This window comes from Effusibacillus dendaii (assembly GCF_015097055.1).
Lineage (GTDB): Bacteria > Bacillota > Bacilli > Tumebacillales > Effusibacillaceae > Effusibacillus > Effusibacillus dendaii.
This window is the reverse complement of record NZ_AP023366.1, coordinates 2,020,001-2,247,500: the sequence shown is the minus strand read 5'-3', so window position 1 is coordinate 2,247,500 and position 227,500 is coordinate 2,020,001. Positions and strand designations below refer to the sequence as shown.

The 227,500-nt window shown below is 48.1% G+C and carries 232 protein-coding genes, 4 tRNA genes, 6 rRNA genes, 3 pseudogenes, 4 riboswitches and 1 other annotated feature (1 of these 250 only partly in view); of the genes and pseudogenes, 197 read left to right on the top strand and 48 right to left on the bottom strand.

From position 1 onward, the window contains the following. The 69 genes from skT53_RS12125 to rpsI form a co-directional block, all read left to right on the top strand. Positions 1–76, top strand: a 23S ribosomal RNA gene (locus tag skT53_RS12125); it begins 2,858 nt to the left of the window's first position. Positions 77–206: 130 nt separating this feature from the next. Beyond that, positions 207–321 (top strand): 5S ribosomal RNA (rrf, locus tag skT53_RS12120). A gap of 281 nt (positions 322–602) precedes the next feature. Then, entirely contained in the window at positions 603–908 is a 306-nt protein-coding gene (locus skT53_RS12115) for an HAD family hydrolase (protein WP_200757284.1), read from the top strand. A gap of 355 nt (positions 909–1,263) precedes the next feature. Further along, positions 1,264–1,725, top strand: a complete 462-nt coding sequence (locus skT53_RS12110) for a CtsR family transcriptional regulator (RefSeq protein WP_200760973.1) — start codon at positions 1,264–1,266, stop codon at positions 1,723–1,725. A gap of 13 nt (positions 1,726–1,738) precedes the next feature. Continuing rightward, a complete protein-coding gene (locus skT53_RS12105; RefSeq protein WP_200757282.1) occupies positions 1,739–2,239 on the top strand; it encodes a protein-arginine kinase activator protein McsA in 501 nt (166 codons plus the stop codon). A gap of 11 nt (positions 2,240–2,250) precedes the next feature. Then, positions 2,251–3,309 (top strand): protein arginine kinase, encoded by a 1,059-nt coding sequence (locus skT53_RS12100; RefSeq protein ID WP_200757280.1) that lies wholly within the window; start codon positions 2,251–2,253, stop codon positions 3,307–3,309. 45 nt (positions 3,310–3,354) lie between these two features. Next, positions 3,355–5,790: an ATP-dependent Clp protease ATP-binding subunit gene (locus skT53_RS12095; RefSeq protein WP_200757278.1), complete on the top strand. Its 2,436-nt coding sequence runs from the start codon at positions 3,355–3,357 to the stop codon at positions 5,788–5,790. A 150-nt stretch (positions 5,791–5,940) separates the two neighbouring features. Then, positions 5,941–7,308 (top strand): DNA repair protein RadA, encoded by a 1,368-nt coding sequence (gene radA / locus skT53_RS12090; protein ID WP_200757276.1) that lies wholly within the window; start codon positions 5,941–5,943, stop codon positions 7,306–7,308. A 4-nt stretch (positions 7,309–7,312) separates the two neighbouring features. Next, positions 7,313–8,389, top strand: coding sequence for a DNA integrity scanning diadenylate cyclase DisA (disA, locus tag skT53_RS12085; RefSeq protein ID WP_200757274.1), 1,077 nt, complete (start codon positions 7,313–7,315; stop codon positions 8,387–8,389). A gap of 65 nt (positions 8,390–8,454) precedes the next feature. Then, complete coding sequence (gene pssA / locus skT53_RS12080) at positions 8,455–9,189, top strand: CDP-diacylglycerol--serine O-phosphatidyltransferase (protein WP_200757272.1); 735 nt, start codon at positions 8,455–8,457, stop codon at positions 9,187–9,189. Positions 9,190–9,386: 197 nt separating this feature from the next. After that, positions 9,387–10,472 carry a PIN/TRAM domain-containing protein gene (locus tag skT53_RS12075; RefSeq protein WP_200757270.1) on the top strand — a complete coding sequence of 362 codons (1,086 nt, stop codon included), beginning with the start codon at positions 9,387–9,389 and terminating at the stop codon, positions 10,470–10,472. 137 nt (positions 10,473–10,609) lie between these two features. Further along, positions 10,610–11,785, top strand: a complete 1,176-nt coding sequence (gene ispD, locus skT53_RS12070) for a 2-C-methyl-D-erythritol 4-phosphate cytidylyltransferase (RefSeq protein WP_226375447.1) — start codon at positions 10,610–10,612, stop codon at positions 11,783–11,785. A gap of 32 nt (positions 11,786–11,817) precedes the next feature. Then, positions 11,818–13,266 carry a glutamate--tRNA ligase gene (gene gltX, locus skT53_RS12065; RefSeq protein ID WP_200757268.1) on the top strand — a complete coding sequence of 483 codons (1,449 nt, stop codon included), beginning with the start codon at positions 11,818–11,820 and terminating at the stop codon, positions 13,264–13,266. 355 nt (positions 13,267–13,621) lie between these two features. After that, entirely contained in the window at positions 13,622–14,287 is a 666-nt protein-coding gene (gene cysE / locus skT53_RS12060) for a serine O-acetyltransferase (protein WP_200760971.1), read from the top strand. Then, positions 14,268–15,662 carry a cysteine--tRNA ligase gene (gene cysS / locus skT53_RS12055; protein WP_200757266.1) on the top strand — a complete coding sequence of 465 codons (1,395 nt, stop codon included), beginning with the start codon at positions 14,268–14,270 and terminating at the stop codon, positions 15,660–15,662. Before cysE ends, cysS begins: the two co-directional genes overlap by 20 nt. A 5-nt stretch (positions 15,663–15,667) precedes the next feature. Then, a complete protein-coding gene (locus skT53_RS12050) occupies positions 15,668–16,099 on the top strand; it encodes a Mini-ribonuclease 3 (protein WP_200757264.1) in 432 nt (143 codons plus the stop codon). A 149-nt stretch (positions 16,100–16,248) separates the two neighbouring features. Continuing rightward, a complete protein-coding gene (rlmB, locus tag skT53_RS12045) occupies positions 16,249–16,998 on the top strand; it encodes a 23S rRNA (guanosine(2251)-2'-O)-methyltransferase RlmB (protein ID WP_200760970.1) in 750 nt (249 codons plus the stop codon). A gap of 26 nt (positions 16,999–17,024) precedes the next feature. Further along, complete coding sequence (locus tag skT53_RS12040; RefSeq protein WP_200757262.1) at positions 17,025–17,540, top strand: NYN domain-containing protein; 516 nt, start codon at positions 17,025–17,027, stop codon at positions 17,538–17,540. A gap of 76 nt (positions 17,541–17,616) precedes the next feature. Next, positions 17,617–18,273, top strand: coding sequence for an RNA polymerase sporulation sigma factor SigH (gene sigH / locus skT53_RS12035; protein WP_200757260.1), 657 nt, complete (start codon positions 17,617–17,619; stop codon positions 18,271–18,273). 126 nt (positions 18,274–18,399) lie between these two features. Next, entirely contained in the window at positions 18,400–18,549 is a 150-nt protein-coding gene (gene rpmG, locus skT53_RS12030) for a 50S ribosomal protein L33 (RefSeq protein ID WP_200757258.1), read from the top strand. 33 nt (positions 18,550–18,582) lie between these two features. Then, complete coding sequence (gene secE / locus skT53_RS12025; RefSeq protein ID WP_200757256.1) at positions 18,583–18,780, top strand: preprotein translocase subunit SecE; 198 nt, start codon at positions 18,583–18,585, stop codon at positions 18,778–18,780. Positions 18,781–18,833: 53 nt separating this feature from the next. Next, complete coding sequence (gene nusG / locus skT53_RS12020; RefSeq protein ID WP_200757254.1) at positions 18,834–19,367, top strand: transcription termination/antitermination protein NusG; 534 nt, start codon at positions 18,834–18,836, stop codon at positions 19,365–19,367. A gap of 69 nt (positions 19,368–19,436) precedes the next feature. Beyond that, complete coding sequence (gene rplK / locus skT53_RS12015) at positions 19,437–19,862, top strand: 50S ribosomal protein L11 (protein ID WP_200757252.1); 426 nt, start codon at positions 19,437–19,439, stop codon at positions 19,860–19,862. A 95-nt stretch (positions 19,863–19,957) separates the two neighbouring features. After that, positions 19,958–20,662, top strand: a complete 705-nt coding sequence (gene rplA / locus skT53_RS12010) for a 50S ribosomal protein L1 (RefSeq protein ID WP_200757250.1) — start codon at positions 19,958–19,960, stop codon at positions 20,660–20,662. Positions 20,663–20,719: 57 nt separating this feature from the next. Then, positions 20,720–20,886: a sequence feature (ribosomal protein L10 leader region), on the top strand. Between the two features lie 26 nt (positions 20,887–20,912). Beyond that, entirely contained in the window at positions 20,913–21,404 is a 492-nt protein-coding gene (gene rplJ / locus skT53_RS12005) for a 50S ribosomal protein L10 (protein WP_200757248.1), read from the top strand. 41 nt (positions 21,405–21,445) lie between these two features. Further along, positions 21,446–21,817: a 50S ribosomal protein L7/L12 gene (gene rplL, locus skT53_RS12000; protein WP_200757246.1), complete on the top strand. Its 372-nt coding sequence runs from the start codon at positions 21,446–21,448 to the stop codon at positions 21,815–21,817. A gap of 118 nt (positions 21,818–21,935) precedes the next feature. Then, complete coding sequence (locus skT53_RS11995; protein WP_200757244.1) at positions 21,936–22,547, top strand: class I SAM-dependent methyltransferase; 612 nt, start codon at positions 21,936–21,938, stop codon at positions 22,545–22,547. Positions 22,548–22,766: 219 nt separating this feature from the next. After that, a complete protein-coding gene (rpoB, locus tag skT53_RS11990; protein ID WP_200757242.1) occupies positions 22,767–26,300 on the top strand; it encodes a DNA-directed RNA polymerase subunit beta in 3,534 nt (1,177 codons plus the stop codon). A 15-nt stretch (positions 26,301–26,315) separates the two neighbouring features. Next, positions 26,316–29,957 carry a DNA-directed RNA polymerase subunit beta' gene (rpoC, locus tag skT53_RS11985; protein ID WP_200757240.1) on the top strand — a complete coding sequence of 1,214 codons (3,642 nt, stop codon included), beginning with the start codon at positions 26,316–26,318 and terminating at the stop codon, positions 29,955–29,957. A 153-nt stretch (positions 29,958–30,110) separates the two neighbouring features. After that, on the top strand, positions 30,111–30,362 hold the full coding sequence (locus tag skT53_RS11980) for a ribosomal L7Ae/L30e/S12e/Gadd45 family protein (RefSeq protein ID WP_200757238.1): 252 nt from the start codon (positions 30,111–30,113) through the stop codon (positions 30,360–30,362). A 104-nt stretch (positions 30,363–30,466) separates the two neighbouring features. Beyond that, on the top strand, positions 30,467–30,886 hold the full coding sequence (rpsL, locus tag skT53_RS11975; protein ID WP_200757236.1) for a 30S ribosomal protein S12: 420 nt from the start codon (positions 30,467–30,469) through the stop codon (positions 30,884–30,886). Positions 30,887–30,933: 47 nt separating this feature from the next. Further along, positions 30,934–31,404 (top strand): 30S ribosomal protein S7, encoded by a 471-nt coding sequence (gene rpsG / locus skT53_RS11970; protein ID WP_200757234.1) that lies wholly within the window; start codon positions 30,934–30,936, stop codon positions 31,402–31,404. A gap of 49 nt (positions 31,405–31,453) precedes the next feature. Continuing rightward, on the top strand, positions 31,454–33,526 hold the full coding sequence (gene fusA, locus skT53_RS11965; RefSeq protein WP_200757226.1) for an elongation factor G: 2,073 nt from the start codon (positions 31,454–31,456) through the stop codon (positions 33,524–33,526). A gap of 31 nt (positions 33,527–33,557) precedes the next feature. Beyond that, positions 33,558–34,748: an elongation factor Tu gene (gene tuf, locus skT53_RS11960; protein WP_200757224.1), complete on the top strand. Its 1,191-nt coding sequence runs from the start codon at positions 33,558–33,560 to the stop codon at positions 34,746–34,748. Between the two features lie 246 nt (positions 34,749–34,994). Continuing rightward, positions 34,995–35,303: a 30S ribosomal protein S10 gene (gene rpsJ / locus skT53_RS11955; protein WP_200757222.1), complete on the top strand. Its 309-nt coding sequence runs from the start codon at positions 34,995–34,997 to the stop codon at positions 35,301–35,303. Positions 35,304–35,408: 105 nt separating this feature from the next. Next, positions 35,409–36,032, top strand: coding sequence for a 50S ribosomal protein L3 (gene rplC / locus skT53_RS11950; protein WP_200757221.1), 624 nt, complete (start codon positions 35,409–35,411; stop codon positions 36,030–36,032). 25 nt (positions 36,033–36,057) lie between these two features. Further along, a complete protein-coding gene (rplD, locus tag skT53_RS11945) occupies positions 36,058–36,681 on the top strand; it encodes a 50S ribosomal protein L4 (protein WP_200757219.1) in 624 nt (207 codons plus the stop codon). After that, on the top strand, positions 36,681–36,971 hold the full coding sequence (gene rplW / locus skT53_RS11940; RefSeq protein WP_200757217.1) for a 50S ribosomal protein L23: 291 nt from the start codon (positions 36,681–36,683) through the stop codon (positions 36,969–36,971). Before rplD ends, rplW begins: the two co-directional genes overlap by 1 nt. Before the next feature lie 57 nt (positions 36,972–37,028). Next, positions 37,029–37,859, top strand: coding sequence for a 50S ribosomal protein L2 (gene rplB / locus skT53_RS11935; RefSeq protein ID WP_200757215.1), 831 nt, complete (start codon positions 37,029–37,031; stop codon positions 37,857–37,859). A 70-nt stretch (positions 37,860–37,929) separates the two neighbouring features. Then, positions 37,930–38,208, top strand: a complete 279-nt coding sequence (rpsS, locus tag skT53_RS11930) for a 30S ribosomal protein S19 (protein ID WP_200757213.1) — start codon at positions 37,930–37,932, stop codon at positions 38,206–38,208. A 31-nt stretch (positions 38,209–38,239) separates the two neighbouring features. Beyond that, complete coding sequence (gene rplV / locus skT53_RS11925; protein ID WP_200757211.1) at positions 38,240–38,572, top strand: 50S ribosomal protein L22; 333 nt, start codon at positions 38,240–38,242, stop codon at positions 38,570–38,572. 20 nt (positions 38,573–38,592) lie between these two features. After that, positions 38,593–39,261: a 30S ribosomal protein S3 gene (gene rpsC / locus skT53_RS11920; protein ID WP_200757203.1), complete on the top strand. Its 669-nt coding sequence runs from the start codon at positions 38,593–38,595 to the stop codon at positions 39,259–39,261. A gap of 2 nt (positions 39,262–39,263) precedes the next feature. Beyond that, a complete protein-coding gene (gene rplP, locus skT53_RS11915; protein ID WP_200757201.1) occupies positions 39,264–39,698 on the top strand; it encodes a 50S ribosomal protein L16 in 435 nt (144 codons plus the stop codon). Next, the gene (rpmC, locus tag skT53_RS11910) at positions 39,688–39,885 is read left to right on the top strand and encodes a 50S ribosomal protein L29 (RefSeq protein WP_200757196.1); all 198 of its coding nucleotides are present in this window, start codon (positions 39,688–39,690) and stop codon (positions 39,883–39,885) included. The genes rplP and rpmC overlap by 11 nt, the downstream gene beginning before the upstream one ends. 24 nt (positions 39,886–39,909) lie before the next feature. After that, entirely contained in the window at positions 39,910–40,176 is a 267-nt protein-coding gene (gene rpsQ, locus skT53_RS11905; protein WP_200757195.1) for a 30S ribosomal protein S17, read from the top strand. A gap of 18 nt (positions 40,177–40,194) precedes the next feature. Then, positions 40,195–40,563 (top strand): 50S ribosomal protein L14, encoded by a 369-nt coding sequence (rplN, locus tag skT53_RS11900; RefSeq protein ID WP_200757187.1) that lies wholly within the window; start codon positions 40,195–40,197, stop codon positions 40,561–40,563. 45 nt (positions 40,564–40,608) lie between these two features. Beyond that, complete coding sequence (gene rplX, locus skT53_RS11895) at positions 40,609–40,938, top strand: 50S ribosomal protein L24 (RefSeq protein ID WP_200757185.1); 330 nt, start codon at positions 40,609–40,611, stop codon at positions 40,936–40,938. Between the two features lie 26 nt (positions 40,939–40,964). Next, the gene (gene rplE, locus skT53_RS11890) at positions 40,965–41,507 is read left to right on the top strand and encodes a 50S ribosomal protein L5 (protein WP_200757183.1); all 543 of its coding nucleotides are present in this window, start codon (positions 40,965–40,967) and stop codon (positions 41,505–41,507) included. A 47-nt stretch (positions 41,508–41,554) separates the two neighbouring features. Then, positions 41,555–41,740 (top strand): type Z 30S ribosomal protein S14, encoded by a 186-nt coding sequence (locus tag skT53_RS11885; RefSeq protein WP_096181005.1) that lies wholly within the window; start codon positions 41,555–41,557, stop codon positions 41,738–41,740. Positions 41,741–41,770: 30 nt separating this feature from the next. Then, a complete protein-coding gene (gene rpsH / locus skT53_RS11880; RefSeq protein ID WP_200757182.1) occupies positions 41,771–42,169 on the top strand; it encodes a 30S ribosomal protein S8 in 399 nt (132 codons plus the stop codon). A gap of 25 nt (positions 42,170–42,194) precedes the next feature. Next, positions 42,195–42,734 carry a 50S ribosomal protein L6 gene (gene rplF / locus skT53_RS11875; RefSeq protein WP_200757180.1) on the top strand — a complete coding sequence of 180 codons (540 nt, stop codon included), beginning with the start codon at positions 42,195–42,197 and terminating at the stop codon, positions 42,732–42,734. Positions 42,735–42,764: 30 nt separating this feature from the next. Beyond that, complete coding sequence (rplR, locus tag skT53_RS11870; protein ID WP_200757178.1) at positions 42,765–43,133, top strand: 50S ribosomal protein L18; 369 nt, start codon at positions 42,765–42,767, stop codon at positions 43,131–43,133. 20 nt (positions 43,134–43,153) lie between these two features. After that, entirely contained in the window at positions 43,154–43,651 is a 498-nt protein-coding gene (rpsE, locus tag skT53_RS11865) for a 30S ribosomal protein S5 (RefSeq protein WP_200757177.1), read from the top strand. A gap of 13 nt (positions 43,652–43,664) precedes the next feature. Beyond that, positions 43,665–43,853 carry a 50S ribosomal protein L30 gene (gene rpmD, locus skT53_RS11860; RefSeq protein WP_200757175.1) on the top strand — a complete coding sequence of 63 codons (189 nt, stop codon included), beginning with the start codon at positions 43,665–43,667 and terminating at the stop codon, positions 43,851–43,853. Between the two features lie 31 nt (positions 43,854–43,884). Further along, positions 43,885–44,328, top strand: a complete 444-nt coding sequence (rplO, locus tag skT53_RS11855) for a 50S ribosomal protein L15 (RefSeq protein ID WP_200757173.1) — start codon at positions 43,885–43,887, stop codon at positions 44,326–44,328. Beyond that, the gene (gene secY / locus skT53_RS11850) at positions 44,329–45,609 is read left to right on the top strand and encodes a preprotein translocase subunit SecY (RefSeq protein WP_200757171.1); all 1,281 of its coding nucleotides are present in this window, start codon (positions 44,329–44,331) and stop codon (positions 45,607–45,609) included. A 29-nt stretch (positions 45,610–45,638) separates the two neighbouring features. Beyond that, entirely contained in the window at positions 45,639–46,289 is a 651-nt protein-coding gene (locus tag skT53_RS11845) for an adenylate kinase (RefSeq protein ID WP_200757169.1), read from the top strand. Next, positions 46,286–47,032 carry a type I methionyl aminopeptidase gene (gene map, locus skT53_RS11840; RefSeq protein WP_200757167.1) on the top strand — a complete coding sequence of 249 codons (747 nt, stop codon included), beginning with the start codon at positions 46,286–46,288 and terminating at the stop codon, positions 47,030–47,032. The genes skT53_RS11845 and map overlap by 4 nt, the downstream gene beginning before the upstream one ends. An 11-nt stretch (positions 47,033–47,043) precedes the next feature. Continuing rightward, the gene (locus tag skT53_RS11835; protein WP_200757165.1) at positions 47,044–47,373 is read left to right on the top strand and encodes a KOW domain-containing RNA-binding protein; all 330 of its coding nucleotides are present in this window, start codon (positions 47,044–47,046) and stop codon (positions 47,371–47,373) included. Beyond that, entirely contained in the window at positions 47,360–47,578 is a 219-nt protein-coding gene (infA, locus tag skT53_RS11830; protein ID WP_200757163.1) for a translation initiation factor IF-1, read from the top strand. Before skT53_RS11835 ends, infA begins: the two co-directional genes overlap by 14 nt. Positions 47,579–47,606: 28 nt before the next feature. Continuing rightward, positions 47,607–47,720, top strand: a complete 114-nt coding sequence (gene rpmJ / locus skT53_RS11825; RefSeq protein WP_018131305.1) for a 50S ribosomal protein L36 — start codon at positions 47,607–47,609, stop codon at positions 47,718–47,720. A gap of 161 nt (positions 47,721–47,881) precedes the next feature. Further along, complete coding sequence (gene rpsM, locus skT53_RS11820) at positions 47,882–48,250, top strand: 30S ribosomal protein S13 (RefSeq protein ID WP_200757161.1); 369 nt, start codon at positions 47,882–47,884, stop codon at positions 48,248–48,250. A gap of 18 nt (positions 48,251–48,268) precedes the next feature. Further along, a complete protein-coding gene (gene rpsK, locus skT53_RS11815) occupies positions 48,269–48,682 on the top strand; it encodes a 30S ribosomal protein S11 (protein WP_200757153.1) in 414 nt (137 codons plus the stop codon). 131 nt (positions 48,683–48,813) lie between these two features. After that, complete coding sequence (rpsD, locus tag skT53_RS11810) at positions 48,814–49,440, top strand: 30S ribosomal protein S4 (protein ID WP_200757149.1); 627 nt, start codon at positions 48,814–48,816, stop codon at positions 49,438–49,440. Positions 49,441–49,518: 78 nt separating this feature from the next. Continuing rightward, on the top strand, positions 49,519–50,463 hold the full coding sequence (locus skT53_RS11805) for a DNA-directed RNA polymerase subunit alpha (RefSeq protein ID WP_200757145.1): 945 nt from the start codon (positions 49,519–49,521) through the stop codon (positions 50,461–50,463). A 39-nt stretch (positions 50,464–50,502) separates the two neighbouring features. Further along, positions 50,503–50,868 carry a 50S ribosomal protein L17 gene (gene rplQ / locus skT53_RS11800; RefSeq protein ID WP_200757143.1) on the top strand — a complete coding sequence of 122 codons (366 nt, stop codon included), beginning with the start codon at positions 50,503–50,505 and terminating at the stop codon, positions 50,866–50,868. 100 nt (positions 50,869–50,968) lie between these two features. Beyond that, positions 50,969–51,709 carry a tRNA pseudouridine(38-40) synthase TruA gene (truA, locus tag skT53_RS11795; RefSeq protein ID WP_200757141.1) on the top strand — a complete coding sequence of 247 codons (741 nt, stop codon included), beginning with the start codon at positions 50,969–50,971 and terminating at the stop codon, positions 51,707–51,709. Positions 51,710–51,850: 141 nt separating this feature from the next. After that, entirely contained in the window at positions 51,851–52,288 is a 438-nt protein-coding gene (gene rplM, locus skT53_RS11790) for a 50S ribosomal protein L13 (protein ID WP_200757139.1), read from the top strand. A gap of 22 nt (positions 52,289–52,310) precedes the next feature. Further along, complete coding sequence (gene rpsI, locus skT53_RS11785) at positions 52,311–52,703, top strand: 30S ribosomal protein S9 (RefSeq protein ID WP_200757137.1); 393 nt, start codon at positions 52,311–52,313, stop codon at positions 52,701–52,703. 93 nt (positions 52,704–52,796) lie between these two features. Here rpsI and skT53_RS18565 read toward each other — a convergent pair. Beyond that, a pseudogene (locus skT53_RS18565) lies at positions 52,797–52,981 on the bottom strand (tyrosine-type recombinase/integrase); the annotation flags it as partial. Positions 52,982–53,018: 37 nt separating this feature from the next. On the opposite strand from skT53_RS18565, the pseudogene skT53_RS11780 reads away from it, so the two are divergent. Together skT53_RS11780 and skT53_RS11775 are read left to right on the top strand one after the other, a co-directional pair. Next, a pseudogene (locus tag skT53_RS11780) lies at positions 53,019–53,186 on the top strand (ISNCY family transposase); the annotation flags it as partial. Between the two features lie 160 nt (positions 53,187–53,346). Beyond that, positions 53,347–53,697: a COG3415 family protein gene (locus skT53_RS11775; protein ID WP_200757135.1), complete on the top strand. Its 351-nt coding sequence runs from the start codon at positions 53,347–53,349 to the stop codon at positions 53,695–53,697. A 473-nt stretch (positions 53,698–54,170) separates the two neighbouring features. Here skT53_RS11775 and skT53_RS11770 read toward each other — a convergent pair whose 3' ends face one another. From skT53_RS11770 to skT53_RS11755, 4 genes are read right to left on the bottom strand one after another with little or no spacing between them, the layout of a single operon-like run. Beyond that, positions 54,171–55,256, bottom strand: coding sequence for a GerAB/ArcD/ProY family transporter (locus skT53_RS11770; RefSeq protein ID WP_200757133.1), 1,086 nt, complete (start codon positions 55,254–55,256; stop codon positions 54,171–54,173). 4 nt (positions 55,257–55,260) lie between these two features. Further along, positions 55,261–55,509, bottom strand: coding sequence for a hypothetical protein (locus skT53_RS11765; RefSeq protein ID WP_200757131.1), 249 nt, complete (start codon positions 55,507–55,509; stop codon positions 55,261–55,263). 7 nt (positions 55,510–55,516) lie between these two features. Next, the gene (locus skT53_RS11760; protein WP_200757129.1) at positions 55,517–56,704 is read right to left on the bottom strand and encodes a Ger(x)C family spore germination protein; all 1,188 of its coding nucleotides are present in this window, start codon (positions 56,702–56,704) and stop codon (positions 55,517–55,519) included. A gap of 16 nt (positions 56,705–56,720) precedes the next feature. Then, a complete protein-coding gene (locus tag skT53_RS11755) occupies positions 56,721–58,301 on the bottom strand; it encodes a spore germination protein (RefSeq protein ID WP_200757127.1) in 1,581 nt (526 codons plus the stop codon). Between the two features lie 854 nt (positions 58,302–59,155). On the opposite strand from skT53_RS11755, the gene cwlD reads away from it, so the two are divergent. Together cwlD and skT53_RS11745 are read left to right on the top strand one after the other, a co-directional pair. Further along, positions 59,156–59,878, top strand: a complete 723-nt coding sequence (cwlD, locus tag skT53_RS11750; protein ID WP_200757125.1) for an N-acetylmuramoyl-L-alanine amidase CwlD — start codon at positions 59,156–59,158, stop codon at positions 59,876–59,878. Positions 59,879–59,941: 63 nt separating this feature from the next. Next, positions 59,942–61,039, top strand: coding sequence for an Mrp/NBP35 family ATP-binding protein (locus skT53_RS11745; RefSeq protein ID WP_200757123.1), 1,098 nt, complete (start codon positions 59,942–59,944; stop codon positions 61,037–61,039). 71 nt (positions 61,040–61,110) lie between these two features. Here the strand turns inward: skT53_RS11745 and gerD are convergent, their stop codons facing one another. After that, the gene (gene gerD, locus skT53_RS11740; protein ID WP_200757121.1) at positions 61,111–61,845 is read right to left on the bottom strand and encodes a spore germination lipoprotein GerD; all 735 of its coding nucleotides are present in this window, start codon (positions 61,843–61,845) and stop codon (positions 61,111–61,113) included. 143 nt (positions 61,846–61,988) lie between these two features. On the opposite strand from gerD, the gene skT53_RS11735 reads away from it, so the two are divergent. Then, complete coding sequence (locus skT53_RS11735; RefSeq protein ID WP_200757119.1) at positions 61,989–62,570, top strand: KinB-signaling pathway activation protein; 582 nt, start codon at positions 61,989–61,991, stop codon at positions 62,568–62,570. A 3-nt stretch (positions 62,571–62,573) separates the two neighbouring features. Here the strand turns inward: skT53_RS11735 and pdaB are convergent, their stop codons facing one another. Beyond that, positions 62,574–63,344, bottom strand: a complete 771-nt coding sequence (gene pdaB / locus skT53_RS11730; protein WP_200757117.1) for a polysaccharide deacetylase family sporulation protein PdaB — start codon at positions 63,342–63,344, stop codon at positions 62,574–62,576. Between the two features lie 102 nt (positions 63,345–63,446). Here pdaB and skT53_RS11725 point away from each other — a divergent pair, with 102 nt between their 5' ends. Continuing rightward, a complete protein-coding gene (locus skT53_RS11725) occupies positions 63,447–64,040 on the top strand; it encodes a stage II sporulation protein M (RefSeq protein ID WP_200757111.1) in 594 nt (197 codons plus the stop codon). Positions 64,041–64,080: 40 nt separating this feature from the next. Here the strand turns inward: skT53_RS11725 and skT53_RS11720 are convergent, their stop codons facing one another. Next, the gene (locus skT53_RS11720; protein WP_226375202.1) at positions 64,081–64,329 is read right to left on the bottom strand and encodes a hypothetical protein; all 249 of its coding nucleotides are present in this window, start codon (positions 64,327–64,329) and stop codon (positions 64,081–64,083) included. A gap of 124 nt (positions 64,330–64,453) precedes the next feature. Between skT53_RS11720 and rocF the strand changes: the two genes are divergently transcribed. From rocF to skT53_RS11690, 6 genes are all read left to right on the top strand, one after another. After that, a complete protein-coding gene (rocF, locus tag skT53_RS11715; protein WP_200757107.1) occupies positions 64,454–65,353 on the top strand; it encodes an arginase in 900 nt (299 codons plus the stop codon). Positions 65,354–65,767: 414 nt separating this feature from the next. After that, on the top strand, positions 65,768–66,472 hold the full coding sequence (locus skT53_RS11710; RefSeq protein WP_200760969.1) for a phosphoadenylyl-sulfate reductase: 705 nt from the start codon (positions 65,768–65,770) through the stop codon (positions 66,470–66,472). A 63-nt stretch (positions 66,473–66,535) separates the two neighbouring features. Further along, positions 66,536–67,306 (top strand): sulfite exporter TauE/SafE family protein, encoded by a 771-nt coding sequence (locus skT53_RS11705; protein ID WP_200757104.1) that lies wholly within the window; start codon positions 66,536–66,538, stop codon positions 67,304–67,306. A 17-nt stretch (positions 67,307–67,323) separates the two neighbouring features. Then, the gene (gene sat / locus skT53_RS11700) at positions 67,324–68,502 is read left to right on the top strand and encodes a sulfate adenylyltransferase (protein WP_200757102.1); all 1,179 of its coding nucleotides are present in this window, start codon (positions 67,324–67,326) and stop codon (positions 68,500–68,502) included. 184 nt (positions 68,503–68,686) lie between these two features. After that, positions 68,687–69,520, top strand: a complete 834-nt coding sequence (cdaA, locus tag skT53_RS11695; protein WP_200757100.1) for a diadenylate cyclase CdaA — start codon at positions 68,687–68,689, stop codon at positions 69,518–69,520. After that, the gene (locus skT53_RS11690; RefSeq protein ID WP_200757098.1) at positions 69,520–70,467 is read left to right on the top strand and encodes a CdaR family protein; all 948 of its coding nucleotides are present in this window, start codon (positions 69,520–69,522) and stop codon (positions 70,465–70,467) included. The genes cdaA and skT53_RS11690 overlap by 1 nt, the downstream gene beginning before the upstream one ends. Before the next feature lie 204 nt (positions 70,468–70,671). Here skT53_RS11690 and skT53_RS11685 read toward each other — a convergent pair whose 3' ends face one another. From skT53_RS11685 to skT53_RS19220, 3 genes are all read right to left on the bottom strand, one after another. Beyond that, positions 70,672–71,373 (bottom strand): response regulator transcription factor, encoded by a 702-nt coding sequence (locus tag skT53_RS11685; protein WP_200757096.1) that lies wholly within the window; start codon positions 71,371–71,373, stop codon positions 70,672–70,674. Between the two features lie 70 nt (positions 71,374–71,443). Next, on the bottom strand, positions 71,444–71,848 hold the full coding sequence (locus skT53_RS11680; protein WP_200757094.1) for a response regulator: 405 nt from the start codon (positions 71,846–71,848) through the stop codon (positions 71,444–71,446). Then, positions 71,845–72,036 carry a Spo0E family sporulation regulatory protein-aspartic acid phosphatase gene (locus skT53_RS19220; protein WP_200757092.1) on the bottom strand — a complete coding sequence of 64 codons (192 nt, stop codon included), beginning with the start codon at positions 72,034–72,036 and terminating at the stop codon, positions 71,845–71,847. Before skT53_RS19220 ends, skT53_RS11680 begins: the two co-directional genes overlap by 4 nt. A 388-nt stretch (positions 72,037–72,424) precedes the next feature. Here skT53_RS19220 and glmM point away from each other — a divergent pair, with 388 nt between their 5' ends. The 4 genes from glmM (at position 72,425) to skT53_RS11655 (ending at position 78,799) form a co-directional block, all read left to right on the top strand. Continuing rightward, a complete protein-coding gene (glmM, locus tag skT53_RS11670) occupies positions 72,425–73,765 on the top strand; it encodes a phosphoglucosamine mutase (RefSeq protein WP_200757090.1) in 1,341 nt (446 codons plus the stop codon). A 436-nt stretch (positions 73,766–74,201) separates the two neighbouring features. Further along, positions 74,202–76,034, top strand: a complete 1,833-nt coding sequence (gene glmS, locus skT53_RS11665; protein WP_200757088.1) for a glutamine--fructose-6-phosphate transaminase (isomerizing) — start codon at positions 74,202–74,204, stop codon at positions 76,032–76,034. 1,743 nt (positions 76,035–77,777) lie between these two features. Further along, positions 77,778–77,861, top strand: a riboswitch (cyclic di-GMP riboswitch). A gap of 46 nt (positions 77,862–77,907) precedes the next feature. Then, a complete protein-coding gene (locus tag skT53_RS19215) occupies positions 77,908–78,114 on the top strand; it encodes a Spo0E family sporulation regulatory protein-aspartic acid phosphatase (RefSeq protein ID WP_226375444.1) in 207 nt (68 codons plus the stop codon). A 265-nt stretch (positions 78,115–78,379) separates the two neighbouring features. Next, positions 78,380–78,799 (top strand): hypothetical protein, encoded by a 420-nt coding sequence (locus tag skT53_RS11655; RefSeq protein WP_226375201.1) that lies wholly within the window; start codon positions 78,380–78,382, stop codon positions 78,797–78,799. A gap of 70 nt (positions 78,800–78,869) precedes the next feature. On the opposite strand, the gene skT53_RS11650 is transcribed toward skT53_RS11655, so the two are convergent. The 4 genes from skT53_RS11650 to skT53_RS11635 all read right to left on the bottom strand — a co-directional run bounded on the left by skT53_RS11650 (position 78,870) and on the right by skT53_RS11635 (position 81,854). Beyond that, positions 78,870–79,286 carry a type III toxin-antitoxin system ToxN/AbiQ family toxin gene (locus tag skT53_RS11650; RefSeq protein WP_264175967.1) on the bottom strand — a complete coding sequence of 139 codons (417 nt, stop codon included), beginning with the start codon at positions 79,284–79,286 and terminating at the stop codon, positions 78,870–78,872. Positions 79,287–79,949: 663 nt separating this feature from the next. Then, positions 79,950–80,357 (bottom strand): cupin domain-containing protein, encoded by a 408-nt coding sequence (locus tag skT53_RS11645; RefSeq protein WP_226375200.1) that lies wholly within the window; start codon positions 80,355–80,357, stop codon positions 79,950–79,952. A 23-nt stretch (positions 80,358–80,380) separates the two neighbouring features. After that, the gene (locus skT53_RS11640; protein WP_200757084.1) at positions 80,381–81,244 is read right to left on the bottom strand and encodes an aldo/keto reductase; all 864 of its coding nucleotides are present in this window, start codon (positions 81,242–81,244) and stop codon (positions 80,381–80,383) included. 178 nt (positions 81,245–81,422) lie between these two features. Next, positions 81,423–81,854 (bottom strand): carboxymuconolactone decarboxylase family protein, encoded by a 432-nt coding sequence (locus skT53_RS11635; RefSeq protein WP_226375199.1) that lies wholly within the window; start codon positions 81,852–81,854, stop codon positions 81,423–81,425. A 202-nt stretch (positions 81,855–82,056) separates the two neighbouring features. On the opposite strand from skT53_RS11635, the gene skT53_RS11630 reads away from it, so the two are divergent. From skT53_RS11630 to merA, 4 genes are all read left to right on the top strand, one after another. Continuing rightward, complete coding sequence (locus tag skT53_RS11630; protein ID WP_200757082.1) at positions 82,057–82,605, top strand: TetR/AcrR family transcriptional regulator; 549 nt, start codon at positions 82,057–82,059, stop codon at positions 82,603–82,605. A gap of 170 nt (positions 82,606–82,775) precedes the next feature. Further along, entirely contained in the window at positions 82,776–83,174 is a 399-nt protein-coding gene (gene merR / locus skT53_RS11625) for a mercury resistance transcriptional regulator MerR (RefSeq protein WP_200760966.1), read from the top strand. Beyond that, positions 83,141–83,428: a mercury resistance protein gene (locus skT53_RS11620; protein ID WP_200757081.1), complete on the top strand. Its 288-nt coding sequence runs from the start codon at positions 83,141–83,143 to the stop codon at positions 83,426–83,428. Before merR ends, skT53_RS11620 begins: the two co-directional genes overlap by 34 nt. Positions 83,429–83,441: 13 nt before the next feature. Then, entirely contained in the window at positions 83,442–85,082 is a 1,641-nt protein-coding gene (merA, locus tag skT53_RS11615) for a mercury(II) reductase (RefSeq protein ID WP_200757079.1), read from the top strand. A 181-nt stretch (positions 85,083–85,263) separates the two neighbouring features. Here the strand turns inward: merA and skT53_RS11610 are convergent, their stop codons facing one another. Then, a complete protein-coding gene (locus skT53_RS11610; protein WP_200757077.1) occupies positions 85,264–85,602 on the bottom strand; it encodes a helix-turn-helix domain-containing protein in 339 nt (112 codons plus the stop codon). Positions 85,603–85,857: 255 nt separating this feature from the next. Between skT53_RS11610 and skT53_RS11605 the strand changes: the two genes are divergently transcribed. The 4 genes from skT53_RS11605 to skT53_RS11590 all read left to right on the top strand — a co-directional run bounded on the left by skT53_RS11605 (position 85,858) and on the right by skT53_RS11590 (position 88,231). After that, positions 85,858–86,178 (top strand): EAL domain-containing protein, encoded by a 321-nt coding sequence (locus skT53_RS11605; protein WP_200757075.1) that lies wholly within the window; start codon positions 85,858–85,860, stop codon positions 86,176–86,178. An 8-nt stretch (positions 86,179–86,186) separates the two neighbouring features. Then, the gene (locus skT53_RS11600) at positions 86,187–86,720 is read left to right on the top strand and encodes a PilZ domain-containing protein (RefSeq protein WP_226375198.1); all 534 of its coding nucleotides are present in this window, start codon (positions 86,187–86,189) and stop codon (positions 86,718–86,720) included. Between the two features lie 146 nt (positions 86,721–86,866). Further along, the gene (locus skT53_RS11595; protein ID WP_200757073.1) at positions 86,867–87,691 is read left to right on the top strand and encodes a GGDEF domain-containing protein; all 825 of its coding nucleotides are present in this window, start codon (positions 86,867–86,869) and stop codon (positions 87,689–87,691) included. A 192-nt stretch (positions 87,692–87,883) separates the two neighbouring features. Then, the gene (locus skT53_RS11590) at positions 87,884–88,231 is read left to right on the top strand and encodes a hypothetical protein (RefSeq protein WP_200757071.1); all 348 of its coding nucleotides are present in this window, start codon (positions 87,884–87,886) and stop codon (positions 88,229–88,231) included. A 243-nt stretch (positions 88,232–88,474) separates the two neighbouring features. Here the strand turns inward: skT53_RS11590 and skT53_RS11585 are convergent, their stop codons facing one another. The 7 genes from skT53_RS11585 to acsA form a co-directional block, all read right to left on the bottom strand. After that, positions 88,475–89,203: a fumarate reductase iron-sulfur subunit gene (locus tag skT53_RS11585; protein ID WP_200757069.1), complete on the bottom strand. Its 729-nt coding sequence runs from the start codon at positions 89,201–89,203 to the stop codon at positions 88,475–88,477. A gap of 16 nt (positions 89,204–89,219) precedes the next feature. Further along, on the bottom strand, positions 89,220–91,043 hold the full coding sequence (locus tag skT53_RS11580) for a fumarate reductase flavoprotein subunit (RefSeq protein WP_200757067.1): 1,824 nt from the start codon (positions 91,041–91,043) through the stop codon (positions 89,220–89,222). Continuing rightward, a complete protein-coding gene (locus skT53_RS11575; RefSeq protein ID WP_200757065.1) occupies positions 91,040–91,675 on the bottom strand; it encodes a succinate dehydrogenase/fumarate reductase transmembrane subunit in 636 nt (211 codons plus the stop codon). The genes skT53_RS11580 and skT53_RS11575 overlap by 4 nt, the downstream gene beginning before the upstream one ends. Positions 91,676–92,490: 815 nt before the next feature. Beyond that, positions 92,491–93,264 carry a LytR/AlgR family response regulator transcription factor gene (locus tag skT53_RS11570; RefSeq protein WP_200757063.1) on the bottom strand — a complete coding sequence of 258 codons (774 nt, stop codon included), beginning with the start codon at positions 93,262–93,264 and terminating at the stop codon, positions 92,491–92,493. After that, complete coding sequence (locus tag skT53_RS11565) at positions 93,188–95,020, bottom strand: LytS/YhcK type 5TM receptor domain-containing protein (protein WP_200757061.1); 1,833 nt, start codon at positions 95,018–95,020, stop codon at positions 93,188–93,190. Before skT53_RS11565 ends, skT53_RS11570 begins: the two co-directional genes overlap by 77 nt. Beyond that, on the bottom strand, positions 95,008–96,564 hold the full coding sequence (locus skT53_RS11560; RefSeq protein ID WP_226375197.1) for a solute symporter family protein: 1,557 nt from the start codon (positions 96,562–96,564) through the stop codon (positions 95,008–95,010). The genes skT53_RS11565 and skT53_RS11560 overlap by 13 nt, the downstream gene beginning before the upstream one ends. 68 nt (positions 96,565–96,632) lie before the next feature. Next, entirely contained in the window at positions 96,633–98,363 is a 1,731-nt protein-coding gene (acsA, locus tag skT53_RS11555) for an acetate--CoA ligase (RefSeq protein WP_200757059.1), read from the bottom strand. A 568-nt stretch (positions 98,364–98,931) separates the two neighbouring features. Between acsA and skT53_RS11550 the strand changes: the two genes are divergently transcribed. The 6 genes from skT53_RS11550 (at position 98,932) to skT53_RS11525 (ending at position 103,463) form a co-directional block, all read left to right on the top strand. Continuing rightward, positions 98,932–99,312 (top strand): DUF485 domain-containing protein, encoded by a 381-nt coding sequence (locus tag skT53_RS11550; RefSeq protein WP_200757057.1) that lies wholly within the window; start codon positions 98,932–98,934, stop codon positions 99,310–99,312. Then, a complete protein-coding gene (locus tag skT53_RS11545) occupies positions 99,309–100,829 on the top strand; it encodes a solute symporter family protein (protein WP_200757055.1) in 1,521 nt (506 codons plus the stop codon). The genes skT53_RS11550 and skT53_RS11545 overlap by 4 nt, the downstream gene beginning before the upstream one ends. A gap of 278 nt (positions 100,830–101,107) precedes the next feature. Beyond that, entirely contained in the window at positions 101,108–101,542 is a 435-nt protein-coding gene (locus skT53_RS11540; protein WP_200757053.1) for a methyl-accepting chemotaxis protein, read from the top strand. Between the two features lie 175 nt (positions 101,543–101,717). Then, complete coding sequence (locus tag skT53_RS11535) at positions 101,718–101,930, top strand: spore coat protein (RefSeq protein ID WP_200757051.1); 213 nt, start codon at positions 101,718–101,720, stop codon at positions 101,928–101,930. A gap of 12 nt (positions 101,931–101,942) precedes the next feature. Continuing rightward, positions 101,943–102,311, top strand: a complete 369-nt coding sequence (locus tag skT53_RS11530) for a spore coat protein (protein ID WP_200757050.1) — start codon at positions 101,943–101,945, stop codon at positions 102,309–102,311. 15 nt (positions 102,312–102,326) lie between these two features. Beyond that, entirely contained in the window at positions 102,327–103,463 is a 1,137-nt protein-coding gene (locus skT53_RS11525) for a zinc-dependent alcohol dehydrogenase (protein WP_200757049.1), read from the top strand. Between the two features lie 105 nt (positions 103,464–103,568). Here skT53_RS11525 and skT53_RS11520 read toward each other — a convergent pair whose 3' ends face one another. Further along, positions 103,569–104,375, bottom strand: a complete 807-nt coding sequence (locus skT53_RS11520) for an MBL fold metallo-hydrolase (RefSeq protein ID WP_200757047.1) — start codon at positions 104,373–104,375, stop codon at positions 103,569–103,571. 187 nt (positions 104,376–104,562) lie between these two features. Here skT53_RS11520 and skT53_RS11515 point away from each other — a divergent pair, with 187 nt between their 5' ends. After that, entirely contained in the window at positions 104,563–105,735 is a 1,173-nt protein-coding gene (locus tag skT53_RS11515) for a threonine synthase (RefSeq protein WP_200757045.1), read from the top strand. 57 nt (positions 105,736–105,792) lie between these two features. Here the strand turns inward: skT53_RS11515 and hmpA are convergent, their stop codons facing one another. Continuing rightward, positions 105,793–107,037: an NO-inducible flavohemoprotein gene (gene hmpA, locus skT53_RS11510; protein ID WP_200757043.1), complete on the bottom strand. Its 1,245-nt coding sequence runs from the start codon at positions 107,035–107,037 to the stop codon at positions 105,793–105,795. Between the two features lie 141 nt (positions 107,038–107,178). On the opposite strand from hmpA, the gene skT53_RS11505 reads away from it, so the two are divergent. Beyond that, on the top strand, positions 107,179–107,487 hold the full coding sequence (locus skT53_RS11505; RefSeq protein WP_200757041.1) for a hypothetical protein: 309 nt from the start codon (positions 107,179–107,181) through the stop codon (positions 107,485–107,487). Positions 107,488–107,828: 341 nt separating this feature from the next. Then, the gene (locus tag skT53_RS11500) at positions 107,829–108,011 is read left to right on the top strand and encodes a hypothetical protein (RefSeq protein WP_200757039.1); all 183 of its coding nucleotides are present in this window, start codon (positions 107,829–107,831) and stop codon (positions 108,009–108,011) included. Positions 108,012–108,106: 95 nt separating this feature from the next. On the opposite strand, the gene wrbA is transcribed toward skT53_RS11500, so the two are convergent. The 3 genes from wrbA to skT53_RS11485 are packed head-to-tail and all read right to left on the bottom strand — an operon-like array spanning position 108,107 to position 109,854. Then, positions 108,107–108,718: an NAD(P)H:quinone oxidoreductase type IV gene (wrbA, locus tag skT53_RS11495; RefSeq protein ID WP_200757037.1), complete on the bottom strand. Its 612-nt coding sequence runs from the start codon at positions 108,716–108,718 to the stop codon at positions 108,107–108,109. 57 nt (positions 108,719–108,775) lie between these two features. Continuing rightward, complete coding sequence (locus skT53_RS11490; RefSeq protein WP_200757030.1) at positions 108,776–109,480, bottom strand: pirin family protein; 705 nt, start codon at positions 109,478–109,480, stop codon at positions 108,776–108,778. Further along, positions 109,477–109,854, bottom strand: coding sequence for a DoxX family protein (locus tag skT53_RS11485; protein WP_200757028.1), 378 nt, complete (start codon positions 109,852–109,854; stop codon positions 109,477–109,479). Before skT53_RS11485 ends, skT53_RS11490 begins: the two co-directional genes overlap by 4 nt. Before the next feature lie 123 nt (positions 109,855–109,977). On the opposite strand from skT53_RS11485, the gene skT53_RS11480 reads away from it, so the two are divergent. The 3 genes from skT53_RS11480 (at position 109,978) to skT53_RS11470 (ending at position 111,320) form a co-directional block, all read left to right on the top strand. Beyond that, entirely contained in the window at positions 109,978–110,307 is a 330-nt protein-coding gene (locus skT53_RS11480; protein ID WP_200757026.1) for a winged helix-turn-helix transcriptional regulator, read from the top strand. 96 nt (positions 110,308–110,403) lie between these two features. Beyond that, a complete protein-coding gene (locus skT53_RS11475) occupies positions 110,404–110,790 on the top strand; it encodes a DoxX family protein (protein ID WP_200757018.1) in 387 nt (128 codons plus the stop codon). Positions 110,791–111,035: 245 nt separating this feature from the next. Further along, positions 111,036–111,320 carry a winged helix-turn-helix transcriptional regulator gene (locus tag skT53_RS11470; protein ID WP_200757016.1) on the top strand — a complete coding sequence of 95 codons (285 nt, stop codon included), beginning with the start codon at positions 111,036–111,038 and terminating at the stop codon, positions 111,318–111,320. Positions 111,321–111,389: 69 nt separating this feature from the next. Here the strand turns inward: skT53_RS11470 and skT53_RS11465 are convergent, their stop codons facing one another. Next, positions 111,390–111,941 (bottom strand): uracil-DNA glycosylase, encoded by a 552-nt coding sequence (locus tag skT53_RS11465; protein ID WP_226375196.1) that lies wholly within the window; start codon positions 111,939–111,941, stop codon positions 111,390–111,392. Positions 111,942–112,110: 169 nt separating this feature from the next. On the opposite strand from skT53_RS11465, the gene skT53_RS11460 reads away from it, so the two are divergent. Then, the gene (locus skT53_RS11460; RefSeq protein WP_200757014.1) at positions 112,111–113,349 is read left to right on the top strand and encodes an MFS transporter; all 1,239 of its coding nucleotides are present in this window, start codon (positions 112,111–112,113) and stop codon (positions 113,347–113,349) included. Here the strand turns inward: skT53_RS11460 and skT53_RS11455 are convergent. Continuing rightward, positions 113,332–114,006 carry a GNAT family N-acetyltransferase gene (locus tag skT53_RS11455; RefSeq protein ID WP_200757013.1) on the bottom strand — a complete coding sequence of 225 codons (675 nt, stop codon included), beginning with the start codon at positions 114,004–114,006 and terminating at the stop codon, positions 113,332–113,334. The two genes, skT53_RS11460 and skT53_RS11455, sit on opposite strands and share 18 nt — an antisense overlap. A 250-nt stretch (positions 114,007–114,256) precedes the next feature. Between skT53_RS11455 and skT53_RS11450 the strand changes: the two genes are divergently transcribed. The 5 genes and pseudogenes from skT53_RS11450 (at position 114,257) to skT53_RS11430 (ending at position 118,943) form a co-directional block, all read left to right on the top strand. Continuing rightward, positions 114,257–115,558 (top strand): hemolysin family protein, encoded by a 1,302-nt coding sequence (locus tag skT53_RS11450; RefSeq protein WP_200760963.1) that lies wholly within the window; start codon positions 114,257–114,259, stop codon positions 115,556–115,558. Between the two features lie 217 nt (positions 115,559–115,775). Further along, positions 115,776–116,306, top strand: a pseudogene (locus skT53_RS11445) (DsbA family oxidoreductase); the annotation flags it as partial. Positions 116,307–116,342: 36 nt separating this feature from the next. After that, the gene (locus skT53_RS11440) at positions 116,343–117,329 is read left to right on the top strand and encodes an NAD(P)H-quinone oxidoreductase (protein ID WP_200757010.1); all 987 of its coding nucleotides are present in this window, start codon (positions 116,343–116,345) and stop codon (positions 117,327–117,329) included. 20 nt (positions 117,330–117,349) lie between these two features. Then, the gene (locus skT53_RS11435) at positions 117,350–118,084 is read left to right on the top strand and encodes an SDR family oxidoreductase (protein ID WP_404828858.1); all 735 of its coding nucleotides are present in this window, start codon (positions 117,350–117,352) and stop codon (positions 118,082–118,084) included. 4 nt (positions 118,085–118,088) lie between these two features. Beyond that, positions 118,089–118,943: a dienelactone hydrolase family protein gene (locus skT53_RS11430; protein WP_318978447.1), complete on the top strand. Its 855-nt coding sequence runs from the start codon at positions 118,089–118,091 to the stop codon at positions 118,941–118,943. A gap of 101 nt (positions 118,944–119,044) precedes the next feature. On the opposite strand, the gene skT53_RS11425 is transcribed toward skT53_RS11430, so the two are convergent. Beyond that, a complete protein-coding gene (locus skT53_RS11425) occupies positions 119,045–120,031 on the bottom strand; it encodes an aldo/keto reductase (protein ID WP_200757007.1) in 987 nt (328 codons plus the stop codon). Between the two features lie 194 nt (positions 120,032–120,225). Here skT53_RS11425 and skT53_RS11420 point away from each other — a divergent pair, with 194 nt between their 5' ends. The 9 genes from skT53_RS11420 (at position 120,226) to skT53_RS11380 (ending at position 128,085) form a co-directional block, all read left to right on the top strand. Next, complete coding sequence (locus skT53_RS11420) at positions 120,226–121,215, top strand: metal-dependent hydrolase (RefSeq protein ID WP_200757005.1); 990 nt, start codon at positions 120,226–120,228, stop codon at positions 121,213–121,215. A 149-nt stretch (positions 121,216–121,364) separates the two neighbouring features. Continuing rightward, entirely contained in the window at positions 121,365–121,571 is a 207-nt protein-coding gene (locus tag skT53_RS11415) for a DUF1657 domain-containing protein (protein WP_200757003.1), read from the top strand. A gap of 58 nt (positions 121,572–121,629) precedes the next feature. Beyond that, positions 121,630–122,490: a DUF421 domain-containing protein gene (locus tag skT53_RS11410; protein WP_200757000.1), complete on the top strand. Its 861-nt coding sequence runs from the start codon at positions 121,630–121,632 to the stop codon at positions 122,488–122,490. Between the two features lie 22 nt (positions 122,491–122,512). Further along, on the top strand, positions 122,513–122,986 hold the full coding sequence (gene spoVAC, locus skT53_RS11405; protein ID WP_200756998.1) for a stage V sporulation protein AC: 474 nt from the start codon (positions 122,513–122,515) through the stop codon (positions 122,984–122,986). Between the two features lie 2 nt (positions 122,987–122,988). Continuing rightward, on the top strand, positions 122,989–123,993 hold the full coding sequence (gene spoVAD / locus skT53_RS11400; protein WP_200756996.1) for a stage V sporulation protein AD: 1,005 nt from the start codon (positions 122,989–122,991) through the stop codon (positions 123,991–123,993). 17 nt (positions 123,994–124,010) lie between these two features. After that, on the top strand, positions 124,011–124,361 hold the full coding sequence (gene spoVAE, locus skT53_RS11395) for a stage V sporulation protein AE (protein WP_200756994.1): 351 nt from the start codon (positions 124,011–124,013) through the stop codon (positions 124,359–124,361). Between the two features lie 100 nt (positions 124,362–124,461). Beyond that, complete coding sequence (gene rraA / locus skT53_RS11390) at positions 124,462–124,938, top strand: ribonuclease E activity regulator RraA (RefSeq protein ID WP_200756992.1); 477 nt, start codon at positions 124,462–124,464, stop codon at positions 124,936–124,938. 31 nt (positions 124,939–124,969) lie between these two features. Beyond that, the gene (locus skT53_RS11385) at positions 124,970–126,175 is read left to right on the top strand and encodes an MFS transporter (RefSeq protein WP_200756990.1); all 1,206 of its coding nucleotides are present in this window, start codon (positions 124,970–124,972) and stop codon (positions 126,173–126,175) included. Between the two features lie 107 nt (positions 126,176–126,282). Further along, complete coding sequence (locus tag skT53_RS11380) at positions 126,283–128,085, top strand: aldehyde ferredoxin oxidoreductase family protein (protein WP_200756988.1); 1,803 nt, start codon at positions 126,283–126,285, stop codon at positions 128,083–128,085. Positions 128,086–128,146: 61 nt separating this feature from the next. Here skT53_RS11380 and skT53_RS11375 read toward each other — a convergent pair whose 3' ends face one another. Further along, on the bottom strand, positions 128,147–128,416 hold the full coding sequence (locus tag skT53_RS11375) for a MoaD-like domain-containing protein (RefSeq protein WP_200756986.1): 270 nt from the start codon (positions 128,414–128,416) through the stop codon (positions 128,147–128,149). Between the two features lie 3 nt (positions 128,417–128,419). Next, positions 128,420–128,695: a ubiquitin-like small modifier protein 1 gene (locus skT53_RS11370; protein ID WP_200756984.1), complete on the bottom strand. Its 276-nt coding sequence runs from the start codon at positions 128,693–128,695 to the stop codon at positions 128,420–128,422. A 345-nt stretch (positions 128,696–129,040) separates the two neighbouring features. On the opposite strand from skT53_RS11370, the gene skT53_RS11365 reads away from it, so the two are divergent. Further along, positions 129,041–129,946 carry a cation diffusion facilitator family transporter gene (locus skT53_RS11365; protein WP_200756982.1) on the top strand — a complete coding sequence of 302 codons (906 nt, stop codon included), beginning with the start codon at positions 129,041–129,043 and terminating at the stop codon, positions 129,944–129,946. Here the strand turns inward: skT53_RS11365 and skT53_RS11360 are convergent. Next, positions 129,867–132,107: an ATP-binding protein gene (locus tag skT53_RS11360; RefSeq protein ID WP_200756980.1), complete on the bottom strand. Its 2,241-nt coding sequence runs from the start codon at positions 132,105–132,107 to the stop codon at positions 129,867–129,869. The two genes, skT53_RS11365 and skT53_RS11360, sit on opposite strands and share 80 nt — an antisense overlap. An 86-nt stretch (positions 132,108–132,193) precedes the next feature. Beyond that, positions 132,194–132,976, bottom strand: a complete 783-nt coding sequence (fadH, locus tag skT53_RS11355) for a 2,4-dienoyl-CoA reductase (protein WP_404828857.1) — start codon at positions 132,974–132,976, stop codon at positions 132,194–132,196. Between the two features lie 140 nt (positions 132,977–133,116). On the opposite strand from fadH, the gene skT53_RS11350 reads away from it, so the two are divergent. From skT53_RS11350 to skT53_RS11330, 5 genes are all read left to right on the top strand, one after another. Further along, the gene (locus skT53_RS11350) at positions 133,117–134,124 is read left to right on the top strand and encodes an outer membrane lipoprotein-sorting protein (protein WP_200756977.1); all 1,008 of its coding nucleotides are present in this window, start codon (positions 133,117–133,119) and stop codon (positions 134,122–134,124) included. A gap of 160 nt (positions 134,125–134,284) precedes the next feature. Further along, positions 134,285–135,406, top strand: a complete 1,122-nt coding sequence (gene alr, locus skT53_RS11345; protein WP_200756975.1) for an alanine racemase — start codon at positions 134,285–134,287, stop codon at positions 135,404–135,406. An 89-nt stretch (positions 135,407–135,495) separates the two neighbouring features. Continuing rightward, a complete protein-coding gene (locus tag skT53_RS11340; RefSeq protein WP_200756973.1) occupies positions 135,496–135,771 on the top strand; it encodes a CopG family ribbon-helix-helix protein in 276 nt (91 codons plus the stop codon). 3 nt (positions 135,772–135,774) lie between these two features. After that, the gene (locus skT53_RS11335) at positions 135,775–136,125 is read left to right on the top strand and encodes a type II toxin-antitoxin system PemK/MazF family toxin (RefSeq protein ID WP_200756972.1); all 351 of its coding nucleotides are present in this window, start codon (positions 135,775–135,777) and stop codon (positions 136,123–136,125) included. 101 nt (positions 136,126–136,226) lie between these two features. Beyond that, the gene (locus skT53_RS11330; RefSeq protein WP_200756970.1) at positions 136,227–137,441 is read left to right on the top strand and encodes an MFS transporter; all 1,215 of its coding nucleotides are present in this window, start codon (positions 136,227–136,229) and stop codon (positions 137,439–137,441) included. Positions 137,442–137,447: 6 nt separating this feature from the next. On the opposite strand, the gene skT53_RS11325 is transcribed toward skT53_RS11330, so the two are convergent. Then, positions 137,448–138,002 (bottom strand): helix-turn-helix domain-containing protein, encoded by a 555-nt coding sequence (locus skT53_RS11325; protein WP_200756969.1) that lies wholly within the window; start codon positions 138,000–138,002, stop codon positions 137,448–137,450. Between the two features lie 282 nt (positions 138,003–138,284). Between skT53_RS11325 and skT53_RS11320 the strand changes: the two genes are divergently transcribed. Next, positions 138,285–139,535 carry an L-lactate permease gene (locus tag skT53_RS11320; protein ID WP_226375443.1) on the top strand — a complete coding sequence of 417 codons (1,251 nt, stop codon included), beginning with the start codon at positions 138,285–138,287 and terminating at the stop codon, positions 139,533–139,535. A gap of 59 nt (positions 139,536–139,594) precedes the next feature. Here the strand turns inward: skT53_RS11320 and skT53_RS11315 are convergent, their stop codons facing one another. Both skT53_RS11315 and skT53_RS11310 read right to left on the bottom strand, forming a co-directional pair. Further along, entirely contained in the window at positions 139,595–140,986 is a 1,392-nt protein-coding gene (locus skT53_RS11315) for a hypothetical protein (RefSeq protein ID WP_200756967.1), read from the bottom strand. Next, positions 140,983–141,498 carry an RNA polymerase sigma factor gene (locus skT53_RS11310; RefSeq protein WP_200756966.1) on the bottom strand — a complete coding sequence of 172 codons (516 nt, stop codon included), beginning with the start codon at positions 141,496–141,498 and terminating at the stop codon, positions 140,983–140,985. Before skT53_RS11310 ends, skT53_RS11315 begins: the two co-directional genes overlap by 4 nt. Positions 141,499–141,953: 455 nt before the next feature. Here skT53_RS11310 and alaS point away from each other — a divergent pair, with 455 nt between their 5' ends. Next, a complete protein-coding gene (alaS, locus tag skT53_RS11305; RefSeq protein WP_200756965.1) occupies positions 141,954–144,596 on the top strand; it encodes an alanine--tRNA ligase in 2,643 nt (880 codons plus the stop codon). Positions 144,597–144,680: 84 nt separating this feature from the next. Here alaS and skT53_RS11300 read toward each other — a convergent pair whose 3' ends face one another. Continuing rightward, entirely contained in the window at positions 144,681–145,163 is a 483-nt protein-coding gene (locus skT53_RS11300) for an acyl-CoA thioesterase (protein WP_200756964.1), read from the bottom strand. 173 nt (positions 145,164–145,336) lie between these two features. Between skT53_RS11300 and skT53_RS11295 the strand changes: the two genes are divergently transcribed. The 7 genes from skT53_RS11295 (at position 145,337) to skT53_RS11265 (ending at position 151,603) form a co-directional block, all read left to right on the top strand. Continuing rightward, entirely contained in the window at positions 145,337–146,233 is an 897-nt protein-coding gene (locus tag skT53_RS11295; RefSeq protein ID WP_200756963.1) for an acyl-ACP desaturase, read from the top strand. 90 nt (positions 146,234–146,323) lie between these two features. Continuing rightward, a complete protein-coding gene (locus tag skT53_RS11290) occupies positions 146,324–147,484 on the top strand; it encodes an MFS transporter (protein WP_200756956.1) in 1,161 nt (386 codons plus the stop codon). A 27-nt stretch (positions 147,485–147,511) separates the two neighbouring features. Further along, positions 147,512–147,877: a sirohydrochlorin chelatase gene (locus skT53_RS11285; RefSeq protein ID WP_200756954.1), complete on the top strand. Its 366-nt coding sequence runs from the start codon at positions 147,512–147,514 to the stop codon at positions 147,875–147,877. A gap of 65 nt (positions 147,878–147,942) precedes the next feature. After that, positions 147,943–148,245, top strand: a complete 303-nt coding sequence (locus skT53_RS11280; protein WP_226375194.1) for an iron-sulfur cluster assembly accessory protein — start codon at positions 147,943–147,945, stop codon at positions 148,243–148,245. A gap of 209 nt (positions 148,246–148,454) precedes the next feature. Further along, the gene (gene codY / locus skT53_RS11275; protein ID WP_200756952.1) at positions 148,455–149,240 is read left to right on the top strand and encodes a GTP-sensing pleiotropic transcriptional regulator CodY; all 786 of its coding nucleotides are present in this window, start codon (positions 148,455–148,457) and stop codon (positions 149,238–149,240) included. Positions 149,241–149,425: 185 nt separating this feature from the next. After that, entirely contained in the window at positions 149,426–150,688 is a 1,263-nt protein-coding gene (locus skT53_RS11270) for an adenosylhomocysteinase (protein ID WP_200756944.1), read from the top strand. Between the two features lie 72 nt (positions 150,689–150,760). Continuing rightward, entirely contained in the window at positions 150,761–151,603 is an 843-nt protein-coding gene (locus skT53_RS11265; RefSeq protein ID WP_200756942.1) for a lipid II flippase family protein, read from the top strand. 16 nt (positions 151,604–151,619) lie between these two features. Here skT53_RS11265 and skT53_RS11260 read toward each other — a convergent pair whose 3' ends face one another. Together skT53_RS11260 and skT53_RS11255 are read right to left on the bottom strand one after the other, a co-directional pair. Continuing rightward, a complete protein-coding gene (locus skT53_RS11260) occupies positions 151,620–151,862 on the bottom strand; it encodes a DUF1450 domain-containing protein (protein WP_200756939.1) in 243 nt (80 codons plus the stop codon). A 192-nt stretch (positions 151,863–152,054) separates the two neighbouring features. Then, a complete protein-coding gene (locus tag skT53_RS11255; RefSeq protein ID WP_200760959.1) occupies positions 152,055–152,342 on the bottom strand; it encodes a DUF3055 domain-containing protein in 288 nt (95 codons plus the stop codon). A 244-nt stretch (positions 152,343–152,586) separates the two neighbouring features. Between skT53_RS11255 and skT53_RS11250 the strand changes: the two genes are divergently transcribed. The 14 genes from skT53_RS11250 (at position 152,587) to skT53_RS11185 (ending at position 167,087) form a co-directional block, all read left to right on the top strand. Next, the gene (locus skT53_RS11250) at positions 152,587–154,779 is read left to right on the top strand and encodes a Tex family protein (protein WP_200756938.1); all 2,193 of its coding nucleotides are present in this window, start codon (positions 152,587–152,589) and stop codon (positions 154,777–154,779) included. A gap of 70 nt (positions 154,780–154,849) precedes the next feature. Further along, on the top strand, positions 154,850–156,847 hold the full coding sequence (locus skT53_RS11245; RefSeq protein ID WP_200756935.1) for a methyl-accepting chemotaxis protein: 1,998 nt from the start codon (positions 154,850–154,852) through the stop codon (positions 156,845–156,847). Between the two features lie 148 nt (positions 156,848–156,995). Then, positions 156,996–157,658 carry a spore coat protein gene (locus skT53_RS11240; protein WP_200756933.1) on the top strand — a complete coding sequence of 221 codons (663 nt, stop codon included), beginning with the start codon at positions 156,996–156,998 and terminating at the stop codon, positions 157,656–157,658. A 225-nt stretch (positions 157,659–157,883) separates the two neighbouring features. After that, positions 157,884–158,336 (top strand): chemotaxis protein CheX, encoded by a 453-nt coding sequence (locus skT53_RS11235; RefSeq protein ID WP_200756931.1) that lies wholly within the window; start codon positions 157,884–157,886, stop codon positions 158,334–158,336. A gap of 48 nt (positions 158,337–158,384) precedes the next feature. Next, the gene (locus skT53_RS11230; RefSeq protein ID WP_200756929.1) at positions 158,385–158,744 is read left to right on the top strand and encodes a response regulator; all 360 of its coding nucleotides are present in this window, start codon (positions 158,385–158,387) and stop codon (positions 158,742–158,744) included. 132 nt (positions 158,745–158,876) lie between these two features. Beyond that, positions 158,877–159,887, top strand: coding sequence for a thiamine-phosphate kinase (gene thiL / locus skT53_RS11225; RefSeq protein ID WP_200756927.1), 1,011 nt, complete (start codon positions 158,877–158,879; stop codon positions 159,885–159,887). 67 nt (positions 159,888–159,954) lie between these two features. Further along, complete coding sequence (tsaE, locus tag skT53_RS11220; RefSeq protein ID WP_200756925.1) at positions 159,955–160,422, top strand: tRNA (adenosine(37)-N6)-threonylcarbamoyltransferase complex ATPase subunit type 1 TsaE; 468 nt, start codon at positions 159,955–159,957, stop codon at positions 160,420–160,422. Then, positions 160,410–161,192: a tRNA (adenosine(37)-N6)-threonylcarbamoyltransferase complex dimerization subunit type 1 TsaB gene (gene tsaB / locus skT53_RS11215; protein ID WP_200756920.1), complete on the top strand. Its 783-nt coding sequence runs from the start codon at positions 160,410–160,412 to the stop codon at positions 161,190–161,192. Before tsaE ends, tsaB begins: the two co-directional genes overlap by 13 nt. Then, a complete protein-coding gene (rimI, locus tag skT53_RS11210; protein ID WP_200756919.1) occupies positions 161,189–161,671 on the top strand; it encodes a ribosomal protein S18-alanine N-acetyltransferase in 483 nt (160 codons plus the stop codon). Before tsaB ends, rimI begins: the two co-directional genes overlap by 4 nt. A 7-nt stretch (positions 161,672–161,678) precedes the next feature. Next, positions 161,679–162,782 (top strand): tRNA (adenosine(37)-N6)-threonylcarbamoyltransferase complex transferase subunit TsaD, encoded by a 1,104-nt coding sequence (gene tsaD / locus skT53_RS11205; protein ID WP_200760958.1) that lies wholly within the window; start codon positions 161,679–161,681, stop codon positions 162,780–162,782. 337 nt (positions 162,783–163,119) lie between these two features. Then, positions 163,120–164,535: a PAS domain-containing protein gene (locus skT53_RS11200; RefSeq protein ID WP_200756917.1), complete on the top strand. Its 1,416-nt coding sequence runs from the start codon at positions 163,120–163,122 to the stop codon at positions 164,533–164,535. A gap of 71 nt (positions 164,536–164,606) precedes the next feature. Further along, on the top strand, positions 164,607–164,951 hold the full coding sequence (locus tag skT53_RS11195) for a hypothetical protein (protein ID WP_200756915.1): 345 nt from the start codon (positions 164,607–164,609) through the stop codon (positions 164,949–164,951). After that, complete coding sequence (locus skT53_RS11190; protein WP_200756913.1) at positions 164,909–165,181, top strand: hypothetical protein; 273 nt, start codon at positions 164,909–164,911, stop codon at positions 165,179–165,181. The genes skT53_RS11195 and skT53_RS11190 overlap by 43 nt, the downstream gene beginning before the upstream one ends. Before the next feature lie 121 nt (positions 165,182–165,302). Next, positions 165,303–167,087, top strand: a complete 1,785-nt coding sequence (locus skT53_RS11185; RefSeq protein ID WP_200756911.1) for a hypothetical protein — start codon at positions 165,303–165,305, stop codon at positions 167,085–167,087. Here skT53_RS11185 and abc-f read toward each other — a convergent pair. After that, positions 166,978–168,990 carry a ribosomal protection-like ABC-F family protein gene (gene abc-f, locus skT53_RS11180; RefSeq protein WP_200756908.1) on the bottom strand — a complete coding sequence of 671 codons (2,013 nt, stop codon included), beginning with the start codon at positions 168,988–168,990 and terminating at the stop codon, positions 166,978–166,980. The two genes, skT53_RS11185 and abc-f, sit on opposite strands and share 110 nt — an antisense overlap. Before the next feature lie 145 nt (positions 168,991–169,135). Between abc-f and skT53_RS11175 the strand changes: the two genes are divergently transcribed. The 10 genes from skT53_RS11175 to groL all read left to right on the top strand — a co-directional run bounded on the left by skT53_RS11175 (position 169,136) and on the right by groL (position 177,576). Beyond that, positions 169,136–169,759 (top strand): 5-formyltetrahydrofolate cyclo-ligase, encoded by a 624-nt coding sequence (locus skT53_RS11175; RefSeq protein ID WP_200756906.1) that lies wholly within the window; start codon positions 169,136–169,138, stop codon positions 169,757–169,759. Positions 169,760–169,791: 32 nt separating this feature from the next. Further along, a complete protein-coding gene (locus skT53_RS11170) occupies positions 169,792–170,520 on the top strand; it encodes an SDR family oxidoreductase (RefSeq protein ID WP_226375192.1) in 729 nt (242 codons plus the stop codon). Positions 170,521–170,548: 28 nt separating this feature from the next. Then, positions 170,549–171,043, top strand: a complete 495-nt coding sequence (locus skT53_RS11165; RefSeq protein ID WP_200756904.1) for a hypothetical protein — start codon at positions 170,549–170,551, stop codon at positions 171,041–171,043. 11 nt (positions 171,044–171,054) lie between these two features. Beyond that, positions 171,055–172,032, top strand: coding sequence for a molybdopterin-binding protein (locus tag skT53_RS11160; protein WP_200756902.1), 978 nt, complete (start codon positions 171,055–171,057; stop codon positions 172,030–172,032). Positions 172,033–172,065: 33 nt separating this feature from the next. Then, positions 172,066–173,364 (top strand): molybdopterin molybdotransferase MoeA, encoded by a 1,299-nt coding sequence (locus tag skT53_RS11155; RefSeq protein ID WP_200756900.1) that lies wholly within the window; start codon positions 172,066–172,068, stop codon positions 173,362–173,364. Beyond that, on the top strand, positions 173,361–173,879 hold the full coding sequence (gene mobB / locus skT53_RS11150; RefSeq protein ID WP_200756898.1) for a molybdopterin-guanine dinucleotide biosynthesis protein B: 519 nt from the start codon (positions 173,361–173,363) through the stop codon (positions 173,877–173,879). The genes skT53_RS11155 and mobB overlap by 4 nt, the downstream gene beginning before the upstream one ends. 15 nt (positions 173,880–173,894) lie before the next feature. Then, the gene (tatC, locus tag skT53_RS11145; RefSeq protein ID WP_200756896.1) at positions 173,895–174,632 is read left to right on the top strand and encodes a twin-arginine translocase subunit TatC; all 738 of its coding nucleotides are present in this window, start codon (positions 173,895–173,897) and stop codon (positions 174,630–174,632) included. 70 nt (positions 174,633–174,702) lie between these two features. Then, positions 174,703–175,383 (top strand): HAD family hydrolase, encoded by a 681-nt coding sequence (locus skT53_RS11140; protein ID WP_200756894.1) that lies wholly within the window; start codon positions 174,703–174,705, stop codon positions 175,381–175,383. Between the two features lie 244 nt (positions 175,384–175,627). Next, positions 175,628–175,912, top strand: coding sequence for a co-chaperone GroES (gene groES, locus skT53_RS11135; RefSeq protein ID WP_200756892.1), 285 nt, complete (start codon positions 175,628–175,630; stop codon positions 175,910–175,912). 35 nt (positions 175,913–175,947) lie between these two features. Further along, on the top strand, positions 175,948–177,576 hold the full coding sequence (gene groL, locus skT53_RS11130; RefSeq protein ID WP_200756890.1) for a chaperonin GroEL: 1,629 nt from the start codon (positions 175,948–175,950) through the stop codon (positions 177,574–177,576). A 612-nt stretch (positions 177,577–178,188) separates the two neighbouring features. On the opposite strand, the gene skT53_RS11125 is transcribed toward groL, so the two are convergent. Next, positions 178,189–179,469: an ArsB/NhaD family transporter gene (locus skT53_RS11125; protein WP_200760956.1), complete on the bottom strand. Its 1,281-nt coding sequence runs from the start codon at positions 179,467–179,469 to the stop codon at positions 178,189–178,191. Positions 179,470–179,709: 240 nt separating this feature from the next. Here skT53_RS11125 and skT53_RS18560 point away from each other — a divergent pair, with 240 nt between their 5' ends. Beyond that, positions 179,710–179,931 carry an IS110 family transposase gene (locus skT53_RS18560; protein ID WP_226375191.1) on the top strand — a complete coding sequence of 74 codons (222 nt, stop codon included), beginning with the start codon at positions 179,710–179,712 and terminating at the stop codon, positions 179,929–179,931. Continuing rightward, positions 179,831–180,619, top strand: a complete 789-nt coding sequence (locus tag skT53_RS11120) for a transposase (protein ID WP_226375190.1) — start codon at positions 179,831–179,833, stop codon at positions 180,617–180,619. The genes skT53_RS18560 and skT53_RS11120 overlap by 101 nt, the downstream gene beginning before the upstream one ends. A 165-nt stretch (positions 180,620–180,784) precedes the next feature. Here the strand turns inward: skT53_RS11120 and skT53_RS11115 are convergent, their stop codons facing one another. Beyond that, positions 180,785–181,168 (bottom strand): hypothetical protein, encoded by a 384-nt coding sequence (locus skT53_RS11115; RefSeq protein ID WP_200756888.1) that lies wholly within the window; start codon positions 181,166–181,168, stop codon positions 180,785–180,787. 325 nt (positions 181,169–181,493) lie between these two features. On the opposite strand from skT53_RS11115, the gene skT53_RS11110 reads away from it, so the two are divergent. The 9 genes from skT53_RS11110 to skT53_RS11070 all read left to right on the top strand — a co-directional run bounded on the left by skT53_RS11110 (position 181,494) and on the right by skT53_RS11070 (position 192,426). Continuing rightward, positions 181,494–182,651 carry a murein hydrolase activator EnvC family protein gene (locus tag skT53_RS11110; RefSeq protein WP_200756881.1) on the top strand — a complete coding sequence of 386 codons (1,158 nt, stop codon included), beginning with the start codon at positions 181,494–181,496 and terminating at the stop codon, positions 182,649–182,651. Positions 182,652–182,856: 205 nt separating this feature from the next. Continuing rightward, positions 182,857–183,807 carry an AAA family ATPase gene (locus tag skT53_RS11105; protein WP_200760955.1) on the top strand — a complete coding sequence of 317 codons (951 nt, stop codon included), beginning with the start codon at positions 182,857–182,859 and terminating at the stop codon, positions 183,805–183,807. A gap of 16 nt (positions 183,808–183,823) precedes the next feature. After that, positions 183,824–185,050, top strand: coding sequence for a DUF58 domain-containing protein (locus skT53_RS11100; protein WP_200756879.1), 1,227 nt, complete (start codon positions 183,824–183,826; stop codon positions 185,048–185,050). After that, a complete protein-coding gene (locus skT53_RS11095) occupies positions 185,034–187,211 on the top strand; it encodes a DUF4129 domain-containing transglutaminase family protein (protein ID WP_200756877.1) in 2,178 nt (725 codons plus the stop codon). Before skT53_RS11100 ends, skT53_RS11095 begins: the two co-directional genes overlap by 17 nt. A 37-nt stretch (positions 187,212–187,248) precedes the next feature. Next, a riboswitch (purine riboswitch) is annotated at positions 187,249–187,350 on the top strand. Between the two features lie 120 nt (positions 187,351–187,470). After that, positions 187,471–189,006, top strand: a complete 1,536-nt coding sequence (gene guaA, locus skT53_RS11090) for a glutamine-hydrolyzing GMP synthase (protein ID WP_200756875.1) — start codon at positions 187,471–187,473, stop codon at positions 189,004–189,006. Positions 189,007–189,036: 30 nt separating this feature from the next. Continuing rightward, a complete protein-coding gene (locus skT53_RS11085; RefSeq protein ID WP_200756873.1) occupies positions 189,037–190,413 on the top strand; it encodes an NCS2 family permease in 1,377 nt (458 codons plus the stop codon). 176 nt (positions 190,414–190,589) lie between these two features. Then, complete coding sequence (ispG, locus tag skT53_RS11080) at positions 190,590–191,675, top strand: flavodoxin-dependent (E)-4-hydroxy-3-methylbut-2-enyl-diphosphate synthase (protein WP_200756871.1); 1,086 nt, start codon at positions 190,590–190,592, stop codon at positions 191,673–191,675. 66 nt (positions 191,676–191,741) lie between these two features. After that, positions 191,742–192,038, top strand: a complete 297-nt coding sequence (mntA, locus tag skT53_RS11075) for a type VII toxin-antitoxin system MntA family adenylyltransferase antitoxin (RefSeq protein ID WP_200756869.1) — start codon at positions 191,742–191,744, stop codon at positions 192,036–192,038. Beyond that, positions 192,025–192,426: an HI0074 family nucleotidyltransferase substrate-binding subunit gene (locus skT53_RS11070; protein ID WP_200756867.1), complete on the top strand. Its 402-nt coding sequence runs from the start codon at positions 192,025–192,027 to the stop codon at positions 192,424–192,426. Before mntA ends, skT53_RS11070 begins: the two co-directional genes overlap by 14 nt. A gap of 77 nt (positions 192,427–192,503) precedes the next feature. Here skT53_RS11070 and skT53_RS11065 read toward each other — a convergent pair whose 3' ends face one another. Next, complete coding sequence (locus skT53_RS11065; protein WP_200756865.1) at positions 192,504–192,875, bottom strand: DUF488 domain-containing protein; 372 nt, start codon at positions 192,873–192,875, stop codon at positions 192,504–192,506. A gap of 277 nt (positions 192,876–193,152) precedes the next feature. Between skT53_RS11065 and skT53_RS18875 the strand changes: the two genes are divergently transcribed. From skT53_RS18875 to skT53_RS11000, 14 genes are all read left to right on the top strand, one after another. After that, a complete protein-coding gene (locus skT53_RS18875; protein WP_264175966.1) occupies positions 193,153–193,278 on the top strand; it encodes a hypothetical protein in 126 nt (41 codons plus the stop codon). 88 nt (positions 193,279–193,366) lie between these two features. Further along, a riboswitch (purine riboswitch) is annotated at positions 193,367–193,468 on the top strand. A gap of 245 nt (positions 193,469–193,713) precedes the next feature. Then, positions 193,714–194,202, top strand: coding sequence for a 5-(carboxyamino)imidazole ribonucleotide mutase (purE, locus tag skT53_RS11060; RefSeq protein WP_200756863.1), 489 nt, complete (start codon positions 193,714–193,716; stop codon positions 194,200–194,202). Beyond that, complete coding sequence (purK, locus tag skT53_RS11055) at positions 194,199–195,389, top strand: 5-(carboxyamino)imidazole ribonucleotide synthase (RefSeq protein WP_200756861.1); 1,191 nt, start codon at positions 194,199–194,201, stop codon at positions 195,387–195,389. Before purE ends, purK begins: the two co-directional genes overlap by 4 nt. A gap of 100 nt (positions 195,390–195,489) precedes the next feature. Then, positions 195,490–196,851, top strand: a complete 1,362-nt coding sequence (gene purB / locus skT53_RS11050) for an adenylosuccinate lyase (RefSeq protein WP_200756858.1) — start codon at positions 195,490–195,492, stop codon at positions 196,849–196,851. 66 nt (positions 196,852–196,917) lie between these two features. Then, the gene (gene purC / locus skT53_RS11045) at positions 196,918–197,637 is read left to right on the top strand and encodes a phosphoribosylaminoimidazolesuccinocarboxamide synthase (protein ID WP_200756856.1); all 720 of its coding nucleotides are present in this window, start codon (positions 196,918–196,920) and stop codon (positions 197,635–197,637) included. After that, on the top strand, positions 197,634–197,882 hold the full coding sequence (purS, locus tag skT53_RS11040; protein WP_200756854.1) for a phosphoribosylformylglycinamidine synthase subunit PurS: 249 nt from the start codon (positions 197,634–197,636) through the stop codon (positions 197,880–197,882). The genes purC and purS overlap by 4 nt, the downstream gene beginning before the upstream one ends. Before the next feature lie 4 nt (positions 197,883–197,886). After that, positions 197,887–198,567 carry a phosphoribosylformylglycinamidine synthase subunit PurQ gene (gene purQ, locus skT53_RS11035; protein WP_200756852.1) on the top strand — a complete coding sequence of 227 codons (681 nt, stop codon included), beginning with the start codon at positions 197,887–197,889 and terminating at the stop codon, positions 198,565–198,567. Further along, a complete protein-coding gene (gene purL / locus skT53_RS11030; protein WP_200756850.1) occupies positions 198,488–200,878 on the top strand; it encodes a phosphoribosylformylglycinamidine synthase subunit PurL in 2,391 nt (796 codons plus the stop codon). Before purQ ends, purL begins: the two co-directional genes overlap by 80 nt. Next, entirely contained in the window at positions 200,863–202,278 is a 1,416-nt protein-coding gene (purF, locus tag skT53_RS11025) for an amidophosphoribosyltransferase (RefSeq protein ID WP_200756848.1), read from the top strand. The genes purL and purF overlap by 16 nt, the downstream gene beginning before the upstream one ends. Before the next feature lie 9 nt (positions 202,279–202,287). Continuing rightward, the gene (gene purM / locus skT53_RS11020; protein ID WP_200756847.1) at positions 202,288–203,340 is read left to right on the top strand and encodes a phosphoribosylformylglycinamidine cyclo-ligase; all 1,053 of its coding nucleotides are present in this window, start codon (positions 202,288–202,290) and stop codon (positions 203,338–203,340) included. After that, positions 203,337–203,966, top strand: coding sequence for a phosphoribosylglycinamide formyltransferase (gene purN, locus skT53_RS11015; protein ID WP_200756846.1), 630 nt, complete (start codon positions 203,337–203,339; stop codon positions 203,964–203,966). Before purM ends, purN begins: the two co-directional genes overlap by 4 nt. Next, positions 203,963–205,528, top strand: coding sequence for a bifunctional phosphoribosylaminoimidazolecarboxamide formyltransferase/IMP cyclohydrolase (purH, locus tag skT53_RS11010; protein WP_200756845.1), 1,566 nt, complete (start codon positions 203,963–203,965; stop codon positions 205,526–205,528). The genes purN and purH overlap by 4 nt, the downstream gene beginning before the upstream one ends. A 109-nt stretch (positions 205,529–205,637) precedes the next feature. After that, positions 205,638–206,900 carry a phosphoribosylamine--glycine ligase gene (purD, locus tag skT53_RS11005; protein ID WP_200756844.1) on the top strand — a complete coding sequence of 421 codons (1,263 nt, stop codon included), beginning with the start codon at positions 205,638–205,640 and terminating at the stop codon, positions 206,898–206,900. 193 nt (positions 206,901–207,093) lie between these two features. Beyond that, entirely contained in the window at positions 207,094–208,407 is a 1,314-nt protein-coding gene (locus tag skT53_RS11000) for an MFS transporter (protein WP_200756843.1), read from the top strand. Between the two features lie 125 nt (positions 208,408–208,532). On the opposite strand, the gene ggt is transcribed toward skT53_RS11000, so the two are convergent. The 3 genes from ggt to purT form a co-directional block, all read right to left on the bottom strand. Further along, entirely contained in the window at positions 208,533–210,110 is a 1,578-nt protein-coding gene (ggt, locus tag skT53_RS10995) for a gamma-glutamyltransferase (RefSeq protein WP_200756842.1), read from the bottom strand. Next, entirely contained in the window at positions 210,103–211,320 is a 1,218-nt protein-coding gene (locus skT53_RS10990; RefSeq protein ID WP_200756840.1) for an MFS transporter, read from the bottom strand. Before skT53_RS10990 ends, ggt begins: the two co-directional genes overlap by 8 nt. Positions 211,321–212,055: 735 nt before the next feature. Beyond that, on the bottom strand, positions 212,056–213,231 hold the full coding sequence (gene purT, locus skT53_RS10985) for a formate-dependent phosphoribosylglycinamide formyltransferase (protein WP_200756838.1): 1,176 nt from the start codon (positions 213,229–213,231) through the stop codon (positions 212,056–212,058). Positions 213,232–213,308: 77 nt separating this feature from the next. After that, positions 213,309–213,424, top strand: a riboswitch (TPP riboswitch). 165 nt (positions 213,425–213,589) lie between these two features. Between purT and thiC the strand changes: the two genes are divergently transcribed. The 13 genes from thiC to skT53_RS10920 all read left to right on the top strand — a co-directional run bounded on the left by thiC (position 213,590) and on the right by skT53_RS10920 (position 227,478). Continuing rightward, positions 213,590–215,371 carry a phosphomethylpyrimidine synthase ThiC gene (gene thiC / locus skT53_RS10980; protein WP_200756836.1) on the top strand — a complete coding sequence of 594 codons (1,782 nt, stop codon included), beginning with the start codon at positions 213,590–213,592 and terminating at the stop codon, positions 215,369–215,371. A gap of 113 nt (positions 215,372–215,484) precedes the next feature. Next, positions 215,485–216,135 (top strand): PAQR family membrane homeostasis protein TrhA, encoded by a 651-nt coding sequence (trhA, locus tag skT53_RS10975; RefSeq protein WP_200756834.1) that lies wholly within the window; start codon positions 215,485–215,487, stop codon positions 216,133–216,135. A gap of 113 nt (positions 216,136–216,248) precedes the next feature. Then, on the top strand, positions 216,249–217,970 hold the full coding sequence (gene argS / locus skT53_RS10970) for an arginine--tRNA ligase (RefSeq protein ID WP_200756832.1): 1,722 nt from the start codon (positions 216,249–216,251) through the stop codon (positions 217,968–217,970). Positions 217,971–217,989: 19 nt separating this feature from the next. Next, positions 217,990–218,895 (top strand): EamA family transporter, encoded by a 906-nt coding sequence (locus skT53_RS10965; protein WP_200756830.1) that lies wholly within the window; start codon positions 217,990–217,992, stop codon positions 218,893–218,895. A gap of 517 nt (positions 218,896–219,412) precedes the next feature. Continuing rightward, a 16S ribosomal RNA gene (locus skT53_RS10960) occupies positions 219,413–220,961 on the top strand. A gap of 349 nt (positions 220,962–221,310) precedes the next feature. Beyond that, positions 221,311–224,244 (top strand): 23S ribosomal RNA (locus skT53_RS10955). Positions 224,245–224,374: 130 nt separating this feature from the next. Further along, positions 224,375–224,489 (top strand): 5S ribosomal RNA (gene rrf, locus skT53_RS10950). An 8-nt stretch (positions 224,490–224,497) separates the two neighbouring features. Continuing rightward, a tRNA-Ser gene (locus skT53_RS10945) sits at positions 224,498–224,586 on the top strand. A 5-nt stretch (positions 224,587–224,591) separates the two neighbouring features. Then, positions 224,592–224,667, top strand: a tRNA-Thr gene (locus tag skT53_RS10940). A 115-nt stretch (positions 224,668–224,782) separates the two neighbouring features. Further along, positions 224,783–225,052, top strand: coding sequence for a DUF3055 domain-containing protein (locus tag skT53_RS10935; RefSeq protein WP_226375189.1), 270 nt, complete (start codon positions 224,783–224,785; stop codon positions 225,050–225,052). A 540-nt stretch (positions 225,053–225,592) separates the two neighbouring features. Then, positions 225,593–227,141: ribosomal RNA gene (locus skT53_RS10930) — 16S ribosomal RNA — on the top strand. Together the 16S, 23S and 5S rRNA genes with 4 tRNA genes alongside form the textbook arrangement of a ribosomal RNA operon. A 157-nt stretch (positions 227,142–227,298) precedes the next feature. Next, positions 227,299–227,375: transfer RNA gene (locus skT53_RS10925), tRNA-Ile, on the top strand. A gap of 27 nt (positions 227,376–227,402) precedes the next feature. Beyond that, positions 227,403–227,478, top strand: a tRNA-Ala gene (locus skT53_RS10920). Positions 227,479–227,500: the final 22 nt, after the last annotated feature.

The following is a 227,500-nucleotide window of genomic DNA, read 5'->3' as shown; positions in this document are numbered from 1 at the left end:
AGGGTAGATAGGCTGGGTGTGGAAGTGCCGTGAGGCATGGAGCTGACCAGTACTAATCGATCGAGGGCTTAATCCATCATGGATTCCCATGCGCCACTCATATTCGCATCCGGTTTTCAGGGAGCAACCCTGAATAAAGAAAGAGGAAGTTCGACCAGGAACTGTGACATCCTGTCACAACGTCGAGCGACTTGCATCCCTGCGAGTCTAGTGACAATAGCGGAGAGGACCCACCCGTACCCATCCCGAACACGGAAGTTAAGCTCTCCAGCGCCGATGGTACTTGGGCATGAGCCCTGGGAGAGTAGGTCGTTGCTAGGCAATCAGAAAGGCTCTTTAGCGTAATTTAGCTAAGGTGCCTTTCTTTTTGTATTTGAATGTTCGCTGGTTTAATTCCATCCTTTTGCTTCATGCTCTATAAGAGTAGACCATCATTTAAATTATCATCTCTTTATTATCGGAAAGTATTCACTGGACGCTTTATAGAATGTTGCAGATAACTTCTGTTCAAACAGAGAAATGATCGCCGGGTGAGAACGTTGTTGTCTCATTGTAACTCCGCATTGCTTGTAAAATATAATACCCAGGAAGATAAAGCAGTTATGGAAATAGAAGCGTTTGTGTTTGATCTTGATGGCACGCTATTTCAAACGGAAATGGTGGCTGTTCCCGCCTTTCAACATAAACTGCAACGGCTGCAAATCGAAGGGTTGTTTCGTAATCCAATTCCGGATGAGTCAGAAATTACAAAATGGTTTGGTTTAACGACTGATGAAATCTGGAGTCGTTTACTGCCGGATGTGGCTGAATCCGATCGTAAAAAAGCAGATGACATGTTATTAGACAGGGGTTCGCATGTATATCTCTTCAAACGGCAGGGAAAATTATGTGAAAGAAGTTGCATGTAAAAAAGAGATTTATTCATTTTTTAATGCGATTTATACGGCTGGTGAATTCCAGACCTCTCGAAAAGAAGATCTAGTTGGACTGCTTCTGAACGGAAAAAATTGAGAGTGCGGTCATGGTCGGAGATCGGAAATCCGACGTAAAGGCGAGTAAAAGTAATCGTCTGTATGTGATCGGCTGCGATTTTGGATTTGCCGAGCCAGGCGAATTAAACGAGGCAGATTCTGTTATTTGGAATTTCAGTGAAATAAAAATGTGGCATCAAGTTGCAATTTCTACACGATAAGATTATAATCTAATCAAAGGTCAAATATAGTCAAAGTCAAACAAAAAACTTCAATGATTGGGGTGGACATTCTGAGTAATATCTCCGATATCATTGAACAGTACATCAAGGACATTCTTCTATCGGGTCAGGCAGGATACGTCGAAATCCAGCGCAATGACCTGGCGGATCGGTTTCGTTGTGTGCCTTCACAGATCAATTATGTGATAAGCACGAGGTTTACCGTGGAAAGAGGTTATATTGTAGAATCCAAACGCGGGGGAGGCGGTTACATACGAATTCGCAAAATGGATTTGGATAAGGGTGGGAATGTATACCAAACCGTATTGCGGTTAATTGGAAGACAGATCTCTTTCCGTGAAGCAGAGGATGTTATTCAACGTCTTTTGGAAGAGCGATTAATTACCCAACGCGAAGCTCGAATGCTGCTGGCTGCCGTAGATGGTGATTTGCTGCAGATGGCTGCGTCGGAAAGAGATCGATTCCGAGCACAACTTCTTTCCGTTTTATTAATGGCTATTTTAAAAGGGTAGGAGGGGATGCTTCATGAATTGCCAGGAATGTGGTCAAAGACCGGCAACGGTTCATTTTACAAAAATCATTCAAGGCGATAAAAGTGAAATCCACCTTTGTGAGCTTTGTGCCAGAGAAAAAGGGGAGTGGATGAACAAATCTAACGGATTTTCGTTAAACAGTTTACTATCGGGCTTATTGAACTTTGATTCAACGGGCGCAACCGTTTCCGCTCCTGTACGCTGCAGCACGTGCGGGCTCACATATTCTCAATTTAGCCAGGTGGGTCGATTCGGGTGTGCGGACTGCTACAATCATTTTCGCGCTCGTATTGAACCGCTTGCTAGAAAGATTCACGGATCAACCACTCATGTGGGTAAGGTACCCAGCCGGGCAGGAGGGAAAATTAAGCTGCAGCGGGAACTGAGCCGATTGCGTACGCAACTTCAAAATGCGATTGACCATGAAAGATTTGAAGAAGCGGCGATGCTTCGGGATAAGATCAAAGAATTTGAGAAACAGATTGGCAGTTAGGGGTGGTAAACATGTCAGTCAGTGAATTTTTACACAAAAGTCCCAAGTGGATGAAAGAAGAAGGACCGGAGTCTGACATAGTGATTTCCACAAGAATACGGATTGCGCGGAATCTTGCGCGCTACCCATTCCCTGTATTGCTGACGGAAGGGGATGCGGATGCGATTATCGAACTTGTCCGCAAAGCTATCGGGAGCGCAGAGTTGGAGAAAATAGGAAAATTCCAGTTGTTCCGCAGCCGGGAACTGTCAGAAGTGGAACGCCAGGTGTTTGTCGAAAAGCATTTGATTTCGCCAAATTTAGCGGAAGACGAAAGACGAAGCGCGTTTGCCTTACTGCAAGACGAGTCCGTTTCAATCATGGTCAACGAAGAAGACCACTTGCGTATACAATGTATATTTCCAGGGTTGCAGATTCACAACAACTGGAAGCTGGCGAGCGAAATTGATGACATTCTGGAATCGAAACTTGACTATGCATTTGATGAGAAGTATGGGTATCTAACATCCTGCCCAACAAATGTCGGCACAGGCTTGCGTGCATCCGTAATGATGCATCTGCCAGGCTTGGTACTGACCAATCAAATCAATCGGATTTTATCCGCCATTTCTCAGGTGGGGTTGGTGGTGCGCGGCCTTTATGGGGAAGGCAGTGATGCAACAGGTAACATTTTCCAGGTATCGAACCAGATCACCCTTGGGCAATCAGAAGAGGAAATTTTAGATAATCTTCAGGGGGTGGTCAAACAGATACTACAGCATGAGAGAGCAGCACGTAGCCTACTGCTGCGCGAAAATCGGGAACAATTGGAGGATCGGATCTGGCGCTCCTTCGGCATATTGTCATATGCCAGAAAAATCGAGTCGAAAGAATCCATGCAGCGTCTTTCAGATGTAAAGCTGGGGATTGACCTAGGTATTCTCAAAAACGCCTCAGGTGGTATACTGCGGGAACTGATGGTGATGATTCGACCAGCCTTTTTGCAAAAACTGACAGGAAAAGAACTCGCTCCTGGAGAAAGGGATTGGAAACGGGCTGAGATTATTCGAAAACATTTGATGCCAGACTAAATTAAAAATCAGATTGGTCATAGACTTGACAAAGGGGTGGATTACATGATGTTCGGTAGATTTACAGAACGTGCACAAAAAGTGCTTGCGTTGGCACAGGAAGAGGCAACCCGCTTGGCGCATTCCGGAGTTGGCACAGAGCATATTTTACTGGGACTTGTCCGGGAGGGAGAAGGGATTGCAGCAAAAGCTCTTGCAAGTCTGGGGCTCTCGGGAGATAAAGTTCAAAAAGAAGTGGAAAAAATTATTGGCCGTGGTCAAGGGCAAACGGGTGGCATGGCATACACTCCGAGGGCGAAGAAAGTTATCGAACTTTCCATTGATGAAGCCCGCAAACTGGGCCACAATTACGTGGGCACCGAGCATATTTTGCTGGGGCTGATTCGGGAAGGCGAGGGAGTGGCGGCCAGGGTGCTGTCCAATCTTGGGGTCTCCCTAAATAAAGCCCGCCAGCAGGTCCTTCAACTGCTTGGGGGGGATATGAGCGACAATAGTCAAGAATCACCGCAATCGGTAAATACACCAACGCTGGACTCCTTGGCGCGTGATTTAACCAACATGGCCCGGGATGGAAAACTGGATCCGGTTATTGGCCGTGCTAAGGAAATCGAACGCGTAATTCAAGTGCTGTCTCGCCGGACCAAAAACAACCCGGTGCTGATTGGAGAACCGGGTGTCGGTAAGACAGCTATAGCAGAAGGATTGGCGCAGCGAATTGTCGACAACGATATTCCGGAAACCTTACGCAACAAACGGGTAATGGTGCTCGATATGGGTACCGTAGTAGCTGGCACCAAATATCGCGGCGAGTTTGAAGATCGTTTGAAAAAAATCATGGATGAAATTCGTCAAGCAGGCAATATCATTCTGTTTATTGATGAATTGCATACACTGATTGGCGCTGGTGGTGCAGAAGGAGCGATTGATGCATCCAACATTTTAAAACCTGCGTTGGCGCGTGGCGAACTGCAGTGCATCGGTGCCACAACACTGGACGAATACCGTAAACATATTGAAAAAGATGTGGCGCTCGAACGCCGCTTCCAACCGATTATGGTGGAACAGCCGAATGTGGAGGATGCCATTCAAATTTTGCATGGCTTGCGAGATCGTTATGAAGCGCATCACCGTGTAAAAATTTCGGATGAAGCTTTAGAAGCAGCTGTACGGTTATCTGACCGTTATATAACTGATCGCTTCTTGCCGGACAAAGCAATCGATTTGATTGACGAAGCGGCCTCCCGTGTTCGTCTGCGCACACACACGCAGCCGCCTAATCTGAAGGAACTGGAAGAGAAACTGGAAGAAATCCGCTTTGAAAAGGAATCGGCCGTACAGAGCCAGGAATTCGAAAAAGCGGCTTCACTCCGCGACAAAGAGCAAAAACTGCGGGAAGAATTGGAATCACGCAAAGTGGAGTGGCAGCAGAATCAAGTCAAATCAGACACTGTCGTGACCGCAGATGATATTGCGGATATTGTTTCTATGTGGACGGGGGTTCCAGTTCGTAAACTGGCAGAAGAAGAAAGCGAACGCTTGATGAATCTGGAAAATATCCTGCATAATCGTGTAATTGGGCAGGATGAAGCGGTTAAGGCGATATCCCGTGCGGTACGACGAGCGCGTGCCGGATTGAAGGATCCGAAACGGCCGATCGGTTCGTTTATCTTCCTGGGACCCACTGGTGTTGGGAAAACCGAGTTGGCACGGGCATTGGCGGAAGCGATGTTTGGAGACGAAAATGCGATGATCCGAATTGACATGTCCGAATATATGGAACGCCACACCACGTCTCGCCTGGTAGGTGCGCCTCCCGGATACGTGGGGTATGAAGAAGGCGGCCAGTTGACGGAAGCAGTTCGCCGTAAACCGTACTCAGTAGTTCTTTTGGATGAGATCGAAAAAGCGCATCCCGAAGTATTTAACATTTTGCTGCAGTTGTTGGATGACGGCCGCCTCACTGACGCCAAAGGGAGAACGGTTGATTTCCGAAATACGATCATCATTCTTACATCCAACGTCGGAGCGCAGACGATTCGAAAAGGCGGCGCGCTGGGATTCACCGCTTCAAAAGAAGCAGATTATATCGACATGAAGGATCGTGTCATGGACGAACTGAAAAAACAGTTCCGCCCAGAATTTCTCAACCGGATTGACGATACGATTGTATTCCATCCGCTGTCGGAAGACGACATTAAAAAGATTGCCAATCTTTTGGCGGAAGATCTGCGCAAGCGTTTGAAACAGCATAATATCGACTTTGTACTGTCGGATGAGGCAAAAGCGTTCCTGGCCAAGGAAGGATATGATCCGACGTATGGGGCACGTCCGTTGAAACGGGCCATTCAGCGCCATATTGAGGATAAATTGTCTGAGGCATTATTGACCGGTACGATTCAAAAAGGGGATCGGGTGAAAATCGATCTGGAAGACGATCATTTGACCGTCTCAAAAATGGAAAGCTTGCCGACCGAGGTATAAATCCAATCTTGAACAAACCGTACAAAAAGAGAACGTGTCCGGTCGGGGCCGTTCTCTTTTTGTGCCATATAAGCTCTTTCTAGAAAAACCGGATAGGTTGGTATATATTTATGATGAACACACCGAATGATGGGAGACACTCGGAGTCCTATGGCCAAAACGAAAGTAAAATTCATCTGTCAGGAATGCGGATATGAAAGTCCAAAGTGGATGGGGAAATGCCCGAGTTGTCATGTATGGAACCAGATGGTGGAAGAAGTTGAACGGCCTGCTCGGGCCGGTTTGCCTGCCACCTTATCCGGCGTCGGCACCAAAGCGGAAAGTATCGCGGAAATTGATATTTCTCAAGTACCTCGCACGACAAGCGGGTCTGTAGAAACAGACCGAGTGTTGGGCGGCGGCATCGTATCCGGATCGCTTGTTTTGGTCGGGGGTGATCCGGGAATTGGAAAATCCACTGTATTGCTGCAAACGTCCCATCAGTTGGCGCTGCAAGGTTATGTCGTATTGTATGTTTCCGGAGAGGAGTCAGCCCAACAGATCCGTCTGCGAGCAGAACGACTGCGGGCGGTTTCGCCAAATCTTTTTATTTTGGCGGAGACAGATCTAACCCAAATCGAATTGCAAATCGAAGCGGTAAAACCAGATTTCCTGGTGATCGATTCGATTCAGACCGTTTATCATCCTGCAGTCGGAAGTACGCCAGGTTCTGTCGGGCAAGTGCGGGAATGTACCGGTCACTTATTGCGTATTGCCAAAACGTCAGGCATTGCAACCTTCATTGTCGGTCATGTGACAAAAGAAGGGGCTATTGCCGGACCGCGATTGCTGGAACATATGGTCGATGCAGTGCTTTATTTTGAAGGGGAAAGACATCATACGTACCGTATTTTACGGGCGGTCAAAAACCGGTTTGGCTCCACGAATGAAATTGGCATTTTCGAAATGGAAGAGGCAGGCCTGCGCGAGGTGGAAAATCCTTCTGAACTGTTCCTGTCCGAACGGTCAAAAGGGGTACCGGGGTCGGCGGTGGTCGCGGCTTTGGAAGGAACCCGACCGATTCTTGTCGAAATTCAAGCATTGGTAAGCCCTACCACATTCGGGAATCCCCGGCGGCAGGCGACAGGATTGGATCATAACCGTGTCTCGATGATGCTGGCCGTACTTGAAAAACGGTCAGGCCTCTTTGTCGGATCGCAGGATGCATACGTCAATGTGGCAGGCGGAGTGCGACTGGATGAACCGGCAGTCGATCTGGGGGTTGCAGTTGCGATTGCGTCCAGTTTTAAAGACCAAGGAGTTAGCCCCAATGATGTGTTTATTGGGGAAGTAGGGCTTGCCGGGGAGATTCGTGGCGTATCTCGAATTGAACAGCGTGTTAAGGAAATACAAAAACTGGGTTTTTCCCGGTGTTTTATTCCTTCCCGAAATTTGAGGGGTTGGACGCCTCCAGCAGGTATTGAGCTGATAGGTGTCGATAGTATACAACAAGCATTTGAAATCGTTTTCCGGGGGTGACATGATGAGAGACGACATTAAAAAAGATACGATGTTAAATAAACTGCTTCGTATCACAGCGCCCGGCACTAAGTTGAGAGAAGGGTTAGAGAACGTTTTGCGGGCTAAGACTGGTGCTCTGATTGTGATCGGACAGACGCCTGAAGTGGAAAAAATAGTGGATGGCGGATTTAACATCGATTGTGATCTCACCCCTGCTAACCTCTACGAATTGGCGAAAATGGACGGGGCCATTGTTTTGAGTGAAGATTTGAAACGGATTCTGATTGCGAATGCTCAATTAACACCGGATGCGTCGATACCTTCTTTCGAAACAGGTACCCGTCATCGAACGGCGGAACGTGTTGCCAAGCAGACGGAGCAATTGGTGATTTGCATTTCGCAACGACGGGATGTCATCACACTGTACCAGTCCAATTTTCGGTATACGTTAAAAGATATTAGCGTGATACTGGCGAAGGCGAATCAAGCCATCAACACGTTGGAGCGATACAAAGCTGTACTCGACCAAGCATTGACAAATTTAAGCGCACTGGAATTTGAAGAGCTGGTTACTCTTCATGAAGTGGCGATGGTCATGCAAAGAATTGAAATGGTTTTACGAATAAAAATGGAGATTCGGCGATATATTACTGAACTAGGGACAGAAGGTCGGCTCATTTCCATGCAGTTGGATGAATTGGTGTCGAAGGTGGATGAGGAAGCGTATCTGTTAGTGAAAGACTATTGCCGGAAATCCGATTTGACGCCTCATCAAATTCTGACCGAACTGCATGCATTGTCAGCCGACGATTTGCTCGACAGCGAGGCAATTATCCGGATTTTCGGGTATGAAGGGGACATTAATATCACGGAGGAGCCTGTGTCTTCCCGTGGTTACCGCATCTTAACAAAATTACCGAGGTTGCCGCACCCTGTCATCGAGAATCTGGTGAGTCATTTTTCAAACATATCCAACGTGCTGGGTGCTTCCATCGAAGAATTGGATGATGTGGAGGGGATCGGAGAGGTGCGGGCCAGGTCTATCAGGGAAGGGTTGCGGCGTATACAAGAACAGGTCTTTATTGACAGACATATATAACCCGATTATGATAGATGAAATGTGACCGAATATTTTTTCTGTTTGACTCGACAGGGGGTACCCGTATGTTTGTTAAAGCGCTGCCAAGCGCTTTTACGCTAGGAAATTTGTTCTTGGGAATTATTGCGATCATTCTTGCATTTAACGATCAATTCGATTATGCAGCAATCGTTGTTATTATTGGGATGTTGTTGGATGGCTTGGATGGCCGGATTGCGCGTGCTCTAAATGCGACGAGCGAATTTGGCAAGGAGTTGGATTCCCTGTCAGATGTCATTACATTTGGTGTGGCTCCAGCATTTATCATGTATGGTTCGGTACTAAATCAATTGCATTGGCCAGGCATGGTGATTACAGGCATTTTTCCGATTTGCGGGGCGCTTCGTTTGGCGCGTTTCAACGTGTCAGCAGGCAACCCGAATTATTTTGTAGGTCTGCCTATCACAGCGGCGGGCGGAGTTCTGGCCACGATGGCGCTTTACCACGACCTTGTTCCGGGGCCGGAAATTACGCTGGCTTTGGGAATGCTCGGGTTATCATACCTAATGATTTCGCGCATTAAGTACCCGAATTTCAAAAAAGTCGGCATTCCGAAGGCGGCTATCTGGGTGGTTCCCATTCTCGCCGTACTGGTAACAGTCGTGTTTGTGTTTTTTCCGGGTCAGGCCAGCAAACTGCTGTTTTTACCGCTGGTTTTCTATGCGATTTACGGACTAAAAAAAAACTATAGGTTCCGCCGCCGCAAAAACAGAAGTGAAGTGGTAATCACGGAGCAGCTTGATTCAAAATTGGAAATGTAATCAATAAGACAGTCCATCTCGGACTGTTTTATTTTTTATTGACTATTTATTTATCTGTATGATAACATTAATATCTTTAAAATTTGACTGTGCTCTGGTGTTATGGTACTCTTATCTATGAATTGCAGAATTTGCACATATCAGGTTTCATGTTCTGATTTTTGTCTATACTTGAGAATAGGAGGTGAGTTTAACGAATGATGAAACGGATTATTCATTTATTTTTTGCGATGATCGGAATTGTTCTGGGGTATACATTCGGCCCTGTATTATTTGCACTCATTCACTTTGAATATTTTAATTTTAATCGGATGCCCTTTACATCTCCCATATTTGGCGCGATATTGGGAGGCGCGGTATCGATTTTAACGACCGTTTCCGTTGTGAATTACAGTGTGGCCATGCTGCGCTGGTTTGAAGAAAAACTGCTTCGAGCACCGCTTTCAGATCTGTTTGCCGGTGTGATTGGTACGGTTGCCGGGTTGATCGTTGCGTATTTGCTTTCACCAGCCATCACCAACATTCCGTTAGTAGGTCAGGTGGTACAAGCCTTTGCCAGCATCATTTTGGGTATTTTCGGTTTCCGGATTGGGTACAGCAAGCGGGAGGAATTGATTTCTTTTTTCCCCAATAAGTTTGGCAGTAAAGATAAACAAAAAAACACGGGTAAAAACACGGATGCCAAGCTTTTAGATACCAGCGTTATTATTGATGGACGGATTGCGGACATTGTCAAAACCGGATTTTTGGACGGTACGCTTGTGATTCCGACATTTATTCTGGAAGAATTGCAGCATATTGCCGATTCGTCTGATGTGTTAAAACGCAATCGGGGCCGCCGTGGCCTGGATATTTTGAACCGTATCCAAAAAGAACTTAAAATCAAGGTTCAGATCATGGAGATTGATTTTGATGATATCCAGGAAGTCGATTCCAAGCTTGTGAAACTTGCCAAGCAACTCAACGGGATGGTTGTAACAAATGACTTTAACTTAAATAAAGTCTGCGAGTTGCAAGGTGTGGGCGTGTTAAATATCAACGATCTGGCCAATGCAGTAAAACCGGTCGTTTTGCCCGGGGAAGAGATACTCGTTCAAGTGATCAAGGACGGGAAGGAATACGGGCAGGGAGTCGGGTACCTGGATGACGGCACAATGATTGTCGTGGAAGGCGGCAAAGATTTTATCGGAACGCGGTTAGAAGTTATGGTGACGAGCGTTCTGCAGACTTCGGCAGGCCGAATGATATTTGCCAAACCGAAGCTTTTGGAAAAGGCGCTTTAATTCTGGCAATCCTGACAAAGTAAAATGTTTGCTGAAAAAGCGACACTTTACTTTGTTGGGGTTTTTCATTATTCTTTCATGCATAACACCTGTTTGAGGTTTGGAGAGAGGCGTTTCGTTTGAGGGTATTCGCGATTGTGGTAGCAGCCGGCAGCGGTTCGAGGATGAACTCGAAGATCAAAAAACAGTTTATGGAACTGGCGGGTGTCCCTATATTGATACATACTCTCCGTGTACTGGAACAATCGCCGCTGATTGATCAAATCGTGCTGGTAATCGGACAGGAGGATTTGGAGCGGGTACAGGCATTAATTGACCGCTACAAAATTCGAAAAGTGACACACTATGCGGCGGGCGGTCAGGAACGGCAGGCGTCAGTGTGGAACGGATTGCAGGTGTTACGGGCGTTGGTTGACATGCAGCAGGATCTGGTAATTATCCATGATGCAGCTCGTCCGCTTGTCAGTACAACAGATATTGAACGGATCGTAGAATCGGCAAGGGAGCATTCGGCGGTCACAATAGGCACGCCAGCCAAAGATACAATCAAAAAAGTGAACAACGGCTGGGTGGAGGAAACGTTGCTGCGTCATCAGCTTTATGCGGTTCAAACTCCACAGGGGTTTCGCGCGTCGCTGCTTTACGAAGCGCATGAAAAAGCAATGCGTGACAACCATTTGGGAACAGACGACGCTTCCCTGGTCGAATGGGCGGGGGCTCCCGTATGGGTGGTGGAAGGGTCATACCGAAATATTAAAATTACCACTCCGGAAGATCTACAGATTGCAGCATCGTTCTTGCAAGAAGAAAACATATATGGCGGGAAGGGGAACGGTATGCGGATTGGAACCGGTTTTGATGTGCACCGATTTGCGGAAGGGAGGCCTTTAGTGATAGGGGGCGTCACAATCCCCTTTGAAAAAGGTCTGCTAGGGCATTCGGATGCGGATGTGTTGCTGCACGCGGTGAAAGATGCACTGCTCGGGGCGATCGCAGAGGGAGACATCGGACAGCATTTTCCCGATACGGACGAGCGGTTCCGGGGGGCAAACTCTGTCGATTTATTGAAGCATGTTTGGCAAATGGTAAAAGAGAGAGGGTATCGTCTCGGCAACCTGGATTGCACGATTATGGCGCAACGGCCCAAATTAAGGCCTTATATAGAAGAAATGAAAGCAGTTCTGGCGAAAGAGTTGGAGGCGGAATTGTCGCAGATCAACGTGAAAGCAACCACTACCGAAAGGCTTGGTTTTGTGGGCCGTGAGGAAGGCATTGCGGCAGAGGCGGTTGTATTGCTTATGAATGTGTTATAATCCAGGAAAGAGTCTAGGGGAGTTGAGTTATAATGTCTGTACGAGTGCGCTATGCACCGAGTCCAACCGGACATTTACATATTGGCGGAGCAAGAACCGCGCTGTTTAATTATCTGTTGGCCAAACAGGCAGGCGGAACGTATATTTTAAGAATTGAAGACACCGATCAAGCCCGCAATGTGGAGCGGGCGGACGAGGAGTTTTTGGAGAACTTCAAATGGCTCGGGCTTGACTGGGAGGAAGGACCTGACATAGGGGGCCCTTTTGCGCCATATCGATGCACGGAACGTCTGCCGATTTATCAGAAGCATGTGCAACAGCTCCTGACAGAAGGGAAGGCGTACTATTGTTATTGTACGGAAGAAGAGCTGGAAAAAGAGCGGGAGCAAATGCTTGCGAAAGGCCTAATGGTTGGCTATTCGGGGCGGTGCCGCCATCTAACGGATGAACAAAAAGCGAACTATGAACGGGAAGGGCGCAAAAAGACGGTCCGTTTCCGGGTTCCGGAAGGACAAGTAATCCGTTTTGTTGATTTGGTCCGTGGTGAGGTCCAATTTGAAACGGAAGGCATTGGAGACTTTGTGATTGTCAAATCGGATGGCCTGCCGACTTACAATTTTGCTGTAACGGTCGACGATCATTTGATGGAAATCAGCCATGTTTTGCGCGGGGAGGAACACTTGTCAAACACGCCGCGGCAAGTCCTGATTTATCAGGCATTTGGCTGGAAGTGTCCGGAATTTGCGCATGTTTCTCTTATTTTGAACCAGGATGGGAAAAAACTTTCCAAACGGGATGAATCGATTGTCCAGTTTATCGAGCAGTACCGTAACTTAGGGTATTTACCGGAAGCTATTTTGAACTTCTTGGCGCTGCTCGGTTGGTCGCCTGGCGGAGAACAGGAGATTTTTTCTCTGGATGAACTGGTGAGCGCTTTTTCGCTGGACCGCGTATCCAAGTCAGGGGCAGTTTTTGACACTGAAAAATTGGCCTGGATGAACGGGTATTACATTCGGCAGGCAGACACGGAACGTCTTGTGAGTATAGCGATACCTCAACTGCAGCGGGCTGGCTTGATTGGGGAGTCATTTGATCGCGATTGGGTAGTCAAACTGGTGGCTTTGTATAAAGAGAAAATCCAATATATGGCGGAGCTGCCGGAAATGGCGAAATCATTTTTTGAAGAACAGGTAGTTTATGACGGAGAGGCGGCTGATATCCTAAAGGAAGAACAGGTACCGACGGTGATCGCTTCGTTCTATGAGAAGGCAAAAGGGTTGTACAATTGGAATGCGGAGACCATTAAAGCAGCCTTGAAAGAAGTGCAAAAAGAAACGGGGTATAAAGGCCGTCAATTGTTTATGACAGTCCGAGTGGCGGCAACCGGTCACGCGCATGGCCCCGATTTAAACATGTCTTTAGAGCTTCTTGGCAGGGAACGGGTAGTAACCCGTTTACAAAATCTGCTGATCAATGCATAATCAATAAAGTACAAATGGTTTGACAAAAACGATACAAAGGACCAGTACGTACAGGGAACGTGCCAGAGATTCGCCACCGGGCAACCGGCTGGGAGTGGTGAACGCGGGAAATGTACCGAATGCCCCTTTGTTGTTGCGGGCGGAAAAGCAGCAGCTGAGTATGTACCGACGGAAGCCTCCGTTACAGGGCGCAAAGTGTCCCATGCATGACTGTCCAGCAATTGGCATGACCAATTGGCTGTGGAAAGGAATTGGCAAAGGGGAACCAGAGTGGAACCGCGGACAACCAACCGCCTCTGTTACAGGGGTGGTTTTTTCTGTTTGGGGACGCAGGGAGAACAAAGAGGTGAGTATGATGTTTCAGCTGATGAAAGAAGATGTGAGGTCTGTATTCGAACGGGATCCTGCAGCCAGGAGCACGTTTGAGGTGGTTCTCACTTATTCGGGACTGCACGCGTTATGGGCGTACCGGATTGCACATTCGTTTTATAAGAGAAAATACTATACAATAGCAAGGTTTATCTCACAACTGGCCCGATTCTTGACAGGTATTGAAATTCACCCGGGGGCCAAAATCGGGCGGCGCCTGTTTATTGACCACGGATCAGGTGTAGTGATCGGGGAAACGGCGGAAATTGGTGATGATTGTACGATTTATCAAGGGGTTACGCTGGGCGGAACGGGTAAAGAAAAAGGGAAGCGACATCCTACCATCGGTAACAATGTGCTGATCGCAACGGGGGCGAAAGTACTGGGTTCGATCGTGGTTGGAGACAATTCCAAAATCGGAGCCTGCTCTGTCGTGTTGAAACCGGTGCCGCCCAATTCTACCGTAGTAGGCGTGCCCGGGCGGATCGTCATTCAGGATGGACGCCGTGTGGAACAGGATTTGGATCATACCAATTTGCCGGATCCCGTTATGGAGATGATAAGACAGATGCAGGAGCAAATTGCTTCCTTGCAGCAGGAATTGAATCAATTAAAAAACGGAGGAGCAGCAAGTGGCGATTCGGATTTATAATACGTTAACGCGGCAGAAAGAAGAATTCGTGCCGCAGGAACCGGGAAAAGTGCGAATGTATGTGTGCGGGCCCACCGTCTACAATTATTTTCACATTGGCAACGCACGCCCGTTTATGTTCTTCGATGTGGTTAGACGTTATCTCAAATTTCGAGGGTTTGATGTCCTGTATGTACAAAATTTCACCGATGTGGATGACAAGATTATCCGTGTGGCCAAGGAGGAAGGGATTCATCCGCAGGCGGTAGCGGATCGATTTATACAGGCATATATGCAGGATTCGCAGTTGCTGGGTATTCAAAAGGCGGATGTACACCCCTGCGTGACGGAACACATGCAGGAAATTATCGAGATGATCGAACAACTGATAAAACAGGGCTGCGCCTATGCGGTTGACGGGGATGTATACTTTCGGACGAATCGGTTCCCCGACTACGGCAAATTGTCGAAACAGCCATTAGAGGAACTGTTGGCAGGGGCACGCATTGAAGTATCGGAGAAAAAGGAGAATCCGCTCGATTTTACGCTCTGGAAAGCGGCAAAACCGGGTGAGGTCTACTGGCCGTCGCCGTGGGGAGAGGGTCGGCCCGGTTGGCATATCGAATGCTCCGCCATGAGCAAGAAATATTTGGGGGAAACGCTGGATATCCACGCGGGTGGCCAGGATTTGATTTTTCCGCATCACGAAAACGAAATTGCTCAGTCGGAAGCGGCTAATCAAGAACCGTTTGCCCGCTATTGGATGCATAACGGTTATATTAATATCAATAACGAGAAGATGTCCAAATCACAAGGAAATTTTATTCTGGTACACGATTTGTTGAAAAAATTCGAGCCGAGAATTGTGCGGTTTTTCCTGCTGTCGGCCCACTACCGCAATCCGGTTAATTTTTCTGACGAATTGATTCAGCAGGCAGCGCAAGGATTGGAACGGATTGACACCGCGATGGCAAATCTGAGTCACTGGTTAACAACGGCTGAGAAAGGGGAATCTGACAGCAAGGGGATCGATCGAGAAGCGCTTCGCGCAAAATTTCTGGAAGCAATGGATGATGATTTTAATACAGCAGATGCGATTGCCGCTATATTTGAACTGGTACGCCAAGCAAATTCCCTGCTGCACAGCGGACAGGCAAATCCGGCCGACGTAAGGGCCTATTTTGAGGTAATAAGCGAATTCCTCGACGTATTGGGGCTGGCCAAAAAGGAGTCAACAGACCCGTTGGCGGTCGAAATTGAACAATTGATCGAAGAACGGACGACGGCACGCAAAAACCGCGATTTTGCGAGGGCGGATCAAATTCGGGACCGTTTGACCGAGTTGGGAATCATTTTGGAAGATACCCCGCAAGGTGTACGGTGGAAACGGAAGTGAATTGCATGGTAGAGCTGAAAACGGGCACCAGCCGTAAACCGCAGGAAATGCCTGCTCTGGCATTGGCCTATTTGGGCGACGGAGTGTGGGAACTGTTTGTGCGCCAACATTTGCTGGCGATCGGCGAAATGCGTCCGCACAGGCTGCAAAAGGCGTCCGTTTCCTATGTGAAAGCAAAAGCACAGGCGGATATTCTGCATCATTTAAAAGATGACCTGACGGAAGAGGAAATGGGGGTTGTCCGGCGGGGAAGAAATGCCAAGTCGGGAACTGTTCCAAAACACGCGGATGTGATTGATTATCGCCATAGTACAGGGTTTGAGAGTCTGTGCGGATACCTGTTTTTAAAGGGAGAATTTGAACGATTGCGCGTTTTGGCAGAAAAGGCGATTCACTACGTGGATACGCAATTGCGAAAGGATGGAGAGAAATCATGAAACGACAAGCGCGGGGAAAAGCAAGGCCGGATAGAGCGAATCGGATGGACAGGACGGACAAGCAGCAAAAACCGGTTCGAAAAGAGTCGGAATCCGCCAGGCGCGGAAGCGGTCGACGGGTTCTGGCGGCAGAACGGACACAGCCAAATATGGAACAAGCAACTGAACAACTGGAAGGTCGCCATCCGGTAATTGAAGCGTTAAAAAGCGGGCGTGAGCTGAACAAAATTTTGCTTGCGGAAGGTGTGGAAGGCGGTTCCTCGAATGAAATTTTAGCGCGGGCCAAAGAGCGCGGCATCGTGGTGCAGCGTGTACCGAAAGCGAAAATGGACAGTATTGCGACTACCCGCAACCATCAAGGCGTAATCGCTTATTTGGCAGCCAAAGAGTATGCTGAGTTGGAAGACATTTTGCAGGCGGCGCAAAATTCCCCTCGTCCGGGATTAATTGTGGTCCTTGACGAAATTGAGGATCCGTTTAACTTCGGGTCAATTTTACGTACCGCAGACGGTGCGGGTGCACATGGGGTGGTTATCCCGAAACGGCGTGCGGTGCCCTTAACGGCCACTGTGGCGAAATCGTCAGCGGGGGCGATTGAACATATTCCGGTGGCGCGAATTTCAAATGTGTCACAGACGCTGGAATTGTTAAAAAAGGCCGGTTATTGGGTGGTTGGAACGGACGTAGAGGCGGATTTGCTTTATCATCAGGCAGATATGACGCAGCCGACCGTATTGGTAATCGGAAATGAAGGCAAAGGGCTTGGTGAAGTGGTTAAAAAGAGATGCGACTATCTGGTTCGCCTGCCTATGATTGGGCAGGTCCAGTCGTTAAATGCCGGTGTTGCTGCCGGAATCCTTTTGTACGAATCGGTCCGCCAGCGCGGCTCGAAAAAATAAACGGTCTGCTCTGCGGTTGTCATGCAATGAAAGAAATATTAATTGTTGACGGATACAATATAATCGGGGATTGGCCGGAACTGGTTGAATTGAAGCGGGAGAGTCTGGAGCTGGCCCGCGATCACTTGGTCGGGACGTTGAAGGAATATCAGCGTTTTACGGGTATGGAAGTAATTATTGTGTTTGACGCTCACATGGCGACGGGGGAACGGAAAGAATACAAACAGGGAAAATTGCAGGTGTTGTTTTCCAAAACGGATGAAACGGCAGATGATGTAATTGAGCGGCTTGTATACCAATTGGAAACGAAAGTAACACGCGTCTATGTGGCTACTTCCGATTATGCGGAACAGCAGGTGACGTTTGGAGAGGGTGCTTTGCGTATCTCGGCAAATGAATTGCGGAAGATGACAGAGCAAGCCCGCAAGGCGATTGATAAAGAAGTGCAAAGACTGTCTCCGACAAGAAACCGTCTGGAAGATCAATTGAACAAGAAAGTCGTAGAAATATTCGAAAAGTGGAGGCGGAAAAACATAGATTGACAATTGACCCTCCAGATTACGTAAAGTATAATTGGCTTAATCGTGTTAGTTAGTTGCTGGGTCGGAGGGATATGTGTTGTCGTCGAATCTTCATGTCCAAGAAGTGTATTTGTTTAAACAGCTGGATGAACTGTCGGATGAAGTTCTAGTAGAAGCGGTAAGAGATGGCGACGATTCAGCACTTGAGTGCCTGATTCACAGATATAAGAATTTTGTAAGGGCGAAGGCGCGTTCTTATTTTCTGATCGGCGCCGATCGAGAAGATATTGTGCAGGAAGGAATGATCGGTTTATACAAGTCAATCCGGGATTTTCGGGATGAGAAACTGACATCATTCAAGTCTTTTGCTGAACTTTGCATCACCCGCCAAATTATCACCGCAATCAAAACCGCCACCAGACAGAAACACATTCCTCTCAATTCTTACGTGTCATTGGACAAGCCTATATACGACGAAGATTCAGATCGGACTTTGCTTGACGTGATCTGTGGTTCGAAAGTGTCGGACCCGGAAGAATTGCTGATTAATCAAGAGGAATTTGTCGATATTGAAATTAAGATGGGCGAAATCCTTAGCGAATTGGAACGGCAGGTGTTAATGCTTTATCTGGATGGTCGTTCCTATCAGGAAATTGCGGTCGATTTAAATCGGCATGTCAAATCGATCGACAATGCACTGCAAAGAGTAAAACGAAAGTTAGAGCGTTATCTGGAAATCCGGGATGTCAACTGACTCCCGGTTTTTGTTGACAGTAACATACCCATTATGCTAAATTAGGGAAGGTATTCAGCGAATATGGTGCGATTCCGCACCTTATTTAGTTTGTTCGACTAATTTAATTTGTGGGAGGTGTACCTGATGCGCGTAGCGGTGACGTTGGCTTGTACCGATTGTAAGCAACGCAACTACATCACCAAGAAGAACAAAAAGACAAACCCGGATCGCATCGAACTGAAAAAGTATTGCAAGTTCTGCAACCATCATACTCTTCATCGCGAAACTCGTTAAAGATTTTCGTGGTCTGAAACGGGGTAGTTTAGAATGAGTAAAATGGCCGGAGTAGTCTCTTTCTTTCGTGACGCATGGGGAGAGCTAAAGCGCGTTCGGTGGCCAAATCGAAAAGAGCTTTTTTCCTATACGGTTGTTGTGATCACAACATGTATTGTGATGGCGCTCGTGATTTTTCTTTTTGATCTTGGCATAAGTGAACTGTTACATCTCATCGGGCTGGGCCGATAGGCTATTATTTGATTAGGGGGGAAGGGCAACCGCCCTCGACTGCAATGGAAAACATGGAAAAACGCTGGTATGTGGTACACACTTATTCAGGTTATGAGAACAAAGTAAAAACGAATCTGGAAAGACGCGTCCAATCAATGGAGATGCAGGACAAGATCTTTCGTGTGCTGGTTCCGATGGAAGAAGAAATGGAAGTTAAAAACGGAAAGAAAAAAGCAGTCATGCGAAAAGTCTTTCCGGGATACGTGCTTGTCGAGATGGTCATGACGGACGACTCTTGGTACGTGGTGCGGAATACGCCAGGCGTTACCGGTTTTGTCGGTTCAACCGGATCGGGTTCCAAGCCGATTCCTTTGATGCCAAATGAGGTTCGGTCTATTCTCAAACAAATGGGTGTCGATGAAACCAAACCGAAAGTGGCATTCGAATTGAAAGAGGCGGTGCGCGTCGTGGAAGGCCCGTTTACCAACTTTGTCGGCAGCGTGGAAGAAATCCATCCAGATAAACAGAAATTACGTGTTCTTGTTTCCATGTTCGGCCGAGAAACCCCTCTTGAACTTGATTTTACACAAGTGGAGAAGTTATAATTAGTTCTGTTTTTTTGTTAGTGGGAGGGCTGTTGCCCGTCTACCACATATTACGAAGGAGTGGTTACAGTGGCTAAAAAAGTGATTAAACTGGTAAAGCTCCAGATTCCTGCTGGTAAAGCCACACCGGCACCGCCGGTAGGTCCGGCGCTTGGTCAAGCTGGGGTCAATATTATGGAGTTCTGTAAGCAGTTCAACGCCCGTACGGCGGATCAAGGCGGTTTGATTATTCCGGTAGTAATCACCGTGTATGAAGATCGTTCGTTTACGTTTGAAACGAAAACGCCTCCTGCCGCTGTGTTGCTGAAAAAAGCAGCAGGCATTGAAACAGCGTCTGGAGAACCGAACAAGAAGAAAGTTGCTACTCTTAAACGTGCAAAAGTTCGCGAAATTGCGGAACAAAAAATGCCCGACCTGAATGCCGCAAACGTAGAATCTGCGATGCGCATGGTGGAAGGTACAGCACGTTCGATGGGAATTGTGATCGAAGACTAATTCACGGTACGCAGGGTGCCGTTGTCAATAGGTTGAATGTTCAACCGCATCAGTGGGAGGTCTATACCGTTAAACCACGTAAGGAGGAAATCAACATGGCTACGAAAGCGAAAAAGTATCTGGAAGCCAGCAAACTGATTGACCGTGAGGCGTTTTATGATGCAGATGAAGCGATCGCCCTGGTCAAAAAAGCGGCTTCCGCAAAATTTGATGAGACGGTAGAAGCGGCGATCCGTCTTGGAGTCGACGTAAAAAAAGCAGACCAGCAGTTGCGCGGTGCAGTTGTACTGCCGCACGGAACGGGTAAAGTTCAGCGCGTACTGGTTTTTGCAAAAGGTGATAAAGCCAAAGAAGCGGAGGCGGCTGGCGCCGACTTTGTTGGAGACGATGATTTGATCAATCGGATCAATCAGGGATGGTTCGATTTCGATGTTGTGGTAGCTACGCCTGATATGATGGCTTCTGTCGGTCGTCTGGGACGCGTTTTGGGTCCGAAAGGTTTAATGCCGAACCCGAAAACGGGCACCGTTACGTTTGATGTCAAAAAAGCGGTAGAAGAAATCAAGTCTGGTAAAATCGAATACCGCACCGACAAAGCGGGCAACATTCATGCGCCGATTGGTAAAGTTTCTTTTGACGAACAGAAACTGCTCGAAAACTTTTATACATTGATAGATACATTGCAAAAAGCGAAACCGGCAGCGGCGAAAGGCCAATACATCCGAAATGTATCCGTCAGCTCCACGATGGGGCCCGGGGTAAAAGTGAACTTGGCGAAACTGGCGCCGGAAGCAAGGTAACATGAATTTCAGCTTTGACTTTCGAGTCACATCGTGATATGATGTGAAGCGTCTGATAAAAACGGAATCCCCAAACCGTAGACAGCAGGAGTGCATAGCACTTAATATTTCCTGCCGAGGTTTTGAACGTGATAAGTTCATTTGGATATGTAGCGAGCTGCATATTCGATTGATTAAAATGTTCAGAGTCCTCGTGTTTGCGGGGGCTCTTCTCGTTATCCGGACGGATTTTTTATGGGAGGTGTAATGGATGGGAGTACGCGAAGAGAAAGTTCAACTCGTGCAGGAAATTTCCCAAAAATTGCGCGACAGCAAAAGCACAATTGTAACCGATTACCGCGGATTGACCGTGGCGGAAGTTACTGAGTTGCGCAAGCAGCTTCGTGATGCGGGCGTTGAATATAAAGTGCTGAAAAACACGATGACCCGTCGCGCAACAGCTGAAGTAGGTCTTACAGAACTTGATGCTCATCTGACTGGCCCATGCGCAATTGCATTTTCATATGACGATGTGGTTGCCCCGGCTAAAATTCTGAATGATTTCGCGAAAGCGCACAAAGCGTTGGAAATTAAAGGCGGTGTATTGGAAGGCCGCATCATCGGATTCGATGAAGTGAAGGCGTTGGCTGAATTGCCGTCGCGCGAAGGACTGTTGTCCATGCTGCTCAGCGTATTGCAAGCACCGATGCGAAATTTTGCTTATGCAGTTAAGCAAGTGGCTGAGCAAAAGGAGCAGGCGTAAACCGATTTTAAAAACACAAATCTGCTTGGGAGGTTTTATTCATGTCGAAAGAGCAAATTATCGAAGCGATTAAGGGTATGTCCGTTCTGGAGTTGAACGATCTGGTAAAAGCGATTGAAGAAGAATTTGGTGTAACGGCAGCTGCTCCGGTAGCTATGGTGGGCGGCGCAGGCGCAGGGGCTGGGGCTGCAGTTGAGGAACAAACTGAATTTGACGTAATCCTGGCAAGTGCAGGTGCTTCCAAGATCAACGTTATTAAGGTAATCCGTGAAATTACGGGTCTCGGACTGAAAGAAGCAAAAGACATTGCAGACAACGCTCCGAAACCGATCAAAGAAAAAACTTCGAAAGAAGATGCGGAAGCAATCAAAGCGAAGCTTGAAGAAGCTGGCGCTACAGTTGAAGTTAAGTAAATTCACTGTTTCTGTGTTTCGTAAAAAGGAAGTTGCTGATTTCAGCGACTTCCTTTTTGATTTCCGGAACCTATTCGCTATAATGAAAAAGTAACAAGTACAGATAAGGAAGAGATCGATGGCAGACCATTATTTTTCGAACAGGCCAACGGCGGCTCACGACGTTCGGATGATTCGTCAACGCCTGCGTGGGTTTGAATTGTCATTTTGGACGGATGCGGGTGTCTTCTCAAAAGGCGGCATCGATTTTGGGAGTCGTTTATTAATAGAAACGATGGAGATACCAGCTGACGCATCCGTGCTTGATGTAGGCTGCGGATATGGGCCGATTGGAATTGCGGCAGCCAAAATGGCTTATGAAGGAACCGTTTTGATGGTTGACGTGAATGAAAGAGCGGTCCGGCTGGCACAGAAAAACGTCGAACAGAACGATATTGGCAATGCCGAGGTGCGTGTCAGCGATCTGTTTTCGCAAATCTCAGAAAAGGAGTTTGACCGGATTTTGACAAATCCGCCAGTCCGTGCGGGCAAGGCGGTTGTTCACCGGATTTTTGAGGGAGCCGCCGCGCGTTTAAAAGAAGGGGGCCAATTGTGGATTGTAATTCAGAAGAAACAGGGGGCCCCTTCCGCGCGAAAAAAGTTGCAGGAATTGTTTGAGGATGTAGAAGAAAAAGCGAAAGAGGCAGGATATTGGATTTTTTGCTGTAAAAATACAAAAATATTGACTTGACGCGTTGACAAGGGATTTCTGGTGTGATAATGTTATAAAATGCGTATAGACAAATAGTTCGTTTTTTTGCGGGTTCTCCCGTGTTGCAATTTGTTTTAAAGCTCGAATCCATCCTATCATCCCGATTCGGTTTGTGTCGGGAGGTAAGCTTTTAATTCGGGCTTTTTCCTATCTAGGAGCATGTTTTACAAGGCGATCATTTGGCGAGGGGTGACACTTTTGCAGGGACAACTTGTTCAGTATGGTCGACGTCAACGTCGCACATACGCTCGGATCAAAGAAGTGATGGAGCTGCCGAATTTAATTGAGATTCAACAGAAGTCGTATGAATGGTTTCTGGACGAGGGATTGAAAGAAATGTTCCAGGAAATATCCCCTATCCAAGACTTTACCGGCAACTTGGTGCTGGAGTTTATCGACTACAGTCTGGGTGAGCCGAAATACGACGTGGAGGAATCGAAAGAGCGGGATGTTACATACGCAGCTCCCTTGCGCGTTAAGGTTCGATTGATCAACCGGGAAACGGGAGAGGTCAAGGAGCAGGAAGTCTTTATGGGGGATTTCCCGTTGATGACTGAAACGGGAACGTTTATCATAAACGGTGCGGAGCGGGTAATTGTCAGCCAGTTGGTTCGTTCGCCAAGTGTGTACTTTAATACGAAAACTGACAAGAACGGCAAAAAAACGTTTACCGCAACCGTGATTCCAAACCGCGGGGCATGGCTGGAACTGGAGACAGATGCGAAAGAGATCGTTTATGTACGGATTGACCGCACAAGAAAGATTCCGGTGACGGTTCTTTTGCGCGCATTGGGATTTTCAACTGATGCTGAAATTATTGACCTGCTGGGTGAAAGTGAGTTTTTACGCAATACGCTTGATAAAGACAATACGGATTCGTCCGAAAAGGCGCTGTTGGAGATATATGAACGGTTGCGCCCGGGTGAACCCCCGACGTTGGATAACGCACGCGGTTTGCTGATTTCACGTTTCTTTGATCCGAAGCGGTATGATCTGGCAAACGTTGGCCGATACAAAATCAACAAGAAGTTGCATATCAAGAATCGCCTGTTAAATCAGCGGTTGGCAGAGACGTTGGTCGACCCAAATACGGGAGAGGTACTGGCAGAAGCAGGGCAGGTGATAGATCGCCGTTTGCTCGACCGGATTTTGCCGATTGTGGAAGCGTCGGTGAACATCGTTGACTATAAGTCTACGTCCGGTGTTGTTTCGGAGGAACAAATCACTGTGCAGGAAATCAAAATCTATTCTCCCTTTGAAGAAGGAAAAGTAATCAAGGTAATCGGCAATGCGGGCGTTGATAAAAGCGTCAAACATATTACGGCAGCCGATATTATTTCCTCCATCTCTTACTTTATGAATTTGCTGCATGGGGTCGGTTCGACAGACGATATTGACCATCTGGGAAATCGCCGTCTTCGTTCTGTAGGCGAACTGTTGCAAAACCAATTCCGGATCGGGTTGTCCCGGATGGAGCGGGTTGTTCGGGAACGGATGTCAATTCAGGATGCGAATGCGATTACACCTCAGGCGCTGATTAATATACGCCCGGTGATTGCAGCGATTAAGGAATTTTTTGGATCCAGCCAATTGTCCCAGTTTATGGATCAAACCAACCCGCTGGCTGAATTGACACATAAACGGCGTCTGTCGGCTCTTGGTCCAGGCGGATTGACTCGTGAACGGGCCGGTTTTGAAGTGCGTGACGTTCACCATTCCCATTACGGCCGGATGTGTCCAATCGAGACGCCGGAAGGTCCGAACATCGGTTTGATTAACTCGTTGTCCACCTACGCGCGAATCAACGAATTTGGATTCATTGAAACGCCTTACAGAAAAGTGGACCCGGAAACAGGTCGCGTAACAGAAGAAATTCATTATTTGACAGCTGACGAAGAGGACAATTATGTAATTGCACAAGCAAACGTGCAGTTGGATGACCAGGGCAATTTTTTAGAAAGCTCGGTGATTGTCCGTTATAAAGAGGAGACTCTTATCTTACCGCCGGATCGCGTTGATTATGTGGACGTTTCGCCAAAACAGGTAGTTTCTGTGGCGACTGCGCTGATTCCGTTTTTGGAAAACGACGATGCTAACCGTGCGTTGATGGGATCCAACATGCAGCGCCAGGCTGTTCCGCTGTTAATTCCTAATGCGCCGTTTGTAGGTACCGGTTTGGAACACAAATCGGCAAAAGATTCCGGTGCCGCAGTGGTCAGTAAACACGATGGTATTGTGGAACGGGTCGATGCCGGTGAAATCTGGATTCGTGAACAATCGACGGTGGATAACAAAACGGTTAAGGGTAATCTGCATCGATATAAGCTGTTAAAGTTTTCTCGCTCAAACCAAGGTACCTGTATTAACCAACGGCCGATTGTATCGGTCGGCGAAACGGTTAAAAAGGGGGAAATCATTGCCGACGGTCCGGCGACGGACAAAGGAGAAATGGCGATCGGGAAAAACGTTGTGGTCGCATTCATGACCTGGGAAGGGTACAACTACGAAGACGCCATACTGCTGTCTGAAAAACTGGTCAAAGAAGACGTTTATACATCGATTCACATTGAAGAGTATGAAGCGGAAGCGCGTGATACGAAGTTGGGGCCGGAAGAAATTACTCGCGACATACCGAACGTCGGAGAAGATGCGCTGAAGAATCTGGATGACCGGGGAATTATCCGGATCGGTGCGGAAGTGAACGCGGGAGATATTCTGGTTGGAAAGGTAACGCCTAAGGGAGTTACTGAACTGACGGCTGAGGAACGTCTGCTGCATGCGATTTTCGGTGAAAAAGCTCGTGAAGTGCGGGATACTTCTGTACGGGTGCCTAACGGTGGCGCCGGCATCATTGTGGACGTGAAAGTGTTTACCCGTGAAAACGGAGATGAATTGCCGCCAGGAGTCAACCAGTTGGTACGGGTGTATATCGCCCAAAAACGGAAAATTTCAGAAGGGGATAAAATGGCGGGACGCCACGGGAACAAGGGTGTCGTTGCACGCATTATGCCGGAAGAAGATATGCCGTTTTTGGAAGATGGAACACCGGTCCAGGTAATTCTGAATCCGCTCGGCGTACCATCACGGATGAATATTGGACAGGTGCTGGAAGTTCACCTGGGTATGGCGGCCAGAGCGCTCGGCATTCATGTGGCGACTCCGGTATTTGACGGGGCAAGAGAAGAAGACGTGTTTGATACGCTGGAAGAAGCAGGTTTGCCGCGGGATGGCAAACATGTACTGTATGACGGTCGTACTGGGGAACCGTTTGAAAATCGGGTAACCGTCGGCGTGATGTATATGTTGAAACTCCACCATCTGGTCGATGACAAGATCCATGCGCGTTCGACAGGTCCTTACTCGCTGGTTACGCAACAGCCGCTTGGCGGTAAAGCCCAATTTGGCGGTCAACGTTTTGGCGAGATGGAAGTCTGGGCGTTGGAAGCGTATGGCGCAGCATATACCTTGCAAGAAATTTTGACTGTCAAGTCGGATGATGTGATCGGCCGCGTAAAGACGTATGAATCGATTGTGAAAGGGGAAAACGTCCCGGAACCGGGCGTTCCCGAGTCCTTTAAGGTGTTGATTAAAGAACTCCAGTCACTCGGTATGGATGTGAAGATTTTGTCGGGAGACGAACAGGAAATCGTTATGCGGGAAATCGAGGATGAAGATGATTCCGGCGAAAGACTGAATCTTAATTTGGAAGCGCGCGAAGTAAACGAAGATTAAGGGAGGTAAGCCCATTTGTTGGACGTCAATAATTTTGAGTACATGAAAATCGGATTGGCATCTCCTGAAAAAATTCGTTCATGGTCACACGGTGAAGTGAAAAAACCGGAGACGATCAATTACCGGACGTTAAAACCGGAAAAAGAAGGGCTTTTCTGCGAGAAAATTTTTGGCCCTACCCGGGATTGGGAATGTCATTGCGGAAAGTACAAACGGGTTCGCTACAAAGGGGTTGTCTGTGATCGTTGCGGTGTCGAAGTGACACGGGCAAAAGTTCGCCGTGAACGGATGGGGCATATTGAACTCGCGGCTCCGGTTTCCCATATCTGGTTTTTTAAAGGGATTCCCAGCCGGATGGGATTGATTTTGGATATGTCGCCTCGGTCGCTGGAGGAAGTAATTTATTTTGCGTCCTATGTCGTAACCGACCCGGGTGACACGCCGCTGGAAAAGAAACAGCTGTTATCTGAAAAAGAGTATCGGGCCAATCGTGAAAAATACGGCTATGCCTTCCAAGCGGGAATGGGAGCGGAAGCGATTAAAAAATTGCTTCTCGATATTGACTTGGATAAAGAAGTAGAGGTTCTTAAGGAAGAATTGAAAACGGTGCAGGGACAAAGACGCAACCGGGCGATTAAACGTCTGGAAGTGTTGGAAGCATTCCGGATTTCCGGCAACTGCCCTGAATGGATGATTTTGGACGTATTGCCTGTAATTCCGCCTGAACTCCGTCCAATGGTCCAATTAGACGGCGGTCGTTTTGCAACGTCCGATCTGAACGATCTGTATCGCCGGGTAATTAACCGGAACAACCGTTTGAAACGTTTGCTGGATCTGGGCGCTCCGGATATTATCGTGCAAAATGAAAAACGTATGCTTCAGGAAGCGGTTGATGCGTTAATAGACAACGGTCGTCGCGGCCGTCCTGTTACAGGCCCGGGCAACCGGCCGCTCAAATCCCTGTCGCACATGCTGAAAGGCAAGCAAGGCCGCTTTCGTCAAAACCTGCTTGGAAAACGGGTGGATTACTCGGGTCGTTCTGTGATCGTGGTAGGTCCGCACCTGAGAATGTACCAGTGCGGTCTTCCGAAGGAAATGGCTCTCGAACTGTTCAAGCCGTTTGTTATGAAAGAGCTCGTGGCGAAAGGTCTTGCGCACAATATCAAATCCGCAAAACGTAAAGTGGAACGAGTTTCGCCGGAAGTATGGGATGTTTTGGAGGAAGTGATTCGAGAGCATCCTGTACTGTTGAACAGGGCTCCTACATTGCATCGTTTGGGGATTCAGGCATTTGAACCGATATTGGTCGAAGGCCGGGCCATCAAGCTGCATCCGCTGGTATGTACCGCTTACAATGCTGATTTTGACGGTGACCAAATGGCGGTACACGTACCGTTATCGGCCGAAGCACAAGCGGAAGCCCGGTTGTTGATGCTGGCCGCACACAATATTCTGAATCCGAAAGACGGAAAGCCGGTGGTGACACCGACCCAGGATATGGTGCTCGGTTCTTACTATTTGACGATCGATCGCCCCGGTTTGGAAGGGGAAGGGCGTATTTTCTCCAATCCTCATGAAGCGATTTTGGCTTATCAGTCTGGGGAAATGGCATTGCACACGCGTGTTTGCATTCCGGTAAAAGCGCTCGGTAAAACATCTTTTACAGAGGAACAACAAAAGGGCCTCTTGATTACGACGATCGGGAAAATCATTTTTAACGAAATCTTCCCGCCTGATTTCCCGTACATCAACGTGGGAGATAAAAAGAACTTGCTGAAGGGTGTTCCGGAAGAATTCTTCATTCTGGAAAAGGGTGTCAATGTGAAGGAGCGGATTGCGGCGATTCCGGTGCAATCGGCCGTGGTGAAAGGTTTCTTGGGCACCATGATTTCGGAAGTTTTCAACTTGTACGGGACCACACAAACAGCTGAAATTCTTGATAAAATAAAAGCTTTGGGCTTCTCTTACTCAACCAAAGCAGGGATCACCATTTCCGTTGCTGATATCACCGTGCCGGCTGCCAAGCATGAAATACTGGCTGATGCGGAAAAGAAAGTACAAACCGTCACACAGCAGTACAGACGGGGTTTGATCACGGACGACGAGCGTTATGACCGGGTGATTTCAATCTGGAGTCAATCGAAAGACCAGATTACGGATGTTTTGATGAAATCTTTGGATCGGTATAATCCAATTTATATGATGGCGAACTCCGGAGCGCGCGGTAACGTTTCGCAGATTACGCAGTTGGCGGGTATGCGTGGACTGATGGCCAATCCGTCGGGTCGAATCATTGAATTGCCGATTAAATCGAACTTCCGTGAAGGATTGACCGTTTCGGAATACTTTATTTCAACGCACGGCGCCCGGAAAGGTTTAGCCGATACCGCTTTGCGGACTGCGGATTCCGGATATTTGACGCGGCGCTTGGTTGATGTGGCACAGGACGTGATTGTTCGGCAGGTCGATTGCGGCACCGATAAAGGGGTTATAGTTAGTGAAATCCGTGACGGGAAAGAGGTCATTGAGGATCTATTTGATCGGATCAATGGACGAACCGCGTTTGAAACGATCAGACATCCTGAAACCGGTGAAGTGATCGTCGCGCGCAATGAGCTGATATCAGATTTTGCTGCGCGTCGTATTGTGGATGCGGGGATTACTAAGGTACGGATTCGGTCTGTATTAGCTTGCCGGACGAAACACGGTGTTTGCATCAAATGTTACGGACGCAACTTGGCGACCGGCAAAATGGTAGAGATCGGGGAAGCGGTAGGGATTATCGCGGCTCAATCGATCGGGGAACCAGGTACTCAGTTGACGATGCGTACGTTCCATACCGGCGGTGTTGCTGGTGATGACATTACGCAAGGTTTGCCTCGGATTCAGGAGTTGTTCGAAGCGCGTAACCCGAAAGGTCAAGCGATTATCACCGAAATAGATGGGGAAGTAACAGATATTCGCGAAGTTAAAGACAAACGGGAAATCGTCATAACGAGCGAAGCGGAAGAGAAAGTGTATGCAGTGCCCTATGGTTCCCGTATTCGAGTAAACGCAGGGGATAAAGTCGAAACAGGCGATGAGTTGACAGAAGGCTCTGTTGACCCGAAAGAGATGCTGAAGGTAAAAGGGATGCGCGGTGTGCAGAATTACTTGTTGCGAGAAGTGCAACGGGTATATCGTTTGCAGGGTGTGGATATCAACGATAAGCATATTGAAGTGATGGTTCGCCAAATGCTTCGTAAAATCCGCGTTATCGATAACGGGGATACCGATTTGCTGCCGGGAACCTATGTGGATATTCATGAGTTTGAAGAAGCCAATCTGGAAGCGCTGCTTCAGGATAAAAATCCGGCAATCGGTCGACCGGCTCTGCTAGGTATTACGAAAGCGTCTCTGGAAACCGATTCCTTCCTGTCGGCTGCATCTTTCCAGGAAACGACTAGGGTGTTGACAGAAGCGGCCATTAAAGGAAAGGTAGACCGTCTCCTTGGCTTGAAAGAGAACGTGATTATCGGAAAACTGATTCCGGCAGGCACAGGTATGTCCCGTTACCGAAGCATCCGTTTAGAAGGTGAAGAGGACGTAGAGGAACAGTTGGAAGAACCGGGTGATCAGACGGAACCGGTTCGCGAAGTCGAAACGGTTGTGGAATAACAAGAGTGAAATTGCCTCGGTGGAATCGCTTCCCACCGAGTGCAAACTTTCTTTTTGTGTGAGGAATTGATTGACACAGCCTTGTTAGGCTGATAGAATGATTAAGTGTGTTCAGGGTCCTTAAAGCACTTTGTTCGCGGGAGGAGTTGTCGAATGTTGTATGAGCGCATTCGTAGTGCCAATCACGTTGCAATTGGTACGAATCAGACAACAAAAGCCTTGGAACAATCTGCTGCAAAAGAAGTTTTTGTTGCTAAAGATGCAGACAAAAAGATCGTAGATCGGGTTCTGCGTCTGTGTGAATTAAAGCAAACGCCTTTTGTTTGGGTGGACTCGATGAAGCAGTTAGGGAAGCTCTGTGGAATCGAAGTAGGTGCTGCTGTAGCAGCGATTTTAAAAGACTGACAGATAAGATTCTGGTGCGGCAGCCGAAGTCGGTTGTTATTTGTTGTTTTAAAATGAACCGCCAGGCTCTGTGGGTTTGAAATTTCGGAAGGAGGTGTAGAACGATGCCGACAATTAACCAGTTGGTACGGAAAAGCCGTCAAGCGATTGAAAAGAAATCAACAGCCCCGGCTCTCCAAAAAGGTTACAACAGCTTTGAAAAGGAGCAAACGGATCAACCGTCTCCGCAAAAACGCGGGGTTTGTACTCGTGTAGGGACGATGACTCCGAAAAAACCGAACTCTGCACTGCGTAAATATGCACGTGTGCGTTTGACAAACGGAATTGAAGTAACTGCCTACATTCCGGGTATTGGTCATAATCTCCAGGAGCACTCGGTTGTTCTGGTGCGTGGTGGTCGTGTGAAAGACCTTCCGGGGGTTCGTTATCATATTGTGCGTGGTGCGCTTGATACATCCGGTGTAAAAGATCGCATGCAAGGTCGCTCCAAATACGGCGCAAAGCGTCCTAAAGCAAAATCCTGATTTTGAAAGTTAAATGATTGTACGTTTTCTGGAAAGGAGGAAGTTAAATGCCGCGTAAAGGTCCGGTGGCACGCCGTGAAGTCATGGCAGATCCGGTTTATAACAGTCAGATGGTTTCCCGTTTGATCAACAAGGTGATGGTCGATGGGAAGAAAGGGGTTGCTGAGCGTATCGTGTATAACGCGCTTGACGCAGTACGCGAAAAGTCCGGTAAAGACCCAATTGAAGTTTTTGAAACAGCAATGAAAAACATCATGCCTGTGCTGGAAGTGAAAGCTCGCCGTGTGGGTGGTGCCAACTATCAAGTTCCGGTTGAAGTTCGTCCGGAACGCAAAACGACGCTTGGCATTCGTTGGCTGGTTACGTATGCGCGTAAACGCAACGAAAAAATGATGGAAGAAAAGCTTGCGAACGAAATTCTTGATGCAGCGAACAACTCGGGCGCTGCTGTCAAGAAGCGTGAAGATACGCATAAGATGGCGGAAGCAAACAAAGCGTTTGCTCATTACCGTTGGTAAGATCGATTGCGTCAATATTAAGTACCTAAATAAGAAAGGAGGCAATCGAATGGCTCGTGAGTTTCCGTTAGAAAAAACAAGAAATATTGGAATCATGGCTCACATTGATGCCGGGAAAACGACTACCACTGAGCGTATTCTGTTTTATACCGGACGGGTTCATAAAATTGGCGAAGTACATGAAGGCGCTGCGACGATGGACTGGATGGTTCAGGAACAAGAGCGCGGAATTACAATTACTTCTGCTGCTACTACTGCTCAGTGGAAAGGGCATCGGATCAATATTATCGACACGCCCGGTCACGTGGACTTCACGGTTGAAGTGGAGCGTTCTCTTCGTGTGTTGGATGGAGCTGTTGGTGTGTTCTGTGCCAAAGGCGGTGTAGAACCACAGTCGGAAACCGTTTGGCGGCAGGCCGATAAATATGGTGTTCCACGTATTGCTTACGTAAACAAGATGGACATCATTGGGGCTGACTTCTATCGTGCCGTTGACCAAATGCGCAACCGTTTGAAAAAGAACGCGGTACCCATTCAATTGCCAATTGGCGCTGAAGATACTTTTGTCGGTATAGTCGATCTTGTTGAAATGAAAGCGATTATTTACACCGACGACCTTGGTAAAGTATCGGAAGCAAGAGACATACCGGAAGAAATTAAGGACAAAGCGGAAGAATACCGTGGCCGATTGCTGGAAGCAGTGGCTGAGGTTGATGAAGATCTGATGATGAAGTATCTCGAAGGCGAAGAAATGACGCTGGAAGAAATTAAGGCCGCTCTTCGCAAAGGTACCATCAGCGGTCAAATTGTTCCGGTTCTGTGCGGATCTTCCTATAAGAACAAAGGTGTTCAACCGATGCTGGATGCGGTTGTCGATTATTTGCCGGCTCCAACAGATGTTCCGGCGATCAAGGGTGTTAAAGAAGATGGAACGGAAACCTCTCGTCCTTCAAGTGACGCAGAACCGTTTGCCGCTTTGGCATTCAAGATTATGACCGACCCGTATGTTGGTAAGCTCGCCTTCTTCCGTGTTTACTCCGGCGTGCTTAACTCCGGTTCATACGTGTTGAACTCCACCAAAAACAAACGGGAACGTATCGGCCGTATTCTCCAGATGCATGCAAACCACCGTGAAGAGATTTCTACGGTATATGCGGGTGATATCGCGGCTGCCGTTGGCCTGAAAGATACTACAACCGGAGATACGCTCTGTGATGAAAAGAACATTGTAATTCTTGAGTCCATGGAATTTCCGGAACCCGTTATTGATGTCGCGATTGAACCTAAGACAAAAGCGGATCAGGACAAAATGGGTCTTGCACTTGCCAAACTTGCGGAGGAAGATCCTACATTTAAAACTCACACAGACCAAGAAACCGGACAAACGATTATTTCCGGAATGGGTGAACTTCACCTGGAAATTATCGTAGACCGTTTGTTGCGCGAGTTTAAAGTGGAGGCGAACGTAGGTAAGCCGCAGGTTGCATACAAGGAAACCATTAAAGGCCGCACTAAGGTCGAAGGTAAGTTTGTTCGCCAATCAGGTGGTAAAGGACAATACGGGCACGTATGGCTTGAGCTTGAACCGCTTGAACGTGGGCAAGGCTATATCTTTGAAAACAAAATTGTCGGTGGTGTAGTTCCGAGAGAATATATTCCGGCTGTTGACGAAGGTGTACAGGAAGCGATGGAAAACGGAGTCCTTGCAGGTTATCCGTTGATCGATATGAAAGTTACCATTGTTGACGGTTCATACCACGATGTAGACTCCTCGGAAATGGCGTTTAAGATTGCCGGTTCCATGGCGTTGAAAGCGGGTGTGTTAAAAGCCGATCCGGTCATTCTTGAACCGATCATGAAGGTTGAAGTAACAGTACCGGAAGAATACATGGGCGACATCATGGGTGATATCAACTCCCGACGCGGACGCATTGAAGGTATGGAGGCGGTTGGCGGCGGGCAAGTCATTCGTGGATACGTGCCTCTTTCTGAGATGTTTGGTTATGCGACCTCCTTGCGTTCTCGTACGCAGGGTCGCGGGAACTATTCAATGGAATTTTATTCCTATGAGGAAGTTCCGAAGAGCATCGCGCAAGAGATTATTTCCAAAAACAAGGGCTAATGTCCCGGATTAAAGTGAGGAGTGAACAAAAATGGCAAAAGCTAAATTTGAACGTACAAAGCCGCACGTTAACATCGGTACGATCGGTCACGTTGACCACGGTAAAACCACTTTGACTGCTGCGATCACCACTGTTCTTGCGAGCCGCGGCCAAGCGCAAGCTATGGCTTATGACGCAATTGACAAGGCGCCGGAAGAGCGTGAACGCGGTATTACGATCAACACCGCTCACGTGGAATACGAAACGGCTAACCGTCACTATGCACACGTTGACTGTCCGGGCCACGCTGACTATGTGAAAAACATGATCACCGGTGCTGCTCAAATGGACGGCGCTATCCTTGTTGTGTCGGCTGCTGACGGCCCGATGCCGCAAACGCGCGAACACATTCTGTTGTCTCGGCAGGTAGGCGTTCCGCACATCGTTGTATTCATGAACAAATGCGACATGGTGGACGATGAAGAACTGCTCGATCTCGTAGAAATGGAAATTCGCGATTTGCTGTCTGAATATGAATTCCCGGGAGATGAAATTCCGGTTATTCGCGGATCTGCAAAAGAAGCTTTGGACAACCCGAATGGGGAATGGGCGAAAAAAATAGACGAACTGATGGCTGCTGTTGACTCCTACATCCCGGAACCTGCTCGTCAAACGGATAAGCCTTTCTTGATGCCGGTTGAGGATGTGTTCACGATTACTGGTCGTGGTACGGTTGCAACTGGTCGTGTGGAGCGCGGTGAAATTAAAGTTGGCGAAGAAGTTGAAATCGTCGGTCTTGCAGAAGAAACCAAAAAGACGGTTGTTACCGGTGTGGAAATGTTCCGCAAACTGCTTGACAGCGCGCAAGCAGGGGACAACATCGGTGCGCTTCTGCGCGGTGTTGAACGTAAAGAAATTGAGCGCGGTCAGGTTCTTGTTAAGCCGGGTTCTATCAAACCTCACACTAGTTTCAGAGCAGAAGTATACGTGTTGACAAAAGAAGAAGGTGGACGTCACACCCCGTTCTTCAACGGCTACCGTCCGCAGTTTTATGTTCGTACGACCGACGTTACCGGTGTTGTTAAACTTCCTGCCGGCACGGAAATGGTGATGCCTGGCGACAACATCACAGTCGATGTTGAATTGATCGCTCCGATCGCTTTGGAAGAAGGTACCCGCTTTGCCATTCGTGAAGGTGGACGCACTGTGGGAGCCGGTGTAGTAGTTTCCATCTCCAAGTAACAAAAGCATAGAATCCGGGTCAAAGACCCGGATTTTTTCTTTAAATAGAATTTTATGATAAAATTCGAGATTTGCCAAAAAAAGATTGTGTTTTTGTCTTTTTTTATGTATAATTTCGTATTGTGGTCTTAGACTGCGATGATGCGAAAGGTTGCTGATGCACCGTCATATAGCCATATGCGGGGCCAATCAGGTTAATTTTCGCGGAGTATGTCCATCAAATGGGCGATAAAGGAGGGAATTCATATGGCAAAGCAAAAAATCCGCATTCGCTTGAAAGCATTCGATCATCAAGTGCTTGACACCTCTGCTGAAAAGATTGTTGAGACAGCGAAACGCTCCGGAGCATCTGTATCGGGTCCGATCCCGCTTCCGACTGAGAAGCAGGTATATACGATCCTTCGTGCGCCGCACAAGTACAAAGATGCACGTGAGCAATTCGAAATGCGGACGCACAAGCGGTTAATTGATATTGTGAATCCAACACCGCAAACTGTGGATGCTTTGATGCGTTTAGATTTGCCGTCTGGCGTAGACATCGAAATCAAATTGTAATGCAGATACGAAACACCCGAGTAAGTTGATTTGGGGTGCAGCGTGTCAGAATCCTCTGTCCCTCGCCTTTGGGGAGAATGATTCGATAAATTGGAGGTGCGATTAATGAAAGGCATTTTAGGACGCAAGTTGGGAATGACGCAGTATTTTAAAGAAGATGGAACGTGTATTCCGGTAACGGTTATCGAAGCGGGTCCGTGTGTAGTGATGCAAAAGAAAGATTTGCAAAACGACGGATATGAAGCCGTGCAAATTGGCTTTGCAGATAAAAAGCGCGCGAATAAGCCGGCAACAGGCCATGCAGCAAAAGCACAAACAACTCCGAAACGGTATGTCCGCGAATTACGCGGGGTTGATTTAACGCAATATGAAGTAGGCCAAGTGTTGAAGGCGGATGTGTTTGAAGCGGGCGAAACGGTTGACGTAGTCGGCGTTTCAAAGGGCAAGGGGTTTGCAGGGGCGATTAAGCGCCACAACCAATCTCGTGGTCCAATGACGCACGGTTCTCGTTATCATCGTGGTCCCGGTTCACTTGGTTCGATCAATCCGAACCGTGTGTTTAAAGGGCAAACGCTGCCCGGCCGGATGGGTGGAGAACGTGTAACGGTGCAAAACCTGGAGATCGTGAAAGTGGATACCGATCGCAATTTGTTGCTTGTAAAAGGCTCCGTACCGGGCCCGAAAAACACGTTTGTGACTGTAAAATCAGCTATTAAGTCGGGTAAATAATCCGTCTAGAAAGGAGGAATCGTTTATGCCGAAAGTTCCAGTTTTAAATTTGGAAGGGAAGCAAGTGGGTGAAATTGAACTTGCTGATTCTGTTTTCGGAATTGAACCGAATAAACATGTGCTGCACGAAGCGGTTGTTATGCAGCTGGCTAGCTTGCGCCGCGGTACACATGACGTAAAAAACCGTTCGGAAGTTAGAGGCGGCGGCCGGAAGCCGTGGCGACAAAAGGGAACAGGTCGGGCTCGCCAAGGTTCCATTCGTGCTCCACAGTGGGTTGGCGGAGGAACCGTGTTTGGACCGACACCTCGCTCCTATGCGTACAAACTTCCGAAAAAAGTACGCCGTTTGGCTATCAAATCTGCATTGTCGTCGAAAGTAAACGAAAATGCGATCATTGTGCTCGATTCATTGGATTTTGACGCACCGAAAACAAAAGAAATGGTTCAAGTGCTGAAAAACATCAATGCAGATAAAAAAGCACTCGTTGTAGGTCTTGAGAGCAATACAAACGCAGAGTTGTCTGCTCGCAATATTCCGGGCGTAAAGTTTGTAGAAGCAACCGGCATTAACGTTTATGATTTGTTGAATCACGGCTCTTTGGTGATTTCCAAAGATGCGGTTGCAAAAGTGGAGGAGGTGTTCGCGTAATGAAAAATCCGCGCGATATCATTAAACGCCCTGTTATCACCGAGCGCTCCACGGAACAAATGGAAGAAAACAAATTCACCTTTGAAGTGGATCTGAAGGCGAATAAAACGGAAATCAAGAAAGCGATCGAAGACATTTTTGGTGTGAAAGTCGAGAAAGTGAACACGATGCGTGTTCCTGGCAAACAGAAACGTGTAGGACGCTATGTGGGCATGACATCCGAGTGGAAAAAAGCCATCGTTACCTTGTCGAAAGATTCGAAGCCGATTTCTTTCTTCGAAGGTGCGTAAGTCGTCTGGCGATCGGTTAAGTTTTGAATGCATTCTCAAGTTAAGGAGGGAATTGTTGTGGGAATTAAAAAATATAAACCCACGTCTCCCGGACGTCGTTTTATGTCCGTATCGACGTTTGAAGAGATTACCACCGATCAACCTGAGAAATCTCTCCTTGAACCGCTGAAGAAAAATGCGGGACGTAATAACCAAGGGAAAATTACGACCCGTCATCAGGGCGGCGGTCACAAGCGACAGTATCGGGTGATCGATTTTAAACGCAACAAAGACGGAATTGCTGGACGGGTAGCGACTATTGAGTACGATCCGAACCGTTCCGCAAATATCGCATTGATTAACTATGCGGATGGCGAAAAACGCTACATCCTCGCTCCGCTAGGGCTGAAAGTAGGAGATACGGTCTATTCGGGTGCGGATGCGGATATCAAGGTTGGTAATTCTCTGCCGTTGGTCAACATTCCGGTTGGTACCGTGATTCATAACATCGAGTTGAAGCCAGGCAAGGGTGGTCAGTTGGCTCGCGCTGCCGGTGCAGAAGCACAGCTTCTCGCAAAAGAAGGCGACTACTGCCACGTGCGGCTTTCCTCCGGTGAAGTTCGTTTGATCCGTTCGGAATGCCGAGCTACTGTTGGTCAAGTTGGGAACTTGGATTATGAGAATGTGAATATCGGTAAAGCGGGACGTTCCCGTTGGTTAGGCAAGCGCCCGACTGTTCGCGGTGTTGTCATGAACCCGAACGATCACCCGCATGGCGGTGGTGAAGGACGCGCTCCGATCGGACGTAAGTCGCCGATGTCTCCTTGGGGTAAACCTACATTGGGCAAGAAGACACGCAAGAAGAACAAACCGTCGAACAAATATATTGTTCGTTCCCGCAAAAAGTAAGCTGATTGGTTAAGCAAATCCAAAATATACGGATTCGGAAAAGTGATTGGGTCTGAAGGGAGGTACCTGAATGGGTCGTTCGCTGAAAAAGGGACCGTTTGTAGATGATCATCTGATGAGCAAAGTGGAAGCGCTGAATGCTGCCAACGATAAAAAGGTGATTAAAACATGGTCTCGTCGTTCTACGATTTTCCCGGAATTTGTGGGTCATACGTTTGCTGTTTATGACGGACGCAAACATGTTCCTGTTTACGTGACGGAAGATATGGTGGGCCATAAGCTCGGTGAGTTCGCGCCTACTCGTACGTTTAAAGGTCATGCGGGTGACGAAAAAGCATCCCGTCGGTAATTGATAGCCCGGAAAGAGAGGAGGTCTAGCGATGGAAGCCAAAGCTATTGCGCGCCATGTACGCATTGCGCCGCGAAAAGTTCGTTTGGTAGTCGATTTGATCCGTGGCAAAAAGGTCGGTGAAGCAATTGCGATTTTAAAGCATACTCCGAAAGCGGCATCGCCGGTGGTGGAAAAAGTTTTGAAATCTGCGATCGCAAATGCGGATCATAACTTAAACTTGAATGTCGACGATCTGGTGATCAGCCAAATTTTTGTCGATCAAGGAACTACACTGAAGCGGTTCCGTCCTCGTGCACAGGGACGTGCTTCTCGAATTCATAAACGCACTAGCCATATTACGGTTGTAGTGAGTGAAAAATAAACGAACAAGGAGGTACAAGGATGGGACAGAAGGTTAATCCGGTAGGTTTGCGGATTGGTGTCATTCGTGACTGGGAATCGAAGTGGTTCGCAAACAAAAAAGACTACACGGAACTTTTGCACGAAGACATCAAAATCCGTGATATTGTGTTTAAACGTTTGAAAGATGCCTCCGTGTCAAATGTCGAAATTGAGCGCGCGGCAAACCGTGTTAACGTCAATATTCACACGGCAAAACCCGGTATGGTAATCGGTAAAGGCGGCTCGGAAGTGGATGCACTCCGTAACTACCTGAACCAGTTTACTGGCAAACGTGTGCATATTAACATCACAGAAATTAAATCGCCAGAACTCAACGCCCAGTTGGTGGCAGACGGCATTGCACAGCAATTGGAACGTCGTGTTGCATTCCGTCGTGCGATGAAGCAATCGATCCAACGGACCATGCGGGCGGGCGCAAAAGGAATTAAAGTACAGGTGTCCGGTCGTTTGGCAGGTGCCGAAATTGCACGTACAGAAGGATATTCGGAAGGTACAGTGCCGCTTCATACTCTGCGTGCAGACATTGATTATGCGACATCTGAAGCGCACACCACTTATGGACGTATCGGTGTGAAAGTATGGATCTACCGCGGGCAAGTGCTTCCGACGAAAGGCGGCCGCAAAGCTGTTGAAGAAGGAGGTAAGTAATCATGTTGATGCCAAAGCGCACTAAGCATCGCAAAACGCATCGCCCGGAACTGGCGGGTAAATCCAAAGCGGGCAACGAGGTTACTTTTGGTGAATTTGGTCTGCAAGCCCTTGAACCTGCATGGATTACAAACCGTCAAATCGAGGCTGCACGTATTGCGATGACTCGATATATCCGCCGTGGCGGTAAAGTATGGATTAAAATTTTCCCATCGACACCGATTACGGCCAAACCGGCTGAAACCCGGATGGGTGCCGGTAAAGGTTCACCGGAAAAATGGGTGGCAGTAGTAAAGCCGGGACGAATCATGTTCGAACTGGCGGGAGTATCGGAAGAAGTAGCTCGTGAAGCAATGCGCCTTGCGATGCACAAACTGCCGATCAAGTGTAAGTTTGTAAAACGTGGAGAAACGGGTGGTGAGGCAAATGAAAGTTAATGATCTTCGTGACTTGTCCACCGCAGAAATTGAAAACAAAATCGATTCTTTAAAAGACGAGCTTTTCAATCTGCGTTTCCAACTTGCTACAGGGCAATTGGAGAATCCGATGCGGATTCGCGAAGTTCGTAAAGACATTGCCCGTGCGAAAACAATCCTGAGAGAACGTGAACTGGGGATTGGATAATCCCTTGATGGAAGGAGGATGGCAATGAGCGATACACGGAATTATCGCAAAGTCCGCGTTGGTAAAGTGGTATCGGATAAGATGGATAAAACGATCGTAGTGGCTGTTGAGTCGCGGAAAAAGCATCCGCTGTACGGAAAAGCGATTCACGTTACTAAAAAATTTAAGGTTCATGATGAAAACAATACGGCTAAAATCGGTGACATTGTAAAAATCATGGAGACCCGTCCGTTGTCGAAAGACAAAAACTGGCGTCTGGTCGAAGTGGTCGAAAAAGCCGTTATTCTGTAATCGGAAGGAGGTACTTCCATGATTCAACCGCAAACACGTCTTGTAGTGGCTGACAACTCGGGAGCTAAAGAAATTATGTGTTTCCGCGTATTGGGCGGATCCAACCGTCGTACGGCTAACATCGGCGATATTATTGTCGCTTCTGTCAAGAGTGCAACACCCGGAGGCGTTGTCAAGAAAGGCGATGTTGTAAAAGCTGTTATTGTGCGTTCGAAGCGTGGTGTTCGACGTGATGACGGATCGTATATTCGTTTTGATGAAAATGCTGCAGTTATCATTAAAGATGACAAAAGCCCGCGTGGCACCCGTATCTTTGGACCGGTCGCACGTGAACTGCGTGAAAAAGAATTTATGAAGATTATTTCTTTGGCTCCGGAAGTACTGTAAAGTTCCGTGAACTAGAGTGAAACCACATCCGAGGAGGTGTGCAGGATGTCGAAAGCAAAATTACACGTAAAAAAAGGTGATCAGGTAAAGGTGATCTCCGGTAAGGATAAAGGCAAGAAAGGCAAAATTTTGGAGGCATACCCGTCCGAAGGCCGTGTTCTGGTAGAAGGCGTTAACATGATTAAACGTCACACACGCGCCAATGCGGCTTATCCGCAAGGCGGCATCATAGAACGGGAAGCGCCAATCCACGCATCGAACGTAATGGTTCTTGATCCGAAAACGGATGAACCGACACGGACAGGCAAAAAGATTTTGAAAGACGGTAAAAAAGTTCGGTACGCAAAAAAATCTGGCGAAGTGATTGATAAGTAACCAGGTGAAGGAAGGAGGGAATTCCCTTGGCACGTTTGAATGAAAAATTTAAGACGGATGTTGTTTCTGCGTTGATGCAGAAGTTCGGTTATAAAAGCGTAATGCAGGTTCCCAAGATCGAAAAAGTGGTTATCAACGTAGGTCTTGGAGAAGCGATTCAAAACGCAAAAGCGTTAGATGCGGCCGTTGAAGACATTCAACAGATTACCGGTCAAAAGCCGGTTGTCACGCGGGCAAAGAAATCGATCGCTGGTTTCAAATTGCGTGAAGGCATGCCCGTCGGCGTCAAAGTAACGCTTCGCGGGGATCGCATGTATCATTTCATGGATAAGCTGTTTAACGTAGCGCTGCCGCGCGTACGGGATTTCCGAGGTGTTTCCCCGAAAGCGTTTGATGGTCGTGGGAATTATACGCTCGGATTGAAAGAACAGTTGATTTTCCCTGAAATTGAATACGACAAAATCGATAAAGTTCGCGGGATGGACATTGTATTCGTAACCACCGCAAAAACGGATGAAGAAGCACGTGAACTTCTGACTCAACTCGGAATGCCGTTCAGTCAATCGTAAGAATAGCAGCCAATTCAATGGGTGCGAAACATGGGAGGTAAAAATCAATGGCTAAAAAGTCCATGATCGCCAAGTCCCAGCGGAAACCGAAGTTCAGTACCCGCGCTTATACGCGGTGCCGCATTTGCGGACGTCCTCATTCCGTATTGCGGAAATTCGGGATGTGCCGAATTTGTTTCCGTGAGCTTGCATACAAGGGACAATTGCCTGGTGTTAAAAAAGCCAGCTGGTAATTTTGAAACGCAGAAAGGAGGTCATCAGTTATGGTAATGACTGATCCGATTGCAGATATGCTTACCCGTATTCGGAACGCCAATATGGTAGGTCACGAGAAGGTAGAAATTCCGGGATCTAACATCAAACGGCAGATTGCGGAAATTCTCAAGCGAGAAGGATTTATTCGGGATGCGGAATTTATTCCTGATAATAAGCAGGGAATAATTCGTGTTTTCCTGAAGTATGGTCAGGGCAATGAAAAAGTAATTACCGGGTTGAAGCGGATTTCCAAACCTGGTTTGCGTGTATATGCACAGCGAGAAGCAATTCCGCGTGTGCTGGGTGGATTGGGTATCGCAATCCTGTCTACTTCAAAAGGCGTTATGACTGATAAAGAGGCTCGCCGTTCACATGTAGGCGGCGAAGTAATTTGTTACGTTTGGTAATATAGCAGGAACGGAGGTGTGATGAATGTCTCGTATCGGCAGAAAACCGATCGCTGTTCCCAGCGGCGTTGAAGCGAAATACGAAAACGGCCTGTTTACGGTAAAAGGGCCAAAAGGAACATTGAGCCGTGAACTTCATAAGGACATGGTTGTTAAGATTGCAGATAACGAAATCAATATTGAGCGTCCGTCTGACAACAAACTGCATCGCAGTTTGCATGGAACCACCCGTTCCGTTGTGAACAACATGGTGGAGGGCGTTACAAAAGGATTCGAAAAGAAACTGGAATTGGTCGGAGTCGGTTACCGTGCGGCAAAATCGGGCAATAAAATAACTTTGTCGCTCGGATTTTCCCATCCGGTTGAAATTGTTCCCGAAACAGGAATTGAGATTGATGTGGAAGGCACCAACAAACTGATCATCAAAGGTATTAACAAAGAGCAAGTGGGCGCGGTGGCAGCAAAAATTCGCTCGTTGCGTGAACCCGAACCGTATAAAGGAAAAGGGATTAGGTACGAGAACGAAGTCGTTCGCCGCAAAGTGGGTAAAACCGGTAAGAAATAATCCACTTTCCGTATGAAGGGAGTGAAATTAATGATCACGAAAGAAGATAAAAACGTTTCCCGGAAACGTCGTCATGTGCGTGTCCGCAAAAAAGTATTTGGTACAGCGGAACGTCCCCGTTTGAACGTATTCCGTTCCAACCAGCACATTTATGCGCAATTGGTTGATGACTCAAAAGGTGTAACTCTCGTTTCTGCTTCTACGGTTGATAAAGAACTTCAAGGTCAAGTTTCGCATGGCGGGAATGTGGAAGCAGCTAAAAAGGTGGGCGAATTGGTAGCGAAACGCGCTCTTGAAAAAGGGTACAAATCGGTAGTATTTGACCGCGGAGGCTATCTCTATCATGGACGGGTGCAAGCTCTGGCGGATGCAGCGCGCGAAGTCGGCTTGGAATTCTAAAAGCAAAGGAGGGAATTGCGTTGCGTATTGACCCGAATCAATTGGAATTGTCGGAAAAAGTGGTTGCCATTAATCGTGTCGCGAAAGTGGTCAAGGGCGGTCGACGTTTCAGTTTTTCGGCCTTGGTGATCGTCGGAGACGGAAACGGTCATGTGGGAGCCGGACTTGGAAAAGCGGCGGAAGTCCCGGAGGCAATCCGCAAAGGGATTGAGGACGCCAAGAAAAACCTGGTAAATGTACCCGTAATCGGTACAACTGTACCGCATGAAATTCTTGGTCGTTTTGGCGCAGGTAGAGTGTTGATCAAACCAGCTAAGGAAGGTACCGGAGTAATTGCAGGTGGTCCGGCACGTGCGGTTCTGGAACTGGCTGGAATTAAAGATATCGTGACCAAGTCTTTGGGATCTTCAAACGCCATGAACATGGTGAATGCGACTATTGATGGCTTAAAACGTCTTAAGCGTCCGGAAGAAGTTGCAAAACTGCGCGGAAAGACAGTAGAAGAGTTATTGGGTTAAGGAGGGGAACACCGTGACGAAAAAATTGGAGATCACCCTCAAACGCAGTTTGATTGGCCGACCGGAAAATCAACGTATAACCGTAAAGACGCTGGGCCTGCGGAAAGTCAATCAATCGGTTGTACAACCTGACAATGCAGCTATCCGAGGAATGGTGAACAAAATCAACCATCTCGTTGAAGTGAAAGAAATCTCGGAATAAACGAGAAATGTAAGTTCGAGGAGGTGTTTGTATGAAACTGCATGAACTCAGCCCTGCAGAAGGTGCGAAATCAACGAGAAAACGCGTGGGACGAGGGATCGGTTCCGGTCTTGGAAAAACGTCTGGCCGTGGCCATAAAGGACAAAAGGCACGTTCGGGCGGCGGTGTGCGTCCTGGTTTCGAAGGCGGCCAAACTCCATTGTTTAGACGTTTGCCAAAACGCGGCTTTACCAATGCGCCGTTTAAGAAGGAACTAACAGAAGTCAATGTTGCCAAATTGAACGTGTTTGAAGCGGGAACTGTAGTAACGCCGGAAAAATTGATCGAAGCGAAAGTGATCAAAAATCTGAAAGACGGAGTAAAAATTCTGGGGCAAGGTGACCTCAACGTTGCGCTTACCGTGAAGGCTCATAGATTCTCCGCATCGGCTATTGAGAAGATAGAAGCTGCTGGCGGTAAAGCAGAGGTGTGCTAAATGTTCACTACTTTACGGAATATGTGGAAAGTTGCTGATATTCGCCGGCGTGTTTTATTCACGCTGGCCATGTTGGCAGTTTTCCGAATCGGATCATACATTCCGGTTCCGAACGTGAACGCAACCTACTTGGCGCAAATGCAAAGCCCATTTTTGAACATTCTAAACACGTTCTCAGGGGGCGCATTGCGTAACTTTTCCATCTTTGCGATGTCGATTACGCCTTATATCACCGCATCGATTATTGTTCAACTATTGCAGATGGACGTCATTCCCAAATTTGCGGAATGGGCGAAAGAAGGAGAACACGGACGTAAAAAACTGTCGCAGGTCACCCGTTATTTCACGGTGGTGTTGGCGCTCATTCAATCGGTCGGGTTATCCTTGTCGTTTGACCGTCTCGCGCCTGGACTTATTGTCAACAAAACGGCGTGGACGATCGCGTTGATTGCGATTACATTGACTGCCGGTACGACATTCTTGATGTGGTTAGGCGAACAGATTACGGAGAAGGGGATTGGCAACGGAATTTCCATCCTCATCTTTGCGGGTATTATCGCTGGGCTGTTTCCAGGCATTAATCAGGTTTACAACACCTGGTTCTATGCACATCCGGAACGATTGGCGATGAATCTGGTGTTTGTCGGTCTGATGTTGATCGGAATTATAGTGGTAATCATTGGAGTCATTTATGTTCAGCAGGGTGTCAGAAGGGTGCCGGTCCAGTATGCGAAACGCGTATCCGGTCAAACGGTGTACGGCGGTCAAACGACCCACATTCCGCTGAAAGTGAATGCTGCCGGTGTGATTCCCGTTATTTTTGCAACATCGCTGTTGATTTTTCCGTCTACGGTTGCGGCGTGGTTTCAACCGCATCCTGTCGCCAATTGGATTGTTGCGAACTTAAGTCCGCGATCTTGGCTCTATATTGTACTGGAAGTGCTGTTTATTATCGGATTTACGTACTTCTATACGAGCGTACAGATCAATCCTGAACAGTTGGCAGAACAACTGCGGAAGAATTCCGGATATATACCCGGCGTACGACCAGGCAAACCGACTGAGGATTTTATCGTTCGGGTTATGAATCGAATTACGCTTGCTGGGGCCTTGTTTTTAGCGGTTGTGTCTGTCCTTCCGATCTTCTTTATGGACGTCACTCAGTTGAATCTTTATTTTGGCGGCACATCGCTTTTGATTGTTGTAAGCGTAGGGCTTGAGACGATGAAACAAATCGAAAGCCAACTGTTGCAGCGTCACTACAAAGGATTTCTTCGATAATCAGAGAACGTTCATAAGGGGGCGGGATGATGCAAGTCATATTTATGGGGTTACCAGGTGCCGGAAAAGGCACGCAAGCGGAAAAAATCGTAGAAAGCTTCGGAATTCCTCATATATCTACGGGAGACATTTTTCGTGCCGCTATGGCAGAAGGGACTCCGCTTGGATTGAAAGCGAAAGAATATGTGGATAAAGGGCAATTGGTACCGGATGAAGTAACCATCGGCATTGTGCGTGAACGGCTAGCGCGGCCTGATACGGAAAAAGGATTCTTGCTGGACGGCTTTCCGCGGACCGTTCCACAGGCGGAAGCTTTGGATCGGGCGTTGAATGAGATGGGGCGCAAGATTGACGTTGTGATTCATCTTGACGTCGATCGAGAAAAATTGCTGGCACGTTTGACGGGTCGACGCATCTGCCGTTCATGTGGAGCGACTTACCACGTTATCTTTAACCCTCCCAAAGAGGAAGGAAAATGCGATAAATGTGGCGGTGAACTGTACCAACGGGCGGACGATTCGATTGAAACGGTAGCGACCCGTCTTGATGTAAACATCAAACAACAAGAACCGTTGCTGCAATTTTACAAAAAGCAAGGTCTGCTTCAAGCGGTAAACGGAGAGGCTGAGATTGGGGAAGTATTTTCACAGATATCTGACATCCTTCGAGGTGTACAATGATTGTTAGTAAGTCGCAAATCGAACTGGATATGATGCGGGAAGCCGGGCGGATCGTAGCGATGACACATCAAGAATTGGCAAAAGCTATTCGTCCAGGGATTACGACAAAAGAGTTGGATCAAATCGCCGAGGAATTTATCAAAAAAAACGGCGGTCAATCTTCTTTCAAAGGGTATCATGGTTATCCGGCTTCTATTTGCACCTCCGTAAACGAGGAATTGGTTCACGGCATACCTGGGAACCGAACGTTAAAGGACGGCGATATTATATCGATTGATATTGGCGTCCATAAGAATGGTTACCACGGGGACTCTGCATGGACATATCCGGTCGGAACCATCTCTGATGTAGCGGCAAAATTGCTTCGAGTGACGGAAGAATCTCTGTTGATTGGGATTGAACAGGCACGCGAAGGGAACCGATTGTCAGATATTGGTCATGCGGTGCAGCAGCATGTAGAAGCGGCCGGATTTTCAGTGGTCCGGGATTATGTCGGACATGGAATTGGCAGAGAGATGCATGAAGATCCGCAGATTCCGAACTACGGACCTCCCAATCGAGGAGTCCGGTTAAAAGCCGGTATGACGCTTGCAATCGAACCGATGGTGAATGTCGGAACCTATCATTGCAAAACCTTGGCCGACAATTGGACTGTGGTTACGGCTGACGGAACGTTGTCCGCCCATTTTGAACACACGGTTGCCGTTACGAAAGATGGACCTGTTATCCTGACGTGTCTGTAGGGTGATACGGGATGACGGAGAAACCGGGAGCGCTGATTGGACAAATCGTGGAAGTGATAAAAGGGCGGGAAACAGGCAAGTATGCGATCGTAATCGGAGAACTGGATGGGCGGTTTGTTTTGTTGGCTGATGGTGACAAACGCAAATTTGACCAACCAAAGAAAAAGAATATCCATCATGTTCGATTGACTGGCGAATTTGCAATGGAAGTGTTTGAGAGTATTCAGGAGTCGGGTCGTGTTACCAATTCGAAGCTGCGGTACTGCTTAAACCGATTTGCACAGCAAATAAATCCGGATGACGCTTTGGAAGAGGGGGGCGTAAACAATGGCGAAAGATGATGTCATTGAAGTAGAAGGAACTGTGATCGAACCTTTGCCGAATGCCATGTTTCGGGTTGAACTGGAGAATGGACACAAAGTTTTGGCGCATGTTTCAGGCAAAATTCGCATGAATTATATACGAATTCTGCCAGGTGATAAAGTGACGGTAGAATTGTCGCCATATGATTTGACGCGTGGACGCATCACATATCGGTTCAAATAATTGACTTGCTAAAAAGGAGGGACCCGCGATGAAAGTAAGACCGTCTGTAAAACCGATCTGCGAAAAATGTAAAATTATTCGCCGTAAAGGTGCGGTCATGGTCATCTGCGAAAATCCGAAACACAAACAAAAACAGGGTTAAGCGCAAAACTCAGAACCGTTAAGAGTCAGTAAGGAGACGTAGAGCGGCTGCCCCTATTCGGTGTGTGAGGGGTTCTATGATACTCCGAGCTGTTTGAAATACATTCACTAGTTGGTTTATAATCAAAATTTGAGATCTAATATAGGAGGTGTCTCTAATTCATGGCACGTATTGCAGGTGTTGACTTGCCGCGTGATAAGCGAGTAGAAATCGCTTTAACCTATATTTTTGGAATCGGCCGGAAAACTTCCAACAAAGTACTGGCTGAAACAGGAATCAATCCGGATACCCGGGTTCGTGAACTGACGGAAGATGAGGTTAGCCGGTTGCGCGATGTAATTGATAAGACTCTCAAAGTAGAAGGGGATCTCCGGCGTGAGATCGCTTTGAATATAAAACGATTGATCGAAATCGGTTCCTATCGCGGAGTTCGTCATCGCAAAGGTCTGCCGGTTCGCGGACAACGCACCAAAACGAACGCTCGTACCCGTAAGGGGCCGCGTCGTACGGTTGCCGGCAAGAAAAAATAAAGGGGGTAAACAGAAAACATGGCTAAAGCTGCTGGTAAAGCACGTGGTAAAGCTGCAGCTCGCACAAAACGGCGCGATCGAAAAAACGTCGAAGCGGGCGTTGCGCATATCAGATCCACGTTTAACAATACGATCGTTACCATCACCGATCCAAGCGGTAATGCAATTTCGTGGGCAAGTGCAGGCGGACTCGGTTTTAAAGGTTCTCGTAAATCCACGCCGTTTGCTGCTCAGATGGCTGCCGAAGCGGCTGCTCAAGCAGCTATGGAACATGGCATGAAAACGGTTGAAGTGTTTGTAAAAGGGCCGGGTGCTGGTCGTGAAGCTGCAATTCGATCCTTGCAGGCTGTAGGTTTGGAAGTTGCAATGATTCGTGACGTAACTCCGATTCCGCACAACGGTTGCCGTCCTCCGAAGCGCCGCCGCGTTTAACGGAGAAATCAAACGTTTGTCAATATGCAAAGCTTCGGTTTGGCATACCGGCGCGACTATATAGTATGTGCAGATTGACTTGAATCATTCGTATATAAAGTATAATCTCAACAGGAGGTGTCAACACTAGAATGGCAAGATATACTGGTGCCGTCTGTCGGCTGTGCCGCAGAGAAGGCGTGAAACTGTATCTTAAAGGTGAACGCTGCTATAGCGATAAATGTGCCATTGACCGTCGTCCATATGCGCCCGGTCAACATGGACAAACGCGTAAAAAAGTGTCTGAATACGGATTGCAGCTCCGTGAAAAGCAAAAAGCGCGCCGTGTTTACGGAGTACTGGAAAGCCAATTCCGCAGCTATTATCAGGAAGCTGCCCGTCGTAAAGGAATTACAGGTGAGACATTGCTTCAAATTTTGGAAAGTCGATTGGACAATGTGGTATATCGCCTCGGGTTTGCGGCTTCCCGTCCGGAAGCACGCCAGATCGTGCGTCACGGTCATATTACAGTGAATGGCAAACGGGTGGATATTCCGTCCTATTTGACACGAGTTGGGGATGTTATCGGAATCAACGAAAAAAGCTTGGAATCCCCGCGTATCAAAGAATTGTTGGAATCGGCCGAAACGAAAACGACTCCAGCTTGGTTGGAACGGGACCTAAATGCGAAAAACGCACGCATTGCCCGCGTACCATCTCGCGAGGAGATCGATATTCCGGTAGCCGAACAGATGATTGTCGAATTGTACTCTCGTTAATCGCTGTAACATCGGAGAAAGACGATTTTCCTATTGTGCTGGCATGACTGCATGAGTTGTCGAGAAGGAGGTTACTGCATGATCGAAATTGAAAAGCCAAAGATTGAGGCGGTTGAAATCAGTTCGGATGGAACTTATGGAAAGTTTGTGGTAGAGCCTTTGGAGCGAGGCTACGGAACAACACTAGGGAATTCGTTGCGCCGTATTTTGCTTTCCTCTTTGCCTGGGGCTGCAGCCACCTCGGTCAAAATTGAGGGTGTACTGCACGAGTTCTCGACGATTCCGGGAGTTGTGGAAGATACAACGGAAATTATCCTCAATATGAAACGGCTTTCTTTGAAAATTCATTCCGATGAAGAAAAAACTTTGGTGATCGATGTTGAGGGACCCAAAGTGGTTACGGCTGCCGACATTCAGGCAGATTCCGATGTGGAAGTTTTAAACACCGACCTGTATATTGCCACAGTTGCGGACGGGGCCAAACTGTATATGGAGATCAAGGCAAACCGCGGACGTGGATATGTTCCGGCCGACCGAAACAAGCGGGATGATATGGAGATTGGCGTGATCCCGATTGATTCCATTTTTACCCCGATTTCCCGTGTCAATTACAGTGTGGAAAATACACGTGTCGGACAAGTAACCAACTACGACAAACTGATGCTGGAACTGTGGACAGACGGAAGTATTCGTCCCGATGAAGCGGTTAGCTTGGCGGCCAAAATCATGACGGAACACTTGATGCTGTTTGTCGGATTGACCGACAAGGTAAAAGATACGGAAATTATGGTAGAGAAAGAAGATGACAAGAAAGAAAAGGTTCTCGAAATGACGATTGAAGAACTGGATCTTTCCGTTCGTTCCTACAACTGCTTGAAGCGTGCGGGCATCAATACCGTTCAGGAATTGTGTGCGAAAACGGAGGAAGAAATGATGAAGGTTCGCAACCTCGGCCGCAAATCGCTGGAAGAAGTGCAAGAAAAGTTGGAAGAACTGGGACTGTCACTTCGTAAAGAGGATTAACTGTATATATGGATCCTGTGCGGAAGGAGGGGAATTAGATTGGCATATCGCAAATTGAATCGGCGCACCGGTGCGCGTCAAGCGCTTTTCCGTGACTTGGTGACCGATCTGTTTATCAATGAACGAATTCAAACTACAGAAGCAAAGGCGAAAGAAATTCGCTCGATTGCCGAAAAAATGATTACTTTGGCGAAACGCGGTGATCTTCACGCGCGCCGTCAGGTGGCAGCATTTGTTCGTCCGGAGGTGGCAGATGCAACCGGTAAACAAGATGTTGTGCAAAAATTATTCTCGGACATTGCTCCCCGTTTTACAGAACGTCAAGGCGGGTACACGCGGATCCTGAAAGTCGGACCCCGTCGTGGTGACGGAGCTCCGATGGCGATTTTGGAACTGGTGGAATAATCGGGAAGGGGGATGACGATCGGAGTCATTTCCCTTTTTTATAATTTGTCATAGCAAAACGGTGAGGTTATCGAAAACGGTGTCGTCAGGAGGGATTTTTGTGCGCAACATCAGGTTGATAATATCCTACGACGGCACCAATTTTCATGGATTTCAGACGCAACCCAAATTGCGAACTGTGCAGGGACAATTGCAGGAAGCAATCGAGCAACTTACAGGAGAATATGTACAAGTCATCGGTTCGGGCAGGACGGATGCGGGGGTTCATGCAGAGGGGCAAGTGGCTAACTTTCATACTTCATCTAAAATTCCTGTTGATAAATGGCCTCATGCGCTCAACGCCGTATTGCCGGATGATTTGGTTGTTCGTGCGGCGAGAGAGGTTTCTCCAACGTTTCACGCCCGTTTTGATGCAAAGGGGAAAATCTACCGCTATCAAATAGACCGAAGCGTTTTTCCGGATGTGTTCGTTCGCCGTTATGCCTGGCATGTCTCTTATCCGTTGGATGTGGGCAAGATGGCGCAGGCAGCCAGCCATATGGTCGGGTGTCATGATTTTACAAGCTTTTGCAACGCTGCCACACCGTTGGAAGATCGCAGACGTCACGTCACTGACATCCGGATTTCAGAGGCTGGCCATTTACTGCATGTAACTGTAAGTGGAAAAGGCTTTCTATGGAATATGGTTCGTATTATGGCGGGTACGTTGGTGGATGTAGGAAAAGGCCGGATTATGCCCGATGAGATTCCAACAATTATCCATGCACAGGATCGGACATATGCGGGGGTTACCGCACCGGCGCATGGCTTAACGCTGGTTCAAGTGGAATATGAGGATTGAGAAAAAGTTGTATGTTTGTCTCTTATTTATTCGCTTTTACCTTGACTTGGTTAGTTATAACAGCTAAAATGGTAATGTTGTTTAAACCCGCTATCCCACTAGCCCCGGTTTAAACTTTGAAATGTTGGGAGGAACAATTCCATGCGTACGACATACATGGCGAAACCAAACGCTGTGGAACGGAAATGGTATTTAATTGACGCGGAAGGAAAAACAGTGGGCCGTTTGGCAACTGAGATTGCTTCCATTTTACGCGGTAAACATAAGCCGGAATTTACTCCGCATGTTGACACGGGCGATTTTGTTGTTGTTATCAATGCTGAAAAAGTTGTTTTCACAGGCAACAAGCTGCAAAACAAAATTTACCGTCGGCATTCTTTGTATCCGGGCGGCTTGAAAGAAACCACTGCAGCAAACATGTTGAAAACCAAACCGGAACGTGTTTTGCAATCTGCTGTTAAAGGCATGCTTCCGAAAAATAGCCTGGGTGCCAAGATGATGACGAAGTTGCATGTTTATGCAGGTGGAGAGCACCCGCATCAAGCACAACAACCGATTCCCTGGGAATCGAAAAACTAACAGTAAAAGGAGGTAGCGATCTGTGGCTCAAGTTCAATACTGGGGTACCGGCCGCCGTAAACATTCGGTTGCACGTGTACGTCTTGTGCCGGGTGACGGCAATATTATTGTAAATCGACGTGAAATTAACGATTATTTCGGTCTCGAATCTTTGAAGCTGGTAGTTAAACAACCGCTGTTACTGACTGATGTAATAGGAAAGTATGACGTTCTCTGCAATGTTCATGGTGGAGGCATTTCCGGGCAAGCGGGAGCGATCCGTCATGGTATCGCAAGAGCGCTTTTGAAAGCGGACGAAGAACTTCGGCCTGTTCTGAAAAAAGCCGGATTCCTGACGCGTGACCCACGTATGAAGGAACGGAAAAAGTACGGACTCAAAGCGGCACGCCGCGCCCCGCAATTCTCCAAGCGTTAATGTATCAAGGTTTACAGGCTCTCAACCGTTCTCGGTTGGGGGCTTTTTTCATGTGCATCATTGCCCCGCACCCACAAAGCACCCACAAAAATTTCACAGCTCTATGAAGTTGGCAAAGGTGTCGGCTGTCCTGTTCTTGACACTCTCTGTTACGTGAGTGTAGATGTCCATCGTAGTTTTAATGTCCCTGTGACCAAGCCAGCTTGTACTTCTTTAATCGATGCTCCAGCCTCGAATAACAGGGATGCATGGGTGTGGCGCAGACCGTGTACGGTGAGATTGAGTGCAACCCATGTTTTTTGATAAAACTCTCCAGACCAAGCCAGGCAGGTGGTCTCGGGAACCAGAGTGATTCCAGATCGCATCGTTAGCTTTTTTGACTGGGAAGCTCGCCCGATCAAAAAGGGCAAACTGGCGAAAGCGACCGAATTCGGATACAAAGTCCGTATCGACGAGACGGAAAGTGGCTTTGTCACCGGATACCTAGGAAAACAAACACTCCGGGAAAGTCGCGAGAGAACATATTCCCTCAAATATCGACTTTTTCAGGAGTAACTACCTAGTATAACGTTTTGAAAATACTATAAGTTTATACCAAAATACGGTATCCCTGGTATAGAGATCCAGTCGGGAGAGGATACCAATGGCCGCCTACTATAAAAAACCTGTACTTGTACTTTCAGAAGAAGAACAGACTATGCTTCGACAAATCAGTCAATCCCGAACCGCCCAAGTTCGTCACGCTGAACGTGCTCGTATGATATTGCTTGATACAGAGGGCCTGAGTGTGCCCAGGATTGCTGCTCAATTACACACGAACGTACCTAAAGTAGACCGCTGTATTAAAAAGGCATTACAATTGGGCGTAAAAGCTGCGCTGGATGATCTTCAGCGCTCCGGCCGACCGGCCGATATTACGCCCGAAGCGAAAGCTAGGGTCGTTTCGTTGGCTTGCCAGAAACCCGAGGAAAAGCCAAACATTCAAACACTATAGCTTTGAGTTAAAAAAGCGGGCAGTTGAGATGAGATTAAAAGGCATGACGAAGAAGCAAGTGGCGGAGATACTCGGAATTGAAGATATCACACGGCTAAAGGTCGCTACTGTCTCATCCAAACGATTTTTGCTTAACATATAGACCTGTTCCTGCTAGGAACTTTGTCTACAGGCTGGGACCTGGGTTTTAACCATGGTCGTTTAGTCGTTGGCAGGCACGATGTTGATTGTAAAATGGTTTTTCTTCTTGCGTAGCTTCTGGCCAACTTGCTTAGGCGAGTGACTTGTCGTTTTTAGGAAACCGGCTTTGATTTTTTCACTCATTTGTGGATTTTTACGATCTCTGCCAATTCACGAGCGATCTGCGGGATGTTCAATCCTCGTTTTTTCACCTCGTGGATCATGTAAAACTCCCTATTCTTGTCTTCTCTGAGGAATTAGTTGGCGATACGAGTGGAATTGCCTCATTGTCCTTATCTTGTAAATTGTTTTTGCACCCAAGCAATACTGAATAGTAACACTGGAATAACCACCAACACAGTCAACATAGAAAATGTCACGGACGTAGATATCGCATGCGTTAATTCCTGCAGATTGGGCGCTACCCAAATGCTGAATAAGGTTAAAATAAAGCCAAGCGGGAACACAATCGGCCGATAATCGGACAGGTTCATCCATTGGGCGGCGCCAAGAACGGTCACGTAAAAAAATACGCAGATTTTCACAAACGCACCCAACACCCAAATGGCCATGAACAGCGCTTCCAAATGGGTGAAAAAATCGGCCAGGTTGATGTACCTCGCAAGAATCAGAAAGGGATAGGTAAAATTGCCTGTTATCTCTCCCAGGAGCAACAGTGTCGCCAGATTGGAAACAACCAGCGTCAGTATTACCGCTAATAAGGAAATCAAGATGCTTTTTGTCGCTTTTTTTTGATCAGCTACAAAGGGGAGCAAAAACGATGTGGTGATCCATTCGCTAAACCAGGTTTGCAGGACGAAAGATCCCGCGATAGAAGGCATAATCCCTTCTCCCATGACCGGAAGCATATTCGACACACGCAGATCAGGAAGGATTGGAACAATAATGAGTAGAAAAAGAGTTATAAAAGCGGGAAGAAAGAGATCGGCATACCTCCCCACAATTTCCACGCCTCCGCGTACGGCTATGGCACATACCAGCACCATACTGCCTGACACCACGATGAGCGGGGTATTAAGCAGGAATGTACCAACCACGAATTCGCCGTATTCCCGTACGACAATACCGTTGACATATAAATAAAAAAACGGAAATATGAACCCCATCATTTTTCCGGGAAACCGGCCGAGGATGCGTTCACATGCTTGGGCGATATTTTGGCCGGGATACATGTTATGGAGCCGCAACGCGACATAAACGGCAATCAGTCCGCTCAAGGCCCAGATCGGCGAAATCCACAGATCTTGTTTCGCTAATTTGAACGTAATCGAAGGTGACGTGAGAATCGCTGTAGGGATGATGGCCAAATACATCATCTTTCCCAATTGTGATGCGGAAATTTCCCCTTTTTCGATCATCTTCTCATCCGCTCCTTTCCGCGGTTAATTTCTCGAGAAATTTCACCAGCGGTTTGTACATGGCATCAATGAATTGCGTGGGCCCCGGCATTTCCGGATAGAAAACGAGCAAAAAAGCCAGAATCCCTCCCAAAACGGTCATTGCGGCAAAGGCGGTTTTTTCCCTTTTCATTTGCGTGTTCATTTTCGGCCATTCGTACAGGGGAATGAAAACCAAAACCGCTGCGATCCCCAAGACCGCTGCCCATTCCATTTTTTGATCACCTCTGATTCGGCTTAAAAAGGCTTTTGCCTGTCATTCCCGGTCTGGCAACTTTAGGGTTCGTCTCCAGCTTGACTTCCACATTCGGATATATCTCGTCCCAGCGATCCTTGTTTTGATTCCATTCTTTCGGATATTTACGGTAAAAAGTATCGGCAAAATTGAAAATGTCGGCGTTCATTTTTTTCTGCGCTTGTGCCAGGGCCATGTTCACACGATGTTTGATGTCGGATCCCAATTCTGTTTCCAATTCTTCGATATGCTTCGGATCCGCGAGATCCAGGTCCGTTGTATTTTCGACGATATCGTCCTGAGTTTCAATCTTGACAGTTATGCTCCAGTTGTCCCCGTGAATATGCGGAACCAATTCCGTATGGCTTCTTAGCAGTTGGAGGGAAACATGTCCTTTGGTGTTTTTCGGGGAAACGGTCACGGTGCCTCTTTTTACTTCGTTTCTCAGCCACATGATCCCCCGGGTTGCGCTATCGTTCATGCGCCCGACCAGTTTCCCGTTTTTCAATATTGCCGCTCCATTAATAAACGGAAACGCTTCCTGATTTTCTTGTTGGGGTTTGATTTCCACCAAAGGGATGACAGCCGCCTTGGCTCTTCCGGCCATCATTTGCGCCAGTTCTTTCATCGTGATATTCAGTCCTGTTTGCGACTCGGCCATTTTCCGCAACGCATCCGCAACAGAGCGTTCAATAGGGGGCTCAAGCTGCAGCACATCTTTCGCCGAACCTTTGCTGACGAATACGTTTGCGCGTTCCCTTGGAGCGGGGTGCCGCATCAAGAATTCCATCGGCCCGGCAAGGCCTTCTTTCGCCAAGCTTTCCCCAAAAATGAATACTTCGTCCTGCCCCCAAAACACCTTGCGAGTGATCACCTGCTGCAATTTGGATACCGCATCCGCCATGGTCGGTCCTGCCGCCGATCGAACGACCGATTTTCCGGCCCCCTCGCCACTGGTGTCGGACATCCCTGACGTCTGCTGAGGGGCTGACGGTGACGTAAGATATATTTTTACGGACAGCTCCAGTTGATGATCTTCCGTCAGATCCAAACCGGTTGCTGTAATGATCGCCAAATCATTCACTTCCGTTCGGTCCCAACAGCCGGAAAGCAACAGCGCATTAATAGAAAGGAAAAAGAGGAGAAGAACGGTTTTTCGTCTTGTTGTATCCATGAAAATCCCCTTCCGATTATCCCTCTTCATCCCCTTTGGCTGGACTTGGCTGTTGTCTGGGAGCCTGCCGATAGGGATTCCATTCTCCGGTCAAGTGTGGGCGTGTGTTCAACATCCAACGCGGAGCCCGCCAAAGTACATCTTTCAGGTCGCGGCCTTTCATCGGGGCCAGAGGAGACATATAGGGAACCCCGAAAGAACGAAGGGTAAGGAGATGATTCAAAATGACAATTCCTCCCAGAAACACGCCGAGAAGCCCCAGGAAACCCGCAAGGAACATCATGGGGAAACGAAGCAGCCTGACGGCAATTCCAACAGTGAACCGGGGAGCCATAAATGAAGCGATTCCCGTAATGGCCACAACCACCACCATCGGAGCGGACACGATACCGGCTGCAATCGCCGCTTGACCGATGACAAGTGCCCCAACAATGCTGACGGCTGTTCCGATTTGCCTGGGGAGTCTGGCGCCAGCCTCACGCAGCGCTTCAAACATGGATTCCATAAGTAGGGCCTCCACAAGGGCGGGAAATGGTACTTGTTCACGTGATTTCGCCATCGTTAATAAAAGGTTGGCCGGAATCATTTCCTGGTGATACGTAATGATGGCGACATAAAATGAAGGCCCCAGCAAAGAGATGGCATAAAACAGATAACGCAGCCAACGAATCGCCGTACCGACAACGTATCGCTCATAATAATCTTCAGGCGATTGCAGCAAGGAAAAAATTGTAACCGGAGCGATCAGCACACTGGGGGTTCCGTCGACTAATACGACGACATGCCCTTCCAGCAAATAGGCGCTTGCCACATCCGGCCGTTCTGTCGAAAGAAGTTGAGGGAAGGGGGAAAGAGGATTGTCTTCAATCAATTCCTCGATATACACGCTTTCCAATATGCCATCGATCTCAATCCGTTGTAACCGGCTCTTCATTTCCTCGACTAAAGCGGGAGCCGCAATTCCCTCGATATAGGCAATGGCGATCGTCGTTCCGGAATAGGTCCCGATGTTCATCGATTTGATTTTCAGGTTCGGACTTCTTACTTTCCGCCGCAGCAAAGCAGTATTGGTCCGCAGCGATTCGATGAATCCTTCCCTTGGCCCCCGTAAAACCGACTCGGCCGTAGGTTCTTCAATTGTGCGTTTTTCCCACTTGGACAATCCGACCGACAATCCTTGCTTTTCCCGCTCCATGAGCAGGACGGGATTCCCGCCGGATATTTCTTCGATGACATCAGCTACGGTTTTCACATGTTTTATGGACGAGACGGCGATTTTTTTACGAATGTTCGGAAGTGTATGTTCCAGAGCGAAATCCTGCTGAAGCGGTGCTAGTACATTTCGGTCTAACTCTTCAACATTGGTAAGACCATCGATGTAAATAAGTACGGCTTTTGTTTGATCGCCGATCAAAAAGTCATGAAAAATGACGTCGGAACAATCCGAATAAATGTCTTGTATCAGTTGCAAATTTTCATTCAATTTTCTGGATAGCAATGTTTGGGTTTGTGGATTCTTGCTTGGCAGTTCGGCATTTGCCGACTTTTTCCGGTCGGAGCGTAACAGATGGTTCAAAAATTTTTTTACATTGCCCATAGCGATCCCCTTGTCGTACTTTTATCATTTTATTATTGACAAAATACGGTTTCGTTAAAACAGCTCGGGCTTTTTAGGATAGTACCAAAGCGTAGTGATTTGAGGAATCCGAGAATCGAGAGGAAAGAAATGGGCGGCGACCACGTTCATTTATGATCGTCGGGCCGCAGTATCGACAACACTACATCTATCGTTGCACTCTCCTCTATGGCAGGAAAAAGTAACGGGCTGGTAATTATCTGGCTTTAACTCGGCAATTTTTTGTTTTCGTTTCATGGTATAAGATGGAAAATAAGTCTACGGGTACTTAATAGAGGCTCGGAATTGATCTGAGTTGAATTGGAAATTTATTGTATTATGTAACAACTCTGTGACATCGGTGTAACAATCGTGTAACAAAACTGGGATGAATACTGTATTGCTGGAAGAAAAAAATGAGGGTGCCCACCCTCAGCACCCACAATTCACCCACAAAAGTATGAAAGACCTTGAAACGGTATGAAAAACGAAAATGAAAAATAGTTGATTTATTAGGGTTTTCAGCCTCATATGAAATACCTTAAAACCCTGAAATAGAAGAACGGAAAAAGTACGGACTCAAAGCGGTTCGCCGCGCTCCGCAATTCTCCAAGCATTAATTGCGATACGTCAAACAAGCTGCTACCAGACACCCGTTTGGGTGTCTTTTTTTGTTACCCGTTTTGTCCACTTTCTGTCATGGTTTTGTCCTGCTTCTTCATATATATGTGAGAGACAACTACCCAAAGGGCACAAGTCACGCTTAGGCACCATAGGTGCCAAGTCGTGCTATGCACCCAAAGGGCACAAGTCTCGCTAAGCTGAGGAGGAGGAGCATGGAAGCTTCAAAGGATTGGCGGAAGATATCTATTATCGCGGGTACATTAGCGATCTTGTTGTTCTTTGTAAATTTGATCAAATCAGACATTCCTATCACAAAATTATGGACAGAAAGTGCTTCTTTATCTGGCTACACCATCGTGGTGGATGCGGGACATGGTGGTCCGGATGGGGGGGCGGTCGCCGCAGACGGAACAATCGAAAAGACAATCAACTTAAATATAGCGAAATACTTGCGTGATTACCTGCAGCAATCCGGGGCATATGTGATTATGACCCGAGAGGACGACCGTGACCTGGCGAAACCAGAAACCAAAGGGCTTAGCAGAAGAAAAGCGGAAGATTTGCGCGCTCGCCTGATGAAGATTAAAGACAATGAAGCGGATATGTTCCTGTCGATACACCTGAATTCAAATCCGAGCGGAGGGAAGGGAGCGCAAGCTTTTTACGATTCGGATGTGCCTGCCAGCAAATTGCTGGCTCAGTCAATTCAAGCCTATTTTAAGCAGGAATTGGATTCCAAGCGTGACATTGAGCAGCAGGAAAATTTGTATTTGTTGAGGCAGGCGGGAGTACCCTCTGTGTTGGCAGAGGTCGGATTTTTATCGAATGCGCAGGAACTTGAGCTGTTAAAAAAAAGTACCTATCAGAAAAAAATTGCGTATTCACTCTACCAAGGAGTTCTGGACTATTTCAGTAACTCGGAAAATGTAAGATAAACATTTGTGCGAACCGTGATTAAAGGGTAAAATGTAAACTGTAAATTTGGAGGTGAAGGATCAGTGGTTACAGAACAACAAGTTTTGGATGCTTTGCGTAAAGTGGAGGATCCGGAAGTCCATCGGAGCATTGTGGAGTTGGACATGGTTAAACGGGTAGATATTCAAGGCAGTCACGTGAATGTGGAAATTTTGCTGACGGTTGCCGGATGCCCGCTTCGCAATAAAATCGATCAAGATGTTCGTGCGGCATTGGCGGCGGTGCCCGGAGTTGAATCATATGACGTGGTCATTGGAACGATGAATGAAGAAGAACGCAGCCGGTTTGCGGCGAAAGTAAGAGCCGGACAGGCAGATCCGCTGCAGATAGCCGGTCAGCCGGAAATCCCCGCCCTTCTCAGGGAAGATGCCAAAACGGTGTTTATAGCTGTAGCTTCTGGCAAAGGAGGAGTCGGAAAATCGACCACAACAGCCAATTTGGCGGTTGCTTTGTCTCGGTTGGGCTACCGGGTTGGTGTGATTGACGCTGACATATATGGTTTTAGCTTGCCGAATATTTTCAATCTAGGAGACAAGCGGCCAACGCTTGTCGATAAAATGATTATGCCGGTACAGCAGGACGGCATCAAGATCATGTCGATGGGATTTTTTGTTCATGAGAACAACCCGGTTGTGTGGCGTGGCCCGATGCTTGGCAAAATGCTCCGCAACTTTTTTACCGAAGCGTTTTGGGGTGATCTTGACGTAATGCTGCTTGATTTGCCGCCCGGAACGGGGGATGTAGCGTTAGATGTGCATTCTTTGCTGCCAAAAAGCAAAGAAATTATTGTTACCACACCGCAATCCAACGCTACAGAAGTAGCGGCAAGAGCAGGCACCATGGCAATTCGGACGAATCATGAGATTATAGGCGTCATTGAAAACATGTCTTATTTTGAAGTGAATGGAGAAAAACATTACATTTTTGGCCAAGGCGGCGGCGAAAAACTGGCCTGCGAATTAAATACAGAACTTCTCGGACAAATCCCGTTAACGGTAGCGACTGCTTCGGGAAGCGGTATTTTTGCAGATGGCTCGGAACAGGCACGCGTATTTGAGAAAATTGCACAAAATGTAGCTGTCAAAGCGGATATTAAAATGACGGCAACCTCCGGCGCGTAACAATAACCCCTTGAATGAGAGCAGTCCTTCGAACAGCGGAGTTCTAAAATCTCATGCAAGGGGTGTTTTTATTATTCTTCTTTTTTCTTTTTTTGTTGATCGTCTTGGCCGCCGCCGTCGCCTCCATCACTCTGTTCGGACGATCCGCCGCTTTGATTCCCTTGCTGTTGACCATCCTGCCCGCCCTGCTGTTTACCGCCTTGTTGACCGCCTGTTTTGGAAACCCCAGCACCCGAGCGAATGGCTTCTTTTACAATATCCATAAAGATCAGTTTAAACTCGGGGTTTTGCAAGGATTCGGCAAGGATTTTCATGGTTTGCTGTCGATATTCAGGTGATTCGAGTGTAGTCAGCACCAGTCTTTGATAATCGGGCGATTTCATCAAGGTTAATATGGAATTTTGGTATTCTGGGTCTTTCATTAACTGTTTGAGCATCTTTTGTTGTTCTTGTTTGGATGCTTTTACCATTGTGGCAGCGAAGTTGGGATTGGTCATCTGCGCTTCCAGGATTCGCTTCTGTGTTTGATCGTTGTTTAATGTTTTTACAATCGCGCTGGATACATCCTGTTCGGTAACGACAAGGTTCTTTTTGAAGGTGGGTTCTTTCATTATATCAGTTAGCGTGTCTCTTCCTTCTTTGGAATGAAGGATATCAAGCATCATCGATTTGGTTTGGTTGTAATCCGGTTTTTGCTGTTGGTCAGATGCCTGTGCGTTCCGATTTCCTCCCGTTGAGCATGACGTGAGGCTGCTAACGAGGAAGGTAAGCGTAACGAACATCCACACATGGCTTTTCCTTCGCATGTAGAGCCCTCCTTTCTGTGCTTGTTCATAATATGCCTAGAAGTGAAAAGGCACATGCGGTAAGGAGAAATCCAATCTATGGGTTGTGAAAATGGGTGGTTATTGATTATGATGGTTTTGTTACGTTGAGGAGGATTTTTAATATGAATTTGAAAAAGTTTTCGTTTATGGTAGTTACAACTGTATTGGTGGGAATCCTAACAGGGATGTTGAATGCAGTGACCGGCTTATTTGCCAACTTGGAACTGTTTTTTGGATTTCAGGCAGGCGGGTTTGTATCGGCCACGGCGCTGATGGGATTTTGGGCGTATCTTACACTGAATTTTATTGTACGCGGGTTCTTGCCAGTTCGCTTTTGGCGTTGGCTGCAAGTGCTGGTCATTGTAGTCGTGTATATCGACTTCGTTTATATTCGATATATTACGGAAGGCCAGAACACAGGATCGATCTGGCCGTACGTATGGTTTGCCACTTGGCCTCTGTTGGTTTCTATAATTGCAGCCTATTTTAAAGTCAAGCAGTCAGGCAAAGATTCGTTTGTACCGGCGCTGTTTTTCATGTATGTGTTCACGATTGTCGAATGGTTTGTTGCCTTAAAATCGGGTCTGACCGGACTGACCATCATGATTGGCACCATCCTGCTTGCCTGCAATACGTATTTGTTGTTGATTTTGGGGCCGTTGTTGAGAAGATCGCCGCAATCCTCTCCGCTTGCAGAAAACTGATGTCTATTCCGTTTTGGATTTGGCGTTTGTTCCTGCGATCAGTTCAGAAACAGTGACAAATTGATAACCTTTTGCGCGCAGTCCATCGATAATGCGGGGTAACGCTTCCACCGTTTGCTTGCACGAATCACTTGCATGCATCAAAATAATGTCGCCAGGGTGGGCTTTGGACAGCACACGATTTACAATGGCGTCAACACCCGGATTTTTCCAATCAAGTGAATCGGTATCCCATTGGATTGTCGTGTATCCCATGGAGTGAAGCTTTTCCAGCACCCGTTTGTTAAAATCGCCGTTCGGCGTCCGAATCAGTTTTGTCTTGACACCGGTTACGTCATAGATGGAAGCTTCCGCTTTCTTGACTTGGTCATCAATCCATTCGTTGCTGTACTCTGAAAAGTTTTTATGCAGATTGCCGTGTGATCCGATTTCAAATCCCATCGACTTAATTCGTTTGGCAATGTCGGTGTGGGTGGCTGTCCAGGGACCGGAAAGGAAGAAGGTCGCTTTTGTCAAACCTTTCTTGTCCAATACATCAAGCACGGGACCGGGCGTTTTTTCTCCCCAAGAAATGTCGAACGTGAGCGCCACGACTTTTTGATCCGTATCCACTTTGTAAATCGCGCCGGGGGAACTGGGAGTAATTGTTGGCAAGGCGCCGATTTTTCCAAAGCCGGCTTCACTGTATAAAACGCCGACAAACAGTAACATTGCGATTGCCAGGATCGCCACTCGTTTGCCTTGTTTCCATTGAAAGGACCAAATTATATTCATAAAAAAACACCTCCGTCACTACACTTTCCATATCGATACATGTCTATGCAGTAGGGACGAGGTTATGCTGGAAATGGCAAAAAGCACCCACAGGGAGGAACTATGAACGCGTTTAAGATTATGGCGCGAAATCGAGGGTTTTTTTGGTTTTCGTTTTGCTTGTTTATTATTGGATTGTTAATCGGATTGGTGTTTTTTCAGCAGCTTCATGAAAAGATGCAGCCGCTCCTTCAAAATATTGGGCAGATCGCAGCGGGAGCAAAAGGAAATCATTTGAATTTATCCCTGGCGCTGTTGAGCAACAATGTCAAAGCCTCACTTGTGTTGATTGTGTCAGGTATTTTCCTCGCTATCCTGGCGATCGGCGGTATTGTCGTAAATGGGATAATGGTCGGGTACGCCGTTTCCATGGTTGGACAAACGGCTGCCGTGCCTGCCTGGTCTCTGGTTGTGTTCGGTTTGCTGCCGCACGGGGTTTTTGAAATTCCGGCTTTCTTGTTGGCAGGTTCCATGGGAATCAAACTGGGCTATATGTGGCTTCGTCCGATGACAGGCTTTACCCGGTGGCAAAGTTTTCGTCGCGCAGTCGGAGAGACTTTGTATCTGTTTCCTGTTATATTGCTGCTGCTCGTGGTGGCAGCAGGGGTGGAGGGATTTGTAACGCCCAAGTTGTTATCCTGGTATGTAAAATCGTAACAGGGACTCGCGTTTGGGCAGAGTCCCTGTTTTTTAGCTTTTATACATCATAGATGCTCTCAACCTCTTCCGTATCAAAACGGATGATCTGTTTTTCTTGCCCTTTTGTGAAAGCGACCGCATATTCATCAAGGGTGCGGCCAACCAGTTGAATGTTGGAAATTTCGAAGGAGTCCCGTAATTTTTCCTCAATCGTGCGCAGTGAAGCGGTTTCTGACGTATCTCCCAGAATCATTTGGAGAGCCGTTAATTGCGTCCACGAAAGAAGCAGCAATTCAAAATCCATCACGTTTCATCATTCCTTTCCTTGCTAATTGTAACTTCTTGGCGATAAAGATTCCAGTTTTTCCAGCGCAAGCTGGTTTACCCGGAGAATGGCTGGGTAACCTAGAGGAGACATGGGAGGAATCGTTATGAAGAAACAAGTTTCGATTATCGGTGTACCGCTTGACCTGGGTCAGGGGCGGCGAGGGGTGGACATGGGTCCCTCAGCGATTCGATACGCCAATTTACAAGAGCGCTTGCAAAAATTGGGTTGTCAAGTAACCGACTTGGGGAATGTGGATGTGCCGACTCCTGAATCGCAGCGGGTGGAACACGAAAAGCTCAAATATTTGAAAGAAATCGTATCGGTTTCCAATCATGTGGCGGAGCGGGTCGCTGCGGAAATGCAGCAGGGGAAATTTCCCATTATACTGGGTGGCGACCATTCCATGGCAATTGGAAGCGTCGCGGGCGTTACAAAGGCAAACCGGAATATCGGTGTGATCTGGTTTGATGCGCATGCCGACATGAATACAGAGGAGACAACCCCCTCTGGGAATATCCACGGCATGCCACTCGCTGTTTCGCTAGGCATCGGACATCCGGATTTGACTGGTGTGGCCGGATTTCAGCCAAAAATCCAAGCGAAAAACGTAGTATTGGTAGGAGCACGATCCATTGATGAAGAGGAACGCCTAATTATTCGCAGGTCAGGCATTACCGTATTTACCATGCATGAAATTGACAAATTGGGCATGTCGAAAGTGATGTCGGAAGCGATTCGAATTGCTTCTGACGGGGTAAGCGGAGTGCACCTCAGTCTCGATCTGGATGCGTTTGATCCGCGAGAGGCACCGGGTGTGGGAACCCCGGTGTTAGGGGGAGTGACATACAGGGAGGGTCACTTGGCGATGGAAATGTTGGCATCGGCCGATATGGTAACTTCGGTCGATGTAGTGGAGGTCAATCCGGTGCTTGACGTGGAGAACCGGACCGCGCGGGTGGCTGTCGATATGATAGGCTCCTTGTTAGGGAAAACGGTGTTATAAGTTTGGACAATTTGAATGAGAAGCTGCCGGTGACGTCACGGCAGCTTTTTCATCGTAACGGAAAGTATATCTTTTTTATTGGAGACGTGGAATTTTGCAGCCGGACTGACCGAATCGACTGTCGGGTCGTATATTAGAAAAAACATTGAAAAAATGGAACTCCTGGCAAATGCCTGTAATATTCTATAAAGGCAGCGACAGTCGTGATTCTTGTGGGAGTTTTGTTTAACAGCTTAGAAAGTATAAAAATGAGATATTCCATCACCATTTTTATACTTTCGGCTGTCGAAAAAAGCTTCCTCTATTAGACGCCGCTTCTTCTTGAATTGCTTCGGTAGAAGCCTTTTTTATGCCAGGTTCATAAGTAAAGCTTATTCTAATCATTTGAATTACTTATCAAAAGGAGTGTAGAGAATTTTGGAAGAAAGAAAATTGGCGTTGCAACCTGAAGAAATCCATGAACTAAACAGTGAATTGGAAGATCGTTCACCGCAAGAAATTCTGGAGTATGCAGTGAACAAAATCGAAAAAATTGCATTTGCTTGCAGTTTTGGTGCGGAAGATGTGGTGATTGTCGATATGTTGTCCCGCATCAAACCGGATACGAGCGTTTTCTATCTCGATACAGACGTATTGTTTCCGGAGACGTACGACGTGCGTAACCGGATGGTTGAAAAATACAATCTGAATCTCATTGCGTACCGACCCTTGCTGACACTTGAGAAACAGGCAGAGCAGTACGGCGAATCACTCTGGCAGGTGGATCCGAATCAATGCTGCAGCCTGCGAAAAGTGGAGCCCTTGCAGCGGGCATTATGCGAATTGGATGCCTGGATCACCGGGATTCGCCGTGAACAGGCCCCGACACGGGCAAACGCAGGGGTCGTTGAGATCGATCGAAAATTTGGTTTGATCAAATGGAATCCACTTGCCAAATGGACGAACAAACAGGTGTGGGACTATATCATCGCCCACCAGGTGCCCTATAATGTCTTGCATGATAAGGGATATCCAAGCATCGGCTGCATCCATTGCACAAGAGCTGTGAAGCCGGGGGAAGATCTGCGGGCAGGCAGATGGTCGAATTTTGAAAAAACGGAATGCGGATTGCATCAATAATTGATTCCCGGCAGTTTACCGGAATTTACAAGGAGACATTGGAGAGAAGAGAGGGTGTAAAAAATGGGGCTTGAATTCCCGCTGACCGGATTTGTTGTCGGACTTTTGGTGGGCTTTACCGGAATGGGCGGGGCACTGCTGATGACTCCCATATTGGTGTTTCTGTTCGGTATATCGCCTACCCTGGCGATTGGCACGGATCTGGTCTATGCCTCGATTACCAAATTGTTCGGCGCGCTGCAACATTGGCGGCAGAGAACAATTGATTTTTATGCGGTTAAATGGCTGTCAATGGGCAGCTTGCCAGGTGCTTTGTTGGGCTCTGGTGCGGTGCTTTTGATGCGGCAGCAGATTGACACGCACCAATTGAACAGTGTGGTCGGCAAAATCCTCGGTGTCACATACCTGCTCATCGTAGCCGTGATGGTGTGGCGGATTTACAGAGGCAGATCGAGGCGGGAACAGATTTCAGCCGTATCGCAACCCTCCAGGCAAAAACTGATTGTATTAGGTTTGCTGGGCGGTTGTATTGTGGGAATGACATCTGTCGGCAGCGGCACATTGTTTATGGCCTTTCTCACGTTGATTTACCCGATCGCCAGCGCAAAGTTGGTCGGTACAGATATCGTGCAGGCTGTTTTGGTGACAGGTGCGGCAGGCCTCGCCCATCTCTCAGCGGGGAATGTGGATATGGGCCTTGTAGCGCAACTGCTGGTGGGGTCGATTCCAGGGATTTTGATTGGCAGCCGATTAACGGTCCGGATACCGGATGCAGCGGTTCGGACATTGTTGATGGTAATGCTTTTGTGGTCCGGAATGAAATTGCTGATCTGACTTAGGGGGACGGAGAATTGAAAGATTTGATTGCGCCGCATGGAGGTATTTTGGTCAACCGAATTTTGCAGGGAGAGGATCGAGAGCGAGAGTTAGCAAAGGCGGCTGGATATCCGAAAATCCAGTTGGACGCCTGGGCGTTGTCCGATTTGGAATTGATCGGTATTGGAGCGTTTTCTCCCCTGCAGGGTTTTATGGGAAAACAAGACTACGATTCGGTGTTGGAACGAATGCGATTGGCGGATGGTCAGGTATGGAGTCTGCCGGTCACATTGCCGATTACCGCTGAGCAGTCGAAATCGATAAGGATCGGGGAAAAAGCGGCACTGGTTGGCGATGACAACGTAACATACGGCGTTATGGAAGTGATCGAGATATTCCGCTATGACAAACAGTGGGAAGCGGAAAATGTATATCGAACGACCGAGTTGGAGCATCCCGGCGTCAAAAAACTGTTTTTGCGCGCTCCGTTGTATGCAGCGGGTCCGATATGGGGGCTCAATCGAAAAATCCCGGATGCATTTACGCAATATTACGCGGACCCGGCCGAGACGAGGGTGCTCTTTCGAGCAAAAGGATGGAATACGGTTGTAGGGTTCCAAACGCGCAATCCGGTACACAGAGCGCATGAATATATTCAAAAATGCGCATTGGAGGTAGTCGATGGCCTGTTTCTCAATCCGTTGGTCGGGGAAACCAAATCGGACGACATTCCGGCCGATGTACGGATGCGGAGTTATCAGGCATTGCTGGAAAACTATTATCCGAAGGAGCGGGTTAGTCTAAAGGTGTTTCCGGCTGCGATGCGGTATGCGGGGCCGCGGGAAGCCGTTTTTCACGCCATCGTGCGAAAAAATTACGGCTGCACACATTTTATTGTAGGCCGGGATCATGCAGGGGTGGGGAGCTATTACGGGACATATGACGCACAGCTCATTTTTCGCGAGTTTTCAGCAGATGAGTTAGGCATTCAACCTCTCTTTTTTGAACATAGTTTTTATTGCGCCGCATGCGGCAATATGGCTTCCGCGAAAACCTGTCCGCACGATGAGAGCAAACGGCTGACCCTATCAGGTACAAAAGTGCGCGAAAAACTTCGCAAGGGCGAGACGCTTCCGAGGGAATTTACCCGACCGGAGGTGGCCAAAATCCTCAGTGAAGGATTGCGCGAAAAACAACTGGCGGGCAGAGAATGATATGTGACAATGGGGAATTGGACCGGCGATTCATTTTGGCAGCGAGGACCATACAGTCCTGGCTGTTTCTTTTACGGGAAATCGTTGTATGGGAAGGAAAAGAAGAGATATTATCGAATCATATGGAAGAGGCAGGGAACTATAGAAAAAACGATTTATGCGAATCGAACAGTAGGTGGCAAGGTTGCAGACATTTTGGAACGTAGTCGGCCAGTTTCGGATTACCGATGCGCTTGACATAGTAATCGTGGCGTATCTGTTGTACCGCCTCATCCTGCTTATTCGGGGAACCAGGGCAGTGCAGCTGTTGAAAGGAATCATAGTGATTCTGGTTATGACGGGGATTTCGAGCTACTTGAATCTCCGTGCTTTGAATTGGATTCTGGACAAGATCATTACAATCGGCTTGTTCGCGATTCCTGTCGTGTTTCAGCCGGAACTCAGGCGCGCGTTGGAGCAGTTGGGCCGAGGCCGTTTTTTTGCAAGGGCGTTTACGCTCAACAAAGTGCAGGACAATGAGGAGGATATTCGAAAAACCATTCATGAGATTTCAAAAGCGGCGTCCGTTTTATCGAAAAACAAAATCGGAGCGCTGCTGATCATTGAACGGGAAACGGGCATCAGTGACATTATGGAGACGGGGGTTCCGATTGGCGCGGTCGTGACATCAGAACTTTTGATTAATATTTTCATTCCGAACACTCCGCTGCATGATGGAGCGGTTGTCATTCGTGAAAATCAGATTGTCACAGCCAATACGTTTTTGCCGCTTTCCGATAATCCGGATTTGTCCCAGGAGTTAGGCACGAGACACCGGGCTGCCCTTGGCATCACGGAAAATTCGGATGCGGTTGGAGTGGTGGTATCGGAAGAACGAGGATACATATCGTTGACACTGAACGGAACCATTACGCAAAATATTGACGAACAGACATTGCGTCAGCTGCTGACCAGTTATCTGATGCCTGAAAAAGCAAACGCGTTTTCGCTTTTTGGACGAAAAACGGGGGAACAGTAATGGATTCATTGTTGCGCAACAACAATCTGGTTCGTGTGATCGCGTTCATATTAGCCGTGATACTGTGGCTTGTTGTACGCGCGGGCTCGGAAGGACCGGGGCAGACCACGATTATTGACCGAGTGACGGAAAGCATTTCCGGTACGGCAGACGTACTGGTTGATTCGAATCGCGTGTCGTTGGTCGGCAACCCGCCGGAAGTGACCGTCAATATTCAGGGGGAGCGATTGGCGGTTTGGCAGGCCAAGATGCAGGTCAATAAGATTAAATTCGTGGTAGACGCGCGAGGGATGGGGGAAGGCGTACATGAAGTTCCTCTCCGTATTGAAGGGCTTCCCTCCGATGTGACAGCAGAAGCCAAGACCGTGTCGATCCGGTTGGAACCGAACTTGACAAGGACGTTCCCTGTGCAATTGGTGATTGATGGAGTGGATCCTGCCGTCTTACGCGATATTCGTACAAATCCGTTGGATATCACAGTATTTGGCCCGGCATCGTTACTGGATCAGGTACAAAAGATACAGGCACGGGTTCCCAACAAGATTCTGGACGCGCCTGGCTCGGAACAAACAGTAATCGTATACGCAGTGAACGCTCAAGGAAAGCCGGTTAATTTGACGCTTCAACCGAAAACGGTTGACCTCGTCTATCAGCCTGCTGTGCAACGGAAAACATTCAGCAATCTGCAGCCAACTGTGAAAGGCTTGGCGAATGGAGAGCAGATTGTGTTGCCGACTGGCGGTCTATCGGTGACGTTAGAGGGATACGGGGTTTCCCTGATCAAAGTCAATCCGGCAGACATCCGAATCACGATCGACGTAACCGGTTTGGCACCTGGCAAATACGAACGGGAAGCGACTGTTGAGGTGCCGCCAACCGTAAAATTGGCAGACCCACAGCCATTCCGAGTGCCTATTACAATCACGGCATCGCCTAAAACTCAATAAGCGACGAAAACGAAGAAACGCCCAATCATTTGGGCGTTTCTTTACTAAATCCTACCCCCCAACGCAAAACCGCATACTTGCGATTTCCGGTGGGCGTTGCGAAAAAAATCATCCGTGGGGGATGTCAGTATCAGTATAGTACAGTGGTGTAACAATCGTGTGACAAACGTGTAACAATCCTGTAACAAAAATCATGAACTTCTTTTACACGATTAAACGGTAGCCAAATCCAGGGACCGCTTCAATAACGTCTTCGCCTGTAACCGACTTGATTTTTTTGCGGAGTCGGCTGATGCAGGCGTCGACTGCCCTTGTTTCAATCTCCACATTGTTAATGCCCCAGATTTTATCCAGAATCGTGTCTCGCGAGAGAACCTTCCCTTTTTCGTCAAGCAACAATTGCAGCAGCTGGAATTCTTTTTGCGTCAAAGACAGTTCCTTCGAGCCAATAAAGACGCGGTGCCGTTCAGATTCCATCAGGATAAAGGAGGAGGGATCGACTGTGTCAGCTGTTTCCGGTTGGGTGCTTGTGGGAGCGGTCTCAAAACGGCGTAAAATGGCCTGTACCCGCGCCACTAATTCAGCCACGCTGAAAGGTTTCACCACATAATCATCCGCCCCCGAATTAAAGGAGGAAATCTTTTCCACATCGGAATTTTTGCCGGATACCATCATAATCGGGACATTTGTATGTTCTCTGATCATCTGTACAAGTTGGATGCCGTTGAAGTCGGGCAGTTCAATATCCAGTATAATCAACGAAGGCTGCACCTGTCTGATAAGATCAGGCACCTTTTCTCCCGATTCCGAACAAACCACCTGATACCCCGCGTTTGTCAAAACAATCTCCAGCAACCGAAGAATGGAAGGATCATCATCTACGATAAGGATCTGTGCATCTACCAAGGACAACCACCTTGTCGAGTGAAATATGTTCTATGGGTTAATATTCCACGCCCGAACTTGAATCCCCTTTTTATTCGGCGGGCAATTTCAATAAACGATTCACTTTTTCAATCAAAATTTGATGATCCATCAAGGGTTTCGGAATGTAATCGTCTGCCCCCACTTCTTCTACAATGCGCTCCGCATTATCGGTCATCAGATGGGCGGACGCCAGAATAACCGGAATCGAATGGGCTGCCGGATCTTGTTTCAGCAAGCGCGTAATCTCAAGACCATTCATCGGTTTGCCCCCGAGTTCACTGCTCGTCAGCGAAATGTCCATGATAACCAGATCGACGCTGCCTGAGCGTGACAACGTTAAAATTTCGTCTACCGATTCAGAGATGATCACATTATGATTGCCTAGTCGCGTAAGAACAATTTGCATCAACTTGGCGCTAAGAATGTCATCCTCCACTAACAGTATGTTTTTCAAAATCTACCCCTCCCTGTTGATGGTAATGAGTCTGACTGCGGAAAAGTCAGACGGGTCAGCTGGAGTTGTTCCCGTAATAATCGTGTCAGCAACTGGTCAAGCTCTTGACTTTTACTGATAACTTCAGGGTGCAGCAAATCACCGTGCCGCATTGCCGTTTGAATCAAGTTTTCGCGGAGATCTTCCACCAGCGATCAATTGCCCTTTTTTGTCTGTTTACTTCTCACTCCTGTATTCACTCCTTCGGTCTGATACGAAGCAGGCTAACAGGCTCCCTATACATTATCATAAAGAGTCGATGTAACAGAACAATGATAAGTGTGTAACAAATGTGTAACAAAATGGATTATTTGAGTATGGACAGTCAAGTTGTTCCCTTTATCTAACAAACGCTGGATTAGTCGAAAGGAAATGCCTGAAATATTTATCGTTTTAAAATTACAACAAAAAACATAAATTCCTTTTATGTTTTTTGAGAGTCAATTGATCATCTACTGGTGAATCCTAGTTATTGCAGGAATTGCAGTTCTATGGGAGAATGTGCATAGAATTCTAGCACAAAGGGGCAATCGGAATTTGGGACGTTTGTTTGGGACGGATGGCGTACGTGGAGTGGCCAATACGGAATTGACTGCGGAAATTGCCTACCGGTTGGGGCGGGCAGGTGCCTATGTTTTAACGAGAGGAAAACAAAACGCGAAACTCATCGTCGGTAAAGATACGAGAATTTCAGGTGATATGTTGGAAGCCGCGCTGTTGGCCGGGATTTTGTCGGTGGGTGTGGATGCGGTTCGCGTTGGAGTGATCTCGACGCCCGGGGTCGCCTATCTGACAAGGGCGCTGCAGGCTGACGCAGGTGTGATGATCTCCGCATCGCATAATCCGGTGGCGGATAACGGAATCAAATTTTTCGGCGGTGACGGATTTAAACTGTTAGATCAGACAGAAGACGAGATTGAATCGCTGCTGCAAGGCGAAGATCAGATGCCAAGACCGATCGCGGGCGACATCGGTCGCGTTGCAGAGCGTTTGGATGGAATTTCGCTGTATGCCGATTATTTGCAGACCACTGTTGACAATCGGTTCGAGGGGCTAAAAGTCGTATTGGACTGCGGCAATGGAGCTGCCTATCAGGTAGCGCCGCAGGTGTTCCGCCAATTAGGCGCCGAAGTGGTGGTTGTGCATGCGGAGCCTAACGGGGTCAACATCAACGTAAAATGTGGCTCGACATATCCGGAAGTGGTGCGTGAAGCGGTGCTGGCGCACAAGGCGGATGTCGGACTTTCATTTGACGGGGACGCGGATCGCCTGATCGCGGTTGATGAAAAAGGGCAGTTGGTGGACGGCGACTATATTATGGCGATTTTGGGGCGTTCCTTGAAAGCGTCGGGCGAGTTGGCGCATGATACGGTAGTTACGACCGTTATGAGCAACGTCGGATTTGTCAAAGCGGCGAAAGAAATGGGAATTCAACTGGTACGGACGGCAGTAGGCGACCGCTATGTAATGGAAGCGATGCGGAAAGGCGGATACCAGTTGGGCGGCGAGCAGTCCGGCCATATTATCCTGCTAAAGCATAACACGACAGGTGATGGGATTTTAAGTGCGGTTCAATTGGTTAATGCGATGGTTGCGGAAGCGAAACCGTTGTCCGAACTGCGGAGCGTCATGCAGAGCTTTCCGCAGGCGTTGGTCAATGTCAGAGTGGGCAGCAAAGACGGTTGGGAACAAAATAAAGCAATACAACAAGTGATTCGGGAAGTCGAGGCGGAGATGGGCGACGATGGCCGTGTATTGGTGCGTCCTTCCGGTACCGAGCCGTTAATCCGTGTAATGGCCGAGGGGCCAAATGAACAAACGGTGCAGGAATATGTCGATAGAATCGCGAATGTAGTGCGTAAGGAGCTTGGAAAGTGAAGGGGCTGCAAGCTCCTTCTTTGCTTCCGTTGGGGTTTCACAAGTTCTAACATCATTTCGTATGTCTGCGGAGCGCATATTTGGTCGAACCGGAATAGGATGGGGTAATCAGGAAAGGGAGGTGATGGTATCGAGGACGGCGTGAATTTTTTCCAAAGGTAATGAAGCGCCTGGACTGCAACGGTGGGTTGCAGTTGACGCGGAGGAGGTTAGCGAACCATTCGGCGGGTGCCTCCCGGCAGACAATCCCTCTGCCGTAAAGAGAAGTTTCAAATCCGATGGGTGACTGTCGGGACAAGAGCAGCTCAAGGGTAAATAGGGAGCTGTCTGCACGGTCTTTTCCCTTATGGAGAGACCAGGCAGTTTTCTCGATTGAAAACCGCTTTTTGCGAAAAGCGGTAGATTTCGTATGCTCATTTTCAGGAGGTTTGTTTCCATGTGTGGAATTGTAGGATATATCGGGTATCGACAAGCCCAAGACGTTTTGATTCATGGTCTTAGCAAACTGGAATATCGCGGGTACGATTCGGCAGGTATTGCGGTCTATGATAACGGTGTGATTCGTCTGCAAAAATCAGTCGGCCGCTTGGCAACATTGGAAGAACGGGTGAAAGGGGAGGCGGTATTGGCTGGTATGCAGGGGATCGGGCATACCCGTTGGGCGACGCATGGCCGTCCGTCCGATGCTAACGCGCACCCGCACGCCGATGAGCAGGGCCGTTTTGTTGTGGTGCATAACGGCATTATCGAGAACTATTTGGAACTGCGGGAGAAACTTACGGAAAAAGGCCATATTTTTCAATCGCAAACCGATACGGAAGTGGTTGTTCATCTGGTGGAAGAAATGTACAACGGGGATTTGTTCCAAACGGTTGTACAAGTGCTGAAACAAATTCACGGAGCATTTGCGCTGGCTATTATGGCAAAGGATGAACCGGGAAAATTGATTGCGGTGAGGAAGCAAAGTCCGCTGGTGATTGGTCTGGGTGAAGGAGAGAATTTTATCGCATCCGACATTCCGGCAATCTTAGAGTATACCCGTTCGACCTATATAATGGACGATGGGGAGATTGCGGTTCTGACGGCGGACGGAGTGGAATGTTTTACATTTGAAGGCAACCCGATCACAAAAGAAGTATTCAACGTCACATGGGATGCGCTGGCGGCCGAAAAAGGCGGCTATGAGCATTTCATGCTGAAAGAAATCCATGAACAGCCGCGTGCGATCCGCGACACTTTGAGCGGGCGCATTTCGGAGGATGGCCAGCGGGTTGTGTTGAAAGAACTGAATTGGACGACCGAACAGGCGGCATCGATTGAACGGATTCATATTGTGGCCTGCGGCACGTCATGGCACGCAGGCCTGGTCGGCAAAGCGGCAATTGAAAAATTGACTCGCATCCCGGTGGATGTGGAGATTGCTTCCGAATATCGGTATCGGGATCCGATCGTACCGGATAACACTTTAATTATTGTCATTTCGCAGTCGGGTGAAACGGCGGATACACTGGCAGCGCTGCGGGAATCGAAACAGCGTGGAGCTCGTGTGCTGGCGATCACCAACGTGCTTGGCTCCTCTGCCAACCGGGAAGCTGATTATACGATGATTACCATGGCCGGGCCTGAGATTGCGGTCGCATCGACCAAAGCGTATACGACGCAGGTGGTGGTCCTCTATCTGTTTGCCTGCTATTTGGCGCAGCAGCGCGGTTCCATTGGGGCATCACAGGTGCCGGAGATTTTGCAAGCGTTGAAGGGGCTTCCGGAATTGGCGGAAAGAGTGCTGGAAACCGCACCGTCCCTCCGTCAGTTCGCGGAGAAATACAAGGACAAGGAAGACGCATTTTTCATCGGTCGCGGCGTGGATTATGCAGTCGCGCTGGAAGGTTCACTTAAGCTGAAGGAGATCTCCTACATTCATGCCGAAGCGTATGCGGCGGGGGAACTGAAGCATGGAACTCTGGCGCTGATCACGGAAGGGATTCCGGTGATCGCGCTGGTGACGCAGGACGATCTGTATGAAAAAACAGTATCGAACATCGTCGAGGTCAAAGCGCGCGACGCGTACGTGCTTACACTCGCTTGGCAGGGAGATGGAGAGATCGGCAAGTATGCCGACGAGGTGATCACCGTGCCGCGCACCATGCCGTTCCTCGCACCGGTGCTGTCGGTGATTCCTTTGCAACTGCTCGCGTACTACGCTTCGGTGGCAAGAGGCAACGATGTAGATAAACCAAGAAATCTGGCGAAAAGCGTGACGGTGGAGTGAGGGAAGGCATATTGAATACTTGTTTGTACATCTCTTAATATGTTTGCCCAAAGCCTAAAAAGTCTGCTTAAAGCTTAATATGTTTGCCTACGAGCCGAGCGAAAATCAGGTATCCACTCCTGTTTTTCCTCGGCTTTCTTTTTCCAGAGCAAATGGGACGCAAGTCCCGCTTCCCTTGATAAATCAGGCATTTCCCCGATTTTTTCCTCTGATGATCTTTCTCCAAGCCTCATTCTTTCCCTATGTTTTTCCCGATTATCACTGTCCTCACGGGCAAATGTACATCTCTTAATATGTTTGCCCAAAGCCTAAAAAGTCTGCTTAAAGCTTAATATGTTTGCCTACGAGCCGAGCGAAAATCAGGTATCCACTCCTGTTTTTCCTCGGCTTTCTTTTTCCAGAGCAAATGGGACGCAAGTCCCGCTTCCCTTGATAAATCAGGCATTTCCCCGATTTTTTCCTCTGATGATCTTTCTCCAAGCCTCATTCTTTCCCTATGTTTTTCCCGATTATCACTGTCCTCACGGGCAAACTATATTTGCTATTTTTCACTTCGTTTTTCAGAAGTCTCCTCTGGTTTTTACTCTGATTTGCATGCAGACTTTTACTGGTTTAGAGTGATAAAGTGAAACAGATGAAAGAGCGGGAAAAGCCTTGATACGATTTGGTTTGTGGAGAGGAGCGGGTGGGGGAGGTTTTGGGCAGACTTTTTTTGCGATGCACACCTGTATTTCCTCGGCTCTTTTCTTAAATCAGGTGAGAGGATTTATTGGGAGGGGAGACGAAGAAAATCCTTGTGGTACAAAGGATTCAAACGTTTTTCTCCTGTTTTTTCTCGATCATTTCCTCCGATTATCTGTTGCCCTATCCCGAATCTGTTTCCCTGCCTTTCCCCCTGCTCTTAGTTCGACTTTAATTGCTTTTTTGACCCCGTTTTTTCACGTCGTAATCCCTGTTTTTCCCAGAACCCTATGACGACTATAATTACATTGGTAATTTTTGGTATATGGTGTGGAGAGGCGGAGAAGCCTTGTGGCTGTAGGAGCGAGAGTGGATGGGGAAAGGTGACATGGGCGAGACGACTTTATTTTCGGTGCATACTTGTGTAAAAAGCAGTTTTAGATTGCCCACAGCCTAAAAAGTTTGCCTAAAGCTTAATATGTTTGCCTACGAGCTGAGCGAAATTTGGGGATCTACTCCTGTTTCTGCCTCGGCTATTTTCTTCATTTTCTAACATCTGATTTTCCCTTACCTTACGTGACTTTCCAATGCTCAAACCAGCTCAAACATGTTTGCCATATCTGAACTCTTGATTTTTACATACAATGGTAGAGTAGATAGAAGAACTGATGAGAAGCGGAGGGAGGGGATCAAGATTGTACGGGCATCAATTTTACATGGCTCCAGTCACGAAAAGAGTGGAGTATTTGAATGATCAATTGAAGGGAAAAACGCTGTAGGAAGTAGCCGACAGCCATTTTCTTGATATGGAGGACATCTAGGCAGAATTGAGCCGAGATGGTTTTTACTTTGTGCCTGACTTGAATCAATTTATTCCAATCGATCATGGAAATGTCGCATAATAAACGAAAAGGTCATAGAATGGGGATCCATTTATGACCATTACATAAACAACTGATAGGATTGTCAATCGGTTGCTATTCAATGTTTTTTGAAAATATTGAAAATGGTCGGGGGAAATAGTATATTTATGTCAATACAACTAAATAACCAAATCGCATCGTGTGAAAAAGGCAAAGCAACTGAAAAGTTGTGACGCAAAGCTACAGGGGCTAAGGTTTTATGCTATGTCAGCCAGCTACCGAAACTCCAACCTATTAAGGGGGAATGTGATTTGGAAAGTCGCGTTCACATGCGTTTAGATGCAGAAATTACGATGCTGAAGAAACGATTGATTCGTGTGAGTCAAGATGTGGATTGTTTAACTCACCCATATATGCTAAAAATAAGCCAAATGTTAGACGTGCGATTGAATGAGATCGAACGTATAAAAAAAAGTGCCGTTTTAGGGAGTTGTTGCCGCCAATGTAGGCGGTTTTTCATTTTCTTGAATGACTGAAAATGCTTGTGCGGCATGGGTTTAAGGTAGGTGAGAGTGTAAGGAATGAATCGACAAAATTCAAGGATTAGAAGGGATACACATAACCCTCTTAAAAACTCAAGAGGGCTTAACGGATCGGGAAATCACCAACGCCATATTAGGAGTAAATGAGCCGCAACAGGCGGTAAACCAGGCATGCAGGTCATTGGAGACAAAACAAATCATTAAACGTATTCGGCGAAAAGATGGTAAGCTGGGAAATTATTTATGCTCGGAGGGTATCTTGGTAGAACCAGTAACTCATCAAGAAAATGTGCGAGATAATGAATTGTCATCCGTCTTTTCTGAAGACAATATCAAACAATTCCTAAAGGAATTCCTCCATTCAAACGGTTGGGAAACGCAGATTGCATGGGGAAAAACTCCTGGAATTGACATAAATGCAATAAGAGGAACGGAACGTTGGATTATTGAGGTAAAAGGCTTGGGGACTTCTAATCCAATGAACGTAAACTATTTCTTAGGGGTCTTGGCTGAAACACTTCAGAGAATGGATGACCCAACTGCAAAGTACAGTATAGCGTTACCCGATGTTAAACAGTTCCGAAATCTTTGGAGTAGACTTCCTTTATTAGCTAAGAAACGGACGGGTATTACTGCTTTATTTATAGATGAACAAGGCACAATTGACGAAAGTGAATAAAATTCCTGACAGATGGCAAGTCATCAAATAATCGCACATAACAAAAGAAAGGGGAAATTCTCTTGGTTGATTAATTTTCTTCTTCACTATTGGTAGATGCTACTTCTTCCGCTGTGATAGGCGATACTATGCCAAATTGCAAGGACATCTGTTCTAATAAAGAAAAATAACAACAGCGGTTATTCAGCTTTGGTTGTTTTTTGCTCTTTACGATTTGATACAATCGCTTGGCTTTTTTCTTGACCAATCCCTCATTTGCTCGGATAAATAGCATTTGTTTTGTCAGCAATTGACGATACTGCTGGTCGGGTTCACTCGCTATATCAATGGGTATAATGACAGACGGAAGAACGGGGATCATGTTGTTCAAATTAATGACCCCTAATTTTCCATCATCAATTTTGATAATATCTGGTGCTTTGTCAGAAATATGTTGATGTTTAGGTTTTGGAGAAGATAAGGGAGCACAATAGGAATGACCATCCACCTCAAGTATGATTCCTACAAACTTTCGATTTTGAGTAGGGTCTTTACTAATTTGTCAAACCGACGCAAATAGTCTAAGTACACTGATTGAACTCCGCATATCTTGATCGATTTACTCATCTTTATTCTCCCAAAAACGAAGGGTAGCGTTTTTCTCGCTACCCTTGACACACTTTTTTCGTTCCTCACTTATACGGTAGAGGATCTCCGGCTTTTTCGAGAAAACAATTGATTTTCTCAGTTACTATTCTAAGGGAATCGTTGAAATCAATCAAGAATACATTTGCACATGTATTCAATCAGCTCTCAAAGACACCTCGTTATACTATACGCAGTGCATTCAGTGTGAATGCAAAGTATAACGGACATTTTTAATGGTGGCATCCCGATGAAAATATCCCAATGGTCCAAGGAGAATTTACGCTGCCGAGCGAAATTCAGTGGTCCATTCCTGTTTTTCCTCGGTTCTTTTCTCCGATTCATCAGGGTCGCAAGGCGTGAAACTCCCAATCAGGGCTTAATGAAGTTCCGCAGTAGGAATCGCGAAAGCGGTTTTACAAATGGTCATTCCAAAGTATTATTCCTTTCTATAAGAACACCCCATAATGCTTAGGATTGATATAGAAAAAGCCCTGTTAAACAGGGCAATTCTTATCATCAATCATTATTTCAACTTGTTATATTCTTCATCTGATACTGGTTCCAACCATTCCGGCGTACCTGCAGTAATGGCAATGTGTTCAAACCAGCTGTCTTTTGTTGCACCATGCCAGTGTTTCACACCATCGTGAGTAACAATAACATCGCCGGCTTTTAAAAATTGAGCAGGTTTTCCTTCTTCTTGGTACCAACCTTCTCCGCCAGTTACTAATAAAATTTGAAATCCATTACGGTGAATATGCCAGTTATTTCTGCAACCTGGTTCAAAGGTCACATTTCCGACACCAACACTTACTTTAGGATCAGCAACTAATGTTTTAAGATAACTTTGTCCCACAAAAAATTGTGAATATGGATTTTTTTCGCCCGCCGGGAAAATAACGCCATGTTTGACTTCCTCATGTTTTGCCACTTTCATTCCTCCATATGACCTGTTTATTTTAATTTCCCGCCAAACACCGGGAAGAAGCTATGCTCACCATAATCCGGGATTCGCTCGACATCCTTCAAAGTCTCCATATCTTCATCGCTGATAACAAAATCAAGCTCTGCATTGTTTCTCATATGATCCGGATTTGCCGTCTTGGGAATGACGACAAGACCAAGCTGGAGATCATAACGCAGGCAAAGCTGAGCAACCGATACTCCATACTTATCGGCGATTGCCTTAATCTCTGCATTGTCAAGAATTGCACCATGTGCAATGGGCGAATATGCCTCTACCAGGATGCCATTCTTCTGGCAGAATTCAATGAGTTCCAAAGGAGTATTGCTCACGTGTGCCAATATCTGATTTACCATAGGCTTGATCTCACAGCCTGCAATAATATTCTCGATATCATCCTGAAGGAAGTTAGAAAGACCGATTGCCTTTACTTTGCCTGTCTTATAAGCATCCTCCATTGCTTTCCATACTTCTTTGTTTTCCTCGAAGTATCGGTTTTCCCCACGGAACTCCTTCCAAGGCTGTGGGCTGTGGATAATCAGAAGGTCAATGTAATCCAGTCCCAATTTTGCTAAAGACTCATCAATGGACTGCGTAACTGCATCATAGTTTTTCAATTCTGCGGCAACCTTTGTCGTAATGAAAAGTTCTTCTCTTGCGACACCGCAGGAACGGATTCCTTCGCCTACACCAGCTTCATTCATATAAGCCTGAGCAGTATCAAAATGGCGATATCCGATCGATACCGCGTCACGCACTGCCTGTGCCGCCTGTGCATCGTCCAACAGCCAAGTACCAAGACCTAATTTTGGAATCTCTACATCATTTGATAATTTGAAAGTTTCGTTAAACATGCTTTTGTCTCCTTTACATGGTTATATTTCTCATTAGGAATTCCTTCATGCTTGACTCTCCAGCGTTTACTGTATCCTTAACAGTTTGAACAATCTTATCAGTAAGTTTTTTCTTTTGTTCTTCAGTTCAGCCGGGTAAAAGTTTTACAAGAATCTGTGGCATCCTCGTTCTCTTTTCTTACTTTTCAGGAAAAATTTCATTAATGCAAGCTAATGCATTCAGTGTTCTCGGAAAGCCCATATAGGGGAGGCAGTGGGTGATGGCGGTGATCAATGTTTCCTTGTCATTGCCCACATTCTTGTTACCTTGCACATGTGCCTTCACTTGCCTCTCAGCACCCCCCAGGCTACTCACGATACAGAAAGTCAGCAACTCCCGTGTCTTTAAATCGAGACCGGAGCGGGTGTAGAAGTCTCCAAAACAAAAAGAGGCAAGATAATCCTGAATATGCTCTTGATTAGCGGGAGCTGCCTTCCTCATTCTTTCAATGACATCACCAAAAATCTTCACCTGCACGGCAAATCCTTTGTTAAACCGCGTATTTTCTTCAACCTGTGTTTGGCTTTCAATCGGAAGCGGGATATCGTTTGCTTTGAAAACCTCATTCACTTCATGAATGGCGTATAATGTTTTCGGGAATCCAATGTAGGGAGCACCTCCCAAAAATCAATATTGATTGATTTATCAACATCTGTTTATAATTATAAAAAGAAACAGAACGCTTTCAATGGTTAAATGAACGCAATTTGTTGACTATTCAACAAATCAATTGAAATTGTTGATTATCTATAGAAAGATTGGTGAGATTCAAATGTCTAAAGTAGATCGAAGAATAGCCAAAAGCCAAGAAGCGATAAAAAATGCCGTAACTGAACTGATGTCTGAAAAAAATTTTGACGACATTACGATTCAGGATATTGCAGACAGAGCAAATGTTAATCGAGGAACCATCTATCTTCATTACACGGATAAATATGATCTGCTGGATAAGATGATTGAAGAACATATAAACAATCTCCGGGAACTTTGCCGATCCGCTTCTGAAATGACGTTTCAAGAAGGAAATTACGTATGGTTCGAATACTTTGAACGTCATTATTTATTTTTTTCAACCATGTTGGCAAGTAAAGGGGCTCCTTCTTTTCGCAGTCGGTTTCTTGATTTAGTCATCGAAGAGTATAAAGCTGAAGTGGATATAACAAAAGGAAAAAATGGCGGTTTTCATGAAGATGTGATTCTTCAATTTTTTGGCTCGGCGATCGTAGGTGTAGTGGAATGGTGGTTCAAAAATGGAATGCCTTTGCCGGCTCGTGTCATAGCAGAACAAACGGGGGCGTTATTAGATAGGAATTTAGAGTAAAAGAAATGATTGCCTTAGATTGCGAAAAGACTTCATTGATGAAATGTAATCCTGTAAATAGTTGTGGGCTGTCCCAATAAGCAAAGACTAAGGGATCGCCCCTTTTCTTTTCGAGCTAACAATTGACCCTGTACTATAGTACAGGGTTTATAATGAAAATGGGTGATCACATGATGTATCGAATCAGTCAATTGGCGAAAGCGTGCAATGTCAATAAAGAAACCATTCGTTATTACGAAAGGTTGGGGTTGATTCCCGAACCGACTCGTTCGGATTCTGGATACCGTATGTATCCAGAGGATATGGTGCAACGGATCGGTTTTATTAAACGCATGCAAGACTTGGGGTTTACACTTCAAGAAATTGATAAGTTATTGGGTGTTGTAGATCGGGATGAAGTCAAATGCAAGGACATGTACGATTTTACTGATTTAAAACTTCGGGAGATTCAAAGTAAAATTCAAGATCTCCGAAAAATTGAACGAATGCTCATTAGCTTAAAGGAAAAGTGTCCTGAAAACAAAGAGATGTTTGAATGTCCTATCATCGAAACGTTAATGGAAAAATAGAGGTGATGATGATGAGAGAGACAATGAAAGGTGTCGGCTGGTTTTTTGTAGCTTTGGTAACCTGTCCTTGCCATTTGGTTTTACTGATTCCATTGTTGGCAGGAACAGCAATTGGTTCATCGATCGCACAGTTTCAAACGGCTACTTTTGTCATTCTGGCTATGTTATTCGCCTTATCTCTGTATATGGGATGGAGAAAAATGTTTCGGGAACAAACCGACCATTGTTGTGATGTAAAGGGGAAAGATTCATAAAGGGGGACTTCGCTTGAAAAGGTATCGACTAATCGTTCAAGGCATGACGTGTACGGGATGCGAAGAACATATTGCCACCGCATTACAGAATATAGGAGCAGTCAATATCAACGCAAGTTACCGGCACGGGGAGGCAACATTTGAACTCCCAGACCACGCGGATGTAACAAAAGCTCAAGAAGCGATTCGTGAAGCAAGGTATCAGCCTGGAGAAGTACAAGAGATCCAGCCGCCACTAAAAGTGGTTGCAGGGGATGAAGGCGAATACGATTACCTGATTATCGGGTCAGGAGGAGCCGCTTTTGCTTCGGCGATTAAAGCGGTCGAATATGGTGCAAAAGTCGCCATGATTGAACGTGGAACCGTTGGCGGAACCTGTGTCAATATTGGCTGTGTCCCATCGAAAACACTTTTGCGGGCGGGGGAAATTCATCACCTGGCAAAGACCAATCCTTTTATCGGGTTACATACATCTGCTGGTGATGTGGATTTGGCTTCGTTAATCAAGGAGAAAAATAAACTTGTCAGCCAACTTCGTGAGCAAAAATATGTAGATCTCATTGATGACTATGGTTTTGAGTTGATCCGTGGCGAGGCAAAGTTTATCGATGAGAAAACCGTAGAGGTCGGTGGTCGCCAACTGACCGCAAAACGCTTTCTGATTGCTACAGGAGCATCTCCTGACATACCTGATATCCCAGGATTAAAGGATGTTGACTATGTAACAAGCACCACATTGCTTGAACGAAAAAGGCTTCCGAAGCGTCTTGCGGTGATTGGTGCAGGTTTTATCGGACTGGAGTTAGGAAACCTTTTTAACAACTTGGGAACGGAAGTAACCATTCTCCAAAGAGGAGATACCTTTTTACGCAAATATGATCCCGAAATTGCAGATGTAGTCAAGCAAGCATTAGCAGAACAAGGGATCAACCTTGTGACGGGGGCCACATATGAGCGTATTGAACAACATGGAGACATCAAACAAGTTTATGTTACGGTAAACGGAAAACAAAAGGTGTTTGAAGCTGATGAATTACTCATTGCAACAGGGCGAAAGCCAAATACCGAAGCTCTCCATCTGGAAGCGGCGGGCATTCAGGTGGGTTCTCGTGGTGAAATTGTCGTTGACGAATATTTGCGTACAAGCAATCCAAGGGTTTATGCCGCAGGAGATGTTACGCTAGGTCCACAATTTGTTTATGTCGCCGCTTATGAAGGCGGGATTGCGGCAGATAACGCCATCGGAGGAGCTAACCGAAAGGCAAACCTCGAAGCCGTTCCGGGTGTCACCTTTACAAATCCTTCGATTGCAACCGTAGGTCTTACCGAGAAACAGGCAAAAGAAAAAGGGTTGGAGGTAAGGACATCGGTTCTGCCTTTAAGTGCTGTGCCAAGAGCCATCGTAAATCGGGAAACCACTGGTATTTTTAAACTGGTTGCTGATGCCAATACCTTTAAAGTTTTAGGAGTTCATGTGGTTGCTGAAAATGCTGGTGATGTCATTTACGCAGGCACATTGGCAGTGAAATTTGGATTAACCATTGAAGATTTAAGAGAAAGTCTTGCACCGTATCTGACAATGGCGGAAGGGTTGAAATTGGCGGCGTTAACTTTTGATAAAGACGTATCTAAATTATCCTGCTGTGCAGGGTAAACTTTATAGAACCATATTAAGCGTGAATGTACAGGAGAAGTGATGCGTTGTGTTTAATAGGGTTTGTTTGATGAGAGAAATGTTGATGACAATGTGTGCAAGATTAGCGAAATAGACTCAAGGGGCGGAAAGATTGTTTCCGCCTCATTTTTTATGCTTTAGCAAGACTGCTCGCTAATTTTTACCGATCCTTCCATTCCAGCAATAGATCCAGCAACTTTAGAATGATTTTCTGATCTTCGATGCTTCGTGTTTGTAAGCGGGTGATGATTTGGGATAGTGTGTATTCTTGAGAATCTGGATTAGGGTGGATCGACCGAAAGAGGTTTTCTAATGAAATCTCCAGAGCGTTGGTCACCTTTTCGATGCTTTCCAGTGTGGCATTTTTCTCGCCTCTTTCCAATTGTCCAATGTATGTAGTGTGGAGATTGGCTATATCTGCTAATTCTTCTTGGCTCAATCCCTTTTCTTTGCGGAAATTTCGAATCCGCTCTCCGATCACCTTTGGCAAATCACTCATTTTACCACCTCTTAGGTAACTTTAGCTTTCATCTTTAAGCTTCCCAAAGAGACAATAGATATTAAAAATTAATAATGATATACTAAAAGTATTATTTTTCAAGGAGTGACGAGATGTCTGTCTGATGTGCAAACCATGTTGAAACAATCGAATCTCGTTATGTTATCTGAAGACCTCGAAAATGATGGGTGGTTTAAGTGATAAGATAGGGAGTTTTTACCATGTCAGATGCAAACGGAATGCTTTTAGAGGACAGTGAAAGATAAAGGGTATGCCATTGCACTGGATGATTACGGCAAAGGGGAATCATCATTGCGAATCATCAAACAACTTCACCCAGACTTTGTTAAGTTGGATCGATATTTTGCCATGGATTTATCTGTGTCAAAGGAAAAACAAAACGTGATTCAATTGCTTGTGGAGATGTGCCAGCAAAAAAATATTCACTTGATTCTGGAAGGGATTGAAGAGCCAACGGATTTGGCGATTGTCAAAGCACTGGGTGTGCATTTGGGGCAAGGAAACTTATTGGGGAGACCATTGCCGATCAGTGAAATTCACCACAAGAAAGGGTAAGTTTTTACATGGGTAACGTGATATGGGGAAGTATACTGTCTGCGTTTTTGATTGTTCTCATACTTTTTCTTATACACGGGTTCTATCAAAGGCAATTAAGAAAAAAGTTAGACCAAATCAATGCATTGCAAGAATCACTGGCTGATCTGCAAGCAAAATTGAAAGAAAAGGAAAGAAGAGAGAATTTTCGGGTGAAACTTCTCGAACAGGAATGTACATTTGAATTGATTGATTTTGGTGATAAATTATTGGAACGGTTAAAGCATAGACAAGGGGAAGGGAAAATAAGGGATATCAGTGGTACAGGTTTGAAATTAATATGTGACTATGATTTGCCTGTCAGAAAACATATTTTTTTGCAACTTCATTTCATGCTCCAGGATGAGGAGTTTTCATTTAAAGGAAAAATCGTACGAAAAGAGGAACTGATGAACGATATCATTTATGGAATTGAGTTCATTGAAGCAGATTCTAACGAACAACAACGATTATTTCAGGTGATACAAAAATTAGAAATCGAGAGAAGAAAGAAAACGAAATAGCAGTATTAAGTGTTAAACTTGTCGGAAATATTATGGATCTTTTTCACGCAACATTTTATTGTTGGGGAAAGGAATCTCGAAATGGTGGGAATTTGTCGGAAACTGCTATCTAAAGCTACGATCACTGGACAAAGGAAGAACACCGAATGATGAACAGAAAGCTGATGTATGTATTGATCTTGGCGTCATTAGCAACGGTATTAGTTGTTAATTATTATTCGCCGTTAGAATCACTATGGATGCTTCTCCTGATTCCTGCTATTGCAACAGTAGTCTTATTCCCAACATGGAAAGCAACAATCACTGTCGGATTGTCAGGCTTCTTTCTTATGGTGATTACGGAATTTGCGTTCCATCAGGAACAAATGCCATATCAACATGCCGCTGATTTAATGATTACAGGAGCAGTGGAATGGGTCGTATTCACAGTGATCTCTTCTTTTCGAATCAAGGTTGCAAGGTTGATAACGGAATTGGAACATCTTGCTTTGACTGACCCGCTCACTAAAATCTATAACCGCAGATACCTGGATTTGTATATGGAAAAAGCCATTCCTTTATCTGAAAGAAGAGAAGATCCGATGACACTGATCATGTTTGATATTGACCATTTCAAAACCATCAACGATACATATGGTCACAACGCTGGGGATATGGTTTTGAAAAAAGTAACCAGAGTTATAGAGGGGATCATTCGTGATTCTGATGTATTCGTTAGAACAGGCGGAGAAGAATTTATAATTGTTTTACCGAATGCTCCTTTAGAACAAGGAATTAAATTCGCTGAGCGAATCCGAAAGACAGTGGAAGGAACCAGGTTTGTTTATAAAGGAAAACGGATATTGGTCACCATTAGTTTAGGGATAACAGAATATATCAAAGGGCAAGATCTGAACCAGTTTATTGAGAAAGCAGATCAGGGATTGTATCGGGCAAAAGAAACGGGACGTAACAGAGTTGTTGTTATTTAGTACAGCGAAAGATTTTGCTGAACACCGTCAATCACTGAATACAAACAAGGATGAAAAAACATATGGACTCTACCTTCGAAACAGTGGACAAGAACTCCATTACAGGAAAGCTCCGATGGTTTCAACCGATCGACATTGTGCTCGTCAACGGTACTGAACGGGAGCTAACATGGGATCAATGGATGGCACTTCTTGGGTGAAACCCAAGGGTTTGCCAAGGCCGGGAACATCTACGAATACCATGGGAATCGGAAATCGGTGTTCGTCAAGGTATTGGATCCGCATTTTCGAAATGTGCTGGGCGTTATGCCGGATCCCCGTCCTCTTTATGTCCGAAAAACGGTACAAAAGGAGGAAACCCGAATGCTGTTGTCCAAACCGGATTATGATCCGCACATCTTGGAACAATGCGGGATTCATGACGAGGAGGTATCGATGGTCTCTGACATGCTGGAGCAATATCTGGAGCCCTATCGCCCCAGCTACAAGCGCAACATATGGTATTCCCGTAAACACTCGTGTTCAAGTTCGTCTGTCTAATTCAAAAACACAGAAATTACGACCTGTAGTGTTGGAAAACACGTTGCAGGGTTGTCACTAATTCTTAAACTAATGCGAATCGATAGCTCAATAAACAACTTCAGTCTACCACTTTATTTTTATCGAACATATGTGTTTACGGATAATAAACTTTGTTTACAAGTTACAATCAACTTGTAATTTATCGAGAAGCAAAATATTGCATACAAGAAGGCCTCCCAAATAAGGGAGGCAACGTTTGGCTTAACGCTTCCAGCCGGCGAGTGCCATCTTCCTTCTCACATAAGCTAACTGGCCCTGCAGGGGGATTCCGACCGGACAATTGTCATCACACGCCATAAGGCCGATGCAGCCAAAAATACCGTCCTCAGATCCGACCACATCGAAGTATTCTTGTTCATCCCGTTCGTCGCGGGGATCGAGCATAAACCGTGCTACCCGGTTCACACCGGCCGCTCCGATAAAATTAGGCTTGATATTGGCGGTAGCGCATCCTCCAATACAGCACCCGCACTCGATGCACCGTTCCGCTTCGTATATATGCAAGGCCGTTTCATTACTCATTCTCTCTTCTTGCGCATCCGGGTCAAACGTCTTCTCCGTATGTACCCAGGCTTCTGTTCGCAGGGACATATCCCGAAACCAGGTGCCGGTATCCACGGACAAATCGCCAAGCAATTTAAAAACGGGCAGCGGCATCAGGGTGATGTCCGTTGGCAAATCTTTGGTTAATGTCCTGCAGGCCAGGGTGGGCTTGCCGTTAATCAACATGCCGCAAGAACCGCATATGCCCGCGCGGCAAACAAAATCGAATTTTAATGTGGAGTCCTGTTCTTCTCGAATTTTATTCAGTGCAATAAACAATGTCATGCCGGTCTCTTCTTGTAAGACGAAAGTTTGGGTAGCAGGCTTCTGATTTGGAGTTTCCGGATTATAACGAAAAATATGAAAAGTCAATTGGCGCTGACTCATCTTTTTCCCCTCCTATTCACCGATTCGCACTTGCCGCTCCTGTGCTCGCTTCTCCATATCCCCGGTCACCCGGTGGCAGTTCCGTTATTTTCACCGGTTCATAATCCAACTCGGGCCGATCCGCTCCAACGGGCCAATATGCGAGAGTTCGCTTTAACCAATTTTCGTCATCTCGTTTCGGGTAATCCTCCCGAAAGTGACTGCCTCGGCTTTCTTTTCGGGCGAGTGCTCCGGCTGCAATACAATAAGCCAGTTTAATCATTCCGGTAATCCTCAGCGCGGAAGCCAACTCCGGATCCGCTCCTTTTCCTCCGCTGCGGAGACCCACTTGGCAGGAGCGTTGGTGCAGTTCGTGCAGTTGGGCAACCGCTTTTTGTAAGGGCTCCTCCGAACGGAAAATGCCAACATTTTCACTTAAGATTGTTTCCATCTCGCGTCGCAGCTGATAGACGTTTTCTTTTCCGTTACGGCATTCAATCAATGACTGAATTCGGTCTTCCTGGAACCTGACATGTTCTTCGATGAGGGCGGACGATACATTCAAGGAAGCTTCCTTGGTATATTTGGCAATTTTGTCGCCGATCAGCATGCCCGCCACTACCGTTTCAGCAAGGGAATTCCCGCCCAACCGGTTAAACCCGTGCATATCCCAGCAGGCCGCTTCCCCCAGTGAAAATAAACCTGTCAATCCGTAAGCCATTCCGTCAATATTCGTGCGAATGCCGCCCATGCTGTAGTGTTGGGTTGGCCGAACGGGAATCAAATCATGAACCGGGTCAACCCCCGCAAAATTGCGACAAATATTGGCGATTTCGCGCAAGTTGGTGTTGATGTGTTTTTCTCCGAGATGTCGGATGTCTAACCAGACATGAGCCCCGTAAGGACTTTCAACCCCGTATCCTTTGCGAATATGCTGCATAATACGGCGGGAAACAACATCTCTGGAGGCTAATTCTTTTTTCTTCGGTTCATAATCCGGCATAAACCGATGGTGATCCTTATCCAACAGGTATCCGCCATCGCCGCGCGCGCCCTCGGTAATCAGAATCCAGGTCGGAACAATACCTGTCGGATGGAACTGCACGGCCTCCATATTCCCCAAGGGAACAACTCCTGTTTCCAAAGCAACAAACATGCCGCTTCCCTCGTTGATGATGGCGTTGGTGGAAGCGCCATAAAGCCTCCCGTACCCACCAGTTGCTATCACAGTGGACTTTGCAGTGTAAACCCGAAGATTACCGGTTCTTAAGCATCTGGCTACCACTCCGCTGCATCGTTCACCATCATGAATCAAGGAAAGAACCTCGGTTCGATCGTGAACGGTAATTCCTAACTTAATGACCACACTGTCCATCGTATAAAGGACGGTGTGACCTGTGCCGTCCGCAGTGTAGCATGTACGCCATTTGGCGGTTCCGCCAAAGTTGCGGGCTGCGATCAGCCCTTCTTTTTCCGGATCTTCATGAATGTCCACGCCGTCATAGATACGTTTGCCTGGCACGACACGGCTCCATGGGACTCCCCAGTATGCCATTTGTCGCATGGCGACAGGTGCCATTTCCGCAAAAAGTCGGGCCACATCCTGATCACAACCCCAATCGGATCCTTTCACTGTATCGGCAAAATGGATATCAGGACTGTCTCCCTTGCCCATGGCGCTGTTTCCGAGTGCCGCCTGCATACCACCCTGGGCAGCCGAACTGTGAGAACGTCTGGGGGGGACCAAGCTTAAAATGATCACATTCAAACCCTGAGTGGCAGCTTCTATCGCCGCGCGTTCACCTGCTAACCCGGCCCCGACAATTAATACGTCCGAAGTGAATCTGTCATATTGACTCATAGTGAACCCCCCAGCGAATAAAATACCCCCAAGCTCACAAGACCCAATCCGACCGTACAAACTGTAACGACGGTTAAAACCTTTTTCAGACTATGGCGTTTCACAAATCCCCATTTTACAAAAGTGCGGTAAAGTCCAACGCTGGCATGATACTCAGCCAGCAACAGAAGAACTGCATAAAACCAAAGCATCCACGAATGAACACGATCGGCGCTCAGCTTCGCGTCAATTCCTGCATATACGACAACGACAACGTGAATGATGATCAGAAGAAGCATAGCGCTTCCTGTAACGGCCTGAAACAGCCAAGACCAGGTATCGCGGTGTTTGATCGTTTTGGCGTGTTTCCAAACGATTTTTTGTTCCTGCCACCGGCTGGGGATCCGCCGGAGTACCGCTCCGGCGTGAGCTGCGACTGTCAAGATTATAAAAATCACAGCCAGATCCAACAGCTTGAATTGTTCCATAAAATGGGCCAGTTTGTTAAACGCTTCCACTCCCAAAATAATCGCTGCGACAAAAATCATGTGCGTCCACAAAAAACCTACCAATAACAAGCCACTGACCGTCTGGGTCAATTCCGCCAAAAAGTCAGCTTTACGGGTCGGGGTCAAGGCTCTCTGAAGCTGCATAACCATCCTCCTTTTTGCCAAATTAATTTAATTTTTCTTCATCCTTACAAATTTCAGTTGGATTCAGACCAATGACCTTTCCGCATTTCGTACACACCACTACGGGAATCCACAAAACATACGGGTCGTCATAAACTAAGGGATGATCCAATCGATTTTCCACCTTGGTTGGAGCGCCACAGCAGTCGGAAACAGTCATCGTTTTCCTTCCTTTCCAAAGTGATTGGCTGTGGTGGATTCATAGAGAGAATGTGGAGAAGATCCGAGAGGGGGTCAACAGGATTTGTGGTGTTAGATAGTAAACCATATTCGAGGCAATGGCTAAAAATGAGCCCAAATTATGCCCTGATATTGAGATCAGAGATGTCCGATATATAAATAGATCACACTTGATTTGAAATCACGATATAAATTCAAGTAGGGAAACAATTATAATACAGGCGACGGAATGACATAGCAGTACGGAAGTTGCTCAGGCGATGGAGAAATGATTCAAAGTTTCAATGATCGATTGTGATCGGGGTAATTCGTGATTTAAGGACAACTTTCGATATGAATAACCCGCTTCAGTTTGGGAGATTTTTGATTTGACGTGTTTCTTTTGTTTGTCGCAAAATTCTTGCCTCGTTAAAATAGGTCAGACCTTATCGTAAAAAGGCCTGACCTTTATCTTCGTATACCAGCAGTGCCTTAACGGCAATACTTATCAAAGTTTGTCTAAAATTCCTATTAAATGTCATAAGAGAATGGAAGCGGAGGAGCTAAGGGGTAGAGAATCCCATGTATCGGTTAGTGCTAGTGTTTTCATTTTCCGTCTATTCTTGCAGGATTCTAAACAGTGTCTTAGCTGTGCTTCTACTGACCGGGATTTTTGTTTTTTCTTTATTCTTTAAAATTATGTTGTAAGCTCCGTTAAACCAAGGTGTTATCTCATGAATATATTCCAAATTGACTAAATAACTACGATGCGGGCGAAAAAACGAAAACCCTTTCACCCTTTCTTCTAATTCCTGTAATGTCATTCGAGTTTGAATTTTTTCCTTATCTGTATAGATTTCAATAAGTCTGTCCGTCCGAACAGCGTATAGAATCGCTTCCGGAGTTAGGACGACCACTTTTTCACCGTCTTCAATCAAAAGCTTGGAACTGCGAGGAAGTGGATTCGAAATATCTGAAATCAGTGGGTTCGAAGATTGCTGCTGGTCAAATGAAAATTGTTTACGTACACGTGAAAGGGCCTTATTAAAACGTTGTAAATCGTAAGGCTTTAAAAGGTAATCAATTGCTTCTACTCCAAACGCTTGGAGTGCATACTCATCATACGCAGTGGTAAAAACGAGTATTGGCGGCCTGTCACCCGTTTTATTGCTAAGTGCAACCAATTCTTTTGCTGTTTCCATGCCCGACAATAAAGGCATGTGAATATCCAAAAAAATCACATCTGGTCGATATTGATGGTATAATTCTAACAGTTGTTTCCCATTTTCCGCGCTGGGACAAAGTATAAAATCGTCATGGTGTTGAATCAGGTAGGTTAATTCCTCCCGTGCCAACCGCTCGTCCTCTCCGATCATGGCTCGAATCTTCATGTACATCACTCCGTTCTTCCTTTGGAATAGGGATCCGAAATGAAATGCAACATCCTCTGGGTGTCAAGTTTTCAATATTTAGAGATGACCTAATACCCAATAGGCCGATTAATCGCTGATTTACATTGTAAACCCCAATCCCTGAGCCTTCCCCGCTTGAGATCGGCTGTTTACCTAATTTGCCTATAAACGTACTCGGTATACCAACTCCATTATCCCATATCTTAAGTTCGGTCTCTTCTCCATTCTTTCGGATGTGTACTTCGATCTTTCCCCCTCCTGAAACATGCTTGAGTCCATGCTTGATGCTGTTTTCCACCAAAGGTTGGAGAGTTAAAGGCGGAATCAATACCTTTTCAACTCCATCAGCAATATGACATTCAATCGTGAGTTGATCTGCAAACCGAACTTTGACGATTTCAATGTAAGCATACAGATGTTCTATTTCCTGTTCCAAGGAAATCAAAGGAGATGCTGCAATTTTTAAGTTAAGCCGCATAAAATGGCCTAGTTGCACAATCAGGTGACGTGCCAAATCGGGATTCACACGGATCAGGGTGGAAATAAGGTGCAGTGTATTAAAGAAAAAATGCGGATTGACTTGTGCCTGTAAATTACGAAGCTCCATTTCCTGCAAAAGGTTTTTCATCTTCTCCACGGCCACAACGTCTAATTGGTTTGAAATCAATTTTCCCAACCCCTGTGCTATTGCAACTTCCACGGTTCTAAGTTGTTGAGGACGATGAAAATATAATTTGATTAACCCGACAACTTCGCCCGATTGACTCAACGGGACAAGAATAGCCGCTTGCAACGGACAATTCGGGTGACTGCACTGAATCTGTTCGCTATTCACTGCAACCTGGATTTCCCCGCTTTCAATTGCTGTATGGGATAAGTACGTTTGCAGCGTTTCCCCCTCTTTATGATGGTCTGATCCAAGCCCAATGTGAGCCAATACCTGGGACTTATTTGTAATCGACACGGCTGCAATTTTTAACTCGTTATGCAATAATTTTGCAATTTCAAAGGCAGTTTCGAATCCTAATCCTTCTTTCAAGTGAGGTAAAGTTTCTTCCGTAATCCGTAACGCCCGTTTAGTTTCGATTGCAGCTTCTTGTTCCTGCTCACTTACAGCTACCTGAATCATTGCGGTAAAGATCGCAATCGCTAAACTGCTGGTGATCACAAGGGGCAATCCAATCATATTCACGACTGAAATTGACTTTTCGGGCGTTGATGTGAAAATTAACAGAAGACCCATATATATAATCGGAGGAAACATTCCGATAAACATTGCTTTCGAGGGAGCAATTATACGTTCTTGAGAAAAGAAACGCGCCGTTAAACCTGCTAACAGTCCGGCGATGGGACTAATAATACCGCCGGCTAACTGCGCTTCCGGCAACCAAAAATAAAAGTAGGTACCAGTAATAGCGCCTGATAGGATACCTACTGATGGACCGCCTAGTAAGCCCGCGATAACAATCACGATTAATGTAGATCCGACTAGTGTTTGGCCCTGTAGGGGTTCAGACGCGAACATCTTGGGAACTGTACTTCCGTGATCAATTAATTCACCCACTAAAGTTCCTATAATGCCAAATGTACCAAAAATGATGGAGTGAAATAGAATGGTTTTCCAATTGAGTTTTCGATCTAATAAATAGCGAAACGATGTAAAACGAGTTAGCATGAAAGATAGTAACAGGAGCAGGCCAACCCGTTCAAATAAATAAATAGTCAGTTCTCCCATTGACTGTCCACCCGTGTTTCATTTGGTTTGATTCCGGTTTGTGATTGTACAAATACTCTTAGAAAATTCTCTTCATTTACAGGCTGTTTGGAACATACTGTACCTAGTATAGCGCCAATAAAGCCTAGGGGTATGACTGCGATTCCAGGATAATTTAAGCGGAAAACAGCATCGCCTTCGATACCGCCGCCGTATATATGCATCATATGGGGCCCGAAAAAAACAAAAATTAAGGATGCCGCCATTCCGGTAATGATGCCTGTTGCCGCTCCCGCAGTATTGAAGCGTTTCCAATAAAGTGTAAATAAGATCAGGGGCAAATTAGTTGAAGCGGCAAGTACAAAAGTAAGCGACACAGGAAAAGCTGCATTTATATTTTTCATGCTTACAGATAGTAGAATTGAAATGAGGCCGATAACCGCAGCTGCTATCTTTGCCATTTGCAGCTGGCTTTTCTCTGACGCCACCCCGTTTCGCAGCAGATGATTGTACACGTCATGAGAAAATGAAGATGCAGCCGAGAGGAGCAAGCCGGTCACCACAGCCAACATGGTCACAAAGGCAACAGCAGAGATGAAGGCCATAAAAAATTCCCCTCCCAATGCGGAAGCTAATAATGGGGCGGTGAAATTCCCCGAAGGATCAACGAAAACCATTTTATCCCACCCCACCAAAGAGACGGCACCCAAGCCCAAAATCAGTGTGATTAAATAAAAAATGCCGACCACCCAAGTTGCTGTTACTACCGATTGACGTACAGAATTTGAATCTCTTACGGTAAATAAACGATTCAAAATATGGGGCAATCCAGCCGTTCCCAGGATGAGAGAAAAGTTGAGGGAGAGTGTGTCCAATGAATTGGCAAAGAGATTTCCAGGGCGGAAAAACTGCTCTCCATAAGGATTAACTTCTTTCACCCGATCAAACAGACTCAATACGTTCCAATGGAAGCGAGACAAAACAATCAAGGAAATCATAAGGGTTCCTGACAACAACAAGACAGTTTTGATAATCTGCAGCCACGAAGTGGAAACCATTCCCCCAAATACGACATACATAGTCATCAACATACCCGTTACTATTACCGCGATTGTATAGTTGATACCGAGTAACAAATGAATGAGAAGACCTGCTGCCACCAGCTGTGGAACCATATATAAAACAGAAATGAGAATTGCGTTTATCGAAATAATGAATCGTAAGCCATGAGACGGAAAGCGGACATTAATCACATCACCGAGTGTGAACTTCCCTAAATGTCGAATAGGCTCGGCAATAAATAAAAGTACTAAATACGAAACCAGAAACCCGATTGAGTAAAGAAAACCGTCAAAACCGTGAAGGGCGATAGCCCCCGTGATTCCAAGAAAAGAAGCCGCACTCATGTAGTCTCCCGCAATTGCCAAGCCATTTTGAATCCCCGTAAGACTCTCTCCGGCGGAATAAAAAAGATGTGTGGAGTTTCCTCTCTTTGCTGACCAATAACTAATTACTACGGTTCCAAAAAGAATTGCGAGAAAAAAAATAAAATAAGTCGGATTCATAGGATCCCCTTCAGTATTGAGAGACCTCATCGTTTGCAAATGAGGTCTTCGTTCGGTATCTAGTGGAATTAATCTTCCATAGTCGAAAGGTCGCCGGTTGGCAATCCCAATTCCCAGGCTTTTAATACACGGCGCATAATTTTGCCGGAGCGTGTTTTGGGAAGCTTGTCCCGGAATTCGATTTCACGCGGAGCCGCATGGGCAGCCATGCCTCTTTTTACGAAATTCTTAATCTCTTCAATCAACTGTTCAGATGGTTGATATCCTTCCCGCAATGCGATAAACGCTTTGATGATTTCCCCTCGAAGCGGATCCGGCTTTCCGATCACACCGGCTTCGGCTACTGCCGGGTGTTCAACAAGCTTACTCTCGACTTCAAATGGTCCCACCCTCTCGCCAGAGGTATTAATCACGTCATCGACGCGTCCCTGGAACCAAAAGTAGCCGTCTTCGTCTTTGTAAGCCGAATCACCAGAAATATACCAAGGCTCGAGCCTGAAATATTCATCGTACTTATTGGGATTATTCCAGATTCTGCGCATCATCGATGGCCATGGTGTCCTCAAGGCTAAATTTCCCATTGTATATGGTGGCAGTTCATTTCCCTGGTCATCCACAATTGCTGCATAAATGCCCGGGAAAGGTTTTCCCATTGAACCAGGCTTAATTGGCATTGACGGATAGTTACAAATCATTTGTGCACCTGTTTCCGTCATCCACCAAGTATCATGTATCCGCTTCCTATAAACTTTCAATCCCCATCGAACCACTTCAGCATTCAGTGGTTCCCCAACGGACAGAACATGGCGAAGCGATGAGAGGTCAAATTTGGTCGTTATATCGTCACCAACTGCCATCAGCATTCGAAACGCCGTCGGTGCGGAATACCAAACATTGACACGGTTTTTCTCGATAGTCTGATACCAATCGTCGGGCGAGAAACGTCCTCCCCGAACAACTGTGGTTACGCCATTCAGCCACGGGGCCCAAATCCCATACGCAGTACCGGTCACCCACCCCGGGTCAGCTGTACACCAATAAATGTCATCTTGACGGAGATCAAGCACCCATTTACCTGTTTGAAAATGTTGAAGCATTGCATTGTGAACGTGAAGAACGCCTTTCGGTTTTCCGGTCGAACCCGATGTGTAATGTAATTGCATCCCGTCTTCACGATCTACCCATTCGATTTCAAGTTGGTCGGAAGCTTCTTCCATCAATATTTCAAAACTCAACTCTCGTTCTCCTAATTGTCCTTTTTCTCCCACCACGATGACATGCTTGAGAGCCGGGAGTTCAGCAAGAGGAATGCGTTCTTTTAATTTTGGAGTGGTTACGATGGCAATCGCTTCGGAATCTAGCAGACGATCCTTGACAGCCGTTTCCATAAATGCTTCAAAAAGCGGTCCCACAATAGCGCCAATCTTAATCGAACCAATGAACGCCGTGTATAATTCCGGGCTTCTGGGCATAAAAATAAAAACCCGGTCTCCTTTGGTAATACCAAGCGAACGCAAAACATTTCCAAACTTGTTTGTGAGCGTCTTCATTTCAGCAAACGTATAAGATTCCTCGCGAGTTTCATCACTAAACAACAAGGCGAGCTTATCTCCGAGACCTTCGTCAACATGTCGATCGAGAGCCTCATACGCAGCATTCACTTTGCCTGTTCTGCTCCAACTGAATTCCTTTTCAATATCTTCCCACTTAAAATTGTAATACGCTTCCTCATAACATGTAAGATTATGTTCAGTGGTCATAACAGGAATCAATTCCTGTTCAATGTTTTTATCGTTCATAATCAGTCCCCCTAACTTTCATGATTATGCAAAGGAAACAATCCGCCCCTGGGTTCAGCAGGAGCTGTTTTTGGGAATCAATCGTCTTTAAAGGATCACCTCCTGTTCAATACCGGATCATAAACAAATGGTGTAACTTATAAAAAATTTAAACTATTTACTTTAATTTAATCAACACAGATAACTTGTATTATAACGTCAATTTGAACAACCGGTTTCTCTTCAGATAAGACATTTGACAATACAGTCAATAAATTCAACATTTGAGACAAAGAAAATAACATTTCACGCTTTTTATGTCAAAAAGCTATACTTTTTATTTAAAATAATTATTAATTCTGAAAATTTCACCGATACTTTTCCGCTTTTTTGCGGGCTTTTTTGCGGGCTTTTTTGCGGGCTTTTTTGGAATATTTCCGGTCATAAGACGGGGATAACGATTACTTACGTGTATCACGGCGCGACTACTATCAGCCGATGTATCCGGAAAGCGAGGTGGTGCCTCTTTGTGCAATCCTCCGCTTTTGCGGGGAAATGTTAAGAACACAATTCATAAGGGGGAGAAAGAATGCAGTCGGACATTAAAACAAATGTAAACGCTTCCATAAACCACGGTACGTATTCAAACGTAACAACAACGGGCGACTGGAACCGTGCGTTTCAAACACGATCCTTTCAAGAACTTATTCGTCAAAAGCGTTCCTTCATCGTTCCAGCTACTATTTTCTTTTTTGTGTTTTACTTTATTCTTCCGATACTAACCGCCTATACAACGGTACTTAATGGAAAGGCGGTTGGGGTAATTAATTGGGCGTACATGTATGCCTTTGCTCAGTTTGTTATGACTTGGGGCCTTTGCCACCTGTATATGAAGAAGGCAAAGCGGTTTGATGAATTGGTGAATAGTGTGAAACAGGAAATAACCGCTAAAGGAGGGAAAGCAGAATGAATACTACGGCATTTTCATTTTTTGTGGGAATTATATTGCTCACTCTGTTGATCACCTATTGGGCCGCAAGGAGAAACAAATCCACCAGCGAATTCTATGTGGCCGGTGGAACCATCACAGGCTGGCAAAATGCACTCGCGATTGCAGGAGATTACATGTCTGCTGCTTCATTCCTCGGTATCGCCGGCGCCATCGCATTAAATGGGTTTTCCGGATTCTTCTATTCAATTGGTTATTTGGTTGCATACCTTGTAGTTCTATTTATCGTTGCTGAACCATTGCGAAATCTCGGAAAATATACGATGGCCGATATGATAGCAGCCCGGTTTGATGCAAAGGCGATCCGTTCTGCGGCCGCGCTCAATACACTTGCGATAAGCACATTTTATATGATCGCGCAACTGGTCGGTGCAGGTGCAATTATCAAGTTGCTCCTGGGTTTGGATTATTCGACATCAGTTATCATTATCGGGATTCTAATGACAATCTACGTTGTGGCTGGCGGGATGCTGGCAACTACTTGGGTTCAGATCGTAAAGGCAGTTTTGTTGATGGGCGGAACAATCGCTCTTTCACTGATGGTTCTTGCTCACTTCAGTTTCAATCCGGTTGAAATGTTTAACCAGGTGGCTGCCAAAATCGGTGATAAAGCGGTTACACCGCCTACGCCCACCACCATTAGCGCGGGTTTAGATTCAATCTCATTGAATCTTGCGTTAGTACTTGGTACAGCAGGTTTACCACATATCTTAATTCGTTTTCTTTCAGTACCTGACGCCAAGACAGCACGTAAGTCCATCGTAATTGCTACTTGGATAATCGGTCTGTTTTATCTTATGACACCGATTCTGGGTTACGGAGCTGCCTATTTTGTTGGTCAAGACATGATTAAAAAGGCAAATGCGGCAGGAAACTTGGCGGCCCCTCAATTGGCCGAATATCTTGGAGGGAACATCTTTCTTGCCTTCATTTCGGCTGTCGCCTTCGCAACAATCCTTGCAGTAGTAGCCGGGCTGGTTATCTCAGCGGCAAGCGCATTCGCACACGATTTTTATTCTAATGTTCTGCGAAAGGGGCAAGCGACTGAAACGGAGCAGATGAAAGCAGCACGTTGGGCGTCTTTTGGGATCGCTGTGGTATCCATTATTCTTGCGCTCGGTGCGAAAAATTTTAATGTTTCGTATCTTGTAGCTCTTGCATTCTGTGTGGCCGCAAGCGCTAATCTGCCAGTTATCGTTTTCACGATTTTCTGGAAAAGATTTAATAGCGCGGGGGCTGTAACCGGAATGTTGACAGGTCTTATTGGCTCTGTCGGATTAATTTTATTAAGCCCGAACGTCATGCCTGCTGCCGATGCAATTTTTCCATTGAAGAATCCGGGAATTGTATCTATACCACTTGGATTTCTTGCCGCTTACCTCGGTACAGTTTTAACCGGTTCGGCTACGAAACAGGAAGAAGAGAAGCACACCCAAATTTTTGTCCAAGCAAATACCGGTATTAAGAAATTAGGGTAACTGGTCAAGTATATAACCCGCCGGTCTTCTAGGCCGACGGGTTTTTGAGTCGGTTACATATTGGCTGCCCCAAGAAAAGCGAAATTTGAATTTCTGAGAGTTTTTATGAAAAATATTTTCATAAGTACATATTTATTTAAAATTCTTAATTTTATTACAAGGTTGTTACAGCAATGTCAATGGATTGTTACAACGCAGCAGTATGATTAACACAAAGGGATTTATATGTACCTGCATCCTGGTGCTCTGGAATGTAGGTTAGAAGCTGCCTGCACAAGTTGAGACACATAGGCGGCAACGTCTGCTCAGTTACTCATCTGCAATGGATGCTCTTACGGAAGCTGGCGGAACAGTCCTCTGCATCGGCCGGTCAAATTACGAATTTAATTAAACAGATACAGGATGACACGAAACAGTCGGTGGATGTAATAAATGAAGTAAAAAAGGAAGTCGCGTCAGGCATTGATCTAGCTCATGAAACTGAATGGAACTTCACGCAAATTTTACAGTCGATGCAGCATGTTGCGGATCAAATTGAAGAAATGTCTGCCACGGCACAGCAAATGTCAGCCGGTTCCCAGCCGGTTTCGGCTTCAATCTCGAACGTTGCTCAAGTTTCGAAAGAAACTTCCGTAAGCACTCAAAATGTCGCAGCTTCTGTGGAGGAACAAATGGCTTCGATGGAAGAAATCAGTTCTTCTTGGAAAGTTTAAAGTGTAGCTCAAACGATGTTATTTATTAAGAGAAAATATAGCAACGGGATGCTCCCTAAAATCGCAAGGGGCATCTTTTTTATTGAACGATACGGGCCGGACTGGATTTTCGTATAAACCGGCACCGGCAGGAGAAAATACGTGCGATTGCGCAAAAATGGGAGGTGAAGCACATATGGAAACGCAAGGGTTAGCATTTCACGAATCGATGGAAATACACGAACTTCTCAACTTTAAAACCATTTGCTTAGCCAAATCGAAACTGATGCAAGGTGTAGTGTTTGATAAAGATCTTAAAGAATTGATGCAGCAGGACGTACAACAATCGATCAAACAAATAAATGAACTGAAAAGCCATTACGCCAAAGCTCCAATCCAATCGATCTGAGGTGAAAGCTGAATGAATAATGATTTTTTAGACCCTATAAACGCGAAAGGCATGCCCGAACTTGCGGATTCAACGATAGCGCTTGATTTTCTGATGGCGGCAAAAAACGGGGTAAGGAATTGTGCGATTGCGTTAACAGAAATTGCAACCCCTGAAGTTCGGGCAACCGTACGTAATCACATGGAAGAAGCTCTTGCGATGCACGAGAAGATTAGCGACCTCATGATCAGTAAAGGATGGTTTCATCCCTATAATCTGAGTGAGCAATTTCAATTGGATATGAAATCAGCAGACACAACGCTTAAGATTGCAGAATTAAAGCTGTTCCCGGACCATACCTCTCGACTCGGCACATTCGACACGTTAGAAAAAAACATTTAGGAGGACAAACTGATCATGAAAGCCGTTACGTATCAAGGCATAAAAGATGTGGAGGTCAAAGAGGTCCAGAATCCCAAAATCGAAAAACCGGATGATATGATCGTCAAGATCACAAGTACAGCCATCTGTGGATCGGATTTGCATCTCATTCACGGAATGATTCCCAATTTTCCCGAAAACTTTATTATCGGACATGAACCGATGGGAATTGTGGAGGAAGTGGGGCCGGAGGTTACCAAAGTAAAAAAAGGGGATCGAGTCATCATCCCGTTCAACATCAGTTGTGGCGAATGTTGGTATTGTAAGCATGAGTTGGAAAGTCAATGTGACAACTCGAACCCGCATGGCGACATGGGGGGCTATTTCGGCTATGCCGAAACGACCGGCGGGTACGCGGGTGGGCAGGCCGAGTATTTGCGAGTTCCCTTCGCGAATTTCACCCATTTTAAGGTTCCTGAGGAGAGTGAGCTGGAAGATGAAAAATTGGCGCCACTGGCCGACGCAATGTCGACTGGGTACTGGAGTGTCGATAATGCCGGAGTGAAAGACGGGGATACAGTGATTGTCCTCGGATGTGGTCCCGTCGGACTGTTCGCGCAAAAATTTTGCTGGCTGAAAGGTGCAAAACGGGTAATTGCCGTCGATTATGTCGATTACCGGTTGGAACATGCAAAACGCACCAATAAGGTGGAAACGGTCAATTTTGAACAGGAGCAAAATATTGGGAATCATCTGAAAGAAATAACCCAAGGCGGGGCGGATGTCGTCATCGACGCGGTCGGCATGGATGGGAAGATGACCCCGATGGAATTTCTTGCAACGGGATTGCACCTGCAAGGCGGTGCCTTGGGCGCTCTCGTGATTGCCAGTCAAGCTGTTCGAAAAGGCGGCACCATTCAAATAACAGGGGTTTACGGTATGAGGTATAATGGCTTCCCGCTGGGGGATCTATTCCAACGCAATATTAACATCAGAACGGGACAGGCGCCGGTTATCCACTATATGCCCTACCTGTACAAATTGATTGCCGAAGGAAAGGTTGATTCGAGCGACGTGTTTACGCATGTACTGCCGCTGGATCAAGCAAAAAAAGGATATGAAATTTTTGATACCAAAACAGATGGATGCATCAAAGTTCTGCTGAAGCCATAACCGAATAAGAAAAAATCGAACAGGAAAAAAGCAAGTCGGATAGAGTGTGCCCCTTAGAATAGAGATCGAGAAAACATCCTTCCATACGGATATATTCTAGGGGGCTTACCAATCATTCTCCTGATTTCCAATGACGGACCGAACAATATGCAAGGAGTCAAACTCACCTTCAGAAGCCAAAACAATCGGATATTTTTTCGGGAATAGCTGTTTATCGATTTCTGTAAGGGAGAGGCCGAGCTTATGCAGATGCATAATGTCTCCACTGAGATTTTCCAGATCGTCCAATTTGATTTTCAACATCGTTTTACCATCGGCTATATATCCCGCGTGAGAGCAAAACATGGTTTGAAAGTCATACGAAAGTACGGATCGAATCGAATTCATGATGACAGGAACGGATTCATCACGCATAATCACCTTTGTTTTCGGAGTCAGAAACAGATCTCCAGAAAACAAAATCCCCGTATTCTCATTGAGAAGCGCAACGTGGTCACTCGCATGACCGGGTGTGTAAATGACCTTCCAGGTGTGGGATTGTGATTGTATAGACTGTCCCAATGGTTGAGCTGTGAATTCCTTTCGGATTCCCCATCTGATTTGCCGGTATTTTGGATAGTCGGCCGGTTGCGAACAAAAATCCACTCCCGAGGCATGGATAAAGATAGGCACATTTCTGTTTTTTTCGATCCAGGAGGCGGTACCCACGTGATCCTCATGGCTGTGTGTGAGAACGACCGAATCAAAATCAATCGACTGATAAAACGAAATCAGGTCATTTTCCAGGCTTTGCGGCCCGGTGTCCACTAATAATCCATCGACAAAGAAAACATAAACGCTCGAATTCCGTTCTCCCATCTGTACGATTCCTTCTGCACAAACGACATCTTCATGATGATGAATCTTGATCATGAGTGATTCCTCCGATTACGAAAATTTTGATTCATGCTTTTGTTTATATACGATAATTACTCGCGAAAATGGAAAGGGACTGATTTTTCTTGAAGTCTAAAACGCAGTTGCTTATGCTAATGATAATCGAAGATAGAGACCCTATAAAAGAGTTTGATATGAAAATTGGCGAAAGAAGGAAGTCTGTATGGATTTGCAGTTTGAATGCAGTGATTGCGGAAAGAAATATGATCCCAAAACGTTTGTGTGGCGTTGTGAGTGTGGCGGACTGCTTGATCTGGAAGCATTTAAAATCGAGTTCCCGATCGAAAATATTCAACAAAGATCCGCTACCTTATGGCGCTACAAGGAAGCTCTTCCTTTCGATCCGGAGTATAACGCCTGGCAGTCTATCACAATGGGGGAAGGATTTACACCGCTCATACAGTTCCGTGCGGAGTCACCCGGTGTCCTCCTGAAATTAGACTATATCATGCCAACCTTGTCTTTTAAAGACAGGGGAGCGGCCGTGCTGATTGCAAAAGCGCAGGAACTGGGAGCCACCAAGGTGGCGGCTGACAGCAGCGGAAATGCCGGAACGTCAATTGCAGCCTATGCGAACCGGGCAGGTATGGCATGTGATATCTATGTGCCGGAAAGTACGTCCGCAAAGAAAATCAAACAGATTTCTGCGCATGGAGCCAAGGTCCACACGATTCCTGGAAGCAGAGAGGATACAGCGGCCGCTGCAAAATCGGCTGTCGAAAAAGGAGATGTTTTTTACGCCAGCCATGTATACAATCCCTTCTTCTACCAAGGGACCAAAACGTATGCGTTTGAAATATGGGAACAGTTAGGTGGAAACGTACCCGAAGTGTTGGTAATCCCGGTCGGAAACGGCACCCTTGTATTGGGCGCCTATTATGGATGCAAAGAATTGCTCAGTTTGGGACTGATAAACAGAATGCCTCGTTTCCTGGCTGTGCAAGCGGAAGGCTGTGCTCCACTTGCCCATGCTTTCGAATCGGAAAAAGAAGTGGCGGAGCCGGTTGTCAATACCGGTACGGAAGCAGAAGGGATCGCGATTGCCGATCCGCCGCGCAGCCGCCAAATTTTGGCCGCTATTCGCGATACGAATGGTGTGATCGTTACGGCTCCGGAAAAGTCGATTCAGAGCGCCCGGCTTGAACTGGCCAAGCAAGGTTTTTTTGTCGAACCGACAACGGCTGCCACTTATGCGGGGTTTATCGAATATGTAAACCACTGTCTAAGCGGAAAGATGTCATCAAAGCACGAGCCGCTTTTCAAAAGCAATCCGTTCGCGTCTGATGCTGAAAAAGTGGTTATCCCTTTATGCGGTGCGGGGTTGAAAGCAGATTAAAAGAAAAGCAAATCCCGATGGAATCATGCAACCATCGGGATTTTTTTGCTATCGGGGCTAGCGAGCAATTGCCGAAGCAGCCTCTTCTTCCAAAGAACCGGCTGGACCGAAGAATTCAAAGTGAATGCGTTCTTCCGGAACACCCCATTCTTTCAAAGCGCGATAAACGGCTTTCATGAAGGGAACGGGTCCGCAGAAATAGAAGTCTGCCTCGTTGTTCGGAAGTATTGATTTCAGCCATTGCAAATCAATGAAGCCTTCTTTATCAAAGTTTTTTGCTATTCGGTCTTGTTTCGTCGGTTTTTCATAGCAAACGAAAGACTTCACGTTCTCATTCTCAGCAGCAAGCTTTGCCACGTGCTCTTTCATTGCGTGATAGTTACTGTTGATTGCGGCATGGACATAAGTCACTTTTCGGTCGGGGTAGAATTCAATCAGGGTATTCAACATGCTTACCATCGGGGTCAATCCGACTCCACCGCTCAGGAGAACAACCGGAATTTCCTTTTCCGTATCGAGAGTAAAGACTCCGGCAGGCGCGCTGATTTGTAAAATATCGCCTTCTTGCACTTGATTGTGGAGGTAAGTGGAAACGATACCTGCTGATTTGTTCGGCATGGCATCTTCCCGTTTTACACTAATCCGGTAATAATCTTTGCCCGGTGCATCGGATAAACTGTATTGGCGGATATGCGTATTTTTCTCGCCGGGAATAGTGGCCTTGATGCCAAGATATTGACCGGCCTGAAAATGAGGGACTGCCTTGCCGTCCGCCGGTTTCAAATAGAAAGAAGTAATCACGCTGCTCTCTTTCACCTTTTTCGTTACTACAAAATCACGGAAGTCTTTCCAACCGCCTGTTTGTTGTTCCGCTTGTTGATACAAATCATGTTCCACACTGATAAAAGCGTCCGCAATTACGTTATACGCTTCCGCCCATGCTTGAATGATTTCATCGGTTGCCGCATCGCCCAGCACGTCTTTGATGGCAGCCAGCAGATTTTCGCCGACAATCGGATATTGTTCCGGTTTGATCCCCAAGCTTCTATGTTTGTGGGCGATTTGTTTGACGACTGGCAAAATCGCTTCCAGATTGTCAATATTAGCGGCAGCGGCATAAACCGCATTGGCGAGCGCAGTTTGTTGTCTGCCCTGTTTTTGGTTCGCATGGTTGAAAACGTTCAGCAATTCCGGATGATTTGTAAAAAGAAGCTGATAAAAGCGGGTTGTAATGGCGTTGCCATGGACTTGCAATACGGGTACGGTTGACTTGATAATTTGGATTGTTTCAGAACTAAGCATCTTGAATTCCCCTCTTCCACAAGTTTTAATCTAATAAGCAGGTCCAACACAGAATGATTATAAAGAAGAACTCATGCCACCCTTGTGACATAAATCACATCAACTGGGGAAATCCGGCATGCTGATGGAGGTGGTGGCGGGATGGTTTGGTGCTATGCTGTTATTTTCTTTATCGCATTAATGATCGCGTCCTTCTATCGGGAACCCGTCCAGACGGGAGACGGCGCGATAGCCATGGCTTTTGGAATCCTGATAAGCGGAGCCGTCCGACAAATCCATCCCCTGCTTCATTACGCCGGACCTTATCTCGCCATTCTGCTGTTTACGATGGTTGTCCGGCTATGTGTCGGATATGGAGGGAAGTATTGCAAGGAACATTCTATGAACGTCATTTTACAAACCCAATTTCCAGTTTTGCCATCGGCATATGGGTCGCCGAAATATCTGTAACCATTGTTTCGATAACAAAAGAACTGCCTGCGATTCGAATGGGGCGCTGGTCATGTTTAGTGTGAATGTGCTGCTCTGGATCATTTATCTTTTTCAAGCATTTCGGAACTTTAGGATGATCATAAGGGAGAAGCTGTGGGATCAAGTGCATGGCGGAATTTTATTGACGTGTGTTACGACACAGTCGATCGTAATTGCAGGAAGTTCTCTGTTTGGATCCGCTTTTCCGTCGCTGGGGTCAGTGTTGCTCATATCGCTTGGGATTCGTTTTTTTATGTTATCGGCGTTGTGTTGATTCTCATCCGCTACTTAAGCCGCAGTCCTCAGTATATGATTGAGGAATGGCGCAACGAAAACTGCATTCTGCACGGGGCGTCATCGATCACCGTTTGGCCGCTGCGATCAGCCATGCAATTCGTTTGGGATTGGTGGACATGATTGGGTTATGGGCGCTCTGTTCATCTGTGGTGGTGGGAGCCGGTTTGTTTATGAGTAGATCTTATCCCAATCAGTTATCCTCTTAATGCTTTCTATATGACTAAAAATTAATAAACGAGAGGCTGCCTTCCAGTAGAAAAACTACTTTGGGCAGCCTCGTAAATTATTGTACGCGATTGATTCAGGCCTGACCTTTCTTTATCCAATCTGCTACCGTTACAACCCGTTTAGCCTGATGGCGTACCGCATCCGTCACGTCCTCTATCCAGTTGCCGTTGTTATCGACCGTTACACTTGTTCCATATGGATTTCCCCCCGCCTTATATGCAGAAGGGTCTGTATAGCCTGGAGCCACAACAATAGCACCCCAATGGTACATCGTGGCGTATAGAGCGAGAATTGTCTGTTCGTGGCCGCCGTGAGAGTTGCTTGCGGAAGACATTGCACTTACTACTTTATTAGCGGTTTTGCCTTGAAACCAAATCCCACCGGTAGTATCCAGAAATTGCTTCATTTGTGATGCCACATTCCCGAAACGAGTCGGTGTACAGAAGATCACTGCATCGGCCCATACGATGTCATCAGGTGTTGCGACGGGCACATCTTTCGTCGCATCATAATGAGCTTTCCATGCCGGGTTGCTTTCGATTGCGGATTCTGGTGCCAGTTCCTGTACCTTCAAAACTTTTACATCCGCGCCTATTTCTCTTGCCGCTTCAGCAGCTGTTTGAGCGAGCTTGTAGTTAGTGCCTGTCGAGCTGTAGTAGATAATTGCAAGCTTTACATTGGCCATGTGAAGGATCCTCCATTCAAATGTAGGTATTGTATTTAAAATGTGTATTAACCGAACTTATGGCAAATCAATTAACATGATAAACGCCCCGGTATCTGTTTGAATGTCTAATGTTGGGGTGGCGGTGATTCTTGCCGAGTCACGTCTTTTTAACTTATCAGTCTGATTCAAATTTACTTCCCCTTCGATTACAAAAAAGAAGATTCGCCGATTGGGGGCTTGTGTAAACGAAAGGGAGCTGCCTGCATCCAGTTCCGAAAGATAGATCGTCATATCCTGATGAATATGGGTCACATTCTCGGAGTGATGCTGGTTTGAAACAACCGGCAACAGGCGATTTTTCATGTCTGACTTATTATATGCCTTTTGCTCGTAAGAAGGGTGCAGCCCTCTTTGCATGGGTTCAAACCACATCTGCAGCAGGTTTACTTCTTCCGTTTCGGACGGATTTACTTCTGAGTGAATGACACCTGTTCCAGCGGTCATTCGCTGCACTTCTCCGAATCTCAATATCTCGGTGTTCCCAACGCTGTCCCGGTGTTGCAACTGTCCTTTCAGCACAATCGTGACAATCTCCATTTCGCGATGCGGATGGTCTCCAAATCCTTCTTTAGGTTGCACCGTATCATCGTTTAGGACACGCATGGGGCCGAAATTCATGTTGGTGGGATCGTAATATTCTGCAAACGAAAAGCTGAAGTAACTTTGCAGCCACCCGTGGTTCGCGTTAAACCGCGACTCCGCAGGGTATACCTTAATCATAGTGTGTAACCTCCTGGTCCGATTAGTGCCAAGCCGACAGCGATTGCGATTAGAATGAATGGATACTCAAATCCGCCTTTATCAGCCCAGTATCCATTTTTAATATGCACAGGAATCGCACCTAACATCGTAATGACAATAAGTGCGGCGCCTAATGTAAACCAAACGCCGGAAGCCAGCAGGAGTCCACCCAGCAATTCGGCAATACCGGCTAAGGCAGCCATCAGAACCCCCGGCTTAAATCCGATTGATTCCATCCATCCGCCGGTTCCTTTCAGACCATATCCGCCGAACCAACCGAAAAGTTTTTGGGCGCCGTGTCCCATAAAAGTCAACCCCACAATTAAACGAATAATAAGCAGACCTGCGCTCATTTCTAATATTCCTCCTCTGTTATACAAAATGTTTGCTACTTACTTTATGTCAGTATAATACAAACAATAACTTACTTTTGTCAAGTGACTATGATAAAATAAGTAGCGAGAGGTGATATCTCAATGGAACATGAAACATTGTGCCCAAAGTTTGAATCGGCTTTTAATTTATTGGGAAAACGTTGGAGTGGACTGATTATCCAAGTGCTTCTAAGCGGACCCAAGCGTTTCAAAGAAATCTCCGAAGTGATCCCGAACATGAGCGATCGGATGTTGACGGAGCGAATCAAGGAGTTGGAAGCAGAGGATATTATCAAACGGACGGTTTATCCGGAAATTCCGGTAAGAATAGAATATGAATTGACTGATAAAGGACGAGCGCTTCAACCTGTAATGGAACAAGTACAGAAATGGGCTGAAACCTGGGTAAACAACACGAATCCGATCGACTAAAAAATAATACTTGATTAAATTTTGTTACTAAAGTATTATTCGTTACGTTAAGTAAGTACATTACTTAACGTAATTTTGTGGAAGGGGAGTTTATTTTTGGATAAACTTTCGAGGTTTGCTCCAACGGTCATCCGTTTTGTACTTGCGCTATCATTTATTCTGCACGGGTTGCCAAAGCTCACAAACGCGGCACAAGTGGCTCCATTTTTCGAGAAAATTGGCATTCCGCTGCCTTATCAGGCTGTGATTTTCATTGGGTTGCTGGAAGTTGCCGGAGGGATTTTGCTATTCATTGGGTCAGGTACACGATTTGTATCCCCTCTTTTGGCGATCGATATGCTGCTGGCAATTCTTCTCACGAAAGTAGGGAAGGGATATGTTGGCGGGTACGAGTTGGAGCTGCTTTTACTGGCCGGCGCTGTTTCTGTCTTTTTGAGCGGTCCGGGCGCATGGGCTTTGCAGAAGGCTAACAAATCCGCATAATTGTAATTAGCAGGAGACCAATCGTCTTTGGGCAATCAAAGACAATATTAGCGGTTAGGCACTTACTGGTGCTTAACCGTAATTTTTTACAATCGGGACGGATGTAATTTTAACGGTAGATTCGGATTATGCGATTCAGGAAAACTGTTTTTTGAAAAGGACTTAGGGGAAGAGTATACTGAATTTACGAGTAAGGGGGTAAGTATATGCACGGTTCTCATCTCTGACCCAGATTTGAAAAAGCCATGCAGTTGCTTGGCAAGCGGTGGACCGTTTTGATCCTATATCAGCTTCTTTCCGGGCCCCAAAGATTTTCTGAAATTGAATCAGCGCTTCCCGTGAGCGGAAGACTTCTCTCGGAACGACTCAAAGAATTGGAAGAGGAAGGTCTCGTAAACCGTCAAATATACGCGGAAGTACCTATACGTGTCGAGTACTCCTTAACGGAAAAAGGGAACGCCTTGGAGCCGATCATTCGCGGCATTCAAAAATGGTCTGAAGTATGGGTCGAAGTGAACTTGGCGCCGTAGAGGGGTGGCTTTTTTCTTTTCAAAATGTAACTTGGCAAGAGTGTTAATCAAGCGTACGATACCGCTCGGCTACCTGTTGCCAATCCTCCATAAAAACGCCAAGAAGATTCGGCCTGCGGCGGATAACCAGCGGTGATAGGAAACTGCAGTCGGAATACCCCGAACCGTGTGCCAGGTACCCTGCAGGGGTTTGATGTCCGAAGTAGGGTCGTCCCAAAAAGATTGAACCGCCACATTGCCGAGACAGAATGACATTTGCGGCGATTTTTCAAGGATTTGTCGATTCAGGTGGGATAGACAGGCGGAACAGGCTGTGTCTTTTTGATAGGCCCGAATGGGACGGCATTTCAGAATAGACGTGATGTACAGGTTCTCTTTTTGTAAACCGACTTGATGGACGGCTATCTGCAACGTTTGCCGCGTTCCACATACAAACGACTCGCCGGACGGCGTTTCCCGTGCTCCCGGATTGTCCGGGAGCACCATGATGGGAGCGTTCGGATCTCCTTCTCCCCATATGACCCGTTTACGCTGCATCGCAAGTTCACATTTTTGGCAATTGACCGCATCGATTAGAGGCGGTTCTTCCGGCCAGATTGTCGGTGTGTAATCGATCGTCATATCCGTTCCCCCGTTCGTAAATGTTCCCTTCGGAAATGAGTATATCCACCGATCATCAACAAAATTGGGTGAATATGGCTCCCCTGATTTTACAATCTGTACTATAGTGGATCTAGTAACGAGTTGGATGCCATCATTCGCGTGAACATTATGAAAAAGGAGTCTTGCTATGAAATCAGATTTGTCGCCCTCGTTGCCCCATACAACAGTTCAGAGGGATACAGCGCTTGGCCGAAACGTGTTGATTGCTTTGCTGTGGGCGCTCGGATTGTCCGGTTTTCTTGTAAACGCAGACAACCGGTCTCTGTCACCTATTTTGCCTGCAGTGGCAAGCGATCTGCATGTCGGGGAATCGACAGCCGGTCTGTTGATAACGGCTTACTCGATTCCTTACGGATTGTTTCAGTTATTCTATGGTCCCTTAGCGGATCGGATTGGTAAAATCCGCACGATTACGCTTGCTTTTTCTTTGTTTGCGATCAGTACGTTTTCCTGTTCGTTTATGAGTTCGTTTAACTGGATGTTTGTGATGCGCATTGTCACCGGTATGTTTGCAGCCGGCATCATTCCAATTGCATTGGCACAAATTGGGGACAGCTTCCCGATTCAGGAACGGCCGAAAGCGATTGCGTTCTTTATGTCGATGTCCACATCCGGGCAGGCATTAGGGATCGTGATTGGGGGTATAGTTTCGCAGTTCGTGAGTTGGAAAATGCTGTTTGTGATGACCGGTGTATTGGCTGTACCGGCGGTTCTGCTGTTCTTCCGGCAGCGTTCGACGCACTCTGTGGAAGAAAAGGCCCTGATTCCGCTGCGCGAGAGATACCGATTGATTTTTTCCAAGAAGAGAAGCTGGGCGATTTATGCGATGATCTTTCTGGAAGGGGCCACTTTTTTCGGGGCGTTTACATTTCTTGGCTTATACGGCCATTTATCGCTTGGCCTTAACTTTTTCACGATCGGTCTGTTGACCGCCCTATATAGTGCGGGGGCGTTCGGCGGCAGTTTTCTGATATCTGTCATGGTTCGAAAAATCGGCCAACCGCAGATGCCCCTGTTTGGCGGCTTGTTGATGGCTTTGGGGTATGGCGTGATTTGGCTGTTGCCGACGGTCACCGCTTTAACCATTGGCTTTGTGCTGCTGGGCGTGGGGTACAGCTTCTGCCATTCTGCGCTGCAAACGTTTGCTACCGAACTGCTGCCGCAGGCAAGGGCGACAGCCATGTCGGTATTCGCTTTTTGTCTGTTTCTGGGGACAGGACTGGGGCCGGTTTGGCTGGGGGAAGTGTACGACCTTACGGGAATGAACGGTTTGTTAGAAGCGTCGACACTGTCCACCCTCCTGTTTGCCATTCTTTGCGGCCTATTGTTTGCAAGGCGAAAAACGGAATCACCGAAAACGGTTTAAAAAAGGATTTTTCCACTCCATTAAAACGGCATAATGGCAGGATTCCGCATCGTCCAGATAGTTTTCTGCCACGCGCAAGGGTGTGCGCCCGCAGCGGAGCAGAAACGTGATGACCGGGTCCTGCAAATCGCCGTTTAGGACAGCAGCCAGGTATTGTTCGGGTGACATCCGGTCAGCCACTTTGTGGTAGCCAGGCATCCGACCGCCGCCAAGCAGACGGGTCAGCCTTTTCTCAACGACCAGTTCATACATGGACTGCATCAACCATTTTCCTAAGCCCAGTTTGCGGTACGAAGGGCGGACGCTGATATCCACCACGTATAAGGTGTTGCCGTTCGGATCGTGATTGCGAATGTATCCGGCATCGGTGATCTCTTCCCACGTGTGGTTCGGGTGATCAGGATCGAAATGGACCAAAAGCCCCGTCATGGATCCGGCCAATTTTTCATTGATTTCGATACAAAGAGCGCCGTCTGGGAAGAGTGTGACGTGGTTTTGCAGCTGCTGCCTATTCCACCACAATTCAGACGGAAAAGGGGGCGGGAAACATTCCTGTTGAATTTCGATCAGTTGATTAAAATCGGCTTCTGTATAATTCCGGACAAGTGCCCTGACCGGACGGTTCCCGTCAAATACATAAAGGTCTTTACGGTACAAAATTCTCTTCCCTCCACTTCCATTTCCCAAAATTCTGATGTTGGTTTCGACTGCCTTTCTTCAACTTAGTACGGATTCAACAAAAAATCAATTCTTCTGAACCAAAACTGTTACATAGCTGGGGGCCTGACAGGGCAAATTTGACAGAGCCAGCTTTATTTGTCACATTGTATGATATAGAACAGAACGATTTTGAATGTGTGCATGATGTACGGAGAAGGGGGTGTGTCCCTTTACAGGGACAATTCCATTGAATGATGCGGGAACGGTCGTTTTCAATCTGATCTTAGTGTTCTTTCTTGTGTTTATGAATGGTTTTTTTGTTGCTGCTGAATTTGCGATGGTGAGAATCCGTACCAGTCGAATCAGTCAGTTGGTTACGGAAGGGAATCGAAAAGCAAAAGTGGCGCAGCAGGTAACCGATCATCTGGATGCGTATTTGTCAGCTTGTCAATTGGGGATCACATTGGCATCGCTTGGACTGGGCTGGGTGGGGGAGCCTGCTGTCGCAAGTCTCATCGAAAAGCCGCTCCTCTTCTTACACGTTCCTGAGATTGCCATTCATTCCATCTCATTTGTGATCGGATTTGCCGTGATTACGTTTTTACATATTGTGCTCGGCGAGTTGGCGCCCAAATCGCTGGCCATTCATCGGTCGGAAGGTACGGTTTTACGTGCGGCAAGACCTTTGGTCTGGTTCCGGAAAGTGATGTATCCGGCGATATGGGTATTAAACGGAACGGCCAATGCGCTGCTCCGTTGGATGGGAATTGAACCGGCGAAGGAAGGGGAGTTGGCGCATACGGAAGAAGAAATCCGCATTTTGGTGAATCAAAGCCATCGCAGCGGATTGATCGATAACACGGAAATGTTTCTGTTTGACAGCGTATTCGATTTTACAGATCGAATTGCCCGTGAAATCATGATTCCTCGTGTCGATATGACTGTCATTGATTTGGACGATTCCTATGAAACCGTGCTGCAGACGATTGAACAGAATCGGCATACCCGATATCCGGTATCGCAAGGGGACAAAGATCATATTGTCGGTTTTGTCCACGTAAAAGATCTGTACCTGCATATGAGCCGCCAGCATGAATTTTCAGTACAGGATATTTTACGGAAAGTCGTGACGGTTTCGGAAGCGGCGGAAATCAGCGCCGTGCTGAAACAGATGCAGAAAAACCGCACACAGATTGCCGTGGTGATCGATGAGTATGGCGGGACGGCAGGTCTTATCACAATGGAAGACATTATGGAGGAATTGGTCGGCGATATTCGGGACGAGTTCGATGTGGACCAGCAGCCACCGATTGTCCTGACAGATGATGGGTATTCGGTCGATGGATTGGTGCTCATTGAGGAGATTAATGCCCTGCTTGTCCTGGATATTGACAATGAAGAAGTAGACACGATTGGCGGCTGGATGTACTCCGTATTGGACCGCAAGCCGGAAGTGGGAGTTTCCGTACGGAAAGATCCGTATGTTTTCACAATCGAAAAGATAGATGACCGTCGTATTCAACGAATCAATATCAAGAAGGCCGTCTGACTCTTCCGTGAGGAGGAGTATTTTTTGTGACCTGCCTGACAGACGGAAGCGGGATGTAATTGTATACTCAAAAAAGCAGCCAGTATTTGGTGGTTTTCAGTGAATGGTGTACTCTAGTGGAAGAAAATGCGTTCTATTCAATGATGAATTATACATTGGGGGGCCTTGTATGAAAGAGATGAAGCTGTTTTTTGATTTCAACTGACCGTTTTGTTACACGGAGACGGTGTCTCTGCAACCGTTATATCAAGACGGGAATGTGAACATCCAATGGATCGGCTGGAAGATGCCAGAAGGCATAACACCACCGCCGCCGAAACCGGAAGGATACGGGAGAGCGGCGAAAGAAGCGTTGCCGAAGCTGATGGAAGAACGCAACCTGCCGTTTCATCCCCCTGCGGAAAAAGCGGATACTACGTGGGCACATATTGGCACGGAAATTGCCGGAAAGTTTGGGAAACAGTTGGAGTTCGTCAAGCAGGTGTTCGCCATTCGTTTCGCGGAAAGCAAGGACATTTCAACTCGCGAGGCAATCCTGCAGGCAGCTGAACGGGCAGGCCTGCCAGTAAAAGAATTTGATGGGGCCTTGCAGGATGATTCATGGCGGCGGGCAGTCGAACGTAATTATGAGTTGGCGCATGATTTGGAAATCAGCACAATACCCTCTTACATCGGGGCGCATGGGGCTATTCTGGTGCATGATTTTCGGGAAATGCCTGATGTGGGAGAAATTCGAAAAATCTTATAAAATCTTAGATAATGTGAGTTGAAGAGAGGTGTTGGTATGAAAGCGGTACTGATGAACGGGTTCGGCGACAGTGATGTGCTTTATATTGGGGAACATCCGGACCCCATTATGGGTGAGCAAGATTTATTGGTGCGTGTTAGGGCCACCGCGTTGAATCGCGCCGACCTACTGCAGCGAAGGGGATTATATCCGCCGCCGCCAGGCGCATCGGAGATTTTGGGCTTGGAGATGGCGGGAGAAGTAGTTTCTGTTGGAGCGGCTGTCACGGGTTGGAAGCCAGGAGATCGCGTATGCGCATTGCTGCCGGGTGGCGGTTATGCAGAGTTGGTTTCGATTCCAGCCGATATGGCGATTCGTCTGCCCGATTCGTTTAGTTTTGAACAGGGGGCTGCCATTCCGGAAGTATTTCTGACTGCCTATCTGAATCTGTTTTGGTTGGGCGGGCTGCAACCAGGACAGAAAGTGCTGGTGCATGCGGGAGCAAGCGGTGTCGGTACGGCAGCGATCCAACTGATTCGGGAAGCAGGCGCCGTTTCAATCGTAACAGCAGGTGCACCGGAGAAATTGCAGCGTTGCTTTGAATTGGGAGCGGCGGCCGGTTGGAACTACAAGGAAGGCTCCTTTGCTCCCTGGGTCAAGGAACAGACGGACGGGAAAGGTGTCAACATCATTCTTGATTTTGTAGGGGCTTCTTATTTCGCCGACAATCTGGCTTCACTTGCGGTGGACGGGCGATTGGTTATTATCGGGACGATGGGCGGTTCAAATGTAAACGATCTGAACCTGGGCTATATTCTGGCACGCCGTCTGCAGATTATTGGAACCGCCTTGCGCTCTCGCAGTGTACAGGACAAAATCCGGTTGACAAAGGAATTTAGTGATTTTGCTTGGCAGCGTTTTGCAGACGGGCGTCTGCAGCCGATCATCGATTCGGTATACGACTGGAAAGACGCGGCCAAAGCGCACGCCTACATGGAGTCTAATGCAAATGTTGGGAAAATCATTTTGCGTGTAACCGACTGAAGAGAAAAGGAGTGTGTATGGTGAATCATTTAAAAGACAAAGTAGCGATTGTAACAGGTGCGAGCAGCGGAATTGGTGAGGCAACAGCAATTGCATTGGCGGAGGCGGGTGCCAAAGTCGTATTGGCAGCGCGTCGCACAGACCGTTTGCAGCAGCTGAAGGAACGGATAAAAGGGGATTGTCTGCTCGTTCCCACTGACGTGTCAAATCGGTCCGATGTGGAGAATTTAGTTAAAACCACGAAGGATACATACGGAAAAGTCGATATCCTCATCAACAACGCGGGTGTTATGCTGCTTTCTTTCCTGGATAAGCTGCATGTGGAAGAGTGGGACCGCATGATCGACGTTAACATCAAAGGTGTGCTGTATGGAGCGGCAGCTGTGATTCCCATCATGAAAGAGCAAAAAAACGGTCATATTGTCAATGTGGCATCGATTGCCGGTCACCGGGTGATTCCGGCCGCGTCTGTGTATTGCGGTACCAAATTTGCCGTTCGGGCAATTTCGGAAGGGCTGCGCATGGAACTGTCGCCTCAGTCGGGCATTCGCGTCACGATTATTTCACCAGGTATCGTGCAGACAGAATTGACTCATCACATCACCGATCCGGATGTTCAGCAGTCGGTTGCCAAGCGGAGTTTAACTCCATTAACTTCGGAGGATATCGCAAATGCGATCGTTTACGCGGTCAGCCAACCGCAACATGTGAACGTGAATGAAATTATGGTGCGTCCTACAGAACAGCCAAACTAAAGCTGTGTTACGGTACCATGACCGTAAAGAGGGAGGGGTTAAAATCAATCTGCATACAGAGTGGGTGTCGTACGGAACAGATAGAGAGTTTATGGGTTATTTGGCTCAACCTAAGCAGGTAAACGGCCAACTGCCTGCTGTGCTTGTATTCCAGGAAATTTGGGGTGTTGACGCACATATTCAAGACGTCACGAACCGGATTGCAAACGCGGGGTACCTGGCTTTTGCTCCCGATTTGTACGCGCGGTACGGAAAACGTCCGGGAAATATGACGGACGAACGGATTGCGGAAGTGCTTCAATTTTTGGAGAGCGTGCCGCCGACTGTATGGAACGATCCGGCGCAACGTGAAGAGGAACTGGCAAAACGACCGGAAGATTCGAAGACTCGGATCAGCGAAACGTTTGCTGCCATGTTCAGCCAATTGTCTCCTGACAATTATACGAAGCAATTGATTGCCACAACCGATTTTCTGCGAAATCAGCATGAAATCACGAAAGAGCAAGGCATCGCTTCGATGGGCTTTTGCATGGGAGGCGCCATGTCCGCTTATTTGGCCACGCAAGATCCTCAATTGCGCGGAGCCATCATATTCTATGGAACGGCTCCCAAGCAGGAACTGATCCAAAATATCAACTGCCCGGTACTCGGTTTGTATGGGGAACTGGATGCTCGGATTACAGATGCCGTACCCGGTTTCGCCGAGCAAATGAAAGCGGCTGGCAAATCGTTCGAATATAAGATCTACCCGAAGGCGCATCATGCATTCTTTAACGATACCCGTGCTTCCTATCAGGTGGAGGCGGCGCGCGATGCATTTGTGCAGACGCTGAATTTTCTGCAGAAAGTACTTGTATAAACCGTGAAAAAATCTGGTTGCTTACCCAATAACCAAAACCCGTTTCCATGGAAGAACGGTTGAAACCAGCTCCTCCATGCGAAACGGGTTTTTAATCCTGTTTAGAGGTTGACACTCTTCATCGTGTGTTCCGGATAACGCTCGCCGACAGCGACCCCTTGCGGCAACAACTCATTGATCCGGTTCAGATCATCGGCTGTCAAGTTTACATCTAATGCCGCCACGTTTTCTTCCAAATAGGCACGTCGCTTGGTGCCGGGAATGGGAACAATATCGTCGCCTTGCGCCAACAGCCATGCTAATGCCACCTGCGAAGGTTTACAACCTTTTTCATTCGCAATTTCTTCAATCTTTTTAACCACGTCAAGGTTTTTCTGGAAGTTTTCACCTTGGAAGCGCGGCGAAAAACGACGGTAATCATCTTCCGGCAAGTCTTCAAATTTTTTGAACTGACCGGTCAGGAAACCTCGGCCGAGCGGACTGTATGCCACAAATCCGATGCCTAACTCACGTATGGTGGGCAGGATTTCGTCTTCTACATCCCGGCTCCAAAGCGAATATTCGGTTTGCAGCGCGGTGATCGGGTGAACTTTGTGTGCCCTCCGAATGGTAGCAGGGGCTGCTTCCGAAAGGCCTATGTAGCGAACTTTTCCTTCCCGCACCAGATCCGCCATGGCGCCGACCGTCTCTTCAATCGGGGTGTTTGGATCGACACGATGCTGGTAATACAGGTCGATATAGTCAGTGCCCAATCGACGCAAACTGGCCTCGCACGCCTGTTTTACATATTCGGGCCGCCCGTTTACTCCGAGAAAAGATCCGTCCTCTCCCCGTACGTTGCCAAACTTGGTGGCTAAGATGACTTCCTGTCTGCGGCCTTTTAATGCTTCCCGCAACAACTCTTCGTTTTTGCCTACACCGTACATATCGGCCGTATCCAAGAACGTTACGCCCAGTTCAATCGAACGGTGGATGGTCGCAATTGACTCCTGATCATCCCGATTGCTGTAAAAATCGGACATTCCCATACACCCAAGCCCCAGAGCAGAGACTTCCAATCCGCTGTTTCCCAAACGTCTTTTTTGCAAAATTGCCGCCCCCCCTTACAGTTCATTTATTGTGCAAAAAGCGGATATTCATGCGCACTTACCTATTATGGGCTCTCCGTTTTCTTCCTGTCAAATGGTAACGGGTGATCCCGATTACAGACAAAAGGCGATTTCTTGACGTGGCCTGGTCGGTTTCCTATACTGGTCATACACTTTCAAACTGGAGGTTCGATATGGATACAGCCAGTCATTTTCTCATCGGTGTGGGACTGGGGGGATTGGCTCATCTTTCACCATTAGTAGCAACGAATCCTGTACTCGGGACGGCGATTACAATTGGCACTGTGATCGCATCGGAAGCGCCTGATTTTGATTATGTGTACAAGTGGAAAGGGCAGGCTGCCTATCTGAAAAATCATCGCGGTATTACGCATTCCATACCGGCCTTACTGATTTGGCCGACGGTGATTACATTTTGCATGCTCCCTTTTTTTACAGGGATTGATGGATGGTTACTCTGGCTATGGTGTCTGATTGCCGTCTGCATCCATGTCGGGCTTGATGTATTAAATACATATGGTACTCAGGCGTTACGTCCCTTTTCGGAGAAATGGCTGTCGAAAGATATTTTGATGATCCTGGATCCGTTTATCTTTATCACGCAACTGGCAGGTATTTTACTGTGGGCGTTTGGCATATTTTCACCAGGTCCGATGTTTGGTTGGATTGACGGCGTTACATTGGTTTATATCCTGATTCGCGCCGTGTATCACCGGCGGCTGGTTCGTATGGTGGCTAACCAGATGGCACCGGGTGGAACACCGTTTGTTCGGGTAATCCCGACATTTCGTTTTTGGGGCTGGCAGGTGATTGTGGAGACAGAAGAGCAGTTTTTGCTCGGCAAAATCCAAAATGGCTCCTTTGTGAAAGAGATGACGTTGCAGAAATTGGTGGATGGTCTTGACTATCCGTTGAATATGAAAAGTGAAGTGGCGGACGCATTTCTGTATTTTGCACAGTCGGTATACCGTCAGGTGGAAGAAACGGATGGCAAAATCCGCCTGAAGCTGACCGATCTGCGGTTTCGATTCGGCGATTCCTTTCCCTTTTCGGCGATCGTCGAAATGACACCGGATGGCCATGTCGAGAATCAGTATTTGGGTTGGAGCCGAAGGAACGAACAAGGAGAGAAGATCCGACTCAAAGAGTTTTTGAAAAAGTAGGGAGTAAGTAAAGTGATGGGCCGGTGAAGGGCCGGAGCATATCCAACAGGCAGCAGTTTCATGCCTGTTTTTTATTTTTTTTCGCGCGCAATGCAGCGCATATCCTTTTGTTTTTTGCTGAATCTAAAGGACGTGAGGGGGTGATGGAGATGACGATTGCTACACAGGTGAAAACCACGCTGGCGTCTTTGAAAAGCGCACAAGCCAATCTGGAATCGTTTGCGTTAAACACTCAAAACAAACAGGCGAAACAGGTGTTTTCGCAGGCTGCCCAAACTACTCAGTCGGTTGTTGATACGCTGGAACAACGGGTAACGCAACTGGAGAAAGAGGAGCCGCAATTTAAAGGTTTCTAATTCCGGTGTAAAAGGGGAGAGGAGATCCCTCTCCCACCCCTTTGAGGAGGATCTGTTTATGCCTGAATGGTTGAATATTCTGATTCGGTCCGTTGTGTCGCTTGCCTATCTGCTTTTTTTGACCAGGTTGATCGGTAAACGGCAACTGTCACAGATGACGTTTTTTGAATATACGGTCGGGATTACAATCGGTTCTATCGCGGCTGTCATTGCAACCGATCTGGATGGTCCTATCATATATGGCTTATTGGCAATGACGATTTACGGACTGGTGCCGATTCTTTTGGCATGGTTGGCGCTGAAGAGCAAATGGCTGCGGGATTTGATTGGGGGCCGCTCTACAGTACTGATTAAAAACGGCAAAATTATGGAGGATAATCTTAGGAAAGAGAGGATGTCCGTTGAGGAACTGATGCAGCATCTCCGTATGAAAAATGCGTTTCAGGCGGCCGATGTGGAGTTTGCTGTATTAGAAGCGAACGGTTCCGTCAGTGCATTGCTTAAATCGGATAACCAGCCGATCACCCCGAAACATATGGGACAGCAGGTGGCGCCGGTAAAAGAGCCGCAAACGGTTATTCTGGACGGTGAAATTATGGATGAACCGCTTGCAACGATCGGGTTCAACCGGCAGTGGTTAAAGACGGAACTGGAAAAAACGGGGGTTGCCCTGGAAAATGTGTTTTTGGGACAGGTAGATGGCAACGGTCAACTCTACGTGGACTTGTATGATGATAAAATTCAGGTTCCGCAGCCGCAAATTTTGAAACAGGTTCATGCGGTGTTGAAGAAATGCCAGGCAGACTTGGAACTGTACGCGTTAGCTGCGCAAGATCAGACCGTCAAACAGACGTTTGAGCGAGACGCCAAACGGATGCAGGAAATGATTGAGCAGTTGACCCCATTGATGACGCGATAATCCGATACAGGAGGAGACGCAAGTGGCTAACCAGAAGAAAAAGAAATTGACGCCTGTCCAGCAAAAATATCAGGCTGTCGCAAAACGTCATGAGCCGCCCCGCCCGCTGCTGCGTAATTTTACGGCAGCTTTTCTTGTAGGGGGGCTGATTTGTTTGATCGGACAAGCCATTCAGGATTTTTTTATCCGATATTTTCATTTCACGCAGAAAACAGCAAGCAATCCGATGGTCGCTGTGCTAATCCTTCTGTCCGTTATTTTAACGGGGCTTGGCATATATGACCGGATTGCCCAATGGGCGGGAGCGGGAACGGCAGTCCCGGTGACCGGATTTGCCAATTCTATCGTTTCTGCGGCGATTGAACATCGCAGCGAAGGGATGGTGTTGGGGATTGGCGGCAATATGTTCAAATTGGCAGGATCGGTCATTGTATTTGGTTCGGTGGCAGCCTTTGTGATTGGGATCATCAAAACGCTGATAAAAATGGGGGGATAGCCATGCTGAAAGGTCATCAAACCTGGGTGTTTGCCAGTAAACCAGTGATTCGTTCGGCATCCGCCATCGGTGGTCCGTTTGAAGCGAAGGGCCCGATCGCGGAAGATTTTGACACGCTGCACAGCGATTTGATGATAGGTCAGGACAGCTGGGAAAAGGCGGAACGCACGCTGCTGGAAGAAGCGTGTGACAAGGCGATCGAAAAAGCGGGTCTCACAAAAGAAACCATTAACTTCTTTCTGAGCGGCGATTTAATGAACCAGATTGTTTCTTCCAGTTTCGGTGCACGGACCTTGACAATCCCGTTTCTCGGCTTGTTCGGCGCGTGTTCCACATCCATGGAAGGTTTGGCTCTGGCTGCATTGATGGTAGACAGCCAGTCGGCCGAATATGTGCTGGCCGCTACATGCAGCCACAACGCGTCCGCTGAAAAACAGTATCGGTATCCAACCGAATACGGTTCGCAAAAACCGCCGACTGCCCAGTGGACGGCGACAGCATCAGGGGCGGCGGTTGTCTCCGCAAACGGGGAAGGGCTGCGTGTTACGTCTGCCACAATCGGACGCGTAGTGGATATGGGATTGAAGGATCCGTTCAACATGGGAGGCGCTATGGCGCCTGCTGCCCTGAATACAATCGAAGCCCATTTTCGTGATCGCCAGTTGCCCTACGATTATTATGATTTGGTGGTGACGGGCGATTTGGGGCGAGTGGGTCATTCGATCCTTTCCGAATTGCTGCCCAAACATCAAATCGAGATTCCGCTTGACCGTTATCAGGACTGCGGCATCATCCTGTACGGCGACAACCCTGACGTATGGTCGGGAGCCAGTGGATGCGGCTGTTCGGCTGCTGTTACATACGGACATTTACTGCGGAAGATGAAGGAAGGCACCTGGAAAAAAATTCTGGTGGTAGCTACCGGCGCATTGCTCTCTCCGCTGTCCTATCAGCAGGGAGAAAGCATTCCTTGTATCGCCCATGCGGTTTCAATCGAAACGGAATGAGCTTAAGGAGGATCAGGATGACGTATTTGTGGGCATTTTTGGTGGGAGGCGCGATCTGTATAATTGGCCAATTTTTGCTCGATGTAATGAAGCTGACTCCGGCGCATGCCATGTCAACGCTCGTCGTGGTAGGTGCCGTGCTGGATGGATTCGGCCTGTATGATCCGATGATTAAATTTGCCGGCGCAGGTGCTTCGGTGCCGATCACAAGTTTTGGCAACGCTTTGGTGCACGGAGCGATGGCAGAGGCGGAACATGATGGAATCATCGGGGTGATAACAGGGATTTTTGAAGTGACAAGCGCTGGTATTTCAGCTGCTATCATATTCGGATTGTTGGGGGCACTTGCATTTCGCCCGAAAGGATAAAGGCAGAGGAACAGAGAACGGGTCCCGTTTAGGGACTCGTTTGTTTTCATAAAGCGTGTTACACTAACTACAAAATTAAAGTGGGGGAGTATAAAAAAATATGAGTTTCAAAACGGCTGATCTGTGCGATGAGTTTTCGGAAGAACTGCAGGTGTGCGAGATTGGGTTTCAATCCTATGGAGGCAACCGCCGTTTTTCAGGTCCGATTGCGACGCTTCAAGTGTATGAGGACAACGTACTGGTTCGACAAGCATTGGAAACGCTTCCGGCAGGAACTGTACTGGTAGTTGACGGCGGCGGGTCGAAACGGTGCGCCCTGCTGGGAGACGTTTTGGGTGCAATCGCCGAATCACGCGGTTTGGCGGGTGTGATTATTAACGGGTGTGCGCGTGACGTAGCCGATCTTGCCCTGCAAAAAATCGGTGTGTTGGCAATTGGCAGCAATCCGCTAAAAAGTAAGAAAGAAGGCAAGGGTAAACGGGACGTTGTGCTTGAGTTTGGCGGTGTCAAATGGACGCCGGGCCATTTTGTGTATGCGGATGAAGACGGGGTCATTCTGTCCCCGCGTGCTTTGTGATAAGGAGTTCCGTTACTGGGAGGCATAAGAAATGCAGACGGTTATCAGAGGGAAGGAGACGGTTTTACAAGGACAGGGGAGTAAAACGCATTACCGGATTTTATACTTTATCTGTGCGGCGCATTTTTTGCAAGACTTGTTGACATCTTTGGTGCAGTCCATGCTGCCGGTTTTAAAAAATGCGTTCGATCTGAGCTATACACAGTTGGGGATAGTCGTTCTGGTGACGACTGCCATATCTTCCGTTTTTCAGCCGGCCATTGGGTTTGCCACTGACAAAAAACCATATCCGTGGTTGTTGCCGCTGGCTGCCGTGATAGCCGGGGCAGGTTTCGTAGGAATGGGGCTGGCCAGCAGTTATGCCCAGGTTCTTTGGATGGTGGCGTTGATCGGACTGGCGTCTGCTACGTTTCACCCGGAGGCGTCAAGAGTAGCCCATCTTGCTGCAGGACCTAAAAAAAACACAGCACAGTCGATTTTTCAGATGGGCGGCAATGCCGGGCAGGCAAGCGGGCCGCTGTTTGTGGCCGCTTTGCTGATTCCGCTAGGGATGCACGGTTCTTTTTGGTTGGTAGTTCCTGCCGCTTTGTCGGCTGTGACTCTTTGGGCGGTCTCTGTCTGGTATAAAGATCGCACATCGGTCAAAAAGCAAGCGGCGGCCGAAACGGTTACCTTCCGCTACGGGCCGTTACTTCTTTTGGTGGCGATCGTCCTGATCCGTTCCGCTTTACAAAGCGGGATTGCCAGCTTTCTTCCGGTATACTTTGTCGATGTCAACAAAGCATCAGTCACGTTGTCCGAAATGGTTTTGTTCGTGTTTTTGATGGCGGGTGCGGTAGGCACCTATTTTGGCGGCGCGTTGGCCGATCGTTTCGGAAAAAAACAGGTGTTGGTATACTCACTTGTACTGTCGCTGCCGTTTATTCTGCTGATTCCCTATCTATCAGGCGTTTGGGCATTCATTAATATTTTTTTCTGCGGATTTTTCGGCTTGTGCAGTTTTGCAGTCACGGTTGTATATGCGCAGGAACTTGTGCCGGGTAAAGTAGGCATGATTTCCGGACTGATGATTGGATTGGGATTAGGGGCCGGGGGGATTGGAGCTTCTGTATTCGGCCATTTGGCAGACAGCTTCGGAATAACATCGGCTCTCCGCTTTCTAGCAATTCTTCCGATTGCAGCTTGGGGGATTGGCAGTTTCTTACCGAATGACCGTGCCAAATTAAGAGCTTCATAACTTAACTTATATAGGCATACATTACTAGAAGGAATTTGAAACGTTCATATAGTATAATAAGAGTAGCATTGATTCTGAAAAATTTGTCTATTAGGAGGGGAAAAAGAATGAAATTGGGTGGATACCGTGATCGAATTGCCTGGGTCAATTTAACCGACGGAAATATTGACTACCGTCCGATCGGTGAGGAAAATGCCAGGAAATATGTAGGTGGACGCGGATTGGGTGTTAAATATGTGCTTGACAATGGTGCACAAGTTGATCCCCTTTCCCCAGATAACCTGCTTTGCGTCATGACGGGTCCGCTGACCGGAACTCGTATCAATATGAGCGGCCGGTTGGCTGTTGTCACAAAGTCGCCTCTGACTGGCACTGTTACCGATTCACATATGGGGGGATGGACGGCTGCCAGATTGAAGTGGGCAAATCTGGACGGACTCATTTTTAAAGGCAAAAGCAATAAACCGGTCTACCTGTATGTAGAGGATGGGAATGTAGAACTGCGTGACGCGTCCGATCTGTGGGGCAAGTCTACGCGGGCGACAATTAAAGTGCTGCAGGACCGTTATGGAGCAGAAGATTTGGCGGTCATGGCGATTGGCGTTGCGGGGGAGAAATTGGTAAAGTTTGCGGCCATTCTCAACGAAAACGACCGTTCTGCCGGACGCGGAGGCACCGGTGCGGTAATGGGCGCCAAGAATCTAAAAGCAATCGTGGTAAAAGCTAAATCGAACATGCCGAAACCGGCAGACGAAGAAAAATACAAAACGGCTGTCAGAAACGCCTTGAAAACGCTGATGGATTCTCCTGTTACGGCCCCCAACAAGGGAGGTCTGTCCCTGTATGGAACCAACGTTCTGATGAACGTAACCAATACGGTCGGCGCATTGCCAGGCAAAAACTCACAAGTTTCGCATTGGGAGGGGGCTGACGAAATTAGCGGTGAAACGATCCGGGATACGATTCTGGTAGAAGAACCGACCTGTCATGCCTGTCCGGTTGCCTGCAAAAAACTTGTCGAAGTGCCGGATGGAAAATACAAAACCCGAGTGGAAAGTTATGAGTATGAAACCGCCTGGGCGCTTGGCGCGAATTGCGGTCACAACAATAAAGAAGCGATTGCTTACATGCTTGACCAATGCAATGAATATGGCATGGATACCATCGAAATGGGGAACACGCTGTCAGTTGCCATGGAAGCTTACGAAAAAGGATTGTCTAAGGACCGTATCGATTGGGGCGACGTGGACGTCATGATCGATTGGATTGAGAAGACTGCAAAACGGGAAGGCGTAGGCAACATTCTTGCCGAAGGTGGAGCCCGTGCTGCTGCCGCATTCGGAGATAAGGATCTGGCGATGGCGGTTAAAGGGCAATCCATCCCGGCTTACGACCCGCGTGGGATTCAGGGAATGGGTCTTGCATATGCAACCAGCAACCGGGGGGCTTGCCACCTGCGCGGGTACACAGTGGCCAGTGAAATTATGGGTATCCCCGAACCGACTGATCGTCTGAAGCCGGAAGGGAAAGGCGCCTTGTTGAAGATTTTCCAAGACATGCACGCATTCTCCGATTCGCTCGATATTTGCAAATTCTCTTCTTTCGCAGAAGGTTTGCCCGAATATGCGGAACAGTACTCGTCTGTTGTTGGGATCGAACTTACACCGGAAGATGTATTGACAATTGGCGAGCGAATTTACAACTTGGAACGTTATTTCAACAATCTGGCTGGATTTGACGGGGAAGCGGACACCCTGCCGAAGCGCTTCCTGACAGAAGGAGGAACAGGAGGCAGTGCGGGTGAGGTTGTAAAACTGGATGAAATGCTGAAAGAATACTATCAGGTTCGCAATTGGGAAAACGGCAAAGTGCCGGAAGCCAAACTTCGCGAACTGCAAATTATTTCGTAACAGGTGAAAAAAGCGGTGGACCGGTCATACTCGGTCTTCCGCTTTTTTCTATGCGACCTGTTTATCCTCCGCCGCGCAGCGCTTTTAGACGAAATTGGGCAATCAGTCGGTCCACTTTTTCCGGATCTCCTGAAAACGTGATGAATGTCCTTGGGATACGGATGACTTTCGTGATTTCCACCCAATCTTCCGGCGATAAGTGAGCCGTCCACCCCTCTCCCGCGATCACAACATCTTCAGACAAGTGAGCGTCATCCACCTCTCTCCCGCCCATTTCCAGCAGAAATTGTTTGTACACATACTGATAAGATCCCCGAAATTCCAACCGCATCAATTAACCGCCTCCAACGGGAGGGATTAGAGCCACTTCATCGGTTTCCGACAATATGGTATCGAGACCCTGTCCGTGAATAATGTTTTTTCCGTTTATAAATACATGAACATGTTGATGCAACTGGTTTTCTTCATCGAACAACTCATTTTGAAAAGCTGGAAACTGCTCGATTAGACTTTGCAATAACTGGCCGATCGTTTGCCCATCCTTAAATTCAACGGAAACCTGCTTGCCCTTTACAATTTGCCGGAATGTGGCAAATACTTTTATTACCATATCGCATCCCCCTTGATTTTAGATTATCATAGAACAGAAATCGAGGGAACTGCCGTGGATCTGGAACGGTTTATCATTTAGTTTGACGCGTTCCTGACAATGTGAATAAATAGTGTAAATAGGCTCGCAGATCCACATGATTATTTTGGATAAATTGCCCGATTGTTTTCATCCGGTTTTTCCTCCTTTTACCGCTTTTCTATAGTCTAGGCAACAATCTTTTAATTTATACCCGGGATTGCTAGAATTCACTGCTTTTTGATAGACAGTTGAAATGTTTGGGAAATGGTGCATGAACAGACAGAAATACAGGATATAATGAGTGAGTGATGAGGAGGTGCCGGATTGAACCAGCGCGAGAGAGCAGGTAAACAAGCCGCTTGGATTTCTGTTGTTTCCAACGTGATGTTAACCATAATGAAGCTGGCGGTTGGATATTGGTTTCTCAGCAATGCGTTGATCGCGGACGGTTTTCATTCTGCTGCGGATGTGTTGGCTTCGGTCGCGGTTCTCTTTGCCATGCGAATTTCCAATCAACCGGCTGATGAGGAACATCCTTATGGACACGGTAAGGCTGAGGTGGTTGCTTCGGGAATCGTGGCGGGCATCCTGGCGGTTGCGGCTTTGGAAATTGCGGTGGGGTCCGTTAAGGCTTTCTTCGAAACGCCGCATGCGCCGCATTGGATCGCGTTTGCGGCAGCCGTATTTTCATGGATACTCAAACAGGTGTTATATTCCTATACGATGCGGCTGGGGAAAAAATATAATTCAGCAGGATTGGTAGCAACGGCGGTAGACCATAAGGCAGATGTGATTGCGTCTGTTTTTGCATTTGCAGGAATCGGGATTGCGCTTGCAGGCAACTGGCTGCAAATGCCTTCCTTGTACTACGCAGACTCAGTGGCCGCTTTTATAGTGGCGTTGTTAATTTTCAAACTGGCTTATGAGACCGGAAAAGAAGCGGTCGAAGTGTTGATGGAAAGAACGGTGGAACCGGACAAAGTGGAGTCGTTTGCCCGTACCATTTTATCTGTTCCGTATGTGAAAAGACTTGACCGGCTGCGTGCACGGGCACATGGCCACTACATCTTGGTTGATGTCCGAGTGGCCGTGCCAGGGACGATTACGGTCCAGGAAGGCCATGATGTGGCAAGTGCAATCCGGGACCGTATTAAACAGGAGAATCCAGATGTGGAAGAAGTATTGGTTCACCTAAATCCGTGGTATCGGGAAGAGGCATCCGAATCGTAAATGTGCTGCCTGCCGACTCGATACTGGTTGCCTCCAAGGTTCCCCCATGTTCCTCTACAATCTGTTTGCAGACAGATAAACCTAAACCGGTTCCACCCTTTTTGGTCGTAAAAAACGGATTGAAAATTTCTGACAGATCGTCTGCCGATATGCCAATCCCCGTATCGGACACTTGAATCAGCACCGCATGTTCGGGCAGCGATTTTTCAACTGAAACGGTTACTACACCGCCGCGTGGAGTTGCTTCTAAAGCGTTTCGCACAAGATTGATCATCACTTGTTTCATTTTTGTAATATCACAAACTATCGTTTGATCAAGCAGATAAAAATGGAGATTTACCCCTTTTAGAATCGCTTCGCTTTCCATCAGTATACGGACATCGTCGAGTATCATCCGCAGACTGACGGGCTGTCGTTCGCTCAGGTTCTTTCGTGACATACTCAAATATTCGCTGATAATTCCCAAAGCTCGTTCCAACTCTTCCAGCATGACCTGAACATAGGTTTCAAGTTTGTCCCCGGACGGAGAATCCCTGGCGATCAGTTGCAGAAACCCGCTTACCGCTGTTAACGGATTGCGTACTTCATGCGCCATAGAGGCGGCGATTTGGCTAAGAGAATGAACGAGATCGGCCTGTTTGGACAATTCACTCCATTGCCATTCGGTCGTCAAGTCCCGACCGATTAACAAAGCCCCCTGCGAATTGGAGGATTCGCTGCCGAGTGGAATGATATCGAGAGATAAATGAGACAACTGCCGGTTCAAAAATTTACCCGGCATCGAATGAGCGCGTGCCGAACGATTTGATAAAATGAGGCGCAGCAGTTCGGAAACCGATTTTTCCATATTGGTTTCGAAAATAGACTGCCCCAGCCAGTCGTTTCGGTTGGTGGATAAAATGGATTCAAACGCATGGTTCATATAACGGATGGTCCCTTGTTTATCGAGAATCAAAACTCCTTCGTTCAAGGATTCCAACAGTAATCTGTTTTGCGCCTGAAGTTGCTGCAAGAGATGATGTGCCTGGCTGTCAAAGATAAAGAGAACGATTCTTCCGATACGGTTTTGCACAACCAGGTTATAGGACTGTAATTGAACAGGGATTGCCTGTCCGTTTTTCGAATCGATTTGATATTCACCTTTTATTTCCTTATTCGATTTGCTTTCAAACAGATTCTGCAGGTCGTTGGATTTGCCGACTGGCTGAAACAGCTGACTGAGTTGTTCAGGCGACATGTCTTTTAGTTCTTGAAGTGTGTATCCGGACATTTTTTCAAAGGCCGGATTGATATATGTAATGTGTCGTTCATGGTCGATTGCCAGAATGGCTGTCGGCAGGTCTTGAAAAATATGGAGAACCCATTTCTGAAAAGAATAGATCGATTCAATCATGGGTCGGATGAAAGGGGAGCGATGAGCTTGTTCAAACTGATGCAGGGATAATTCGCTTTGCTCGGTGAAGAGCCATTTCGGCCATGACCGTAAAAATCGATTTTGAGCGGCCCCGCCCAATTGGAAATAGATGACAAGATAGGCCAGAGTTATAAAAGATACTGCGAGTGCTGCCAGAATGGAAGAGACTACCAGATAGTAGCGTTCGCGTTCTTTGATCTTCTCGTCGATGATCTGCTGAGGGATGCTGACCACAAGCAAACCGTACAATTGCCCTCCTTTGTTTAGCGGGTTTGTCAATACATACATAGGTCCCCGTGTCGAATTATCCACCAACCGAAAATCAGGATGTTTGGTTTCCGATACAATACGACTGGGGTAATCGGCAGGCAGGCGCTTAAACCAGGAATTTTTCGTTTCGCTTGCAGGCGCAGATGCGACAACACAATCCCGCGTTGTATCGTAAAACATCACATAAATGCCGTTTTCGGAAAACGATTCCGCGAGTGGTTGCAAAGCAGTGTTGAGATAAGAAAGTTGGATATCTGCGGGATGGGTTGACAGCTGTGCGGCCTCCAGCATTTCATCGAACGTCACCCCTTTCAATTGCTGCCTTGCCGCCCCTGAGATCTGCGTTAAGGTTTCGTTTGTTTGGGCAAGAAAGAATTGCCGTTCAGACTGACTCAAGAAATAATATGGGAAAAAGCCGCCTAACAACCCGACCAGGCAGACGAGGGGAATGATCAGTTTTTTAGAGGTAAACTGCATAGGAAAAAGCCTCCGACTACAAACGGATACTACAAATATTAACGCATAGACAACCAATAATTTCAAGTACTTACAAAAAAGGGGGACTACCGAAGCAGTCCTCTGTTCAACCAAGCGGCTCCGTCCAATGTCACCACTTCGCCGCTCATGTAGGAGGCATAAGGAGATACCATAAATGCGGCAAGATGCGCCACTTCCTCCGGTTTTCCCAATCTTCCAAGCGGAATGCCCGCTTTCACTTGCTGCTCCGCTTGCGGGTCCCCCCACAACCGATCGGCACCGCCCGTATTTTCGATGGGTCCGGGTGCGATGGCATTGACGCGGATTCCATATTTTCCCCACTCGGCCCCCAATGTGCGGGTCATCGCGACAACTCCGGCCTTGGCGGATGCGGAGTGAATGACGCCAGGGCTGCCGGTCCAAGCGTATGTCGCAACGATATTCAAGATGCTGCCGCCCCGGCCTTCCTCAATCCAACGTTTTCCGACCGTTTGCGAGCAGTAGAATGTCCCGTTCAGGACAATGTTGACTACCGAATTCCAACCGTTGAACGAAAGGTTTTCTGTCGGGCAGATAAAGTTGCCTGCCGCATTGTTGACCAGGATATCGATTTTGCCAAAGCGGGAAATCGCTTCCGTTACTAAATGTTCAACCTGCTCAGGATGGCGTACGTCACATTGAACAGGCAGTGCTGAAACGCCTCGCTGTTCAATTTCGGATGCTGTTTTTTGCAAGTTTGCCATATTTCGGCTGGCAATTACAAGGGTGGCTCCCATCTCGGCAAACTGCAGGGCCATCGCTCGGCCAAGTCCAGTCGCTCCACCGGTAACTATCGCCACCTGTCCCTGTAATGCTTTTTCCATATTCATTCTTACCCCTCCCTATTTATAAAACGTTCGCTATGCACTTCTCGGAACCCTTCCGTTTTTCAGTTGACTTGTACTATTTTTCGGACTTGCCGAATATCTTGAAATCAGATCACGGGGACAGCCGATAAAGGGGTGGTGCTATGCGCAAATCATTAAGGGTAGTATGGGTAATGGTATTTGCCATATGCGTGGGATTGGCCGGTTGTGGAATCCGGTCGGCGGATGATGTGGTAAAAAATTTGCAGAGTGTGCAGAAGAATCTGAAGTCCTATAAGAGCACCGCCACCATGACGGTGCAGACGCCATCATCCACAAGCAAATATTATATTGAAACGTGGTATCAGGCGCCAGGCAATTACCGCATCGCGCTGGGCAATGAGAAGAAAGAGATCTCGCAAGTTATATTGCGGAATGAGGATGGGATCTATGTCGTCAATCCGCAGTTAAAAAAGAGTTACCGTTTCCGAGGCGATTGGTCGGAAAATCAAGGCGGGCATGTGTACCTCTATCATGCATTGGTTGACCGGATTTTGCAGGCAAAGGATAAGGAGTTGTCAATTCGGAAAGATTCAGTGCTTATTAACATGTCTATGCTGCCGGAAAATCCGATCATAACGAAACAGCAAGTGCTGCTTGATGACCGGAAATTATATCCGAAACAGATGGTACTCTTCAATAAGGAGAATCAACCGATTGTCACCGTCGATTACGAGTCGTTTGATACAGGAATGAATTTCCAGAAGGATGCGTTTACTCCGGAAGCGGCAATGGCGTTAGCCAATACGGATGGTACGGTGGCGGTGGCGGGGGGGAAATCCGATTTTGGCGTGATAGAACCTGCCTATCTGCCGAAGGGGATGACGTTGAAAGACGTAAAAGAGCAGGATCAAACCATCTATCTGGTTTATACAGATGCACAAGGAAATGTGGCAACGATTACGGAAGCAAGGGCGGAACCGGGCGCAGTCGCTTTGCCATCCGGTAAAATGCAGGATCTGCTCGGCACGCCTGCCATCGTAACGGGCAGTGGAAATGTGAAGACGCTGTATTGGACACACCAAAATCTGGAGTTCTCGCTTACATCTTCCTTGCCGGTTCAGGAAATGACGAAAATGGCGCAGTCCACCATGTCAGCGATTGGCAAATAGGATGTGAGGTCAATCATCCCGGTAAATAAAAAAACAGCCATATTGCATCGGCATGGCTGTTTTTTGCATGTATATTTCGTGTAGGGGAAAGACAGCGGCGCTTGACGCCATGCTTGTACGTTGATACGCTTGGGAAAACGGGAAACGAGCGTGACCTTATATGATTCGACCGACGTGGGCGGAAATCAATCTTTCGAATATTGCCCATAATGTTCAGGAATTTCGTAGAGTTCTTCCCTCGACTACCCGCATCCTGGCAGCTGTCAAAGGAGACGGATATGGACACGGTGCCATCCCGGTCGCCAAACAGGCAATTGCCAGCGGGGTCGACTATTTGGCCGTAGCCAGCGTGGAAGAAGCAATCCCGCTGCGGGAGGCAGGAATTGAAGAACCGATTTTGATATTGGGATATACCCCTCCGGAAGCGGCAGAACAAGTCATTCGCTGGAATTTGACGCAAACCGTATTTCAAAATGATCTGGTGGACGCTTTGGAGGCCGCCGCCAAGCGAACGGGAACCAAAGCGCGTGTCCATGTAAAGATCGATACGGGTATGGGGCGAATCGGGCTGCAGGCGGAAGAGGCGATTGGGTTTATAAGAGATTTGGCGCGGCGGGAATGGATTGAACTGGAAGGTGTGTTTTCCCACCTGGCTACCGCTGATGATCCGGATCCGCGCTATGTAAGGAGCCAATTTTCCAGATGGGAACGGTTGTTGCAAGAATTGGATGATCATCTGATACAGATTCCGCTGCGGCACTTGGCAAACAGTGCGGCGGCCATAAAATTTCCGGAAATGGCATATGATATGGTTCGGATTGGCATTTCGTTGTACGGACTTTATCCGGGCAAACAGGTTGACCGATCCCTTATAGATCTTCGCCAGGCCATGCAGTTTGTTACGAAGATTGTGCATTTGAAAATGTTGCCGCGCGGGGCGGGGGTATCATACGGTGCAACACCGGTGGAACGGGAGCAGGCGTTGATTGCTACCCTCCCTGTCGGATATGCAGATGGATATTCACGGCTTTTGTCCAATAAATCGTCCGTATTGGTTCGCGGTCAACGGGCTCCGATCATAGGCCGTATCTGTATGGATCAATGCATGATTGATGTGACGGATATTAAAGGGGTTTCCGTAGGCGATCAGGTGGTGTTGTACGGCGAACAAGGCGACGAGTTTATTTCATTGGATGAGATTGCTGATTTAATTGGAACTATCTCCTATGAAGTGGCTTGCGATTTGGGAAAACGGGTGCCCAGGCTGTACAGATTTGAGTAAAACTAAAGGAGATTTCAGACTTTTGACAGCGATAGAGAAACTTGGGTATAATACCAGAGTGGGCAATAGGTCATTGTCGGGGGTGCCGGATGTTGTCAAATAAAAAAAGGATAATGGTCAGTATTCCGAATCATCTTCTGCAGGAAATGGACGGTATCGTGGAGCAGGAGAAATCAAACCGCAGCGAACTGATTCGCCAAGCAATGCGTTTGTATTTAAATGAGCGGAAGAAACGATTCATCCGAGAAACCATGCAGCGCGGTTATATGGAAATGGCCAAAATCAATTTAAACATTGCCTCGGAGGCGTTCCTGGCGGAAGAAGAAGCGGAGACAACACTAGAACGGCTTGTAAGCGGGGTGTAGCCCTTGAGTGTCAAGCGTGGGGATGTTTTCTTTGCTGAATTATCACCCGTGGTCGGTTCCGAACAGGGTGGGTTCCGCCCCGTGCTCATTCTCCAAAATGACATCGGCAATCGATTCAGTCCTACTGTAATTGTGGCTGCTATTACCGCCCAAATTCAAAAAGCGAAACTCCCTACCCATGTAGAGATCAAAGCTGATAAAGACGGACTGGAAAGAGATTCGGTTATTCTTCTGGAACAGATTCGCACTATTGACAAACAGCGGTTAACAGATAAAATTACGCATCTGGACGATGAATTGATGTCTCGTGTGAATGATGCATTATTGATTTCGCTTGGATTGATTGAATTTTAATTTTAAAATACAACAACAGCTCGTGGGAACGGGCTGTTTATTTTTTTGCCGTTGCCATACAATCGAATTGAAAGCAATCGTACGGGAACAGGAGGCGGAATATGGGCAAACAACGCAGTCAAATTTGGCAGTATGCCGTTATAGGAACATTGTTGACGATCGCGACGACTGGTTTCGGCAGAATGGCATACGGAGTGGTGATGCCGTTTATGCGAGACAGTCTCCATTTAAGTTATGTGAATGCGGGGCTGTTGGGTACATCCACCGCGTTTGGGTATTTTGTCATGGTCGCGATTGCCGGATGGTTGGCTGCCCGCTGGGGGAGTAAACAGGTCGTAATGTTGGGAACCGGTTTAACGGGACTTTCTTTATTGGCGTTGGCGTGGGTGTCTTCATTTCATGCAGCGGCCGTATGGATGTTCCTGGCCGGTGTGGGAACAGCCTTTACATATACGCCATTGGCTTCTCTGCTTGTTTCCTGGTTCCCTAATCGACGAGGCCTTATGATCGGCTTTCTTGCCAATGGCTTAGGGCTTGGGGCTTTCATTGCAGGGCTGGTAGTACCTTGGTTAGTCGATTTGTTTTCAAATTCCGGATGGCGGATTGCGTGGGAATCGTTTGGCGTTTATGGTCTGATTGTCGGGGCAATGGCCGCTTTTATTTTAAAAAATCCCCCTGCAGCAGCATCATACTCAAAAGAGAAGCGGCCCAATCTGTTATCGGCCGTTTACAGAAAAAAAGAAGTTTTGCTGGTGGCCTATATTTATATGTGTATTGGTGTGGCTTATATCATACCGCCCACCTTTTTGCCGGGCTTCATGCTGGAGCATCAGGTTGATCCGAAAGTAGCTGGCATTGTCATGGCAATTGGCGGATTTTTATCGGTTTTCAGCGGCCCGGTATGGGGAGTTTTCTCCGATCGAGTCGGCAGACGAATGTCTCTCCTGTTATCGTTAACCGTAGTGGCAATCGGGACGTTGCTGCCCATCTTGCTTCCCGGTCTGGCCAGTTTTATCATCTGCCAAATCCTGCTTGGCAGCACAGTCGGCGGCATGTTGGCATTGATTCAGGCTGCTTCAACGGAGCAAGTCCCCACTTCTTTGGCGCCGGTGGCGCTCGGTTACGTGACATTATTTTTTGCGGCCGGTCAGCTGCTCGGTCCTGGATCTGCCGGCTGGATTATTGACCACTTAGGCGGTTTTAACCAAGCGTTCTTATTTGCGTTCCTGATGCTTTTGCTCGGCATTGGCTTTACGTTCAAAATGCAAAAGGAGCGCCAGGCACATTCCCGAAACGACCGGGTGTCTGTAAGCTGATACAGATCATCCTCCCGCTGTGTTGGAATCGATCACCAGATAATAATGACATTCCGCTTCTCCGATGTTAATAAAACGGTGTTCCACATTCGCCTCAAAAAAAATGGAATCGCCTTTCTGCAACAAATAGGTTTGGTTATTTAAAATGGCCTGCAAACTCCCTTTCGCAACGGTGATATATTCTTTGACGCCCGATTTGTGCGGCGGAAAGGTACCGGAATCGCCGCCGGGAGGAATAATGTTTAAAATAAACTCAATGCCCCGTGCGGGGAAAGCAGGGGACAGCAGATGCCGTTCAAAACCGGAGGAAGCGTCCCGGTAAACCTGCCGCTGTTCCTTACGAATCACCACAACTTGATCCGTCTCAGGTTCTCCTAATAAACGTGATAATGTAGTGTCCAATCCCTCCGCGATTTGACAAGCGACCTGCAGCGTCGGGTTTTTTTCTCCCCGTTCGATTTGGGATAACATGGAGCGGCTTACCCGACTGCGTGCGGAAAGATCCTGTAAGGTGAGCCCTTTTTCGATTCTTGCTTTTCGTACATGGGTTCCAAAACTCATCAAAGGAATCTCCTTTCCTTGTTTCCGCTATAGTAGAAAATTTCTTGAATTTTACATAATTTACACACTATAATAGAAATTGATTTACTATAGTATATAAAGAAAACTTGGCTTTCGCCAAGCCTTTGGCGCAGGCGGAAGCAAAGTTCCACCCACCAAAGTGGCAAGCACTTTGGTGGGATCCTCTTGACCTTATGTCGATAGGATAAAATTTATAAATTCCTATCGACCAAAGAAAACAAACGGTAGCCAAGTGAGGAGAGGGGGATTCGGTTGTCGCCCGTGCTTTTTGCCGCCATTCCGTTTCTTGCTGTGCTGTTCCTGCTGCTCGTGAAAAAAAGGGGGACAGCTGAAACCAGCTTGTACGGACTCGGTATAACTTTACTGATCGCAGTTTTTGTTTTTGGATTGTCCTGGAAGCAGTCGCTTGTTTCTTTATCGCACGGACTTTCTCCCGCTTTTCGGGTCGTTTATGTAGTGGTTATGGGCTTGTGGTTCTATCAATTGCTTCGTCGTACCGGAGTGTTTGACAAATTCCCCGATCTGATTGATCGCTTATCAGAGAATCCTTTGCGGCGGACGTTGTTCGTAGTGGCGGTGATGGGGCCGTTTTTTGAAGCGGTAAGCGGATTTGGGGCAGGAATTGTGTTGACTGGGCCGCTTGTTTTGGCGCTCGGTTACCGGGGCATGCAGGCAGCTGTACTTGCCCTGCTCACACAAAATGCGGTCCCATGGGGAGCGATGGCTGTCGGGACTGTACTGGGATCGGAAATCGCAAACGTTCCCTTGCAAACGGTCGGCGTATTGTGCACGATATTTTCATTGCCTCTTCTGCTGTTTTGGATTTTTACAGCAGCTCTGACGGCAGTTGGATGGCGTTTGGCGCTTCGACAACTTCCGGATGTATTTTTAACAGCGGGACTTTTGGGCGGGAGTTTGTATGTTTCCAACCGATACTTGCAAGTTCCAACCGCAGGGGTGACAGCGGGGCTGATAACCGGATTCCTGTTAGCAATCGTTTGGAGAAGGAAGCAACAGAAAAGCGATTCGGGTAAACAGCCTTTGCGGGATACGTGGCAGACGCTGTTGCCTTATCTTGTTTTTTTGCTTTTTCTCCTGAGTGATCAACTGCTCCATCGAATTCCGGAAGCTGCAAAGTGGCTCTCCGGTTCTATTCTGGACAGTCCGGGCACGGTCATGTTGATTACATGCCTGATTCTGTTGCGGTTATACAAAATTTCCATCGGCGAGGTTTCAAACAGTGTGCGGGACACCTGGCGGCAATCGCGACCGACCGTTATCTCGACGATTTGCTTTGTGGCGCTTGGGATGGTCATGAAAGACGCGGGCATGATTGGTTCGATCGCCGGGTGGTTGGCAAACTATGGCTTCCCCATCCCGCGTTGTATTAGCGGCTGTGATTGCGGGATCTGCCGACAAAGAAGCGAAATTGATGAGGAAAATCGGTCTGTTTGCGCTGATCGTGATCGGAATTGCAGCCGTAACTTTTGCGGTTTTCCGTATCTAAAATGAAAGAAGGCTCCCGTTTCGGTGAAACGGGAGCCTTCTTACTCAATGATTATCCTGACGGTTTATTTTTGAGGGTTTGCTTGCTGCGGATTGATGTCTTTTAGATTGACGACATTTCCTTTGAAATCATAATATTTGCCGCCATGATAAATGAAAAACCGATCAAGCGTACTGTACCAGCGGTTCTCTTCCTTTACAACCTTCGGATCAAGCGGCCCAACGGTTACAATCACCCGATCCCCTTTATTAAGGGCCAATCGAAGCCCTTCTGGCATGTCTTGATTAAAATCGATATTGATAAAGGAAGAAGGTCGAATCGTTCCGTTAGGAGCTTGGTCTGGATCGGTTAGGATTCTGATGCTGTGTATTTGTTGAACAAACTTGTCATCCCGATACTCGGAGATGTAGATTTCAGTTACACGTCCGCCTATCGTTTGACCGATTTTATCGAGACTTAAGTAATAGGGCGGCGCATCATCCGTCGTTAACGGGGAAGTTGACGTTTTTTCGACTTCCCAAACTTCCTGCCGCAGAACAAACAGAACAAATACTTCGTTTTTGCCTGCCTGAAAGTCGGATTTTGCATTCGGTTCCAATGTAACATTCAAAACGGCTTTACCTGTCAATACCCGATCTTCTGTTTGCGGATCGGCCGTAAAACTCTCAACGGTTATTTCTTTCGTGCCGGCAGGTTTATGGGGTCCGTTAAAATAGGCTGAAATACTTTTTGCAAATTCAGATTGCTGCGGATCCGGGGTTGCCTGTGTGTCGGCGGTTGCGTTGGTGTTGTCCGGTTTTGCCGCTGCGATTCCCTGCATTCTGGCTGGGCTCTTCGCAACTTTTGCTGCTTTGGCGGCATCGGCAGGAACTTCAACAGACAGAGTGCTGTCAGTTCCGTTGTTTGGCGGAATGGGCAGGTCGCTGGGACGTACTCGGGCTGCCGACTTGTCGTCACCTTTAAGAGCGGGATTGTTTAATAATCCCTTCACAGCGTCGGGCAGTTTGCTTCCTTCACTATCCCCTGTGCTGTCCGAAATGGCTGGCGGTTTCGCAGGTTCCGTATTCGATGAACCGGGAGCGGAAGCGAGTCCGGTTGTCGCAGATGGATTGCTTAAAGCGACAGGCGAGCCGGTCGTGAACCCGGTCGAGCGATTTTGGAAATGGTTAATCAGAACGCCAGTTCCAACGGCGAGCAGTATAGTTGCCACAGCAGCCACATTGGATATGCTCTGCCAAGGTTTTTTGCGGTTTTTCTGAACGATCTGTCGGATTGTATCGCGGTTGGGAAGCAACGAACGGCTGGGCTTCGGATATTCAATCGAACGAAGGCTTTTCACAATTTGCTGAATCTCAAACGCTTCTTGCGAGCATGAGGAACAAATTTCAAGATGCAAACGGATCTCTTCCGATTTTTTGCCTGACCATAATTCGTTTAAAACATCGGCGCACTTCACAGAACTTCACCTCCTTGTCGAAACAGATTGCGCAGCCGGTCTTTTAGCCGGAACACCCTTGTTTTTACATTGGCTTCGGAAATATTCATAATGTCGGCCACTTCTCGCACAGACAAATCGTTTTGAAAACGAAGTATCAAAATATGGCGATCAATTTCCGGCAGATCTTCCAATAAACTTTCCAGCAAAATTTTTGAATTCGATGCGTTTTCAAACGACTGGGTTGCGGCGGTTTCGGTCAGTTCTTCAAACTGCCGCACTTTTCTTTTTCGCAGAGTATCCTTATATGTGTTTAACACCAAGGAATATACCCACGTCTGAAGTGAACTGTCGCCTCGATATAACGAGAGCTTGGTACATATTTTGTAGAGCACTTCCTGAGCCAAATCTTCCGCATCGTGTTGATGGCGTGTTAAATGGTAGGAAAGACGATAGACAAACGGTTCCAATTCTTTTAAAAGGGAAGTCATCGCTTCTTCATCAATCAGCGCTTGTCTGATAAATTCCTCCATGGCAACATCCTCCTTCCTGCCATTTTACAACCATTCTAATCCGTCTGACGAAAAAAAGCGGAAAAAGGTTACAGACCATTTTCGCACAAAACTGGAAACATATGGTGCACCTTGTTGACGATGCCATTTTACATCGCTATAATAGTTGAGAATAAAAAGTGTGAGATCTTCCAAAAGCGATGCGGAAGTGAAGTAAGACGCAGTCCACAGTCAGAGAGGGAACCTCCAGGCTGAAAAGGTTGCTCTGTGAAGGGTGTCTGAATGCTGCTTCCAGGCAAATTCATCCTTTTCGGTTTGTGTCCGTTACTGCACATCAAGGCGATCTGCCATCGAAAGCCATTTTACTCGGTATGTGGCCAGGCAGATAATCAGGGTGGTACCGCGAGAGCAAATCCTTTCGTCCCTGCAGTGGACGGAGGATTTTTTTATTTACTACCAAAAATCAGGAGGAAATTATGAAATCGGCAGAAGTTCGCGAAAAGTTCCTTCGTTTTTTTGAATCGAAAGGGCACGACATCATGCCCAGTGCCAGTCTGGTGCCCTACAATGATCCGTCGCTGCTGTGGATTAACGCGGGAATGGCACCGCTCAAGAAATATTTTGACGGCAGCGAAATCCCCAAAAATCCGCGAATGACCAACTCGCAAAAATGCATTCGCACAAATGACATTGAAAACGTAGGGAAGACAGCAAGGCACCATACGTTTTTTGAGATGCTGGGCAATTTTTCGATCGGTGACTACTTTAAACGGGAAGCGATTCATTGGGCGTGGGAGTTTTTGACTTCTCCAGAGTGGATCGGATTTGATAAAGAACGGTTGTATGTCACCATCTATCATGAGGATGAAGAGGCGTACAAGTTGTGGCACGAGGAAATCGGCCTGCCCGACAATAGAATTGCCCGTACAGAAGAGGACAATTTCTGGGATATCGGGGAAGGACCGTGCGGCCCCTGTTCGGAAATTTTTTACGATCGAAATCCGGAAAAAGGCCAGCCGGAACAATTCCATCCGGATCTGGATGGCGGAACCCGCTTTCTGGAAGTGTGGAACCTTGTATTTTCACAATTCAACCATAATCCGGATGGCACCTATACGGAACTTCCGAAGAAAAACATTGATACGGGGGCTGGCTTGGAACGGCTGTGTTCCCTGCTGCAAAACGGGGAAACCAATTTTGACACCGATTTGTTTCTGCCGGTGATTGAGGAGACAAGCCGGTTGGCTGGCAAACCCTATCGCCAAAAAGAGGAATGGGATGTCGCGTTCAAAGTGATCGCGGACCATGTAAGAACCGTTACGTTTTCAATCGGAGACGGCGCTTTGCCATCCAACGAAGGACGTGGCTATGTGATCCGCCGGTTGCTTCGCCGCGCTGTTCGGTACGGAAAAGTGCTGGGAATTGAGAAGCCGTTTCTGTATCAGTTGGTGAAAGTGGTTGGCGACATCATGGGCGGCTACTATCAGGAAGTGCTGCAAAAGCGGGAGTTTATCGAACGGGTGATCAAAGCGGAAGAAGAACGTTTCTCTGAAACGCTGCATGAAGGGGAAGCGATTCTGGCAGACGTGATAAAACGGGTACAATCGGAGAAAAAGTCGGAAATCCCGGGCGAAGAGGTATTCCGGCTTTACGACACATACGGTTTCCCGATCGATTTGACAGAAGATATTGCGATGGAGCATGGATTGTCGGTTGACCGTGAAGGATTTGAACGAGCCTTGCAGGAACAACGGGAGCGTGCCCGCGCTGCGCGTAAGGACGTTTCTTCCATGCAGGTTCAAAATACTGTATTTGATGAGCTTGGTCAGTTGACGTCCAGCTTTGTCGGATACAACAACCTGGCTGCCGCCGGTAAAATATTGGCGATTATTAAAGACAATCAAATTGTAAAATCGGCTCAGGAAGGCGACCAGGTCGACGTGATTCTTGACTATACTCCGTTTTATGCTGAATCGGGCGGACAGGTAGCCGATAAAGGGATTATCTCCGTGGGAGAAAAGGCACAGATGCAGGTGCTTGACGTGCAAAAGGCGCCAAATGGCTATCATGTCCACAAAGTGAAAGTGATCTCCGGTGAAGTGGATGTATTTGATACGGTGGAAGCTTCCATCGACACGGAAAAACGGGCAGATACCGTGAAAAACCATACAGGCACCCACTTGTTGCATAAAGCGCTGCGAGAAGTGCTCGGTGAGCATGTGGCGCAGGCAGGTTCGTTGGTGGAAGCGGATCGTCTCCGGTTTGACTTCTCTCATCTAAGCGCCATGACTCCGCAGGAATTGGCAGCGGTGGAACAAAAAGTGAATGAGCAGATTTGGGCGAATGAACCGGTTGAAATCCGTGAGATGCCGATTGATGAAGCGAAAAAAATGGGTGCGATGGCCCTGTTTGGTGAAAAATATGGCGATGTTGTACGCGTTGTAAAGGCGGGCGACTATTCAATTGAGCTGTGTGGCGGCTGTCATGTAAACCGGACGGGTGAGATCGGCCTGTTCAAAATCGTCTCCGAATCTTCAATTGGCGCAGGAGTGCGTCGTATTGAGGCGGTAACCGGGCGCGGTGCGTATGAATACATGAAGCAACAGACCCAGTTGCTGGAAGAAGTGGCAAGCAGGCTGAAGTCGAATGTGCAGGACATTCCGTTCCGGATTGACATTCTGCAGTCTAACGTGAAGGAACTGACGAAAGAAATAGAAAGTCTGAAAGGCAAGCTCGCTTCCTACGAAGTAAAAGGCCTGCTTGACAAGGTGCAGCAGGTGGATGGCATCCCGTTCATTGCAGCGGAACTGTCAGGGCTCGACATGGAGAGTCTGCGCAGTGTGGCGGAAGATCTCCGCAACCGAATCGGTTCGGGCATCGTCGTGGTGGGCGGCGCCAACGATGACAAGCTGAACTTCGTCGTGGCGGTTTCAAAGGATCTTGTAGGCAAAGGTTTGCAGGCAGGCAAGATCGTCAAAGAGGTGGCGGCGATTACTGGCGGTGGCGGCGGTGGCAGACCCGAACTGGCGCAAGCGGGCGGACGGGATGTTGCCAAGTTAACGGACGCTATCGGCCAGGTGCCGGAAATTTTGAAAAACCAATTGGTGAATGCAAAATAAATAGGATTGTCAGGAACTGCTGTAAAAAGAACTGCTGTTAAAAAGCACCGCGCCGGTATTCCAACCCGGATGCGGTGCTTTCTTTCAATATACGAACTTTTCTCGTCTTTGTTTGCGATGAGCAGCGCGATCTTTGGCAAGCTCGAACTGGTATTTTTCCGCATCCGTTTCCGGTTCAAGCGGGGGTACTTCGACGGGGCGCCCTGCGTGGTCTACCGCGACGAATGTCAAAAAAGAAACGCCCGTTACGCGCCGTTCCCCTGTTCTGCTGTTTTCTGCCTCAATTGTCACCATGATCTCCATTGACGTACGGCCTGTCCAGGTAACGACTGCCCGCAGTAAAATCACTTCCCCCAGACGGATAGGAGACAGAAAATCCAAGCTGTCAAACGAAGCAGTGACAACCGATTGGCCGGAATGACGGGAAGCGGCGATCGATGCGATACGGTCCACATACGACATGACCTCCCCGCCAAAAATGGTTCCCAATGCGTTGGTCTGGGCGGGGAGTATAATATCTGCCATTTCCACTTGCGATTCGGCAGGTTTTTTAGGGGTTAATGACATAGAGTTTCTCTCCTTTTTGATTTGATTGGTTCAGGTTCTGTTGTACTCATCCTAAACCAAAAAATAGAAAGCAACAACTGACCCGTTAAATCCGTACTGTTCATCACTGACTTTTTGTTGTATGATATGGTAATATTGTTATTTTAGTTTTCTGAAAAAAGTGAGGTTTTCGAGTGCTACTATTAAACGATTCAAACTCCAGGTTGGAAAAACAACTCCAGGAATTGTACAACCGGCATAAATTACAAGCGGCCAATATTGATTGGAGCTATCATGAATATATACCCTGGGAGCAGGCGCGCTGTTTTAAGAAGGAACCGTGGCTCCCGCAGCAACGAATCGTACCGGACGAAATTTATACGGCGGTTGAAACGGCTTTGCTGACAGAAGTCAATTTGCCCTGGTTTACAACCGGGTTAAGCACCACGTTTCGAGGATCGTTCCAGGTGCTGCAGGACTTTGTCCATACATGGACGGCGGAAGAAGATCAGCACAGCAGCCTGTTGGAAACCTATCTGATCGTGACGCGCAACGGGGATCCGCGAGAGCTTCACCGGTTGCGGAAGATGGTGGTTGAAAACGGTTGGGAAATCGATTTTGAAACCCCGCTTGAAACGATGGTCTATACGACGGTGCAGGAGTTGGCTACCATGGTGTTTTACATGAATGTGGCAAAAGCTGCTCAACCGTATGACCCCGAACTGTCCACTTTATTGAAGCGTTTGGCGAAAGATGAGACGCTCCACTATACGTTTTATCGCGATGCGGTGAAAACTCACCTCGAATTGGAGCCAAATTATATCATGCTGGTGACGGACGTTATCATGAACTTCAAAATGCCGGGGGCGGTTATGCCTGATTTTTCGGAACGGGAGAAAATCATTGCGAAACATGCCAACTACAGTCCGGTCCATTATTTTAACCAGGTTGTCGATACACTGATTGATTACTGGAATATTCGGGGTCTGCGGCCTGCTGCTTCGGAAGCGGAAGCGGCCCGGGTTCGATTGTTGTCCCACTATGACCGCCTTAAAAGAATTGTCGACCGATTGTCTGTTTCTTCAAAATAAATCAACTGAGTTCTTTTCAATTTTGTGAAAATTATTCTCTTTTCGCGTTATATTATGTAAAATGTCATTGACTCAGGAAAGGGAATGAAAATGACCTTTCGATTTTGTCTGTTTTACTTTTTTCTGTTTTTCGGATTTGGCGCCCATTTGCCGATGTTTTCTCTGTATTTAAAATCGTTTGGTTTGTCCGGTGTAGAGATTGGCATACTGCTGTCAGCCGGTCCGATCGTCTCCATCCTGGTGCAGCCGGTTTGGGGAATGATTACAGACCGTTTTCAGGCGCAAAAACAGGTGTTGGCAGGGGCGTTGCTGGCAGGTGCGAGTCTGGGTCTGCTGTTCCCTTCGGTGAACGGCCGGTATGGGTGGCTGCTCTTGCTCTATATCCTGCTGATTGTTTTTCAGAGTGCGGTCGTTCCGGTAATTGACGCGATGACACTTGATTTTTTTCAAGGCAGAAAAACCAATTATGGCAGCATACGGATGTTCGGGGCGGTTGGGTTTGCCATCGCGGTGTGGCTGGCAGGTCAGTTGGCTGAGAGGTTCGGGCTAACGATAATCTTTTACTTGTATGCAGGCGCCTTTGTGTCCTGTGCGTACCTTGCTCTGCTGCTTCCGAAACGGAAGCTGCGGCGTTCTTCCGGTATACTGACGGATGTCGGCAGTTTGTTGAGGATTCCGTCCTATCTGCTCTTTTTGATTGCCGCTTTTCTGATCTTTGGCCCGATTTACGCGAACAACTCGTATTTTCCGTTGTTCTATACAGCGATTGGCGGAGCAGTGAGCGGCGTTGGCTTGGCGTTTTTACTGTTTGCCGGTTCGGAAGCGCCTTTTATGAAAATGGCCGACTGGCTAATGGGACGAATCGGGATGTTGACATTGGTCATTTTAGCAGGATTGGTGTCGGCGGCCCGCTGGTTTTTTTATGCATCAGGTCCGTCCCCCCTTATGGTGATTTCATTTTTCCTGCTGCAGGGATTTTCCGTTGGTTTGTTCCTGCCGATAGCAGCCAATTTTATTCGACATTCCGCTCCCGAACGTGTACAGGTGACCGCTCAGGCCATTTATGCAGCGATGGCTAACGGTTTAGGCACGATGGCGGCCAGTTATACGGCTGGATGGTTGTACGATCGGTTCGGTGTGCTTTCGATCTATCAATATTTTGCGTGGTCTTCTCTGTCTGGTGCATTGCTGCTTGCCGTTCTGTTCGTTCTGCAGAAGGTGAAACCGCGTAGACGAACGGGAATCATTTAAAAAAAGCGGACGCTGGAGGGAAAGAGAATGGACGGCATTTTGCTGGTCGGGCATGGATCCTTGATGGCTCATGCGAACGATTCGCTGTATGAAATGGCGGAAGAAATGAAGCGGCGGAAATCGATTGATGTTGTGGAAGTAGCTTTTTTGGATCAGTGTGAACCCGATATTCCAACCGCTATTTTAACTTGTGTGAAAAAAGGGGTCACCCGTTTGCATATGGTTCCTTATTTTTTGTCAAAAGGTTATTTGATGCGAAAAGCGGTGCGAATTGCAAAGGAAGAAGAAGCCAATTTTCGCGGCATGACGATTCGGGTAAGTGAGCCTGTCGGGGCAGATCCGCGCATTGTGCAGGTATTGCTCGATCGAATTGATGAGGGCCTGACTAAATAGTTCATCCCCTGTCAATGATTGTAGTACGCGACAAAGAGACAAAGATGAGAAGGGCGGTAGCAGCAGTGGAAGTAACATTTAACCAACTGGCAATCCGAAAGTTAAAAGAAGCAATGGAAGGACAGGAAGCAAAGGGGATGAAAGTGCGCCTGGTAGTCAATCATGTACACGGGGATCATGCGCATTACAGCGTTACGCTGTCGGCGCCCACTGCCCATGATGAAGTGGTTGACGCGGGCGGATTGGAAGTGCTGCTTGATCGCAGACAGTCGGAGTGGCTGGACGGGGTGCAAGTGAAATATCTGCTGTACCCGGAGGAAGGTTGGAAGATTACAAATCCCCGTAAAAATAACCATGGCGATCACTAAGCGGATGTCAAAAAATGAGGCGTGGCAGGATAAAAGGCAACGATGTCGAAATGTGACATATCCTGTCGCAATTGTAAATTTTTATAAGATTATTTGAACATTTTATGAAATTTCGAACATTCTGAGAAAAGCCCTTGAATTTTTTTTCTTTTTGGAATACTTTATATGTAAGTTAGAGTTATTAAAATATGAAAAGCAGGTGAAGAGCAGTGCCACTTCTTGAGAAAATACAAGAATTTAATCGAATGATCCAAAAGTCTTCCGTTAAGGGTGTCGACTTTAAAGAGTTGGCTCAACTGTTGAGTGATATGGTAAAGGCTAACGTATATATCGTGGCCAAAAGCGGGAAAATTCTCGGCTACGGTTTGGCGGAATACGAGCTGACACTCGAATGGAACCAGATCATGAACGTCGAAAAACGTTTTCCGGGCAACTTTAACGAAACCCTTCTCAAGTTTGACGAAACGGTCAAAAACCTTGAGGACAAAGATGCGCTTTACGTGTTCTCGGAAGAAGAAAATGAAGTGTTCAAGAAAAAGAACCTGACCGTCGTTCCGATTCGCGGCGGCGGACAGCGTTTGGGTACGCTGCTGTTGGCGCGTTTAAACAAACAGTTTACAAATGATGACCTGATTCTTTGTGAGTACGGTGCAACTGTGGTGGGTATCGAAATTATTCACGCGCAGCAGGAAGAAATGCAGGTCAATACCAGAAATCGTACGGTTGTGGCTATGGCGCTTGAATCCTTGTCATTCTCCGAACAGGAAGCGATCCACCACATTTTCCAAGAACTGGAAGGCAGCGAAGGGCTGCTTGTGGCCAGCAAAGTGGCAGACCGTGTGGGTATCACCCGTTCTGTAATTGTAAACGCAATACGTAAATTGGAATCGGCTGGTGTTATCGAATCCCGTTCGCTTGGCATGAAAGGAACATACATCAAAGTACTCAACCCGCTGTTCCTTGAACAATTGGAAAAATTGCAAGTTCGCAGTTAAAAAAATTTCGTACGGGCCGTTCTTGGAGCGAAATGATGATACGCTCCGGAGCGGCCTGTTTTTTGTACGATCAGAAACTCTGACTTCCAGAAACTCTTACTTCGAAGTGTGCGATAACCATGGTAATTGGGTTGGCAACAAGGTAAAATAAAGCGGAAAAACAGTTCTATCGAAAGGTGGTACATATGTCGCTTACAGCTAATGACTCGCAAATTCGCGATCTGAAACTGGCTCCGCAAGGGAAATTAAAAATTGATTGGGTGGCTGCGCACATGCCGCTGCTTAATTCCATTAAGGATCAGTTTGAGAAGGACAAGCCATTTAAGGGAAAGAAAATCACAATTTGCCTTCACCTGGAGGCTAAAACTGCCTATTTGGCAAAGGTGGTTCAGGCAGGTGGTGCGGATGTGGCTGTTGTAGCATCGAATCCGCTTTCCACTCAGGATGATGTGGTAGCAGCGCTCGTCGACGGGGGAATTTATGGCTATGCCTGGTACGGGGCAAGTTCTGATGAATACAAGAAACACATTAATCTCGCATTGGATTTTACTCCGGATGCATTGATTGACGACGGCGGGGATCTTGTTTCCACTCTGCATGCAGAGCGCCTTGAGCAGACGAAAACGATTCTTGGCGGTTGCGAAGAGACGACCACTGGAATTCTCCGCCTGCGTTCGATGGAAAAGGAAGGAACGCTTGAGTTTCCCATGATGGCGGTGAATGACGCATACTGCAAGTACCTGTTCGATAATCGGTATGGAACCGGGCAGTCAGTCTGGGATGCGATCATGCGCACTACCAATCTGGTAGTGGCCGGTAAAACGGTTGTCGTTGTCGGCTATGGCTGGTGCGGCAAAGGGGTTGCCATGCGGGCGAAAGGCCTTGGCGCAAAAGTGATTGTCACCGAAGTAGATCCGATTAAAGCCGTGGAAGCAGTGATGGACGGCTTTGAAGTGATGCCGATGATTGATGCGGCCCGGGTCGGTGATTATTACGTTACGGTGACGGGTAACAAGGACTGCATTACAGCAGAACATTTCTATGTGATGAAAGACGGAGCCATCCTTTGCAATGCGGGCCATTTTGACGTGGAAATCAATAAGCAGGATCTGCAAAATATGGCAAAATCGGTGCGCAAAGTACGCAACAATGTGGAAGAGTTCACCTTTGCGGACGGTCGCAAAGTGTATCTGCTGGCGGAAGGGCGCCTGGTCAATCTGGCGGCAGGTGACGGACACCCGGCAGAGGTGATGGATATGACATTCGCGCTGCAGGCTCTTGCGCTACGGCATGTGGTGGAAAAGAGGGCCGAATTGGAACCGAAAGTGTACGCGGTACCTGATCATCTTGACCAGTATGTGGCACGCTTGCGCCTTAAAACATGGGGCATACAAGTGGATGAATTGACGGAAGAACAAAAACGGTATCTGGACAGTTGGGCGGAGTAGCGGATAATCTGGCTACGGGTACGGCGTATTTGCGGAAGTAAGGCGTATGGCGCATAACAGGAAGTATGGAGAGTGAATCGGTTGGAATGGCTTGACAGGGTAACTGGCGGAGAAATCGGAATGGGCTATTTGTGGTTTGTGTTTGCAATGATTGCGGTGAACAATTTTTTTGACACCACTTCGTATGCGGCCCGTATAGCGGGTGTGCGTTCGCAACAGCTGGCGTTGGCAAATTCATTTTTTGCCATGATCTCATTCGCTTCGCGTACGGCAACGTTTTTATATATGCCTGCGATAGCAAGCATTGCGCAACAGTCCATCCGCCTTCATTTCAATCCGTTCTATTCGTTCCTGTTCGTCATTTTGGGAGCGGCGGCAGGAACCCTCGGTGGCCTTCTGTTTTTGCCCGCTTTTGAGAAATTTTATGAACTGGGCATTGACCGGATGGAAAAGACAGGGAATGTGATGGGTGTGTTCAAGTCGATCTGTTTGCAAAAAAGCGGTTTGCAAGACTTGGCGCGATGTTGGCGGCCGCCCCGTGTCCGCTTTTGGAAAAATGTCCGGCTGCAAGGGGTACCGCGAGATATGATCGTGTTAAACGTCATTCTGTACGCTTTTGTGACGATTGCGCCGATTGCGCCGTATGTTGCGGCTGCCTTACGCCCGGAAGTGGCCGTTACCGTTACGGGATTGTCTCCGGCGATCAATTCGATTGGCGTTTTTCTGTTGCTATTTCTGGTAGATCCGCGCGGCGCGATCCTTATGGATCAGGGGATTCAACGAAAAATTCCGATGCAGGTTGTCGAATCCTCTATGATCCTGTTAACAGCCAGCCGCTTGGTCGGAACGTTGCTTTCCCTGGCGCTTCTATACCCGGCTGCCTTGTTTGTGGCGTTCTTGGCGAGATTCTATTAAACAAACACCCCCGCGATCAAGCGGGGGTTGTCATTTTGGCTCGCAATTGGGCAAGCAGATCGTTCGGATCCTCGCCAGCCAGAATCTCAGAATCGTTAATTAAAACAAACGGTTTCTTCATACATTCGGAACAGTTGCTGAGGCAACCCCAACGGCGCTGTTCAATGTGGGGAAACTCTTTTTCGACAGTGTTATATAAATGGCTTGTACCGCAAGTTTGCAGGTTGTTTAAACAATAGTCCAGTTTGCTGATAGCCAATGGTGTTCCTCCTCCTTGCTCCATTCCCTTAAAGGTATCATATTTTGCTGAATTGGTCACGGCTAAGGGAATCGCACAAACGGGCAAGGAAGGTTTATCAACGGAACATATGACGTGTAAATGGTGCCGCCCAAATGGAAGGAGAAAAAAATAGGCCCCTGCAAGGCAAGGGCTGATTTTACGCTTGTGCTATTAGTATTGTTCATGACGCACGGGATCGGTTAGTGATTCTCTCAGGAAATTTGACAGATGCTGCGCGTCTTCCAGACTCAGATTGTAAAATTTCGCCAGATAGTCAATATTGTCCATGTCGTCGCGATCCAGAAGGGCGCTGCGATTGGACTGAAGACAGGTAACAATCGTCTTTCCGTAGAAGTGTTCCGTATTGGTCAGTGAGAAATCATACCTTTTACCGCCCGTGATAAATCCGAGATGCCGTGTACGGGTGGTTTCCACCTCATCAAACAGAATCTGATCCACCAAGATCGCCCCCCTAAACGTATTTTGCAAAACAAGTTCCGTTGCTTTGCTTATACATATAATACTTTATTTGGCTGAAAAAATAAAGATCCATTTCTTTAAAATTCGGTTAATTTAGCCTAATTTAAAACAGTTAATCTGAATAAATAGTGGACGAACATGGTTGGTTTTTTTAAAATCCATTATTAGAGGGACCGGAAAACTTGTCCCAAAACAGTATGCGAAACATGGCGGAGGGTTATGCATGGTAATGGAAGCACCCGATTTTGCACAGATCATTGCGGAAGAGCTGAAACTAAAAAAAGGGCAGGCAGAGCGCACGATTGGCCTGTTGGACGAGGGGAATACGGTCCCCTTTATAGCCCGTTACCGAAAAGAAATGACGGGGGAATTGGATGAGAATCAAATCCGCGTCGTGCAGGAACGATTGGCATCACTTCGAAATCTGCATGGTCGCAAGCAGGAAATTTACCGGCTGATCAGCGAACAGGAGAAAATGACGGATGAAATTGGCGCGGCTATCCAGCAGGCAAAAAACCTGACAGAAGTAGAGGATATATACAGGCCTTTTCGTCCGAAACGAAAGACGCGCGCATCCGTAGCCAAGGAAAAAGGGCTGCAGCCGCTGGCCGAATGGCTGCTGCAGGATGGGACAACCGATCCATTGCTGGCGGCAGCGGATTACATAGTGCCGGAAAAAGGTGTCGAATCGGCGGAAGAGGCGCTGCAGGGCGCGCTTGATATTGTGGCGGAAGAAGTCTCGGATGATATCGAAAACCGCAAATTCGTCCGTGAATTCACGCTGCAAAAAGGAGCGATTGTCTGCAAGGCGTCCGATTCGTCGGTGGAGTCGGTGTATGAAGCGTATTATGACTACGAAGAACCGTTGGCAAAAGTGCCGCCTCACCGGATTTTAGCGATGAATCGGGGCGAACGGGAAGATTTTTTAAAGGTTTCTGTGAAAGTTCCTGCGGAAGAGCTGCTTTCCCAGTTGCAACGGCGTTTTTTTGCAAAATTAAACCAACATCGATCGGCTGATCTGCCGCATTTTGTGACTCCCTATCTGCAGGCAGCCGTTGAAGATGCTTACAAACGGTTGATTGCGCCTGCTGTCGAGAGAGAAGTGCGGGCAATTTTAACAGAAAAGGCGGAAGAGCAGGCGATTAAAGTATTTTCCGGGAATCTTCGTCAACTGCTGTTACAGCCGCCGGTTCGCGGCAAAACGGTGATGGGGATCGATCCGGCGTATCGGACGGGATGTAAAATTGCGGTCGTCGACGAAACGGGAAAATTATTGGACATCGCGGTAACCTATCCGACACCGCCGCAGAACAAAACGGAGGAAGCGAGACGAATTCTTGCGGGATTGATTGAGAAGCACCAGGTTGATGTGATTGCGATTGGAAACGGAACCGCGTCGCGGGAAACGGAACAATTTGTGGCGGAATTGCTGAAACAACTGCCACGTCAATTGATGTATGTGATTGTGTCGGAAGCGGGCGCCAGCGTTTATTCCGCATCCAAACTGGCAGGCGAAGAGTTCCCGACGCTGGATGTGGCGGAGCGAAGCGCCATTTCCATCGCGCGCCGCCTGCAAGATCCGCTCGCCGAACTGGTAAAAATCGATCCGAAATCGGTCGGTGTAGGCCAGTATCAGCACGACGTATCACAGAAGCGTCTGGAAGAACAGTTGACGTTCGTTGTGGAGTCGTCTGTCAACCAGGTAGGGGTGGATCTGAATACATCTTCAGCTTCCTTGCTTTCCTATGTATCGGGACTTACGGCAAGCATCGCCAAGTCGATTGTCGCCCATCGTGAAAAAAACGGGAAATTCGCCAGACGTGAACAGTTGGCGGGCGTTCCCCGATTGGGACCGAAGACGTTTCAGCAGGCAGCCGGATTTTTGCGAATTCCGGACGGAGATTATCCGCTGGACAATACACCGATTCACCCGGAATCGTATCAAGCGGCGGAGGCGTTGATCAAAAAATTAGGGTTTTCGCTTGACTCGTTACACGATGCAAACCAACGTGAATCGTTAAAACAGGCGCTGCAACAAGTCAATGTCGGGCAAATGGCGGATGAATTGCAGATTGGAGCGCCCACATTACGAGATATTGTCGAAGCGCTGCAAAAGCCGGGGCGAGATCCAAGGGAAGAGTTGGAACCGCCCGTTTTCCGCACGGATGTCTTGAAGATTGAGGACTTGGCGGAAGGCATGATCTTGAAAGGTACGGTTCGAAATGTGGTCGATTTCGGGGCATTCATTGACATCGGTCTGAAAAATGACGGATTGGTGCATGTTTCCGAGCTGGCCGACCGCTTTGTACGGCATCCCATGAATGTAGTGTCTGTTGGGGATATCGTCAACGTAAAAGTCATTCATGTGGATTTGAAAAAAGGTCGGGTCGGCTTATCGATGCGGGGGATTCAGTAAACAGGAATCAACGGCATACCGGACGAAGTTTAAAATTGGATCCAATTTTAAACTTTTAGGAGGAATGCAAGTGTCCATACTGTTTCAGTCGATTCGGAGCAAACTTCTTCTGTCTTTTCTGGTAGTTTCTTTACTCCCGTTGATTGTCAGTTCTTTTATTATCTATAACATGAGTTCTTCCGAACTGGTGAACAAACAAAAAAATGCAATGAGGGATTTGGCGGTCAGTAAGTCACAGGGAATGGATGAATGGCTGCAGAGAAGAAGGGCAGAGATCGAGTTAGCGGCCAAAACGGAAATCATAACGTCGCTTAATTCGCAGCGGCAAGTGAGATATGCAAAGCAGATCAAAGATCAGTCGGATGTTTACGAAAGCGTGATTTTTACTGCTCCCGACGGCTGGATAAGAGCGCATACGACAGAATCTGCAATTGGCACGCTAAATCTAAGCGACCGCGATTATTTTCAAAATGCGATGTTGGGAAAGACCAATTACTCGGATATTCTGGTATCCAAATCGACTGGAAACCGGATTGTGGCAGTTGCAACACCCGTGAAAAATGAAGCGGGCGCTATTATTGGCGTATTATCTGCATCGATGAACCTGGAGGCGCTTGTGAATGCTTATACAAAGGAACTCAGCGCTGCAAATGGAACAGGAGATCCGATACTGGTAGACGCTTTTGGCAAAATTCAAGTAGCGCCCAAAAAAGAATGGATCGGCAAAAAAGTGGAGGAAGCCGCTTTGTCGCCGCAACTGGCTGATATTTTAAAAGCAAAAGCCACACAACCTGGCGTGGTTTCCTATCAGGCAGACGGTAAGGAATATGTGATCGCGAACGCCAACATTCCACAAACCGGTTATCGTCTGTATTTGAATATACCGATGGACAATGTGCTGCAGTCGTCAACAAAAATCCAAACCACGGTCTGGACGGTTGTGTGTATGGCCGCTCTGCTGGTGGCGTTACTTGCATTTTGGATTTCGCGCAATATTTCGCGGCCGGTTGGTCAGATTGCAGACCAGGTCACACGTGTGGCAAACGGTGATTTGACAGTCGGTGAACTGGAGATCCAAAACAAAGATGAAATTGGCGCCTTGGCTGCGAATATTTCGGTCATGATCGGAAATTTAAAACAAATCTTGTCCCAAATCAACCGGAATTCGCAACAGGTTGCGGCTACTGCAGAAGGGCTAAGCACCATAGCGGAGCAAACGGAGCAGTCTGCTTCCCAAATGGCGGTTTCCATTCAAGCAGTAGCTGACCTTACGGAATCTCATTTGTCGGGAACGGAAGAAAGTGTTCAGGCGATGGAAGAGATGGCCGTCGGAATTCAGAGAATTGCTGAATCTGCTGCACTGGTGGCGGAAACGTCAACAGAAATGGCTGGCGACGCCCAGAGAGGGAACCAATCGATTCAACAGGCTGTAAGTCAGATAAACTCGCTTGGAAATTCTGTCAATCGGTCGACAGAAGTGGTAAAACTTTTGGGAGAACGTTCGAAAGAAATCGGAAAAATCTTGGAGGTAATTACCGAGATCGCGTCACAGACCAATTTGCTCGCATTAAATGCTGCGATTGAAGCGGCCCGAGCTGGAGAACACGGAAGGGGATTTGCTGTAGTAGCGGATGAAGTCCGGAAACTGGCGGAGCAATCCGATTCATCCGCACATCAAATTGCAGCTCTGATCAGAGAAATACAAGCCGATACGGAACGTTCGGTAGAGGCCATGGAAACCGGTACACACGAAGTGGAAATGGGTATGAAAATGGTGCGCGAAGCAGGAAACGCATTTGCCAAAATCGTTTCTGCTTCCCAAAAAGTGGCGGGACAGATTCAAGAAGTGTCGGCCGCTTCTGAACAAATGTCAGCCAGCTCGGAAGAAGTAACGGCTTCGTTGGAAGAAATGGCACGTTCCGCAAAAGAATCGGCGGCAAGTTCCCAAAGTATTGCAGCCGGTTCGGAAGAACAGCTGGCGGCAGTGGAAGAAGTGGCCAAATCAGCTCAATCGCTCGCCGGCTTAGCTGAAGATCTGAAAAAATTGTTGACTCGATTTAAGTTGTAAAAGTTACACCCAGCGTATCTCTTAAATGTGCGTCCCTGTCACAGGGGACGCATTTTTTCTTAATTCGGGAACTTATAATTGGGGATTCACTGGGCATACTTTTCTGGAGGGATACCCTACATATTTTTTCTACGGGAGGAAATGACGCATGACGGCCAGATTTGGAGCGCATGAAACGATGGAACTGCACGAAGTTTTAAATGAGATGATCAATGCAAACAATGTGATGCATTTGTATCGGGAGCATATCAAAGATCCGCAGCTTCACCAGATGTTGGACAGGCAACTGAATTTTATGACGCAGGAATATAACAACCTGCTGCAGGTGGCTAACCAGCGCGGTATGACGCAGGCGGTTCCCTACCGGGCGATGAAAAATATGTCCCCGCAAATGGGACTGCGCAATCCGGAGACAAGAACTCCGGTCGGTGTAGACCAGTTGGATGACCGTGACATTGCCTTTGGAATGTTAAGCTGCCATAAGGCATCGGCATGCAGACAGATGATGGCGGCACTGGAATTTGCTGATCCACAGCTTCGCCGAATGATCCAGCAGGGCGCCATCAACTGCTCGGAACAAGCGTATGAAGTGTTCCAGTATATGAATCAGAAAGGATGGTATCAAGTCCCGACTATGCAGGAGAACACCACCCATACTCTTATGCATGCCTATGGACCGAGCACTCATGGCGGCATGAATACCGGCATGAATGCGGGAATGATGGGCGGAAACATGGCAGGATTCGGAAATAATCCGGGTCAGCAGCAGGGGACTTTTCAAACAGGTATGAACAACCCAAATTATCAATAATCAAATTTGACAATCAAATCTGACTGAAAACAGCTTCACTAAAGGGTCTGTCTCGACAGACTCTTTATTTATTTTTTAAATCATTATTAAATTGCAATTTTGTCGGAGGTTTTTTGCGATTCTTGTCGAATATTGTTACATGATTGTTACATCGTTATCACGGTTTTGTTACATACATTCCGTAAAATACAATTACAGAATCCATCGGAAAAGAGTGAGACCAGCATGACCAACCAGCACATTACGGAAGTTTTAAACGGAACGCTGCAGGCGGTTACCAATGTGATTCCGGTGCCTGTTACGGCGAATCGGCCGACGCTTGTTACCGCTCCTATCATGCAACCGGAAATGGGTGTATTAATCGGCATAACGGGAAATGTCCGCGGCCGGTTGATTATTGAAGGAACGGCTGACGTGTTTGGCCAGATTGGAGAGAAAATGTATGGAATGGCGCTGGAAGGTGCGATGTTAGAGTCGTTTACCGGTGAACTTGGCAATATGATCGCCGGCAATCTGAGCACCAATGTTTCGCAGAAGGGAATTGACATTGATATTACGCCTCCAACTGTGATGGTGGGTCAGACAAAGCTGTTCGGTTTTAGCCAAGCATTGCAGATACCTGTCACCGTGGAAGGGGTCGGTGATTGTCAGGTGATCCTGATGTTGGAAGAGCAGTAAAAAGATACAGTTGTTAAGTTGTAAATCTACGGGGAGAGTGACAAATCAATGGGGAAAATTTTAGTAACAGATGATGCTATGTTTATGCGTGTAGCCTTGAAAAACATGTTGGAGAAGAACGGATTTACTGTGGTGGGAGAAGCGGACAACGGTCGCGTTGCGGTCGAAAAATATAAGGAATTGCAGCCGGACCTTGTTACAATGGACATTACGATGCCTGATATGGATGGAATTCAGGCGGTAAAGGAAATCCGAAAGATCGATCCGAACGCGAAAATCGTTATGTGTTCCGCAATGGGCCAGCAGGCCATGGTGTTGGATGCTATTCAATCCGGTGCAAAAGATTTCATTGTGAAGCCGTTTGAAGAGGAACGTGTCATTCAGTCCATCAAAAAAGCGTTGGGTTAATCATTTGCCATGAACATACTGTTTCCCGGCTTACATGGGCCGGGTTTTCTTTATGTTCACCGAAGTTGTTCCGCTCCGTTTACAAGGATATAATGGAAAAATAAACAAGTCGGGTTTAGCGGGTGGTCGGAAATGAAACTGCAAGATGTCGGGGAGTTCGGGCTGATCGAGCTTTTGCGTGCCAAATTGCAACCTGTCGATCAATCGGTTGTCGTAGGGATTGGAGATGATGCGGCCGTTTTATCTTATGATGCTGCCATGAACGTCTTACTGACGACCGATATGCTGGTGGAAGGGATCCATTTTCGGGAAGACACAATTGATTTCCAGTCTCTGGGATGGAAATCGATGGCCGCTTCCATTTCGGACATTGCAGCGATGGGGGGGATTCCGAAACACGCGGTGATTTCTCTGGCAATTCCCCCTTCTTACGAAATTCTTAAGCTGGAACAGCTGTATGAAGGAATCGCCGAAATAGGACGTCTCCATCACACCTGCATAATTGGAGGCGATATTACAAAAACAAACGGTCCGCTGGTGATTTCCGTTACCCTGACCGGCCAAACCGAACAGGGACAGGCATTGCTCCGTTCCGGAGCGCAGGTGGGAGATCTTGTGTTTGTTACAAACTGTATCGGTGGTTCTGCTGCCGGATTGGCCTGTTTGCAAAGTGACCGCCGAACGCTACTGACACCCGACCAGCAGATCAAGCTGCTCCATTTTCATCAAAGGCCGCAGCCACAGGTGCAGGCGGGCCGAATTTTGGCAGGGAGCGGTTTCTGTTCATCCTGTAATGACATTTCAGACGGTTTGGCGAGTGAACTGCATGAGATTGCATCCGCCAGCGGGGTTTCCATTCGGATTGAGGAAAGCCGCCTGCCGATTGATTCCTCCGTTCGCAATTTCGCCAGAATCGATGGCAGCGATCCAGTAAATTGGGCACTGTACGGCGGTGAGGATTACCAGTTGACAGGTACAATCAATCCGCTTGGATATGCATCGGTCCTGACGGAGTTTCAGCTACACGGACTTGAAATGTCGATCGTTGGTCGTGTCGTGCAAGGGACGGGCGTCTTGCTGGAGCGTTTATCAGGTGAAACAATACCGCTTGCTGCGAGTGGGTATAACCATTTCACGACTTAAATCAGGAGTATTTCAGCGGTGAACTGGCAAACGATACATGTAGCCGCGATGGAAGGTGGGGAGGGCCGTGTTCCAGCGAATCACGCATACGCCGGAAGAAACGAAACAGATTGCGAAAACACTTGCCGAACTGCTGGGAGCGGGTGATGTTTTGACACTGGCGGGAGATCTTGGCGCCGGCAAAACGACATTTACCCAGGGATTGGCGAGCGGACTGGGTATTGAAGAAGCAGTAAGTTCCCCCACTTTTACACTGATACGCGAATATGAAGGTCGCATTCCGCTCTATCATATCGATGTTTACCGGCTGGGAGAACAAGCGGGTGGCGAGAATCTGGGGTGGGATGAGTATTTTTACGGGAACGGTGTGACGGTTGTCGAATGGGCCGATTTTATAAAAAATTGGCTGCCGGATGAATGGCTGCAGATTGAGATTCAGAAAACCGGCGATTTGGAACGGACAATTCACATTTCGGGCGTTGGGGAACGTTTTCAACGTATGGTAAAGGAGTTAGATGACCGATGCCCTATTTAGCGGTTGATACGGCTACGCAAACGTTGGCGGTGGCGGTCGGGGAAAGAAAGCGGCTGTATGCGGAAGCGGCAGTCGTTGTCGAGAAAAACCATTCGAATAAATTAATGCCGATGATTGAATCTGTACTTTCCTATGCAGAGCTTTCCCCTGATCAATTGAAGGGGATTGTGGTGGGATATGGACCAGGATCCTATACAGGTGTCCGGATTGGTGTCACTACCGGTAAAATGCTGGCATGGTCCTTGCAGATTCCATTGGTTGGAGTTTCAAGTCTGGATGGATTAGCTTACCAGTATCAATCGTCCGATCTGCTGGTCTGTCCGCTGTTTGACGCGAGGCGCCAACAGGCGTACTGCGCGCTTTATGAACGATCCGCTGCAACAAATGGTGCAAGGGGCCGATTCTGTAAGACGGAACCGGACGCGTTGCGGCAACTGCAAACCTTGTTTCCGTTGATTCATCAAAGGCTGCAGCAGCGGGATCAGAAGGGAAGAACGGGGCAGGTTGTTTTTCTTGGTAATGGTGCGGAAAACTACAGGGAGCTGTTGATCAAAGAGTTTTCCGACCGGGCCCTGTTTCCGGAGAGCAGTTCGGGATATTCAGTTCGCGCCGCTTATCTGCTGGATGTTGGAATCGACCGAATCGAAGCGGGTGATACGGATGACTCGGAACGTTTCGTACCTGCCTATCTGCAGATGGTGGAGGCGGAAGCGAAACTGCTCGCTCAGCAGCCGTCAGACGGTCAGATTCGTAAGGAAGGTGTACGATGAGTGGCTTGACATACCGAAAAATGCAGCTAAGCGACATTGATCGGGTCATGGAAATCGAGCACAAATCATTTCCCGCCCCTTGGTCGCGGGTCGCGTTTGAAGGGGAACTGTTGAGAAATCATTTTGCCAAATATATTGTCATACTGTTGGGTGGGCAAATTGTTGGCTATTCCGGAATGTGGATTATTTTGGACGAGGCGCATATTACTACGATTGCGGTGGACCCTGATTTTCAAGGACGAAAAATAGGCGAACATCTGCTTCGGCAAATGATGGTGTTGGCCGTATGGAACTCGGCGGAACGAATGACGCTGGAAGTGCGCGTATCCAACAAAGTGGCTCAGAACCTGTATCAAAAAATGGGGTTTGTAAATTGCGGCATCCGTAAAAAATATTATTCGGACAATCAGGAAGATGCGATCATCATGTGGGCGGATCTGGATCCGAACCAACAGGGACTGGACAGAATGGAAGGGTAAGATGCGAATGGGTTGGCTGGATCGAGTCAAAACAAAATACCGGAACGATAGAGCGGCGAGAGTGACTCCTTTGATTCTGGGAATTGAAACGAGTTGCGATGAAACGTCGGCTGCCGTTGTCAAAGGGGGCAGGCAGATTCTTTCCAACGTGGTTTCCTCGCAAGTGGAAATCCATCAACAGTTTGGCGGCGTTGTACCGGAAGTTGCTTCCCGCCGCCATGTGGAGAATATAACGTGTGTAATCGAACAGGCATTGCGGGAAGCGGACGTGCAATTGGCCGATCTGTCGGCGATAGCCGTTACATATGGTCCTGGTCTTGTGGGTGCTTTATTGGTCGGTGTTACGGCGGCAAAATCGATCGCCTACGCCAAATCAATTCCTCTTTTGGGTGTGCATCATATTGCAGGTCATATTTACGCGAATTTTTTAACGGAAGGAATTACCCCTCCGTTAGTAGCTCTTGTCGTTTCAGGTGGACATACGGAACTGGTGTATATGAAAGAGCATGGAACTTTTGAGTTCCTGGGACGGACCCGGGATGATGCGGCCGGTGAGGCGTATGACAAGGTGGCCCGTTCCATGGGATTGCCTTATCCGGGAGGACCTGCGATTGATCGTTTAGCGCATGAAGGAACTCCGGGCACGATTGTACTGCCGCGCGCCTGGTTAGAAGAAGGTTCGATGGATTTCAGCTTTTCCGGTTTGAAGTCGGCTGTGTTGAATCTTTTGCACAATGCGGAACAGCGCGGACAAACTCTGAATCCGGCCGATATAGCAGAGGCGTTTCAAGCTGCTGTGATCGATGTGTTGGTGGAAAAAACGGTGCTGGCGGTTCGTAAAACAAATGTCAAGCACGTGGTCGTGGCAGGTGGTGTGGCGGCAAATCGGGGCTTGCGCAAAAGAATGGAAGAGCGGGCGGCGGAGGAAGGGTTTGTGGCCGTATTTCCTCCCTTGCCGCTTTGCACGGACAATGCCGCGATGATTGCGGCTGCTGCCTATCCGTTCTATAAAAAGGGTTGGTTTCATGATTTGGATTTGAATGCGTATGCCAGTCTGCCCTTAATAAAGTGGGAAGAAGGACCATTTCAAGAATTGGGTCGGGATGTGTAACCGTCTGTTTTTTGGCAGGCGGTTTTTATCTATCCACAGACTTGTCCACAACAAACATTGATTATTCACAAGAAGTTGTGGGTAACTATTTGAAACCGATTGCAAAATGCGCGCAGTAGGGTTTCATAAAAGCGTTACATTATGTGAATTCCTTATGGATGATAATGTGGATAACGATGAAACGACTGATCTTATCCATGCATGTAATTGTGGGTAAATATGTGCGGCATTTTCCTGTATACTCGTTACTTTATGGAAAAATCAGGACCGATAAGAAGGGATTTTTTGTATCAAAATCGAATACAACAGCGTAACGGGGAATTCGGGGGTGTCAAATTTGAAATACAAGACAAATGAACGATTGGAAGAAAAGATTTTGGACTCCATTCCGGTAGGAATCGTTACATATGATGTTAATGGAGATATTACATATGTGAATAAAGTGGCTGAAACCATGACCGGTTACGGCCTTTCGGAAATACGGGAATTTCAGAAAATCAACCATGTATTAGAAGGAGATCGGGAACTATTCTGGAAGACGCTGCAATCAGGGCAGCCTTTTTTTGGATTTGAAAGCTATTGTCCCTCCAGAGATGGAAAAGAAATTCCAGTTGTAACCTCGATAGCACCTTTGTTAAACGAACGGAATGAACAGATCGGAACGGTTGCTACGTTCATCGACAATTCCGAAATTGACCGATTGCGTTGTGTGGAGGAGCATGCATCATTAATTTTGGACCATATAACCGACGGTGTGATAACCCTTGACCCGTCCTGTGTGATTACCGGATTCAACAAAGGGGCAGAAGAACTGCTGGGGATGGACGCCTCCGAAGTAAAATACCGGAAATTCGAAGAGGTGTTTCCGACGGAGCGGGATATTCGGGATAAAATCCATGAAACGTTGACTACGGGCAGAGAATTTAAAGACTTAAAAGTACAGTTGGTCGACAGAGAGGGAACAAACAAACATTTTTTGATTACGACGCGCGTTCTGCGCAACCGCAATGAACAGGATTTAGGTGTGATGCTCACATACAAAGACATCACTTTGCAGGAAATGTTGGAAGCGCAGATGAGACAATCGGAAAAGCTGGCGGTGATCGGGGAACTGGCGGCCGGAACCGCGCATGAAATTCGGAATCCGTTGACATCTGTCAAAGGGTTTATCCAACTGCTGGATCAAAAATATCCGAGTGAATCGCCGGAGAAGGCGTACTTTCGGATTATCCTGTCAGAGTTGGATCGGGTAAACGAAATTATCCGGGAGTTTCTCCTGCTGTCCAAACCGACCGAACCCAATTTGCGATTGATTGATATTAACAATGTACTGGAAGATGTAAAAACTCTAATGTCAAGCGATGCACTTCTTCATAACATTAATTTGGAATACCATTTGTCTCAGGCACCCATTGTATGTGAGGTGGATGTGGAACAAATCAAACAGGTGTTTATTAATCTGATTCGGAATGCGTTTGAAGCAATCGGTTTGAACGGCAGATTGGCGGTCTCCGTTCGGGCGGATAACAGGCAGTGCGAAATTCGGTTTACCGATAATGGGCCGGGTATACCAACGGACACGGCCGCAAAATTATTCGAGCCGTTTTTTACCACAAAACCGGAAGGAACGGGGCTTGGTTTGACCGTGTCCTATCGAATCATTCAAAATCATGGGGGAAATATTCTGGTCGATACGCGAGAAGGAGAGGGAGCCACCTTCCGGGTGATTTTGCCATTAGCCATGAAATCGTAAGGAAAAAACAGGAGAAGATTGTCGTTTGGCGTTTTTGGGGTACGAACGAACAACTTGCCGGAAACCTGCATGTGGCAGGCGTCGAAAAAACTTCCGGGCAGCAGGCTGTGATCGTGGAAGACAGTCCATTGTGGGGTCCTCTGAAAGGAATTGACAATTATGTGCCGGTCGTTATGAAATTTCCGGCGGAGGGGCGCTGGCGGCTTGATATATCGATTGGCAATCGTCCTGTCGGTCAGGCAGTGGTAGATGTGGGACGGGAAATCGAACCGTCTCAAGTAATAGGGAATCCGCCGCCGCTAGTGGAAGCAGATGTGGCAGTGAAAGAATACTATAACGCTCTGAGCGAATGGATTATGAAGCGGCGTGGAGCATGTTCCATCCGGCCATTTACCAAAACGCGCCCGGCACATTAACCAAAAAATCGTTTCTTGGCTTACAGAAAGGGACCCACCCAAAGTTGGCTGCGGTCAAACAGACCGGGAAATTGGATGAATATAAATTCGCAGGTGCACAATTGATGCTGAGTGATATTGCGGTTGTGGAAGCGCAGTTTAACGATGGCAGCAAACGGTTGGTACACCTGGCCAAAGATGAACGGGGAGCTTGGAAACTGTTTTGGAACAATCAAACGGGAATCGAATAAATTTGGCGTTCACAAGTCCAGGGACTTGGCGAATGCCAAGTTTTCTTTATTTTATAGGGGGAACTGTATTAGAAAAGGCAATTTTTGGTGAATCTAATGAAAAATTGCTTGAGGTGATGATGTGATTCTTGCGTGGTGGAAAAGATTCTGCACCCTCTGCCTGTGTGCAGGAATCATGGCGGGACAAGCGTCAGCATTAGCTGACAAGTCGGGCGGATTCGGGCAATCAAACCGCCATCAGGTCACGTTGATTTTGGTGGATCGGCTGCCAGAATCTGTTCTGCAGGATGCAGAGTTACCCGAAATCAGACAGTGGAGAGACCGGGGCGGGATCGGTCTGCTATCCTTAAATAATCAATCTGGTGAATGGCTGAAAGAGTTGGGGGGATACAAGCAAGATGCTCGCATTGGTGATAGGCTTAGGATAATCAAATGGGAGACGTTTGAACAAGCGAAAGCGATGGAACGGATTCAGCGGGCGAACGCAGATGAGATGGTCGTCTTCGCGTCGACAGAAATCGCTCCGCAAGAGGCCGGGAAGGAATTGGTACCACTCTTCATGGCCGGTGGAAACATACCGGCAGGCAGTGTCTTAATCTCTGACTCCACACGCCGGGATGGAATCGTGACCGGTTTGGACGTATCTGCTACGATCGCTCACTTTTTAGGCGTGGATCGGGCTGCCGGTTTATCAGGCAATGAAATCCGCGGCATGCATATAGAGGCGAACGAATGGAATTTTATCGCGCAGATGAAGCGGGATCACGAGTTGACCCGACAGCAGCGGCCGTTTTATGTAGCTGTTTTTGCGGCTGCCGTTTGCATCGGATTTGTCGCGATGTTAATCGGATTGGCCGCTGCCAAAATACCGGTCTCGTTGCTGATTGGTTGGTGTACTGCCGTTCTGTCGATACCCGGTTTGTTATTGATTGTTCCTGTATGGAATTCGTATGCGAAGTTATGGATAGGACTGGCTTCGCTGCTCGTGACCGTCGGGTTGCTGCGCTTTCGTAATCTGTGGATGCGTTTTGTGGTTTTAGGTGTGCTGCAAATTGTTGCTGTCGGAGTGGATGCGATAACGGGAGGTCATTTCTTGCATCAGTCGGTGTTTTCGTACGATCCGATTACGGGCGCCCGTTTTTACGGGATCGGTAATGAATTTATGGGATTGTTGATCGGCTGGTGGCTGGTTGTCTGCGGGGCGATCCTGTCGATGCGTCCAACATGGCGCAAGCAAGCGCGTGTTTGGGTAACTGCATCGGGAATTGGAATGCTCTTATTACTGGCAGCTCCGGCACTTGGGGCCAATGCGGGGGGAGCGATCACAGCCGGAGCGGCGATAGCGGCGGTATGGAGCCAACTGCAAGTGAAACAAGCAGACCGGAGGAGAATCGATAAGCATTTGATTATATACGGTTGCGTAATGAGTGGGTCGATCGCCATTTTAGCGCTGCTCCATCGGAACACGGCTCCTCCGACCCACATTGGACACGCGATCGATTTGCTCCGTAACGGACAGTTTGAAGCGTTTGGCGGGATTTTGCAAAGAAAACTGCAAATGAGTTTGCGAATACTAGGGACAACGGTTGGTGCGCCTCTGTTTCTTGCCGTTTTAACCGGATTTGCGTGTTATTTTTGGGCTCCGTTCCGGACGGGAAGACGAAGAATGTCCGGTCAGCCTGAATTTGAACGGTTCGTGTCGGCCGGAACAGTAAGCGCTCTGGTTGCGTTTGCAGTAAATGATTCCGGTTTGGTGGCGGCCGCCATGCTGCTGCTGCCGCTTGTCTATGTGTGGTTTATGGCGATTCTTGTTGCAAAATTTCCCACTCCGCATACCACTGTTCCAACCGTTCTTTCGCCGTCAGATACGCTTGGTTTTTTTGACGCGACAGATCAGGGTCATTGAATACCTCTGGCAGGCACAGTTCTGCTTCCAGTGAGACAATTTCCGATTCGGTGCGTTCAATTTGCTGTTCCAAAAAGGCGATTCGTTCCAAACGTTTTCTTTCTTCCCGCTTCCGTTGCCGCTCTTCCTGTCGTTTCAATTCCCTCTCTTCTTTTGAGAGAGCAGAGGGAACAGAATCAGCTGGTGTCAAGGCACCGCTGCGTCCGGCTGGCTGGCTTGTCAGACCGCCGCTCTGCTGGGCTTTAGGAGTGTGACGGTCAGGCGGCTCGACAGTTTCAACGGCGGCAAGAGCCAATTTTTTCTCCAGATAGTCGTCATAGTTGCCTAAGTAGGACGTGAGTCCATCCGGTGTTAATTCGATGACCCGGTTGGCGATCCGGTTTATGAAATACCGGTCGTGCGAGATGAACAGCAAAGTGCCGGTATAGTCGTCAAGCGCTGCTTCCAATACTTCTTTGGAAAGCAGGTCTAAATGGTTGGTCGGTTCATCCAGCAGCATAAAATTAGCCTGCATAAGCATCAGTTTGGCGAGTGCCAAACGGCTTCTTTCACCGCCCGACAGGGACGCAACCGGCTTCATTACGTCATCGCCCGAGAACAGGAAATTCCCTAATACGGTTCGGATGCGGGTATGGTCAAGGCGAGGAAACGCGTCCCATAACTCGTTTAAAACGGACTTGCTCCCCGTCAAATCTTCCTGTTCCTGTGTATAATAACCAAGTTTGACATGCATTCCCAGCCGAACGCTGCCGGTTGTCGGATGCAAAACGCCTGCGACTGTTTTCAGCAGGGAGGATTTGCCAATGCCGTTAGGTCCGATTAATGCCACCCGCTCACCCCGACTGATTTGCAGGTTCAATCCGGAGAATAACGATTTGTCGCCGTATGCAACTGACAGATTTTCGATCGAAAGTACGTCGCGGCCGCTTGGGCGTTCTACCGTAAACGAAAACGAGGCCTGCTCCTGAGACGTGATAGGCTTTTCGATTCGTTCCATTTTGTCCAAAAGTTTGCGTCTGCTTTGCGCCCGTTTACTGGTGGTGGCACGGGCAATGTTTCGTTGAACGAAATCTTCCAACCGGGCAATTTCCGCCTGCTGCTGTTCGAACTGTTTCGAAAGGCTGGCCAGATCAGCCGCTTTCTGCTCAAGAAACTTCGAATAGTTGCCCGTATATCTCTTGGTTTTTCCGTGTTCCAGTTCATAAACGACATTGACCAATGCATCCAGGAAATAGCGGTCATGTGAAACGAGCAGCAGTGCGCCTTGGTAATTTTTTAAATACTCTTCCAACCAGGTGACGGTGGACAAATCCAAGTAGTTGGTCGGCTCGTCCAGAATCAGGAGTTCCGGTTGGCTGAGCAGCAGTTTGCCAAGCGCCAAACGGGTTTTTTGCCCGCCGGACAGTGACTGGATGGGCTGTTGCCAGAACGGTTCCGGAAAGTCCAAGCCGCTTAAGATGGAACGGACTTTCGCTTCTGCCGCATATCCCTGCTTGTTTTCGAACTCCTCCGTGAGGGAGTGGTATTCGTCAGTCAGCGACTGGTATAGATTTTCGTTTTCATAAACAGTTGGTTCGCTCATGCGAACTTCCAACCGGCGGATTCTTTTTTCCAATTGAAACAGGTCGGAAAACACGCTGCGCATTTCTTCATACACGGTTTTATCCGATTGGATGCTCGTTTGCTGTGACATATATCCGACCCGCACGTTTTTGCCAAGATGAATTTCTCCCGAGTCGGCCGGAATTTCGCCGATCAGAATCTTTAATAATGTGGATTTGCCGGCCCCGTTTACTCCGATCAGGCCCACGCGCTCCTTGTCTTGAACCGTAATGACGGCCCCCTGCAAAATAGGGTCTGTTCCGTACGATTTATAGATCTGGCTGGCGGATAAAACGATCATGGGTTCGACAAACTCCTTTCAATGATTCTGCCTACCCAGTGTACCGTATGGATTGACGGAAAGACAACCGGATGTCCTACATCTCTCAATGCAGGGGGGTGGCTGGGAATTTTTTCTTATGGTAGTTTAAAAAGAGGTATACTGAATGGAGGTTCTGATGGATAAGGATGGACTGCGCCGCCAAATTTTGCACAAACGCCTGTCGATGTCAGCAGCGGAACGGGCAGACAAACAAGTTCGAATTCTTAAGCATTTGCTGACAGTTCCACATTTGCAGCAGGCGGAAACGATTCTGCTCTATTTGGATTTTCGCGGGGAAGTGGAGACCGAGCAGATTTTCAGATGGGGATGGAACGCCGGAAAAACGATGGCTGTTCCAGTCTCAAAGCCTGCGGAACGAAAAATCATTCCGGTCCGCCTGAATTCGTTCGAGGAACTGACGGCGGGACCGTATGGAATCCGGGAGCCTGACATGCATGTACAATTGGCAGCTGGGCACCTCAACGCTCTTCCTGACGCTCTGTCAGTCCAGGAACTGGATGTGGTGATCGTACCGGGGGTTGCGTTTGACCGGAAGGGGGGACGGCTCGGGTATGGAGGCGGTTATTATGACCGGTTTCTCCCTCAACTGCGCCCGAATGCGTTGAAAATCGGGATTGCGTATCAGCTGCAGATGGTCGAACAATTGCCGATGGAAACGCACGACATACCGCTTGACCTGATCGTGACAGAAAAATCGGTTTATCATGGCCGACGGGCGGCTTTCTAAAAAAACGATACATAAAAGAGGAGTGGATCCATTTGGCAGAACGGTTAACCGACCGTGTGATGGTGGTAACAGGCGCCAGCCGGGGGATCGGAGAACAGATTGCTCTGGCGTGTGCAGGTGAAAAGGCAAAACTTGTATTGGTGGCACGCACGCCGGAAGATTTGGAACGGGTTCGCGGGCGGGCGATGGAGGCGGGGTCGGAAGACGTGTTGACAGTGACGACCGACATCACCAAGGAAGAAGAAGTGGAAGTCATGTATGACGTCATTTTGTCCCGTTTTGGAAGAGTGGATATACTGGTAAACAATGCGGGGATCGCATTCTTCAAATCGGTTCTTGATACCACAGCAGCAGAGTGGCAGGCCATGTTTGATTTGAATGTAAAAGGGCTGTTTCTTTGTTCGCGCGGGGCTGTTGCCGCGATGAAAGAGCAGGGCGGCGGTCATATTATCAACATTTCGTCTGTGGCGGGACGGGAGCCGATCGCCAATTTTGCAGGATACAGCGCGACGAAATATGCGGTACAGGGGTTTGCCGACGCGCTGCGCCAAGAGGTCCGTTCGTTCGGTATTAAGGTAACGAACATATTGCCGGGATTTACGGCGACGGAGGCGACCGGAGTTGCGGCTGAGCAGGCTTACGAAAAAGGGGCTGTGAAACCAGGCGATGTGGCCCAGGCGGTCGTGTTTGCCGCTGCCCAACCCAAACAGGTGTTGATCCATGAACTGGTCATTACGCCAACTGTCGAAGCGGAATTTTAGGGGCACTGCCCAGGGAGTGGTTGTATAAATGGCGGGAGAGCCTTTTTTGATTGCATTGGGATATGGCGGCGAATTAAGTGATATGGCGGGCTTTGAGTGGGAGTTCCGCTGCAAATTGGGACTTCGCAATGCGGCTGATGAAGCGGAGCGGGAATCGTTCATTCGTGATTTTGTGGCGAATACGTCACCTTCCGAGCCGATTGTACTGTTGCTGGATTCGTATGATCCGATCATGTTCCGTGCATTTATGGAACATGGAAAACAGGCGATTGCGAAATATTCCGGTTTGTATGTATTTGTTGTGGCGGAAGACGAGTCGCAGCTTCCGAGCACGCAGTATTTCTTGAATATTGAACAGGATCCGCCGGGGGAAACACTGTTTCCGCATCAAATGATGCTGGATGCGGAAGGCGTGCCTGATTCGGTGCTGTTGTTTATTCAGGATCGATTGAATGTACAGTTTTATCGGCGGGACGACGAATTGATGATGGAGTTTCGAATCGAGGAATTGCCTGTTCTCTAGGAGGGAGAAACATGCGGGAAGTTCATGTGCGTGATGCAATCGGAATGCGCTTGGCGCACGATTTGACAAGGATTGTACCGGGCGAATTTAAAGGGCGTGTTTTTCAGAAAGGGCATGTGATTCGGGAAGAGGATATTCCCATGTTGTTGGACATCGGGAAAGAGCATATTTATGTGTTGGAGATCCCGCCCGGACAATTGCATGAGGAAGAGGCGGCGATCCGTTTGGCGAATGCGGTGTCGGGCGACAATCTGACTTCCGATGGGCCGTCGGAAGGTCGGGTGGATCTGAAAGCGACCATTCGCGGATTGCTGAAGGTCGATACGGAAGCGCTGTGGATGATCAACTCGATCGGGGAATTGGCGGTTGTGACAAGAAAGACGGATACGGTCGTGGAAACAGGCGCAATGGTAGCCGCGATGCGGGCGATACCGCTGTTGATTGAGGAGCAGAAAATCATTCAGGCGGAAACGACAGCCCGGATGTCGGCGCCGGTTATCACCGTACTGCCGTTTCGGCATACAAAAGCAGGGATTATTACAACCGGCAGTGAAGTAGCGGAGGGACGGATTGAAGATCGATTCGGTCCCCGCATTCGGGAAAAAGTGGCCCCGTTTCCTGTCGACGTGCTCGGTCAAAAGATTGTCGGAGACCGGAAAGAGGATATTCAGACCGCCATTCGCCAGTTTCTCGCACAAGGGGCTGACCTGATTATCTGTACAGGCGGCATGTCGGTCGATCCGGACGACCGCACGCCGGGAGCGATCCATGAATTGGCGACCGAAGTGGTCACGTATGGAATGCCTGTGTTGCCTGGATCCATGATGATGCTTGCGTACATCAACCATGTACCTGTGTTTGGCTTGCCGGGTGCGGTGATCTACGAACCGGTAACCGCCTTTGACCTGTTTTTGCCAAAAATCCTGGCGGGTGACAAAGTAACGCGGGGAGAGGTTGCGGAAATGGGGCACGGCGGCCTTTTAAAGTAGGAAGAGTCAAAAATCCGGATGGAGGTCTGTCAAATGATGCGGGTTGGTCTTACGATGGAAGAGGCGATTGGTGAGATTTTGGCTTCGGTAAAACCGCTTTCCGTCTTCCAAATTCCCTTAAAAGATTCCTTTCAGTATCGATTGGCGGAAGATGTGAAGGCAAACGCTCCAATGCCTTCTTTTGATCGTTCCATGATGGACGGGTATGCCATACGATCCGTCGATGTGGCAAATGCTTCTCCTGAGCAGCCGGCTTTGCTGCGAGTAGTGGGGCGCATTGCGGCGGGGGAGGTGCCGGAACGGGAGCTGCGGACGGGTGAAGCCATGCGCATCATGACAGGCGCGCCAATCCCGGAAGGGGCCGATGCGGTCGCCCGTTTTGAAGTCACAGACGGGCAGCAAAATCCGGAAGCGGAGACAGTTGCTGTTTATTTGCCGGTTCGGACGGGAGAATCCATCTCTTTGGCAGGCGAAGATATCCGGGCAAATGAAACGATTTTACGAAAAGGGACGTTGATCGGAGCCGCAGAAATGGCTTTGCTTGCGAGTGTCGGTGTGGCAGCCGTACCCGTTTTTCGGAAACCGGTGATCGGAATTTTGTCGAGTGGACGGGAGCTGGTCGGTTTGGAACAACCGCTCTCTTACGGCAAAATCTACAACAGCAATTCCTACATGATCTCCGGTCTGGTGTCTGCCTGGGGGGGAGTGCCGCATGTACTCCCGCAGGTGGATGACAAAATGGACGAGGTGGTCGAGGCGATTCGTGCCGCCATGCCTGCCGTGGATGCACTCGTGACGACCGGCGGCGTGGCGGGTGGTGATTTTGATTTGATGCGGGGCGCCTATCAGTTGGCAGGCGGCCAGGTTCGTTTTTGGAAAGTGAATATACGGCCGGGAACGCCTTTTACATACGGCACCCTACAGGGAAAACCGGTGTTTGGTCTATCCGGCAATCCGGCAGCCGGTTTTGTAAACGCCCTGCTGTTTTTGCAGAGTGCGCTGCTGGCTATGTCCGGCCAGCCAAATCCGCAAATTCCGGTAGTCGAAGTGGAGTTGGCAGCAGATCCGCAGGTAAAGCCGATCGGGATGGACCGTTTTTTGCGGACACATATTCGGGTGGAGGCGGGAGCTTTAAAAGCGATCCCGCTGCCGTTTGGGCAAAGCGCCGGTATTATGTCTTCCTTGACCGGTATTCAGGGGTTTATCCGAATCCCTGCCAAAACGGAAGTCAAACCGGGCGATTTGCTGCAGGCGTATTTGCTGGCGATGCCAGCGGCAGGCGGTGTAATCCCTTGGCAGGCCGCTTCCCTAATGGAGGGCAGCCGCAAATGAATCAGCCTGTTACAGCCTTTGCCGTTGTCGGATATAAAAATACGGGGAAAACCACAATGGTTTGCAAACTTGTGGAGCGATTCAAGTCCCTCGGGTATCGGGTGGGCACAATTAAAAGCGATGCCCACGAGTTTCAGATGGACAGGCCGGGGGCGGATACGTTCCAGCACAGGCAGGCAGGGGCGGATCAGGTCGCGATTGTCAGTCCGCAAAAATGGGCGCTGCAGGTCTGGACGGAACAGCCGCCGACTTTGCAACAACTGCTGTCGATGATGGCTGACGTGGATTTGGTGATTGTGGAAGGGTACAAACAGGGGGACCTTCCGAAAGTTGTGATGGCGGATGAAAAAGGGGCGATTTTTCAACACGAACAGCTGGATTCCATTGTTGCGGTTGCAGCCAAAGGAGGCCTGGCTCCGCTTGCTCCACCCGAAGTCGACGTGTATGATAGAGATGACGTAGATTCGCTTGTATCCTTGTTACGGCGGGTTTTGTCGTTAGAGCAGCGTGTTTAACAGGGAGGAAAAACTGTGTCCGATCAGGAACAAAATCTGGTGGAACATCTGGCGGAACTTCGTAAACGGCTGATTATCACACTTGTGTGGTTTGTTGTGTTTTTAATCGTCTCGTTTACGTTTGTTGACCGTATTTTTCAATTTCTGAAAAGAGGTATTCCAAGCAATGTTCCCATGGTAGTGCTTGGACCTTCGGAAGTGCTGCGTGTATATATGATCGTGGCAGGTGTGACGGCGATCGGATTGACCATTCCGGTGCTTTTGTATCAGGCGTGGAAGTTCGTCGCTCCCGGCCTGACCGATACGGAACGGCGTGTGACGGGCAGTTTTATTCCGGTCGTGACGATCGTATTTTTTGCCGGTGTGGTGTTTGGGTATTTGTTTATTTTTCCCACTATTTATTCGTTTTTCACGACGCTCGGTTCACAGGAGTTTCAGATGATGCAGACAGCCGGCAATTATTTTTCGTTCATGGCCCATATTGTGATTCCGTTTGGCTTTATATTTGAACTGCCGATTGTCGTGATGTTTTTGACTCGTCTGGGGGTATTGACTCCTCAGTTTCTGACGAAAAACCGCAAGTATGCGTATTTTTTGCTGACGGTTGTCGGAGTGGTATTGTCACCGCCGGAACCGGTGTCTGATATTATTACGACGCTTCCTTTGCTGTTGTTGTACGAAATCGGCGTAACATTGTCGAAACTTTCCTACAAGCGGCGTTTGAGACGGCTCCAGCAAAGCGGTCTTGCGTAAAAATGGCATATAAAAAGCAGGTACCGGTCCCAGGCGACCGGTTTTCTATTGGTCAAAGGAGGGATCGCATGTGATTGAAGCGGTCGTGTTTGATTTTGACGGATTGATTTTTGATTCGGAAACACATGAGTATCAGGTGCTGCAGCAAATTTACGCCTCTTATGGCGCAGAACTTCCACTGGATGTATGGGGAAAATGCATTGGCACACACGCCAATTTTTTTGATGCGTATGCGTATTTGGAAAGCTGTATCGGGAAGCCGGTTGACCGTGAATCGATGGCGAAGCTGCGGCGGGAGATGTTTGATCAGCGGGTTGCACAGGAGACGGCAAGGCCTGGTGTGGAAGAGTATTTGGCAACTGCCAAAGAAATGGGCCTGAAAATCGGTTTGGCGTCCAGTTCCAGGCGGGAGTGGGTAATGCGTTTTCTTTCGCAGTTGAATCTGCTGCACTACTTCGTTTGTATTCGGACGGCAGAGGATGTAAAACGGGTGAAACCGGAACCGGATCTGTATTTGGCGGCGCTTGCGTGTCTGGGTGTTGCGCCCGACCGGGCGGTGGCATTCGAAGACTCCCCGAACGGAGCGTTGGCAGCGAGACGGGCCGGGATGTACTGTGTGATCGTACCGAATTCGGTAACAGCCAATCTGCCATTTGGGGAGTATGATCTGCGGTTGGATTCGATGGCGGACATGTCACTCCGGGAAGTATGCGGGCGTTTATCGGGGCGTGCGGATGATATTTTGGACTGATGCCTGTCTGCGCATAGACGAAGGGCAGAACCGGATATGTGAAAATTATTTGCTAACCGGCAAACAGGAGTATTTATCCAACTGATCGGATAGAATAGAACGGTGGTTGGGAATTTGAAAAAAATTCTCTGGAAGGGCTTGCAAAGAAAAGTGAAAATGAATATGATTAGAGTTGTTAGCACTCAATTGATACGAGTGCTAACAACCAAATACGGTTAAATATTTATTGTAGGAGGGGTATTACATGATCAAACCGCTTGGTGACCGTGTGGTGATCAAAGTTGTCGAACGAGAAGAGAAGACAGTAAGTGGAATTGTTCTTCCCGACACTGCAAAAGAAAAGCCGCAAGAAGGCGAAGTGGTGGCAGTTGGCCCAGGCCGTTATGAAGACGGCAAGCGTGTCGAACTGGATGTGAAAGTGGGCGACCGCATCATTTTCTCCAAATACGCAGGCACAGAAGTTAAATACGACAACGTAGAATACCTGATCGTTCGTGAGTCCGATATTCTGGCTGTTGTTCAACAATAAACTATTATTCTACATAAAAAGGGAGGAAACCCAGTATGGCGAAAGAGATTAAGTTTCGTGAAGATGCTCGTCGTGCGATGCTCCGTGGCGTAGATGTGCTTGCGGATGCGGTAAAAGTCACGCTTGGTCCGAAAGGCCGCAACGTTGTATTGGAAAAGAAGTTCGGTTCCCCGCTGATTACCAATGACGGTGTAACGATCGCAAAGGAAATCGAATTGGAAGATAGTTTTGAAAACATGGGCGCCCAATTGGTGAAAGAAGTAGCGACCAAAACAAACGATGTAGCCGGTGACGGTACCACAACCGCAACCGTTCTGGCGCAAGCCCTGATCCGTGAAGGGTTGAAGAACGTGACTGCTGGTGCAAATCCGATGATTCTCCGTAAGGGAATTGAAAAAGCGGTGCGCGCAGCTGTTGACGAAATCAAGAAGATTTCGAAACAGGTGGAAGGCCGTGAAAACATCGCTCAGGTGGCAGCTATTTCTGCAGGCGACGAAGAGATCGGTTCTTTGATCGCAGACGCAATGGAGAAAGTTGGCAAAGACGGTGTTATCACTGTAGAGGAATCGAAAGGTTTCACAACCGAATTGGAAGTTGTGGAAGGAATGCAGTTTGACCGCGGTTACATTTCTCCCTATATGGTAACGGATGCGGACAAAATGGAAGCCGTACTCGACGAACCGTACATCCTGATTACCGACAAGAAGATCGGCAACATCCAGGAAATTTTGCCGGTTCTGGAGCGTGTAGTACAATCCGGTCGTCCGTTGCTGCTGATTGCTGAGGATGTAGAAGGAGAAGCGCTGGCAACATTGGTTGTCAACAAGCTGCGTGGAACGTTTACCGCTGTTGCAGTGAAAGCGCCTGGATTCGGCGACCGCCGCAAAGCGATGCTGCAGGATATCGCGATCCTTACAGGGGGTCAAGTCATTTCGGAAGAAATCGGCCTCGAACTGAAAAGCACCACGATTGAGCAGCTGGGTCGCGCTCGTCAAGTCCGCGTATCCAAAGAAAACACGATCATTGTTGACGGTACCGGCAACAAAGCGGACATCGACGCACGCATCAATCAAATCAAAATTCAATTGGAAGAAACCACTTCCGAGTTTGATAAAGAGAAACTGCAAGAGCGTTTGGCGAAGTTGGCTGGCGGTGTAGCGGTTATCAAAGTTGGTGCGGCAACCGAAACCGAATTGAAAGAAAAGAAACTGCGTATCGAGGATGCATTGAACGCAACTCGTGCTGCGGTTGAGGAAGGTATCGTTGCCGGCGGTGGTACGGCGCTGGTTAACGTGATTCGTGCACTGGATTCGGTAAGCGCGGAAGGCGACCAACTGACCGGTGTCAACCTGGTACGCAAAGCGCTGGAAGCTCCAGTTCGCCAAATCGCTGACAACGCAGGTCTGGAAGGTGCTGTTATCGTTGAGCGCCTGAAGACGGAGAAAGTCGGCATCGGCTTCAATGCGGCAACAGGCGAATGGGTAGACATGATCCAGGCAGGTATCGTGGACCCGGCAAAAGTAACCCGTTCGGCGTTGCAAAACGCAGCATCGGTAGCGGCTATGTTCTTGACAACAGAAGCAATCGTAGCCGACAAACCGGAAAAAGACAAAGGAGCGGGAATGCCTGGCATGGGCGGAATGGGCGGCATGGATATGATGTAATACCCGAAAGGATAGAAAAGAGGAGGAACCCTTATGAATCTAGGGTTCCTCTCTTTTTGATTTATGGATTTTATCCCGATTGCAAATCAATTGCAAATCAGCGGTTTTCTAATATGTCCAACGACACAAACATACCTATAAAATTGAAATTACGTTCACTCTTTTTTCGGTCAGATTCATGAAGTAGAACCCACTGCTTTCTTCACTAAAATTTTATTGTTTAAGTAATTCCTGATAAGTTACTCGTCTCGACAATTTTACTGATTCATTGTGAAGATATGCATCCAATATTAATAGTTTGATATAGGTGTCATCGCAGTCGAGCGCATAGTATTGGTAGAAATCCGCTGTGCACAAGTTTATTGAAATACTCAATTCCAAGTGGATGGTAACCGTTATACAAGAATTGGTATATCTTTTCAAACTCATAACCGCCAATGTATGGATATTCTTATACCAATTACCCACGAGCGCAACACCAATTATAACCTAACTTGTACACTGTTGCGCTATCCTGCCCGCTAGCACAATAGGCTGCCATTCCCCTGGCAGCTTTCTACGAAGAGTTGGAACCGCTAAAAAAGCAGATCGCAGCTGAAGTCTGCTTGTGCGTTATATGAGATATCGGAAATAGAGATATACAGAAGCAATCGTGATAGATAGAATCATGAGTGGAAAACCAATCAGCATATACTTCACAAACGAAAGCCGATGCCCTTCTTTAGCGGCGAGTCCCGTTACAATGAGGTTAGCGCTTGCCCCCACCAACGTCCCGTTGCCTCCCAGACACGCTCCAAGAGCCAGACTCCACCATAAAGGTTCAAGATTTGTTATACCCATGTTACCCATCTCGTAAATCATAGGTATCATCGTGGCTACAAACGGAATATTGTCAACAAAAGAAGAAGCTATGGCACTCATCCACATGATCAGCAATGCGGTGGCAGTTAAGTTACCGCCAGTTAGTTGGATAGCTTGTGCAGCGAGCTGTGAGATAACCCCCGTTTCAACCAGACCCGAAACGAGCACAAATAAACCGATAAAGAAGAAAATCGTGATCCATTCTACCTTCGCCAACGCCTTCTCCAAATAATGCTCCCCGGTCAGCAGCAACAAGAGAAAAGCCCCCGCCAACGCAACAGTAGCAGATTCCAGGTGTAGCGCTTGATGGAGGAAAAACCCTCCAATCGTAATTGCAAGCACTGTCAAGCATTTGGTCAGCAGTGTTCTGTCTGTGAGTTCTTCTTTCTCATCCAACCGCATGATTCCGGCACGAATGTCCAGAGATGCTGCCAACTGCTTGCGGTACAAGACAAATAAAATAGCCAGCGTGATAATCAATATCACAAACGATATTGGTGCCAAATTGGTGAAAAAATCCATGAACGACAACTCTTGCACTGCACTGCCAATCATAATGTTCGGGGGATCCCCGATCATCGTAGCTGTTCCGCCAATATTTGATGCCAGAATTTCGGTAATTAAATATGGCATTGGAGAAACACGCAATTGTCGTGTAATGCTGAAGGTTACAGGCACCATTAACAGTACCGTTGTGACGTTATCGAGCAAGGCGGATGCAACGGCAGTAATTACGCCCAATGCTAACAGAATACGAACCGGGGCACCTTTCGCCTTTTTGGCCGCCCAGATCGCCATAAACTTGAATAGTCCCGTTTCCGCAGTAATCGAGACAATAATCATCATACCAATTAGCAGGCCAAGAGTATTAAAATCTATGTGGTGGATGGCCGTTTCCTGGTTGACGACCCCAAATACCACCATCAAAATCCCACCGAGCATCGCAACTAAAGTGCGATGGATTTTTTCGGATATGATGAGTGCGTAAGTAACTAAGAAAATACCGATTGCCACTATCGCTTGTTGTTCCATCTTTATACCCATTCCTTTCGCTCCGCTCAAGGCACAAAACGGAATGAAATCCGTTTACCTTGAGCGGTTATTTCGTATTCTTAACCTACAGGGATAGCCGTACACTACAAATCACGCGGAGGTGAGTGGGACACCCCATGATGAGGTGACCGCATTGTTATATGTGTAGATTGCCTTTCCAAGCACAAATAAGTGTCGCTTCGAGCACGCAGACTTATCTTTGTATAAACAACTCGTTTATTGCTGGGCAATCAGTCCCTGCTGACTATCCCTGTACATCTTGCAAAGGAGTCTCTCATTCGCGGCAAAAAGACGGACAAGAAGGACGCCCAATGGATCGCCGATTTGTTCAAGCACGACCTTGTCGCTGGAAGCTTTATGCCTCCGCTTGCGATCAGACAGCTTCGTGACCTTATGCGTTATCGACAAGCTGCTGGACGATCCGCTCGATACGTCTTTTGATATTGAACCGTTCATTCACGGCTCCATGAAAAGGAAACTTCCTGAACTGGAACTCGCGATTGACGGACTCCTTACGCCTGAACAGGCCGGAAAAATCAAGGTTATCAAACAACACTACGAAGACCTCGAATCCCGTAAAACGGATCTGGAAGCCATTATTCTTTCTCTTGCCGAGTCCTACGCAGAAGAAATTAACTTGATCTTGACTGTTCCGTCCTTCAAAAACCTGTTCTCCGCCATTGCCGTGGTTTCGCAGATCGGTGTGAATATGGGCGTGTTCCCGACAGCCAAGCATCTGTGTTCCTGGGCAGGACTTACACCCCCTAATAATGAGAGTGCCGGCAAGAAAAAGTCAGTAAGGATTTCGATAGCCGACTGCTACATCAAGCCTCTTTGGGTACAGTGTGCGACCGCTGTAGTCAAAAGCGAAAAACATCCCGAAATCCGAAACCGCTACTTGCAACTGAAGCGCAGAGGCCACAAACGTGCCATCATAGCCATTGCCCGAATGCTGCTAATGGCCATCTATCACATCTTGAAGAACAAAGTGCTCTATAACCCGGATTTGACAAGAAATCCGATGTTCGTCCAGCAAACCGTGAAATCACGGTGGAACAAGCGATTTTATTGGCACAAGCTCAGGGTTACCGAATTACGGCGGCTACAACCTAATTCCCATCCCCCTTAGGGGAATACATTATTTTCCAAAACGAGTTTCCAGATCTCCCAGCTTGGTAAGAATCAAATCCAGTTTGTCACCCATAAAATCACTTCCCTATATCCAGTTCACTGACACCGTTTTCGGAACCAATCATCCAACGAAGGCATAACACTTTCACTTTCTAGTAGGATATCATATTTCCCAAATTATAAAGAAATTTTTCTTGAAACAAAGAGCGAACGATCTACTGGCATGGCTTAGATGGTCAATAGTGGGGTGGTAAGGAAGAAATGGAAGGAGCGGGAAAAGAAGGCCGCCACACTGACAGCCTACAGGTAACTTAGGACTTTGTTGTGGAGATAATACTCCGCAGGAATGAGGGTTCTTCTTTTTTGTCTTACTCTGATCTTGCTCCATCGTCTCTGCCGGATAACCGGAAAAAATGTCAGCGCCTGTCATATCGGTTACCGGAAAAGAGGTATCTTTCAAGGGATTGCCGATACCGGTTTGCTTTTCCGGTTCGCCCATTTCCGCCCCCGTATCCTCGTACTGTTTTTGTGACAGTTGCTGCAGCATTTCCTCCCGCATTGTGTTTGTTTCCCCAACCTTTTTCTTATTCATAGCGACCTCCTGACGTTATTACTTCTATTTTCCACCATATTTCGATTTTTATTTACATCTGATTAATAAGCTTGCGAGCCTCTGATGCCTGTAGTGTCAAGTATTGGTAGCGGAGAGGAGGCGGGTTTCCTTGCGGTGTAAAACTTTGTAAGCTGTTTTTTCGAAAAAGTCGAGCAGAACCGACAGGAATTGGGCGAATGCCGTCGAATAGGAATGAATGTCGGTTAAAGTCTATCATTCTACCTGCTCTTATAGAGGTTGAATAGGAAGGAGAACCACAATGGCTTCAAACAAATTAGTTGCCGGAATTCTGGCAGGTACTTTGTTGTTGATGCCTCTTTTTACAGCGGCAGAAGCGAGCATCGAGAGCGACCAACAACGCTTGGATGAGATTCGTCAACAATATAATCAAAGTCTTCAGCAGATTAATAAACTTCGCAGTGAAGAAAAAGATCTGAACAAAAAACTGGCGGCCATCAATCAGCAGATTGCCGAACTTGATCAACAGATTTCGGGTATTCAAGCTGAACTGAACGCCGGGGCGGAAAAAATCAGACAAATGGAAATTGAAATCCAGAAGACAAAGGAAAAGCTGGAAGCACGGAAAAAGATGCTGATGCAGCGGCTTCGTGTGCTGTATGAAGATGGCAATGTGTCTTACTTGGAGGTTCTTTTCCAATCTACCGATTTTAGCGATTTCATTGGCAGAGTAAGTACATTGACGCTGGTTGTAAACCAGGATAAGGTCCTGATGGAAGGGATCAAGAAAGATAAGCAGAAACTGGACGACACGCAGGCTCAATTGAAACAGGAGCAGGCAATGCGCCAGGTGCGGCAGGATGCGCTGGTAGCCGCAAAGGCGGAACAGGATAAAATCAAAGCAGAACAACAAAAAGTGTTGGCGCAGGTGCAGAAAGACCGCCAAATAACGGAGGCACAGGCACAGCAGGAAGAGAAGGAAATACAGGCAATTGAAGCACAAATTGCCGCGGCGATTGCTGCTGCACGGCAAAGAGATGGCGGTGCCAATGTGACAAGTGCCGGCAGCTGGACTTGGCCGGTCCCCTCTTCTCATGTGATCTCGTCTGGGTATGGCATGCGCTGGGGGGCCATGCACGCCGGTATTGACATAGCGGCTCCGCTGGGAACACCGATTGTAGCAGTTGACAACGGCGTGGTTCGTTTTGCCGGGACGGCATCCGGTTTCGGGCATTGGGTGGTTATTGAGCACCAGGGCGGTGTGATGAGCGTCTACGGTCATATGTATGGGGATGGTATTTACGTTTCAGTCGGGCAGCAGGTAAAACGCGGGCAGACGATTGCTGCTATTGGCAGTGACGGAGAATCAACAGGACCTCACCTGCATTTTTCCGTAGCAACAGGTATCAGCGGCAGCCGTATGATTTATGTGGACCCGAACCCTTATCTGGGTCAGTAAAATCCGGGTTTACGCTCCCCCATATGCGTTTTGCATATGGGGGTTGCGTTTTTTCGAAGCAAATTTTTCCATTGTGCGAGTTTAGTAAAATCATGCTAGGCTTATACTAGAGACATAGGTAATCATATGGTAAATTCAGGTGAATGGAATCGTGTTCGGATTGGAGGGTGTGAATGCGGTGGAACCGATCAACGGGCATCAGATTCTGGATCAGAACTATGACCAGCCGCATGAAATCATAAAAGCGGTAGTTTCGAATGTGGAAAAAGTGATTGTCGGCAAATCAGACGCCGTTCATTTATGTTTGACTGCCTTATTGGCGGGCGGGCATGTATTGCTGGAGGATGTTCCCGGAGTTGGCAAAACGATGTTGGTCAAGGCTCTTGCCAAATCGCTTGGCTGCTCGTTTAAGCGGATTCAGTTCACGCCGGACTTGCTGCCGTCCGACGTTACGGGTGTCTCGATCTATAACCAAAAAACGCAGGAATTTGAATTTCGTCCGGGACCCATTATGGCCAATGTCGTATTGGCGGACGAGATCAATCGAACTTCCCCCAAAACGCAATCCGCCCTGCTGGAAGCGATGGAAGAAGGGGGCGTTACGGTTGATGGAACTACTCATGTATTGCAAAAGCCGTTCATGGTAATGGCCACCCAAAATCCGATTGAATATGAAGGAACGTTCCCGCTGCCGGAAGCGCAGTTGGACCGATTTTTGTTAAAAATCCGCCTGGGCTATCCGAGTGAATCGGACGAATTTAATATTCTTTCACGTCAAATCAAAGGAAATCCGATTGAAACGATCGAGCAGGTGATCGATCTGGAAGGACTGCAGAAGATGCAGGAAGCGGTTTTCCGTGTGCATGTAGATAACAGTCTGCGGGAATACATCGTAAAGATTGCGGCATCCACACGAGAAAATCGCCATATTTATCTGGGAGTATCGCCGCGCGGTTCGATCGCTTTACTAAGAGCCTCGATGGCTCTTGCATTTATACTCGGACGGGATTATGTGGTGCCCGATGATATTAAACGATTGGTTCCTTACACATTTGGTCACCGTATCATCCCGAGCAGCGAATCCCGCCTGTCCGGGATAACGGTCGATTCTCTGTTGCAGGATGCTATGCGATCGATTCCCGTTCCAGTATTGTAAAGGGGTGGCATGACGGATGGTTCGTACGCTGATCCATGTTCTGTTGTGGGCCATATCTCTGGTAGCCGCCTATTTATATGCCAGATTTCAAGGTGGGTTTGCCTCCTGGTTTTTGTTGTCTGCCACCAGTGTGATCGCGGTTTATGAGTTTCTGACCCGTTTGTTGGCAGGCAGAGGGATGAGGAGCAGGCGATTTCTGTCTGCCACAGGGTTAACGGCAGGTCAAGATCTTGATGTGGAACTGGATGTTCAATTTGCTAACAGGTGGCCGGTGGTTTGGCTTGCGATTGAAGATCAGATTCCCCGTGAATTGCAAATTCGCGGCGCGGTGAACAGGCGCATTTTTTTTCCGGGATTTCAGACAAAATTGTGGATGAGATATAAGATTTCGAATCTGCAAAGGGGAAAATATACGTTTGGCGATACGGTATTCCGAACAAGTGACATATTCGGTTTTGAACGGCGGAAGATGGTTCATCGCCGGAATGATTCGATTACGGTCTATCCCAAAATGGTACCGATCCACACATGGAACACCGTGAACCGGTTGAACAACGGGCTGTCTTTTGCGCAAAATCAGGCGGTCGAAGATACGGTCAATGTGCTGGGGATTCGGGAGTATGCGCCGGGGGATCGTCTTTCACAAATTCACTGGCGAACAACTGCAAAGACAGGTCGCCTGATGACAAAGGAATTTGAATGGCATTCCACCAATGAATGGGTGTTGTTTTTTAATCGCAATGCGGAGGATTTCGCGGCAGAAAGTCTAATAACGTTCGAAACGGCAGTGACAGTGGCTGCTTCCTTGATGCGGTACGGTCTGCATAAAAAGCATGCGGTCGGGTTGGTTTCTTATGGGAAGGAGCGGATGGCCATTCCTCCGTATCGGAGCCAGGATCAATTCCTGAAGGTGTTGGATCATCTGGCCGTAGTTCAACCGGATTCTGAATTGCCGTTTACAGCAGTTCTCTTGCGGGAACTGGCGTATTTGCCAAAAGGCGCAACGGCCGTATTGATAACGCCGGTAATCGGAGACGAACTGGTTAAGGTAATGGATCTGTTGCATTACCGAAGAATAAAATCCGAATTGTTTTTGTTAAAAAGCCATTCTCATCTTTCGGAGCGAGAACGGACATGTCTTGTGAAACTTGAAAAATATGGTGTTCTTACGCATCTTATCGGGAGTGAACAGGATTTGGCCGGTACGATTGGGGGTGCGACCGTTCGTGCAGCGAACAACTAATTGGTTTACGGGGGTATGGTTCCGAGATATTTTGTTGGTTGTTGTTCTGTTTTGCTGGATGTATCAACTGCTGACACCGCTTGGTTTAGCGGGCCGCATCCCTAACATGGCGGTGTTTTATTCATTGATCGGCTTGTTTCTGCTGATTGATTTGCTGTTCTCTATGCAGTCTGTCCGTATTCTGCTGAAATTGTTTGCGATCTTTGTCTGGTTGCATCTGCACTTTTACGCAAATGCAAATTTCTTCAGCTTAGATTGGTTTCAGAATATCTTGCATGAGATTGGCAGTGTTACGTCGCTGCTCGCTGGTGACCGGGTGGCAAGCCTGTCTGAGATTGCCCGCACGTTTTTCTTCCTGTTGTATCTGTGGGTAATGGTGATCGTCTTTCGAAATGCGTTGGTTCACCGCATTTGGTTGATCGTGTTATTGCTCGTCGGTGAGGTTGTAATCAGCGTGATCGATACGTTCTTTACAGTGGACGCGTCCGGTTATGTAGTAAGGTATTTTCTGATCGGATTCGTGCTGCTGTCGCTGTCACTGCTGCCAGTTGTTGAAAAATGGGCATTGCTGCCCGAGCGGATACGTATTTGGCCTGTCAAATGGCTGGTTTGGACGGTCGCGGTATCGATGGCCGCCGTGGGTACTGGCATGGCCTTTCCTAAATATCCCGCTGCCTGGCCGGATCCGGTTTCCTACTTAAAAGGAACCGATAAAAATGTGGTCAATATGCCGAAGAAAATCGGGTACGGCGGTGATGACAGCAAACTGGGCGGACCTTATGTTTCGGACAGTTCGGTGGTATTTACCGTTGTCGCAAACGAAGCGGGGTATTACCGGGGAGAATCGAAAACGAACTACACCGGGAAGGGATGGACCGATGTCAGTCTGACGGATCATTCAAAACAGCCGTTGCAGACGCTGACACCCTCTTATCAGAAAACGTACGGTATACTGCCTGATGTCAAAAGCAAACAGGTAGAGCAGGAAATTCATATTGAGAATGGCCAGTTTCGGGTGATTTTCGGGCAGTACCAGATGATGTCGTTCGACAGTCTGACATCGGAAAATCCGGTTCAGATGCAGTCGTTCCATCCGTCCTCCTGGCGAATTAGCGGCGATTTGCGCAGCGGACAGACGTATAAAGCGGTTTCGCAGGTACCGTTCTACGACCCGGAGAAAATCAAAGAACGGGAACTGTCGGCTGCACAGGTGAACTTGCCGGATTATCTGCAGTTGCCAGACGAGCTCCCGGAACGGGTCAAATCGCTGGCGGAAAGAATTACGGCAGGGAAGACAGATCCCTATGAGAAGGCGACCGCAATTGAGCAGTACTTGCGGCAAAACTATACCTATGAAACGGAAAATGTCCCGTTTCCGGCAGAGGGACAGGACTTTGTCGACCAGTTCTTGTTTGAAAGCAAGAAGGGGTACTGTGACCATTTCTCCAGTTCCATGGTTGTATTGGCAAGAGAAGTTGGATTGCCGGCCAGATGGGTAAAAGGGTTCACGCAGGGCGAATTGCAGGGGCCAGTAAGTCCAGGCAGTGAAATGAAGAAATACGTCATCCGCAACAAAGATGCTCACTCCTGGGCGGAAGTATTCATACCTGGAAGCGGCTGGATTCCTTTTGAAGCGACCGCTACTTTTACACAGCCGACCGTTCGGGATGCAGTGCCCGCTGAAGCGCAGGCAGACCAACCGAAGCAGGCGGAGACGCCAGATGCAAAACAAGCGGATAACGGAGTCAATCTGGTGCAGAAAGTCGGAGGATCGCTGGTGGCATGGGGGGCGGCTGCTTTACTGGTTGGTTTGCTTTTCGTTGTGGCGTACCGATTCCGCAATCAGTTGATCGCACTCTGGGTAAAACGCGGTTTGGAGCAGGAGCATTCGGAAGTCAGTTCCGCTGTGGTGACTGCGGTTGGAAGATTGTTGCGTGTATTGCAACGGTCCGGGCTGCGGCGAAATCCTGATTTTACGGTGCGTGAATTCGGAGCGGAGAAGATCGGAAACGGAACATTAGGAGCCGAGTGGATCTCGTTAGTGCGTATCTTTGAACGGGTTCGTTATGGGAACAAACGGATCCGCAAAGAGGAAGCATCACAATTCCAGGAGTTGTGGGAACGGATTGTTCGGTTTATAGGACGAACAAAGAAGGATTGACTTAGGGATAATGTTCGGGTAAAATGAGGACGAATTTCAACTTATATAGGTTACAACTCGTATAATGTCGATAATAGGGTTCGACAGTTTCTACCGAGTCACCATAAATGACTGGACTACGAGGCGTGCGTTTTTTTATCTACTTATACGCATCGGATCTGCCTCGTATGTGACGTAGTGGTTTTGTGAATGCTAGTGTCATATCATACGGGCGCAGTCCGGTGTATTTTTTTGTGTGGAAGGGATGGTACAAACTGCCATGGCAGAACAGGAAAAAGTGATCGTACTTGATTTTGGCGGACAGTACAATCAGTTGATTACCCGGCGTATCCGGGAGCTGAATGTTTACTCCGAACTTTTGCCGCCCACCATAACGGCGGATCAGATAAAGAAGATGCATGTAAAAGGGATTGTGTTTTCAGGTGGACCGAATTCCGTTTACGGGGAAGGGGCGCCAAAAGTAGATCCGGCCATTTTTGATCTGGGGATTCCGATTTTGGGCATCTGTTATGGAATGCAGTTGATGGCGTACCATTTTGCTGCAAAAGTGGAACGGGCAGCCGTTCGGGAATACGGCAAGGCCATGATTGACGTTCGTTCTGACGCTGTTCTCTATAAAAATCAGCCGAAACAACAGCAGGTCTGGATGAGTCACAGCGATCTGGTGACAGCTCCGCCTGTCGGCTTCCAGATCGACGCTGCGACCGATCACGCGCCGGTAGCCGCCATGTCTGATCCGGACCGCAAGCTGTATGCGGTGCAATTCCATCCGGAAGTCAACCATTCTGTCCATGGACAGGAGATGATCCGTCAATTTCTGTTTGAAGTATGCGGTTGTGAAGGTTCCTGGACAATGGGTTCCTATATTAACCAGTCGGTTGCCGAAATTCGCGCAGCGGTCGGTGACAAAAAAGTGCTCTGTGCGCTGTCGGGCGGCGTGGATTCCTCCGTGGCGGCGGTACTGGTTCACCGTGCGATCGGCGACAATCTGACGTGCATGTTTGTGGATCATGGATTGCTCCGCAAGAATGAAGCCGATCTGGTGATGCAGACGTTTACGCAGGAATTCAAGATGAACGTGGTCAAAATAGATGCCAGCAAACGATTTCTCGACCGGTTGACAGATGTCTCGGATCCGGAAAGAAAGCGGAAAATCATCGGTGAGGAGTTTATCCGCGTTTTTGAAGAGGAATCCAAAAAGCTGGGACATTTTGATTTTCTGGCGCAGGGTACGCTTTATACCGATATTATCGAAAGCGGGACGGCAACGGCTGCCACAATCAAATCGCACCACAACGTGGGAGGATTGCCGGAAGACATGGAATTCCAACTGATTGAACCGTTGAAATCCCTGTTTAAGGATGAGGTTCGCGAACTGGGTACGCAGTTGGGCATATCGGATGACATCGTTTGGCGTCAGCCGTTCCCGGGTCCGGGACTGGCCATCCGAATTATCGGCGCCGTAACGGGGGATAAACTCGCTTTATTGAAAGAGGCCGATTTTGTAGTTCGGGATGAAATCAAACGATCCGGTTTGGATCGGGAGATTTGGCAATATTTTGCTGTTTTGCCCGATATTCGCAGTGTCGGCGTAATGGGAGACGAGCGGACCTACGCGTACACCATCGGTATTCGCGCCGTGACTTCCAAAGATGGAATGACGGCCGATTGGGCGCGAATTCCCTATGATGTGTTGGAAAGGCTCTCTACTCGCTTGGTGAACGAAGTTCCCAACGTGAACCGGGTGGTCTACGATATCACGTCAAAGCCGCCTGCCACGATTGAGTGGGAGTAACCCTATAAAAGTCAAGAAAGGAATGGAAACATGGAGAGGTTTTTTCGGTTACAGGAAAACAACACCAATGTAAGAACTGAAATCATTGCCGGAATCACCACGTTTATCACGATGGCGTATATTTTGATCGTCAATCCGTTAACGTTGACGGCCGGCGGAGCAACAGGGATGAATTTTAACTCCGTATTTGTGGCAACCGCCCTGGGTGCGGGAATCGTTACGATCTTAATGGGGCTGCTCGTGAACTTTCCGATTGCGTTGGCGCCTGGTATGGGGCTGAACGCGTATTTTGCAACCGTCATTCTCAGTTCAGGCGGCACAATCACTTGGCAAATGGCTTTGGGAGCCGTGTTCATCTCCGGTATTATTTTTATTATTCTGACGGTGACCAAAATCAGGCAGTTGATGCTCGAAGCCATTCCCAAATCGATTCGTTCTGCGGTGACGGTAGGTATCGGGTTGTTTATTGCAATTATCGGGTTCAAAAACAGCGGTCTGCTGTCCGCGTTCTATATCGGCAAAGACCCGGTGCAGTCGCTGCATCAAATCAGCGGATTCGATTGGCTTTTGCAGTTGGGCAATTTCGTTGAAAATAAGCATGTGCTTTTGACGGTGATCGGTCTTCTGCTGACCTCCATCCTAATGGCGCTCCGAGCGCCTGCCGCCATTTTGCTGGGGATTATTATAACGACGATTATTGGGATTCCAATGGGAATCACCGATTTAGGTTCGCTGGCGGGGGCGAAATGGGTGCCCCAATTTTCGCAAGTGGCGTTTGGCAGTTTGGATATTATGGGTGCCCTTCATGCGGGGATTTTAACCATTATCTTTACTTTTACGTTTGTGGAATTGTTTGATACGTTTGGCACGATGACGGGTACGGCTGCAAAAGCAGGTTTATTGGATAAGCCGGATGGAAAAGAAAAAGTGGGACGAGCTATGCTGGTCGACGCGACGGGTGTAAGTATTGGCGCCTTGTTGGGAACCAGTACGATTACCGCTTTCGTTGAAAGTGCAGCAGGTGTGGCACAGGGTGGACGAACCGGCTTGACAGCGGTTACGACGGGGATCCTGTTTATTCTCTCCTTGTTCCTCGCCCCTCTGGCGCTTATCGTACCGGGTGAAGCAACGGCTGCGGCACTTATTCTGGTTGGTGTATTGATGATGGGGGCCGTTCGTGAGATTGAATGGGACGAGTTTGTCTATTCGATCCCTGCTTTCTTGACCATTGTATTGATGCCGTTCAGCTATTCGATTGCGAACGGAATTTCTTTCGGCATTCTGTTTTATGTATTCCTCGCCGCAGCGGGTAACTTGATCGGCGGGAAGCACAAAATTCACTGGCTGATGTGGATTTTGTTTGTGTTGATCATTATCCGGTTCCTGTTTACGGAACTGAACGTTTAATTGATTCGATGCCTGCTTGGCAGAAGGGCGGTCTGGCGATGCCGGGCCGCTTTTTTTTTATGAAACGGCCTGTCAAACCGGGCTGTCTGTTTTGGGGTTGCAAGGTGGACACTAGCCCGTTTTTTCAGGAACGGGTATAATTAGGAACGAACATCTTATAGATGGGAGACGTTCTGATGTATCACAGAAAACAAACGCGCCCGGTGCGTGTGGGCAACGTGACAATTGGCGGCAATGATCAGGTGATCATCCAAAGTATGACGATGACCAAGACGGCTGATGTAAAGGCGACGGTAGAGCAGATTCATCGTTTGGAAGAAGCGGGCTGCCAGGTGGTCCGGGTGACGGTCAATAATGAGGAAGCGGCGAACGCCGTCAAACAGATCAAAAAAGAGATTTCGATTCCGCTCGTGGCAGACATTCATTTTGATTATAAGTTGGCGTTGAAAGCGATTGAAAACGGAATCGATAAGGTGCGCATCAATCCGGGGAATATTGGCCGCCGGGAAAAGGTGGAATCGGTTGTAAAAGCATGCAAGGAACGCAACGTTCCGATCCGCATTGGCGTTAATGCGGGATCGCTTGAAAAACATATTCTGGATAAGTACGGATATCCGACTGCACAGGGGATGCTGGAGAGCGCGCTGCATCATATTCGAATATTGGAAGACCTGGATTTTCACGACATCATTGTTTCGATGAAAGCGTCCGATGTACCTTTGGCGATTGAAGCTTACAAACTGGCGGCAGAAGCGTTTGATTATCCGCTGCATTTGGGCATTACAGAGTCAGGTACGCTTTTTGCGGGAACGGTAAAAAGCGCAGCCGGTCTGGGAACACTGCTTTCGATGGGAATCGGCAATACGGTGCGCGTGTCGCTCAGTGCCGATCCGGTGGAAGAAGTGAAAGTGGCGCGGGAACTGTTAAAAACGTTCGGGTTGTTGGCAAATGCTGTAACACTGGTTTCCTGTCCGACTTGTGGGCGTATTGAAATCGATTTGATCAGCGTGGCCAACGAGATTGAAGAGTATGTCTCAAAAATCAAGGCCCCGATTAAAGTTTCCGTTTTGGGGTGTGCAGTCAACGGTCCGGGTGAAGCGAAGGAAGCGGATATAGGGATTGCCGGTTCCGTAGGGGAAGGTCTGTTGTTCCGCCATGGTGAAATTGTGCGAAAAGTTCCGGAAAAAGACCTGGTGTCTGAACTGAAGAAGGAAATAGACGCACTGGCTGAGAAATATGAAAAAACAGGTTCGTTAAAATAAGCACTGAACAAAGAAACGGCACCTTGGAAAGAAACGGGGGTGCCGTTTTCCTGATAGGAGGCACCTATGGCGATTGAAGAGCGTATTCGTCGGCAAATTATGGAGATCATGCGGAAAAATCCGGAGGTGCTTCGTGTAACCTTGTTCGGCTCGCGTGCCAGAGGGGATGAGAGTGCGCGGTCTGACATTGACTTGGCCGTGAAAGCCCCCGCGCTTAGCCAACGGAAGTGGCTTGAACTTGTGATGTCGCTGGAACAGATGGATACGTTGCTGCCGATTGATGTGGTGCGATGGGAAGAAGCGCCAACTGACCTGAAAAGCAAAATTACGCAGGAAGGGAAGGTTCTTTATGAAAGATCCTAAATCGATTCAAAGCCTGCACAATCTGGGGAATGCTTTGCAAAGATTGCGTGAAGCTCTTGAAGTGCCCGAGGATTCGATTCTGGCTGTAGACGGGACGATCCAGCGATTTGAGTTCGCGATCGAATTGTATTGGAAAACGCTTAAACGTTTGCTTGCACAGGAAGGCGTACATACGAACACCCCCCGCGAAACTTTGCAGCATGCGTTTCAGGTTCACTGGCTCGAGGACGAAACGGCGTGGCTGCAAATGTTGCGGGACCGCAACGAGACATCCCATGTGTACGATGAAGCAACGGCTGTAAGAATCTATCGACATATCAAACAATATTTTCCGGAAATGGAGCGAACCTACACGTTCCTGCTGCAGCGTTTTGAGGAGAGTGACTGACAACCAAGCCGAATATGCCGAAACTGTCTCTCATGTCTCCGGTGAAGCGGGCAGATTGTCCGGCGGCATCAGTACGTTTAGGGCCGCAGATTTCGGATCGCTTCTTCCAGGACGACGGCATGATTGCAGGTGGGATGTTTGGCCGCGTACAGCAAAGTGACTCTTCCTTTGGTTGCTTCCCGGTAAAGTTGTTCCACATGTTCATGTTTAATAGGATTCTCCGCCAATTCTTTCAGATATGAAATCCGGAATTCCTGAAAACGTTCCGGCTTATGGGAAAACCATGTGCACAATTGGGGACTGGGAGCTGCTTCACGCATCCACGCGTCCAAATGCGCTTTTTCTTTTGCCGGTCCACGGGGCCATAAACGATCTACCAAAATGCGTTTTCCGTCTTCCGGTCCCGGCGGCTCATAAACCCTTTTGGTCTGGACGTCTAAAATGGACATGTTATCGCTCCTTTCCAGATGTTATTGATATATACTTCTCGGCTATTGTTGAGCATTGAAACCTCAAGGTTATATATTGTGGGGTTTTTCCGCTTAAGCAGGGAAATGTATCAGAGAAATGTGTGATTGAAACTTCCGCCGCCTTTGGGATTACTTCCCCTTTATAATAGCGCATACGTTCGCTTGCATGCACAAAAGAACAGATCGACTCATCTCACCTTCATTTGCTGAAGGGGGAGTTTTTGCTTGACTAAATAATAAAAAAGGGTAGTTACGGATGTCCAAACAGTCGGATTCTTTTCGCCCATTCGTTCCCCCTGACCAGCGACCGCCTGAATTGACCTTTATGGTGATCGGGACCGGGATTTTGCTGGCGATTGTGTTTGGGGCAGCTAACTCATAAACTTTCACGAACGTTTTGAATTGAAGGTTGAAAAATGTTCGTATTTTTGTTGACACCTATTTTTGATATTGGTACACTGAACATAGAAATCGGCACAATCAAACATACTCGTATATCTTCGGGAATACGGCCCGAAAGTTTCTACCCGGTTACCGTAAATAACCGGACTACGAGCTGAAAGTGAATCTAGGGTTCCGGCTGACAGACAACAAACGCGAGGGTCTATTTTAACGGGCGCGTACAGGTTGTGGAGTGGCGCTGGTCCGAGCGATTCACATACGGTCCTGCCGTGTGACACCGAAGGGATAAAAGCCCAGACGGGTAGGTTTCGCTCGCAATGAAGAGCTGACTTGCCCGTACTGGGTTTTCTATTTTTGATCAAAATTGGCACACTATATTTGACACTATCTAGAGATTGAGATCGGGAGGAACAAAATGGCGAATCCTTTGGTTGGCGTAATCATGGGGAGTCAATCCGATTGGGACACGATGCGGGAAGCCTGTTTGATCTTGGATGAACTGCAGATCCCTTATGAAAAAAGGGTAGTATCCGCTCACCGAACGCCCGATTTGATGTTTGAGTATGCAGAACAAGCGGTCCATAGGGGGCTACGGGTGATTATAGCGGGAGCGGGCGGAGCGGCCCACCTGCCTGGAATGGTTGCGGCTAAAACCGTACTGCCCGTAATCGGTGTCCCCGTTCAATCGAAAGCGTTGAACGGATTGGATTCCTTGCTGTCGATCGTGCAGATGCCGGCAGGGGTACCTGTTGCGACGGTGGCGATCGGTAAAGCGGGGGCAGCCAATGCAGGACTGTTAGCTGCACAAATACTTGCAACGACCTCGACCGAACTGCGTGACAGATTGCAGCAGAGACGGGATACGATACGGCTACAGGTGATGGAAAGCGGGGATTTGGAATGAGCGGGCGGAGGATTCTGCCAGGTGCAACAATCGGTATTCTGGGTGGAGGCCAATTGGGCCGAATGATGGCATTACGAGCACGCGAAATGGGATACCGGATTGCCGCCATGGACGCAAATGCGGATTCGCCGTGCGGGCAAGTGGCCGATTTGGAGTTTGTGGCCCCGCTCGATGATCTGCCAACTGCCCGTAAAATGGCATCCGTATCCGAGGTGCTGACTTATGAATTTGAAAATGTGAGCGACGAGATGGTGCGGATTTTGGAGCAGGAATCAAACTTGCCGCAAGGCGGTCAAGTATTGTACATCACCCGCCACCGCATACGGGAAAAAATGGCGCTTGCTTCTATCGGGGTTCCGGTTGCCCCGTGGAAACCGATTCGGTCCTTTCACGATCTGCAAAAAGCAGTGGCTGAATTGGGACTGCCCTGTGTCTTAAAAACAACTTCCGGCGGCTATGACGGAAAAGGGCAATTTGTCATTCGGAACAAAGAAGAGATAGAACCGGCATGGGAAGAGCTTGGGGCTGCATGGTCGGAAACAGGGACTGAACTTCCCACCGGGTCAGAACCTGAATTTACAGAACAGGCAGCGCCTCTGGTTTTGGAAGGATGGGTGCCGTTTGAGAAGGAACTGTCGGTGATTGCTGCCCGCAATGCAGACGGGGAAGTCAAAACGTTTCCGACAGCGGAAAACATACATCGTGAAAACATTCTCCATCTGTCCATTGTTCCGGCCCGCATCCCGTCGGAAGCAGATCGTATGGCCCAGCAGTTGGCGGCCAAAATTGCCGACGAGTTGGACGTAATCGGACTGATTGCAGTGGAAATGTTTTGGCGAGACGGCAGGCTGCTGGTTAACGAACTGGCTCCTCGACCGCATAACTCCGGTCATTATACGATGGATGCGTGCGTCACTTCGCAGTTTGAACAGCATGTACGCGCTATCTGCAACTTGCCGCTGGGAGATACCCGATTGTTAAGTTCGGTAGTCATGGTCAATATTTTGGGCGAACATCTGCAGCCGGTGCTGGATCGTGTACACCGGCTGACAGGCGGCGCAAAAATTCATCTGTATGGCAAATCGGAAGTGCAACCGAAGCGAAAAATGGGTCATCTGAACGTTCTGGCAGACCGTGTGGAAGATGCATTGCAGCAAATACGGGACTGGGGCATTTGGCAGGTCTGACCACAGGACGAAAGGTTGCAGAGAAGGACGCGGGACGAAGGTTGTTGCAGAGAGGGTACGGAAAGAAGAAAATCATGAAGGTAAGAAAGGAAGTTGTCGGATGTCAATCAAAGCAATTTCGCCGCTGGATGGGCGCTATCAGGAACAGTTGGGCGGCATTGAAAGCTATGTGTCGGAATGGGCGCTCATGAAATACAGAGTACATGTGGAAGTGGAATGGTTGATCGCCATGTCGAAAAGCGAGTGGATTGCGGACGTACGGCCCTTTACGTCGCAGGAAACGGAATTTTTGCGCAAGCTGGCAGCCGATTTTAGCGAAGCGGATGCGTTGGAAGTAAAGCAGATCGAATCGACGACCAAACATGATGTGAAAGCGGTGGAGTATTTTATCAAACGCCGTATCAAAGAAACCTCGCTTGCGGATGTGGCGGAATTCGTTCATTTCTGCTGTACTTCGGAAGATATCAACAACCTTTCGTACGCGTTGATGGTGCAGGGTGCCATTAAGCAGGTCTGGCTTCCCTTGGCGGAAAAATTGGCCGGAACAGTCGCTGGTTTGGCGAAACAGACCCAATCGATCCCGATGCTGGCAAGAACGCATGGCCAGCCCGCCAGTCCGACAACGGTGGGAAAAGAGTTGGCCGTTTTTGTCCGCAGGTGGCAGCGGCAGTTGGTGCAGATTGACAATCTTGAATTTTTGGGCAAGTTTAACGGAGCGGTCGGCAACTTTAACGCGCATGTGTCCGCCTATCCGGACGCGCCGTGGGAAGAGATCGCCGGTTCGTTCGTGGAAAGCCTGGGGCTTGCGTATAACCCGCTTACGACGCAGATTGAATCGCACGATTACCTGGCCGAAGCATTTATGGCAATTTGCCGTTTCAATAATATTGGAATCGATATGGACCGTGACATATGGTCTTATATTTCGCTTTCTTATTTCAAGCAGATCCCGGTGGCGGGAGAAGTCGGTTCTTCCACCATGCCGCATAAAGTCAACCCGATCAATTTTGAAAATTCGGAAGCGAATTTCGGGATGAGCAACGCAGTGTTGGAGCATTTGGCGATGAAACTGCCGATTTCCCGAATGCAAAGAGATCTTACAGATTCTTCCACGCTGCGCAATATCGGTGTGGGTATCGGCCATTCCGTTCTGGCGCTGCAGGCTGCGCTGCGAGGACTGAAGCAGCTTTCGGTAAATGAAGCGGAACTGGCAAAAGATTTGGATCATGCATGGGAAGTATTGGCGGAAGCGGTGCAGACCGTAATGCGTAAAAACGGTCATGACAATCCGTACGAAAAACTGAAAGATTTAACACGCGGCGCGCAAATCGATCAGGCGGCCATGCGGCAGTTTATCGAAAGCCTGGATCTCCCGGCGGATGACAAATCCCGTCTGCTTGCGATGACACCGGCCAGTTACATCGGCATTGCGCCGCAACTGTTGCGTCATATCGAAAAATAGGCATTCGGCAAAACAAGTACTTAGTTTTAAAAACAATGGATACTGTGAAATGAGGAGGCCAGGCAAATGGCAGTCAAGCAGCAGATGATGTATGAAGGAAAGGCGAAGAAAGTATTTCTAACGGACGATCCCAAATTGGTCATCGTCGATTACAAGGATGACGCGACCGCGTTCAACGGCGAGAAAAAAGGGCAGATTGTGGGGAAAGGGGCACTCAACAACCGGATTGCATCGATATTTTTCCGCCTGCTGGAGTCCAAAGGCATTCCTACCCATTATGTGGAGACCCTGTCGGAACGGGAGATGCTGGTAAAGAAGGTGCAGATTGTACCGATTGAATTGGTGGTCCGAAATATTGCCGCCGGTTCGCTTGCCAAGCGTATCGGTTGGGAGGAAGGCACCATTTTGCCGAAGGTGGTTATTGAATTTTACTACAAAGATGATGAATTGGGTGATCCGTTGATCAATCGTTCGCATATTGACGTGTTGAATCTGGCCACACCTGAGCAGATCGCAGACATGGAAGAGATGGCTCGCCAGATCAACATTCATCTGAAAGCGTTCCTGGCTGACAAAAATCTGCTGCTGGTTGATTTTAAGCTGGAATTTGGCGTTGATGCGGATGGAAATTTGCTGTTGGCTGACGAAATTTCACCCGATACATGCCGTTTCTGGGATGCAGACACAAAAGAGAAGCTGGATAAAGACCGTTTCCGGCGTGACCTTGGATCGGTAGAACAGGCGTACGAAGAGATTTTCCGCAGACTTGGGGGTGTTACACAATGATTTTGGCCAAAATCCACGTAACATTGAAACAGTCCGTATTGGATCCGGAAGGATCGGCCGTTGCCAAATCGCTTCACGCGTTGGGCTACGATGAAGTGGAAGACATTCGGATCGGCAAATACATGGAACTGAAAGTGAACACGAACGATCCGAAGCAGGCAGCGGAACGGGTTGCCGAAATGTGTGAAAAACTGCTCGCCAATACGGTGATTGAAAAATATTCATTTGAACTGTCGGAGGTGTGAGACGGTGAAATTTGCAGTTCTCGTATTTCCGGGCTCCAACTGCGACATTGATGCGGTCAAAGCGGTGGAAGACGTGTTGGGTGAACCGGTAGACATGGTGTGGCACCACGAAACCGATCTGTCGGCATATGACTGTATCATTCTGCCGGGCGGATTTTCCTATGGGGACTATTTGCGGTGCGGCGCCATTGCCCGTTTTTCCCCGGTTATGGAACAGGTGAAAAAAGCGGCCTCGGAAGGGAAAATGGTGATCGGCATCTGTAACGGTTTTCAGATTTTGACAGAGTCAGGCTTGTTGCCGGGGGCGCTCCGCACAAACAACCATTTACAGTTTAACTGTGAAATTTCACCGCTGGTTGTGGAAAACACGGAAACGCCGTTTACCAGTGACTATCAAAAAGGACAGGTGATCCAGATTCCGATTGCTCACGGCGAAGGCAATTACTATGTGGATGATGAGACGCTGCAAAAAATGAAGTCGAACAATCAAATTGTGTTCCGCTATCATGGCAAAAATCCAAACGGTTCGGTTGACAATATCGCAGGCATCTGCAACGAGAAAGGTAATGTGCTTGGCATGATGCCTCATCCGGAACGGGCGGTTGATGATCTGCTTGGGTCTACTGACGGACGTGCGCTTTTTACGTCAATTCTCAACAAATGGAGGGAGAAGCACGGTGCCTAACGAGACGCGACAAAACGAAAACAACAGCATTTTGCAAGCGGTCGATTCGGGTGACGCGGCCGGTACTGTCTCCCATGAGCCGACGGCTGAACAAGTGGCAGACCAAAAAATTTATCGCACGTTCGGTTTGACAGATGAGGAATACGACAAAATCGTCAAACTGCTTGGACGCCGCCCCAACTATGTAGAAACGGGCATCTATTCGGTGATGTGGTCGGAGCACTGTTCCTATAAAAGTTCGAAACCGATCTTGAAACGGTTCCCCACATCAGGACCGCGCGTCCTGCAAGGGCCTGGAGAAAACGCAGGGATCGTCGATATTGGGGACAATCAGGCTGTGGTTTTCAAGATTGAGTCGCATAACCACCCGTCTGCCATCGAGCCGTTTCAGGGCGCGGCCACCGGTGTGGGCGGCATTATCCGCGACGTTTTTACGATGGGAGCGCGTCCGGTGGCATTGCTGAATTCGCTTCGCTTCGGGACAATTGAGGAAAGCGCGAGAAACCGGTACCTGTTTGGTCACGTGGTGGCAGGCATCGGATTTTATGGAAACTGTATCGGGATTCCAACGGTGGCGGGGGAAGTGGTGTTTGACGAACGATACACGCATAACCCGCTTGTGAACGCCATGTGCGTCGGATTGATCGACCAGGACAAAATCACGAAAGGAAATGCATCCGGGGTCGGCAATCCGGTTATGGCAGTCGGAGCCAGAACAGGGCGGGACGGGATTCACGGCGCAACGTTTGCCTCGACGGAAGACCCGCATTCAAAAGAGCGGTCTGCGGTTCAGGTGGGTGATCCGTTTATGGAAAAACTGCTGTTGGAAGCCTGTCTGGAACTGATTGCAACAGGTGCGGTGGTTGGCATTCAGGACATGGGCGCCGCCGGTATGACGTCCTCCTCTGCTGAAATGGCGTCCCGTGCCGGATCGGGTTTGGAAATGGATGTAGCACAGGTGCCGCGGCGAGAGGAAGGGATGACTCCTTATGAGATCATGCTGTCCGAATCGCAAGAGCGGATGCTTGTTGTGATGGAACGCGGCAAGGAGCATATTGCGGAAACGATTTTCAACAAGTGGGGCTTGGAAGCGACAGTCATCGGCCGCGTTACGGATGATGGGATGCTGCGGATCAAAGAAGGCGCGCAGGTGGTGGCAGAGATTCCGGTTACTACGCTGGTCGATGAAGCGCCTGTTTATAATCGTCCGGCAAAACGGCCTGATTACCTGAATGAGACAGAATCGTTTGCCATAGATTCGATAGCGGAGCCGTCAGATCTGAATGAAACGCTCCATACGCTGCTTCGGCAGCCGACAATCGCTTCGAAAGAATGGGTATATCGTCAGTATGACTATATGGTGCGCACTTCCACGGTGGTTCGGCCAGGTTCGGATGCGGCGGTTGTTTCGATTCGCGGCACCCGCAAAGGATTGGCGATGAAAACGGACGGCAATGGCCGTTATGTTTATCTGGATCCGGAAACGGGCGGCAAGCTGGTTGTTGCGGAAGCGGCCAGAAACGTGGTCTGCACGGGGGCAGAGCCGCTTGCAGTAACCGACTGCCTGAATTACTCCAATCCGGAAAAGCCGGAGATCATGTACCAACTGGAACAGTCGGCAAACGGTATGTCGGAAGCTTGCCGAGTGTTGGATACGCCTGTCATTTCGGGCAATGTTTCGCTGTATAACGAAACGAACGGCATTGACATTTACCCGACGCCGGTGATCGGGATGGTCGGACTTGTGCATGACCTGAATCATCTGACCACATTGGATTGGAAAGCGGAAGGCAATCTGCTGTATCTCACCGGGTTTACGAAAGCTGACATCGGGGGTTCCGAATATCTGGCGGCTGTACACGGCCTGGTGACCGGCAGACCGCCTGCCATTGATCTGGAACTGGAAAAATCGGTTCAGCAGTTGACACTGACCGCGATCCAGCAAGGACTGGTGCGTTCCGCGCATGACTGTGCGGACGGCGGTCTGGCAGTTGCGTTGGCCGAATCGGCGATTGCAGGCGGCAAGGGTGCGCTGATTGAACTGCTAACAGGAGAAGAGATTGCCGCCGGGTTGCGAACCGATTTTGTACTGTTCTCGGAAAGTCCTTCGCGGATCGTTCTGGAAGTTACGCCTGATCAGGCAGAGCAGCTGGAATCGCTCGCAAGGGAACGGAATGTGCCGTTAACCCGTATTGGCCGGGTAACCGGAACGAATCTGACAATTCAGGTCAACGGTGTGGCTTCTATTGACCAATCGGTTGAAAAACTGGCCGAAACATGGAGGGGAGCGATCCCATGCATAATGAAATGATGTCCGATAAGTTCCATGAAGAGTGTGGTGTGTTTGGGATTATCGGACACGAAAAATCGGCTGAACTGACTTATTATGGTCTTTACGCATTGCAGCACCGCGGACAGGAAAGCGCCGGCATCGTAACGGTAGACGGTCGGAAGCTGTACCAGCATAAAGGAATGGGACTTGTATCCGAGGTGTTTAATGAGGAGATTTTAAAAACATTGGTCGGAAATGCCGCCATTGGACATGTGCGGTATTCGACGACAGGCGATTCATCGGTCGCCAATGCGCAGCCGTTGACTTTTGGCTTTCAACGGGGCAATATGGCATTGGCGCATAACGGGAACCTGACGAACGCCTATCAAATTCACGGCCGCTTGGAACGGCAGGGCAGCATTTTCCAAACGACCAGCGATACGGAAGTGGTCGCCCATCTGATTGCCAAGTCCGGCATGCCGACGATTGAAGAAAACATGCGGGAGTCGTTATCTGTCATTAAAGGCGCTTATGCGATTCTGATTCTGACCGATGACAAACTGGTGGCCGTGCGCGACCCGCATGGGCTTCGGCCACTGGCCCTGGGGCAGTTTGAAGGAGCGTACGTGGTGGCATCGGAAACATGCGCGTTTGATGCGATTGGAGCATCCTATGTCCGCGATGTCGAACCGGGCGAAATGATCATTATTGATAAAAACGGGCTGCGCAGTCAAAAGTTTGCCCATGCGTCCAAAACGTCTTTCTGCACGTTTGAATATATTTATTTTGCTCGTCCCGATTCCGATATAGACGGGTTTAATGTGCATTCCATCCGTAAAAAATTGGGCAAGCTGCTGGCAGAAGAACATCCGGTTGAAGCGGATGTGGTCATCGGCGTACCCGATTCGTCAATCTCTGCAGCGATTGGTTACGCGGAGGAAACGGCCATTCCTTATGAAATCGGTTTGATTAAAAACAGGTATGTCGGCCGAACTTTCATTCAACCCAGTCAGGAACTGCGGGAACGCGGCGTGAAACTGAAACTGTCTGCGGTCCGCAAGGTCGTGGAAGGCAAGCGGGTTGTATTGATCGACGATTCGATCGTACGCGGCACCACCTCCAAACGGATCGTACAGATGCTGCGGGAAGCGGGCGCAACGGAAGTTCATCTGCTGATTTCTTCTCCTCCCGTTAAGGATGCCTGCTACTACGGAATCGATACATCGGCAAGAGAGGAATTGATTGCAGCTGATAAGACGGTGAAGGAAATTCAAGAGTATATTGGCGCCGATTCGCTGCATTATCTGTCGGAAGAAAAGATGCTCAGCGCGTTTGGTGTGACGGATATGGCCAATCACAAATTTTGCAATGCCTGCTTTACGGGAACATACCCGACGGAAATATACGAGTCGCTAGAAAAACACATGTTGGAGAGGTAGGTGGCCTGCGTGGATCGACAAGACGCTTACGCGCGAGCGGGTGTCAATATTGATGCGGGAAACGAGACGGTGAACCGAATCAAGCCGCATGTGGCGCGTACGTTGCGGTCGGAAGTTTTGACCGCCCTGGGCGGGTTTGGCGGCGGCTTTCAACTCGATCTCAGCCGCTATAAAGAACCGATTCTGGTATCGGGAACGGACGGCGTGGGAACCAAATTGAAAGTCGCCTTTCAGATGGATCGGCATGACACGATCGGGATTGATGCGGTGGCCATGTGCGTAAACGATATTCTGGTGATGGGAGCCGAACCGCTGTTTTTTCTTGATTATTTGGCGACCGGGAAACTGGTCCCAGCCACGGCCGAACAGATCGTAAAAGGGATTGCGGACGGCTGTGTGCAGGCTGGCTGCGCCCTGATCGGCGGCGAAACGGCTGAAATGCCGGGCATGTATGTGGACGGGGAATACGATATAGCGGGGTTTGCCGTCGGGATTGTAGAAAAAAGCCGACTGATCGACGGATCCCGTATACAGCCGGGGGATGTGATCGTTGGTTTGGCATCGAGCGGCATCCATTCAAACGGCTATTCACTGGTACGCAAGGTGCTGCTGGAAGAGGCCGGATTCCATATGGATTCACGGGTCGAAGGGCTTGATAAAACAATCGGCGAAGAACTGCTGACGCCAACCCACATCTATGTCAAAAATGGATTGGCGTTGGCCGAACGTTTTGATGTGCGGGGCATGGCTCATATTACGGGCGGCGGCTTCTGGGAAAACATTCCGCGTGTATTGCCGGATGGATGCAGTGCCGAAATCAAGCTGGGCAGTTGGCCGATTTTGCCGATATTTGATTTGATCCGGCAGAAGGGCGACATTTCAGCCGTCGATATGTTCCGTACGTTCAACATGGGGATCGGCTTGATTGCCGTGGTACCGGAGCGGCAGGCGACCGATTTTGTGGCGGAAGCGAATCGTCTTGGCGAAAAGGCATATCCGATCGGCACCATTGTAAAAGGCGACAAACAGGTCCTTATCCCGGCTATCGGAGGCGGCGAATGACAGGTCAAGGCAGTTGGCAGCAGTCAGGCGAAAAGAAAATCGCGGTGTTTGCTTCCGGCAGCGGCAGCAACCTGCAGGTGTTGTTAGACCGTGCTGGCACAGGAGATTTGGGAATGGCCGAAATCGTTTTGGTCGTCTCCGATAAACCCGATTCGAAAGCGGTAGAAAGGGCGCAGCGGGCCGGAGTGGAAACCTGTGCATTCATTCCCAGACAGTTTGCCGATAAAGTCGCCTATGAAACGGCAATTCTTGCCGCCTTGCGGGAAAAACAGGTGGATTTTATTGTTTTGGCGGGCTATATGCGGCTTGTCGGTCCTACCTTATTGGAACCGTTTCGGGGCCGCATCATTAATTTGCATCCGTCACTTTTGCCGATGTTTCCTGGCAAAGATGCGATCGGACAGGCGTTGGCGGCGGGCGTCGCGGAAACAGGCGTCACCGTTCATCTGGTGGATGAAGGCATGGATACGGGGCCGATTATCGCACAGGAGCGCGTGCCGATTTTGCCTGAAGATACAAAAGAGTCGCTGACCAGAAGGATTCAGGCGGTCGAGCACAGGTTGCTGCCGCAGGTCGTGGCCAATTTTACAAAGATGAACAACACGGTGGTAGGAGGACAGACATGAAAAGAGCGTTAATCAGCGTATCGGACAAGACGGGGATCATAGAATTGGCGAAAGCGCTTGTCAAACATGACGTGGAGATTGTTTCAACCGGCGGCACAGCCAAATTGCTGGAGCAGGAAGGCATCCCTGTGACGGGTATTTCGGACGTGACAGGTTTTCCGGAAATTATGGACGGACGCGTGAAAACACTGCATCCGAACATTCACGGCGGTCTGCTGGCCGTAAGGGAAAATCCGGAACATATGGCTGCCATTCACAAGTTGGGGATTCAGCCGATCGATTACGTAATCGTCAATCTGTATCCGTTTAAGGAAACGATCCTAAAACCGAACGTTACACAGGAAGAAGCGATAGAAAACATCGATATCGGCGGGCCGTCGATGCTGCGGGCGGCGGCAAAAAACTACCGTGATGTGATCGTCGTGGTGGATGCTTCCGATTACGGCCTGGTCGTGGAAAGTCTGGAGAAAGGCGAACCGGTGGACGAAGAAGCCCGGCTCGCGTTGGCAGCCAAAGTGTTTCGCCATACAGCCGCGTACGATGCGCTGGTCGCTCAATATCTGACGAAGCTGACCGGCGAAGAATTCCCGCAAACCATGACACTCACGTATGAAAAAGCACAGGATCTGCGATACGGCGAGAACCCTCATCAAAAAGCGGCTTTTTACCGGGAAGCGGGCGCTGCCGCCAGTTCGATTGCCGGCGCCAAGCAATTGCATGGCAAAGAGCTGTCCTACAACAACATCAATGATGCAAACGCAGCCCTGTCGATTTTGAAGGAGTTTACGGAACCGGCGGTTGTCGCAGTCAAGCATACGAATCCGTGCGGAGTCGGAATTGCCGATACGATTTTTGGCGCTTGGCAGAAGGCGTATGAAGCAGACCCGGTTTCGATTTTTGGAGGAATTGTAGCACTCAACCGAAAAGTGGATGTATCGACAGCGAAAGCAATTTCCGGGCTGTTTCTGGAAATTGTCTTGGCGCCTGCATACGAACCGGAAGCGTTTGAGATTTTAAGTCAGAAGAAAAATATCCGGCTAATGGAAGCGGCCGTATCCGGAGAAGCGAATGATGTGGCGAATGCGAACGGGTCTTTGCTGTATGCCCCGCGCACCACGTTGAAAGTGCAAGGCGGTTTGTTGGTACAGGATTTGGATCTTAAGACGCTCACGGAAAATGATCTGCAAGTGGTGACCCGCCGGCAGCCGACGGCAGATGAACTGAAACAACTGCTGTTCGCCTGGAAAGTGGTCAAACATGTAAAATCAAACGCGATTGTACTGGCGCGCGAAGATCGCACAGTTGGCGTTGGAGCCGGGCAAATGAACCGGGTCGGCGCAGCCAAAATCGCAATTGAACAGGCGGCAGATCTGGCAAAAGGATCGGTGCTTGCTTCGGATGCGTTTTTCCCGATGCCGGATACGGTCGAAGCGGCTGCACAAGCGGGGATCACGGCGATGATTCAGCCCGGCGGATCGATTAAAGACAACGAGTCGATCGAAGCGGCAGACCGGTACGGGATCGCTATGGTGTTTACCGGAGTGCGTCATTTCAAACATTGAGATCATAAAGGTCAGACCTTTACACGTAAAGATCTGGCCTTTTTCAAACGAGTTTTAAAAAGTTTGTCGGAAGAATGCTTCGGGTTTAAATGGGAAGGAGGTCGCGAAAATGAAAGTATTGGTGATTGGCAGCGGCGGTCGGGAGCACGCGATGGTTTGGAAGTTGGCGCAAAGCCCTCGTGTGGAGAAGATCTACTGTGCACCGGGCAATGCAGGAATTGCCCAAATCGCGGAATGTGTGGCGATTTCTGTCGATGCGGTGGAGCAATTGGCCGATTTTGTCGAGCGGGAACAAATCGATTTGACCGTCGTAGGGCCGGAAGCGGCGCTGTTGGCCGGGGTGGTCGACTTTTTTGAAGAGCGGGGTTTGCGCATATTCGGACCGCGACGAGAGGCCGCGCTGCTCGAAGGCAGCAAAGCGTACGCCAAAGCGGTGATGATGGCCAACAAAGTGCCGACTGCCGAATATCAGACGTTCACCAAAGTCGAGGAAGCACTCCGTTATATACGTGAGAAAGGCGCTCCGATTGTGGTAAAAGCGGATGGTCTCGCTGCGGGCAAAGGCGTGGTTGTCGCTCAAACTTTAACAGAAGCGGAAGCGGCGGTTCGCTCTATCATGCAGGACAAATCGTTCGGCGAAGCGGGCAGTCAGGTGGTGATCGAGGAGTTTTTGCAGGGAGAAGAAGCGACCGTACTCGCTTTTGTGGACGGTAAAACGGTGAAGCTGATGGTTCCCTCGCAAGACCACAAGCAGGTGTTTGACGGTGACAAAGGACCGAATACGGGCGGTATGGGCACATATGCACCGGTGCCGAAAGTCGGCGCTGAACTGCTGCGGCAGGTGGAAGAAACGATTGTGCAGCCGATTGTTCGGGCAATGGCAGCGAAAGGAACGCCTTATAAGGGAGTTCTTTACACAGGATTGATGCTGACGGGGCAAGGTCCGAAAGTAATCGAGTTCAACGCCCGATTCGGCGACCCGGAAACACAGGTCGTACTTCCTTTGTTGGAGACCGACCTGGTGGATGCAGCAGAAGCGGTAATTGACGGAAAACTGGCCTCGATAGATCTCAAATGGAAAAATGGGGCGGCTGTCTGTGTTGTATTGGCGGCAAAAGGGTATCCCGGTCCGTATCCGAAAGGAGACCGAATTGAGGGACTGGATGGGCTGCCGGACAATGTGGCTGTATTTCATGCCGGAACAGAGAAGAAAGAGGGGCAGTTTCAAACCAATGGTGGTCGGGTTTTGAACGTAGTCGGGTTTGGAGCGGATTTGCGGCAGGCTAAAGAAGCCGCCTACCGGGGTGTTGAGCAAATTCGATTTGATGGGATGCATTATCGTACAGACATCTCGGATAAGGCACTACAGTAAAGAGGGTCCCGCTTGGAATAGCGGGTTCCGAAAAGTTGACTGTTGTTGCCGGAAAAATGCACTGTTGTTGTCATATGATAAATGATATTGTTTGAAAAGAAATAGGGGTTTCTGGTAGTTACATTGCATCAGAGTGTTGACGAGGCTAATAAAGAAGCGTCAAACACCGGTATTTCAACAGGGGGATTTAACAATGAATCAATCCATTGAACGCGCAAAGACGAGACGCATCGCAGGGAACATCTTCAAAGGTTCGGTTGGAAATCTGATCGAATGGTACGATTGGTACGTCTATACTGCTTTCGCAGTGTATTTCTCGGCCGAGTTCTTCCCCAAAGGAGATTCGACAAGCCAACTGCTTAATACAGCGGCCATTTTCGCCGTCGGCTTCCTGATGCGCCCGATAGGGAGTCTGCTGCTGGGGCGATACGCGGATCGTCATGGCCGCCGTGCTGCACTGACGCTTTCCATCTCCGTCATGGCCGGTGGTTCTCTGGTCATTGCCTGCACACCTGGGTATGGCGCCATTGGTGTGATGGCGCCTGTTATTCTGGTTCTCGCACGACTTCTCCAAGGGTTGTCGTTAGGTGGAGAATATGGAACCTCGGCAACGTACCTGTCCGAGGTGGCCAGCAGCGGCCGCCGCGGCTTTTACTCGAGCTTCCAGTACGTCACACTTGTTGCCGGACAGTTAGTGGCACTGGGTGTTCAGATCGTCCTCCAACAAATACTCAGCGAACCCGAAATGAAGTCTTGGGGCTGGCGTATTCCCTTCGTTATCGGAGCATTGGGCGCGTTGGCCGTATTGTGGCTGCGCCGTACGATGGACGAATCAGAACAGTTCTCCAAAATGGGTTCTGAAACCCGTGCTAACGCTGGTACGATTCGAGCTCTGATGAAGTACCCCAAGGCGGTGCTGACAGTAGCCGGACTTACACTCGGCGGCACGGTCGCCTTTTATACCTACACGACATATTTGCAGAAGTTCATGGTGAATACGGAGGGACTCCCCAAGGAGGTCGTCAGCTGGATCAATTTTGTTGCCCTGCTGGTATTCGTCATACTTCAACCTCTCGCCGGCATGCTGTCCGACCGGATTGGACGGCGTCCGCTATTGATTAGTTTCGGTATCCTCGGAACGCTGCTGACGGTGCCACTGTTCCTGATCCTTGAGCATACAAAGAATCCTATCGGTGCTTTCCTGCTCATGATGGTGGGTCTCATCGTTGTCACTGGTTACACCTCCATCAATGCTATCGTGAAAGCTGAGCTCTTTCCGACAGAAATCCGTGCCCTTGGCGTGGGTTTCCCCTACGGAGTCACGGTGGCGGTGTTCGGCGGGACGGCGGAGTTCATCGCGTTATGGTGTAAGAGCATTGGCTTCGAGTCGCTCTTCTACTATTACGTAGCTGCCTGTATTGCCGTGAGCTTCTTCGTCTATTGGCGTATGGCTGAGACTTCGAAGGTCTCCCGCATCGAAGCCGAGTTCGACGCTGAAAAGCGCTAGTTGTCCACGAAACGAGCCGGGACAATATACTGTTCAAGTTAACTCTTTAGCCCTTGCACCTTCCCAAAGAAGGTGTTGAGGGCGCTATTTGTTTCGCATCGCGCGGCAGATATGCCCCGTTAATATTAATAACCAACAGCAGCGCCATCTCCCCGCGGATCTGCACCTCCTTTTAAAAATCCGTGTTCATCAATGCGAATAGCTTGCGCGTGCCCCATCACCGGATCAAAAGATTGAACGACTTCCACCTGATGCCCTGCCAATTTTAACAACTCCACCGTCTCTTCAGACACTCGGCTTTCGATTTTTAACGTTTGGCTGTCCTCTCCCCAGGTTCTACCCCATACCCAACGGGGTAGACTGATCGCTTCTTGCGGGTCTATGCCATACTCGATCATACGGGTAATAATCGCTGTTTGTGTTTGCGGTTGCCCCTCTCCCCCCTGAGTACCATACAGAATGCTCGGCTTTCCGTTTTTACAAGCCATCGCTGGCATTAAAGTATGAAATGTTCGTTTACGAGGTTCCAATGTATTCACGTGGCTTGGATTTAAAGAGAAGAATGAACCCCGGTTTTGCAGTAAGATGCCGGTATTTCCTGCGACGACACCAGAACCAAATTCAAAATAAAGACTTTGAATAAACGAAACTGCATTCCCTTCTCCATCCACTACGGCTGCATAGGCGGTGTCGCTCCCCATAGCAGCCGTACTCACTAAATTGCTATCAGGACGGATGCATTGCGCCATTTCAACCGCATATTCTTTACTTAATAAATGGTCTAGAGGGATGGTTGAAAAGTCTGGATCTGTTAAGTATTGATTCCGATCTTGAAAAGTCCTTTTTAAAGCTTCAACGAGAATATGATAGTATTCAAAAGATCCTTGTTCAATTTGACTAAAATTAAAATTCTCCAAAATATTTAACGTCATCAGTCCCGCAAATCCTTGTGAATTTGGCGGAACTTGGTAAACCATATAATCCCGATACGTCGTTGAGATCGGGGAGACCCATTCTCCACGATGGCTTGCGAAGTCTTCTAAAGTAAGAAGTCCACCATTATCTTGCAGATAAGAAACAATGGCTTGTGCTAATTCCCCTTTATAAAACACATCTCTGCCTTGTTCTGCAAGGATAGTTAAACTGTTCCCCAAATCCCGTTGAATGAACCGTTCACCGACATTAGGGATTTGTCCACCTGGTGTATAAATATCACAGGTGAACGGTATGGAAGAAAGTGTCGAAAAATTCTTCTTTGTGTTGTCATATTGATCTTTCGTAAACGGAAAACCTGTATAGGCATATTCAATTGCGGGTTGCAACACATCTCTCATGCTTAGACGACCATATTCCTTTAAAATGGCATCCCAACTATCAATCATCCCTGGAACCGTGATTGCGCTCCGTGTGCCACGAATAGGGATAGACGCTTCTCCTGCATACTGTTCCCGTGTGACTTGGCTTCCGGAACGACCGCTTCCATTATAAGCTCGAACCTTTCCTTCTTTTTGGCTATATGTAAGCCAGAAGGAGTCTCCTCCCATTCCTGTCATATGTGGATAAACCACAGCTAAACAAGCGCTTACTGCCACCGCAGCGTCAAAGGCATTGCCGCCTTTTTCTAGCATGCGATTTCCAGCCATTGAGGCCAGATAATGGGGGCTGACCACCATTTGCTTAGTTCCTATCACGCTTTTATGCATATTTGGCTACCATCCTTTCATCTGCTGATTCCGCTTTTTTGTTGGTAAAGAGGAACAAGAATCCACCAATCAGAAGAAGAACTCCCGAGATATAGAAGCCGATTTCAAGTTCCCCGGTCATTTTGGCAAAATATCCGGTAATGTATGGGGCAAAAATAGAAGATAACATGCCCGCGAAATTAAAGAATGAATAGGCTTTCGAGTACATGCTCGATGGCGTAATGTCAGCAACGTAAGCGACCATCACTGGATCTAACGCTAATTTTCCAATTAATCCATACACAACGAGGGCTGCAATCATGAGGCTATAACTTTCCACATACGGAATTATGAATTGGCATAATGCACCTGACACCGAAAGGATAATGATTAATGGCTTTTTATTTTTCAGCTTGTCGGAAATGTAGCCGAAGAAAATCGCACCAGGAATGGATGCCCACGGAACAAGAGAGGAGATGATCCCGGTTTGTGCCCCTTGCAAACCTCTCACGGTTTGCAAATAATAAGGCAACCAAGTTAACATTCCGAAAAAACCATATAATGAGCAGAAAATTAAAACATAAGTGAGAATATGATTACGGGTAAATAAACGATTCACGGGATAAGCAGAAGTCCGCTCTTGCTGTTTGGCTGGAGCAGGGCGGGTATCCTTAACGAAATAGCCTATTAATAAGGCTACAATCACCGTTGGAATCGCGAAGACATAGAACGGAAATTGCCACCCCTTGCCCAAGGTCAACGTAAAATAGCTGGAGGCAATGAATCCTAAGGAAATTCCGATTGCCATTCCGCTATTTATTAAAGCGGATGATACTCCACGGTACTTTGCAGGAATTGTACTGGAAGAAATTCCATATTGGGAGCCGTAATAGGTTCCTTCCCCCAGTCCTGTCAATGCCCTCATCAAAAGAAAAACACCAAACGCCGGGGCGAGTCCACTTAAAAACGTGGCAATTCCGAATAACACATACCCTATCACTAACACCTTTAAACGCCCAAACCTGTCCGCTAAAAATCCGGTTGGAATTTGCATCGCCGCATAAGCAATAAAAAATACCGTAGACATCAAACCAAGCTGCGCCTTGTCAAGCCCCCATTCCTTACCGATAATAGCCATGACGGGAGAAAGGATGTTTCGATCAGCATACATAAATGCCCAGCCGATAGAGAACAAGAAAATGGTGATCAAGACTCTCCTTTTTTCTGTCATTGTGTCATCCCTCTTTTCTTTTGATTTCATTTAGCAAGATTAAGTATACTTACATTTGTTTTTGATTACTCCCATATGTGTCACATAACCTAACATGAATCGATAAGTTTTTATTTTTACCACATCTATCGTCTATAAAGATTAAATCGCTCAGAATATACAATTTTTGTATTCACTTTTCATCGTAAACCCAGGCAATTGATCCATATCTTAGGAAATTGTTGTGTTATATTAGTTGACGTATTATGTGAAAAATATGGAATGGAGCGTTTTATGTTCTTGTAAATATAGACGGAGGGGTCGGACCAATGAGTCCGGCCAACAGAACAGCGACAAGGAGAGGGGCCTGTAAAAAAGCGGAATAAACCATTTTCTTCTACCGGCAGCAGAACTTTAAATCCGGCAAATGTGTTGCAGTACAAGCACATTTACAGGAAAATTACAGCAAAAGATTTTCAGTTAGTAATCCCGCATAACTTCAGGAAAAACAAACGTGTGAATTCCATTGAGGATTCACACGTAAAATAAGCGGTGATTTTCGTTTTTTGCATCCCGCTCTGAACAGGTACCCTCTATGTAGACCGGGGAAGTTAAACCCACTCTTGAATGTCTGCATAGGGGGTATTTCTGTGTTCCAAATCAATTGTATACTGTTTTATTTTATTGCCTGCAAAGTGTTGATCCGTTTGCTGTCCCCTGCGCCAAAGGATTGGCGAAGGCTAAATTTTCTTTTATTTAATAGGTAATCCGTAAACAGGATGCGGCCTGTCTCGCTCGTTCCCGTGCGGTTTCCACATCTTCTGCGGCGCTTAATGCGACCGCCATGCGGCGACCGATTTTTGTTTCCGGTTTTCCAAAAATCCGCACTTGGGTGCGGGGGATCGCCAGTGCATCCGCCGTGCCTTCAATTTGATAAGAGGTATGTTCTTCCGACGCTTTTAACGTATGGCTGGCACCGGGCGTTAAAAGTGTAACGTCGGGGATTGGGAAACCAAGAATCGCCCTGACATGCAGTGCAAATTCGGACAGATCCTGCGTGACGAGCGTCACCAGTCCAGTGTCATGCGGGCGGGGTGACACTTCGCTGAAATAGATTTTGTCGGGAGCGACAAACAGCTCGACACCAAAAATCCCATATCCCCCTAACGCGTCTGTCACCTTCCTGCAGATTTCCTGCGCCTCTTGGAGTTGTGTTTCGGTGATCTTGTGCGGTTGCCACGATTCGATGTAATCCCCGTCCTTTTGAATATGCCCGATTGGTTGGCAAAAGGTGGTGCCGGACACGGAACGGATGGTTAACACTGTAATTTCGGAATCAAAATGGATAAATTCTTCCACGATCACACGGGTGTTTTTCGCACGACCGCCTTCCATCGCGTAATTCCAGGATTTTTCGACTTCATTCAATGAACCGCAGACACTTTGTCCTTTCCCGGATGAGCTCATCACCGGTTTGACCAGACAAGGAGTGCCGATTTTTTCTACCGCTTGACGCAGTTCATCCAGACTGTCCGCAAACAAATAGTTTGCAGTAGGGAGATGCAATGTTTCGGCCGCCAAGCGGCGAATCCCTTCCCGGTCCATCGTCAGTCGGGCGGCTGTGGCTGTTGGGATGACGCGGTAGCCCTCTTTCTCTAATTCCTGCAAAGTAGGGGTATGTATCGCCTCGATTTCCGGTACGATTACATCCGGCTTTTCCTGCTCGATCACAGACCGAAGTTGTTTATCGTCCAACATATTGATGACATGGGACCGGTGTGCCACTTGCATAGCGGGTGCGTTTGCGTAACGGTCGACCGCAATCACTTCGACTCCCAACCGCTGTGCTTCAATTGTCACTTCTTTTCCCAGTTCGCCGGAACCGAGCAGCATCATTCGTTTTGCTTTTGTGGAAAGCGGGGGTCCATACATGCTAAATCCTCCTTTAAAATATTGCTTGCCAAATCCGGCAAGAATCAATAAGCTAAAAGTATCACAGGTAAATATGGAATGGCTACTAGGGGTGTCCGTTAAGCTCGGACTGAGAGCGGAACGCGATAAAGTTCCGAAACCCTCGGGACCTGATCTGGATCATACCAGCGTAGGAAAGTAGAAGGCTACATACCAGAGTGAGCAATTATTCTCTGCCGTGCCAGCCGGGTCCTTTTTTAAGGATCCGGCTTTTTTCCTGCCACTATTCGAAATAACAATCATTCGCGCTGAAAAATCCGGTTCAGGCAAAGCAATTCATGTTGTACAAAATGATCGCCTGTGGAAGAAGGAGGATCTTATGTCAAACGAATGGCAGAATGCCCCAACAATGGAACTTAAATCGGCGTTTCCGGGTAGCGAGAAAGTGTATGTTCCCGGATCCAGACCCGATTTGAAAGTTCCCATGCGAAAAATTTCCCTGCATCCGACGACCGGAGCAACAGGGGAAACAGCGAACGATCCGGTGCTTGTATACGACACAAGCGGTCCGTATACCGACCCGAATTACCGGGTTAATATTCGGCAAGGTCTGACGCCCGTTCGACAAAGCTGGATTTTGGAGCGTAATGATACGGAAGAGTACGAAGGGCGCGCTATCAAACCGGAGGATGATGGATTCAGGGCGGGAGATCCGCTTGCGAACCGTGAGATTTTTCCCGGATTGAAACGGAAGCCGTTGCGTGCCAAAGCGGGCCGGAACGTAACGCAAATGCATTATGCAAGGCAGGGAATCATAACGCCTGAAATGGAGTTTATCGCGATCCGGGAAGGGTTGGCGCCTGAGTTCGTGCGAAATGAAGTAGCCTGCGGTCGGGCTATTATTCCGGCTAACATCAATCATCCAGAGAGCGAGCCAATGATTATCGGTCGTCATTTTCATGTGAAAATTAACGCCAATATTGGGAACTCGGCGGTTACCTCTTCGATTGAGGAGGAAGTGGAAAAAATGACATGGGCGATCCGTTGGGGTGCGGATACGATTATGGACCTGTCGACAGGCAAAAATATTCACACGACGCGCGAGTGGATCATTCGAAACTCACCTGTGCCGGTTGGGACGGTGCCGATTTATCAGGCGCTCGAAAAGGTCAACGGCGTCGTGGAAGACCTGTCATGGGAAGTGTACCGCGATACGCTGATTGAGCAGGCCGAGCAGGGGGTCGATTACTTCACGATTCATGCAGGCGTCTTGCTGCGTTACATTCCACTTACGGCGAAACGAGTGACTGGTATCGTTTCGCGCGGCGGATCGATTCTCGCTGCCTGGTGCCTAGCGCATCATCAGGAGAATTTTCTCTATACGCATTTTGAAGAAATCTGTGAAATCATGAAGATGTATGATGTGTCATTTTCGCTCGGTGACGGACTGCGGCCCGGATCGATAGCGGATGCAAACGATGAAGCGCAGTTTGCGGAACTGAAAACATTGGGAGAGCTGACGCAGATTGCCTGGAAGCATGATGTACAGGTCATGATTGAGGGGCCGGGGCACGTTCCCATGCACAAAATTAAAGAAAACGTCGATCTGCAGATGGAAATCTGCAAGGAAGCGCCGTTTTACACGTTGGGGCCGCTGACGACCGATATTGCGCCCGGTTACGATCATATCACGTCAGCCATTGGGGCGGCCATGATCGGTTGGTACGGAACGGCGATGCTCTGCTACGTAACTCCGAAAGAACATTTGGGGCTGCCAAACAAAAACGACGTACGGGAAGGTGTAATTGCATATAAAATTGCCGCCCATGCGGCCGATTTGGCAAAAGGCCATCCGAATGCGCAAAAAAGGGATGATGCCCTGTCAAAAGCCCGCTTTGAATTTCGTTGGCGGGATCAATTTAATCTTTCTCTGGACCCGGAACGGGCGATCGAATACCATGATGAAACGCTTCCGGCCGAGGCAGCCAAGACGGCCCATTTTTGTTCGATGTGTGGACCGAAGTTTTGCAGCATGAGAATCACGCAGGATATTCGCGAATACGCCGAATCAAACGGTATCGGGCTGGAAATGGCGATCGAAAACGGCATGGAGGAAAAAGCGAAAGAATTCCGGGAGTCGGGCGGCAAGATTTACAGTTAGGGCCTGTTGCAACAGGCCTTTTTTTTCATCGTTGAGGTGGAATTGCAGGCTGTCAACTGGTAAAATTCAAACAGGGACAGGTAAGGAAAACCCAGAGCGGAGTGAGATCATTAATGAAAAAATTACTTGGAATGAGGGAGCCAGTCAATACATGGACCCATTTTGTCACGTTTATAGCTGCAATTGTTGGGTTGGTGTTGCTCATCCGGTTATCAGGTGACAACCCTTCAAAGCTGGTCACGATGACCGTTTATGGAGTGAGTGTGATTCTGTTATTTGGGGCCAGTTCTCTATATCATTGGGTTCGAACGACGCCGGAAAAGCAGTTCGTTCTTCGGAAAATCGACCATATCTCGATTTATGCGCTGATTGCCGGAACCTATACACCGGTCTTCTACTATGGTTTGGAGGGCGCCTGGAAGTGGACGATGCTGGCAGCGGTTTGGGCATTGGCCACGATTGGCATGGTGTTGAAACTGTGGTTCATGAAATTGCCTCGTTACGTGTCAACTGCATTTTACCTGACGTTGGGTTGGATTGCGGTTGTGCCGTTTCTGAAACTGATTGAGAACTTGCCGACGGGAGCTATTGTTCTCATGTTTGTCGGCGGAGTGGCTTACACAATCGGTGCGATTATTTATGCCACCAAATGTTTTGACTTTTTTCCGAACCGGTTCGGGTTCCATGAAATTTTTCACCTGTTTGTTTCGGCCGGGAGCATCGCCCATTTTGTGATGATTGCATATTATATAACACCGCTTTGAGAGCGGTATTCTTGACATAATTTGCCCGTTTTAATACGATTCTGATATTGATGTGGGATAGGATACCCTCATAATTTATGAGGGTTTGTTTCTTTTCCTGAGGGGGATGTAGCGTGTACCGTCAACAAATTGCAGAGCAATTGGAAAAATATACATCATTTAATGCGGAACAAATTTACGGTTTGCTGGAAATTCCGAAAGAAGAAACGCACGGCGATGTAGCGTTTCCCTGTTTTCAGTTGGCGAAACAGTTTCGTAAAGCACCGGCTGGTATAGCGGCTGAATTGGCTGAACAAATTAATCGGGATACCCAGGCAAATGAAAATTCATTGATCGACCGGGCTGTGGCAGTCGGCGGATATTTGAATTTCTTTCTGAAACGGGAACGGATTATGGCGGATACCCTGATTTCGATTGCAACGATGGGCGACCGTTATGGGGATTCCGATGTCGGGCAGGGAGTTAAAGTTGCGATTGATATGTCGTCGGTAAATATAGCAAAACCGTTTGCGATTCATCATCTGAGGTCGACCATGATTGGCAACGCGATTGCGAATATTTACAAAAGCCAAGGATATCATGTCATCAAAATCAACCATTTAGGCGACTGGGGGACCTCTTTTGGAAAATTGATCGCCGCTTACCGGTATTGGGGCGGTGAATACGATTTTTCCGAAAATCCGGTAAGGCAGCTGCTGGCTCTTTATGTACGGTTCAATCAAGAGGCGGAACAAAAGCCGGAGTTGGAAGATGAAGCGCGGGCAGCGTTCAAGTCATTGGAGGATGGCGACCCGGAAGCCGTTTCGCTGTGGAAACGGTTTATAGAAATCTCGTTGAACGAGTTTGAAAAAACGTATCGGCTGTTGAACGTCGATTTTGACAGCTATAAGGGTGAAAGTTTTTATAACGACAAAATGGATGCGGTGGAAGAGGAACTTCGCCAAAAGGGATTGCTGCAAACTAGCGAAGGAGCCGAAATTGTCGATTTATCCGCATTTGATATGCCGCCTTGTTTGATCCGCAAATCGGACGGTGCGACGTTATACGCGACACGTGATTTGGCGGCTGCTTTATACCGACACCGTGAAATGGGAGCCGATCGGTTGGTGTATGTTGTGGGTGCTGAACAAAAACTCCATTTTCGGCAGGTTTTCAAGGTGTTGGAATTGATGGGCAACGGATGGGCGGCGACCGACTGTATTCATGTCCCGTTTGGCACCATGTTTGTCGACGGTCAACGATTGTCTTCGCGCAAGGGGCAGGTCGTTTTTTTGGAGGACGTATTGCGAAAAGCAATTGAAGTGGCCAAAGGGATCATTGAAGAAAAAAATCCGGATCTTCCGAACAAAGAAGAAATCGCCGAAGCGGTTGGCGTTGGCGCAATTATCTTCAATGATTTAAAAAACAGCCGGGTGAACGACGTAAATTTCGTGTGGGACGAGGCGCTCAATTTTGATGGGGAAACGGGACCTTATGTGCAGTACACATATGCTCGTTTATCCAGTTTGCTGCGGAAAGGACAATATGAACCTCAGTCCGCTGCGAGGTTTTCGGAAGTGTCCGGTTTGACGGGTGACGTCGAATGGTTGATCGTCAAATTGCTGGGACGTTTTCCAGATATCATGGAACGGGCCGCCGAGCAGTATGATCCATCTGTTGTAGCAAAGTATGTAATTGATGTCTGCCAAATTTTTAATCGGTATTACAATACAACGCGGATTCTGGACGGAGAAAAGCAGGAAATTGAAGAAAAGCTGCTGCTGGTTGCGGCGACCCGGACAGTGATTGGGAAATGCCTGCATTTGCTTGGATTACGGTCGATGGAAACGATTTAAAAGCTTAGAGGGGGCAAGGATGAATCGTCTAACGGCTAGTCTTATGGTTCTGTTAGGGGCCACAAGTTACGGATTGTTGAGCCCGTTTGTGAAGCTTGCCTATGATGCTGGGTTTTCACCGCAAGAGGTAACAAGCAGTCAGTTTTTGTTTGCTTTGCTCATACTGGCTGTTTTATCCGGTGTTCAATGGGACAATTTTAAGCGTTTGCGGCGAACCGATATTTGGCTGCTGGGAGTGCTTGGACTGTGTGCAACCGGGACCAGTATTTTTTATTATGTGGCGTTGAATTATTTGCCGGCAACACTCGCGATTGTACTGTTGTTTCAATCTGCCTGGATTGTGTTTATAATCGATTATTTTGTAACACGAAGAAAACCAAGCGGGATGCGTTGGGCAGCCATTTTGATGATTGTCTGTGGAACCTTTTTGGCCGTAAATTTATTTGAAAAAGAATGGAAGGAAGTTTCTTCATTCGGCCTGATGTTGGGGGTGTTATCGTCTATTTCTTGGAGCGCCTTTTTGTATTTAAATGAAAAGGTTACGAGTCAGGCACCCGCTATAATTAATTCATTTGTGCAGGTGGTTGTTTCGACTGTGGTGATTATGCTGGTATTCCCTCCCCGTTTTTTATGGAACGGTTCGATTGGACAAGGTTTGTGGGTATGGGCTGCGATTATTGGTTTATTAGGACAGGTGATCCCGCCTGTCCTGTTTAATAAGGGGATTCCGTTGATTGGAGGTGCGTTGGCAGGGGTCTTGGCTGTGATGGAATTGCCTGTGGCCATTGTTTCGGCTTCTTTGGTCTTGGGGGAGTTTGTAAATGCATGGCAGTGGAGCGGGATCCTTTTAATCGTTCTTGGGATTGTCGTTGCACAATTGCGGACAACGAAAATAGAGGAACGGAAAGAATCGAATAAAAGCTGATGAATTACGTATCTAGCCTACAGTTTCTTTGGTTATTTTCGTGTTTTGTTTCGAAATATACAAATTTCACGTTTGAGAATTCGGGTGTCGGATGGTAAGATAGCAAATGTCGCTGAGGCGATGGCGATAATTCGCTTGGTGAAACGGCAAAACGGTCTTAAACCATAAAACAAAAATTACTTGTTGAATTAATGCTTTGTTTGATGGTATGATAAGTTTTGTTGTCGCGAAAAATAAACAACTACAAGATCGTTCTTTGTACCCAAAGGGCACAAGCACCCAAAGGGCACAAGCAACGCTAAGCCACCAAAGGTGGCAGTCGTTCTTTGAAAACTGAATCGTGTAGGGAGCCAGATGGATTCTTAAGGGAATCCCGATTCCTGTGGAACGGGATCCATTCACAGAGGTGGCTCCGCTAAGAGCGCCAACGTCCTGTTGGCAACGCGGAGTATATCTAAGGAAATCCCGATTCCTGTGGAACGGGATCCATTCACAGTAAGTGCTGAAGCACTAACTGTTCATTGAGAGTTTGATCCTGGCTCAGGACGAACGCTGGCGGCGTGCCTAATACATGCAAGTCGCGCGGGCGGAAAGAGAGCTTGCTCTCTGGAAGCCAGCGGCGGACGGGTGAGTAACACGTGGGTAACCTGCCTGACAGACTGGGATAACGCCTGGAAACGGGTGCTAATACCGGATAATCAGCCTTTAGGCATCTAAGGGTTGTAAAAGGTGCTACGGCATCACTGACAGATGGGCCCGCGGCGCATTAGCTAGTTGGTGGGGTAACGGCTCACCAAGGCGACGATGCGTAGCCGACCTGAGAGGGTGAACGGCCACACTGGGACTGAGACACGGCCCAGACTCCTACGGGAGGCAGCAGTAGGGAATCTTCCACAATGGGCGCAAGCCTGATGGAGCAACGCCGCGTGAGTGAAGAAGGCCTTCGGGTTGTAAAACTCTGTCTTTGGGGACGAATGGCTGAGAGAGGGAATGTTCTTGGCGTGACGGTACCCAAGGAGGAAGCCACGGCTAACTACGTGCCAGCAGCCGCGGTAATACGTAGGTGGCAAGCGTTGTCCGGAATTACTGGGCGTAAAGCGCGCGCAGGCGGCCATTTAAGTCTGGGGTGAAAGCCCGGGGCTCAACCCCGGGATGGCCCTGGATACTGGATGGCTTGAGGATCGGAGAGGCAAGGGGAATTCCACGTGTAGCGGTGAAATGCGTAGAGATGTGGAGGAACACCAGTGGCGAAGGCGCCTTGCTGGCCGATAACTGACGCTGAGGCGCGAAAGCGTGGGGAGCAAACAGGATTAGATACCCTGGTAGTCCACGCCGTAAACGATGAGTGCTAGGTGTTGGTGGGGTCCACCCATCAGTGCCGAAGTCAACACAGTAAGCACTCCGCCTGGGGAGTACGGTCGCAAGACTGAAACTCAAAGGAATTGACGGGGGCCCGCACAAGCAGTGGAGCATGTGGTTTAATTCGAAGCAACGCGAAGAACCTTACCAGGACTTGACATCCCGCTGACCGGTTTAGAGATAGACCTTCCCTTCGGGGCAGCGGAGACAGGTGGTGCATGGTTGTCGTCAGCTCGTGTCGTGAGATGTTGGGTTAAGTCCCGCAACGAGCGCAACCCTTGATCTGTGTTGCCAGCATTGAGTTGGGCACTCACAGGTGACTGCCGGTGACAAACCGGAGGAAGGCGGGGATGACGTCAAATCATCATGCCCCTTATGTCCTGGGCTACACACGTGCTACAATGGGCGGAACAACGGGAAGCGAAGGAGTGATCTGGAGCGAAACCCTGAAAACCGTTCGTAGTTCGGATTGCAGGCTGCAACTCGCCTGCATGAAGCCGGAATTGCTAGTAATCGCGGATCAGCATGCCGCGGTGAATACGTTCCCGGGCCTTGTACACACCGCCCGTCACACCACGAGAGTTGGTAACACCCGAAGTCGGTGAGGGAACCTGAAAGGGAGCCAGCCGCCGAAGGTGGGATCGATGATTGGGGTGAAGTCGTAACAAGGTAGCCGTATCGGAAGGTGCGGCTGGATCACCTCCTTTCTAAGGAGCTCGAAAGAGCACAAGCACGAACACACAGGCTTCTCTACACGATTTGGTTTTGAAGGAACGACAGCCTTCGAGAGAAGGAAGAGTTTCTTCAGGTGGAAAGATTTGAGGGTTGCGGTCGCACATGCCACCGTGATATCAACATCTTCCGTTGAATTTTGTTCTTTGAAAACTGGATAGCGAATATGAGAAACGAAAAATTGCGAGGTAACTCATCTACCCACCAAAGTGAAGTGAAGCGTTGGAGCAACACCGAATACTTTGGCGGGGACCCAAAGAGATTGGGGAGCGAGTATACAATTCACAATTAGCTGGGAAGATACCGAGTAAAACCGATGTAGATGATTAAGCTACAAAGGGCACACGGAGGATGCCTAGGCGCCAGGTGCCGAAGAAGGACGGAGCGAACGCCGAAACGCCTCGGGGAGCCGTACGCAGGCTGAGATCCGGGGATATCCGAATGGGGGAACCCACTGGACGTAATGGTCCAGTACCCGCTGCTGAATCCATAGGCAGCGAGGAGGCAGACCAGGGGAACTGAAACATCTAAGTACCCTGAGGAAAAGAAAACAACAGTGATTCCGTCAGTAGCGGCGAGCGAAGGCGGAGAAGCCCAAACCAACCTGCTTGCAGGTTGGGGTTGCGGGGCGTCTCATGAGGAGTTACAAAATGGATGTGTAGGAGAAGCGGTTTGGAAAAGCCCACCGCAGAGGGTGAGAGTCCCGTATCTGAAACAGATCCATCTCCGAGACGGACCCCAAGTACCGCGGGACACGAGGAATCCCGTGGGAATCCGGGAGGACCACCTCCTAAGGCTAAATACAACCTGGCGACCGATAGTGAACCAGTACCGTGAGGGAAAGGTGAAAAGCACCCCGGGAGGGGAGTGAAAAAGAACCTGAAACCGTGTGCCTACAATCAGTCGGAGGACGTTAAAGTCTGACGGCGTGCCTTTTGTAGAATGAACCGGCGAGTTGCGATTGCAGGCGAGGTTAAGCAGAGAATGCGGAGCCGCAGCGAAAGCGCGTCTGAAGAGGGCGAAAGTTTGGAGTCGCAGACCCGAAACCGAGTGATCTACCCCTGGACAGGATGAAGGTGAGGTAACACTTACTGGAGGTCCGAACCCACGCACGTTGAAAAGTGCGGGGATGAGCTGGGGGTAGGGGTGAAATTCCAATCGAACTCGGAGATAGCTGGTTCTCCCCGAAATAGCTTTAGGGCTAGCGTCGAAGTAAGAGTCATGGAGGTAGAGCACTGATTGGGCTAGGGGCCTTCGCGGGTTACCGAACTCAGTCAAACTCCGAATGCCGTTGACTTATTTTCGGCAGTCAGACTACGAGTGCTAAGATCCGTGGTCAAGAGGGAAACAGCCCAGACCATCAGCTAAGGTCCCGAAGTACCGGTTAAGTGGGAAACGATGTGGCGGTGCACAGACAACCAGGATGTTGGCTTAGAAGCAGCCACCATTTAAAGAGTGCGTAATAGCTCACTGGTCGAGTGACGCTGCGCGGAAAATGTAACGGGGCTCAAACCGGACACCGAAGCTATGGATGACAATGTCGTGGTAGGGGAGCGTTCTATGCTCGTGGAAGTCAGACCGGAAGGACTGGTGGAGGGCATAGAAGTGAGAATGCCGGTATAAGTAGCGAAAAGACAAGTGAGAATCTTGTCCACCGAAAGCCTAAGGGTTCCTGGGGAAGGCTCGTCCGCCCAGGGTTAGTCGGGACCTAAGCCGAGGCCGAAAGGCGTAGGCGACGGACAACTGGTGGAAATTCCAGTACCACCGCGCTCGCGTTTGAGCGAAGGGGTGACGCAGGAGGATAGGGAGAGCGGCCTGCTGGAGATGGCCGTGTAAGCAGTGAGGAGGAGGAGTAGGCAAATCCGCTCCTCGTGAGACTGAGCTGTGATGCCGAGGGAAACGGAAGTACCGAAGTCCCTGATTTCACACTGCCAAGAAAAGCCTCTAGTGAGTGAGCCGGTGCCCGTACCGCAAACCGACACAGGTAGGCGAGGAGAGAATCCTCAGGTGCGCGGGAGAACTCTCGTTAAGGAACTCGGCAAAATGGCCCCGTAACTTCGGGAGAAGGGGCGCTCCGGTAGGGTGTCAAAGCCTGAGGGAGCCGCAGTGAAAAGGCCCAAGCGACTGTTTAGCAAAAACACAGGTCTCTGCTAAGCCGAAAGGCGACGTATAGGGGCTGACGCCTGCCCGGTGCTGGAAGGTTAAGGGGAAGGGTTAATGCCGAAAGGTGTGAAGCTTTGAACCGAAGCCCCAGTAAACGGCGGCCGTAACTATAACGGTCCTAAGGTAGCGAAATTCCTTGTCAGGTAAGTTCTGACCCGCACGAATGGCGTAACGACTTGGGCGCTGTCTCAACGAGAGACCCGGTGAAATTGTAATACCTGTGAAGATGCAGGTTACCCGCGGCAAGACGGAAAGACCCCGTGGAGCTTGACTGTAGCTTGATATGGGAGATGGGTACATCATGTACAGGATAGGTGGGAGACATCGAAGCTTGGGCGCCAGCCTAGGTGGAGTCGACGTTGGGATACCACCCTTGAGGTATTGATCTTCTAACTCGTCACCTTGAAGCAGGTGAGAGGACAGTGTCAGGTGGGCAGTTTGACTGGGGCGGTCGCCTCCTAAAGAGTAACGGAGGCGCCCAAGGGTTCCCTCAGCGCGGATGGAAATCGCGCTTTGAGTGCAAAGGCAAAAGGGAGCTTGACTGCGAGAGGGACAACTCGAGCAGGGACGAAAGTCGGGCTTAGTGATCCGGCGGTGCCGAGTGGAAGGGCCGTCGCTCAACGGATAAAAGCTACCCCGGGGATAACAGGCTTATCTCCCCCAAGAGTCCACATCGACGGGGAGGTTTGGCACCTCGATGTCGGCTCATCGCATCCTGGGGCTGAAGTAGGTCCCAAGGGTTGGGCTGTTCGCCCATTAAAGCGGTACGCGAGCTGGGTTCAGAACGTCGTGAGACAGTTCGGTCCCTATCTGCCGCGGGCGCAGGAAGTTTGAGAGGAGTTGTCCTTAGTACGAGAGGACCGGGATGAACCGACCGCTGGTGTCTCAGTTGTGGTGCCAACTGCAACGCTGAGTAGCCAAGTCGGGACGGGATAAGCGCTGAAAGCATCTAAGCGCGAAGCCCCCCTCAAGATCAGACTTCCCACATGGAGAACATGGTAAGATCCCCTGAAGAAGACAGGGTAGATAGGCTGGGTGTGGAAGTGCCGTGAGGCATGGAGCTGACCAGTACTAATCGATCGAGGGCTTAATCCATCATGGATTCCCATGCGCCACTCATATTCGCATCCGGTTTTCAGGGAGCAACCCTGAATAAAGAAAGAGGAAGCTCGACCAGGAACTGTGACATCCTGTCACAACATCGAGCGACTTGCATCCCTGCGAGTCTAGTGACAATAGCGGAGAGGACCCACCCGTACCCATCCCGAACACGGAAGTTAAGCTCTCCAGCGCCGATGGTACTTGGGCATGAGCCCTGGGAGAGTAGGTCGTTGCTAGGCTGTTTTACGGAGGGATACCGAAGTGGTCATAACGGGGCGGTCTTGAAAACCGTTAGGGCGCAAGCCCACGGGGGTTCGAATCCCTCTCCCTCCGCCACTGTTGCCAGCGTAGCTCAGTAGGTAGAGCAACTGACTTGTAATCAGTAGGTCGCGGGTTCGATTCCTGTCGCTGGCTCCAGATTTTTAAACTGACTTCCCTAAGTTGTCATAATGGCATTTTGGGGAAGTTTTTGCATTGTTGGTGGTTTAAAAGTAATGATATATGGTATTTGAACCTAATGGGTGGTGGTAGTGTGACAGATTTCATTTACATGTATGACGATAAGGAGAAAACAGAAACGAGATATATAGGATTTGTAGGCGAATACGGTAGGTTTGATTTAATGATAACAACCACTGCTCATTTTTATGGTAAAAAAGTCGTTACATGTTTACAAAGTAATAGATCTGCCATTCTTAATGAGAAGGATGCAGTGAATGCACTGTATTTGGAGGAGGCTTTTGGTTTGGGTTCAGAGGATATGGCCAAGGAGTTGTCGCGTTTTTTGGTCGATAACCTATAAAGTTAATTGATTTTGAATGTTGTAGATTATGAAAGATAAAACAAGGTGTTTGAATTAAATATAAAACATTTAATGGTTTCACTTAATTTTGTTTGAAATTAAGTGTTGAGGTAAGGTGCCAAACGTGATATTGTGATAAACATCGTCCGCAACTAAGAAGCAAAACTTAACTTGTTAAGAATTTCCGGTTGTAGCGAGCTTTCAAATGTGATATAATAGCATTTGCCGCCGCGAGCGAGCGGCACGAAAAAAGATAAAAACTTCCACTTGTTTTGGACGTTTGAATCTGTTAAGATCATCTTTGTCGCTTCTTTTGGGAAACACAACGAGTCGTTCTTTGTACCCAAAGGGCACAAGCACCCGAGGGGCACAAGCACCCGAGGGGCACAAGCACCCGAGGGGCACAAGCAACGCTAAGCCACCAAAGGTGGCAGTCGTTCTTTGAAAACTGAATCGTGTAGGGAGCCAGATGGATTCTTAAGGAAATCCCGATTCCTGTGGAACGGGATCCATTCACAGTAAGTGCTGAAGCACTAACTGTTCATTGAGAGTTTGATCCTGGCTCAGGACGAACGCTGGCGGCGTGCCTAATACATGCAAGTCGCGCGGGCGGAAAGAGAGCTTGCTCTCTGGAAGCCAGCGGCGGACGGGTGAGTAACACGTGGGTAACCTGCCTGACAGACTGGGATAACGCCTGGAAACGGGTGCTAATACCGGATAATCAGCCTTTAGGCATCTAAGGGTTGTAAAAGGTGCTACGGCATCACTGACAGATGGGCCCGCGGCGCATTAGCTAGTTGGTGGGGTAACGGCTCACCAAGGCGACGATGCGTAGCCGACCTGAGAGGGTGAACGGCCACACTGGGACTGAGACACGGCCCAGACTCCTACGGGAGGCAGCAGTAGGGAATCTTCCACAATGGGCGCAAGCCTGATGGAGCAACGCCGCGTGAGTGAAGAAGGCCTTCGGGTTGTAAAACTCTGTCTTTGGGGACGAATGGCTGAGAGAGGGAATGTTCTTGGCGTGACGGTACCCAAGGAGGAAGCCACGGCTAACTACGTGCCAGCAGCCGCGGTAATACGTAGGTGGCAAGCGTTGTCCGGAATTACTGGGCGTAAAGCGCGCGCAGGCGGCCATTTAAGTCTGGGGTGAAAGCCCGGGGCTCAACCCCGGGATGGCCCTGGATACTGGATGGCTTGAGGATCGGAGAGGCAAGGGGAATTCCACGTGTAGCGGTGAAATGCGTAGAGATGTGGAGGAACACCAGTGGCGAAGGCGCCTTGCTGGCCGATAACTGACGCTGAGGCGCGAAAGCGTGGGGAGCAAACAGGATTAGATACCCTGGTAGTCCACGCCGTAAACGATGAGTGCTAGGTGTTGGTGGGGTCCACCCATCAGTGCCGAAGTCAACACAGTAAGCACTCCGCCTGGGGAGTACGGTCGCAAGACTGAAACTCAAAGGAATTGACGGGGGCCCGCACAAGCAGTGGAGCATGTGGTTTAATTCGAAGCAACGCGAAGAACCTTACCAGGACTTGACATCCCGCTGACCGGTTTAGAGATAGACCTTCCCTTCGGGGCAGCGGAGACAGGTGGTGCATGGTTGTCGTCAGCTCGTGTCGTGAGATGTTGGGTTAAGTCCCGCAACGAGCGCAACCCTTGATCTGTGTTGCCAGCATTGAGTTGGGCACTCACAGGTGACTGCCGGTGACAAACCGGAGGAAGGCGGGGATGACGTCAAATCATCATGCCCCTTATGTCCTGGGCTACACACGTGCTACAATGGGCGGAACAACGGGAAGCGAAGGAGTGATCTGGAGCGAAACCCTGAAAACCGTTCGTAGTTCGGATTGCAGGCTGCAACTCGCCTGCATGAAGCCGGAATTGCTAGTAATCGCGGATCAGCATGCCGCGGTGAATACGTTCCCGGGCCTTGTACACACCGCCCGTCACACCACGAGAGTTGGTAACACCCGAAGTCGGTGAGGGAACCTGAAAGGGAGCCAGCCGCCGAAGGTGGGATCGATGATTGGGGTGAAGTCGTAACAAGGTAGCCGTATCGGAAGGTGCGGCTGGATCACCTCCTTTCTAAGGAGCTCGAAAGAGCACAAGCACGAACACACAGGCTTCTCTACACGATTTGGTTTTGAAGGAACGACAGCCTTCGAGAGAAGGAAGAGTTTCTTCAGGTGGAAAGATTTGAGGGTTGGAGCAAATGCTTCAACATGATACAATTGTCATCCTTGGGCCTATAGCTCAGCTGGCTAGAGCGCACGACTGATAATCGTGAGGTCAGTGGTTCGAGTCCACTTAGGCCCACCATTTTCTTTCTTAGAGGTAAGAGAATAAGGGGATATAGCTCAGTTGGTAGAGCACCTGCCTTGCAAGCAGGGGGTCAGCGGTTCGAATCCGCTTATCTCCACCATTGCTCCTTGTACCTAAAGGGC

Coding starts and splice junctions, on each gene's coding strand:
- skT53_RS11515 (WP_200757045.1), top strand. CDS start 104,563: ATGGATTTGCAGTTTGAATGCAGTGATTGCGGAAAGAAATATGATCCC.
- glmS (WP_200757088.1), top strand. CDS start 74,202: ATGTGTGGAATTGTAGGATATATCGGGTATCGACAAGCCCAAGACGTT.
- rpsG (WP_200757234.1), top strand. CDS start 30,934: ATGCCGCGTAAAGGTCCGGTGGCACGCCGTGAAGTCATGGCAGATCCG.
- skT53_RS11310 (WP_200756966.1), bottom strand. CDS start 141,498: ATGGAGGAATTTATCAGACAAGCGCTGATTGATGAAGAAGCGATGACT.
- skT53_RS11465 (WP_226375196.1), bottom strand. CDS start 111,941: ATGACGATCGATTACACACCGACAATCTGGCCGGAAGAACCGCCTCTA.
- skT53_RS11000 (WP_200756843.1), top strand. CDS start 207,094: ATGAATCAATCCATTGAACGCGCAAAGACGAGACGCATCGCAGGGAAC.
- spoVAE (WP_200756994.1), top strand. CDS start 124,011: ATGACGTATTTGTGGGCATTTTTGGTGGGAGGCGCGATCTGTATAATT.
- hmpA (WP_200757043.1), bottom strand. CDS start 107,037: ATGCTTAGTTCTGAAACAATCCAAATTATCAAGTCAACCGTACCCGTA.
- skT53_RS11155 (WP_200756900.1), top strand. CDS start 172,066: ATGATGCGGGTTGGTCTTACGATGGAAGAGGCGATTGGTGAGATTTTG.
- skT53_RS11160 (WP_200756902.1), top strand. CDS start 171,055: ATGCGGGAAGTTCATGTGCGTGATGCAATCGGAATGCGCTTGGCGCAC.
- purT (WP_200756838.1), bottom strand. CDS start 213,231: ATGTATGGACCCCCGCTTTCCACAAAAGCAAAACGAATGATGCTGCTC.
- skT53_RS12050 (WP_200757264.1), top strand. CDS start 15,668: ATGGTAGAGCTGAAAACGGGCACCAGCCGTAAACCGCAGGAAATGCCT.
- rplA (WP_200757250.1), top strand. CDS start 19,958: ATGGCTACGAAAGCGAAAAAGTATCTGGAAGCCAGCAAACTGATTGAC.
- secY (WP_200757171.1), top strand. CDS start 44,329: ATGTTCACTACTTTACGGAATATGTGGAAAGTTGCTGATATTCGCCGG.
- rpsJ (WP_200757222.1), top strand. CDS start 34,995: ATGGCAAAGCAAAAAATCCGCATTCGCTTGAAAGCATTCGATCATCAA.
- skT53_RS11760 (WP_200757129.1), bottom strand. CDS start 56,704: ATGGATACAACAAGACGAAAAACCGTTCTTCTCCTCTTTTTCCTTTCT.
- skT53_RS11845 (WP_200757169.1), top strand. CDS start 45,639: ATGCAAGTCATATTTATGGGGTTACCAGGTGCCGGAAAAGGCACGCAA.
- skT53_RS11585 (WP_200757069.1), bottom strand. CDS start 89,203: ATGAGTCAGCGCCAATTGACTTTTCATATTTTTCGTTATAATCCGGAA.
- skT53_RS11480 (WP_200757026.1), top strand. CDS start 109,978: ATGGAACATGAAACATTGTGCCCAAAGTTTGAATCGGCTTTTAATTTA.
- skT53_RS12105 (WP_200757282.1), top strand. CDS start 1,739: ATGAATTGCCAGGAATGTGGTCAAAGACCGGCAACGGTTCATTTTACA.
- skT53_RS11370 (WP_200756984.1), bottom strand. CDS start 128,695: ATGGTAATAAAAGTATTTGCCACATTCCGGCAAATTGTAAAGGGCAAG.
- skT53_RS11520 (WP_200757047.1), bottom strand. CDS start 104,375: ATGATCAAGATTCATCATCATGAAGATGTCGTTTGTGCAGAAGGAATC.
- skT53_RS11530 (WP_200757050.1), top strand. CDS start 101,943: ATGAATAATGATTTTTTAGACCCTATAAACGCGAAAGGCATGCCCGAA.
- skT53_RS11175 (WP_200756906.1), top strand. CDS start 169,136: ATGGAGGTTCTGATGGATAAGGATGGACTGCGCCGCCAAATTTTGCAC.
- skT53_RS11165 (WP_200756904.1), top strand. CDS start 170,549: ATGGCGGGAGAGCCTTTTTTGATTGCATTGGGATATGGCGGCGAATTA.
- skT53_RS11340 (WP_200756973.1), top strand. CDS start 135,496: ATGTTGTCAAATAAAAAAAGGATAATGGTCAGTATTCCGAATCATCTT.
- skT53_RS11980 (WP_200757238.1), top strand. CDS start 30,111: ATGTTGTATGAGCGCATTCGTAGTGCCAATCACGTTGCAATTGGTACG.
- skT53_RS11290 (WP_200756956.1), top strand. CDS start 146,324: ATGACCTTTCGATTTTGTCTGTTTTACTTTTTTCTGTTTTTCGGATTT.
- mntA (WP_200756869.1), top strand. CDS start 191,742: ATGGCGATTGAAGAGCGTATTCGTCGGCAAATTATGGAGATCATGCGG.
- skT53_RS11690 (WP_200757098.1), top strand. CDS start 69,520: ATGGATTCATTGTTGCGCAACAACAATCTGGTTCGTGTGATCGCGTTC.
- rpsD (WP_200757149.1), top strand. CDS start 48,814: ATGGCAAGATATACTGGTGCCGTCTGTCGGCTGTGCCGCAGAGAAGGC.
- skT53_RS11620 (WP_200757081.1), top strand. CDS start 83,141: ATGTCCTATCATCGAAACGTTAATGGAAAAATAGAGGTGATGATGATG.
- skT53_RS11705 (WP_200757104.1), top strand. CDS start 66,536: ATGGGGCTTGAATTCCCGCTGACCGGATTTGTTGTCGGACTTTTGGTG.
- secE (WP_200757256.1), top strand. CDS start 18,583: ATGAGTAAAATGGCCGGAGTAGTCTCTTTCTTTCGTGACGCATGGGGA.
- skT53_RS11250 (WP_200756938.1), top strand. CDS start 152,587: ATGGTAATGGAAGCACCCGATTTTGCACAGATCATTGCGGAAGAGCTG.
- rpmG (WP_200757258.1), top strand. CDS start 18,400: ATGCGCGTAGCGGTGACGTTGGCTTGTACCGATTGTAAGCAACGCAAC.
- skT53_RS11575 (WP_200757065.1), bottom strand. CDS start 91,675: ATGCAGCTTCAGAGAGCCTTGACCCCGACCCGTAAAGCTGACTTTTTG.
- skT53_RS12040 (WP_200757262.1), top strand. CDS start 17,025: ATGAAAGAAATATTAATTGTTGACGGATACAATATAATCGGGGATTGG.
- groL (WP_200756890.1), top strand. CDS start 175,948: ATGGCGAAAGAGATTAAGTTTCGTGAAGATGCTCGTCGTGCGATGCTC.
- rpsC (WP_200757203.1), top strand. CDS start 38,593: ATGGGACAGAAGGTTAATCCGGTAGGTTTGCGGATTGGTGTCATTCGT.
- purD (WP_200756844.1), top strand. CDS start 205,638: ATGAAAGTATTGGTGATTGGCAGCGGCGGTCGGGAGCACGCGATGGTT.
- skT53_RS11805 (WP_200757145.1), top strand. CDS start 49,519: ATGATCGAAATTGAAAAGCCAAAGATTGAGGCGGTTGAAATCAGTTCG.
- rplC (WP_200757221.1), top strand. CDS start 35,409: ATGAAAGGCATTTTAGGACGCAAGTTGGGAATGACGCAGTATTTTAAA.
- rraA (WP_200756992.1), top strand. CDS start 124,462: ATGAGTTTCAAAACGGCTGATCTGTGCGATGAGTTTTCGGAAGAACTG.
- skT53_RS19215 (WP_226375444.1), top strand. CDS start 77,908: ATGCGTTTAGATGCAGAAATTACGATGCTGAAGAAACGATTGATTCGT.
- pdaB (WP_200757117.1), bottom strand. CDS start 63,344: ATGAATATAATTTGGTCCTTTCAATGGAAACAAGGCAAACGAGTGGCG.
- skT53_RS11755 (WP_200757127.1), bottom strand. CDS start 58,301: ATGGGCAATGTAAAAAAATTTTTGAACCATCTGTTACGCTCCGACCGG.
- rplO (WP_200757173.1), top strand. CDS start 43,885: ATGAAACTGCATGAACTCAGCCCTGCAGAAGGTGCGAAATCAACGAGA.
- skT53_RS11100 (WP_200756879.1), top strand. CDS start 183,824: ATGGTTCGTACGCTGATCCATGTTCTGTTGTGGGCCATATCTCTGGTA.
- skT53_RS12075 (WP_200757270.1), top strand. CDS start 9,387: ATGATGAAACGGATTATTCATTTATTTTTTGCGATGATCGGAATTGTT.
- skT53_RS11600 (WP_226375198.1), top strand. CDS start 86,187: ATGGGTAACGTGATATGGGGAAGTATACTGTCTGCGTTTTTGATTGTT.
- skT53_RS11470 (WP_200757016.1), top strand. CDS start 111,036: ATGCAGTTGCTTGGCAAGCGGTGGACCGTTTTGATCCTATATCAGCTT.
- rplV (WP_200757211.1), top strand. CDS start 38,240: ATGGAAGCCAAAGCTATTGCGCGCCATGTACGCATTGCGCCGCGAAAA.
- skT53_RS11570 (WP_200757063.1), bottom strand. CDS start 93,264: ATGAAGATTCGAGCCATGATCGGAGAGGACGAGCGGTTGGCACGGGAG.
- skT53_RS11070 (WP_200756867.1), top strand. CDS start 192,025: ATGAAAGATCCTAAATCGATTCAAAGCCTGCACAATCTGGGGAATGCT.
- skT53_RS11230 (WP_200756929.1), top strand. CDS start 158,385: ATGGGGAAAATTTTAGTAACAGATGATGCTATGTTTATGCGTGTAGCC.
- rplF (WP_200757180.1), top strand. CDS start 42,195: ATGTCTCGTATCGGCAGAAAACCGATCGCTGTTCCCAGCGGCGTTGAA.
- acsA (WP_200757059.1), bottom strand. CDS start 98,363: ATGAACGATAAAAACATTGAACAGGAATTGATTCCTGTTATGACCACT.
- skT53_RS11460 (WP_200757014.1), top strand. CDS start 112,111: ATGAAATCAGATTTGTCGCCCTCGTTGCCCCATACAACAGTTCAGAGG.
- skT53_RS11110 (WP_200756881.1), top strand. CDS start 181,494: ATGGCTTCAAACAAATTAGTTGCCGGAATTCTGGCAGGTACTTTGTTG.
- skT53_RS11360 (WP_200756980.1), bottom strand. CDS start 132,107: ATGCAGTTTACCTCTAAAAAACTGATCATTCCCCTCGTCTGCCTGGTC.
- skT53_RS11440 (WP_200757010.1), top strand. CDS start 116,343: ATGAAAGCGGTACTGATGAACGGGTTCGGCGACAGTGATGTGCTTTAT.
- rplR (WP_200757178.1), top strand. CDS start 42,765: ATGATCACGAAAGAAGATAAAAACGTTTCCCGGAAACGTCGTCATGTG.
- rplX (WP_200757185.1), top strand. CDS start 40,609: ATGTCGAAAGCAAAATTACACGTAAAAAAAGGTGATCAGGTAAAGGTG.
- skT53_RS11115 (WP_200756888.1), bottom strand. CDS start 181,168: ATGCTGCAGCAACTGTCACAAAAACAGTACGAGGATACGGGGGCGGAA.
- ggt (WP_200756842.1), bottom strand. CDS start 210,110: ATGCATAAAAGCGTGATAGGAACTAAGCAAATGGTGGTCAGCCCCCAT.
- rplW (WP_200757217.1), top strand. CDS start 36,681: ATGAAAAATCCGCGCGATATCATTAAACGCCCTGTTATCACCGAGCGC.
- rplN (WP_200757187.1), top strand. CDS start 40,195: ATGATTCAACCGCAAACACGTCTTGTAGTGGCTGACAACTCGGGAGCT.
- skT53_RS11775 (WP_200757135.1), top strand. CDS start 53,347: ATGGCCGCCTACTATAAAAAACCTGTACTTGTACTTTCAGAAGAAGAA.
- rpsM (WP_200757161.1), top strand. CDS start 47,882: ATGGCACGTATTGCAGGTGTTGACTTGCCGCGTGATAAGCGAGTAGAA.
- skT53_RS11385 (WP_200756990.1), top strand. CDS start 124,970: ATGCAGACGGTTATCAGAGGGAAGGAGACGGTTTTACAAGGACAGGGG.
- rplM (WP_200757139.1), top strand. CDS start 51,851: ATGCGTACGACATACATGGCGAAACCAAACGCTGTGGAACGGAAATGG.
- skT53_RS11885 (WP_096181005.1), top strand. CDS start 41,555: ATGGCTAAAAAGTCCATGATCGCCAAGTCCCAGCGGAAACCGAAGTTC.
- tuf (WP_200757224.1), top strand. CDS start 33,558: ATGGCAAAAGCTAAATTTGAACGTACAAAGCCGCACGTTAACATCGGT.
- purE (WP_200756863.1), top strand. CDS start 193,714: ATGGCGAATCCTTTGGTTGGCGTAATCATGGGGAGTCAATCCGATTGG.
- skT53_RS11595 (WP_200757073.1), top strand. CDS start 86,867: ATGATGAACAGAAAGCTGATGTATGTATTGATCTTGGCGTCATTAGCA.
- ispG (WP_200756871.1), top strand. CDS start 190,590: ATGTATCACAGAAAACAAACGCGCCCGGTGCGTGTGGGCAACGTGACA.
- skT53_RS11735 (WP_200757119.1), top strand. CDS start 61,989: ATGAATTTGAAAAAGTTTTCGTTTATGGTAGTTACAACTGTATTGGTG.
- guaA (WP_200756875.1), top strand. CDS start 187,471: ATGGCAGAACAGGAAAAAGTGATCGTACTTGATTTTGGCGGACAGTAC.
- skT53_RS11995 (WP_200757244.1), top strand. CDS start 21,936: ATGGCAGACCATTATTTTTCGAACAGGCCAACGGCGGCTCACGACGTT.
- skT53_RS11125 (WP_200760956.1), bottom strand. CDS start 179,469: ATGGAACAACAAGCGATAGTGGCAATCGGTATTTTCTTAGTTACTTAC.
- rlmB (WP_200760970.1), top strand. CDS start 16,249: ATGGAACAAGCAACTGAACAACTGGAAGGTCGCCATCCGGTAATTGAA.
- thiC (WP_200756836.1), top strand. CDS start 213,590: ATGTCAAACGAATGGCAGAATGCCCCAACAATGGAACTTAAATCGGCG.
- skT53_RS11065 (WP_200756865.1), bottom strand. CDS start 192,875: ATGTCCATTTTAGACGTCCAGACCAAAAGGGTTTATGAGCCGCCGGGA.
- tsaD (WP_200760958.1), top strand. CDS start 161,679: ATGGGTTGGCTGGATCGAGTCAAAACAAAATACCGGAACGATAGAGCG.
- rplD (WP_200757219.1), top strand. CDS start 36,058: ATGCCGAAAGTTCCAGTTTTAAATTTGGAAGGGAAGCAAGTGGGTGAA.
- skT53_RS11325 (WP_200756969.1), bottom strand. CDS start 138,002: ATGAGTTTTGGAACCCATGTACGAAAAGCAAGAATCGAAAAAGGGCTC.
- radA (WP_200757276.1), top strand. CDS start 5,941: ATGGCCAAAACGAAAGTAAAATTCATCTGTCAGGAATGCGGATATGAA.
- purB (WP_200756858.1), top strand. CDS start 195,490: ATGTCAATCAAAGCAATTTCGCCGCTGGATGGGCGCTATCAGGAACAG.
- pssA (WP_200757272.1), top strand. CDS start 8,455: ATGTTTGTTAAAGCGCTGCCAAGCGCTTTTACGCTAGGAAATTTGTTC.
- skT53_RS12115 (WP_200757284.1), top strand. CDS start 603: ATGGAAATAGAAGCGTTTGTGTTTGATCTTGATGGCACGCTATTTCAA.
- fusA (WP_200757226.1), top strand. CDS start 31,454: ATGGCTCGTGAGTTTCCGTTAGAAAAAACAAGAAATATTGGAATCATG.
- purK (WP_200756861.1), top strand. CDS start 194,199: ATGAGCGGGCGGAGGATTCTGCCAGGTGCAACAATCGGTATTCTGGGT.
- skT53_RS11240 (WP_200756933.1), top strand. CDS start 156,996: ATGACGGCCAGATTTGGAGCGCATGAAACGATGGAACTGCACGAAGTT.
- skT53_RS11525 (WP_200757049.1), top strand. CDS start 102,327: ATGAAAGCCGTTACGTATCAAGGCATAAAAGATGTGGAGGTCAAAGAG.
- skT53_RS12095 (WP_200757278.1), top strand. CDS start 3,355: ATGATGTTCGGTAGATTTACAGAACGTGCACAAAAAGTGCTTGCGTTG.
- skT53_RS11610 (WP_200757077.1), bottom strand. CDS start 85,602: ATGAGTGATTTGCCAAAGGTGATCGGAGAGCGGATTCGAAATTTCCGC.
- rpsS (WP_200757213.1), top strand. CDS start 37,930: ATGGGTCGTTCGCTGAAAAAGGGACCGTTTGTAGATGATCATCTGATG.
- purS (WP_200756854.1), top strand. CDS start 197,634: ATGATTTTGGCCAAAATCCACGTAACATTGAAACAGTCCGTATTGGAT.
- skT53_RS11190 (WP_200756913.1), top strand. CDS start 164,909: ATGTTCCATCCGGCCATTTACCAAAACGCGCCCGGCACATTAACCAAA.
- tsaB (WP_200756920.1), top strand. CDS start 160,410: ATGCCCTATTTAGCGGTTGATACGGCTACGCAAACGTTGGCGGTGGCG.
- skT53_RS11485 (WP_200757028.1), bottom strand. CDS start 109,854: ATGAGCGCAGGTCTGCTTATTATTCGTTTAATTGTGGGGTTGACTTTT.
- skT53_RS11640 (WP_200757084.1), bottom strand. CDS start 81,244: ATGTTTAACGAAACTTTCAAATTATCAAATGATGTAGAGATTCCAAAA.
- skT53_RS11350 (WP_200756977.1), top strand. CDS start 133,117: ATGCGCAAATCATTAAGGGTAGTATGGGTAATGGTATTTGCCATATGC.
- trhA (WP_200756834.1), top strand. CDS start 215,485: ATGAAAAAATTACTTGGAATGAGGGAGCCAGTCAATACATGGACCCAT.
- thiL (WP_200756927.1), top strand. CDS start 158,877: ATGAAACTGCAAGATGTCGGGGAGTTCGGGCTGATCGAGCTTTTGCGT.
- skT53_RS11375 (WP_200756986.1), bottom strand. CDS start 128,416: ATGCGGTTGGAATTTCGGGGATCTTATCAGTATGTGTACAAACAATTT.
- rpsK (WP_200757153.1), top strand. CDS start 48,269: ATGGCTAAAGCTGCTGGTAAAGCACGTGGTAAAGCTGCAGCTCGCACA.
- skT53_RS11580 (WP_200757067.1), bottom strand. CDS start 91,043: ATGAGTCAATATGACAGATTCACTTCGGACGTATTAATTGTCGGGGCC.
- skT53_RS11535 (WP_200757051.1), top strand. CDS start 101,718: ATGGAAACGCAAGGGTTAGCATTTCACGAATCGATGGAAATACACGAA.
- rplJ (WP_200757248.1), top strand. CDS start 20,913: ATGGGAGTACGCGAAGAGAAAGTTCAACTCGTGCAGGAAATTTCCCAA.
- skT53_RS11505 (WP_200757041.1), top strand. CDS start 107,179: ATGGTTTGGTGCTATGCTGTTATTTTCTTTATCGCATTAATGATCGCG.
- wrbA (WP_200757037.1), bottom strand. CDS start 108,718: ATGGCCAATGTAAAGCTTGCAATTATCTACTACAGCTCGACAGGCACT.
- skT53_RS11410 (WP_200757000.1), top strand. CDS start 121,630: ATGCCTGAATGGTTGAATATTCTGATTCGGTCCGTTGTGTCGCTTGCC.
- rimI (WP_200756919.1), top strand. CDS start 161,189: ATGAGTGGCTTGACATACCGAAAAATGCAGCTAAGCGACATTGATCGG.
- fadH (WP_404828857.1), bottom strand. CDS start 132,976: ATGAATATGGAAAAAGCATTACAGGGACAGGTGGCGATAGTTACCGGT.
- skT53_RS11285 (WP_200756954.1), top strand. CDS start 147,512: ATGGACGGCATTTTGCTGGTCGGGCATGGATCCTTGATGGCTCATGCG.
- skT53_RS11565 (WP_200757061.1), bottom strand. CDS start 95,020: ATGGGAGAACTGACTATTTATTTATTTGAACGGGTTGGCCTGCTCCTG.
- skT53_RS11300 (WP_200756964.1), bottom strand. CDS start 145,163: ATGTCATTAACCCCTAAAAAACCTGCCGAATCGCAAGTGGAAATGGCA.
- rplP (WP_200757201.1), top strand. CDS start 39,264: ATGTTGATGCCAAAGCGCACTAAGCATCGCAAAACGCATCGCCCGGAA.
- rplL (WP_200757246.1), top strand. CDS start 21,446: ATGTCGAAAGAGCAAATTATCGAAGCGATTAAGGGTATGTCCGTTCTG.
- skT53_RS11330 (WP_200756970.1), top strand. CDS start 136,227: ATGGGCAAACAACGCAGTCAAATTTGGCAGTATGCCGTTATAGGAACA.
- nusG (WP_200757254.1), top strand. CDS start 18,834: ATGGAAAAACGCTGGTATGTGGTACACACTTATTCAGGTTATGAGAAC.
- skT53_RS11560 (WP_226375197.1), bottom strand. CDS start 96,564: ATGAATCCGACTTATTTTATTTTTTTTCTCGCAATTCTTTTTGGAACC.
- skT53_RS12100 (WP_200757280.1), top strand. CDS start 2,251: ATGTCAGTCAGTGAATTTTTACACAAAAGTCCCAAGTGGATGAAAGAA.
- purL (WP_200756850.1), top strand. CDS start 198,488: ATGATCTGCTTGGGTCTACTGACGGACGTGCGCTTTTTACGTCAATTC.
- skT53_RS10990 (WP_200756840.1), bottom strand. CDS start 211,320: ATGACAGAAAAAAGGAGAGTCTTGATCACCATTTTCTTGTTCTCTATC.
- cysE (WP_200760971.1), top strand. CDS start 13,622: ATGTTTCAGCTGATGAAAGAAGATGTGAGGTCTGTATTCGAACGGGAT.
- skT53_RS11725 (WP_200757111.1), top strand. CDS start 63,447: ATGAACGCGTTTAAGATTATGGCGCGAAATCGAGGGTTTTTTTGGTTT.
- skT53_RS11270 (WP_200756944.1), top strand. CDS start 149,426: ATGTCGCTTACAGCTAATGACTCGCAAATTCGCGATCTGAAACTGGCT.
- skT53_RS11415 (WP_200757003.1), top strand. CDS start 121,365: ATGACGATTGCTACACAGGTGAAAACCACGCTGGCGTCTTTGAAAAGC.
- skT53_RS11765 (WP_200757131.1), bottom strand. CDS start 55,509: ATGGAATGGGCAGCGGTCTTGGGGATCGCAGCGGTTTTGGTTTTCATT.
- rpsQ (WP_200757195.1), top strand. CDS start 39,910: ATGAGCGATACACGGAATTATCGCAAAGTCCGCGTTGGTAAAGTGGTA.
- purC (WP_200756856.1), top strand. CDS start 196,918: ATGGCAGTCAAGCAGCAGATGATGTATGAAGGAAAGGCGAAGAAAGTA.
- rocF (WP_200757107.1), top strand. CDS start 64,454: ATGAAGAAACAAGTTTCGATTATCGGTGTACCGCTTGACCTGGGTCAG.
- disA (WP_200757274.1), top strand. CDS start 7,313: ATGAGAGACGACATTAAAAAAGATACGATGTTAAATAAACTGCTTCGT.
- rpmC (WP_200757196.1), top strand. CDS start 39,688: ATGAAAGTTAATGATCTTCGTGACTTGTCCACCGCAGAAATTGAAAAC.
- infA (WP_200757163.1), top strand. CDS start 47,360: ATGGCGAAAGATGATGTCATTGAAGTAGAAGGAACTGTGATCGAACCT.
- groES (WP_200756892.1), top strand. CDS start 175,628: ATGATCAAACCGCTTGGTGACCGTGTGGTGATCAAAGTTGTCGAACGA.
- skT53_RS11490 (WP_200757030.1), bottom strand. CDS start 109,480: ATGATTAAGGTATACCCTGCGGAGTCGCGGTTTAACGCGAACCACGGG.
- skT53_RS18875 (WP_264175966.1), top strand. CDS start 193,153: ATGTCCAAACAGTCGGATTCTTTTCGCCCATTCGTTCCCCCTGACCAG.
- skT53_RS11420 (WP_200757005.1), top strand. CDS start 120,226: ATGGATACAGCCAGTCATTTTCTCATCGGTGTGGGACTGGGGGGATTG.
- rpsL (WP_200757236.1), top strand. CDS start 30,467: ATGCCGACAATTAACCAGTTGGTACGGAAAAGCCGTCAAGCGATTGAA.
- abc-f (WP_200756908.1), bottom strand. CDS start 168,990: ATGATCGTTTTATCCGCCAGCCAGATCTATAAATCGTACGGAACAGAC.
- cwlD (WP_200757125.1), top strand. CDS start 59,156: ATGGAAGCTTCAAAGGATTGGCGGAAGATATCTATTATCGCGGGTACA.
- spoVAD (WP_200756996.1), top strand. CDS start 122,989: ATGCTGAAAGGTCATCAAACCTGGGTGTTTGCCAGTAAACCAGTGATT.
- alaS (WP_200756965.1), top strand. CDS start 141,954: ATGAAATCGGCAGAAGTTCGCGAAAAGTTCCTTCGTTTTTTTGAATCG.
- skT53_RS11085 (WP_200756873.1), top strand. CDS start 189,037: ATGGAGAGGTTTTTTCGGTTACAGGAAAACAACACCAATGTAAGAACT.
- mobB (WP_200756898.1), top strand. CDS start 173,361: ATGAATCAGCCTGTTACAGCCTTTGCCGTTGTCGGATATAAAAATACG.
- purN (WP_200756846.1), top strand. CDS start 203,337: ATGACAGGTCAAGGCAGTTGGCAGCAGTCAGGCGAAAAGAAAATCGCG.
- gerD (WP_200757121.1), bottom strand. CDS start 61,845: ATGCGAAGGAAAAGCCATGTGTGGATGTTCGTTACGCTTACCTTCCTC.
- rpsH (WP_200757182.1), top strand. CDS start 41,771: ATGGTAATGACTGATCCGATTGCAGATATGCTTACCCGTATTCGGAAC.
- merR (WP_200760966.1), top strand. CDS start 82,776: ATGATGTATCGAATCAGTCAATTGGCGAAAGCGTGCAATGTCAATAAA.
- skT53_RS11235 (WP_200756931.1), top strand. CDS start 157,884: ATGACCAACCAGCACATTACGGAAGTTTTAAACGGAACGCTGCAGGCG.
- skT53_RS11770 (WP_200757133.1), bottom strand. CDS start 55,256: ATGATCGAAAAAGGGGAAATTTCCGCATCACAATTGGGAAAGATGATG.
- rpmJ (WP_018131305.1), top strand. CDS start 47,607: ATGAAAGTAAGACCGTCTGTAAAACCGATCTGCGAAAAATGTAAAATT.
- skT53_RS11630 (WP_200757082.1), top strand. CDS start 82,057: ATGTCTAAAGTAGATCGAAGAATAGCCAAAAGCCAAGAAGCGATAAAA.
- purF (WP_200756848.1), top strand. CDS start 200,863: ATGCATAATGAAATGATGTCCGATAAGTTCCATGAAGAGTGTGGTGTG.
- skT53_RS10965 (WP_200756830.1), top strand. CDS start 217,990: ATGAATCGTCTAACGGCTAGTCTTATGGTTCTGTTAGGGGCCACAAGT.
- skT53_RS11380 (WP_200756988.1), top strand. CDS start 126,283: ATGAAATTGGGTGGATACCGTGATCGAATTGCCTGGGTCAATTTAACC.
- purH (WP_200756845.1), top strand. CDS start 203,963: ATGAAAAGAGCGTTAATCAGCGTATCGGACAAGACGGGGATCATAGAA.
- gltX (WP_200757268.1), top strand. CDS start 11,818: ATGTCTGTACGAGTGCGCTATGCACCGAGTCCAACCGGACATTTACAT.
- skT53_RS11835 (WP_200757165.1), top strand. CDS start 47,044: ATGACGGAGAAACCGGGAGCGCTGATTGGACAAATCGTGGAAGTGATA.
- skT53_RS11545 (WP_200757055.1), top strand. CDS start 99,309: ATGAATACTACGGCATTTTCATTTTTTGTGGGAATTATATTGCTCACT.
- map (WP_200757167.1), top strand. CDS start 46,286: ATGATTGTTAGTAAGTCGCAAATCGAACTGGATATGATGCGGGAAGCC.
- skT53_RS11550 (WP_200757057.1), top strand. CDS start 98,932: ATGCAGTCGGACATTAAAACAAATGTAAACGCTTCCATAAACCACGGT.
- skT53_RS11500 (WP_200757039.1), top strand. CDS start 107,829: ATGGCGCAACGAAAACTGCATTCTGCACGGGGCGTCATCGATCACCGT.
- alr (WP_200756975.1), top strand. CDS start 134,285: ATGATTCGACCGACGTGGGCGGAAATCAATCTTTCGAATATTGCCCAT.